This is a genomic window from Bradyrhizobium sp. LA6.8 (assembly GCF_040547935.1).
GTDB classification, from domain to species: Bacteria; Pseudomonadota; Alphaproteobacteria; order Rhizobiales; family Xanthobacteraceae; genus Bradyrhizobium; species Bradyrhizobium barranii.
The window spans coordinates 222885-445959 of sequence record NZ_JBEPQQ010000003.1; the positions used below are offsets into that span (position 1 = coordinate 222885).

The following is a 223075-nucleotide window of genomic DNA, read 5'->3' on the forward strand; positions in this document are numbered from 1 at the left end:
ATCTCCTGGAAAAGGCCGTAGGCAAGCTGTCGTAACGCGTCGGGGCCGCCGAGGTTCTTATCGAGATGGCTCATGTCGAGGTTCAGGCGACCGAAGTGGTGGGCGAGGTGGCTGTTCAGCCCCCTCGCCGATCCCCCGTGCTGGCCTCGCTGGAGCGCATCCTTGGCCTCGCCGTCGAGATCCCCGCGGCGATCCTGGTCGTCGCCGAGATCGTAATCCTGTTTGCCGGCGTGGTCGCACGCTATGGCGTACACCGGCCGCTGATCTGGTCGGATGAGCTCGCCTCGATCCTGTTCCTGTGGCTGGCAATGCTCGGGGCCGCGGTTGCATTTCGCCGCTCCGAGCACATGCGCATGACGGCGCTCGTCGCGAGCGCGCGGCCGGCCTTGCGCGCCTATCTGGACATGGTCGCGACCTGCGCGGCGCTGGCGTTCCTGGCGCTGATCGTCTGGCCATCCGCCGAATACGCCTACGAGGAAAGCTTCATCACCACGCCGGCGCTCCAGATCTCGAACATGTGGCGGGCCGCGGCGCTGCCGGCCGGCATCTGCCTGATGGCGGTGTTCGGGCTTCTGCGGCTGCTGCGCGCCGCCGATTACCGCATGGTGCTGACGGCGGTGATATCGGTTGCCGTCATCGTCGGTCTGTTCTGGCTGGCGCAGCCTTATTTGCGGCCGCTCGGCAACCTCAACCTCGTCATCTTCTTCGTCGGCGTCGCCGGCTTCTGCGTCTTTGCCGGCGTTCCCATTGCGTTCGGGTTTGGCCTCGCGATCTACGGCTATCTGGCGCTGACCACGCGGACGCCGGTGATGGTGCTGGTCGGGCGGATGGACGAGGGCATGAGCCACCTCATCCTGCTCTCGGTGCCGCTGTTCGTGTTCCTGGGGCTTCTGATCGAGATGACCGGCATGGCGCGGGCCATGGTCGCGTTCCTGGCGAGCCTGCTCGGCCATGTCCGCGGCGGCCTGCATTACGTGCTGGTCGGCGCGATGTACCTCGTCTCCGGCATCTCCGGCGCCAAGGCCGCCGACATGGCGGCGGTGGCGCCCGTGCTGTTCCCGGAAATGAAGCAGCGCGGCGCCAAGCCCGGCGACCTCGTGGCGCTTCTTGCGGCTACGGGCGCCCAAACCGAGACCATTCCGCCGAGCCTCGTGCTGATCACGATCGGCTCGGTCACGGGCGTGTCGATCGCCGCCCTCTTCACCGGCGGCCTGCTGCCCGGCGTCGTGCTCGCCATCACGCTCTGCATGCTGGTGTGGTGGCGCTACCGCCACGAGGACATGAGCCATGTCCGCCGCGCCACAGGTGGCGAGATCGGCAAGACCTTCATCATTGCCCTGCCCGCGCTCGCGCTGCCCTTCGTGATCCGCTACGCCGTGGTCGAGGGCATCGCGACCGCGACCGAAGTCTCCACCATCGGCATCGTCTACGGCGCCCTGGTCGGCCTCCTCGTCTACCGCCGCTTCGACTGGCGGCGGCTGTTTCCCATGCTGGTCGAGACCGCGGCGCTGTCAGGCGCGATCCTGCTGATCATCGGCACGGCGACCGGCATGGCCTGGGGGCTCACCCAATCCGGCTTCTCGCGCTCGCTGGCTTCAGCCATGACCGGATTGCCCGGGGGACCTGCGACCTTCATCGCCGTGTCGATCCTGGCCTTCACCATCCTCGGCAGCGTGCTCGAGGGCATTCCGGCAATCGTGCTGTTCGGTCCGCTGCTGTTTCCAATCGCACGTGCCGTCGGCGTGCACGAGGTGCACTATGCCATGGTGATCATTCTCGCCATGGGTATCGGGCTATTCGCCCCGCCCTTCGGCGTCGGCTATTATGCCGCCTGCGCCATCGGACGCGTCGATCCGGCGGAAGGCATCAGGCCGATCTGGGGCTATCTGCTGGCGCTGCTGGTGGGATTGATCATCGTCGCGATCTTCCCCTGGATCTCGATCGGATTCCTGTAAGGCGGCGTCAAGGAGGGTTCGATGAGCGAGCGGCAGAACCAGTACAATATCGGCCTCGACAAGACCCCCGCCAACTACGTCCCCCTGAGCCCGCTGAGCTTCCTCGCGCGCAGCGCCGCCGTCTATCCCAACCACGTCAGCACGGTCTATGAGGGCCGCAGCTTCACGTGGCGCGAGACCCATGAGCGCTGCAAGCGCTTTGCGTCCTGGCTCGGCGGCAAGGGCATCGGCGTCGGCGATACCGTCGCGGCGATGCTGCCGAACATTCCGGCGATGAACGAGGTGCACTTCGCCGTCCCCATGACCGGCGCCGTTCTCAATGCGCTCAACATCCGTCTCGATGCGCCTTCGATCGCGTTTCAGCTCGATCACGGCGGCGCCAAGATCATCCTGGTCGATCCGGAGTTTTCGACTGTCATCACCGACGCGCTCGCGCAGATGAAGGGCCCGAAGCCGTTCGTCGTCGACGTCGACGACGCCGCTTTCAAGGGCGGCAAGCGCATCGGCGAGATCGAGTATGAGGCGGCGGTTGCGCAAGGCGACCCGGGCTTCGCGGCGATCCCGCCCAAGGACGAATGGGACGCCATCGCGCTGAGCTATACCTCGGGCACCACGGGCAATCCCAAGGGCGTCGTCACCCATCATCGCGGCGCGTATCTCAACGCCGTCAGCAACATCCTCGCCGGCCAGCTCGGCCAGCATCCGGTCTATCTCTGGACGCTGCCGATGTTCCACTGCAACGGCTGGTGCTTCCCATGGACCATCGCGGCGGCCGCCGGCATCAACGTCTGCCTGCGCAAGGTCGAGCCGACAAAAATCTTCGAGCTGATCAAGCAGCACGGCGTCACCCACATGTGCGGCGCGCCGATCGTCTACAACACGCTGATCAACGCACCCGACGCGCCGAAGGGCAGTGCCGCGCGCCGCGTCGTCGGCCTGATCGCCGGCGCCGCACCGCCGGTCGCGGTGCTCGAAGGCGCAGAAAACATCGGCATCAGGCTCACGCATGTCTACGGCCTGACCGAGGTCTACGGCCCCGCCTCCGTCTGCGCCGAGCAACCCGGCTGGGACGATCTGCCCGCCGCCGAGCGCGCCAGCATGAAGCGGCGGCAGGGCGTGCCCTACCCGCTCGAGGAAGGCGTCACCGTCATCAATCCGCAGACGATGCAGGAGGTGCCCCGCGACGGCGAGACCATCGGCGAGGTCATGTTCCGCGGCAACATCGTAATGAAGGGCTACCTCAAGAACGAGAAGGCGACGAAGGAAGCCTTCGAGGGCGGCTGGTTTCACACCGGCGACCTCGGCGTGCTCGACGAGCACGGTTACGTCATCATCAAGGATCGCTCCAAGGACATCATCATTTCCGGCGGCGAGAACATTTCCTCCGTCGAGGTCGAGGACATCCTCTACAAGCATCCGGCCGTGCTGTTCGCAGCCGTCGTCGCAAAGCCCGATCCGAAATGGGGCGAGGTGCCCTGTGCCTTCGTCGAACTGAAGGACGGCGCCAGCGCGACCGAAGCCGAGATCATCGCCTTCTGCCGCACGCATATGAGCGGCTTCAAGACGCCGAAGGCCGTCGTGTTCGGACCGATCCCGAAGACGTCCACGGGCAAGATCCAGAAATTCTTACTGCGTAACGAGGTCGGCTCGTCGAAGGCGATCTCGGCCTGAACCGAGCCGGCGCGATCAGTGCGTCTCGAGCCGCATGCCGTCGTAGGCCGGCACCACGCCCGCGGGCAGCGATTGCCGGATCACCTCGTAATCGACGTCGGCCGTCATGTTGGTGATGACGGCCCGCTTCGGCTTGAAGCGCTCGATCCAGGACAGCGCATCGTTGATACTGAAATGGCTGGAATGCTGGGTGTAGCGCAAGCCGTCGACGATCCAGAGATCGAGATTCTCCAGCGCGCCCCAGCTCTCGCGCGGGATGTCGTTGAGGTCGGGCGTGTAGGCGGCATTGCCGATGCGATAGCCGAGCGCGGGAATCTGGCCGTGTTGGACCAGGAAGGCGGTCATGGTCACGTCGCCGCCCTTGCCGCTGATGGTCCGGCTTTCGCCGGCCTCGATCGAATGCCGGTGCAGGATCGGCGGATAGTCGCTGCCCTCGGGCGAGATGAAGCAATAGGAGAACCGCGCCATGATGTCTTTCGCGGTCGACTGGTTGAAATAGACCGGAATGCGCTTGCGCATGTGGAGCACGACGGAGCGCAGATCGTCCATGCCGTGGGTCTGGTCGGCATGTTCATGGGTCAGGAACACCGCGTCGATGTGGTCGACATTGGTATCGATGAGCTGCTCGCGCAGGTCGGGCGAGGTGTCGATCACGATGCGCGTGGTGCCGTGGTGTGATGTCTGCTCAACCAGCAGCGAGCAGCGGCGGCGGCGGTTCTTTGGATTGTTGGGGTCGCAGGCGCCCCAGCCGAGTGCCGGGCGCGGCACGCCGGCGGAGGAGCCGCAGCCCAGGATCGTCAGCGTTAGCGTCATGCGGCTCCCAGTCCTAAGATTTCACCTTGGAGAACAGGCGGAAGAAGTTTTCGGTGGTCTGGCGTGAGACCTCATCGAGCGACACGCCGCGCGTTTCGGCGAGCACCTTGGCGACCTCGACCACATAGGCCGGCTCGTTGCGTTTGCCCCGGAACTTGCCGGGCGCAAGATAGGGCGAGTCTGTTTCAACCAGAATACGGTCAGACGGCAGTTCAGCCGCAAGCGCGCGGAGGGTCTCCGACTTCTTGAAGGTCAGGATGCCCGTGAAGCCGATATAGAGCCCGAGCGACACCGCCTTCAGCGCCAGCTCGCGCCCGCCCGTGTAGCAATGCAGCACGGCGCGAAACGATCCCTTGGCAGCTTCCTCCTCCAGGATGCGGCCGCAATCCTCGTCCGCCTCGCGGGTGTGGATCACCAGCGGCAGGCCGGTCGCACGGGCCGCCGCGATGTGGGCGCGAAAGCCCCTCGCCTGCGCCTCCGGCGCGCCGTTGTCGTAGAAATAGTCGAGCCCGGCCTCGCCGAGCGCGACCACCTTGGGATGCTCGGTCAACCCGATCAGCTCGTCCGGCGAGATGCCGTCTTCCTCGTCCGCGTTGTGCGGATGGGTGCCGACCGAGCAGTAGACGTCGTCGTAGCGCTCAGCGATGGCCAGAAGCTGATTGAGTTTTCGCACCCGCGTGGAGATCGTGACCATACGGCCGATGCCGGCCGCACGTGCACGCGAGACGATCCCGTCGAGATCTTCCGCAAAGTCCGGAAAATCCAGATGGCAGTGGCTGTCGACCAGCATCGCCCGAACGCCCTAGGCCGCCGGCTCGATGTAGCGCGGGAATGCCGGTGTCGGCGCCGGCAACGTCGAGCCTGGCGCGATCCGTTTGGCGCCCCCGAGCATCGCGAAGTTCCGCTCGCCCGCGGGAATGCCGAGGCTGTCGAGCAGCAGGCCCGAGGCAGTCGGCATCGCCGGCTGGGCTAGGATCGCGATCTGGCGCACGACTTCGGCGGTGACATAGAGCACTGTCTTCTGCCTGACAGGATCGGTCTTGGCGAGCGCCCACGGCGCCTCGCCCGCGAAATAGCGGTTGGCCTCCGCGACCACGGCCCAAACGGCGTTGAGCCAGTGATGGATCTGCTGCGTCGCCATCGCTTCGCGCGATGCGGCGATCATGCCGTCCGCCATCGTCAGAATCGCCCTATCATTGTCGCTGAACTCGCCCGGCTCCGGCAGCACGCCGCCGAGCTGCTTGGCGATCATCGACAGCGAGCGCTGCGCGAGGTTGCCGAGGTCGTTGGCGAGATCGGCATTGATGCGCGCAACGATGGCTTCGTGGTTGTAGTTGCCGTCCTGGCCATACGAGACCTCGCGCAGGAAGAAATAGCGCATCTGGTCGACGCCATACTGGTCGGCAAGATTGAAAGGGTCGACGACATTGCCGACCGACTTCGACATCTTCTCGCCCCTGTTGAACAGGAAACCATGGGCATAGACCCTCTTCGGCAGCGAAATGCCGGCCGACATCAGGAATGCGGGCCAGTAGACCGCGTGGAAGCGGATGATGTCCTTGCCGATGATATGCACGTCGGCCGGCCAGTAGCGCCAGTTCTTGTCGCTCTCGTCGGGGAATCCGACGCCGGTGATGTAATTGGTCAGCGCGTCGACCCAGACATACATCACGTGCTCTTCGTCGCTGGGCACTTTCACGCCCCAATCGAAGGTCGTGCGCGAGATCGAGAGATCGCGCAGGCCGCCGCGTACGAAGCTCACCACCTCGTTCTTGCGCGAGTCCGGGCCAATGAATTCAGGATGATCTTCGTAGAGCTTCAGAAGCTTGTCCTGATAGGCCGACAGGCGGAAGAAATAGCTCTTCTCCTCGACCCATTCGACTGGCGTGCCTTGCGGGCCGAGGCGCACGCCGTCGTCGTTCAGGCGCGTCTCGTCCTCGGCGTAATACGCCTCGTCGCGCAGCGAGTACCAGCCGGCATAGCTGTCGGCGTAGATGTCGCCGTTCGCTTCCATGCGCCGCCAGATCTCCTGGCTGGAGCGATGGTGCTGCTCTTCGGTGGTGCGGATGAAGCGGTCGAACGACACGTTCAGACGCTCGTCCATCTCCTTGAAGCGGCCAGCATTGCGGGTCGCGAGCGCGGACGGGGTCAGGCCCTCGTTCTGCGCGGTCTGGACCATCTTCTGACCGTGCTCGTCGGTGCCGGTCAGGAAGAACACGTCCTTGCCGTCGAGCCGCGCAAAGCGCGCCAGCACGTCGGCCGAGATCGCCTCATAGGCGTGGCCGATATGCGGGCTGCCGTTGGGATAGGCGATGGCGGTCGAGATGTAGAAGACGTTGTCGCGCGCGGGCGCAGCAACGGGAGTTGCGGCTTGCGAAGCTGCGACGGGCCTCAGTGCGGGCGGCGCCTCAGGCTTCGACACCTTCGGCTTCGACACCTTGGGCTTCACAACCTTCGGCGGCGTGGCGACGGGAGCCGGTGCGACGGTCACGGCAGGCGCAGTCACTTTCGTTTTCTTGGCGGCCTTCTTCGCGGGAGCCTTGCTCTTCGCCGGAGACTTGGCTGCCTTTTTGGCCGCTTTCTTCACCGCCTTCTTGGCGACGGCCTGCTTCTTCGCAGCCTTCTTGCCGGCCTTCTTTGTCGTCTTCGCAGCGCTCTTCTTCACGCCCTTCTTGGCGGCAGCCTTCCTGGTCTTCTTGACCTTCTTGGCAGCTTTGCGCGCGAGCGCCTTCACGGCCTTCTTCACGGCCTTGTTGGCAGCCTTCTTCTTGCTGCTCTTGCCCCTGGCGGTTTTCTTAGCTCGCGTGGCCACGACGAATTCCTTTACCGGCTTCTCGAAATTTGGAAACGAACCTGCGTTAGGTCATTGTTTGGAGCATGATCCTGTCGGAAAACCGCTGCACACTTTTCCGGATCATGCTCTAGCGCGTTGCGTCCGCCAGCCAGCCGAACACCGAGAAAACCAAGGGCTTTCGCTCCAGATTGTAGGTTTCGGTGTCGCGCGCGGCGCGGACGATCTTTTCCCATACCTCAGCTAGGCGCGCAAGGCGCGGCAGATTCTGGTTGGCATTGGCCTCGTCGGAGTGCAGGCGTTCCGCGATCCAGCGATCGATGCCGTCGATGAAGGCCGCCAGCGCGACGCGGTCACTGGTGCCGAGCGAATCGCCGAGCGTGTGCAGTTCGCGCGGATCGACCTGTGGCAGGCGCGCAAGCAGCGCCGCCGTGCGCTGCTGCAGCTTCAGGGCATCGCCGCCGAGCAGCGTCAGCGCCCGCGCGACGCTGCCCTCGGAGGCCTCCGCGGCCTCGCGCAGCGCCGGATCGTTCGGGTCGAGGTCAGCCGTCGAAGCTGCGGCGCCGATCACGTCATCCGTGCCGAGCGGGCGCAGGCGCAGCTTGCGGCAGCGCGACTGGATCGTGGCGAGCACGCGCGCCGGCGCGTGGCTGACCAGGAGGAACAGCGACTGCTGCGGCGGTTCCTCGAGGATTTTCAGCAGCGCGTTGGCGGCATTCGGGTTGAGCTCGTCGACGGTGTCGACGATGCAGACGCGCCAGCCTTCTGCCGCAGCAGTCGAGCCGAAGAAACCGATCGTCTCCCGCGTCTCGTCCACGGTGATCACGGTGCGCATCACGCCGCGGTCGTTGGCGGTGCGTTCCAGCGTCAACAGCCCGCCATGCGAGCTGGCCGCAACCTGCCGCGCCACGGCGTTATCAGGATCGATCGCGAGGGTCTCGGCGCGCTGCACGGACGGCGCCAGCGGCTGGCCGTTGGACAGCACGAAGCGCGCCATGCGATAGGCCAGCGTCGCCTTGCCGATCCCCTGCGGCCCGCCGATCAGCCAGGCATGCGGGATGCGCCCGCTGCGATAGGCCGCGAGCAGCGCCGTCTCGGCCTCGCGATGGCCGAACAGAAGGTTCGTCTCGCGCGGATGCGGAATGGCGGTTTCGCGTTCGGCCTGGCGCGGGCTCATAGGGAAACCACCGATGCAGGGGTTGGGAGAAGACGGTCGCGCAGCGCCGTCCAGACTCGTCCGGCAACCGTGTCGGGATCGGAATTGGCATCGATCAGGACGCAACGGCCGGGATCGTCCTCGGCGATCTTGCGATAGGCCTCGCGCAGGCCCTGGTGGAAGCTGAGCTGCTCGCCCTCGAACCTGTCAGGTGTGCCGCTACCACGACGCACGGCGGCGCGCTGCAATCCAATCTCGACCGGCAAATCGAGGATGAGGGTGAGGTCCGGCTTGAGATCGCCGATCGTGACCCGCTGCATCGCGTTGATCAGGCCCATCGGCACGCGGCCGAGGCTGCCTTGATACGCCCGCGTCGAGTCGGCGAAGCGGTCGCACAGCACCCAGGCGCCCCGATTGAGCGCAGGCTGGATCACGGTGCGGACATGGTCATCGCGTGCAGCCGCGAACAGCAGCGTCTCGGCTTCGGGCCCGAGCAGCTTGCCCATCCCCGACAGCACCAGGTGACGCATGATCTCGGCACCCGGCGAGCCGCCGGGCTCGCGCGTGACGAGGGTGCGCATCCTGGCCGCAGTGAGGCGGTCGGAAAGCTTCTTGATCTGGGTCGACTTGCCGGTGCCCTCGCCGCCTTCAAAGGTGATGAAGCGTCCGCGTCCGGACGGTCGCTGTGCTGCGCTCTCACTCATGATCAGAGCTTCTCGGCGCCCGCGCGGAACATGCCGATCACGAGCTCGCTGGCACCGTCGATCGCGCGGCGCATGGTCGAGCCGGTGCCGATCGCTTCGGCGGCATAGACGGGCGTCTCCACCGCGATATTGCCGCTGCGCCAGACCTTGACCACGCCGACCTTCTGGCCGGCTTCGATCGGCGCGCGCACCGGTCCGCTATAGACGATGCGCGCAATCAGCTTGTCGCTGCCGTTCTTGTGCACCATCACCTTGACGGGCGTCTTGGCGACGAGCTTGACCGAGCGGCTCTCGCCGCCAAACACTTTTGCGTAGCCAACCTGTTGGTCGGCCGCGATCAGTGTGCGGGTCTCGAAATTGCGAAAGCCCCATTCCAGCATCTTCTTGGCTTCGGTGGCGCGATCCTCAGGATCTTCCAGGCCATTGACGACCACGATCAGCCGCGTGCCGTTCTGCACGGCCGAGCCGACCATGCCGTAGCCGCCTTCCTTGGTGTAACCGGTCTTCAGACCGTCGGCGCCTTCCATCGAATTGAGCAGAGGATTGCGGTTCGGCTGGCGGATCTTGTTCCAGGTGTACTCCTTCTCGCCGAACAGTTTGTAGAATTCGGGGAAGTCGAGGATGATGTGGCGGGCGAGGATGCCGAGCTCGCGCACCGTCATCTTGTTGCCGGGATCGGGCAGGCCGTTGGAATTGCCGAAGGTCGACTTCGTCATGCCGAGCTCGCGGGCACGCTTGGTCATGAAGTCGGCGGCAAAGATCTTCTCATTGCCGGCAATGCCCTCGGCCAGCGCGATGCAGGCGTCATTGCCGCTCTGGATGATCGCGCCATGCAGGAGATCGTCGACCGAAACCTTGCTGTTGATGGCGGCGAACATGGTCGAGCCGCCCGAGGGCGCCCCGCCCTTGCGCCAGGCGTTCTCGCTGATCCGGTACTCGTCGGTCGGCTTGATGTCGCCCTTCTTGATGGCGTTGAAGACGACTTCGGCCGTCATCAGCTTCATCATGCTGGAGGGCGCGCGCAGCTCGTCGGCGTTCTTGTCGAACAGCACGCTGCCGCTGGAGGCCTCGATCAGGATCGCGGTGGGGGCGTCGCCATCGAAGCCGGAATCCTCGGCTTTCTTGGCGCCCTGGATGCTCTGATTGGCGGCGTAGAGGGCCCCGCCCCAGCCGATGCCCGCCACCAGAACCGCAGCGATCAGCCCGCGCGCCAGCGCACCGGCGGAGAACCGGGTGCGACGGAGCGGAAAAAGACGAAATGCCATGGCGAAGCCCTGAGAACGGCGTTCTAACAGCAGGAACCGGTGCGAACAACACGGGGCTGGCCGCCGAACCCGAGATTGCACGATTCTCTGCGCGCCCCTATCGTGGCACCTCATATTTCCCGACCAAACCCCTGAAACAAGGCGGAAAAGCGATGTTGTCCACCCGCGTCATCAAGGCCAACGGGATCGACCTGTTCATCCGCGAAGCCGGCCAGGGTCCGCTGGTGGTGCTGTGCCACGGCTGGCCCGAGCTATCCTACTCCTGGCGCCACCAGATCCCGGCGCTCGCCGACGCCGGATTTCGCGTCGTGGCCCCCGACATGCGCGGCTACGGCCAGAGCGCGGCGCCGGCGGACGTTGCCGCCTACTCGATCTTCGACACGGTCGGCGACATCGTTGGCCTCGTGCAGGCGCTCGGCGAAAGCAAGGCGATGGTGGTCGGCCACGACTGGGGCGCGCCGGTCGCCTGGCACGCGGCGTTGTTCCGGCCCGACATCTTCACGGCGGTGGCGGGCCTGAGCGTGCCGCCGCCATTCCGCGGCCGCGGCAAGCCGCTCGATCTGCTGCGCCAGGGCGGCGTCACCAATTTCTACTGGCAGTATTTCCAGACGCCCGGCGTCGCCGAGGCCGAGTTCGAGCGTGACATTGCCCGCACCATGCGCATCGTGCTCGGCGGCCGCGGCCTTGCCGATCCCAGCGCCGCGATGTTCGTCCAGGAGGGCAAGGGCTTTCTCGGTCACGCGCTCGCCGAGGAGCCGCTGCCCAACTGGCTCAGCGAGGCCGACCTCGCCTATTTCACGGAAAGCTTCCGCAAGTCCGGCTTCCGCGGCGGGCTGAACTGGTATCGCAACCTCGACCGCAATTGGGAGCTGACGGCGCCCTGGCAGGACGCGCAGATCCATCAGCCATCGCTTTTCATTGCCGGTTCGAAAGACGCCGTCATCACCGGCCTGATCGGCGCCAAGCGCGTCAACGAGCTCGAGCGCGTGCTGCCCAATCTGACGCGGAAGCTGATCATCGAGGGCGCCGGCCATTGGGTCCAGCAGGAGCGGCCCGACGAGGTCAACGCTGCGCTGCTGAAGTTCCTGCGCGAAGTGGCTGTGCGTTAGGCGAGATCCTTTTTCATCGCGATGTGGGCGGCGCCCGCCTGCCCGGTCTCGGCAAATCCTCGCCGCAGGTAAAACCTGAGCGCGGCCGAATTGTCCGCGAGCACCGAGAGCGTCAGCGCGCCGACACCCTGCTGCCGTGCGCTCGCTTCGAGCGCGTCGAGGATCTTCGTGCCGGCGCCGCGACCGCAATCGGCCGGCAGCAGCGCGATGTCGATGATGTGCCAGTGCTCGCTTTCGCAATGAAGCAGCAGCCGGCCGATCGCGGTCCCGTCCTGTGTGACGATCAGCGAGATCGCCCCCGGAAACTGCGCGGCATAGCCGGCCGCCTGGCTGCGGAACTGTTGCGCGATGATCTGGCCGACGATCGGCCCGGACAATCCGGTCGCGGTGAATTGCCCTGTCCGCACCTCCTCGAAGAGACGCCGGATGAACGGCTCGTCATTCGGGCCTGCGGGCCGAAGCCGAAGAGCCGGATCGTCCGGGACGATGTCGAGCGGCGCGCCGTCAATCATGCCGTCGCCACTCAAGATCGTTCAGGAGCTGCCGAAAGCCGGAAAGATTCCCGCGTAGGCGATACACCAGACGATCGCCTGGGTCGGCTGCATGTTGTCGTGCGGCAGGTTCTGCCCGGTGAGTGTGACGGCGCTTGGCACCAAGGTGAGACTGCCGGGTGGCGCCGTGAAGCCGGTGAAGTTCGGGTCGATCGCAACCGTGGTCCCCGCCGCGCCGGGACCTGCCGTAGCGCCTGTCGCGCTCTTGTTGCCGAGTTGCAGGGCGTGCGTGTGCCTCGCCATGTTGTCGCCGATCAGCGTCACCGTCGAACTGCCGACGGTCTCGCCGACGACATAATTTTGCAATCCCGGGCCTTGCCCCTGACCGATCGCGACCGAACCGTTCAGGTTCGGCAAGGCGAAATTGGTCGTGCCATTGCCGCCGTAATAGGTACCGATGAGTGCAAATAACGCACTGTGACCCTGAATTGGCAGGAGCTGGCCGCCGCACGGCAGCCAGGCGCTGTTGAAGCCGCCGACTGCAAAAGGAAACGTAAAAGCCTGGATTTCTCCGACGAACGGATCTGACATGTTGTCTTTCCTTGAGACTGAATACGGATGCGTGCGCGGCCTAACCGGACGAAGGGAAGACGCCCGCGTAGCAAATGCAGTAATTGGCAACCACGCTCGGCATCATGTTGTTGTGCCCGATGCTGTTGCCCGAAGTGGCGACGCAGGGGGCCATCGTGGAGTACGTCCCGGCGTTCGCAATCGGTGCGTAGAGTTCACCTGCTGACGCCGTGGCAAGATGGAGGGTCGGCCCGGGCGTTACATCCGTTGCCGTCGCGGTCGAGGACATCAGCGCATGACTGTGGGTCGGCATTTCGGCTTCGATCAGGGTGTGGTTCTCCTCGCCCCCGGGCTGGCCTAGCGTATAGTTCGGAAGGCCCGTCCCCTGTCCCTGTCCGATCGGAACACGGCCGCGTAGATCAGGAAGGTTGAACGTGTTGACGCCATCGCCGCCATAGGTGGTGCCGATCACGGCGTAAAGCGTTTCAAATTGGGCAATCGAGACCGACTGTCCATTGCAGGCGAACCAGCCGTCCGGCACCCGCGGAAAGCCGAACAACCTGATCTCGCCGATAAACGGATCTGCCATCGCATATGATCCTTTGGTGTGCGCCCGTTCCGATCCGATCGGCGAATGCGCGAATATGGGAAAATTGAAGTGGACGGATTACGTTTGCGAAAATGCGGCCGTGCAGCCGCTCAGCTTCGCGACGGAAAAATCCCCTGCGTCGCGATCAGATAGCTGATCGTGAGATAGGGCTGCATGTTGTTATGCTGCTGGTTGCCGCCTTCGTTCACCAGATTGGTGGCGGTGGCCAATGGCGTGTCGCCGCTCCCGGCTGCGGCAAAAATCTTCGTCGGGTTGGTCGCCGGCAGTGAGTTTGTCGCGAAGACGTTGCCTGTGGGAGGGACGCTCCCGCGTCCGCCTCCTCCGACCGCTGCAGACACTTGAATGAGATGATTGTGGGCCGGGAGCTGCTGCACATTGAGGCTGGCCATATACGACCCGCCGGTCAACCCCACGGGATATTGGCCGGCGCCACTCGAGCCGAGGATCGCGCGACCGCGCAGATCCGGGAGTGCAAACGTCGTCACTCCGTTGCCGCCGTAATAGGTGCCGAGCAACGAGAACAGCCCGGCATTTTGCTGGATAGCCAGCAGCGCACCGTTACACAGCGCCCAACCTCTGGGAATCACTGCGCCCGCAAAAGGCATGATTTGTCCGAGAACCGGCTGTAACGGCATGACCCCTCCCCCAAAAAACTAACGACCCGTCGCGTGATGATGCAAACCACGACGGCGGCACTTAAATTAAAGAATGAATTTATTGCGGCCCACTCGCCGAGATTGTTGAACAGTCAGCGTTGACAGTCAAGCGCAAGCGCAACCATAAATTGATACGCCAAGCGTTTCCGTCGATTGCCATCAAAGCACGCTTTTGTTGCCGCTCTGCAACGGTTCGCCGCAAAGTAGTGCCCGCGACTTGGTTTCGGCAGTTTGGCTGGCTCGCTCGCTTGCGTTGCGCACCGCGTCCCGTCAAATGCACGCAACGATATAGGCGAATAATTTCACAATCAGGGATTTTAGGCGGATGCTCTATCGAGAGCTACCGCCAAGGGGGGCCGGTGAGTCACGCGATTGCGGTGGCCATTCCAGAGATAATCGGGAAATTGGCGGTCCCGACACGCGATGGTGAACCTAAGCCTTCGCGGATATTGCGCTCTCTCTGGCGGGCGGCTCAACGCATCTGCATCGCGGCCGTCGTGATGCTCGGCGCGATGGCGGCGGCGAACGCGGCTTGCGATCAAACGACGGATTCGACGTCGGGCGTGACCATCAACTTCACGTCGGTCGGTCAGATCTATCGCCTGTGTCTGACCGTCGGCGCAGCCGCGGCCGACGACTCGGTTGTATACGGCGTCTATTCCGTCGCGGGCACAGACGCCTTTTACAATGCACCGATCACAAATTCGAGCGGCCATTCGGGCAGCCCACTGCTCACAGCGGCCGATTACAATCCGACCACGTCAAAGGCAACTTACACATTTCATCCAACGAACCCGAACCAAAACGGTCAATCCGCGAAGGCTGGCCAGGCCGAGATCGATATCACGCTGAACAGCAAGACAGGTGGCGGACAGGACTCGATCACCCTGTATTACACGCCGGGCTGCAGCGATTTCAACGTGGGCTGCTCCGGCAGTTCGATCGCGAACACCCCTTATACGTTCACGATCAACCTACCCAGCCCCACGGTGACGTCGATTTCACCGACGACCGGGCCGCTCGCCGGCGGCACTTCGGTAGTGATCACCGGCACCAACTTCACCGGGACGACTGGCGCAGCCGGCGTCAAGTTCGGCGCCACCAACGCGACGGGTTACACCGTCAATTCCAATACGCAGATCACCGCGACCGCGCCCGCAGGGTCCGCCGGGACTGTCGATATCACGGTCACCAACGGCTCGACGTCGCCGACATCGGCGGCAGACCAATACACCTATGTTGCCGCGCCGACTGTAACCTCGATATCGCCGACATCAGGTCCAACCGGTGGCGGCACATCGGTGATCATCACCGGCACGAATTTCAGCACGACCACAGGCGCTGCCGGCGTGAAGTTCGGCGCCACCAATGCCGCGAGCTACACGGTCAATTCCAATACCCAGATCACGGCCACCGCGCCTGCCGGAACCGGCACCGTCGACGTCACCGTCACGACAGTAGGCGGGACATCCGCGACCACGGCCTCCGACCAGTTCACCTATGTGGCCGCGCCCACCGTCACCTCGATCTCGCCGACGTCGGGCCCGGGCGGCGGCGGCACCACCGTGACCATCACCGGCACCAACTTCACAGGTGCGACGGCCGTGACGTTCGGGGCAGCGGCCGCGGCCGGCTTCACCGTCAATTCGGCGACCCAGATCACCGCGACATCTCCGGCCGGGACCAGCACCGTGGATATCCGAGTGACGACGGCCGGCGGGACGTCGGCAATATCCGCGGCGGACCAGTTCACTTATATTGCCGCTCCCACAATCACCTCGATCTCCCCGACCGCAGGTCCGGCGGCCGGCGGGACGTCGGTGACGATCACCGGCACCAACTTCACCGGAGTCACGGCCGTGACGTTCGGCGGGACCGCGGCGGCCGGCTTCACGTTCAATTCAGCGACCTCGATCACCGCGACCTCGCCGGCGGGGGCCGCCGGTGCTGTTGACGTCAGGGTCACGACACCGGGCGGGACATCAGCGACCTCGGCTGCTGATCAGTTCACCTATGCAGCTCCGCCAACCGTGACATCGATCTCGCCGACATCAGGCCCGCAGACCGGCGGCACGACCGTGGTCATCACCGGTACGAACTTCTCCGGAGCAACTGCGGTCACGTTCGGCGCAACGGCGGCAACCGGTTTCGCGGTCAATTCGGCGACCCAGATCACCGCGACATCGCCCGCAGGCACTGGTACGGTCGACATCACGGTGACGACCGTGGGCGGAACATCGGCAACGTCAGCAGCCGATCAATTCACTTATGTTCCGGCACCGACGGTCACTTCGATTTCGCCGACCTCGGGTCCGGGTGGCGGCGGCACCACCGTAACCATCACCGGCACCAACTTCTCAGGCGCGACGGCCGTGGTGTTCGGAGCAGCGGCTGCGACTGGCGTCACGGTCAATTCGGCGACCCAGATCACCGCGACGTCGCCGGCAGGAACCAGCACGATCGACATCAGGGTGACGACAGCCGGCGGCACGTCGGCAACATCGGCAGCGGACCAGTTCACCTATATTCCCTCACCGACCGTCACCTCGATCTCACCCACTGCGGGCCCGCAGACAGGCGGCACGGTGGTGACGATCACGGGCACGAATTTCACCGGCGTCACGGCCGTGTCATTCGGCGGGACGGCCGCAGCCGGCTTCACGTTCAATTCCGCAACATCGATCACAGCGACCTCGCCGCCCGGGACCGGCGTCGTGGACGTGAGGGTCACGACGCCGGGCGGGACATCCGCGACCTCGGCCGCTGATCAATTCACCTATGCCGGCCCTCCCTCCATCACGTCGATTTCGCCGACAGGCGGCCCCCTGGGCGGCGGCACGACGGTCACGATCACCGGCGCCAATCTGTCAGGTGCAACGGCGGTGACGTTCGGCGCCACGGCGGCGGCCGGCTTCACCGTCAATTCGGCAACCCAGATCACCGCGACATCGCCTGCCGGGGCCGGCACCGTAGATGTCAGAGTGACCACCGTGGGCGGAACGTCGGCAATGTCCGCCGCTGACCAATTCACCTACACCGCCGCGCCGACCGTCACCTCGATCTCACCGACTACGGGTCCGCAGACAGGCGGCACGGTCGTGACGGTCACGGGCACAGGCTTCACCGGCGCCACCGCAGTGACATTCGGCGCAACCGCCGCAACGAGTATCACGGTCAATTCGTCAACATCAATCACCGCGACGTCACCCGCCGGTACCAGCACCGTTGACCTCCGCGTGACCAATCCAGGCGGCACCTCGGCCACCTCCGCCGCCGACCAGTTCACCTATGTCGCCACGCCAGCCGTCACGTCGCTTTCGCCGACGTCGGGGCCGGCGGCCGGCGGCACGGTGGTAACGATCACGGGCACCAATTTCACCAGCGCGACAGCCGTGACGTTCGGTGCAACCGCGGCGGCGGGCTTCACCGTCAACTCCGCAACCTCGATCACCGCGACATCGCCGGCCGGCACCGGTACCGTCGACGTCAGGGTGACGACCACGGGCGGCACCTCGGCCACATCGGCGGCAGACCAGTTCACCTATTTCGCCGTGCCGACCGTGACGTCGATCTCGCCGACGGGCGGCCCGCTCGCAGGCGGCACGTCGGTGACCGTCACCGGCACCAATTTCACCGGTGCGACCGCCGTGAAGTTCGGGGTGACGAATGCATCGAGCTTCACGGTCAATTCCGCGACCTCGATCACCGCGGTCTCGCCGGCCGGCGCCGGTACGGTCGATGTCACCGTGACGACGCCAGACGGAACGTCCGCCACATCGGCATCGGACCAATTCAGCTACACGCCGGCACCAACGGTCGGCTCAATCTCACCGAGCTCCGGATCCGCGATCGGCAGCACCTCCGTGGCGGTCACGGGGACCGGATTCACCGGCGCCACCGCAGTGAAGTTCGGCGCCAACAACGCGACCAGCTTCACGGTTAATTCGGCAACGTCGATCACGGCAACCTCGCCGCCCGGCGCCGGCACGGTCGATGTCACCGTGACGACGGCCGGAGGGACGTCGCCGACCTCGGCGGCAGACAGGTTCACCTATCTGTCCGCGACGACCACCACGGAGCTCACCTCGTCGAAGAATCCGAGCAGCTACGGCGAGTCTGTAACGTTCACGGCCAAGGTGAGGAGTTCGGGCGGAACGCCGACGGGAACGGTCACTTTCAACGACGGCGGCACGCCGATCGGCACGTCTACCCTGTCGGCCGGTGACGCCACCTTTGCCACGACCACGCTCCCCGTCGGCAATCACAGCATCACGGCGACCTACAACGGCAGTGTGGCCTTCAACGCCTCGACATCGCCGGCTCTGAACCAGTCGGTCGACATTCCCGCCGACAGCGCCAAGCTGCGCGCCCTCCAGCTCAACGTCACCAAGATCGTGGCGCAGAGCTCGGGACAGGCGATCTCCGGTTCGATTGACACCGCGATTTCCGAAGGGTTCAGCGACGGCGGGCAATACATCATGCCAGGCGCGGGCGGGCTGCGCGTCAATTTCGCCGCCGCGCCCGACGGCGATGAGGACGACAAGCCCAAATCCGGTCAGCAGCCCGGTTCTCAAAGTTTGAACGCCTATTCGGGCGACGGCGGCTCCGGCCGGACCGGCGGCCGCGGGCGCGGCTCCTCGCGGATCGATGACGCCTTCGCCGCGATCGATCGGGCGGCTCCGACCAAGGCACCGGCTGCGCGCTTCAGGGAGCAGAAGGACTGGCTGTTCTGGATCGACGTGCGCGGCAGCGGCATCGATCAATGGGGCTCGTCCGGCAACATCGGTCAGGGTGCAACCCAGGCCACGCTTTTCGGCCAGCAGATCAACCTGCTGTCGGGACTGACCTACCGGGCGAGACCCAATTTGCTGGTCGGTGTGACCGGCGGCTACGAGAACTTCAGCTACACCCAGACCGACATCAACGGAAAGCTGAAGGGCGACGGCTGGACCGTCGGCGCCTATCTCGGCTGGAAGATCATCCCGACGCTGCGTTACGATGTGGCCGTGACCTATTCCGGCATCGGCTATGACGGCACCGCCGGCACGGCGCAAGGCAACTTCAACGGCAATCGCTGGATATTCGCGACCGGCTTCACCGGCAGCTACAGCTGGGCCAATTTCAATATCGAACCGTCGGCCAGGGTCTACGCGATCTGGGAGCGGGAAAACGCCTATGTCGACTCGCTCGGCACCCAGCAGGCGGCCCGCACCTTCTCGAGCGGCCGCGCGTCTGCCGGCAACAGGGTCTCCTACCCCATACCGTGGCTCGATAGCGTGCTGCTGGCGCCCTATGCCGGCGTGTTTGCCGACTATTACTTCACGCAGGACGATGCGGCCGCGATCGTTGCCGCGGGCGGCATCCCGCTCGCTTCGACACCATTGCTCCAGGGCTGGTCAGCCCGCATCACAGGCGGCATCGGCGCAAGGCTGGCGGGCGGCACTACGGTCGGCTTCGGCGCCGAACTCGGCGGCATCGGCAGCAACACGCAGATCTGGACGTTCACGGGACGCGCGCGCATCCCATTCTGATCCCTGGACGCGACGACGGGCCAGCGGCGCTACGCCGCTCGCCGGATTTGCCGGTTTGGTACCTGCTTAGTAGAGGCCGCGGCCGCTCAGGATGCTGCGGGCCTCGGCGGCGCCGTCGGCCGATGACGGTGCGTTCTCGGTCGCGTAGCGGCCATCCTCGTCATAGGACACGGCACGCGCGTTCTGGAGCGCCCGGCCCCGGCTGCGGCTGCGGCTCGAGGCCGACATCTCCGAGGTCGCGTTGAGCGACGCCATGTCGGCGGAGGTGTTGCCGAGATTATAGGGCCGCCCCTCCGGCGTCGGAACCTCACCGCGAATGGCGCCGCGGTTCGACGACGGAAGCTCCGGCACGAAGGGCCTTGCCGAGGCAACCCGCACCATCGAGGGCGACGGCGCCGGGATCCCGGTGCGCAGGGTCGCCATCAGTTGGCGATCGTCGGAGCCTTCCAGCGGCGCCCGGCCAACGTATTCGACACGGACCTTGGCGACGCCATTGCCTTTGAATTCAAGGAGTTCAGCGGCTTTGTTCGAGACGTCGATCAGCCGGTTGCCGTGATAGGGCCCGCGGTCGTTGACGCGCACGATCAGCGATTTGCCGTTCGAGACATTGGTCACCCGCGCATAGGACGGCATCGGCAGGGTCGGATGCGCCGCTGTCAGCGAGGTCATGTCGAACACTTCGCCATTGGCGGTCAGGCGGCCGTGGAAATCGTCGCCGTACCAGGACGCCATACCCTCGGCGCGGTAGTTGACGTCCTCCTCCGGCACGTAGGTCCGGCCGCCCACAACATAGGGCTTGCCGACGCGGTAGGTGCCGCCGCCTTTCGGAACCGGATCCCCAAACGCCACGACCCGCGGGCTCGAGGACACGCCGTATTTCGGATCGACCCGGCTGGCGAACTTGTTCGAGGAGGCGCAATTGGCGAGCGCAAGGCAGGTCGCGACCGCGGCAACACCGCGCGCGGCCCGCAAAACCGAATCTGACCGTCGGATCCCCATGCGCCCCAAATACCACTTCGCCGGAGGCGTACCCAACCCGCTTTGGCTACGGGGGAGCGCTGTCCGGTCCCAAAATCCAAGGCGGCCCACCACCGCGTCGGAAGCAGTAAGGATAACGCAACCCGAACACGGCGGAAATGGGGAGCCCACAGCGTTCACGCCGGGATGGTAAACGGGGCGTTCGCTTCTCCCCGTCGATCTACGGAGCGCAGGCCCCCTGCTCTGTGCCACTCCTGGACATTCTGTTGCGCCAAATCCTCACTCCACCCCCATTGTCTTGTGGCTCACTGGAATTCTTTTGACTGTGCAAGGCCGCACGCGTTTTCTCGGTTGCAGGGGCGAACTGGAATTTGACGATGATCGAGACGGTTTCGGCACTGATGGGTCTGGTAAGCGCGGGGATCTTCCTGGCCCATGCGTTTGAAGGTTACCGCACGAGGGCCTGAGGGCATTCGCGCGGACGGCAAGGATCACCTCTTTCAAGACGGCACGTTCGGACAATCTTAATCGATCCGACCGAGCATCGAACACGAGAGCGGCAGGTGTCCCATGCGCAATCATGACTTCGTATCCGATGGCTTCCTGGCACTGACCGCCGGCGGCTTGTTTCTTCTCTGCTCGAGCCTGGTGGCACTGGCCTTCGCCTGAGCACCACCACCAGTCTCCTTCTTTCTAACCACAACTACACCGCGATGCAGCATACAGCGCTGTCCGGTATTGCCCTGCTCCCGTTTAGTTGATTGAATTTCTGCGTTCGGCGCCTCGACTCATTTCAAGAGGCCATCACCAACGAGGGTGACGCAAATGCTTGCTGAGAAATTTTTTCTGGTTCTGGAATCGCTGATCCGCGGCGACCGCACCTATCCCGACGGAAGCCCCCGGGTGATCAGCACCTCCTCGCACGTGCCGGTGAAGCTGCCGGACCGGAAATAGCCGTCCCCCAAACTTCCGAATCACGCGCTGCTCAGCGCAGGCCCAATAGCGAGCGGCGATAAAGGCTGTCGCGGGCCTCGCTCAGGCAGACGAAGCTGCCGTCGAAACCCTGGCCATACCGCTTCTGGCCCTTGCCGTAGTAGATGCCTTTCCTGAAATCGAGCCAGACCACCTGGTCGTGCGGGCAATGACGTTGCGCCTGCGCCTCGTAGCGAAACGGCGTCAGCGGCGTCGCCGAGACCTCCGCGCCACCGGCGCCAACCACGATTGCGACGGCGACCGCGATGCCGCCGAGCCCTTTGCCGAAGCCGCTCCAAGACACCCCCGCCTCCCGATTCAAGCCCTGACTCTTTGGCCGTTCGGCACGGTAGCACGAGACTGCGCGATCTGTCGGCCGCAGCCGGCGGCTCGGCCGTCTTCCACCGGCCATCTTGTCGGGTTACATGGAAGCGAGATCATCTCAGCTCGCGAGGATGCTGCCTGAATGTCGGTTGAGCCTGGACCCGAGTCCGAACTGCGCACCGAACCCCGCCCGCCGTTGCCGCGTTTGGGCCTGCTGCCGATGATCATCTTCGGCTCGCGCTGGCTGCAACTGCCGCTCTATCTCGGACTGATCGTGGCGCAATGCGTCTACATCGTGCTGTTCCTCAAGGAGCTCTGGCATCTGTCCTGGCACGCGATCGATCTCACCGAGCAGCAGATCATGATGAGCGTACTGGCGCTGATTGACGTCGTGATGATCTCCAATCTGCTCGTGATGGTGATCGTCGGCGGCTACGAGACCTTCGTCTCGCGGCTCGACCTCCAGGGTCATCCCGACGAGCCGGAATGGCTCGGCCACGTCAATGCGAGCGTCCTGAAGATCAAGCTCGCCATGGCCATCATCGGCATCTCCTCGATCGCGCTGCTGCGCACCTTCATCGAGGCCGGCAATCTCGGCTCGAACCGCGCCGGCTTCACCGAGACCGGCGTGATGTGGCAGGTCCTGATCCACATCACCTTCATCGCCTCGGCGATCGGCATTGCCTACGTCGACAGGCTCAGCGACTCCGGAATGCGCAAGCACGCCGAGTGAGGGCAACGGCCGGCCTTCTTATTGTTTGCTTGCTTCGAGCTGCGCGAGCGCCTGGTGCAGGCACTCCTGAAGCTTCTGCGCGACCTGCTCGCGCGCCACGCCCTTGGCGGCAAGATCGCCGGACACCTTGCCCACGACATCGTCGATGCTCTGGCTCTCCAGATTGTCTGTCACCAGCGCCGTTGCGTAGCTTGCCGCGGCGTCGCCGCTGAGCCCGAGCTGGCCCGCGGCCCAGAGCCCGAGCAGCTTGTTGGACCGGGCCGTGGCCTTGAACATGAATTCCTCGTCGTGGGCGAATTTGGCCTCAAAGCCCTGCTCGCGCTTGTCGAACGTGGTCATGGTCAGCTCCAATGCGTTTTCGCTGAGGAGAATCGGACTGGCTGGGAGCGAACGTCTCCGTGGTTCTCGTCAGTTTAGGATCATTTGAATCTTCCTCCCGGAAGGCAGAGGCCGTCAAGCCTGCGCGGTGGTGCGCCGCAGCCCGGGCGTGGGCACGGCACGCACCAGCGCCGCGCCAGCCAAATCGGCTAGGCAGAGATGTTTACCGTCCGTTAAGCAGACTCGGCGCCGGATGGGCCGGGGGACATCGAGAGCTGGCGCATGAACAAAGAGCTGCGGGAGTTTCGACGGCTTGAACGGGTCTGCCTGGAGCAGGCTGCCCTCTCCACCATGGATCTCGCGCGAAGCGGGTTGCTCAAGGTCGCCGACGATTGTCGCATCGCGGCCGAGGCGATCGAGGCGCAAGCGCCCCGCGGCGCGTTCGCCGGCGCCGTCCAGGCGCTCAAGCTGGCTTTGAGCGCAACGGGAATGTCCAACCGGCATTAGCGGCCGGTCTCCGGTTGGGAGATCGCTTCAGAAGATTGTGGGCGGCGACCGCGTTCGGTCAGCCCTTCGCCTCGGCCGCTTCGCGCGCGAGCCGCTCGGCCCTCAGCCGTTCCTTATTGGCGTAAAACGCCTTCTGGGCCTCTTCGTGATCGCGCATGGCCTTTTCGGCCTCGATCCGGCGTGCGGCATCACGAGCCTGGCGCTGCTCAGGGGTCAGGGGTTTGCGTCGGAAGGAAAGGTCTTCGGTCATGCGGAGACAACGCGCAAGCAACGAAACGGTTCCATGAGTTGAACCCGGCAGTCGACGCGGCCGATTGAAGTATCAACATATCAGATAGTTAGATGATGCATTCGGTCGGCCGGACCTATCGCGTCGACCCCGGCGGCTTGACGCCTGGGAGAGGGCACTGCGGCGCTGCGGGAATCGCGCTGCGCACGGGCGGATCCGGATAGTATTCGGTGTTTTGCTGAACCTGTCGCGCCAACTCCGTGCCTCCGAGCAGCGTGATCAACATCAGCGCCTCGTCGAGGCCCGCGGATATTCCGGCTCCGGTCAGGCGATTGCGATCCAGCACGAAACGCGGATGTCCGTCGGCAACCTTCACCTTCGGGAACAGCGTCGGAAAGCATTCCAGGAAAGCCCAGTGGGTCGTCGCCCAGTGGTCGTCGAGAATGCCGCGAACAGCATCGCCCCCTCGCAGACCGAGCACATGTACTTCGCACCGGTGGCCTGCCTGGTCAGAAATTGGAAGTAGGTCCGGTGCGGATCGTTGATGATCTCGGTGAGCGCGTCTGGATCGCCGCCGGGAATCCAGACGGCATCATACTGGGCGCATTCCGCGAAGGATTTTGCGACCTCGAACGGAAATCCCCGGTTGCGAAACCGTTTCATTCCCGGCTTTGCCGCGACGATCTCGACGTCGAAGTCGGCCCAGTCGAACATTTCGAAGGGACCGGCGACGTCGAGCATGTCGACGCCGTCGTAGACGGGAATGCCGATCTTCATCGCGCGAAATCCTCCCTGCTTCCTGTGACGATCAATGTTTGTGGCCTACGGGCGTCGCCGCGGGTGTCGCCGTCGGCTGCTTGGCATGACGCATCCCCGCCATCCCGAGGCCGCCGCCCGGCGCGTTGAGGTCGGGAACGATTGCGATGTTGGCCATCATGCCCGCGTCCTCGTGGTCCAGGATGTGGCAATGCAGGACATACTCGCCGATGTAGCGGTCGTACCGCGTCCTGACGCGGATCTGATAGTTGTTCTCGACGATGATCGTGTCGCGGAATGTGTGCCACATGCCGCAATACTGGTTGGCCAGTTGCTGCTTGTCGGCATACACGATGTCAGCTTTGCAGGTGCCGTCGGGATTGTAGATCGAGATCTGCTGACCGTTGGTGTTGGTGGTGGTGACGTCGATCACCTGGAACGGATTGACGTGGATATGGAAGATGTGCGGCTCGCCTTGCGCGGACAGCATCCAGTCGTCCGTGGTGTTGACCTCGCGCGTGAAGTTCACCACGTCGGGATCGTACGAGGCGTTGTTGACCGTGAAGGCCGGGAAGTTGATCGCAAAGGCCGCCTGCTGCTGCTGGCTGCCGGCAGCTGGCGGCGCAAGGTTTTCGAATGGCGCCCACGGCCGCAGATCGCCGTCACGCAGCCCGGTGCGAACGGCGTCCGGCAACGTCGGATTGGCATCGTACAGCGCCTTGCCGACATAGGCCTGCAGGTCGCCGGTCACGGGCTGCCCTCCGCGCACATGGATGTAGGCCAGCAATTGCGGCGTCGTCGGCCCCTGCCCGCCGCCATTGCCGTTGGACACGCGCTCAGCCTTCGGCGCCGCCTGGTTGAGCAGGCAATAGTCGCCGTCCGAGGGGAATACGACGAGGACGTCGCTGCGATAGCCGGGCTGCATGTAGTTCGATTCAAGCATGCCTCCGACTTGCGAGGCGTGCACGGTGCGCAATTTGGTCCGGGTCAGACCGTCGGATGCGATCTCGAACTGCGGAATCAGAGTGCCGGCCGAGGCATTGCAGGCGGCCAGAAGATCGGCCTTCTGCTGCTGGCGGTTGCCGCTCAGCGCCGAGGTCGCGATCAGGTTCGTTGTGCCGACCGGCGTGGCGCGCACGAGCTGAATGTTAATCGTGTCATGAATGCCGGCATGCACGAAGCGCCAGCGCTGGATCTCGCCCGCCGGCACGGTGAGCGTCGGCTGCACGATGCCATTGACGCTGGTGAAGCGGCCATTGGTGTCCCAGATCGACGATGAGTCCAGTTGCAAGCCAAAGTTCTCGACGACGCCGGGGCTTACCGGATTGCCTGACGTCGCCAGCGGGCACGTCCACGGCGCGTTGGCGATATTTGCCGGACTGTTGGCGTTGTAGAGTCCCTGCGTGGTGTAGATCTGCTGCCACGGGCCGCCGGGCTGGTTCGGCTGGTTGGCGAAGCAGGCATAGGCGATCTGCTGAAACAGGAAGAGCTGCTCCTTGAACGGGGCGCCGTTGACGTCATGCAGGACCGTGTCGATATCGGCAATCGGCTTCGGGTTCTGCGGCGACGGTGGCGTATAGGGACGCTCGCCCTTGACGACCAGCACGCCCGAGGCGCCGCTCGCCACCTGCACTGCCGTCGAGCCATGACGGTGGGCGTGATACCAGAACGTCCCCGCCGGATGGTCGTTGGGGATGTTGATCTCATACGGAAACTTCGTCTGCGGGGCGATGTTGAGCAGCACGTTGTCGCTGTTGCCGGCGGGCGAAACGTGCAGGCCGTGCGTGTGCAGGTTGGTGGTGTTGAAGCACCCGACCAACGCCGGCAAGCCCAGCCCCTCCGGCGGATTGGGCAAACAGCTCGGGTCGTCCTTCGCGAGCTGGTTGATCAGGTCGACGCGCAGCGTATCGCCGGGCTTGATGAAGATCGCCGGGCCCGACTTGCAGCCGCCATAGGAGCGCAGTTCGACGGGGTCGAGGCCATCCGGTTGCGGATCGGTCGGATCCGGGTTGTTGATGAAGAAGCGGCCGCGCACGAAGTTGAGCACCACCGAGACGATCGAGCCGCTGCGCGAGATCGATCCTTGCGGCCGGCAGCCGCCGACGGCCGGCGCCACCGTGGCCTCCAGGGCCACGACATTGCCCTGTCCGGGCAGCGTCGGCGGCGGTTCGAAAGCACGGGGAACCGGCGCCGCGAATGCTGGAAGGCTCGGTCCCAGCGCGGCGATGACAAGACCAATTCGCACGAAGCTCTTCATCATGTTGTCCGCCCTACTGTTCCAGAAGACTGCTCGAAGGATTGCGTGAAGGCGCGTCGGCACGCCGGCGCCGCCAGAATGGCCGCTCGGACCAGCGCGAAACACTGCCGTAGTGTTCGCTCAGCGTCGTCGCGTAGGCCGCGGCCTCGCGCGCGATCCACGCGCCGTAGCGATCGAGAGCGGCCGCATCACCGCGCGCGAGGCAATCGCAGGCGGCATAGGCGGCGAACACGCCCGAGCGCATGGCCTTGACCACGCCATGACCCGAGATCGGATCAAAAGCGCTCGCGGCATCGCCTGCGCAGAGGAAATGGAAGCCGGCAGTCGTTGCGGCGTACCGACTGCCCGCAGGGATCAAGCGGGGTGGTTCGAGCCGAATGATCTTGCTCGCGAGCGCCGAGACGAATTGCGTCCTGGCGAGAGCTCTGCGCCAGCCGTCCGGCGTGTTCAGCCTGAGGCCGCGCGCGAGATCGGCATCGGTCATGCAGGCAAAAGCGCGCCTGCCCTGGTCGAGTGCCATCGTGTACCACCAGCCGTCTTCAAAGGCCTCGACGAGCAGTTCCGGTGCGGCCGGTCCCGATGTCGTCGCCTCGGCATAGGCCGCAATCAGGCGGTCCTGCGCTTTCGCCCGCAAACCCTGGCGGTCGGCGAGTGCGCGGGCGCGGCCCGTCGCATCGATGATCAGCCGGGCCGAATGGCTGTTGCCGTCGTCGCAAACGACCGACCAGCCGTCCGCCTCGCGCGCGAGATGACAGACCTTCGCGTCGACGCGCTCGGCCGCGCGGCAACCCGCCGCCGTGAGCCAGCCATCGAACGCCATTCGATCAACGCGCCATGACGGCCCGCGCGCTTCCAGCAGCAATTCGCTCGACGTCAGGCCGGCCTGGTCCCAGGAGGTGAGCGTGCGGTGCGACGGCGCAAAGCCCTGCGCCAGGAAAGTCGGCCACAGACCCAGCTGCCGCAGCACCGGCTGGACCAGCGGTGACAAGACCTCGCCTCGTCCTTGGTCTCGTTCTTGGCCTCGTCCCGGGCCCCGTCCTTCGCCGCGCCCGCGCCGCTCGGACGGCGCGATCACGGCCACCCGAAGCTCCGGCGCGCACATCGCAAGCGCGCGGGAAGCGGCCGCTCCGGCTGGACCTGCGCCTGCAACGATGATGTCGAACGCGGCCAAGGTCAGTCGGCCCGGACTGCGTAGAACGACGCCACGACGCCGGCAGGCGCCACCGTGCCGGGTGAGCCGCCGCTGTGCGGGATGGTCCGGATCACCGAGCCGACGATGGCCGGACGCTGGTCGACGCCATTGGGCCAGGCCGGCACCAGCGAGCCCCAATAATCGTAGATCCATTCCTCGCCGCCGACGACGCCGGTGCCCTGGAAGCGCACCTGCATCGGCGATCCGTAGGCGCGCGATCCCTTCAGCGCGAGCGACCAGCCCGGGCCGCCGATCGTTCCGGTCAGCAGCTGCATCGGCCCGTCCGCGATCTCGATCGTGCCACGGCCGAATTCGAGATTGTTGAAGGCCGTGTTGACGTCGGGATCGTTGAGCAGGCTGCGATAGGTCCAATGTCCGACGAATGGATTGTCGCTCATGATACCTCGCTTTTGGGATCGGGCCGCGACCCGGTTGTTCGCTCGACGCTGATGTATTTGGGCCCTTGATAACTGTCGGCGGGCTTGACGGCCGGCTCGTAGGGATTGCGCACGATGAAACCGAGCAGCGACCACTCGGTGACCATCTTGAGGTCGCCGACCGGCGTCTGCGGGACGCCGCGGCTCCACGTGGTCCAGACGTAATTGGGCTTACCGTTCGAGACCGAGGCGATCTCGAACGACTGCAACGGCCGATGCGCCGGCCACCACAGTGTGGTCCAGGTCTTCTCGTCGCGTCGCAAGCGATCGTCATTGTCGCCGTCGGGCCAGAGATTGTTCCAGTCGGCGTAGGTGATGTTGATCGGCTGGGTGGTGCACTCGTTGAAATCGGACTGCCAGGGCAGACCCATATATTTGGTGAGGTCACCCGGCTGAAGACCGGTCTCGAAATCGTTGTCCTGGCTGAGCGGCGAGTTGACGTTGAAGGTCGGGTCGGCAATCACGGTGCCGTGGTCCTGATTGGCCTGGGCGGCGCTCTGCAGGAAATCCGAGACGCTGCGATCGGCGTTGATGCGATACGGCGCCCAGTAGATCGAAGGGTTGCGCATCACCCAGCCGAGCTCGGCGCCCGGACAAAAGGCGCCGCCGAGCACGTTGCTGAGCACGCCGCGGTCGAGCTCGCGGCCGGTCTTCGGCGGTGTCTTCGGATAAGGCGCGAAGGGTGAATAGCCGTCGGGCAGCCAGCCCTCCTCCTTCTCGTTGATGAACCAGCCGCGCGCCCATTGGCCGAGGATGAAGAGCTGGTACTCGGTGAGATGAAGAAACTTCGACGGCGTCTCGTTGGTCAGCGGATTGTCGCCGCACAACAATGGCATCAGCGGCAGCGAATGGACGCGCGACGATGCACGGTCCTGCACCTGGAAGGAATTGGCCTCGCCCGCACGGCGCAACAGATCGAACAGGAAGCGGCGCATCGGTCCGTAGGGATCGTCGGCCTTGGAATAGTGGGTCGGACCTGCGACCGCCGCCACCGCCATGACCGCTTCGCCCTGACTGGCATCGCGCAACGGTGCATCCGACGGTGTCGCCGTCGCCGCCGGCCGCGTCGCGCGTTTCGGGGTCTTTGATAATTTGTCCGGATCGAACGTGCCGCGCTGCGCCTGATCGTGCGGGTAGTTCGATTGCTGAAGGATATCGTTCAGATACCTGAATTCATCCGGCCGGAACAGGATCGGCCAGATGTCGCGATAGAACCACGGCCGGTAGTTGCGATTCCAGGCGAGACGGCCGGCCTGCCAATGACGCAGCGCCGCCTCGTCGCGGAACGGGATCTGCTGCGGATCGTCATAGGTGCCGAGCGTCCCATAGATGCCGGTATCGGTGGCGAACTGGCGCACATAGAGATCGTACAGCACCTCGTCCATCGTGATCATGTCGAGGATCTCAGGGACGAAGCGCGGGTAGCCGACCACGACCCAGGCAGGAAACTCGACGTCGATGTAGCGTGTCTGGCCGACCTGCTTCGAATACATGATCAGCCGCGCCATCACCGGCCCATCGGAGATGTCGTCGTACCAGCCGTCGGTGTTGGCATAGTCCTCGATCTTCGGACCGAAGCTGCCGTTGACGTCCATGCCCGAATTGCCGTGACCGCCGAGCACGACCAGGCGGCCCTTGTTGTCGGTCATCATCTCGCCCAGCGTGTCGATGTCGAACGGCTGGAGGCCCCTGGGCGGGAACGTGGTGGCATAGCCGCCGGGGCCGCCCGAGCGATCGAAATGCGCGCGCCGGTTGGTGGTCGCGTTCACGCTACGCGGGCCGGGATCGATGATGAGCAGGTCGCGGTCCTGGCCGGTGATGTCGGCGTTGCGGCGCGCACTGCCAAGCGCGTAGCCATGCTCGCCCTTAAGCTCGGTGAACGGGTACCAGGAGGCCTTCTTGTTGGCGACATAGACGCGCCACTGGATGTCGACGAGCACACCGTGATTGCCGCCGCCCTCCACGGCATCGCCGAGCGCCAGCGGCCTGCCTTCCGGGGACTCGTCGTCATAGACGAAGATCTGGAAGCGCGCGGCCTGGCGCTTCACGCGGCCCTGCACATCCTTGAAGGTCTTGACCGGAACGGGTGTGACCCCGTCGGGGCCGTGCAGGGGATTGCCGAAACTGTCGCAGGCGAGCGGCATCGCCGCGGGCGTCTCCGGCGCGAGGTAGAATTCGCTGTCGCTGTTGCCCAGGCGCGCGATGCCGATGCCCGGATGGATTCGATACGTCGCCATGACTTCCCCGCCGCTTTCTCAATCCAGGAAACTGATCGACACGCCTTCCAGCTTCAGAAGCTCCCTCTCCTCCTGGTAGTCGCCGCCGATCACGACCATCGTGATCTGCAGCGGGCCCTTCTTCTTGAGCGCCTGCCTGGCGGCGGCCGTGACGTCGATGCGATGGACGCGTGGCGTGTTGTGGCTGCGCCCGCGCTGGTCGAAGCGCCGCGGCTGCGGCGGCGGGATATCGCAATGGCCGGGACCGCCGTAGCAGGCCCCATGTCCGAAGATCGAGATGTAGCCGGCGTAGTGCGGATTGCCCTTGATCGGCGTCGAGGCATCGGCCCCGGGTTCGTTCAGGAAGGCGCGCACGAAGCAGGAGCGCATCAGTTGCGGCACCTGGTGCAAGCGGATCTCCGCGCGTTTGAAGCTGCGCGCGGCTTGCGGCACGTTGATCGGCTGCGACACGAAGCGGCTGACCGGCGCCTCGAGTCCGACCGGCATGAAATGCGAGCTGAGGACGTATTCGTAGCCGAACGGCGCGATGTCGAGCGTGTCGCGGATGGTGTAGTTCCACGGCGACAGCACGGAATCGAGATCGGCCGGCAGCGCATTCGGATTGAGCTTCTGCCACTCCCACCAGATCCGATCGATATTGACGTGGATCGGCCAGAACACGGGATCGTAGGAGGCCGTCAGGTTGCTGAACATGTCGCCGGAGCCCGGCTGCGAATAAAGATCCGGGCGGGCGTGGAAACGGCGCCCGCCGACCTGTACGGCATCGTTGCGGCGCTTGGCGAGCGCGCGCAGACGTGTGGTCTCGGCGTCGGATTGCGACGCAGCCGCCGCGGTCGGGGCATCTTTGCAGACATAGGTCGCCTGCCCTGCATCCGGATTCTGGCCACCGGTCCAGATGTGCATGGTGTTGTGCGGATTCTGGTCGAGAAACCCGAACGCCGCGTCGTAGATGCTGCCGCCGCCGAAGTCGCGGAAATTGTTGAGGCTCAGGATCTGGGCGATGTCGTCGGCCGACGGGTAATGATAGTTGATCGCCTGGTTGATAGTCTGTCCCTTGGGATATTCGGCCGGATAGCGCAGCGGATACCAGAGCGAGTTCGACTGAAGCAGCGCGTCAATGAAGCGCTGGCGGTTGGCATTGTCAGGATCCGGCGTGACGGCCGCATAGCCGATCTTGCTGATGACGTAGCAGAAGAAGCCGTGCTGTGAGGTGAAGGTGACGCGGTCATGCGCGAGCGCCAGGATCGCCTTCTTCTGCGCCGCCGTCGGCGCCGGATCGAGCGCCGCCAACAGCGTCTCGGCCGCTTCCTCGGTGAGATAGGCCTTCATCGAATTCGGAATGATGCGGCCCTTGTCCGGCTCCTCCGGCCGGTACTCCGGCATCGTGAAGTCCCAGTACGGGAGCATCAGCCCGGGCTCGAAGTCCTGAAGGTTCTGCTCGAACTCGTAGAGATAGGCACGGTGCCAGGGCAGGAAGCGCTCCCAGCCGTGCTGGCAATGGTTCTGGTGGATCAGCGCCTGGTTGTTGTAGTTGCGCCGGTCTTCCGGCCAGTGGTCGAGATCGTAAAGCCGGCGGAAGCCGCGGCGCAGGCGCTCGAGCTGCGGCTCGCTCATGCAGTCGATGTTCATGCGCCGCCTGGGCTCGCCGGCGTCCGCGGCCGGCGAATAGCCGTCGGCAGCCACCGCAAATTCGGCGATCTCGCTCACCTTCACCGTCACGGTCTTCGCCGGCTTGCCAGGCGCAAGCTCGACTGCGACGCTGGTCGCATCATCCGGGCAGCCGGCATCGATCCAGTCGGCAATGCGGTCGACGTCAGCGGGCGCGACGCGCTTGCCGCCCCATGGAAGCGCCGGAAACCGGCCACCGTCGAACGGTGCGTCACCGCGCAATCCCTTGATCAATCCGGACGCGTCGCTGCGCGCATGCGGCGGGATGCAGCAGGCGTGGCCCTCCGGCACTGGAGCAACCATCTTGATGCCGAAGATCTCGGCCGCCTCCAACGCCTGTGCGCCCTTGTCCCAAAACCGTCCAGCGCCACCATAATCAGCGGTGCTATCGCCAGCAGCTTCATCCAGGATCGCCTTCACGCGCGCATAAGCAACGGTCAATGCTTCGGTGTCCATTCCAGCCCCCGGACAGCAAGACGAAGAAGGCGGCCGGAGACTAAGCACAACTTTTGGGTGATGTCACGTAAACACGCACCTTCAACGTCGAAGCAAGCGCGAATATTCTTCGGGGTTGCGTGATCTATTTCATACAACCTTTATCAAAACGACAGATCTGGCCACGCGTCTTGCAGATGCGGGCGCGAGTGCGTTGCTCCAAGCTCAGCACCGGCCATCGGACGTGTCCGGTCAGCAAGCGCTGCGCGATTGAGCGCAGCGTGCATTCCAGTCGTCGTTGGACGAGCCGAGCCACACCGTGAGCGAATCCGCGCCGAACGACTGCTCGACGAAGCCGAGCTTTGCCCTTCCCGGCCTGTTTCCCCATCGGACTTGGTTTTCCCCCGCAAGCGCCAACTTCGCGTTGCCTTGCGCGGTCGACTGCGTTAAGCGACAACCATTCTCTGTCCGGAAGGGTGGCCGAGTGGTTTAAGGCACCGGTCTTGAAAACCGGCGTGCCCGCAAGGGTACCGTGGGTTCGAATCCCACCCCTTCCGCCAAAACATCAACAAAATCAATTAGTTAGCTCGTGGTTTTCGCTTCAGCGCACAATCGAACGTACAATCGTCGCTTGGTGGCGCCGTAAGCGTCGCGGTGAGATCGAGTCGATTTGTCGCAGTTCGGACGAGGCGACGCCCGATCCCAACACTGATGCCGCCGCCGATCTCATCAGCTTTCCGACGTCACGATGGACTGTCGTGTTTCGACGCGATGCATCGAAGGAGCGACAAGACGGTCCTTGAATCACAGCGATGGCGTCGCGCATCTATCCACACCTACGACCGGCAGTAGCTCGCGAGCATTCCGCGCCGCTAGGAATCGATAATTTGACTCTCGCCTGCGCCGCGGTTCGATGGCGTCATGACCAAGGCAGAGAACAGAGCGGCGGCGAGAGCTTGGCACCAAGAGCGCATGCGTCAGCGCGCGGAAGAAGTGCGGGCCGAGGCGGTAGCAGCCGACCTGGCCGAACTCGGCCGGCTTCGCCACTACCTCATCTTTGGCAGGAAGGATCGCCGTGCCGACCGCGAGAAGCCGATAAGCGCCATTGACGACTACGTCGGTGAGATGACTGGCGACCGAACCGCGCTGCACGCCAAAAACCACAAGTGCGGGTGAAGCAGTACGGCCTGGGGACGAAGAATCGGGTAGTCGATCTGCATGAAACTCGCCGCCGAACGTGCCTTTGCCGCTCCTGAAGCCGCCGCCCGCAAACTGGTCGAGCTCGCGAAGACCATTGAAGCTGTCCAGGACGGTCGCATTCACATCGAAAAGCTCAATGCTCCGTTTCTCTACACGCTCAAGGCCACCGGGTTGGAGTTCGGCGCCGGCATCAAGCATGCAGTTGAGAAGGGCTGGCTCGAGCTGCACGAGAGCGGGACCTCTGTCCGGCTGATCGACACCAGCGCAAAAGCGGCCCCAGCAAAAGACTAAGTTGCCGGGGCCGTTTGGAGGCTACCTTGGCGGTAATGGGGTCGCCAGGTGGTCCTGAGCATAGGAAAAACCGGCAATCAGTTCTGTCCACTTGTGCCCAAAGCAGTATAGTTCCAGATCGGGAACGGAACCGATCGCAATGAAGTTTAGAAGGGACGGCCCGCCAGCGTGACCAGCGGGCTGGTAGCGATCGTCAGGCGCAGTCGCGACCTCCGCGGGGTACGATCGAAGTACTGGCTCGTGGAGCTTCGCGCGCGTTCTCAATGTCCGAATGGAGGTTCCAATGCGTACTCCGGCCTTGGCGATTTTGGCAATCGGGATGGCATCAACAGAGCCGGCGGCAGCTCAGACGTATAATCCGGCCTTTCCGGTTTGCCTGCACGTTTACCGCGCGGGGGCCAACTATTACGATTGCAGCTACACATCGCTGCCTCAGTGCAATGCTTCGGCATCGGGCCGCGCCGCAGAGTGCGCCATAAATCCATACTTCGCGGGCGTGGAAAACCCCGCAGCTTATCGGCGGCACGGCCGCCGCGCCTACTAGGGCAGTTGCGAGAGACGCCCAGCCCGCTAGCGCGAACCGGCGGGCTGCTGCTTGGGCCGCCTGCGTTTCGGTACCGCGATCCCTAGCGGCTTGTGCCGACGGTACCACCGCGCTTCTATCGGACGATCCGATCAAGACGGCAGCCCGTTATACAACCAAGTATCTGATCTTTCATTTGGGTGCCTACCCGGCAACTCCTAATGCAAGCGCGCACATCGTCGCCCCACACACGGCCCTTGGTTTGAAAACTCGAGATACATCGATTGTTGCATGCCTTGTCGTTATCGGGGCATTTGGACAAACACGCCGCAACGCCAAGTCGCTCGCCTTCTGAAAATGTCGCTTCTTGGGCGGTTGCGAGCGTCGTCGTTGTCGCCGCAATATAAAGGACTAGCGCGAACGCGCTCTTTAGGATTTCTGTAGCCGACATTATCTCCTGCCTCTGTTTGAGACCTCGGAAAGCAGCGTACGCCGGATACACCACCAAGGCGCAAGGCGGCCAGGAAATATCGGATCGCGAAGTAGGCCGCCCGCGTGAGCCGGCGGGCCTGGCTTCACGGACGTATCGTCCGCTCAATTTCACGGGCCGCCCAGGTCGCAACCATCATCGCGAACCGGAAGCGCTCGCGCGTTTCCGCAGGTATTTGGATGCTGCGAATTGCGAGGCTGTTCACATGTCCGGACCCGACAGCATGCTATTGTCGGTGCGGTCATGCCGAACTGTTCGTTTGAATGGCTTCCAATAGAATTAAGTAGGACGAGCAAATATTCGGCTCTGATGCGCTGAAGCTGTTCGTACACACAAGGGTCCTGCCATGGAAATCGGGACTTGGCTGAAAAGTTTGGGCCTAGGACGACATGAGTCCCTGTTCATCGCGAACGCCATAGATTGCGATGTGTTGCCGCAATTGACAGAAGTTGACTTCGAAAAGGTTGGCATCCCACTCGGCGACCGGAAACGCCTCGTGAATGCGATCAGTGCGCTTCCCTCCAGCCTTCCCTCCACTGTCGTGAATGCTGCAATTGCGCAATACGCGGAACGGCGCCACCTCACGGTAATGATCTGTGACTTGGTCGATTCGACCGCCCTGACGGCACGCCTTGACCCGGAAGATATGGGCGCCGTCATCGATGCCTATCACGCTGCTTGTGCTCGTATCACGCGCTCCTATGACGGCTTTCTCGCCGACTTTCGCGGAGACGGCATTCTTGCGTATTTCGGCTATCCCATTGCGCACGAGGACGATCCCGAACGAACTGTAAGAGCTGCGCTCGATATCATTGCTGCTGTCGCACGGCTTGAAACCCGCGCTGGAGAACCGCTCGCGGTGCGTATTGGTATCGCTACCGGCATGGTGGTAGTCGGTGACCTGGGCGGCGAAGGCAAACTTCGGGAGCACTCCGTGGTTGGGGGCGCTCCCAATATCGCGGCTCGCGTGCAAGCCTTGGTCGAGCCGAACACCGTGGTCGTCGCAGACTCCACCCGTCGTCTCCTTGGCGATATCTTTAGTCTTCGCGACCTTGGCGCCCACCACCTCAAAGGCATTAGCGAGCCGGTGAGCGCGTGGGCCGTCCAGGGCGTCTCGGCTTCCGAGAGCCGCTTTGAGGCGGTGCGTCCGACAGAACTCGCCCCTCTCATCGGCCGCGATTCCGAGTTGGAGTTCTTGTTGGAACGTCAACGTTTGGCTCGCACGGGCGAAGGCCAGATCGTTCTTATCTCCGGCGAGCCGGGTATCGGGAAATCGCGCTTAGCAGCGGCTCTGGCTGAACGTGCAGCTAAGCATCAACCACACGTGCATTTCCGTTATCAGTGCTCGCCTTACCACGCCAACAGCGCACTTCATCCCGTGGTCGAGCAGTTGGAAAGGAGTGCCGGATTTAAGGCGGACGATCCCGTCGAGACGCGGCTTGACAAGCTGGAGGCACTCCTCTCGTTGAGAGCACCGCAAGTTCAGACGGTAGTACCACTTTTTGCTGAGCTGCTATCGATCCCATTCGCGAGCCGTTATCCAAAACCGCAGCTAAGCCCCGCCCAGCAGCGTCGCCGCACACTTGCCGCGCTGCTCGATCAATTCGAGAGCCGTTCTCGCAAACAGCCCATCCTGTTGCTTATCGAAGATGTTCAGTGGGCCGACGACACCACCCTCGAATTGCTCGACCTCATCGTAGAGCGAGCCCGACAGTTGTCTATCCTTGCGCTGGTTACCTTTCGACCAGAGTTCGAGCCGCCCTGGACCGATCTTGCAAATGTCGGAAGCCTGGTCCTCGGACGGCTCAACCCAGATGATGTCAAAGGTGTTGCCACGCAGGTGGCCAATGGCCGAGCGCTTCCGATCGACGTGATGAAGCAGATCGTAACAAAGACAGACGGAAATCCGCTCTTCGTGGAGGAACTCACCAAGGCTGTCCTCGAAGCTGGCATTCTGATCGAATGTCAGGATCGCTATCAGCTCGGGGGACCGTTACCGCCCTTTGCCATCCCGGAAACCCTTCACGACTCCCTGATGGCGCGGCTCGACCGCCTGCATTCGGTGAAGGAGATCGCCCAGATTGGCGCCACCATCGGTCGCGAATTTTCTTATTCCTTGATGCGGGCTGTGGTCGCTCGAGAGGAAACACGGTTGCAGCATTCCCTCTCCGAACTCGAGGAGGCCGGGCTTATTTTCCGCGAAGGTGACCTGCCGGATGCCATTTATAGCTTCAAACACGCATTGGTGAGGGATGCGGCTTATCAGAGCCTGCTGAAGACACGGCGGCGGCAACTCCATGCGCAAATAGCGCGCGTGCTAGAGGAAGGATTCCAGGATGCCGTCGTGAACGACCCTGAAATCCTTGCGCACCATTTCACCGAAGCCGGCATGCTTGAGAAGGCTACGGACTATTGGCTCAAGGCCGGAAAGCGCGCGCTCGGGCGCTCCTCCAATGCCGAGGCTGTAAAACATCTCACGCGAGGAATGGAGCTGACCCAGCAACTGCTCAGCTCGCCGCAACGCGATCGCAAAGAACTGGATTTCTATCTGGCCCTTGGTCCTGCAGTCGCCGCAACTGAGGGCGATGCCGCGGCTGAAACGTCGCGGGTCTTCTCACGGGCTCGCGCGCTGCTAGGCGAAAGTGTCAGCCTAGAAGAACGGATGACGATCCTGTGGGGCAGCTACCTAGCCCACAGTATGCGCGCGGAGTATAGCTCAGCGCTGGAGGATGCCCGGTACGGCCTCGCGTTGGCCGCAGAGCATGATCATCCCGGCGTGGCCGTCCTAGCCACGCGCTTTATTGGACAATCATTGCATCTCACGGGTGCCTTCGCCGACGCACGCGAACACCTCGATCGCGCCCTCGCACTGTGCTCAACCAATCCAGCCACGATATCGACCTATCGCCGTTTCGGAGTCGATGACGCGGTGAACAGCCTGGCGTGGCTCTCGACGACGCTATTGGTCCTTGGCTATCCTAAACAGTCTACAACAATCGTCGAGCGTACTGAAACTCTTGCTCGAACGAGGGAACAAAGCTTTACGACGGCCCTGGCCCTGGGGAACATAGTCGTTTTGGGCACAATCGGCGGCGACGCAAAGCGCGCTTTGGCTCACGCCGACGAAGCGATATCGCTCAGCATCGAGCATGAATTTGCGGCAATTGAACGAAGAGCACGTTTTTTCCGCGGAGCGCTATTAGCCCAAGGAGGGGATCTTCAAGTCGGGATCGAACTGATGCGCGGCGCTTTGACGGCAACTTACCAAAACTCTGAACGGTGCCGCCGCACTCTCTATTTGGGCCATCTCGCCTTCGCTCATGCCCAGCTCGGAGAGCTTGAAGTTGGACTGCGCCTGCTGAACGAAGGCGTTCAGCTGGCCGAAACAACAGGGGAGAGATTCTTTGAGGCCGAGTTGTATCGTCTTCGGGGCAACATCAACCTAAAACTCGGCAGGCGTGACCAGGCAGAGGCCGCACTGCAGCGAGCCGTGGCGATTGCGCGGCGACAACAAGCTCGCTGGTGGGAGTTGCGTGCCTCGATCTGTCTCGCGCGGCATTGGAGTAACGAAGGCAGATATTTCGAGGCTTGGTCCCTCTTAGAGCCTATATACACTTGGTTCACCGAAGGTCGGGATACACCCGATCTGACAGACGCGAGAAATCTCGTGGACGAACTACGCTCAGTTTCAGGAATGAAAGATGAGCCAAAGCGTGGCAGCTGTTGACCAGCACCGCTCAACATCATGCCTGACGTAAATTGATCGGCGTCCGATCAACGCCTGCCCTTCGCCCGCTTTCCGGACTTGCCACCTGTTCGTTCAAGTTTGCTAAGGGCGCTCTCGACATCCTTGATTGCCTTCTTGAGCTGCTTCTCGCGCTTTCCAAGAATGCTCTTGAGTTGTCTTCGCTGCTCGGCGGTCAATGTCGTAAAATCGATCACCTTCGTAAACGCGATGAAGGCCATTGCTTACCTCCCGATGGTGGTGGTCGTTAGGCCGTGATCAATATGTGCAAGGCAGTGAAACAAATATTCTCCAATATCATCGACCTATAGTCAAACGGCATTTCTTCCAGAAATACTCGATCGGCCTTCCGACCCACGGGCCCTCGTGGTGAGCGCGAGAGAAAGCGGTAGCAACTGACATCGCGCTACCACGCCGTCGTTATTTCACTTCCGCTTTTTGTTCTTGAGCCGCGCCGGTCGCGAGGTGCGCTTCGTGCGACCGAGTCGGGAAGCCCTTACAGTCGGAGATTTCTCGTGGGGCCTTGATCGCTGCAACAAGGCGCGGAGCGTGGCAAACTGGCGTTGATCCAGCTGATTGGCGAAGCTCTCGAAATCAGTGGCGTCACTGCCAAGCTGGCTCAACCAGACAAATGCACTGTCCAAGGTGCGCAACTCAGGCGTCTGGTATGACAGCAGATCTCGGTAATAAGTTGCCGACTCCTCGCAAAACAGATCACGCGCGATGCCATTTACGAGCCGCCGCACTCCATATTTTATCCCCGTGATGGCCGCTCCTGATATTCCATGGCTCAGCATCGCTCCGAACGTAAAGTTGTGTAGCCCTCGCAGAAACGGAGCAGTGCCGCGGTGCCGCTCCGTGAATTCAAAGGCTTGGCCCAAATAGGGATAGCGCGCGAGGGCCTCGCTTTCCTCGCCCGATGGAGGCGTGAAGCGGTCGCGCCAAAGGGCTATTTTTTCAAAGAATAGGGCGAGCTCGGGACGCGCCGAGAGATCCGCCTCAACGCCGCTCGCAAAAATCATGAAGTCGAATTCGAATCTACGATTGCTGCTTCGAACCCTTGCAATACCGCAAGCTTCGTCGATGAAACTCCATCCGCAGTCGGGGTGCCAAACGAAATTCTCAAACTCGCGGCATCGCCAATAAGCGTCCTGTGTAGGCGGGACCGGAAGCTCCTCAAGAATGTGACGCATGAACCGCCAGCGGTCTAGGTCCGTCAGATCGCCGAAGTGGCCCAACATACCGGCAAAATTCATCCAAGTGAGTGGGTTGACCCGCGGCATCTCCGAACGGCGGAAGCAAAGGTCTACTCGCGCGGCGCCCGCCTCAAGTGCGAGAGCTGCGTTGTCAAAGGCGGATGCCCCGGCACCAAGGATACCAATGCGTTTTCCTGCAAGCTTGCGAAAATCGATATCATCGGCCGAATGTGCGTAAAGATCTGCCGACAAATGGGCGACCAGAGACCTAGGAGCGCCCCACCTGCCACTTCCCTCAAAGCCTGTCGCAAGAATGATCTTTCTTGCATACACCCGCTCAATTCCTTCGGAACGACGGAGATGGGCAAGGAAGACGCCATCCGCCGGCTCAATCAACATTAGTTCGACCTCGTTCTCAACCGGGAGGTCCAGAACGTCTCGGTACCAATCCAGATACGCGCGCCACACCTCCCGAGGGACGGTATCTATGCGACCCCATGCTCGCCGCCCAAATTTTTCCTCGTACCACGCCCGCACCGTTAGACTCGGGACGCCGAAATCAATCCCAGTCACCTCCTTCGGAGTCCGCAACCGTTCCATCCGAGCGAAACTGCGCCAAGGTCCTTCGAAACCGCGCTGGCAACGATCGATGATCCTGAAGTTTGCTATGCGCTCAAGCCTCAAGCCGAACGCGATACCCAGTCCGCTCTGTCCAGCGCCGACAACCAGCACGTCCAGAACCGGCACTCCGTCCATAAATCGCGGGACGGTCCACTCCCGAGCCGGATAGTCTAAATAAGTCAGCTCGCGTCGAACGCGCTTCGTGAGTTGGGAGACGCTCATGGGACATTCCTGCCGTTGCGCTCTTGTTAGAAATGACTTTTGCCATTCGGCTTAGTTCTGTCCCATTACCACAGGTCTGATTGCAGAAAAATCGACCGCCCGACCGCCATTGGGTTTCGCAGAGAGCGATTTTGGCCCGCAAGACAGCGGGCTATTATTCTAGCGCTCACTCAAATGCTGATCCGCTCGACGATCGAGCCATCAGTTGCCTCCGATCGCGAGACACGCAACATCGACAATCAACGCGCCTATCGGTGACGATCTGAGCGTCAATCGACTGAAAGACTCAGGCTAGCTCGCCCATCAGGTAGCCTCATAGCGGCACGCTTAGCCGCGTTCCTGACGAAGTCCCCTGCCCGCCCAATCGGCGTAGTGCCGAATTTGCGCGGGTCCATTCGTAGCTCGTCACCGTAGCATTGTACGCGAGCTCCGCGCGGATCGTCAGAATTTGCAATGAGTTAAACTTCTTGGCTAGCGTTGTTTGGAGGAGCGGTGACAGATCACTGACCGCGGCCTTTGACCGTAGGTTCGGAGGACGGTTTTTCCTGAGGAATGGCTGGAAGGCTGACACCGCTCGACGTAGAGCGCCAAACGCCGATCGAGACGGACTCCACCTGATCATCACCGGACCAACATCGGAGTCGCATTGGCCGATTGGTGTTGCGGTCGGCGCGCTTCTACCTATTGGATCGCGCGCGAAGCGCTGTCCAATATGGACCGCGCGACCTCGGAAACGCCGGTGAGGATGATCTGCACGCCGATGCAGAGCAGCAGGAAAGCTGACAGTTTCGTCACCACGCTGGTGCCCTCCTCGCCGAACAGGCGCGCCATTGCGCTCGATTTCCGGTAGGCGTGATAGATCGCGGCAGTCACGGCGAACGCCACCAGAAGCGAAACGATCGAAGACTGGAACATCGCATCGAGGCTGCTGGTCCGGCTAATCCCGATCGCGATGGCTGTCGCGATCGTTCCCGGCCCGGTCGTCAGCGGAATTGTGAGGGGAAAAAAGGCCATGCGCTTCATGGCCGCATGATCGGGGGACGAGACCTCGTGAGGCCCGGCCGGGCCCGAGGGTGCGTGGAGCATGGACCAGCCTGTCGCTGCGACTACGAGGCCGCCGGCAATCCGAAGCGCCGGGATTGTCACGCCGAAGAAGTTGAGGATCTGGCTGCCCAGAAACAGCGACACCAGCAGGACCACGAAGGCATATCCGGCAACCCTCAGCGCAAGGCTCGCGCGCTCGTCTTCAGAAAGACCTCTGGTCTTGTCGAGGAAGATGAAGGCCAGTCCGTAGGGATTGATGATCGCGAACAGCGCGCCGAAGCCGAACAGGAAATCGGCAACGAACCCCGATGTGGCGATATCACGCATGCTGCGCCCGCTCCGCTCTTCGGCTTACGGGCATGTGAAGCCGGGCGCTTTGAAATCGGCCAGATTGTCGAGCGTCTTGCGCAGAACCTCGCACAGCACGGCCACCGACCAGCTGTTGGCGACACGGGCCAGCATGCCGACGAAAAACCGGGGCATCATCCGATGATACCGGATCTCACTTGTCCTTGCCGGGTGATCGCTCAAGACGCGATCTCTGCGCGCGCATGCGCTTGATCTCCTCCCTGAGCGCCTCGGCTTTTTCGTCTCGTTGCTCGCCCGCCGTTTCCAAGGGTTCGTCGCGAAGCAACTTCTGGAGTGCCTTTTCGACAGAAAGCTTGTTGGTCTCGGCCATACCAGACCTTTCTGACGCTACCGCGTCTGTCAGTACCGTGGTTGCAGTCTCAGCTCTTCGGACTGAACATGCCGCCGGCCGCCTTCATCGCCGCCTCACCCATGGTCTTGGTCTGGTCGGTCAGGGCCCGCATCTGCTCCTGGAAGAAATCGGCTTGAAGCTTGAGCGCGTCCTGGACATCCCTGGCATGGATCAGCTTGTCGCTGAGGTCCAGGGTCGCTGTGACATTGCGCTGCATGAAACTGCAAAACTCCTTCGCCTGGTTCGCGATCGGCAGAGGCGACGAACTGATCCCCTTCTCCAGCATCTCGAAATAGTCGGCGTTGGCCTTACGCAGGCGGCCAAGTGCCTCGGTCAGCGCCGCACGGACGTTATCTGCGGATAGATTGATCTCTGCCATGACGTCTCTCCCTTCAGGTGTTAGCAATTAGGCGGTAAGTCCTCCGAACCAGGCGCCGAAATAGCCGGCGTAGAGCGCGGGTACTTCGAGATTCATCGAGTGCCCGACGCGAGGCACGATCACGAGACGGCAATCCGGCATCGCATCGGCCATGACGTGAAGATCGGCTGGCAGAATCCAGCCGTCCCATTCGCCCCATAGCACCAGATGCGGATGCTTCAGCTCCGGCATGCGGCGCTCGAGCTCTCTGCTCTCTCTTTCCTTCGTGAGGTTGACCGGCGTTCCGATCCAGATGCCCTCGGAGACGCCAAAGGTCTGCTCGATGATGCGGTCGAACAACGCTTGGATCTCCTTCAATCCTTCCCGAAATCGAGGCACGGCGTTCGGCGCCATGCTCTCTGGGACGAACAGCGAGGACGCCGCGCTCGCCATGATCGTCCGTGTCAGGTCCTTGCTCGCCATCATCGCCCGAAACAAGCCGATCTGGTCGGCATTGAAAGCCATGCCGAGCGGCGTCACAGGATCGAGTGCGAACACCCGCCCGAAACGCTGCGGCTGCATCAAGAGCATGCGGGCGGCGATGATGCCGCCGGTCGAATGCGTCGCGAGATGGCAATAGCCGATGTCGAGCATATCGAGTGCCGCCAGCATGTCCTCGGCATGCTGCTGCATGGAGTAGTTCGAATAATCGGCGGCAGGCTTCGGCCGGTCGCTGTCCCCGCAGCCGCGCCAGTCGATGGCGATGACGCGCAGGCCCGTTGGAAACAAGGGCGCAGCCAGCTCGATCCAGTCCTTGCTGGCGAGATTGCCATGGATGAAGACGACGGTCACTTCGCCTCGGCCCCACTCCCGCCAGCCAAGCTCGATTTCACCCGCCTGCACCTGTGGCATAGACCGATCCTATTTGTTGAGACCGGCGGTTGGTGCCGCACCGGGAGGTGTCGGCGCCACTGGCAGGGCGGATACCACGGAACCCTTGATCATGCGATCTGTGCCGAGGGGCGATGAGGTGTCGACCGTTCCCTTCGTGACGAAGTCCACGACGTCCGCTGAATACTCCACCGGATTGTCCGTGTGGATGAAGTGCCCGGTCTCCGGATAGATCTTGAGCATCGGCCGGTTGCCCGCATTGGTCATGCGCGTCATGAACGGCGTGATGACGTCGCGTCCGAGATCGGTCAGCCCGTTGAAAGCCGGCGTCGGGATGAACGGCTCCTTGTCACCGAAGGCGAGGAAGATCGGCGCCTTGATCTGGGTGACCCGCTCGTAAAGGTTCTTCGGATCATCCTGCTGGAGCTCGGCTCCGATCGTGTAGATGTCGAAGATGAAGACGTTGCACCACTGTTCGAGCTCCTTGGGGTTGCCCTTGGTAAGCCCGACGCGCTGCTCGGTATGGAAGCGCGCATATTCGCTGTCGCTGAAGAAGTAGCCGCTCTTCGCCGCCGACACCACGCCGGTGTCGGGGTTGCGCTTCTTGAAATAGAAGAAGTCGCGAATGCCCTGCTCGTCGCGGGCCTTCTCCGCCGCCAGGATGCCGGTCTGGTCCCAGATCTGCTTCCACTTGTCGAAGTCGCGACCGAGTCCCGGTTGGAACAGAGGTGCCTTCTTGTCTTTCGCGATCGTAATGTCGCGCGGGTATTCCTCGAGTCCGGACGGTGCTTCGAGCGCGAGGCCCTGCACCGCATCTGGCCAGGTCAGGGCGTACCCCGTGACGAACTGACCGCCCAGCGAGTGGCCGAGATAATAGGCTTTCTTGACGCCAAGCTGGTTTACGACGAGATCGTAGATGACCTCGCGCATATCCTGCATGGTGCGCGCCGGGCTCTTATCGAGATTACCGGGCCCGGACATTCCGTAGTTCGGCAAGTCTGGCACGATCACACGCAAGCCACTCCGCAGCGCATATTGCATGATGTTGCCATAGTGCCCGCCGAATGCGCCCTTGCCGTGGATGATGACGAGGACCTTGGGATCCTTGTCGGTGCCGGCATACTCATCCATGTAGCCGATCTGCCAGGTGTTGCCGATCTTGTCCTTGGCGTTGGCGTATTTGACCGGATAGGGATAGGTCACGAAGTCCTTCCAGAAGGACTTGCTCGGATCAATGTTTTCGGCGACACCCGGTACGCGATAATTCTTGTCGACGAACTTCCCCGCGCGATCGAGAGCCGCGACGTCATCCATGAAAGCGACGAACTTCGGATCGTTCTTGCGCTGGTTGATGATCGGGAACACGCCGTAATGGGCGACCGGGCTCTCCTGCGCGATCAGGTCCGCGCCCGGCACGCGATCTACGGCTTTTTGGGCCAGCTTGAAGTTCAGCCAGAGATCGTTGGTGATGTGCATCACCAGCGTGCGCGACTGGATGCGGCCGAGATATGGATTGATGTTGTGGGTCTCACCGACCCGGTTGCGCCAGACGAGATCGACGGCGTCATAGAGCTTGGCACGGTTGTTGACGCTCAGACCGGCCTTCTCGTTCGGCGGATCCCAGTAGAATATCTCGGGCTGGACCGCGGCCCAGTTCTGGGTCGTGCGGAAGCCGAAGTCGTAGCCCGTCATGCCCAGGATCGACCAGCCGAACGCCACACCCGGCATCGGGTGCTTCTCCTTGGGCAGATTGTAGTAGTCGCCCTTGGTCGCCTGCCAGACCGGATCGCCCTCGATCGCGGCCGTCATCATCTGGAAGGTCCAGTTACCGACGGGGTCTTCACCGTCCGACTGCGTGGTGCCGCCGATCGGCATCAGGGCGCCGATATATTCGGGATGCATGACCCCCCACACATAGGTCTGGGTGCCGCCCATGGAGACGCCCGTGACAAGCGCGACGCGCGCCACCTTCAACTCGTCGCGCAGCAGGCGGTAGTTCGCCTGCACCATGTCGTAGTAGCTGTACTGCGGAAACTTGATGCCGAGGCCGTCGGACGGTTTGCTTGCGCCCCACGTGCCCAGCGGGTCGACCATGATGACGTAGTAGCGGTCGGTGTCGATCGGCCGTCCGGGGCCGATGATCGGGACGCCGCCCGACAGGGCCGCGCCCTTGACCCACTGTTCGTACATATCGGTGGAATCGCCGGAATAATAGGAATTGATCACGACCGCGTTGGTGATCTCACCGGCGGCATTGCGCCGCGCGTTGCCGATCGCGATGTATCCGGTACGCAGCTTGCCTGCCCCGAGCGATTCCAGCGTCACGCCGCCCTCGCCGCCATTCTCCCATTTCGAGGGATTGGCCAGGTCGTACTTGCCGCCAAGCCGGAAGTTCGCGATCTCATAGGTCTTTTTGAGCCCATCATGCTGCATCTGCGACGAGCGCCGCGTAAACGGCTGGGCGACCGCGAGCGCGGTGCCGACCAGCAACAGGATCAGGCTGACGAAGCAACGCTTGAGTGCGCTTCTCCCGTTCATGACGAACTCCCTCCTGGCGGTATTTTGCGCGAACGCTAGGCTGGACCTCCTCCTGAGGTTTGATTTAGCTCAATGGAATCCTCAGGCCTGCGTTGAGGATCGTGGTCATCGTCACGCTGGCCGGTCCCCGCAATGCCCTTCCTCAGTCATGGCTCATATCGTGTCCGCTATGAGCTCGACGGACCGGCGAATGCGCCTGCCTATGTGCTCGTCAACGGTCTGACGCAGTATTCCGAGCTTTGGGGCACGTATCGCGACACGCTGATCGCACGTCGGTTCCGGGTCGCTACGTTCGACCTGCTCGGCCAGGGCGTCTCCGACAAGCCCGCGCTGTTCATCGATCAGGACGACCACATCGCTGTGCTGCATCGCCTGATCGGCGAACTTGGCGACAGTCCGGTCTTCCTCAGTGGCATCAGTTTCGGTGGCTTGATCGCGCTGCGCTATGCCATCGAGCATGGCGCGCGGCTGTCGGGCCTTGTGCCGATGAGTTGCTTTGCCGAGCTTTCGCCACAACTGCTTCTGATCGGCAACGCCTTGCGCACCGGCCTCATCCTGGGCGGCACCGGCTACCTACAGGATCTGCTGCTGCCGATGAACCTGTCCGACCAGTGGCTGAAGCCGCTACTGGACAAGCTCGACAGCGTGAAGCGGCAGGGCTGGCTGGTCAACGACGTCTACGCCCTTCAGAACCTGATGGAGTCTTTCCTCGACTTCAAGCCGCTGACGCCGCAACTCTCCTCAATAGCCGTCCCGACCATGATCCTGAACGGCGAGTTCGACTTCCTCACGCCGCGGGCGCTGCACGAGACGTTGCGTGTGGAAATTCCCGACAGTGCGCTCGTCATCATCCCGAGGGCCTATCACGCCTTCACGCTCGAAAAGGCTGCACTAACAGCCGACCTGCTGGCGCGCTTCGCCGAGGACGTGTTGGCTGGCCGCTGGCAGGGCAACAAGCAGGTCTTGATCGCGCCGGAAGATGCCGGCGGAGACTTTTCGCCGTTTCCCGCCGGCTATGACCATCTGCGCGCGATTCCGGTGCAGAGGCCAGCAACATGAGCGCGTTCTTCGGACCGCTGCAAGCCGACGGGCGCGTGCCGCCGCGCCAGCAGACGCGGGTCGCCGCGTTCCTGGTTTCTGCGCATGGTGCGCTGGCACGGCAATTCGCGGTCGCCCTGCCCGCGAGATTCGATGCCGCCTGGCAGACCGAATTGCACGCGCAGTTCTATCGCGAGAGCGAGATCGTCTCGCTTCTCATGCGCGCCACCGCCTGGGTCCCGGACCTCGCGCTGGGCCCCATGGCGGCATCCTGGGAGATGGCCTGGCTTCCCGCCCCGATCGAAGGCATCGCCGATCACATCCGCGCGCAGACCATTCACCTCGCGACGCTCGCACATGCGGTTCATGCCGGGATCCGGCCGGCGGCCCTGCTGCCAACGGAAGCGAACGCGAACGATCCCTTCGTGATGGCGCTGCGCCGCATCGAATTCGAGAGCGGCCGGCTGTTGCAGGCGCAGATTCTGTTCCTGAAGGGCCCGGACCTCCTACCTTTCCGGGATGCCGTCAGCGCGACGCTCGAACGGCGGCACGCCGAGGTGCGCAGGCTCTGGCACGAGACCCTTGCAGGCGTCGGCGTTGGCCTGCGCGAATGACCCGGCAACCTTGACGCAGATCAAAGCCGAGAGTCTGCCCGCCCCCAACATCGATCCAGTATTCACTTGCGCCTGCCGACCGGAGTTCCGCCCATGAAGGCCGTTTCCGTCGAAGAAGCCGTTGCAATGATCCCGGCCGGTGCGAGCGTCATGGTCGGCGGCTTTATGGGCGTCGGAACCCCGGAGCGCCTGCTTGACGAACTCGTGCGGCAGAACAAGACCGGCCTGTCGCTGATCTGCAATGACGCCGCCACCCCCGGCAAAGGCGTCGGCAAGCTGTTCGACGCTGCGCTGGTCTCAAGGCTGACGGCAACGCATATCGGCCTCAATCCGAAAGCGCAGCAGCAGATGCTCGCGAACCAGATCGCCGTCGATCTCGTGCCGCAAGGCACCTTCGTCGAACGCATCCGCGCGGGCGGATGTGGCCTCGGCGGGGTGCTGACGCCGACTGGCGTCGGAACGCTGGTTGCCGAAGGCAAGCGTCAGATCGAGGTGGATGGCAAGCCGTTCCTGCTGGAGACGGCATTGCGGGCGCAGTACGCGCTGGTTCACGCGTTTCTCGCCGACTATCTCGGCAATCTCGCTTACGCACTGACCTCCCGCAACTTCAACCCGGTCATGGCGATGGCTGCCGACACGGTCATCGTCACTGCAGAGAACATCGTGCCCGTCGGTGTCATCGCGCCCGATCACGTCGTGACCCCGGCGCCGCTCGTCGATTACCTCATTACCAACGGGTGAGATCATGGACCCGCAGATCATCATCGCCCGACGCGTCGCCAGGGAGTTGAAGAGCGGAAACCTTGTCAACCTCGGCATCGGCATTCCGACCCTGGTTGCGAATTACGTTCCGGCCGATTTGAAAGTCTTCTTTCAGTCGGAGAACGGACTGATCGGCACCGGGCCGATTCCCGAACAAGGCATGGCGCATCCGACGCTGACAGACGCCGGCGGCCGCCCCATTAGCGCGCTCCCGGGTGCGGCGACCTTCGACAGCGCGATGTCGTTCGGACTGATCCGCGGCGGCCATGTCGACGTCACCGTGCTCGGCGGTCTCCAGGTCGATGCGCATGGGCTTCTCGCCAACTGGATGATCCCAGGCAAGATGGTGCCGGGCATGGGCGGGGCGATGGACCTCGTCAGCGGCGCCAAGCGGGTCATCGTCGCCATGCAACATGCCGCGAAGGGCAAGTCGAAGATCGTCAAGACATGCAACTTGCCCCTGACCTCGGCGCGCCCGGTCCATCTGGTCGTGACCGACATGGCGGTCATCGGTTTTGCGGACGGCAAGGCGACGCTGCTCGAGACCGCTCCAGGTGTCAGCGTTGGCGAGGTTATGGCGGTGACAGAGGCCGAATTGGTCATTCCTGACAACATCCCGGAAATGACGATCTGACGAGGTCACGACCATGCGGATATTCAGCGACTTCAACGAGATCAAATCCGCGGTCGGCACCGAGATCGGCGCGAGCGACTGGATCGAAGTGACCCAGGATCGGATCAATAAATTCGCCGAAGCAACCTGTGACGAGCAATGGATCCATGTCGACCAGGACCGCGCCAGGAAGGAAGCGCCCGGCGGCACCACCATCGCTCACGGCCTGCTGTCGCTCTCGCTTGCTCCGCTGTTCATTCGATCCGTGATGGGTTTGAAAGGGCTGCGCAATACGCTGAATTATGGCGCGGATCGCATCCGGTATCTGGCGCCGGTGCCGGCCGGTTCAAAGCTCCGCGGCCGGGTCACCGTCGCTGAAACCGAGGACGTGCCGCCGGACGGCTTGCGCGTCAACTATCATCTCGTGATCGAGATCGAGGGCGGCAAGAAGCCCGCTTGCGTCGCCGAGCTGATCGCCCTGCACTATCGCTGAGGGCGCTCAGTCGATGATGTGATACCCGCCATCGATATAGAGAACGCCCCCGGTGATCAGCTTGGCACCATCCAGCGCCAGGAACGCGGTGGCATTGCCGACGTCGTCGATGCTGACCAGGCTGCGCGCCGGCGCTTTGGACTGCGCCTTGTCCATGAGCTCGTCGAACTCCGGGATACCTGACGCCGCGCGGGTGGCGAGCGGGCCGGGCGAGATCGCGTGCACGCGGATGCCCTTGGGGCCAAGCTCGGCGGCCGCATAGCGGACGGCCGCTTCAAGCGCCGCTTTCGCCACGCCCATGATGTTGTAGTTCTCCACCACCATCTGGCTGCCATAATAGGTCATGGTGAACATCGTACCGCCGTTCTTCATCAGCGGCTCGGCGAGATGCGCCATGCGCAGGAATGACCAGCAAGAGACGTCCATCGTCTTAAGGAAGCCATCGCGGCCGACGTCCACCACGCGGCCATGGAGCGCCTCCTTCGGCGAGAAGGCGATCGAATGCAGCAGGAAATCGAGCTGTCCCCATTCCTTCGTAATCCGCTCGAACACCGCCTCGGTCTGCCCCTCCGTCATCACGTCCAGCGGCATGAAGATCGGCGCTTCCAGCGCCTGCGCCAGCGGCTCGACGTGTTTCTTGGCGCGATCGTTGAGGTAGGTGACGGCCAGATCGGCCCCAAGCGCACGAAATGCCCTCGCGCAACCCCAGGCAATGGACTGGTCGTTCGCGATGCCGACGACGAGGCCCTTCTTGCCCTTCAGGGCAACCTTTGTATCCGGGAACACGGGGATCATGACACCCTCTCTTGCCTTGGATTGGTCGATTGTCCGTTCATCAACAGCGACAGCGTATGCTGTGCGATCATGAGTTCTTCGTCGGTCGGCACGACGTAGACGGGGATGCGGCTGTCGGAACGCGAGATCAGTCTGGAATTGCGGGAGTTCTCGACGGGATCGAGCGTGCCGCCGAGCCATCCGAGCTGCTCGACCACGCGCGCGCGAATGTTCGCCGAATTCTCGCCGATCCCGGCCGTGAAGACGAAGGCGTCGAGGCCCTGCAGGGCGGCCGCGAGCATGCCGGCACTGAGACCGATCCGGTAGACGAAATAGTCGACGGCGAGCTTCGCCTTGGGGTCGGCGCTCGCCTCCAACTCGCGCATGTCATTGCTGACACCGGAGAGCCCCTTCAATCCGCAGTCGCGATAAAGGAAGTTCTGCACGTTAGAGGCGGACATCCCTTTCTCGGAGATGAGATAGATCACCACCCCGGGATCAATCTGGCCTGGACGCGTTCCCATCGGCAGGCCATCGAGCGCCGTGAAACCCATGGTGCTCTCGACGCTGCGCCCGTCCTTGAGCGCGCACATCGATGCGCCGCTGCCGAGATGGGCAACGATCACGCGCCGCTTCGCGATATCGGGCGCCACGCCCGGCAGCGTCCGGGCGATATATTCGTAGGACAGCCCATGAAAGCCATAGCGCCTGACACCCTCAGCATGAAGTTGATGCGGAATAGCATAATGGTCGGCGACGGCATCATGCGTGCGGTGAAATGCGGTGTCGAAGCAAGCAACCTGCGGCAGCGTCGGGAAATTCGCCAGCAGCGAACGGATCGGCGCCAGATTGTGGGGCTGGTGCAGCGGCGCCAGGGGCACAAATCGTTCGAGACGGGACACGACACCGTGGTCGATCAGTACCGGCCGCGAATAGTCCGGCCCACCATGCACGACCCGGTGACCGACCGCGATCGGCGTGACGCGAAGTTCGTCCCGCAGCCAGTCGCCGGCAACGGCCATCGCCGCCGGAACATCAGGCACAGCCTCGATCGGATAAGCCCGATCGGCCATCGGATCGCCGCTCGGGCCACTTGCCCGCAGACGCGGTCGGCTGCCGATACCGTCCATCTGTCCCTTGATCTGACGACGAAGCGCACCGTCGCCTTCGATCGCATAGACCTGAAACTTCACACTGGACGAGCCGGCATTGACGACGAGGATCGTATCCATGGCGATCACGCGGCAACCGTCGGCGCCTTCTGGCGCCGGGCACGAGCATAGAGAGCGGCGACGGCACAGGACGCCATCCGCGCACGTGGCGAATCCGCGCGCGAGGTCAGCACGACGGGCACGCGCGCACCGAGCACGATGCCGGCGCCATCGGCCTTGGCGAAATAGGCGAGATTTTTGGCGAGCATGTTGCCGGACTCAAGGTCCGGAACCATCAGGATCTGGGCGCGGCCGGCGACCTCGGATGTGATGCCCTTGATCCGCGCGGCCTCCAGATCGATGGCATTGTCGAAAGCCAGCGGGCCGTCGAGGATGCCGCCGGTGATCTGGCCGCGATCGGCCATCTTGCACAGGGCAGCGGCTTCGATGGTCGAAGGGATTTTCGAGGTCACCGTCTCGACGGCAGACAGAATCGCCACCCGCGGCGTCTTGCCGAACCCTGCCTGGTTGTAGAGGTCGATCGCGTTCTGAATGATGTCGCGTTTGGCGTCGAGATCGGGGAAAATGTTGATCGCCGCATCCGTCACGAAGATGGTCTCTGCATAGGCAGGCACATCCATCACGAAGACATGGCTGATACGTCGGTCGGTGCGCAAGCCTCCGGTCTTGGCGGTGACGGCGCGCATCAATTCGTCGGTGTGCAGGCTGCCCTTCATCAACAGCTCGCCTTTGGCGGCATGGATGAGCTCGACGCCCTTGGCCGCGGATTCGTCGCTGTGCGCGGCATCAACGATCTCGAAGCCGGACACATCGAGATCGCACCGGGCGGCAGTATCCTTGATCTTCCGCTCGGGCCCGACGAGCACAGGCCGGATAATGCCGGCGCTTGCGCTATCGATGGCGCCGCGCAGCGAGGTCTCGTCGCAAGGATGCACCACGATGGTCGACGTTGGCGGCGCGCCCTTCGCCGCCGCAATTAACCTATCGTACTTGCTGCCGGGCTGGGTTTGCGTCGTGTCGGCCGACATGATGTCACTCCCGATCCTGCCAATCCGCGTTACGACGCCCGTGCCTTGGGATCGAAAGGGGCGACGTTCGATGTCAACTCGCCCTCTCCGTCCAGACCGAAGAGCGCGGCGACGCGCTTCAGGCGATTGGCCCGCTCGCCGGTGATGTCCTCACTCGCCGACAGCACCTCGCGCATCGCCACGAAGGCCGCACGCCGCTGGTTGGTGTCGTCGGGCAACAATTTCGGGATCGCAGCGAGAGCACCTTCGCGATCGAGAAGCAGCATGAAGAACTGCTCACGCACCAGCTTCTTGAATTCCGACAGCGTCATGCGGGCGCCGGCATGGTCACGCCGAACCTGCCGCAACGCCTCGATGCTCCGCTCATCCACCATGCCGCGTGCGGAGCCAACATAAAGCAGCGCGCGGAGCGCCGCTTCGCGGAGCCCGCCCTCAGCGATGTGCGATTTCAGCTCGGCGATCCGTGCCGCGAGCATGGCGCGATGCTCCTGCGACATCTCCCGGTGGCGCGAGGGCACGGAATTAGGGTCGACGCCGACCGCGGCCTGGAGCAGCGGCGAGCCGTAGAGGTTGAGGAAGACGGCCTCGCTCAGCGCCTCCTGCGCATCGCGCCAGCTATCCAGCGTGTGCACGATCTGCTTCGACATTTGTTCCTGGAATGCCAGGAATGGATTGTCCTTTGAAGCCGGCTTGCGGTCTGTCTCGACACGATCGGCAGCCGATTTGACCGTGGACATCCAGGGGTTCTGGCTGCTGAACGCCTCGTATTGCAGCCGCAGCGGATGCATGTTGCGGGCCCATTCCGCGAGTTGGGGCGTCACCATGCCCTTCACCCACGGCCGCATGAATTTCTGATAAGCAGCGAGATTGAGCTCCGAGACACGCTTGGCCGCAGCAAAGCGCCGCTCGTCCTCGGGCGAATTTCCGCCCATCGCGCGGATATCATCCAGCGTGCGGGCCTCGCAGCGCATCACCCACTGGCCTACCGCAAGATCCGCATTGAGCGTCTCGTTGCCACGGGCCTCGAACGTGGCCTCGTAGAGTCCTGGCGGCAGCACGTCGATCAGGTCGATGTTGCTGGAGAACTCAGCGTGCTCCTTCTTCGCCACACCGCCGGATACGAAGATGCCGAGATGGCCGATGCTCTCGTGAACGGTATAGACGATGGTCTGGCCATAAGCTCTGATCTCGTCGACGTCGGCGTAGCAGTCCAGAATCCAGTCCAACGCCTGCTGCGGCGGGGTGACATTGTCGCCTTTGGAGCAGAACACCACGATCGGCGAGCGAATGTTGCGCAGATCGACCTTCTGGCCATCGGACATATCGATCTTGCCGGCTGCGAGATTGTTGCCGATGAAGAGCTCGTCGACGATGAACTGGATTTCCTCGGCATTGAGATTGACGTGTCCGCCCCACCAGCGCTCGAAATCGAGATAGCGTTCCGCCTCGGTATCGACCTTGGAGTAGACGTTGTACTGCTTGGTCCAGAGCGTATTCGACGGGTTCTGGTTCTCGAAATTCTGCACCAGCCAGGCGCCGTCGAACTTGCCGGCACCGAGATCGCTCGTGAGCGCCGTGAGCCAGCTTCCGCCCAGCAGGCCGCCGGAATAGCGCATGGGGTATTTGCCGTGCACGCCTGCCCAGTAGGCCAGCGGTGCACCGGCGATGATCAGCGGCCCAAACAATTCCGGCCGCAGTGACGCCAGGATCATGACGGCCCAGCCGGCCTGGCAATTGCCGATCACACAGGGCTTCCCGTCGGCGTCCGGATGACGGCTGATGACGGTCTCGATGAAGATGGCTTCCGCGCGTGCAATGCGTTCGATGGTCTGCCCGGGCATCGGCTCCGGAAGGAAGCCAATGAAGTAGCAGGGATGCCCCGCCTTCATGGCGACGCCGATCTCGCTATCGGCCTTGAAGCCGCCGATGCCGGGTCCATGGCCGGCGCGCGGATCGACCACGATGAACGGACGCCGGCTCATGTCGATCTCAACATCCTTCGGCGGAATGATGCGCACCAGTGCGTAGTTGACGGGCTCGTCCAGCTTCCGGCCGTCCGTGATCAGTTCGGCGGCATATTGCAGGACGTGCGGCGCGGTCTGGGCGACGTGCTCGCGGTACTGGTCGCCGCGCTGGCGCATGATGTCCAGGAACAGGACGCTGCGCTGTCCCGCATCGACCATGTATTCCACGGCCGAGGCGACCAGCCCCGACATTGGGCCATCAGGCAGCTTTAAGTCTTTGATCGCCATGTTCGACCTCGTCGTCGCGCGAGGTCATTCAATTAAGGTCGGCGGTCGCTGACGTTGATTTAGGTCAACGGTTGGCGACGGTGTTCGCGTCAATCGGGATCGACCAACTGCCCCGCGGGGGCGCGCCGCAATCGGGCCGCGGGAGAGCTCAAGTGCCGGATGCCGCCAATTACAGCCGCCAGGAGAGACTTCGCGACGGACGATTGGTCGATATCCGGGCGCTTCGTCCCGAGGACGAGCCCGACATGCTTGCCGCGCTCGAGGAGACCAGCGCTCAATCGCTCCAACGCCGCTTCTTTGTGACGAAGCGTCATTTTTCCGAACGGGAACGCGCTTTCTTCATGGAACCCGATTTCAGAAACCACGTGGCGCTGGTTGCGTGCACGGAAGAGGCGAGCCGCAGCATGATCATCGGCGGTGGTCGCTATGTCATATTCGAGCCTGGACGGGCCGAAGCAGCTTTCGTCGTGATCGATGCCTGGCAGGGACGTGGCGTTGGCGGGCTGCTGACGCACCATTTGATCGCGATCGCCCGCGAGGCCGGTTTGACGGAGTTGACCGCGGAAGTGCTACCGGAGAACGCAGCGATGCTCCGCGTCTTCGACAAGTTTGGCTTCAAGCCCGCAACGATCCGCGAACCCGGTGTAATTCACATGGCATTGAAGCTGTCCTAATACGCGGCCGGCACGAGAGCTCTGGCATCGAGTGAAATGGCGGCGGCGCGTCGCGCCACCGTCCGCTGATACCGGCACCTCCAAGCGTGCGCCCTCACCCCAAGCCTGAATTTTCCGCCGCACGCGACCTGTCAGGCGAGCGTCAGCCTGTTCGTCTAGCTTCGCAACATGTCGGCCGCCGACACACGCCGCCCCTCAGCAATCCCGGACACTGGCGACACCGCCCAGGGCGTCGCTGGTTGCGAGGCCCGGTTGGATTCGCGTCCATTTCCGGGCCTCGTTTGCTGGTGCGCAAAGGAAAACGGCGCCCCGCGAGGAGCGCCGCATGGAATTGTCGTAGCTGCGTTGGCTCAGTAGCCGCAGGACGCGCAGCCCATCTGCACTGGCGCGTAATAGGAATAGCCGGGCGAAACCATCTCGACGCGCTGGCGCGTGGCGTATTGCGGCGGGACGCGTTCGTACTGGACGCTCGGCGGTGCCACCATCACGGTCTGCGGCACCATCACGGTGCGGTACTGCGCCGGCGTGCGGTGTGCGACGGTTGCGCCGGGCGACACCATCACGGTCTCGTCGACGGTGCGGTATTGTGGCTGCACGTATTGCTGCTGGTAGCAGGTCTGGCACGGCGGCGGCGCGTAGCAATTGTAGCAGCCGGCAGAGGCCGCGCTCGTCATGGAAATCGCGGCGACGACTGTTGAGAAAGCGATAGCGAGAGTACGAGACATTGTGGTGGTGCCCCAGTTGCCCAAAATGGATTTGCGAAGGTCGCGAGCAGTATACGCTGCAACATCCCGAGTTGCCGAACTTCGTCGAGGCATCCTTAATGCGAACGGCCGGCTTTCGCCGGCCGTTCAGAACTTGTTGACCATGCGCGCGAGGCGCGGACGGTACAGCGCTTACTTCGTGCGCCGCTTTACCTCACGCACCGCACCGCGTGCGGCGCTGGTGGTGAGTGCTGCGTAAGCCTGAAGCGCGGTCGAGACGTTGCGCTTGCGGCCCACAGCCTGCCAGGCGGCATCGCCCTTGGCCTCTTCCGCCGCGCGGCGCTTGGCGAGCTCCTCATCGGAGACCTCCAGGCTGATGCTGCGGTTCGGGATGTCGATGGCGATGCGGTCGCCGGTGCGCACCAGACCGATGTTGCCGCCTTCCGCCGCTTCCGGCGACAGATGGCCGATCGAGAGGCCGGACGAGCCGCCGGAGAAGCGTCCGTCGGTGACGAGCGCGCAGGCTTTGCCGAGGCCCATCGATTTCAGGTAGCTCGTCGGATACAGCATCTCCTGCATGCCGGGGCCGCCGCGCGGACCTTCGTAGATGATGACCACGATCTCGCCGGCGACGACCTTGCCGCCCAGAATGCCTTCCACAGCGGCGTCCTGGCTCTCGAACACGCGCGCGGGGCCGGAGAATTTCAGGATCGAGGCGTCGACGCCCGCGGTCTTCACGATGCAGCCGTCCTGCGCGAGGTTACCGTAGAGCACGGCGAGACCGCCATCCTTGCTGAAGGCATGCTCGAGGTTGCGGACCACACCCTTCTCGCGATCGCTATCGAGCTCGTCGTAACGGCGCTCCTGGCTGAAGGCGACCTGCGTCTGGATGCCGCCGGGCGAAGCGCGGAAGAACGTGCGGACAGACTCGCTCTTGGAGCGCTTGATGTCCCAGCGCTCCAGCGCGTCGTTCATGGTCGGCGCGTGCACGGTCGAGACCGAGGTGTCGATCAGGCCGGCGCGGTCGAGCTCGCCCAAAATGCCCATGATGCCGCCGGCGCGATGCACGTCCTCGACATGGACGTCGGCGACCGATGGCGCGACCTTGCAGAGCACGGGCACGCGGCGCGACAGCCGGTCGATGTCCTGCATGGTGAATTCCACCTGCCCTTCATGGGCCGCCGCCAGCAGATGCAGCACGGTGTTGGTCGAGCCGCCCATCGCGATGTCCAGCGTCATCGCGTTCTCGAACGCCTTGAAGTTGGCGACGTTGCGCGGCAGCACGGAGGCATCGTCCTGCTCGTAATAGCGGCGCACGATATCGACGATGGTGTGGCCGGCCTCGACGAACAGGCGCTTGCGGTCTGCATGGGTCGCCACCACCGTGCCGTTGCCGGGCAATGCGAGGCCAAGCGCTTCGGTCAGGCAATTCATCGAATTGGCCGTGAACATGCCCGAGCAGGAGCCGCAGGTCGGACACGCCGAGCGCTCGATCACCTTGACGTCCTCGTCGCTGACCTTGGAGTCGGCGGCCGCCACCATGGCGTCGATGAGGTCGACGGCCTTGGTCTTGCCCTGCAACGTGACCTTGCCGGCCTCCATCGGGCCGCCCGAGACGAACACGGCGGGGATGTTGAGCCGCAGCGCGGCCATCAGCATGCCGGGCGTGATCTTGTCGCAGTTGGAGATGCAGACGAGGCCGTCGGCGCAGTGCGCGTTGGCCATGTACTCGACGCTGTCGGCGATCAGCTCGCGCGACGGCAGGCTGTAGAGCATGCCGTCATGGCCCATGGCGATGCCGTCATCGACCGCGATGGTGTTGAATTCCTTGGCGACGCCGCCGGCCTGCTCGATCTCGCGCGCCACGAGCTGGCCGAGGTCCTTGAGGTGGACGTGGCCGGGCACGAACTGGGTGAAGGAGTTGACGACCGCGATGATCGGCTTGCCGAAATCGGCATCCTTCATGCCCGTCGCGCGCCAGAGGCCGCGGGCGCCCGCCATGTTGCGGCCGTGGGTGGTGGTGCGGGAGCGATAGGCTGGCATGGCGGTTTCCGTCCTCGGTTGGGTCAGCCGGGCGGAAAAATGGAAGCCGCCTCAGGCCTTTCCGGCCGGATAGCGCACGGGCTGGGCGCGTGCAACGGGAACTTGCCCCTGACAGCCCCGGATCGGCCCTGCGCAGGCCTCCCCTGCTCCCGGCGCGGGTTATTGCAGGGTCGCGGCAGCGCCTGACGGATGCTGCAGCAGCTAGCGCTTCGGCTTGGGCAGCACAATTCTCCCCTGGGAGGCAATGCCGCCCCACTTGGCGGACCACCCGACTTCCGAGGCCGAGGACGGCTCGATGCCTGCATGACCCCCGGCACCCTGCAGTGCAAACAGGGCGCCCTGGGGATCCACACATCGTGCGATCCAGCAGCCATCAGGCAATTCGATCGGACCCTGGAGGATCCGGCCTCCACCAGCATTCACATGCTTCGTCGCAGCGCCGATGTCGTCGACATTGAAGTAATGCAGCCAACATGGCTGCGCTACGCTCGAAAGTTTCGTCAGCATGCCGCCGACCGTTTGCCCCCCCGCCGAAAACAATTGGTACCAGTCCGCTGGATCGGTTTGAGCGTCAGCCTTCTGCCAACCAAATAGTTCTCTGTAGAAATCGAAGATCACAGTCCGGTCGGCGGCCAATAGCTCATGCCAGCCTACGCGCCCCGGCTCGTCCAGCCGGCCCGGTTTCCATCGGCCATATGTCGGTTTCTCGATCAGCCCGAACGTCGCTTTCTGCGGATCGGCAGCGACTGCTATTCGGCCAATATTGGTGTCGGTCGGCGGCACAAAGATCGTGCCTTCGAGACGCCTGATCTGCGCGGCAGCCCCGTCCAGGTCGTCGACAGCGACGTAACCCATCCATCTCGGCGTTGCCCCTGATCTCCGCCCCTCTTCCGGGATATCCATAAGGCCGCCCAGCGGGGTGCCGCCGCTACGAAGCACCGTGTAAGGCAGTTCCGGAGTCGATTCATCCGTCACGCCCCAGCCGACGACCTTGCGATAGAATGCGCCCGCCGCCGCGACGTCCGTGGTCAGCAGTTCGTACCAAGCGAAACGTCCGAGTTGATCCGCCACGCCGATCTCTCCGTTCAAACCTGGAAGCGATTGCGGCACTGCACCAAGTTGCACGCGCACCGAGAGCGCGGATCGCTGACGCGTTGTGTCAACCGGCCGTGCTGATTGCCGTTCATGAAGATGAATACATCCCGAACGTGCAGCGCCGCGCTTTTGTGCGCGTAATTGTTGCCCGCGTTATTTCCTGGGCGTAGACTTACCGCGGCTGGGATACTTCTTGCAATGCTCGGAGGTTCGACCATGCGGCAGGCGAAGAAGACTTCTAAAGGGAAGAAGCGAGTAACCAAAGTCGCCGTGCCGGCGTTCGGAGCCGCAGGGTTGACGTTCTCGCTGGCGGGAGGCGCATCGGCGTCCGCCGTGCCGACACCCGACATACAACAATTGCCGCACCTTGGAACGGGCCAGGCAATCACGCTCGATGAAGAGGAAATGGCTGACGTCAGCCTGGCCACCTTCCATCTCTTCGACAAGGAAAACGCCGGTAGCCGCGTGCAGCTGGCATGGCGCGGATGCGGCGGTTGCCGCGGCTGCGGAGGCTGTCGGGCTTGCCGTGGTTGCCGATGTGGCGTCGGTTGCCGATGTGCGGGTTGTGCAGTTGGCTGTGCTGTCGGCTGTGGCGTTGGTGTGGTGGGATGCGCCGTCTCATGCGCGGGTTGCTGCGCATCGTGGGGCCGCTGCCGCGTGTGCTAGACCCCGGCGCATTCCGAATGTCAAATTCACGGGTTGATAGGTCATTGGCCGGCCTCAAGAAAGGGTCCGGCCAATTGCTTGATTTCGCTACGACGCCTGCATCGGCGGCTTGCGGGTGACAGCTGAATTCGTTTCAATTCTCTGGGAAAATGCCGGCGCGCGGCCGCGACGATCCATCTTGCGCCGGGGATCTAGCGTGACGGCAACAGGATCAGCGTGCTGACTCAATGACTGCAACTCGCAAGACCCGCGTTGCGCGGCAGACCCGCAAAGACATTCTCCGATTTGCACCGAACTTCACCGCTTACTTGCTGCCTCCCGATGCGGTTTGTCTCTATTCCGAGAACCGCAAATTCTTCCTGCACGGCGAGCTCTACTGCGCCCTCGCCACTGCGATCGGGCAACACGGCAACGCCGGGTCGGAGATCATTCGCCAGCTTTCGAAGCGCTTCCCGGCCGACAAGATCGAGGAAGCAATCAAGCGGCTGCTCGATCGCCGATATGTCGTTGCGCGGACCCCGAAAGCGTTCGACGACGCCGTTGGCGGTTTCCTGGCAAGCCTCGGCATGCCCCTGGAGATCGCGGAACAAAATCTTCGCAATTGCCCCGTTCAGGTCGAGTCGATTGACGTCAAAGGCGCCAAGGAGCTGACCGCGGCCTTGGGTAAGCTCGGCGTTCAAATCGCCAAGCGCTCGCCGAAGCTCACGATCACGCTGGTGAACGATTATCTTGACGGGCGACTTGCCGAACTGAACCAGGAACGCGTGGCCGGCAAGACGTCCTGGTTGCTGGTACAGCCGTCCGGCGCGTTTCCGCTGGTCGGGCCCATGTTCAAACCGGGCGAGAGCGCCTGCTGGACCTGCCTGTTCGATCGCATGATCCGCAACCGGGAGATCAAGGGGTTTCTTGACCGGGGACCGGCACGTGCGGTTGCCATGTCGCCTCTCGTCAGAGAAAGCGTCGGCAAGACTGGAATCCATTTTGCGGCGGTCGAGATCGCCAAGGCAATTGCCTCGGATTTTCGCACCGATTTGTGCGATCACATCGCAAGCTTCGACCTGACCGGCGCCGCCATCGCCAAGCACTACGTGACGCGACGTCCGCAATGTCCGACCTGCGGCAGCAGGAAGCTGAACAACCCGCGCCGATCTCCGGCCCTGGTCGAGATTGCCGAGGGCAAGAGACTCGTCATGACCAGCGGTGGATATCGCACCGTGACGTCGCGGTCGACGGTGTCGCGCTTCCGCAAGCATGTGAGCCCGCTGACCGGCGTGGTCACCCGGCTTGAGCGGATCGACGTTGATCTGCCGATGAACACCAATTACTTCGCCCAGCACAATTTCTCCGCGCCGGCCCACAGCATCGACCAGCTCAGGTCCGGATTGAGTGGCGGCAGTTTTGGCAAGGGCTCGACCGCCGAGCAGGGTGAAGCCAGCGCGCTGATGGAATCGATCGAACGCTATTCGGGCATTTTCCAAGGCGATGAGATCAGAACGACGCGCCGCTTCGTCGATTTCGCGCCTGGCGACGCGCTTCTTCCCAACGACGTCCAGCTCTTCAGCGAAACGCAGTTCAAGACCAGGTTTCTGCAGCAGCCGGACGATCCCCATCCGGTGCCCGAGCCGTTCGATCCCTCGACGAGGACCGAGTGGTCGCCGGTCTCGTCGTTGCGCGACAAACGCTTCAAATATCTGCCGACCGGCCTCCTGTACTTCTTCTATGGCGGCTTTCATACGGATTCCAACGGCTGCGCGGCCGGCAACACCCGCGACGAAGCCATCGTTCAGGGCTTCCTCGAATTGATCGAGCGCGATGCCTACGCGATCTGGTGGTACAACCGGGTGCAGCGCGCCGAGGTCGATCTCGGGCAATTCGACGATTTCTATGTTCGGGATCTCCAGGCTCAATTTGCGGAAGCCGGGCGCAAGCTGTGGGTGCTCGACATCACCACGGACCTCGGCATTCCGACTTACGTGGCGATCATGCACTGGATGCAGAATGGACACGAGAATATCGAGTTCGGTTCCGGCGCGCATTTCGACCGCCATATAGCGCTGCTGCGATCCCTCACCGAACTGACCCAATTTATGTCCGTCGGCATGATGGGCGGTGCAAGCGGCGAGAAGCCGACCCTCGACGGTATCACGCCGCTGCGCCTGGAAGACTACCCGTTCCTGACACCGAGCGACCACCCGATCGTCCCCCCAGCGCCGAGCCTCAAGCTTCACGACAATACGCGTGACCAGGTCATTGCCTGCGTCGAGATCGCCGCCCGTGCAGGCTACGATTTCCTCGTCCTCGACCAGACACGTCCCGACGTCGAGGTTCCGGTCGTCAGAGTCCTCGTTCCCGGCCTGCGTCATTTCTATCGCCGTTTCGCACCGGGTCGCCTTTACGATGTGCCGGTGAAGCTCGGATTGTTGGACCGGCCGCGACCGGAAAGCGATCTGACTTCATTCCTTCCACACACCTGAAGGGTTGCTCTTTCGTGCGCGCTCCCCGGAAAAAGCCGACCAGGAAGATCGCGCCAGACATTGCCGCCCGGTTGAGCCATCATTTCTCCCTCCAGATGCAGCCGGACGGAAACATCACCGCCATTCTGGGCGACTATTCCGTCAACCTCGGACAATTCAGCGCGGCCGCGATGGACTGCGCGCGACATCTGAGCACCGGCCTTCCGCTCGCTTCCTTTGCGGGCAAGAGCGCCCTCGCGAGAGACGTCGACGCCCTGGTGCGTCGCCTGGCCCGGCAGGGGCTTCTGGAATACCGCCTCTCCTCGTCGCGTAACACGCAGGACTTCGTGGTCATCGAGCCCCAAGTCCCCGAATACTGGCCGCGGCGCGCGAAGCTGGGCAATCGTGACACCATTGTGCTATCGCGCTTTGCCTTTCTGCGCCGGCGCGGCAACGAGCTGGTGCTGGAATCGCCACGCGCCGGCGCGTTGTTCCGGATTGGCGATCCCGCCATCGCCGCGACCCTTGCTGCGCTGTCGCAGCCTCGGAAGATCGGCAAGCTCAACCAGAAGATAGCTTCCTCCACCCTCCATCTGCTCGAACTGTTGCTGGACAGCCAGATCCTGCTCAAGCTCGATGCGAAAGACGGAGAAGGCCTGCGGGTGAACGAAGGCGACGGCAACCTCGTACTCTGGGATTTCCACGATCTGGTGTTTCACACGCGGAGCACGGAGGGCCGGCAAGCCAATCCGGTCGGCGCCGCCTTCACCTATGCCGGCGTCGTTCCGCCGTCGCCGGCGGTGCGTCCGCCCTGGGCCGGCAGCAAGATTGACCTGCGCAAATTCTCCTCCCCGGAGCCGAACTCCCGCTTCCCCAAGCTGTTGCGCGAACGCCATTCAACACGGGATTTCGACGACAAGAATCCGGTCACGCTCGGCGAACTCGCGCGGTTCCTCGACACCAGCGCACGCGTCTTGTCCGAATGGACGAGCGAGCCGTATTTCGAAGGCGGTTCCGACGTCACCTACAGCACAAGGCCTTATCCGTCGGCGGGCAGCGCGTACGAGCTGGAATTGTACCTTACCGTCGCGAACTGCGACGGGCTTGCGCGCGGACTCTACCACTACGATGCAGGGAGCCACGCGCTAGTCGCCATCAGCGCCTCCCCCCAACAACTCCAGGCGCATTTGGCGGCTGCCCAGTTCGCCATGGATGCGCCGGGTCAGCCACAAATCCTCATCACGATCGCGGCGCGTTTTGGGCGGGTCTCCTGGAAATACAGCTCAATCGCATATTCGCTGATCCTGAAGGATGTCGGCAGCCTGATTCAGACGCTTTACCTGACGGCAACCGATATGGGCCTCGGCGGCTGCGCCATTGGCAGCACCAACATCGATCTGTTCGCGAAAATGACGGAGTTGGAATTCCATATCGAGGGCCCGGTCGGTCAATTCGCGCTCGGGCGCGGCAGGACGCCGGAGGTCCAAGGCTAGAAGCGGGTGTCCGACGGCAAATCGGCGCACGCGTCACGCCAGTCGCCCTATTGCAGGGTCGGATCGAGCCGGTCGCGCAGCCAGTCGCCGATCACGGAGACGGCCAGCGTGGTGATCACGATGGTGGTCGCCGGCGCCAGCATGATCCAGGGCGCCCGGGTCAGGTACTCCCGGCCATAGCCGACCATGTTGCCGAGGCTGGTCATCGGCGGCTGCACGCCGAGGCCGAGGAAGGACAGGCCGGATTCCATCAGGATCACCTCGGGGAAAACCAGCGTCGTCGAAACGATCAGGGTCGAAGCGATGTTGGGCAGAATATGCCTAAGGTAAATGCGCGACGGCGTCGCACCGAGCTGGCGGACGGCCGCGGCATAGCCTTGCGCATTGGCGGAGATGGCGAGGCCGCGGGCGATGCGGGCATAGCGCTCCCAGCCGAACAGCCCCATCAGGCCGATCAGCAGTGGCAGGGAATTGCCGAAGAACGCGAGCACCGCAAGCGCCATGATCAGGAACGGCATGCTGGCCTGGAAGTCGGTCAGCATCAGCACGAGCTGCTCGACGGCCCCGCGGAAATGCGCGGCGAGAAAGCCGAGCGTGGTGCCGACGATCGCCGAGATCGCAGTCGCGCCGAACGCAATTAACAGCGAGATGCGGATCGAGACGAGGAGCCGCGACAGCACGTCGCGGCCGAGCTCGTCGGTGCCGAGCCAGTGCGCGACATTGCCGGGCGCAGCCAGCCGGTTGCGCAGGTCGAGCTGGGTGAAGCTGTAAGGCGCGATTTTCTCGGCGAACGCCGCGATCACCAGCATGGCGACGATCCAGCTGATCGCGAGCGCGACCGAGACCGGGATCGCGGGAAGGCTGATGCGGCGGCGGACAGCCGTGTCCTTCAGCGTTGCGTCGGTCATGCATGCGCCCCTTTGGCGCGCAGGCGCGGATCGAGGAAGCCGTAGAGGAAATCGACGATCAGATTGGACGTGACCATGGTCATCGCGACCAGCAACAGGATGCACTGCACGACGGCGAGGTCGCGGTTGGCGACGGCGACGACCAGCAGGCGCCCTACTCCCGGCCAGGCAAATACGCTCTCGACCACGACCGCGCCCGCGATCAGCGTGCCCACCATGAAGCCGAGAATGGTGACGGTCGGGATCGCCGCGTTCGGCAGCGCATGCGACGTCACCACCTTGCGCCACGGCACGCCCTTGGCCGAGGCGGTGCGGATATAGGGCTGGCCCAGCACCTCCAGCATGGCGCTGCGGGTGAAGCGCGCCAGCACCGCGGCGCCGCCGAGGCTGAGTGTCACGATTGGCAGGATGGCGTGACGCCAGCTGTCCTGCCCGCCCGACGGCAACCAGCCGAGCTGAACGGCGAAGACGAGCACGAGCAGCAGCGCAAGGACGAAACTCGGCACGGTGAAGCCGGCGACCGCCGTCATCATCACGGCGCGATCGATTCCCGAGCCGCGGTGCAGCGCCGCGTAGATGCCGGCGGGAATGCCGAGGGCGACCTTGAAGAAGAAGGCCGGCAGCGTCAGCGCCAGCGTTGCCGGAATCCGCTCCAGCACGAGCTCGATCGCCGGTCGCCCGTCGCGCATGGAGCGGCCGAGTTCGCCCTTGGCGATGGCGCCGAAGTAGTCGAGGTACTGGAACCAGATGGGATCATCGAGCCCCCAGGCCTTGCGGAAGGCGGCGAGCACTTCCGGCGGCGCCTCCGGTCCCAAAATCATCAGCGCAGGGTCGCCGGAGAGGCGCAGCACCACGAAGGCGAAGGTGACGACGAGCACGATCGTCAGCGCCGCGCGTCCGATCCGAATGGCAAGGTAGCGTCCCATCAGGCCGCGTCCCGCGTCTCGGCCTGCGGCCCCGTCACGAGATGGCAGGCGACTTGCCTGTCTCCGCCGACGGCCGACAGCACCGGCACCTCGCTCGCGCAGCGCGCGATCGCGCGCGGGCAGCGCGGATGGAAGGAACAGCCTTGGGGCCGCGCCGCCGGGTTCGGCGGATCGCCTGCCAGCACGATGCGGCCCGCGCTGCGGCGGCCGGGCGCGGGTGACGCCGAGACCAGCGCCTGCGTATAGGGGTGTTCGGGACGCGCGAAGAGATCATCGGCGCTGCCGATCTCGACGATGCGGCCGAGATACATCACGGCAACGACATTGCTGATCTGCCTGACAACGCGCAGATCGTGGCTGATGAACAGCAGCGTCAGTCCGAGCTGCGCCTGGAGATCGCAAAGCAGGTTCACCACCTGCGCCTGGATCGAGACGTCGAGCGCACTGACCGGCTCGTCGCAGACGAGGAAATCGGGCTTTGTCGCCAGTGCCCGCGCCAGCACGATACGCTGACGCTGGCCGCCGGAGAGCGCGCCAGGATAGCGCGCACCATGCGCCGGCGTTAGCTCGACCGCGCGCAGCAATTCGCGGACGCGTTCCTCGCGTTCGGCCGGCGTGCCGAGTCCGTGAATGTCCAGGGGCTCGCGGATTTGGGCCGCGACCGGCAACCGCCGATCCAGTGCCCCCAGCGGATCCTGGAAGATCATCTGCATGCGCGCCCGCTGCGCGCGCCACGCCTTCGTCCCCGGCGCGGCCATCGGCTTGCCGTCGAACCGCACCTCACCGCGATCGGGCGGCTCGAGGCCAAGCACGATACGACCCGTGGTCGACTTGCCCGAGCCGGACTCGCCGACGAGGCCGAGCGTCTCGCCCTTGCGGATCGCAAGTGACAAGCCGTCGACCGCGTGAACCGCTGTGCTGCGGCCGAACATCCCGGAGCGCATCGCGTAGCTGCGCGAGATCGAGGACACCTCGACAAGCGGCGCGCTCATTCGGCGGCGATCCCGAGCAGCGCACGGCGCGAAGCTTCAGCCCGGATGCAGGCAACCACGCGATCGTTCGCGATCGGCGCCAGGCTCGGCACGGCAAGTCCACACGGCTCGGCCGCCAGCACGCAGCGCGGCGCGAAGGCGCAGCCGCTTGGCATGTGCGCGGGATCGGGAACGGTCCCCGGAATGGCCGTGAGACGCCGACGCGGTCCGTCGAGCGGCGGCAGTGCGCCGATCAGGCCCTGCGCGTAGGGATGCACGGGATCGGCAAAGAGCTGGTTGGCGGGCGCCTGCTCGACGATGCGGCCGGCATACATCACGGCGACGCGGTCGCAGTTTTCCGCGACGACACCGAGATCATGGCTGATCAGCACCATCGCCATGCTCATCTCGCGGCGGATGGTCGAGAGCAGCTCCAAAATCTGCGCCTGGATGGTGGCGTCGAGCGCCGTGGTCGGCTCGTCCGCGACGAGGAGATCGGGATTTCCGGCCAGCGCCATCGCGATCATGATGCGCTGGACCTGGCCGCCCGAGAATTCGTGCGGATAGGCTTCGAGCCGCCGCGCCGCATCGGGAATGCCGACGAGATCGAGCAGCCGCCGCGCTTCGGCCTTCACCGCCTCGCCCGAGAGATTGCGATGCAGCGCCAAAGCCTCGCAGAGCTGCTTGCGAATGGTGAGCACCGGATTGAGCGCGCTTGCGGGATCCTGAAAAATCATGGCGACCCGCCCGCCCCGCACCCGGTCGAGCTCACCCGCGGCTGCGCCGAGGATCTCGCGTCCGTCGAGCCGCACGGAGCCCGAGACTTTTGCATGCCGCGGCAAGAGGCCGAGCGCCGCAAGCCACGTCACCGACTTGCCGGAGCCGGACTCGCCGACGAGGCCGAGAGCCTCGCCCTTCTGCAAAGCGAGATCGACGCCGAGCAGGACCGCTACGCCGTTGAAGGCGACGCTGAGGCCCTGGATGCTGACCAGCGGCGTCGCCACTTACGCCTCGAAATTGCCGGCGCGGAAATCCATCGCGAATGCCGGCGACGCCTTCCACTTGATCGACTTCGGCTTCGCGGTGAAGGTCGCGTTCTGGTGCAGCACCGTATAGGCGGGATCCTCGCGCTCGGCGATCTCGAGCATGCGGCGGAACGCCTTCTTGCGCGCAGCCCGGTCGGTCGAGGTCTCAAGGAACTCCGAAAGCTTGTTCAGTTCGGCGTTGGTCCACTCGCCGATCTGCTGCTGCTGGCCGTTCGGGCCGTGCTGGGCGACCAGCGACGAGACGGGATCGTTGAAGGCAGCCGAGTTCGACCAGTCGCGAACCGCGCGGGTCGGCGCGCGTTCCATGATCTGTGACCAGTTCTCCTTGGTTTCGATCTGCACGTTGAGGCCGACCGACTTCCACATCTCGACCAGCACCTGGGCGGTCGCGACCTGGTTGGTGTAGTAGTTGTTGAGCAGGCGATACGGAATCGGATCACCCTTGTAGTTGGCCTGCTTCAACAGATCCTGCGCGAGCTTCGGATCGTAGGCCGGCACGCTCCAGTCGGCGTTGAACATGTCGCCGTAGAATTCCCATTGCAGGCCCTTCGGCACGCGGGTACGGCCCGCCCACAGGCTGTCGACGATCGCCTGGCGGTCGATCGCGTGGGTGAAGGCGCGCCGCACCAGCGGATTGGCGAGCTGGGCGTGGTTCTTGTCGAACACGGTCAGGCGGTGATTGAGGATGGTGCCGCCCTGCACTTCGAACGCAGAGTTCTTCTCGATGCCGGCAATCTGGTCCGGCGGGATGTCGCAGGCGAACTGGTATTCGCCCGACAGCAGCCCGTTGATGCGGCTCGCAACCTCGGGCACTTCGAGGAAACGGATGCGCTTGAGCGGCGGCCGGCCGCCCCAATATTCGTCATGCGCCTCGAGGGTCAGCGATACGTCGGGCTTGAGCTCGACGACCTTGTACGGGCCCGTCGTGATCGGCTTGCGCGCCCAGTCGAGATAGCTCGCGGATTGCTCCCAGGCACGGCGGTTCATGATGTCGGAGCCGTAGCGCGACAGCCGGCCCTCAATCGTGACGTCGGGCGTCGCGTTGTAGAAGCGCACCGTGTACTTGTCGACGGCATCGACGCGCACGAGGTCCGGCCAGATGCGGCGGGCGACCGCCGGCACATCAGGCGGCAATTCCTTGCCCGGGCGCGGCGTCGGGATCTTCTCGAAGGCCTGGATGGTGGAGCGGCTCTTGGCCTCGGTCTCGCCGAACATGCGCTCGCGGCTGAAGGTGAAGACGACGTCTTCGGCCGTCAGCTCGTCGCCATTGTGGAACTTCACGCCCTGGCGCAGCTTCACCTCGACGGTCTGGTCGTCGATGCGGCGCCACTCGGTGGCGAGGCCCGGCACGGCCTCCAGGCTGCCACGCCAGTTCTTGGAGATCAGGCCCTCCCAGATCGAGGAGAAGAACACGCGCTCGCCGACGTTCGATTGCTCGCGCAGCACGTCGAGCACGTTCGAATTCGTCACCTTCTGCACGGCAATCGTCACCGACGGACGGTTGTCCGCCTGCCCGATCGCGAAGCGCGGCAGGAGAAGCGTGCCCGCGGCAACGCCGCCGGACTTCAGGATGGTGCGACGGGTGAGTTTGCTCATGACGATAAGCCCTGATCTTTGTGATGCCGGTTATTCAGCGAGACCGAGCGCGGCCAGATGGGCTGCGCCGGCGCGAACGTCGTCGTGATTGCGGAGTTCGAGGATCAGCCGCGGGTTGGAGGTCAGCCGGCCCAGAGCGCGGAACACGGCCACCCACGGGATGTTGCCTTCGCCCGGCGCCCAGTGCCGGTCGGCAAAGCCGTCGGTGTCCTGGAGGTGCACATGCGTCAGCATGTCGCCGGCGGTCTCGACGTAGTAAACGACCGGCGGTGCGCCGGTGGAGATGTGGGCGTAGTTGGCGTGGCCGGTATCGAGGGAGACGCGGACCTTGTTGCTTTCGAGCGCCTTAGCGAGGCGCACGCGGTCGCGCGGATCCTTGTCCTCGATGTTCTCGATGACGACCTCGCAGCCGATCGTCTCGGCGCGCGCGATCACCTCGGCAAGCGTCGTCTTGACGCGTTCGACGAGATTGCCGCGGTTATCGGGATAGAGGTCGAGATTGTTGTGGTCCCAGGTCGTGAACGGTGAATGGATCACCATCTGCGTCGCACCGAGGAATTCCGCGGCATCGAGGCCCTGGAGCAGGCGCTTCGTCACCGCCTTGCGGATCAAGGGATCATGGCTGTCGATCTTGAAGCCCCAGAACGGGCCGTGAATGCCGAGCCGGCCGGTGTAGCCCGAGAGCATCTGCTTGATCTCGCTGGCCGCACTCCGCCAATCGCCGTCGAGCAAATCCGCGCGGAAAAAATCCTGAATCTCGAGATCGCGCTGCCGTTCCAGAAGCCAGTCGCGGTGGGCGGGGATCGATTTGATGGATAGTGCGGCGCCCAACACCGGCTTCGACATGGCTTGCTCCTTGACCGTCAGCGATGACGGGAGCAGCGCTAGACCAGTTAAGTGACAGGCCCGTGAAATGCAGGTGCCGCGGCGATGCGCTGATGTGGACATCCCCGCCGATCGCCTGCATCGAATTCAGGCAGCAGTGATCGCATCAGATGCGGACGAATGCACCCGTGTGCAGCATCAAGCGCGTTCGTGTCCGTAGTGATCCGGAATGGAATCCTAACCATACTTCGCGTACATCGCGCGCATCGATCGGCGGCCTTCCAGGGGCATCACCCTCTGATCGCGCTACATGGGGTTGGGGGACCGCATGGGGCGGGGGGATCAAAGGCTGGGGCAAGGTGACGAGGTCCGGACTCCTAGGCACTCCGGACCTCGGAACTTTCTAGATTGAACGCAATTTCGCGCCGCCGGCTGTATGAGCCGCGCGGCGCGAAGTCGTTTTGAGGCGCCCTGCCCGATCAGTCTTGCCTAATCACTTCGGAACGTTCCGCTCGAGATCCTCAAGCCATGCCGCCGCGCTTGAATCCGACGGCGCGCGCCAGTCGCCGCGCGGCGACAACGAGCCGCCGGCCGAAACCTTCGGCCCGTTCGGCATCGCCGAGCGCTTGAACTGGCTGAAGGCGAAGAAGCGGCGCAGGAACACTTCCAGCCAGCGCCGGATCTCCGGCAGATCATAGGCCCTGCGCTTATCGGTCGGGAACGCCGGCGGCCATTCGCCCTTGGCGACATCATTCCAGGCGTGCTGCGCCATGAAGGCGATCTTGGACGGCCGCATGCCGAACCGCAGCGTGTAGAACAGGTTGAAATCCTGCAGCTCGTAGGGGCCGACGGAGGCTTCCGTGCTCTGCGGCTTCTCGCCGGGCTTGACCGGAACCAGCTCGGGCGAGATTTCGGCCGACAGGATCGACGCAAGCGTCCGGTTGACGTCGTCGCTGAACTGTTTTGAGGCGATCACCCAGCGGATCAGGTGCTGGATCAGCGTCTTCGGCACCCCGGCGTTGACATTATAATGCGCCATCTGGTCGCCGACGCCGTAGGTGCACCAGCCGAGCGCGAGCTCCGAGAGATCGCCGGTTCCGATGACGATGCCGCCATGATGGTTGGCGAGCCGGAACAGATAGTCCGTGCGCAGGCCCGCCTGCACGTTCTCGAAGGTGATGTCGTAGACCTTCTCGCCCTTGCCGAAGGGATGACCGATGTCCTTCAGCATTTGCGTCGCCGTGGGACGGATATCGAGCTCCTGCCACTCCGTCCGCAACGCCTTCATCAACGCCAGTGCGTTGGTCTTGCTCTCGCTGCCGGTGGCAAAGCCCGGCATCGTGTAAGCCAGGATGTTGCTGCGCGGCAGTCCGAGCAGGTCGACCGCCTTGGCGGCGACGATCAGGGCGTGGGTGGAATCGAGCCCGCCCGAGACGCCGATCACCACGCGCTTGGTTCCGGTCGCGCGCATGCGCTGCACGAGACCGGCGACCTGAATGTTGTAGGCCTCGTAGCAATCCTGCTCGAGCAGGGCTTCGTCGCTCGGCACGAACGGGAAGCGCTCGATCTTGCGCAGGAAGCCGATGTCGGTGGCCGGCGCCTTCAGGGCAAAGATGATCCTCCGGAAAAAGGCTTCGCGTTGCCGGCGATTATCGTCGAACGTGCCCATCAGTGCGCGTTCCTGCCTGAGCACATCGAGATCGACGTCGGCCAGCGTGATCTGGCCGTCCTGGCGGAACCGCTCGCCCTCGGCCAGCAGCACGCCGTTCTCATAGATCGAGGTCTGGCCGTCCCAGGCCAGGTCCGTGGTCGATTCCCCTGCCCCCGCGGCGGAATAGACGTAGGCCGCAAGACAGCGCGCCGACGTCGATTGGCACAGCAGTGCGCGCGAGCGCGCCCGACCGATCGTGATCGGGCTGCCGGATAGATTGATCAGCACGCTGGCGCCGGCAAGCGCGAGTTCGGAAGCCGGCGTCACCGGAATCCACATGTCCTCGCAGATCTCGACGCCGATGATCAGGCCTGGAACATCCTCGGCCGCGAACAGGAGGTCGACGCCGAACGGTGCATGCAGCCCGCCAAACGCGATCGTCTCTCCGGCCACGCCGGCACCGGAGGCGAAATGCCGTCCCTCGTAGAATTCGCGATAGGTCGGCAGATAAGACTTGGGCACGACGCCAAGGACGTTGCCGCGATGAATGACGACGGCGCAATTGTAGATGCGATGACCGAAGCGCAGCGGCGCGCCGACGATCAGGACCGTCATCAGCGCCGAGGAGGCCTCGACGATTGAGGCGAGCCCGCGCTCGACCGCATCGAGCAGCGGGTCCTGCTTGACGAGATCCTCGATCGCGTAGCCGGACAGGCACAGCTCCGGAAACACGGCAACCGCCACCGACTGTTCATGGCAAGCGCCTGCCGCCGCCAGGATCGCCTTCGCATTGGCCGTGGGATCGGCCACATGGGAGGTGGTGACGCAGGCCGCCACGCGCGCAAATCCGTGGGCGTAGATCGAGTGGAAGCTCATCGAGCGCGGTACCCTTAATCTTGTCGCGGCCGCAGCCACCTGTTCCGGATGATATGTAGCCCATCGACCGGGCCCCGTGCAGGCCATCCGCCGCCATGCATAACGGATTTGCATGTTCGCGGGCCCGGCCGGGCCAAGGCACCTGACAAGGTCAGGCGCTGCGGGCCAGCACGCCGGAGAGGTCGTTGCGCAGCCACTCGGCGATCCGGGGCCAGGCATGGGCGTGGGTGCGCGCCCCCATGAACAGGCCGAGATGATTGCTGGGCTCGGAAGCCGCGGCAATGAAGGCCGGCGGCGTTCCGAGCAGACCGGCGGTCGCAAGCGCCTGTCCGGCGGGCACGACGTCGTCATCGAGCCCGGCCAGCAGGAAGACCGGCGCCTTGACGTCCCTCAGATCAACCTCGCGGCCGAGCGCCGTGAAGTTGCCGCCGGCAATCCGATTCTCCCGGAAGATTCGGTTGACGATCTCCAGATAGTACGTGCCGGGCAGGTTGAGCGTCTCGGTATTCCAGCGATCGAAACGCGCGAGCAGTGCCGCGCCCTCCTCGTCCGAGAGATCCCTCTGCAATGCCGCCGCAATGTCGTCGCGGCTCGGCGCCTTCGTCCAGAAGCGCAGCATCTCGTCGCCGCTGACATTGCCGCCGCCGCGCGCCACGAGCTGGTCGTAGAGCGCCTCAGGCGCATTGCGAGCTAGCTGGGACAGCGCGGAGTCGATCGAGAGATCGACGGGCGCCCCCACCAGCACCAGCCGCCGCACCTTGGCGGGAAAGCGCGCCGCATAGAGCAGCGACAGCCAGCCGCCCTGGCACAGGCCGACGAGATCGATCGGCGCGCCGATTTCGTCGACGGCGACGTTGAGATCGCCGAGATAGCTGTCGATCGAGAGATAGCGCATGTCCGGCGAGGCCGAGCGCCAGTCGGTGAGGTACACCCGATCGATGCCGCCATTCTGCAGGGACTGCACCACGCTGTGGCCCGGTGCGAAGTCGGCGATCAGGGCCCGATGCAGCGCATAGGGCGCGCAGACCAGTGCCGGCTGGCCGGATTGCGTCCGCGTGCAATCGCGCAAGCGCATGGTCGCAAGCTCCAAGGCGACCATGTTGGGTGTCGTCCACGGCAGGTTGCTCGCGTCCTGTTCCGGCGGATCGCGCTCCAGCCACCAGAAGCAGGCGTCCATCGCGAGCCGCGCCGCCGCAAATGGCCATAGCAGTGGATCATCCGGAGGACGATCCGATCCGACCAGCGGTTTTCCCCTCTTCTCCACCATGACTATCTCAAGGTCCTCACAGCAAGGCATCCAGGCTGACGATCGAAATACCGCTCTCGCGAAAACTCCGATGGGTCGCGGCCACAGAGCCGTCGAGATCGATGCCGCGGCATGCGTCCTCGATGACGGCGACCTCGAACCCCGCCTTGCGGGCATCTTCCGCCGAGAACCGAACACAGAAATCCAGCGCGAGACCAGCGACGAAGACGGTCTTCAGCTCGCGCTCGCGCAAATAGCCGAGCAGGCCCGTCGGCGTCCGGTGGTCATTCTCGAACAGCGCCGAATAGGAATCGATGCCGCGACGAAAACCTTTGCGCACCACGAGGTTTGCCCTGGTAATTTCGAGCTCCCCATGGAATTCAGCGCCCGCCGTGCCTTGCACGCAGTGCGTCGGCCACAGCACCTGGGTGCCGTAGTCGAGCTCGATGGTCTGGAACGGCTGCTTGCCCGCATGGTTCGGTGCGAACGAGACGTGATCGCCTGGATGCCAGTCCTGGGTCAGCACCACATTGGTGAAATTTGCGGCAATTCGGTTGATGGCCGGGACAACCTTCTCGCCGCCGGGAACGGCGAGCGCTCCGCCGGTGCAAAAGTCGTTCTGCACGTCGATCACCAGCAGCACGTCGCGGTCGGAAATCTGCATCGCAAGGTCCCGTTCCAGCCGTCCGGCGCGACGGGCGCCGAACGCTCCGTCCAATGTCGATCTTCCCGCGCGGCTTCGCAACCATCGACACATGCGGCGATATCGCGCCCGTCGCACCTGGGATGCAACGGTTTGGCGTTGTCCGAGTTGACTAGGCTCACCCAAGGACGGATTCTAGAGACGTTCGCAAATTGCGGATCGGATGGAGCGGAGGGAACGGTTCCCGCGTGCCTGCAGGGCGCGGCAGCCACAAGGTCATGAGTATCGGCAAGACAGGACAGATTCTTCTCGCCGATATCGGCGGCACCAATGCGCGCTTTGCGCTGAGCGAAAGCGCATCGGACAGCGGCGACCAGGCCGGGCCCATCGACTATGTGAAGGTCGCTGACTTCCCGACCGTCCGGGAAGCCATCGCCGACGTCCTTGCGCGCCGGTCCGGCGGCAAGCAGCCCAAACGAGCCGTGCTGGCCGTCGCGGGTCCCGTGACCAATAACCGCTGCGTCATGACCAACAGTCCGTGGGTCATCGACGGCAACGAGCTCCAGCCGGCCCTCGGCTTCGAGAGCGTGCATGTGCTCAATGATTTCGAGGTCGTGGCTTGGTCCCTGCCCGCCCTGAAGCCTGCCGATTTGATCCCGCTCGGGGGCCAGGACGGCCTCCCCGGAGAGCCGCTGCTGGTGGTTGGGCCTGGAACCGGCTTCGGCGTCTCCTGTCTGGTCGAACGCCACGGCGCCCGGCTGGCGGTCGTCACCGAGGCAGGCCACGCGACTTTGCCGGCGGAGACCGAGCGCGAGGAGCGCGTGATCGCGGCCATGCGCCGACGTCTCGGTCATGTCTCCATCGAGCGCGGCGCGCTTTCGGGCTCCGGCCTGCAAAACCTCTACGAGGCGCTGGCGGAGGTCGACGGCGCCCAGGTGCCGCACCGCGACGCCGCCGCCATCACCAAGGCCGCCCTGGAGGGCAGTTGCGAACTGAGCCGCGCGACGCTGGAGATGTTTTGCGCCATCCTCGGCTCAGTCACGGGCAATCTCGCGGTGACCTTCGGCGCCCGCGGCGGCGTCTACATCGCCGGCGGGATCGTGCCGCGCTTCCCCGAGTTCCTCGCGGCCTCCGCTTTCCGTGCGCGCTTCGAAGCCAAGGGACGCTTCCAGGACTATTTGCGCAACATCCCGACCAGGCTGGTGACGAAACCCGACGCGAGCTTCGTCGGCCTGAAGACGTTCGCCGACCACAATCCGGATTGATGAGCCGCGATCGGCTCCGACGCCGTCCAGTCCGTTAACTATACACAGCTGATTGCAGCCAAGGCGCGGTTCCACGCAGGATCGTGCTTGCCCGACTGTGTCCGATGGGAAACAATTCCCGTAGTTGCGGGGGCGTGACATGCGTAAGCAGGACTTCGGTTTCGACTATCACCGCTATCACCGCCTGCTGACCGAGGCGGACGACGATGACAAGCGGCTGGCCCTGATCGAGCTCCTGATCGAGGAAAAGGCGCGCGACCGGCTGGCCGCGCAACGCGCCTCTGATCGCGCCGCCATGACGGCCCATACCATCGCCACCGTGCTGAAGAACGGCCGCAACTGAGACTTGCGGGACCGCTTGCTACTCGCGCAAACACGCGAGCGATGGCGATTCCGTTAACGATCCCTCGCAAGCTCGCGTCAAACTTTTTGCTCTAAGAGCTTCCCCTACCTGATGCAATTCAGGGGTCAACAAAGGGGGGAATGAACATGAGCATGATTTCGCTTGCCGCGATCCCGGCCGCCGTCGAAACCCGTTTTGCCGATTCTTCGTTCAAGATCATCTTGCTGTTCTGCTGCATGGGCCTGGTCGCCTCGTTCGGCGTGATGGCGCGCGGCATCGACCTCAGCGCCGGCCTGATCTGAGACGACGAGACATTCTTTCGCCAAATGGCCGCCCCGCACGGGCGGCCATTTTCGTTGGCGATCTCAGTACGGCGCCTTCTCGGTGAGGAGCCTTCTCAGTGAGGAGTTTTCGCGACCGCGCCCGGAAACAGCGAATCGATCATCACCTTGAGCTGGTCGAGGGAAATCGGCTTGCGCAGGATCGGCCGTCGCCGGAGCAAGGACGGCAGCAGCTCCGGCCCGTAGCCGGTGGCGAACAGAAACGGCTTGCCGCGGCGCTCGATCAGATCGGCGACGGGATCGACGTAGAGGCCCTTCAGGTTGATGTCGAGGATGGCGAAATCGTATTGCGCGGTCATCGCAAAGGCGCTCGCGTCCCGGACATTGTCCGCTTCCGCGACGACATGATGGCCGAGTTCCTCCACCATGTCGGCGATCATCATCCGGATCAACGCCTCGTCTTCGACCAGGAAAACGGAGAGTCCGTCCGCCATATCAACCCCGCAGTCAGCTTACGAAGCTAACCATACCCGAAATGCGGAGAGGATTCACGAATTCGTGGCGGGCGCCGTTAATTCAGACGCCCGCGATCGGATTCAACTTGATTAATCCAGCCCGCGCTCGTGGCTGAGGCGCACCATCTCCTGGATGAAGACCTGCTTCTGCTTGTCGTCGAGGCTCGAATAAAGCGGCTCGGCGGCATCGGCGACGTTGCGCTGGTCGGCGGCGCGGTCGATCAGGAATTGCGATTCGTTGCGCATCTGCTCGATGATGTCATCGGGCGGATCCCGCTTGGCGCGGGCGATCCGCAGGTTGAGCCGCTCCGCGCCATTATGCCCCAGATAGTGCATTGCGCTCGAGAAGCCGAACCAGTGCTTCTCCTGATCGGGCGTCAGGTTCAACTCGGTCTTGATCCGCTCGATATAGGAATCGCTGTTGGCGACGATCTGCTCGGCGGACTGTTGCGGCGCGCCGGGCTGGGTGAGGACGGTGACGTCCTTATTGTCCTTGTTGTCCTGCGGCGCATTCTTGGCTTCCTTGCTCGCCTTGGCGCCCTTGCCCGCCTTGGCGGTCTCCTTGGCGCTCTTGGCATCCTTGTCCTTGCCGGCGCCCGGCTGTTTGGAATCCTTGCTCGCGTCCTTGCTGGCATCCTTGCTCGCGTCCTTGGCAGCCGGAGCCGGCTGGTTGTTGACGCCGAGCACGCCGGTGAAGACACCGACCACGCCGCCGATCGCACCGCCCAGCACGCCGCCAACGGGTCCGGCCGCCTTGTTGCCGGCCGCGGCTCCATCCTGAACGCCCTTGACCAGGCCTTGCGCCTGCGCAACGGCGGCGGCGCCCAGCAGCACCGCGAGCACGGAGCCCAGCGCGAACCATCGCCGCAGGTGAAGCCGCGCAGGCGGCGCCGGGTTGATCATTCTGGTCTCCATCGTCGATCCGATTGTCCTGTCCGGGTGGGGGCCACCCGCCGGTTGCAACTCTATCGTTTTCGCCGCTTCGCGGTCCAGCCGCAGCCAATTGCTGTCCACGCCCGAAAACTGTTTGGCGCGAAGCGGTTATGAAGGCTTATTCGAAACTGCGGCGTAATTGCGCACGAGATGTCCCACGCTCCTTGCCCCGAAGTGTGCGTCGCAAAATGCGCCTCCGAGGTTCACCTCCGGGTGCGCTTCGCGAGACGGCGCCGCCGCGTTCCCGGACGCAACGTTAGTTCTAGACGGCGAGTCGTTCGGCTTCCTCGACAGACGGGATCAATCATGATCTGATCGCGCTACCAATTTGCTGCGCTTCGCGCGATTTCACGGCGAGGCGGTAGCACCAAGAAACGCGAACAAAAATCAAAAACAAAACTCGGAATGCCAGAGGAAACGCGAAAACAATAAAACATCCAGGTGAGGAAACGAGATGTCACGCAAGACACTGACGCGACGTCAATTTGTAGCCGCCACTGCAATGTCCTCCGCCGCGCTGATCACAGCGCCCTACGTCCGCGGCGCTTACGCCGCCGGCAAACTCTCGATCGGCTTCTGGGACCACTGGGTGCCCGGTGCCAACGACGCCTCCACCGCCATGGTCAAGGAATGGGCTGAAAAGGAGAAGGTCGAAGTCTCCATCGATTACATCACCAGCAACAACAAGAAGATCGAGTTGACGGTCGCGGCCGAAGCGCAGGCCAAATCCGGTCACGACATTCTTCAGATGTACACCTGGTGGCCGCATGCGTATGCCGAGCAGTTTGAACCGGTGAACGACGTGGTCGAGGAGGCGATCAAGCAGAACGGTGAGGTCAACGACACGGTCAAATATCTCGGCAAGGCCAACGGCAAATGGCTTGCGGTCCCGGCAACCCCGGGGAGCCAGATCAAGGGGCCCTGCTCGCGCATCGACCTCATGAAGAAGCATGCGGGGATCGACGTCCAGGAACTGTACCCCGTCGGCGCGCCGCCCAAGGCCGATAGCTGGAATATGGATACATTCCTGAAGGCGGCGGAAGCGTGCCAGAAGGCAGGTTTCCCATTCGGAATCGGTCTCGGCGAGACCACCGACAGCGTCGATACCGCGGGCGCCATCTTCCAGTCGTTCGGCGCCGAACTCGTCAACGCCAAGGGCGATGTCACGGTGAAGACCGATGAGGTTCGCCAGGCGCTCGAATACTACAAGAAGCTGATCGCCTTCCTGCCGCCGGACGCTCCGTCCTGGGACGACGCCTCGAACAACAAATGGCTGATCTCCGGCCGCGGCGCCCTAATCATGAATCCGCCGAGCGCCTGGGCGGTCGCCAGGCGCGACGCGCCGCAGGTCGCCGAGCAATGCTGGACGCACGGCTTCCCCTCCGGTCCTAAAGGCCGGTATGCGCCGTTCCTGCCCTATTTCTGGGGTCTCTGGAATTTCTCCAAGAACAAGGCATCGGCCAAGAGCCTTCTGGCTTTTCTGTCACAGCCATCATCGATCGAAAAGTTCGTCGCGGCGAGCGGCGGATACGATTTGCCGGCCTATGCGAAGATGACGACGCTGAAGACCTGGGCCGAGGTAGGCCCGCCGAAGGGCACGCTCTATCACTATCCAAATCCCTACAATCATCAGACACTGTCGATTGCGGCCTCTCCGGCGCCGCCGAAGATCGCCCAGCAGATCTACGCGCAGGCCACGCTGACCAAGATGGCGCTGCGCTTTGCGCAGGGCGAAAAGTTGGAGACCGCACTCGCCTGGGGCGAAGGCGAGTGTGAAGGCTTCATGCGAACCTAAGCCGGGGTGTGCCACGGCGGTTCACGCATCCCCGCGTGAGCCGCCAGGGCACCCCACCGTTCGATGGAATGAGCAGATCGAGCCGACACGCGGGTGCCGGCTCCGCCGTTGGACATTCCGCAAGGAAGCTTGACCCAAGGACACTGACATGGCCGATGTCGTCGTTGAGGACGGTCGCGTCGCCCGCACGGCGAGCGCGCGCAAACGGACGGGTCTGCACAATGCGTTGAAGCGGAAATCGACCGTGGCGTTCTTCCTGACGCTGCCGCTGATCCTGCTGATCGCGCTGTTCGTGCTTTACCCTGCCCTGTTCTCGATCCACCTCGCGACGCTGAACAAGTCGATGCAAAAATTCGTCGGCTTCGGCAACTTCACCTTCCTGTTCAAGCGCGAGACGTTCTGGATGGTGGTGGAGCAGTCCTGCATCTTCGCGATCACCGCCGTGTTCTTCAAGGCGCTGATCGGCTTCATCGTCGCGCATTTGGTGCACAACATACCGGCCAAGGGCCAGCGCAAATGGCGCGGCATGCTGCTGGTGCCCTGGGTGATCCCGCCGGCGATGAGCACGCTCGCCTGGCTGTGGCTGTTCGACCCCTCCTACAGCGCCTTCAACTACACGCTCTCCTTCTTCGGCATCGGTCCCATCAACTGGCTCGGCAATGCCGCCTGGGCGCGCTTTTCCGTCATCCTCGTCAACGTCTGGTACGGCGCGCCGTTCTTCCTGATCATGTACCTGGCGGCGCTGAAATCGGTGCCGGACCAGCTCTACGAGGCCGCCGCAATCGACGGCGCCAATTGGTGGCAGAAGATGTGGTACGTGACGCTGCCGATGATGCGCAACATCATCGCGATCACGACGCTGTTCTCGCTGATCGTCACCTTCGCTAATTTCGACATCGTCCGCATCCTGACCTCAGGCGGGCCTCTCGACCAGACCCAGATCTTTGCCACCTATGCGTTCCGGGTCGGCATCGAGAGCAACGACATTCCGCTCGGCGCCAGCGTCTCGCTGTTCATGGTCCCGATCCTCGCCGTCGCAGCGATCTTCATCCTGCGCGACGTCAATAAACGCGGGAACGAATCCTGATGAGCACAATAGCGATCGACAAGGCCGGCCCCCGGCGCAAGGTTAAATATGGCAGCATGAGCCGCGACCGTACCTGGGCGCTGCGCTGGTCCTATTTCTTCCTGGTGCTGTTTGCGATCTTCTTTCTGACGCCGCCGCTCTACATGGTGATAACCTCGCTCAAGAGCAGCGCGGAGATCTCGGCTGCGACCAATCCGTGGTGGGTGTTCCACCCGACGCTGGCGAACTATGTCGAACTACTGACGTCGAACCAATTCCTCCGGTTCTTCTGGAATTCGACCATCGTGTCGCTGGTGGTTGTGCTCGTCACGATGCTGATCAGCATCCCTGCCGCCTTCGCGCTCGCGCGGATGAAGTTCTGGGGCTCGACGACGCTCGCCACCGGCGTGTTCCTGACCTACCTGGTTCCGGACAGCCTCCTCTTCATCCCGCTGTTCAAGATGCTGGCGCTGGTTCAGGACATCACCGGCATCACGCTCCTGAACCGATGGTACGTTCTGCTATTCGTCTATCCGACGCTGACGGTGCCGTTCTGTACCTGGATCATGATCGGCTATTTCGCCTCGATCCCGAAGGAGCTCGACGAGGCCGCGATCATCGACGGCGCCTCGTGGCTTCAGACCCTGACGCGGATCTTTATTCCGGTCGCGCTGCCGGGCCTGATTGCCGCGACCATCTTCGCCTTCACGGTGTCCTGGGCGCAGTTCCTCTATCCCCTGGTGTTCACGACGTCCATCGACCAGCTCGTGCTCCCGGTCGGCATCACCACCACCCTGATCAAGGGCGACGTCTTCAACTGGGGCCAGATCATGACCGGCGCGCTGCTCGGCGCGGCTCCGCCGTTGGTCATCTACGCCTTCCTGATGGACTACTACATCGCCGGCCTGACCGCCGGCGCGACAAAGGGTTGATGTCTCATGGCTGACGTTGCATTGCGGAAGGTGGTCAAGCGTTACGATGATGTCGAAGCCGTGCGCGGCATCGACTTGGACATCGCCGACCATGAGTTCATCGTGCTGGTTGGGCCTTCGGGCTGCGGCAAGTCGACGACGCTGCGCATGATCGCGGGCCTCGAGGACATCAGCGACGGCGACATCATGATCGGCGGCGACGTCGTCAATGACGTACCGCCGAAGGATCGCGACATCGCCATGGTGTTCCAGAACTACGCGCTCTACCCGCACATGACGGTCGCGGAGAACATGTCGTTCGGGCTGCGCCTGAAGCACTTTCCCAAGGCCGAGATCAAGGCGCGGGTGACGGAAGCCGCCCGCCTCCTCGACATCACCGACCTGATCGACCGCAAGCCGAAGCAGCTCTCCGGCGGCCAGCGCCAGCGTGTCGCGATGGGCCGCGCCATCGTGCGCAATCCGAAAGTGTTCCTGTTCGATGAGCCGCTGTCCAATCTCGACGCCAAGCTGCGCGTGCAGATGCGGATCGAGATCAAGAAGGTGCACCAGAAGGTACGCACCACCACGGTCTACGTCACCCACGACCAGGTCGAGGCGATGACGTTGGCTGACCGCGTCGTTGTGATGAACAAGGGCCGCATCGAGCAGATCGGCACGCCCAACGAGCTCTACCACAAGCCGGCGACGCGCTTCGTCGCCGGCTTCATTGGCTCGCCCGCGATGAATTTCATCCCGTGCCGGCTGGAGGATGTCGGCGGCGCGCTTCAGATCCGTCTGACCGACCGCATCGCCTTTGCGCTGCCGCCGGCCCGCGCCACGCGCTACAACGCGCTGCCGCGCACCGACAAGCTGCTGCTCGGCCTCCGGCCCGAGCACCTCACCGAGTCGCATGCGCATCTCGGGCCCGGCGTCGAGACCTTCGACACCGTGCTCGACGTCACCGAGCCGATGGGGATGGAGACCCTGGTCTATTTCGGGCTCGACGGCACGCCGGTCTGCGGCCGCGTCGATCCCAACGCCGGCGCCAAGGACGGGGCACCCATGCGTTTGGCGATGGACCTCAACAATATGCACCTGCTAAACGAAGACACCGGCGTCGTGCTGTGACGCCGTCTCAAGAAACGCAAGCAGGCGGGGAGCGATGGCGACCAACAAGAAGAAGATTTTCGTTACACAAACTTTGTCGCAAGGGGCCCGCGCCCTCCTCACCCAGCGGGACGATATCGAGCTCGTCGAGTTTCCGAACCTGATCTCGGCCAAGGATTTCGAAGCCTTGCTGAAGAACCACGCGCCGGTTCACGGCGTGGCGCTGGGTGCCACCGCCTTCGGTGAGACCGAGCTCAAGGCCTCGAAGGACATGAAGGTGGTGACCCGCATCGGCGTCGGTTACGACGCCGTCGACGTGCCCGCCCTCTCCCGCCGCAAGGTGCCGCTGATGGTGGCGGGCAGCGCCAACTCGCCCTCGGTCGCCGAGCAGGCGCTGTTCATGATGCTGACGCTGGCCAAGCGCGCCAATGAGATGCACGCCTGCGTCAAGGATGGCCAATGGGCCAACCGGCTCGGCATGCTGCCGTTCGACCTCTACGGCAAGACCGTGCTGATCATCGGCTTCGGCCGCATCGGCAGTCGCACCGCCAAGCGCTGCCAAGCGATGGAAATGAAGGTACAGGTCTACGATCCCTACAAGCCTGCCGCCGAGATCAAGGCCGCGGGCTGCGAGCCCGTCGCCGATCTCGACGCAGCGCTGCCCAACGCCGACTTCGTCACCATCCATTGCCCGAAGACGCCGGAGACCGTCGGCCTGTTCGATGCGGCGCGGATCGGCCGGATGAAGCCGAAATCCTATCTCATCAACACTGCACGCGGCGGCATCGTGAAGGAGGCCGCGCTATACGACGCCCTGGTCTCCGGCAGGATTGCCGGTGCCGGGATCGACGTGTTCGAGGTGGAGCCGCCGCCGGTCAGCAACGCGCTGTTCGCGCTGCCCAACGTCATCATGGCCCCGCACGTCGCCGGCGTCACCGTCGAGGCGGTGAGCCGCATGAGCGAGCAGACCGCTCGCAATATCCTGAGTGTGCTGGACGGCGATCCCATCCGGCAGAACATCATCAACCAGGACGTGCTCGGCTGAGCCGACCTCCGGGCGGGCGGTTATCCGCCCGCCTCCGGAACGCCAGAATGCGTCCCATTTTGGTGCAGATCGAGCCCCAACTCAGCCTTAATCAAACCCGCGTAATAAGTCCGGCCGCGGCGGCAGTGGGACAGACTTGCCGGCCGCGTCGAGCTGGAGGATGAACCCTTGTCAGAGATCGACCCGACCGACCACGCGCTGGCAACCATCGCCAGCATTTTGGAGCACCCCGAGCCCGTCCGCGAGACCGAGACCGAAATGGTGGTCGACGGTGAGCAGGTCGTCGCCGATGAGCATCCGATCGCCGACGAGCATGTGGTGGTCGACGAGCATGCGATGGTCGACGAGCACGAGCATCCCGTGGTCGAGGAGCAGCCGCTGGTGCCGGAGCACACCGATGCCGATGGCTACAGCAAGGTCGGTCCGGGGCCGATGGTGGCGATCCGTCTGAAATGGACGGTCCATCGCGGCGATGACGGCCAGTTCTACGTCCACGAGACCATCGGCGAGCAGTCCGCTCCCGTGGTCAGCGGCCCGATGACGAGCGAAGCCGCGGTGCATTTCGTCGACGCGCACGAGGACGAGGCACATCGGCGCTTCGAGGAGCTGCGCAGCGAGATCGCCGGCCGCAGCTCGCTCGCCGATTACGAGCGCAAGGGCGAAGCCTAGCGCTCGCGAGGGCCGAGAAAATCCCGCTTCACGAGCTCGACGCCGGCATGCCGGAGCAAGTCATAGGACGTCGTGACGTGGAAGAAGAATTGCGGGACGCTGAACGTCAGCAGCAGCGTCCGCCCGGTGAAGGGCAGCTCGGTCCCGTTTTTCAGCCTGAAGAAGACATTCCGCTCCGCCGCACTATCGATCTCGGCGCGCGACAGGCTTTCGATGAACTCGATTGACGTCGCAATGCGCGCCTGAAGCCCGGCGATGTCGTGCTCCAGCGCCGGCAGCGCCACCGGCTCCTGGTCGGCCAGCAAGGCTGGCGCGACCGTGGCATGGCGGCACGCCTCCCCTATCTGCTGCGCCAGATCGTACATGTTCGGCGCCATGCGCATGCCGAGCAGGACGGCCGGATTGAACTTCCGGCTTTCCGCGTAGGCGACGCCCTTGTCCAGCAGTGCCGACAGGTTGCGCAGATACGGCACGAAGACGCCGACCGAGGCGTCATACATCGAGATCATCACCCCAAAATTCCCTTCAATTCCGCCTCGCCAGCGACGGGCATCTGGTCTAAATCCAGGTTTCAAGAGCTGCACAATGACAGCTCGGGCATGGGTGGAAAAGAGATGATCGTTCGAATCGTGGCGGCTTTGGCCGCGGTCCTGCTGGCGAATTTTTCGGCATATGCTCAGCAGCCGGCGCCATCGCGCCTCGACGAGATCGTCAAGCGCGGCACTTTGCGCGTCGGCATGACCGGCGACTACAAGCCTTTCACCTACCTGGACAAGGCGACACAGCAGTTCAGCGGCTTCGACGTCGACATGGCGGAGGCGCTCGGCAAGGCGCTCGGCGTCAAGGTCGAATTCGTGCCGACGGCCTGGCCGAAGCTCATGAAGGACTTCGAGGCCGACCAGTTCGACATCGCCATGGGCGGCGTCTCGGTTACGCTCGACCGGCAGAAGAAGGGCTTCTTCTCGATGCCGATCATGCGCGAAGGCAAGACGCCGATCGCACGCTGCGCCGACGTCGGCAAGTACCAGAGCATCGCCGACATCGACAGGAAGGGCACCCGCGTCATCGTCAATCCCGGCGGCACCAACGAGCGGTTCGCGCGCGCCAACATCAAGGATGCCGAGATCAACGTCTTCCCCGACAACACCGTGATCTTCGACGAGATCGCCAAGGGCAACGCCGATTTGATGATGACGGACGCCTCCGAGACCCGCTACCAGCAAAAGCAGCATTCCGGCGTGCTCTGCGCGGTACATCCCGAGAAGCCGTTCGACTTCTCGGAGAAGGCCTACTGGCTCCAGCGCGACATGGCGCTGAAGGCTTTCGTCGACCAGTGGCTGCACATCTCGATGGAGGACGGCAGCTACAGGAAGATCTACGCCGCCTGGTTCGACTAGCGACCGATTTTGTCCGTCACTTCAGATGCGTGCGGAAGAAGCTCACGGCCGCGTCGTTGAAGGCGCTGTGAAACGCTTTCCTGTCGAACCCGGGCGGATCAGTGCACAGGATCGGCGCGGCTTCGGCCAGCTTGGGCGGACATGGCGCAAGAAAGGAAAAGTGCGACGAGTTCGGCACGATTCGGAAGTCAGGGCGCGCGGGAAGCATTTGTTCCAGCGTATCGACTGAAGCGGGCACGACACCGTCGCCGCCGAGCGCCGAACGCCACAAGAGAATCGGGATCGTCACATTGGCGAGGCGCTCCCGGTTGAAAAGGCCTTCATAAAGCGGCGGATCTGCCAGCACGGCGGCTCTGATGCGGGAGTCGTGTACGGCCGCCTCAGTTGGCACAAGGCCATCGCGAATGGCCTGGCATTTTGGCGTCGTGGCTGCATCTCCGTCGCAAAGCGGAGCGAGCGCGCCGAAATCGGGGTTGCCGCCGATCACGACGAGACCGGTATAGGCGCCGCGCGAGAACCCGAACAAACCAACCCGCTTGGGGTCCAGGACCGCCGCTTCCTTCCAGGCGCCGAGCATGAAATCCGTAAGCCGCTTCATGTCGGCGGGACGCTCGACCAGGACGGAGAACTCATCGGTCCGGCTGCTGTCCCTGGCAGTGTCGCCCGGGTGATTGATCGCAGCGACCACGAAGCCGGCATCGGCCAACGCGGTCGCCGTGTCGACGTGGCCCAAAAACGAGCCGCGCCGTCCGTGCGACACGACGATCAGCGGCAGTCGATTGCCCGTTACCGGACAGTCCTTCACGCCCGGCAGGACGACACCGCCGTCGAGAGCGACCTCGGAGGGCGGCGCCGCACAAGGTGTCCACACCATGCCCGTGAGCGCGGGCCCGCCGGCGTCCGCCGGCACTTCGATAAACCGGAGCCCAGCCGCGTGCGCCAGCGTCGCAGCAAGGCAAGCGACTACGATCAGAATAAGTCCGCCAAGCCGCGGCCGGAACATCAGCGTGTGCTTTCGGAAGCTTCAACCACAACGGTTGTACCTGCCCATCCCATACCCCGTCCAGAGGTGCGCCGCGCCGCCGTCCAACTCTGGACGGAGTCCGGCGTTATTGAACCCGAACCCGCTGGAGCACGACTCATACGGACAACAGTGATCTAGATCACTTTTTGCGATCGAACCGGCGCGTAAGCCTCGGTACGGGGACCAGTTGTTCAGGAGACCGAAATGAGGAAGCTGTTGGCCACGGCCGCATTCCTTTTGGCGAGCACCGCTGCGCAGGCGCAGTACACTTTCGAATATGGCGGGCGCACCATCCGCATCGATCCGGACCGCGGCACGGTGCAGATCCCCGGCGTCTACGATAACACCGGCCAGGGCAAGGCGAAGAAAGCCAAGAAGAACGAGACGACCCCGGGCCAGCAGGCGCCGCAACAGGCCAAGGTTGATCCGCAACCGCCGGCCGCTCCGGCGCCAGCTCCCGCCCGTGCCGCAGCGCCGCCCGCAACCGAACAGGCGCCCGCCGCTGCAGCGCCGCCGCCAGTTCCGCCCCCGCCCGCTCCGCCGCCGTCCGCAACCGCCAGCAACGCGCCGGCCGAAACGGCCGTGTTGCCGCCGCCTGCACCTCCTCCGGCGCCCGCTCCGGTCGGGCAGCAGGCAGCGCCCGCCGTGACGCCGCCGCCGGCCCCGACTGTGGCTGCTGCACCCCCGGCGCCGCCTCCAGCCCCCGCTCCGGCCCCCGCACCCGTTCAGGCGGCTGCCGTCGCACCGCCGGCTCCCGCAGCCGGACCCACGCGCGATCTCAATTCACCGCTCGGCATCTGGCTGACCGAGGAGAAGGAAGGCAAGGTCCGCATCGAGCAATGCGGCACCAATCTCTGCGGCTATTCGGTCGACAGCAAATCGAACCAGAACGGCGAGCAGGTCCTGATCAACATGAAGCCCGGCAAGGACCAGAACAAGGATCAGAAATGGTCCGGCCGCATCCTCGATCCCAACTCCGGCTCGACCTACGATTCCACGATCGCAATGAAGGGCACCGACCGCCTGCGCGTGCAGGGCTGCGCCTTCGGCGGCATGTTCTGCGGCGGCCAGACCTGGACGCGCGTGAACTGAGTCCGGCTTCGACGTTCGAACCGAGACAAGGGGCCCGCAATCCGGGCCCCTTTGCTTTTGTCCGCGATCTCTTTGCGGAGTGCGCCACCTCACAGAGCCCCTTGCGCACGTGACAGCCCTCACATCGCGGGTTCCGCGCTCATGCCACGATCCCCCCATGGTCAACCAACGGGGCGTGTCATGAACGGATTTTGCAAAGGTCTCTTCGCCAGCATTGTCGCCATCGCCGTCCCGCTGACGCAGGCGGGCGCGGCGACCTCCACCTTCGACGGCGCATGGAATGTCCGCATCTCATCATCGAGCGAGACTTGCGGTAACGGCGCAACGGTCTCGATCGGCATCAGCAACGGTCAGATCGCATCGAGCAGCGCTGTGGTTTCAGCATCCGGCCGCGTGGCCGATGCCGGCAGCATCAACGTCACCTTGAGCACCGGGATCAAACGCGCCGTCGGCTTCGGCCGGCTCAGCGGCGCTTCAGGCTCCGGCACATGGCGCGGCCCCCTGTGCACGGGCACGTGGACCGCGGAACGGATGTGATTTGCTGCGTCCCGGACGCGCTGCAACGCGCAGCGTTGCTGCGCTGAGCCGGGACCTAAGGGCACTAGCTTTGAGGAAGCTTGCGGGCCCCGGATCAGCAACGCCGCGCTTACGCGCTGCATTGCATCCGGGGCACGAGAGATTAGCCCAGCGCCGCGCCGTACTCCGCGTCGGTCACCGGCTCCAGCCAGGTCGAATAGACGCCGTCGAGCGCCTCCTGCATGGCGATGTGGCACATGCTGTTGTTTGGCGAGGCGCCGTGCCAGTGCAGTTCACCCGGCGGAATCCAGACGGTGTCACCGGGACGGATCTCCTTGACAGGGCCCCCCTTGGTCTGGACGCGGCCGACGCCCGAAATCACGTAGAGCGTCTGCCCAAGCGGATGGTGGTGCCAGTTGGTACGCGCGCCCGGCTCAAAGGTGACGCGCGAGCAGTTCAGCCGCGCCGGCGCCGGGGCCATGATCACGGGGTCCTGCAACACAGTGCCCGTAAAATTTTCCTTGGGCGCGCGGCGGGTCGGCCGCGTGCCTGCGACGGTGATTTCCATGGGATACCTCGTTTCCTGTTACTTCTTGCTGGCGGCGTAGCGCGCCTTGGTTTCGGCGTTCATGGGATAGAGGCCCGGCAACACCGCGCCGTTGTTCACCTCGTTGACGATCCAGGCTTCCATCCGCTCCTGCTCGACGCCCTCATTGAGCACGTGATCGAGCATCGCCTGCGGGATCAGCACGCAGCCGTCCTGGTCGGCGACCACGATGTCGTTCGGGAACACCGCAACACCGCCGCAGCCGATCGGCTCGCCCCAGCCGACGAAGGTGAGGCCTGCAACCGACGGCGGCGCGGCATAGCCGTCGCACCATACCGGAAGATTGGTACCGAGCACGCCCTCGACGTCCCGCACCACGCCATCCGTGACGAGTGCGGTCACGCCGCGCTTCATCATGCGCGCGCAAAGAATGTCGCCGAAGATGCCGGCATCGGTGATGCCCATGGCGTCGACCACGGCAATGCAGCCGTCCGGCATCGCCTCGATCGCGGTGCGGGTCGAGATCGGCGACGACCAGGATTCCGGCGTCGCCAGATCCTCGCGCGCCGGCACGAAGCGCAGCGTGAAGGCCGGCCCGACCAGGCGCGGCAGGCCCGGACGCAGCGGACGCGCGCCGCGCATCCACACGTTGCGCAGGCCCTTCTTCAGCAGGACCGTGGTGATGGTGGCAGTGGTGATGCCGGCGAGGGTCTTGCGGGCTTCGGGGGACAGCGACATGGACGAGAACGAGCTCCGGATGGGCGGGAAAGAACGCGCGCATCTTGCGAGCCGCAGCCCTTGCGTCAAGGGCCAAAGAGCCAGCAAGAACGCAGGGCCGCCGGGCTGTTATGCGACGCGATAACAACGCTTTATCGTTTCCCCTTGCATTAATTTATTGGACTTGCGGGCGCATTTACGCGAAGCAAGGAAAAGCGGAACTCAAGGCTGAGCCCGCATTTCCTGAGAAGCCCGATTTCGACAGCCCTTCGACAGCTCATGGCCGCGACGCTTCCCCCGCCCCGCCTTCTGCCCAGTGGCGACAGCGCCGTCACGGTCGAATTCAGCCGCACCATCGATGACGCCGCCAACGAGCGCGTGCTCGCGCTCGACAAGGCGCTCGCAGCAAGCCCCATCGACGGCATCACCGAGACCGTTCCGACCTATCGCTCGCTGCTGGTGCATTACGATCCCGGCAAGATCGGCTTCGACGCGCTCGGCGAAAAGCTGCTTGCGCTCGCCAGCCAGCCGCTGCCGCCGGCCACGAAGGCGCGGCGCTGGCGCATTCCGGTCGCCTATGGCGGCGAACACGGCATCGACCTCGAGGATGTCGCCAAGGCGCTGAACACCACGCCCGACGACATCGTCGCCCGTCACATCGCCGGCGACTACCGCGTTGCCATGATCGGTTTCACCCCGGGCTGGTCCTATCTCAGCGGCCTCGACAAATCCCTGCACATGTCGCGGCGGCAGAGCCCGCGGCTGTTCACGCCCGCCGGCACGATCTCGATCGGCGGTATCCAGGCCGGAATCCAGTGCCTGGCCGCGCCAAGCGGCTGGCACCTGCTCGGCCGCACGCCGGTCAGAACCTATCAACTCCACCGGAATCCGACCTTTCTCACCGAACCCGGTGATCGCGTGACGTTTTTCGCCATCGACCACAAGACCTTCGAGGAACAGGATCGCGCCGCCGAGGCCGGCGAGATCATCGCCGAGCAGGTGGTCGCATGAGCCGGCTCGTGATCGCCAGCATCGGTCCCGCAAGCTCCGTCCAGGACGGCGGCCGCCACGGCGCGCAGCGCTACGGCCTGACGGTCAGCGGGGCGATGGACCGGCTTTCGCTGGCGGCAGCGAACACGCTGGTCGGCAACGAGCCGTTCGCGGCCGTGGTCGAGATCGGCCCCTTCGGCGCCACGTTCACCGCCAAAGACGGCGCCGTGCGCGTCGCGATATCAGGCGCGCCGCGCAATGCGGACGTCGCCGGCAAGCCGGTGGCCATGGACACGTCAGTGACGCTCAAGGACGGCGAGACGCTGACGCTGGGCTTTGCCCGCGGCGGCGCGTTCACTTATCTGGCGATCGAAGGCGGGATCAAAGGCGAACTGGTGTTCGGCAGCCTTGCGGTGAACGCCCGCGCCGGCCTCGGCAGCCCCTACCCGCGCCCGCTGCAGGCCGGCGATGAATTCACAGTTGATGCCGCAAGCGGCGCGCCCGAGCTGCGCATCGAGCTGCCGAAGCCTGCAACAGGTCCGATCCGCGTCCTGCTCGGACCGCAGGACGACGAGTTCGACGACGCCAACAAGGCGCTGTTCCTCGATAGCGAGTGGAAGATCTCGGCAACCTCCGACCGCATGGGCTACCGGCTCGAGGGCCCGGCGATCAAGCATCTGCATGGCCACAACATCGTCTCCGACGGTACCGTCAACGGCAGCATCCAGGTCCCCGGCAACGGCTCGCCGATCGCGCTGATGATGGATCGCGGCACGTCCGGCGGCTATCCGAAGATCGCAACCGTGATCACGGCCGATGTCGGCCGCCTCGCACAGACCTCGGCGGGAACCGCGTTCCGCTTCCTTGAGGTCACCATGGCCGAGGCGCAGGAGGAGGCGCGCAAGTTCGCGCAACTCATCCGCAACCTGCCCGATCGCCTGCGCTCTTCCGACACCGTCGAGCTGAACATCGAGGCGCTCAGCGATGCTAATGTCGCGGGCTATGCGGTGAGCGCCATGGATGCCGGGACCTGGCAGGTCACGGCGGAGCCGTAAGCGACAAGACGACCAGAGGCGGAGAGCACCCCATGAAGACGATCGATCTCAATTGCGACCTCGGCGAAGGTTTTGGCGCGTGGGAGATGGGCAACGACGCCGCGATGATCGACCTTGCCAGCTCGGTCAACGTCGCCTGCGGCTTCCATGCCGGCGACCCCGACATCATGCGCCGGACGGTCGAACTCGCGAAGGCGCGCGGCGTCTCGGTCGGCGCCCATCCCGGCTACCGCGACCTGCACGGTTTCGGCCGGCATCCGATCGCGGGCCTGAAGGCCTCCGAGATCGAGAACCTCGTCGCCTACCAGATCGGAGCGTTGCAGGCGATCGCGACCGCGGCCGGCCACAAGGTCACGCATGTGAAGGCGCACGGCGCGCTCTCCAACGTCGCCTGCGAGGACGACATGACGGCCAAGGCGATCGCCGCCGGCATCAGGGCGGTCGACCCGAGCCTGATCTTCGTCGTGCTCGCCAATTCGAAGCTGGTGAAGGCCGGCGAAGACGCCAATCTGCCGATGGTGCACGAGGTATTTGCTGACCGCGCCTATGAGGACGACGGCAACCTCGTCTCGCGCAAGAAGCCCGGCGCGGTGCTGCACGATGCCAAGGCGATCGCCGACCGTGTAGTGCGCATGGTGCAGGACGGCGCGGTGGTCTCGGTGACAGGCAAGGTGATCAAGATGCGCACGGACACGGTGTGCATCCACGGTGACACGCACGGCGCCGTCGAGATCGCGCGCACGCTGCGTCAGGCGCTGAAGGATGCGGGGATCGAGGTCGCGCCGTTCAAGCGCGGGGCGTAATCAGAACGGGTGCACCGAAAGCGTGCCGAACACGATGGCGGCGATGACCGCGAAGGCGCTGTAGAGCCCAACGTGGTGCATGCTCGCCCCGGTCCGACGCGAGAGCGAGCGCGCGTAGAAGTGCAGCCTGGCTTCCGCCGATAGTTCGCGCATGGTCGATCTCCAACGCCCCATTTGTGGGAGTATGAAGGATCAACCCTGGCGGGAGGCAAGATGGCGGCGAAAATAGCGATGGAGGTTCTCTGAAGGCGCCCCGTCGCAGGCGCAAATTCTCTGCACCCGAGGGTTCCGAGAATCTTATTCGTTAAGATCCGAGCCAGCTGGAACCGGCCCGGATGACGGTGAGATGACAGTCGGGCGAAGGCATTCAGACCCCCTCCAAACAAAATTGTCGAAAACAACCCCATGCACAGTAGAAACGGCCCAGCGGCGCGACGTCCGGCGGTTGCGCCGCCGGGACGATTTGCGCTGATCGGCTCGCGCCTTAGTAGACGTCAGCCTGGAAGCGGCCCGTCTTCTTGAGTTCGGCGACAAAACTGACGGCCTCATCCGTAGAACGTGCCCCGAACTGCGCGACGATGTCGACCAGTGCGCGCTCGACGTCCTTGGCCATGCGTTTGGCATCGCCGCAGATGTAGAGATGCGCGCCTTCGGCAAGCCAGGTCCACACCTCGCGGCCGACCTCGCGCATGCGGTCCTGCACGTAGAACTTCTTCTCGCCGTCGCGCGACCAGGCCAGCGACATGCGCGTCAACAGCCCCGAGGTCTTCATCGCGTTGAGCTCTTCCTGATAGAAGAAATCGCAATCGCTGCGCTGGTGGCCGAAGAACAGCCAGTTCTTGCCGGGCGCGCCGGTTGCCTTGCGGTCGAGCAGGAAGGCGCGGAACGGCGCGATGCCGGTGCCGGGGCCGATCATGATGACAGGCGTCTTCGGATCCTGCGGCAGGCCGAAACCATGCGCCTTCTGCACATAGACCTTGAGCTTCTCGCCCTCGGCGATGCGTTCGCCGAGGAAGGTCGAGGCCACGCCGATCCGCTTGCGCTTGCCGATGACGTAACGCACGGAGTCTACCGTCAGCGACAGTTTTCCCGGCGTCGCATTGTGCGAGGACGAGATCGAATAGAGCCGCGGCTGGAGCGGCTCCAGCGCCTCGACGAAGGCTTCGGGATGCGGCCGCGTGCCCGAAAACTTCTGGAGCGCCGCCATGACGTCGAGCGTGGCGGCGTCGCCATCGGGATCCTCGCCCTGCGCCAGCGCCCGCGCCTTCTCGCGCTGCGCGCCGCCGGTGATGAAGGAGAGCAGCTCGAACAGCGTGTCGGGCGCCGGCGACAGCGAGACGTCGTCGATCAGCACTTCGCGCAGCGTCTTGCCGTTGACCTTGGTGGTGTGGGAGGCGCCCAGCAGCGCGATGATCTGATCGACGAGGCCGACCTCATTGCGTGCGAACACGCCGAAACTATCGCCAACGACATAGTCGAGCTTGCTCTCGGCGAGATCGAACTCGACGTGATAGGTCTCTTTCTCCGACTTCCCCTTGTTGAGCAGGCGCCGCGACAGGAATGTCGCCGCGATCGGATTGTCGCGCGAGCGGCCAGGCTCGGCGATCGTCACCGTCACGGCCGGCGCCGCCACCGCATCCACCTTGTCGGCCGCATTGGCCGCCGGCGCCTTATCCAGCTCCTCGTACAGCGACTTCAGCATCCGCGCGGTTTCCTTGCCGCCGGGGACACAGAGATTAAGCCGTGCTTCGCTACGGGTGGCGATCGCCTCCGAATAGTCGTGGCAATTGTAGCCGCACTGGCCGCAATCCTGCTGCGCCATCGCGGCCATCATCTTGCGGCGCACGGGACGGCCTTCGGCGAGCTTCATCCGGTCCGCAATCGGCATGGTCTGGTCGTGCCACGGCGCTTCACCGTCGTCGCCGTCGCCGGCTTGCATGACGGCTGCGCCTTGCTCCGCCGACAGCGGCGTGGCCACATCAGGCGACAGCAGCCCGGCGAAGAAGCCGTTGAGCCAGGAGCGCTGCGCGTCGGAGAACGGCGCGCTGGCGGGAATGATGTCGAGTTTCGGCGGAGGCGTGATCTGGTTCATGCGGACACCTGTGCATCGGCAAGCTTGCGCAGCGTTTCGCCGTCATGGCGGCGCGCAAAGGACAGGAAGGTCTCGTCGGGCGACGAGCGGTGGGCGATATAGGCCTTGAGCAGTCCCTCGACCGTCTTCGGCGCGTCTTCGGCCTTGAGGTCGTGATAGACCTCCTGCCCGACATCCGCATCGGGACCGAACCCGCCGCCGGTGAAGAGGTGATAGCCGTCCACCGTGTCTTCGTCGTTGATCGGCACGCGCGCTCCGATCAGGCCGATGTCGCTGATGTAATGCTGCGCGCAGGAATGATGGCAGCCGGTGACGTGGATGTTGACCGGCTTGTCCATGGCGACGCGCGGCTCGCACCAGTCGCCGATCTCGGCGGCATTGCGCTTGGTATTGGAAGCCGCGAAACGGCAGCCGGCACTGCCGGTGCAGGCGATCAGGCCGGCGCGGATGTGCGAGGCCTCGACCGCGAGCCCGATCTGCTTGATCGCCGCGATGGCGAGTTCGACATTCTCGTCGCGCACGCCCGATATCAGCAGGTTCTGCCAGACGGTCAGGCGGATCTCGCCGTCGCCGAGGTCCTGCGCCACTTTGGCCAAACCCCGCATCTGATCGCAGCTGATCTTGCCGAGCGTCAGCGAGACGCCGATCCAGTTCAAGCCGTCCTGCTTCTGTTTGTGCACGCCGATATGCGCCATGCGGTCCGCGGCTGGCCGCGGCGCAAACGCCTCTTCCGGCACGCGCGTGAACGGCGTCTTCAGCCGCTCCTCGACGAGTTTAAGGAAACCGTCGTGGCCCATGGCATCGAGCACGTATTTCAAACGCGCCTTGTTGCGGTTGGTGCGGTCACCGTGATCGATGAACACGCGCACGATGGCGTCGGCGACGGCGGTGGCCTGCTCCGGCTTGACGATGATGTTGGAATATTTTGCAAAGTCCTTGTGGCCGGTGATGCCGCCGAGGCCGAGGCGGAACCAGACACCGGGCTCGACGCCAAAACCGTCCTTCACCTCGAACGCCGTGAAGGCGATGTCGTTGGTTTCCTCCAGCACCGCGATCCTGCCGGCGCCGTCGAAGGCGACGTTGAACTTGCGCGGCAGGCCGTAGAGCGAGCGGTCGTTGAGGATGTGGTAGTGCCACTCGCGAGCATAGGGGCGCGTGTCGATCAGTTCCTGCGGATCGATGCCGGCGGTCGGCGTTCCCGTCACGTTGCGGATGTTGTCGGCACCGGAGCCGCGTGAGCACAGGCCGAGGTCCTGGATGCCCTCGATCAGCTTGATCGCATTCTTCGGCGGGATCTCGCGGAGCTGGAGATTGGCGCGCGTCGTGACGTGGCTGTACGGGCCGCAGAGATCGTCGGCGAGATCGGCAAGGCCGGACAGCTGCCAGTGCTTCATGATGCCGTTCGGGATGCGCAGCCGGCACATGTAGGAGTCCTGCGTCGGCGCGACGTAGAAGATGCCGTAATAGCGCCAGCGGAAATTGTCCGCCGGGCTCGGCGGCGCGTTGTCGAGCGCCTGCTGCCGCAGTCGCGGATAGGCATCGAAGGGATGCTCGTCGCGCTTGAACTTCTCCTGGTCGGCGAGCTTCTTGCCGGCTGCGATGACCTTGTCCTGCGCCTTGATGTGGACGGCGTCGGGGCCCGTGGGCTCGGCATTGGCCTTGCCGGCGCTGCCGCCAAGACCGCGACCGACCCGGCTGATCTGCAAACCGGTCGTGAAGCCTTCGAGATAGCGTTTCTGCTCGTCGGAAAAGTCGACTGAGAGCGTATCGATTTTCATGGTCGGTAACGAAGCTCCTGCGGCCACCGGGTGGCATCGACGGAAAATTGCGCGACCCGCGAGGAACTCGGCTGGCTCAAGAAGCCGGCTGCGCACCCAACGGTCCGGTCAGCTTCGTTGCTGCGGGACTCGGCTCAGCAGGCGTCTGTGACAAGCTGGCCGCACTGCAACATACAAGTTGCGTGCCAGCTTCGATGAAATGAAAATTGCTTTGATTTCAGATGGATACAGACGAGCCCGGAAAATCGCGGTCCGGAACTCTCATGAAATTCGAGCAGGCGGCCCAAAATTTAGCCGATGATCTCTTCCGCCCAAAAATGATGCAGGACCGAATCAGGCCTTCCAGCGTCCGACCTCAAAGGCCTCCAGATGCCCGCGGATGTTGCCGGGATCGAAGGCCGGGCCCGCAAATGCCCCGAACGCCGCGGGGGCTTCAGCGGGCGATTGCTGACCAAGGGCTGCGTCGTAGAGGTCGGGCCTGAACACGGCCATCGCAGTCTTGACGCCGTCCGGCGTCAGTGCGGTCTGCCCCCAGCGCACCATCTGCGCATAGAGCCAGGCCGCCTGAACCGGATCGGGGCGCCCTGCCCCTTCGCGTCCGACCAGGAGATAGCGACCGCTCTCGCGGAGGGTGCCGTCGGGAGAAATCTTCAGGCGCCCGGTGAGCGTTCGCTGGATGACTTCGGCATCGACGCCGATCCGTTCCGGCTGCGCCAGGATCCGCGCCGCCTCAGACAGGTTCGCGGGGTTCTCGATGAACTCGGCGCCCTTCACGGCCGCGCGCACCAGCGCTGCCACCACATCCGGATGCTTGTCGGCCCAGACCTGGCGAACCGCCAGCACCTTCTCAGCCGCGCGCACGAGAATGTCGGAGACGAAATGCAGGATGTGGCCGATGCCGAGATCGACCGCGACCGAGTTCCAGGGCGCGCCGACGCAGAACGCATCGACATGGCCATTGGCGAGGCTATCGACCATGTAGGGCGGCGGCAGCACCACGAGACGCACATCCTCATCCGGATCGACGCCGGCCGCCGCCATCCAGAACCGCAGCTGGTAATTGTGGGTCGAGAACGGGAAGGTCATGCCGAAGGTCAGCGGATCGGCACCTAGCTTGCGCCGCTTCGCGACGACCTTCGCCAGCGCTTTCGCCGTGACAAGCGGATCGAAGCGGTCACCGTCGATCTCCTCCATCAGCGCGGCATGGAGCGCCGGCGAGACCGTGATCGCGTTGCCGTTGATACCGAGATTGAAGGGCGCCGCGATCGGCACCTTGACGTGGCCGAGCCCGAGCGAGGACGCGATCGCCACCGGCGCCAGCAGATGCGCGGCGTCGAACAGGCCGATATTGAGCTTGTCGCGCACGTTGGACCAGGAGACCTCGCGCACCAGCTCGACCTCGAGCCCTTCGGCGGCAGCAAAGCCCTTGTCGACGGCGACGATCAGGGCGGCGGCGTCGACCAGCGGGATGAACCCGATGCGGAGGGGACCGGTCATTTCAGCATCTCCGACGCGGTGATGATCGACTGCGCGATCTCGCCGATTTTCTTCTTCTCGCGCATCGCCGTGGAGCGCAGCAGCACGTAGGCCTCGTCCTCGGTGAGGCCCTTGACCTTCATCAAAATTCCCTTGGCCTTCTCGATGATCTTGCGGTCCTCGAGCTGCGACTTGGTGCGCTCCAGCTCCTCCTGGAGTTTTGCGAAGGCGTTGAAGCGGGACACGCAGAGGTCGAGGATTGGCTTAATGCGCTCCTTCTTCAACCCGTCGACGATGTAGGCGGATACTCCCGCCTCCACGGACGCCTGGATCGAGGCTGAATCGCTCTGGTCCACGAACATCGCGATCGGCCGCTTCACGGCGCGGCTGACCTGGAACATCGCCTCAAGCACGTCGCGGCTGGGGTTTTCCAGATCGATCAGGATGATATCGGGATCCACCGCATAAATACGGGCGAGCAGGCTCTGCATCTCGCGGATATGGACGACTTGCGTGAATCCGGCCTCCCGCAACCCTTCCTCGAGGATCGCAGCCCGGATCGGGCTTTCGTCGACAATCACGATTTTAGGCGACTGTTCGGCGCTCATAGCTCACTCACCACCCGGCGATTCATCCATAGCATGCCGGAGGGCGATGCAAAGGGTTGTAATTATGGGCAATTGGGACTAGCTCAGGCCTGTCAATCAGGCAGATTTGGATATGGATCAGACGGCTGCGCCCAAGGTCAGCTTCGTGTCGCTCGGGTGTCCCAAGGCATTGGTGGATTCCGAGCGCATCATCACGCGCCTGCGCGCCGAGGGCTACGAGCTCGCCCGCAAGCATGACGGGGCCGACATCGTCATCGTCAATACGTGTGGCTTCCTCGATAGCGCCAAGCAGGAATCGCTCTCTGCGATCGGCGAGGCCATGGCCGAGAACGGCAAAGTGATCGTGACCGGTTGCATGGGTGCGGAACCCGAGCAGATCGAGCAAGCCTATCCCGGCGTGCTCTCCATCACCGGCCCGCAGCAATATGAGAGCGTGCTGGACGCCGTGCATCGCGCGCTGCCGCCCGCCCACAATCCGCATCTCGATTTGGTGCCGCCGCAGGGCATCAAGCTGACGCCGCGCCACTACGCCTATCTGAAGATCTCCGAGGGCTGCAACAACCGCTGCACGTTCTGCATCATCCCGAAGCTGCGCGGCGACCTCGTCTCGCGTCCGGCCAATGACGTGCTGCGCGAGGCCGAGCGCCTCGTCGGCGCTGGCGTCAAAGAGCTGCTGGTGATCTCGCAGGACACCTCCGCCTACGGCGTCGATCTCAAATATGCCGAGAGCCCGTGGAAGGATCGCCCGGTCCGCGCTAAATTCCTCGACCTCGCGCGCGAGCTCGGCGAACTCGGCGCCTGGGTCCGGCTGCAATATGTCTACCCCTACCCGCATGTCGACGAAGTCATCGCGCTGATGAACGAGGGCAAGGTGCTGCCCTATCTCGACATCCCATTCCAGCATGCGAGCCCCGAGGTGCTGAAGGCGATGAAGCGCCCCGCAGCGCAGGACAAGACGCTGGCGCGGATCAAGCGCTGGCGCGAGGAATGTCCCGATCTCGCTTTGCGTTCGACCTTCATCGTCGGCTTCCCCGGCGAGACCGATGCCGATTTCGCCTATCTGCTTGACTGGCTGGATGAGGCCGAGATCGATCGCCTCGGCTGCTTCAAATACGAGCCGGTTGCGGGTGCGACATCGAATGCGATCGAGAACCCCGTACCCGAAGAGATCAAGCAGGAGCGCTACAACGCGCTGATGGCCCGCCAGCAGAAGATCTCCGCGCGCCGGCTGAAGCGCAAGGTCGGCACGCGCCAGCAGATCATCATCGACGAGGTCGGCCCGACGGTTTCAAAAGGCCGCTCCAAGGCCGACGCGCCCGAGATCGACGGCGCGGTTTACCTGTCGAGCCGCCGCCCGTTGCGCGTCGGCGAGATCGTCACCGCAAAGATCGAGCGCGCCGACCAATACGACCTGCACGGTAGCGTCGCAGGGTTCTGACGGCGCCAACGATCGCGTCACCTCTCTTGCGGGTCGCTGCAACCGGATATGAAGAAGGTCGTCATGCCCGGGCTTGTCCCGGGCATCCACGTTCTTCGTGCCACTGGGCAATGCGTGGATGGCCGGGACAAGCCCGGCCATGACGCTGTGGAAGCCTCTGTGCCTCAAGCTTGCAGGGAGCAGACCGTCGCTGGGCTACAGCTCCGTCAAACCAGCCATTTCGGCACCCAGCGCTCCGGGCGTCGGGCGCGGGCGAGATCGGCCTTGGCTTCGGTCAGCTTGGCGGGCTCGCCGTCGATGGTCGGGCGCACATCGTATTCGAAGTTCGTCACGTCGCTTCTCCCGACGCCTGCCGTCCGTCATGCGCGGAAAACACCTCCTTGGCTGCGAACAGCCCGTTCACCGCCGCCGGGAAGCCCGCATAGACGGCCATCTGCATGATGATCTCCACGATCTCGTCGCGAGACAGCCCGACGTTCAGACCCGCCTCGATATGCACTTTGAGCTGAGGCGCGGCATTTCCGAGCGCTGTCAGCGCGGCGATCGTCGCGATCTCTCGATCGCGCAGGCCGAGGTCCGGGCGGCTGTAAATGTCGCCGAAAGGAAACTCGATCACGTATCGTGCGAAATCCGGAGCGATGTCGGCGAGTGAGGCGACGACCTTTTCGCCGGCTCTGCCGTCAATGCGTGACAGGGCCCGCTGGCCGCGATCGAAGCGGCTTTCGGCTTGTGTTTGGGCGTGCGTCATTTTCCTTCGTCCTCTGTTCATCGCCGGCATAACCGGAGATCTTGGTATCAAGGACGAGCAGGCATTCCTGGAGTTCGGCAATCTGCGTGCGAACCTGTTCCCGGTGGATTTCCAGCATCTGCCGCCGGGCTGGCCCGGTGGCATCGCCTTCATCACGAAGCGCCGCATAACGCAACATGTCCCGGATCGGCATTCCCGTGGTCTTGAGCCGACCGAGGAATGCGATCCATGTCAGGATCGATGCGTCAAAGTCACGCTGGCCGGAACGATCCCGGTCTGCGTATGGCAGCAGCCCGACGCGCTCATAATAACGCAACGTGTGCGTCGACAAGCCGGTTCGTTTTGCGAGGTCGCCGATCTTCATGTGTGCCCGTTCTCGTACTGACGCACGTACAGATACCCCTTCGAGCGCACTCTAAGTCAAGGGGGATCGCAAGGGGGATCGAAGGTGCCGTTCCCGCGAGGTCAAGATGGCACGACAGCAGAAGAATACCGGTTCGACGCGACTAGTCGCCGGCAAAAAAGATTCCCTCGATGTCTTCCGCTTGCTGACCTCCGGCCAGACTGACCCAACCAGTCAGTCCATTCTTGTTCCGAACGAGGAAATGGTAGCGCTCGGACGAGTCCTCCTCACGTCGGTCGCTTGCGACGAGCACCTCAACGAACTCACCCTTCGGAATGGTGCCGACCGCATTCGTCGCAGCCTTATCGAAATAGAACGTCAAGTCATGCAGCGTCTTTGACTTGAGGCCGACGTAATGAAACGGCTGGTTAACCTCCTTCAACCGGTCGTCGTCAAGGCAGTACTTGCGTCGATGGTCGAACATCGTATTGACGTGACCGGAGGCGTAGACGCAACCGTCGCCGGGTATCTCGAATCGGAGGCCTTCGATCTGGTCTTGATAGAGATCGCCCGCGCCTCCAATCAGGTTAAATACGCAATTGTAGTCGGCACTACCGCCGGAGCTGCAGACAACCAGGAAGTACCTCTCCGACCGAAGGCGAAGCTTCGTTTCAAAAACGTAGGTGAGAATAACGCCGCCAGCATCGGCCTCATCGCTGTTTTTCTTTTCGTCCGGTGTGATCACGTGAGGCCGCGTGAGCGCGGGATCGGTAGCCAGCACGATCGGAAGGTCGGCAACGGCGCTTTCCGCGAGCTCGGTTTGCGCGTCTGCGGCCGAGGCCGCTGACATCAGCAGGATCGCGACAATCAACCGGTGACAAAGGCCGCGCATCAGCGAACTACCCCGACGAGAAGCTAATTCAATCAGCAACCTGATTGCACGGCTCCGTGACGGGATTCTGACGGTGTTCCGTCACGCCAGCCATTTCGGCACCCACCGCTCCGGGCGCGGGGCGCGCGCGAGATCGGCCTTTGCTTCGGAGAGCTGCGCCGGCTCGCCGCCGATGATCGGACGCACATCGTATTCGAAGTTCGGCATGACGCGGCCGTCGACATAGAGGCCGAATTTCATCGCGTGCCACAGCCCGAGCTCGGGCTGTGCCTTGCGCATCTCCTCGCGCAGATCGCGCAGCAGCGATTCGATCGAGGCGGCCTCCTCGAACGGCTGCGGGCCGAGGGTCAGGACGCGGGCCTCGTACTGCTTGCCGACGATCGCGACCTCGAAGCGGGTCTTGTCCCAGGGTTTCTTGCCCTTGGGCAGATGCGCGGCGAGCCGCCAGCCGAGCTCGGCCATCAAGCGATGATTGGCCCAATAGTCTTCGCGATCCCGGCTCCATTTTTCCACGAAGCCGCGAAAGTCGGGAAGCTCCGCGGCGCCGTCGTCACATGCCGCCTTGTCGCCGATCGGCTGCCCGGCAAGCCATTTCGCGAGCTCGTCGGTCTGGCACTCGACCTCGTCATGCGGCTTGAGATCGCTCCAGGCCTTGTCGAATTGCTGCGACGTCAGCTTCGCCAGCAAGCCGTCGAGGCTCGGCGCGAGCAGCTCGTAATCGCCCTCGGAGCCCAGCCCCACGATCGGCGGATTGTCGCGATCAAGACCCGCGCCATACCAGCCGCCGACGGCCGAGCCATCCGGCAGCCGCATGAACAGTGAAAACCTGTCGCGCAAGGGACTGCCGTCGAAGATCGGCGCCTGATCGGAGAACTGGCCTTGCAGGGAGAAACGGCCGACGCTGCCCCAGGGGCGCCCGTTCAGCCAATCGGCAAAGTCGACCAGCAGGGATGGCGCCTCGATGCCCGGCGGAAACGCGCCGCGAATGCTGTCGAGGTCGATTGGATAAGGCGTATCGGACAAGGTCTTCAAACTATCTGGTTGGTCCCGCCTTCTTGGTCTGACCCGTGATGCATTCGGTTCGAACCAAGTCGCGTCCTTCGATCACAAACGCGCTAGAGGCGCAATGGTTTCTGTACGGCAATCAAATGACATCCAATCTATTGCGGAGTACAGGTTGGCGCGATCAACATGCTGAGTGAGCCACGCTCGGCGAAGCGACCCGGAGCGGGCGGTTGCCGATCGCAACCGCCCCATCGATCCCGCTGGATACGGCAGCCTCAGACCGCAGAAAGCGGCCCGACCGCGACTATCGCAGTGATTGAACTTTACGCTGAGTCGCGCTAACAGCGACCGAGATCTCCGCTCGGACCGCATCATGATCGACGAACAAGCCCCTCCAGGCCCCCCGTCGGGGGTAGCGAAACGCCTGTCGAAAAACCGCGCCCTGCTGGCCCTTGCCGTGCTTGCCCTTGTGCTTGGTGCGCTGCTTCTGCTCTCTGACGAGGCCGTTACGTCGCGTTTCCACTACAAGTATTTCTAAGATGGCTCCGATCGTCCGGCGCGCCATCGGACTCGCGCTGTTTGCGGCCATCGCCGACATGATGTTCTTCGGCTTCGGGCTCGCCTCGATCGCGCGCGGCAATCCATACCTGCTCTACAAGCCATGGCGGCTCGATGCCGAGATCGCCGCGATCCTGCCCCATGAGCGCGAGGGCTCGTTCACCGGCTGGCCCCGGCAAGGCGAACTTCCGACGCAGCCCGTGCCGAAGGCCGGCGCCGCAACTTGCGGCTCTGCATGGGGCGGGTCATTCACCCAGAGCCCGGATGTCGCCGCCGCAGAAACCTGGCCATACCTGGTTTCGCAAGCCTTGGGCTGCCAAATCGATAATCACGGCATCGGCGGCTTCAGTATCGACCAGACATTGCTGCTGTATCGCGAGCATTCACGTTCGGATTCGATCGTCATCCTCGGGCTCATCGAACTCATGCTCGTCGGCGCCGGGGCCTCGTCCCCGGCCTTCTTCTCGCTGTCGGATGATCATTCTCCGCGGGCTAGCCTGACCAAGCCGAGATTCGTGCTTGAGAAAGACCGCCTCGTGCTGATCCCCCGCCCCGCAGCCGACGTCGCCGCGATCCGCGATGCCATCACCAGCGACATGCCCGCCGCCGAGTGGACCCCGCTCGCCTTTCCATTCTCGTTCCATGTGGCGACCGCGATCTATCGCAAGTTGACCCGCACCGAGCAATTCAATGCCGCAAGCCTCGCTTCGCCGCGGGAAGACATGGCCGCCTTGCGGCGTCTTGGCGTGTCGCTGATCCAAACATTTGCCCGTGAAGCCGCCGTCCGCAACAATCGCTTTGTGCTCCTGCTCATTCCGTCGCCCGACATTCAGGGCGAGCTTGGACACAGCCTGACGATGATGATGGAGGCCGTCGGCAGCCAACCCGGCATCTGCATCGTCGATCCCTCGCCCGAACTGAAGGACGCGTATTCACGAACGGGAATGCTGCGCACGGACAGCGGTCATTTCAGCGCCGCCGGCAACAAGGCGCTCGCGGATGCAACCTTGCGCGGCCTCAAGGCCTGCGGGATTGCAACGTGACGGGTCGGATCGCTTCGCTCGATCTCTTGCGCGGCATCGCCGCCTTCTCCGTCGCGATCCCGCATTTTTTCATGGCCAGCTCCGCCAGCGCGCCGACCGCGGAAACCATCTCGATTCTCGGCGTCGAAATCTTCTTCGTGCTGTCCGGTTACGTCCTGGCCCCGCAGATCCTGATGGTGGCCGCAAGCTCCTTCCGCCTGCGCAATCTCGGCGTCTTCCTCGTGCGGCGCTGGATGCGCACTGTGCCGCCCTACCTGATCGCGCTCGTTCTCGTCTCGATCACGGCGCGCCAAGCGTTCAGCGCGGATTTCGTTCGTTACGCCTTCTATGTGCAGAACCTGGTCGGGCAAGCCAACGATCACGATTATTTCGCGATCGCCTGGAGCCTGTCAGTCGAGGAATGGTTCTATGTGACCTTTCCCGTTCTCTTGCTGGTTGCGTCGGCGTTTGTCCCCGGTCGCCGGCGGACGGCGCTTCTAGCCGCGCTGATCTATATCGGAGTGGTCACGATTGTCCGGTTCGCCTTCGGGGATTGGGCCAACTGGGGTCCGGAGGTGCGCCGCGTTGTCGCGTTCCGCGTCGATGCCATCGCCTGGGGCTTTGTCCTGTATCTCGCCGTCTCGGACGGCCGCCTGCTGCGCGCGGTCACCCCAGTGCGCGCAGGGATGACGCTCCTCGCCGTCGGCAGCGCCGCCTTCGCGCTCACGCTTCGGCTTGCCGGCCAGCCGTCGCTCGCGCTCGAGGCGCTGTTCCACCTCTACGCATCCGCGTTCGGCGCCGCCGCGATCGTGGCCGCGCTTGCACTCGCGCCGCGTCTTGCGAGCCGGCCATTCCTTGTCAGCGCAAGCCTCTTCCTCGGCCGCATCTCCTACTCGGTCTATCTGTTCCACCTGCTCGTGCTGGCGGCGCTGGAGCGCCTCGGCGCAGCAGAGAGCTCCGCAGGTTTGATCTTGTACGTTGCCCTGACGGTCATCGTCACGGCACTGATGGCCGTCGGGGTGGAGGCGCCGATCCTTGAGGCGAGACCATCCTACAGTGCCGGCCAGCGACCATCGCTCGATGCTCGTGAACGCGACGCTCGCGCGGTCGTTGAGGGTTGAACGCTGCCCGAGCATGGGCTTGACAAGCCCTGCCCTTCGGCTGTAGGGACCCGCCCCATGATCAACGCTCGGACCCATCAGCGCACCGAAATGCTCCGCCGTCGCTTCCGCGACGACGAGAGGGTGCGCCATGTCCGACGACGCCGCTGAACCACTGAATTCAGCCGAGTTTTCGAGAAAGGCCGCACCCGGAAGGTGCGGCCTTTCTGCTTTTTGCGCCCCTTTTCCACCCCGTCCCCACAGGAGTTCGACATGACCACGCATCCGTATGACGCGCTGATGGACATCACCGCACGGCCCAAGGCCGTGTTCGTCCGCGGCGCGGGCTCCTACCTCTGGGACGACAGCCGCAAGCGCTATCTCGATTTCGTGCAGGGCTGGGCCGTGAACTGCCTCGGTCACTCCCCGCCCGCGATCGCCGATGCGCTTTCCGCGCAGGCCAAGCGGCTGCTGACGCCGAGCCCGGCGTTCTACAACGAGCCGAGCCTGAAGCTTGCCGAGCGGCTTGTCGCAAACAGTGCGTTCGACCAGGTGTTCTTTGCCAACTCGGGCGCGGAAGCCAACGAGGGCGCGATCAAGCTCGCACGCAAATACGGCAGCCTGCACAGGAACGGCGCGTTCGAGATCATCAGCTTCGCAGGCGGCTTCCACGGCCGGACGCTGGCGACGATGTCGGCCTCGGGCAAGAAGGCGTTCGAGCCGCTGTTCGAGCCGAAGGTTGCCGGCTTCAAGAAGGCGAAGCTGAATGACATCGCCTCGGTCGAGGAGCTGATCAACGACAACACCGTCGCGGTGATGCTGGAGCCGATCCAGGGCGAGTCCGGCGTGTGGCCCGCGACCGATCAGTTCCTGAAGGAGCTGCGCGCACTCACCGACGCGCACGGCCTGCTGCTCATTTTTGACGAGATCCAGACCGGCATGGGCCGGACCGGAAAACTCTTCCACTACGAGCACACAGGCATCGCGCCCGACATCATGACGCTCGGCAAGGGCATCGGCGGTGGCGTGCCGCTGGCGGCCCTGCTCGCGACCGAACGCGCTTCCTGCTTCGAGCACGGCGACCAGGGCGGCACGTTCAACGGCAACCCGATCATGTGCGCGGCGGGGTTGGCAGTGCTCGAGGAGGTCTGCAAGCCCGACTTCCTGAAGTCGGTCACCGAGACCGGCCTGCTGCTCGAAAGCGAGTTGCAGAAGGTCTCGGCCCGGCACGGCCTCGGCGGCGTGCGGGGACGTGGCCTCTTGCTCGCGCTCGACCTCAAGCTGCCGATCGCGCCAGGCATCGTCGCGCAGGCGTTCGAGGCCGGCGTGCTCCTGAACGCGCCGCAGCTCGACACGCTGCGCTTCATGCCGGCGCTGAACGTCACGCGGGCCGAGATCGCCGAGATGATCGATTGTCTCGACGGGATTTTGACCAGGGCCGGCGCGGCACGGCGGGTCGCGTAAACGCCCTCGCCGTCATGGCCGGGCTTGTCCCGGCCATCCACGCCTTGAGGCGCGGCACAAAGAACGTGGATGCCCGGGACAAGCCCGGGCATGACGACTTTGATGGAGCAACTTGCTACGGCTTCAGGATCGACGCGCCGGTGGTCTTGCGGCTTTCGAGATCGATATGCGCCTTGGCGGCGTCCTTGAGCGCGTAGGCGTGGTTGATCGGCACGTGCAGCTTGCCGTTGATGACGGCGGCGAACAGCGTGTCGGCGCCTTCCAACAGCTCCTTGCGCGTGCCGACGTAGTCGTTGAGCTTCGGCCGCGTCGCAAACAGCGAGCCGTGATTGTTGAGCTCGGCGATCGAGAACGGCGGCACGGGCCCCGAGGCATTGCCGAACGAGACGAACATGCCGCGCGGCTTCAGGCAGGACAGCGAGCCCGGGAAGGTCGCCTTGCCGACGCCGTCATAGACGACGTCGCAGCCCTCGTTGCGGCTGATCTGCTTCACGCGCGCGACGAAATCCTCTTCGTTGTAGAGGATGACGTGGTCGCAGCCATTGGCCTCCGCAAGCTCCGCCTTCTCGCGCGAGCCGACCGTGCCGATGACATGGGCGCCGAGCGCCCTCGCCCATTGGCAGGCGAGCAAGCCGATGCCGCCGGCCGCGGCATGGATCAGCACGCGGTGATGCGGCTCGACCTTGAAGGTCTTGTGCAGGAGATACCAGACCGTCAGCCCCTTCAGCATCAGCACGGCGCCCTGCTCGTGCGTGATGTGGTCGGGCAGCTTGACCAGCTTCTCCCATGGGATGTTGCGCTCGCCGGTATAGGCGCCGAGATTGTGGTAGTAGGCCACGCGGTCGCCGGGATGAAAATGCGTCACGCCGGGCCCGACGGCGATGACCTCGCCCGACGCCTCGTTGCCGGCGATGAAGGGCAGCCCCGGCGCCTTGTAGAGGCCGGTGCGATAGTAGACGTCGATGAAGTTCAACCCGACCGCATGCTGGCGGATGCGCACCTCGCCGGAAGCCGGCGCCGGGACATCGACGCTCTCATAGACCAGGGCTTCGGGGCCTCCGACCTTGTGCACTCGGACGGCTTTGGTCATCACCTGACCTCCTCTCGGTCTTCTCGCCGCTGAGCGAAAGACATCGCGCCCGCCTTGTCAACTCGACCCAGATTGGAACGGCTAAACGGACGACTTGCGGACTTTCCTGCGGTTGCGCTTCGCCAGCACGTTGAAGAATTCCACCGCCGCCGAGAACGCAATTGCGAAGTAGATGTAGCCGCGCGGAATGTGGAATTGGAATCCGTCCGCGACCAGGGCGACGCCGATCAGCACCAGGAACGCCAGCGCCAGCATCTTGGTGGTCGGATGCTCCGCGACGAATCGCGACACCGGCCCCGACGAAATGTACATGATCAGGCAGGCGATCACGACCGCCGCGATCATGATCTCGATGTCCTGCGCCATGCCGATCGCGGTGATGATCGAGTCCAGCGAGAACACGATGTCGATGACGATGATCTGGACAATCACCCAGAAGAACGCGCTGCCTCCGGACTCCCGGTCGCCCTCGCCGTCATCGGCTTCGACCTCGGCGTGGATCTCGTGCGTCGCCTTGGCGATCAGGAACAGGCCGCCGCCGATCAGGATGAGATCGCGCCAGGAGAAGCCGTAACCCGAAAACGAAAACACCGGCGCGGTCAGGCCGATCAGCCAGACCAGCAGGCTGAGCAGGATGATGCGGAAGATCAGCGCCAGCGCGAGTCCGATCTGGCGGGCGCGGTGGGCCTGCTTCTCGGGGATGCGCGACACGATCACCGACAGGAAGATGACGTTGTCGATGCCGAGCACGATCTCGAGCGCGGTCAAGGTGAGCAGCGCGGCCCAGGCTTCAGGACTAGTGAGGAGGTGCATCATGCGAAGGATCTTGCCAGGCGGATCAAGGCGTCGCTGAAGCTGATCCAGAGCGCGATGGCGCAGAGCACGATTGTCACGCCGGTGCCGACGCGAAAATCCATCTCCAGCACATAGAGGCCGAGCACGGCCCAGATCGCGATCAGCGACATCGTCAGCCAGCGCAGCCGCACGACCCGGACCGGATGCAGCACGTGGAACGGCACGAAGGTCAGCACGACAAGCGCCGCGACCAGCAGCGTCGATACCAGCGGCGGCCAGTGCAGCAGGAACAGATAGAACGCCGCCGCATTCCACAGCGCCGGAAAGCCGCGAAAATGATTGTCGTCCGCCTTCATGCGCAGATCGGCAAAATATAATGCGCTGGTGACGATGATGGCGATGCCGAGCAGCGGCGCGGCCACCGGCAGCAGCAGCCCGCTCGCCACGATCGCATAGGCCGGCACGAAGACATAGGTGACGAAGTCGACCACGAGATCGAGCACGTCTCCCGACCAGTTCGGCTGCACATCCTTGACCTTCAGCAGGCGGGCGATCGGCCCGTCGATCGCATCGATGATCAGGGCAACGCCCAGCCACTGAAACATCGCCGCCCAATGCTCGCGCACGGCCTCCAGCATCGCCAGCAGCGCGATGGCCGCGCCGAATGCGGTGAAGATGTGCACCGAGAAGGCCGCGGCGCGGATCGCCGGTCTCGGCTTCAGGGAATCCTCTTGGGTATCCATGGCTTCTGCTATCAGAATGGGACCGGTTTGCACATCCGCCATTGCGGCGCGCGGTCGCACAATTCGCCACAAAATCAAGGAAATATAGCCGGGCTTGAATTTGCCGCGCAGCATGTCAATTGTCGTTCCATGACAGATGCATCGACACTCCATGACGCGGCCGTGATCGGCGGCGGACCGGCGGGACTGGCGGCCGCCATCGCACTGGCGCAGGCCGGCGCGCGGACCGCGCTGGTGGCGCGGCGCGTGCCCTATGCCGACAACCGCACCACCGCCCTGCTCGGCGCCTCCGTCGATCTCCTGGAGAGCCTCGACGTCTGGCCGCGCTGCAAGGGCAAGGCGGCCGCGCTCGAAATCATGCGCCTCGTCGACGACACCGGCCGGCTGTTCCGGGCGCCGGAGGTCCGGTTCTCCTGCCACGAAATCGCGCTCGACGCCTTCGGCTACAATATCGACAACCGCTCGCTGATGCTGGCGATGGAAGAACGCGCGGCCGAGTTGCCCAACCTCGTCCGTTGCGATGACGAGGCCGAAAGCGTCGTCATCGAAGCCGACGACGTCGCGATCCGCACGGCGTCCGCTCAATTCCTCACGGCCCGGCTCGTGGTCGGCGCCGACGGCCGGCACTCGCTGTGCCGGGAAGCCGCCGGCATCGCGGTGACGCGACGCGACCTGACGCAGACCGCGCTGACCTTCAACGTCGGCCACGCGCGCCCGCATCGCAACGTCTCGACCGAGTTCCACACGCCGCATGGCCCTTGCGTGTTCGTGCCCCTGCTCGGCGACCGCTCCAGCATCGTCTGGGTCTCGGCCCCCGCCGAGGCCGAGCGGCTTCGCGGCTTGAGCGACGCGGAGCTGTCCGCCGCGATCGAGAAGCAGTCGCATTCCATTTTGGGACGCATGACGGTCGAGCCGGGCCGCAACCTATTCCCGCTGGCGATCGAACGTCCAAAATCCTTCGGGCGCGACCGCATCGCGCTGGTAGGCGAAGCCGCCCATGTGGTCCCGCCGATCGGCGCCCAGGGCCTCAACCTTGGTCTGCGCGATGCCGCTGACATCGCCAGGCTTGCGGGCGAAGCCATCGCTGCAGGCCAGGATCCCGGCGCGCCCGACGTGCTCAAGCGCTACGACCGCGCGCGGCGTCCGGATATTTTGAGCCGCACGTTTGCGATCGACATCGCCAACCGCTCCCTGCTCAACGATTTCCTGCCGCTCCAGCCGGTCCGCGCGGTCGGCATGCACCTGCTCGGCGCAATCGGCCCGCTGCGGCGCTTCGCCATGCGCGAGGGCCTGACCCCGACGTGGCGACGGTAGGCTCGCTTACGGAAACACCAGTCGGCCGGTCTGGATCGCCCACATCACGCTGGTCAGCGTGACCACCGACGCGAAGGTCCCGAGCAGCACCGCGACGGATGCGGATTCGATCCAGGCGTCGTTCTGCCGGGCGATCACGAACACGTTCAGCGCCGGCGGCAGCGAGGCCATCAGCACGGCGGTCGCGGCCCAGGGCTGCGCGAACGGTCCGAACGCCAGCATCAGGCCGAACGCGGCGAGCGGGTGGATCAAGAGCTTCACTGCGATCACGCCCGGCACCTCCCACGGCACCCGGTTGAACGGGCGGAGCGCCACGGTCACGCCGAGCACGAACAGCGCGGTCGGTGCGGCTGCGTTCTGAAGGAACGTGATGGTGCGATCGAGTGCGACCGGTAGCTCGATATGAAGCGCCGCCACGGCCGCGCCAAAGCAGGCCGACATGATCAGCGGGTTGAGCACGATCTGCTTCAGCACGACGCCGAAGGCATGGACCAGCGAGGGATGGTCGCGGTCGGAGAGCTCGATCAGCAGCGGCACGATCGTGAACAGGAAGATGCTGTCGCAGCAGAAGATCAGCGCGGTCGGCGCCGAGGCCTTCGGTCCAAGCACGGCGAGCGCCAGCCCCGGCCCCATGTAGCCGATATTGCCATAGCCGCCGGAGAGGCCCGCAAGCGTCGCCTCGCGCAGCGTCAGCCGTCCCAAAACCTTGCCGACGACCAGCGCCAGGGTGAACGCCGCAACCGTGGACAGCGTGGTCGCGACCAGGAACGGCGGGTTGTTCAATTCCGCAAACGGCGTCTTCGACATGATCGCGAACAGCAGCGCCGGCAGCGACACGTAGAGCAGGAAGAAGTTCATCCAGGCGAGGCCTGATTCCGGCAGCGACTTGGCCTTGCCGCAAGCGAATCCAACAAAGATCAAGCCGAAATAAGGTAGCGCCAGATTGAGGATATCGATCATTGATGAAGTGTTTTCTGAAGATTTGGGGGCTATCCACCCCTTAGTCGAAGGTCAATTCCAAGTCAGGGCACTAGCATCGGCCACAATCCTGGTCTATCGACGGGGAATGATTAAAGCGAGGACCGCCAAATTCCAGATCGGACAGGTCGTTCGCCACCGGATCTTCTCGTTCCGGGGGGTGATTTTCGACATCGATCCGGAATTCAACAACACCGAGGAGTGGTGGCTGTCGATTCCCGAAGAGGTGCGGCCTCACAAGGACCAGCCGTTCTACCACCTGCTCGCGGAGAACGCGGAGTCGGAATACGTCGCCTATGTCTCCGAGCAGAATCTGGTGCCTGACGATTCCGGCGAGCCGATCCGCCATTCCCAGGTCGCCGAGATCTTCATCAAGGACAAAACCGGCGGCTATCGCCCGCGCAATCCGTCGCTGAACTGAGCCAGCGCGCTTGAACTGAGTTTTGCCGCCATCAAGCGGCCAGCAAAAAAGGCGCTCGAACCGAGCGCCTTTTTCATGTCCGGGATTTGAGCCCGCTTACTTCTGACCGGCCGGAGCCGCGCCGGGCGCGCCACCGTTCTGCTCGAGCTTCTTGCGCTGCTCGTCGGCCTTCTTCTGAAGCTCTTCCTGAAGCTTCTTCTGGGTTTCCTCGAACACCTTCGGATCGGTCGGCGGACCGTCATAGGCCTTCTGGAATTCGCCGGCGAGCGGTAGCGGCAGCGTCAAGGGCGCACCGTTGGCATTGATCGCCTGGACAACGAGGTTCTGGCCCTTCTTCATGTTGCCGATGAGCTCGGGCGTGGCCTCGTAGTCGGACATGCAGCCATTCTGGAAGCAGATCACGTAGGGGCTCTGCAACGGCGCATTGTTGTCCACGATGATGCGGGTGCCGTGCACAAGCTGCATGCCGAGCGGCAGCGTCACGCGCAGGATCTTCTTGGGCTCACCTTCCGGCTCGATGATCACGGCCGCGATGACCGGCTGGCCCGACTCGATGCGGCCGTCCTTGCCGGTGAAGCAGACCTGCTTGGCGTTGGCGTCCTGGCCCTTGAGGCAGAACTTGGTCCAGGGGGCGTAGATCAGCTGGATCTGCTGATCGGCCGGCTGGGCCGCGGCGCCCTGCTGCGCCGGAGCGCCCTGCGCGGGAGCCGGCTGGGCTGGAGCCTGGGCAGCCGGCGCCGGAGCCTTGGGGGCAGCCTTCGGAGCAGCTTTCGGGGCCGCCTTGGGCGCGGCGGGGGCACCGGGGGCCGGCGCCGGGGTCTGGGCCTCAGCGGCAAACGGAACGGCCAATGCCGTCGCCGTCAACAAGGCGAGAAGTCGCCCGCGCGGCCGGACGGACGCGGCCAAGTAACGGAAATTCATTGCGGAAAACCCTTTCTGAACGGGAAGTGCCCGAACCGCTCCGAAGCGACGAACCTGGCCGCGTTGGGCGCGGCTCTCTCCCCGTCAATTGAGGCGGATAAGTGACGGGCTCGACGCTCTTGCGCGATTGCGTGCCTTCTTAACGTGGCCGACGAAAAGATCAATGCCGACAAGCGTCTTTGACCACGCCTTGAACCGCTCCCTGGCCTGCGATCCGTGAAATTCCTTGTGATAGGATTCAGGCCCGCAGGTCCTCGAATCAACGTGTGCCGATGTCCATGTTCCAGCGCCTTCTCGAGGGCCTTCGTGAGGGCCTTGGCACCCGCCTCTGTCTTCTCGCCTTCGTCGTCGCCTCCGCGCTCTCCGCAAGCGGCGCAGGGGCTGGGGAAGCCCATGCCATCGCGATGCACGGCAAGCCGGCGATGCCGGCCGATTTCACCCACATGCCCTACGCCAACCCTGATGCCCCCAAGGGCGGCCGGCTCACCTGGGGCATTCTCGGCACCTTCGACAGCCTCAATCCCTTCATCGTCAGGGGATTGGCCGTGCAGCCGGTGCGGAACTATGTGGTCGAGAGCCTGCTCGCACGCGGCAATGACGAGGCGTTCACGCTCTACGGCCTGCTCGCCAGATCGGTCGAGACCGATGACGCGCGGAGCTTTGTCACGTTCCGCCTCGATCCCCGCGCCCGCTTCTCCGACGGCAAGCCGGTCCTGGCGGAGGATGTGCTGTTCTCCTGGCAGCTGCTGCGCGATCACGGCCGCCCCAACCATCGGCAATATTACGCCAAGGTCGCCAAGGCCGAAGCGCCCGACCCTCTCACCGTCCGCTTCGACCTGGCTGGCGCCAACGACCGGGAATTGCCGCTGATCCTCGGCCTGATGCCGATCCTGCCGAAGCATGCAGTGGATGTCGCGACCTTTGAGGAGACGACACTGACCGGCCCGATCGGCTCGGGCCCGTATCGGATCATGGCGGTGAAGCCCGGCGCCAGCGTGACCTTGACCCGCAATCCCGACTATTGGGGCCGCGACCTGCCCATCAATCGCGGGCTCTACAATTTCGACGAGATCAGGCTCGACTATTTTCGCGAGGCCAACGGCCAGTTCGAAGCCTTCAAGCGCGGCCTCTATGATTTCCGCGTCGAGCACGAGCCGCTGCGCTGGCACGACGGTTACGACTTTCCAGCCGCCAAAAGCGGCGAAGTGATCCGCGACACCATCAAGCCCGGCGTGCCGCAGCCTTCCGAATTCCTGGTGTTCAACACGCGCCGTCCGATCTTCGCCGACATCCGCGTGCGCCGGGCACTGACGCTGCTTTTCGATTTCGAGCTGGTCAACCGCAACTACTTCTTCGGACTCTATTCGCGCGTTGCCGGCTATTTCGCCGGCTCCGACCTGTCGGCCTATGGCCGGCCCGCGGATGCGCGCGAACGCGAGTTGCTGAAGCCCTTCGCCGCGCAGATCCCGCCCGACGTCATGGACGGCAGCTACCGCCTGCCCGTCACCGACGGCTCGGGGCGCGACCGGACGACGCTGCGCGCGGCACTCAAGCTCCTGTCGGACGCCGGCTACGATCTCGACGGCACCGTGCTGCGTAACCGCGCGACAAAAGCCCCCTTCACCTTCGAGATGCTGGTGACGACCCGCGACCAGGAGCGCATCGCGCTCGCGTTCCAGCGCGACCTCAAGCGCGCCGGCATCGAGCCGAGCGTTCGCGCGGTCGATCCCGTGCAGTTCGACCAGCGCCGGCTCGGCTACGAGTTCGACATGATCCAGAACCGCTGGGACCAGTCGCTGTCGCCCGGCAACGAGCAGTATTTCTATTGGGGGAGTGCGGCCGCCGACAATCCGGGCACCCGCAACTACATGGGCGCCAAAGATCCCGCCGTCGACGCCATGATCGACGCCCTCCTCGAGGCCCGTGATCACACAGCCTTCGTCTCGGCGGTGCGGGCGCTCGACCGCGCCTTGATCTCCGGTTTCTATACAATCCCCCTGTTTAACGTATCCGAGCAATGGATCGCGCGCTGGAATCGGATAGAACGGCCAAAGGCCACCGCGCTGTCCGGATACCTGCCGGAGACCTGGTGGTCGAAGGGGCAGCCGCAAGCGAAGTGACGCCGTGAATCAGCCAGCCGTATCGCCGACGCTCGACACGCTGTTTCAGCGCACGCTGATGCGGCAACCGCACGCGCCCGCTTTGCTCGATCCCCTCAACAAGGCCCGCGTGACCGGCCACCAGCCGCGGCGCATGACCTACGCCGAGGCCGACACCGCCATCGAGGCCCTGTCGGCGCATTTCGTCGAATCGGGCCTGCCGGCCAATTCCGTCATCGCGATCCAGCTGCCTGCTACGGTCGAGTTCGTGCTGACTGTGCTCGCCGCGCATCGCGCCGGGCTCGTCGTCGCGGTGCTGCCGCTGCTCTGGCGCCATGCGGAACTGACCGCCGCGCTGAACCGCACCGCGGCGCGCGCCATCGTCACCATGAGCAAGGTCGACGGCGTCAGCTATTCCGACCTCGCCATGCATGCCGCCGCGGAGGCCTTCTCGATCCGTTACGTCTGCGGTTTCGGCGCCGACCTGCCCGAGGGCATGGCCTCGCTCGACGAGGTGCTGGCCCGCCCGCCGGGCACCACGCGCGCTGTGATCCAGGACGGCCGCAAGGCGGCGATGATCTCCTTCGACGTCACCGCGGAAGGCTTTCGCCCGGTGCCGCGGCCGCATTTCAGCCTGATCGCCGGCGGGCTCGCGATGTCGCTGGAAGCCGACATCAAGCAGGGCGCGACCGTGATGGCGGCGTTCACGCCGATGTCGTTCGCGGGCCTCGCCTCCTCGCTCGCGGTGTGGCTGCTCTGCGGCGGCACGCTGGCGCTGCATCATCCCTTCGAGAACGACGTGCTGGAACAGCAAATCAACGAGCACGAATGCGAGGTGCTGATCGCCCCGGCGCAGCTCGCGCTGCGGCTCGGCGATGCCGATCTCGCGGCGCGGATGCCGAGCTTGCGCAACGTCATCGGCCTCTGGCGCGCGCCCGAGCAGGTGGCGGCGAGCGATGCCTGGATCGCGCCGCATGCACCGCTGACCGACGTCTATCTGTTCGGCGAGGCCGGGCTGTTCGGCGCCCGCCGCGGCGAGGACGGCATGCCTGTTGCGGTGATGCCCGGGCCGCACGGCGCCCCGCGCGAGCAGTCCGGTTCCTCCATCGCCGGCGAGATCCTGCTGACACCCAGGGGCACGCTCGGCCTGCGCGGAGCGATGGTGCCGATCGCGGCCTACGCACCGCCGCAGCCGGTCGGCGACACGCTAACGGTGCAGCCGCCGCGCGATTATGTCGACACCGGCTATGCCGCGCGGCTCGACCGTCCGAGCGGCGCGATCTGCATCACCGCACCGCCCTCTGGCATCATGGCCGTCGGCGGCTATCGCTTCCTGTCCAACGACCTCCAGGAATGGGCGCGCCGGCTCGGCCAGGGCGCCCTGCTCACCGCGCTGCCCGACCGGCTCTCGGGTCACCGGCTCGCAGGACGGGCGCAAGACAATGGCCGCGCCCGCGAAGCGCTCAATGAACTCGGGCTTAACCCCCTGATGGTCGAGGCTTTTCGCGACCGCTCCGGGCCGGTTTAAGCGCAGTTTCGACCCATCCATTGACGCTGCATTAAGGCAACCGGACTAGATTGCGCAGCATCTGTTGCGTGATCAGAGTTTGCGATGTCCCAGGCGGGCCCGATCCTGTTTGTGTCCAACGCCCAGCGGCCGCCTTTCATTGCGGCACTGGACGAGGCCCGTCTGTTTCCCGTCGTCGACGCCGACTGGGCCAGCGCGGCGCGCGCGGTCGAGCAGGTGCAGCCGGCCGCGGTTCTCGCCGCGATGCATGCCGGGCACGAGCCCCATTTGGCGATGCTCACCAGGAAGATCGCGGACCAATCGCCCTACCTGCCGTTCGTGGCGCTCGATGCCGCGGGCACGCTGCCGCAGAACGCCCTGCCCTTCTCCTCGCGCGGCGGCAATTCCGACCGCCTCGTCGCGCGGCTCCGCGCCGCGCTGCGCGTACGGACTCTCCATGCGACGGTTCTGCGCCGGCTGCCGGACGCGAAAGTCGGGTTGCCGGAGGGGGATCCGGCCCGCGATGCGACGGTGCTCCTGATCGGCCGCGGCGCAGCCTATCCTGCGCTCTCCGTCGCACTCGGCGAACGCGTCGGGGTCGTCGGCGCGCTCTCGATCGAAGCCGCGGCCAAGCATCTCAACACCCGCGATATCGATGGCGTCGTGCTCGCCGAAGGTTTTACCGCGCGCGTCACCGACGCCTTCCTCACGGTGCTCGCCGAAGACACCCGATTTCGTAGCCTGCCCGTGGTCGTCACCGCGCACCAGCTCGCGCAGACTTACGACCTGCCCAATCTCGAGCTGATCCCGGGCGAGCCGGCGATGGTCGCCGCCAACGCGCTGCCGCTGATCCGCCAGCACGCGATGGAAGCGCAACTGAGCCGCACGCTGCGCTCGATCGATGCCGGCGGCTGGCTCGACCCGCGCAGCGGCCTGCTCACGGTGGAAGCTTTTGCCCGCGATTTCGCCAAGGCGGTCGAGCAAGCTCTTGCCCGCGGCGGTGGCCTCTCCGTGGCGCGCTTCGCCTTCGAGCCCGGCAATTCCCGCGCCCAGCTCGACGCCGCGCGGATCCTGAGCCGCCTGATGCGACAGATGGATTTTGGCGTGGCGCAGAAAGACGGTTCCGTCATCGTCGTGTTCGCGGAGACCGACTTCCGCACCGCCCACATGATCGCCCGCCGCCTGTCGGCGGTGATGCGGCACACCTCCAATGGCAAGCACGAGATGCGCAGCGATCCCGTCGTCAGCGTGGACTCGCTGTCGCCGTCGGATACGGCGCGGTCACTGCTCGGGCGTCTCTCAGCCGACGCGTCACGCGCGGCGTCGTAGTCGCGCGTCAGCAATCCCTGATCTCGTGCGCGCCCCTTGTACGGGCAACGTGGCGCTAAGCGCCACCATTCGCGCCCGATTTCGGGGCGGCTGCCAGAGCGGGAGTGGCCAGGAGAAAGCCGACAGTCTCGTTCAGGAGCTCGTGGGCCCGGTCGACGATGTCGTCCAGCGACATCGTCTTTGCGAACATGCGCTGCGCTTCGGCCAGCAACTGGTCGCGAGTCGGCATGCTGGACAGACGCAAATCGGCACGCTGCTGCAACAGAATGATCGCGTCCCGGACCGACAATTCGGTCTCATGGATCGACGTCTTGATCGCCTGTGCGATGTGTTCAGGATTGAAGCGTGCGGCGAGCTGCTCGGCCGCTTGCTTGATCGCGCGTGATCCCAACCGATGCTCATTGCGCAGGACCTGCTTGGGCGGCATCTTCAGATCCCGGACAATCCCGAGCCAGGACAAGGCCACCAGGATATAATAGGTGAGATCAATCTCGTACCAGTGGAAGCCCTGTCGAGCACTGGCCTGATAGGCGTGGTGATTGTTATGCCACCCCTCACCCATCGTGACGAGCGCGAGCAGCCAGTTGTTGCGGGAATCGTCGCCGGTCACATACCGCCTGCGGCCGTGAACATGTGCGAGGGAGTTGATGCAGAACGTGCCGTGATACACGAGCACCGTGCTCCAGAGGAAGCCGACCACGAGCCCTGACCACCCCGCAATGAGGAAGCAGAGGCCCGCGAGCACGAACGCCGGCAGAAGTTCCAGTTTGTGCAGCCACATCAACTCGGGATACGACGCCAGATCCGATACTTTCACCAGGTCGGTTGCATCGTGCTGCCGGTAGAAGATCCAGCCGAGATGACTGTAGAGGAAGCCCTTGTGCCGGGGCGAATGCACATCCTGCGCCGTATCCGAGTGAAGATGATGATGGCGATGTTTGGCAGCCCACCAGAGGACGCTTTTCTGAGCGCTGCTCTGGGCCAGGAAGGCCAGGATGAACTGAAACACCCGGCTGGTCGCGTAAGCCCGATGCGAGAAATACCGGTGATAGCCGGCGGTGATCGCAAACATGCGCAACCAGTACAGAACCGCGCAAATGGTAACGGCTTGCCACGAGACGCCCGACCAGATCGCCGCGAAGCATCCCGCGTGGACCAATATGAACGGCAGGACCTGCGGATACATGACGTCGTCGTGTTCGTCACCGTGTTCCTGGCCTGAATCGATATTGATAGACACGCTCGCGACCTCAGAAGTTTCAATGGGCGGGCAGCCCCGCTTTGCGGTACAAAAAACCCGCGGCCGGTAAACCAGTCGCGGGTCACACGAATCAGGTCATTAGTCAGGCACGCTATCAGCGGCGAGGCCAAGTCGGAGGCCAAGTCGTCGGCCTAACTCGACGAATCGAACATGGCTGTCGTTCGATCATTCCGCAAGTGGCCATATGCCGCTGTTTTGTATCCAAGTACCGCTCGGTGGCGCTCGGAACAATTACGCCGCCTTCTTGCTCTGCGCGAGCTGTGCCAGCTGGCGCATGATCTCCGTGGTGCCGGCGAGCCGCTCTTCCGGCGTCTCCCAGTCTTGCAGGAACACCACCTTCATGTCGGGCCGCACCTTGGCGGCCTGGCCGTAGCTGCGGATGAACGACACCAGGCGGTCGGGATGGGCGAACGAATTATCGCGGAAGGCGATGACGGCACCCTTCGGGCCGGCGTCGATCTTTCCGACATTGGCCGTGCGGCAGAACGCCTTGATCGCGGCGACCTTGAACAGATAGCGCACCTCGTCGGGCAGCACGCCGAAACGGTCGCGCATCTCGGCGCCAAAGTTCTCGATCTCCTCCTCGGTGTCGAGATCGGCGAGCCGCCGGTACAGCGACAGCCGCACCGAGAGGTCGCCGACATAGTCTTCCGGAATGAGCACGGGCATGCCGATGGTGATCGAGGGCGACCAGCGGTCGGCGGCGGGCTCGGACACGCCGGCCTTGAGGTTGACGATCGCCTCCTCCAGCATCGACTGGTAGAGCTCGAAGCCGACTTCCTTGATGTGGCCGGACTGCTCCTCGCCGAGCAGGTTGCCGGCGCCGCGGATGTCGAGGTCGTGCGAGGCGAGCTGGAAGCCCGCGCCCAGCGTCTCCAGCGATTGCAACACGGTGAGCCGGCGCTCGGCCTGCGCGGTGATCTTCTGCTGCGCCGGCAGCGTGAACAGCGCGTAGGCCCGCAGCTTGGAGCGGCCGACGCGGCCGCGGAGCTGATACAGCTGCGCCAGGCCGAACATGTCGGCACGGTGCACGATCAGCGTGTTGGCGTTGGGAATGTCGAGGCCGGATTCCACGATCGTCGTGGACAGCAGGATGTCGAACTTGCCGTCGTAGAAGGCGGTCATGATGTCTTCGATCACTGCGGGCGGCATCTGGCCGTGCGCGACCGCGACCTTCATCTCCGGCACGTTCTTGTCGAGGAAGTCCTTGACCTCGGCGAGGTCGTCGATGCGCGGCACCACGTAGAACGCCTGGCCGCCGCGATAGCGTTCGCGCAGCAGCGCCTCGCGGATCATCAGCGGATCGTGCGGGGCGACGAAGGTGCGCACCGCGAGGCGGTCGACCGGGGGCGATGCGATGATCGAGAGCTCGCGGACGCCGGTCAACGCCAGTTGCAGCGTGCGCGGGATCGGCGTCGCCGACAGCGTCAGCACATGCACTTCGGAGCGAAGCGCCTTCAGCCGCTCCTTGTGGGTGACGCCAAAATGCTGCTCCTCGTCGACGATGACGAGGCCGAGATCGCGGAACTTGATCGCCTTGCCGAGCAGCGCGTGGGTGCCGACGACGATGTCGACCGAGCCGTCGGCAATGCCCTTCTTGACCAGGTTCAGCTCTTTGGTCGGGACCAGGCGCGAGGCCTGCGCCACATTCACTGGAAAGCCCTTGAAGCGGTCGGTGAAGGTCTTGTGGTGCTGGCGGGCGAGCAGCGTGGTCGGCACCACGACCGCGACCTGCTTGCCTTCGAGCGCGACGGCAAAGGCCGCGCGCAAGGCCACCTCGGTCTTGCCGAAGCCGACGTCGCCGCAGATCAGCCGGTCCATCGGACGGCCGAGCTCGAGGTCCTTCAGCGTCGATTCGATCGCGCCGAGCTGGTCCTCGGTCTCGTCATAGGGGAAGCGCGCGCAGAACTCGTCGTAAAGGCCCGGCTGCACCGGCAACCTCGGCGCCTCGTGCAAATGGCGAGCGGCGGCGATCTTGATCAGCTCGCCCGCGATCTCGCGGATGCGGTTCTTGAGCTTGGCCTTGCGGGTCTGCCAGCCGCTGCCGCCCAGACGATCCAGCTCGACCGCGGTCTGGTCGGAGCCGTAGCGCGACAGCAGCTCGATGTTCTCGACCGGCAGAAACAGTTTTGCGTCGGCGGCGTAATGCAGCTCAAGACAGTCATGCGGCGCGCCGGCGACGTCGAGGGTTTGCAAGCCGATGAAGCGGCCGATGCCGTGGTCGGCATGGACGACGATGTCGCCGGCGGTGAGGCTCGTCACCTCCGAGATGAAATTGTCGAGCTTGCGGCTGGCCTTGCGCGGCCGCACCAGGCGGTCGCCGAGGATGTCCTGCTCGCTGATCAGCGCGATCTCATCGGTCTCGAACCCGGCCTCCAGGCCGAGCACGGCGAGCATGGTCTCGTTGCGCGGGGTCGCCTGTACCGTCCGCCAGGCGTTGACGCTGGTGGTGTGGGTCAGCTTGTGGTCGCGCAGCATCGAGGTCATGCGGTCGCGCGATCCCTCGCTCCAGAGCGCGATCACGACCTTCTTGCGCTGGGCATGCAGTGCCATCACGTGGCTGACGACGGACTCGAACACGTTGACGGTGGCGTCATTGCGTTCGGGTGCGAAGTCGCGGCCCTTGCGCGCGCCGGCATCGACGATCGTCGCACCATCGGCCGGAACCGAAAACTGCGTCAGCCGCACCAGCGACATCTCGCTTTCGCGCCTGGTCCATTCCTCGTCGGTGAGATAGAGCCTGTCGGGCGGCAGCGGCTTGTAGATGGCACCGCCGCCGGGATGCTCCATCGCATCGCGGCGGGCTTCGTAGTAATCCTGGATCTGCTTGAAACGCTCACGAACGGCGTCCTCGGCCTGCGGCTCGATCGCGACGGCTGCGCCTTGCAGATAGTCGAACAGCGTGTCCATCCGGTCCTGGAACAGCGGCAGCCAATGCTCCATGCCGGGATGGCGGCGGCCCTCGCTGACGGCCTCGTACAGCGCGTCGTCGCGCTCGGGCGCGCCGAACTCGGCGACATAGCCCATGCGGAAGCGGCGGATGGTGTCGGTGACGAGCTGGAATTCCGAGATCGGCACGAGGTCGAGCGAGCGCATGTCGAGCATCGTGCGCTGGGTCTCGGCGTCGAAGGAGCGGATCGATTCCAGGCTGTCGCCGAAGAAGTCGAAGCGGACCGGCTGGTCGAGGCCGGCCGGAAACAGATCCAGGATACCGCCGCGCACGGCATATTCGCCGGGCTCGCGCACGGTCGAGGAGCGGTTGTAGCCGTTGTGCTCGAGCCAGGCGATGATGGTGTCCATCGGCACCACGTTGCCCGGCGCAACCGACAGCGCCTGCGCGGCAACGAGTTCGCGCGCAGGGACGCGCTGCACGATTGCGTTCACCGTGGTGAGCACGATCAGCGGCTTGTCGCTGCCGGTCAGTGGCGCAAGCCGCGCCAGTGTGGTCAGGCGCTGCGCCAGGATACCGCCATGCGGCGAGACGCGGTCGTAGGGCTGGCAGTCCCAGGCCGGGAAGGTCAGCACCGGCAAATCGGGCGCGAAGAATTGCAGCGCGCGTTCGAGCTGCTGCATTCGCCCGCCGTCGCGGCAGACCACGGCAAGGCTGACGGCCGGTTTCTTCGGCCGCGCCGCGATGGCGCGGGCGAGATCGGAGATGACGAGGCCCTCGGCGCCCTCGGCTACATTGGCAAGCGTCAGCGCGCGGCCGGGCGTAAGCAGCTCGGCCGGCGACTTCATCCCCTGTTTCATAAATCGCCGTCCGTAATCGGGAACGCCTTGATGCGGGCAAACAGCGCGCCGGTGACATCAGCTGGCAGCACCTTGTCACCGGTGATGGCGGCATAGAGATCGGGATCGGACTCTTCGAGCAGGGTCTCGAGCTCGGTCAGCTCGTCGTCGGACAGATTGCCGATCTCGGCATCCGCGAAGCGGCCCAGGATCAGGTCCATCTCGCGCGTGCCGCGGTGCCAGCAGCGGAACAGAAGCCGCTTGCGGCGATCGTCCAGCCCGTTGCTCGATCGTGTCGTTCCCGTCATGTCTCAGATCCAGTCAAACGCAGAAAGCCCGGACGTGCCGGGCCGGGGTGATATAGCCACTCGGACCGCCCCTGTCAGCCCTCGATTTGGCATGGCCCGCTGCCCGCGCGAGCGCCGCGAAAAAAGACGTGGATGCCCGCCATAAAGCCGGGCATGACGGGCCGAAACGATCCTAGATTCGCCTGATGCGCCCCAGCCTGCTCAATCCGCTGTTTGCTCCCGTGACCAGCCTGCCCGGCGTCGGTCCGAAGCAGGACAAGCTGCTGCAGTACCTGCTCAGCCGCAATGAGACGCCGCGCCTGGTTGACCTGCTGCTGCATTTGCCGAGCCAGGTCATCGACCGCCGCGCGCGGCCAAAGATCCGCGACGCCGTCCAGGGAACCATGGTGACGCTGGAGGTCACCGTCGATCGCCATCGCCCGCCGCCGCCGCGCAACGCCCGCGCGCCCTATCTCGTCTATGCCAGCGACGACACCGGCGACGTCGTGCTGACCTTCTTCCGCGCCAAGCCCGGCTATGTCGAAAAGCTGCTGCCGATGGGCGAGAAGCGCTACGTCTCGGGCACGCTGCAGATGTATGACGGCATCCCGCAGATTGTGCATCCCGACCGCGTGCTCGACGAGGAGGCGATCGCAAAACTCTCCGGGATTGATCCCGTCTATCCGCTGACCACGGGTCTGGCGCTCGGCTCGCTGCGACGCGCGGTCGCGCAAGCGCTGCAGAAGCTGCCGGCCCTGCCGGAATGGATCAGCCCGGAGGTGATGCGCCGCTGCAGTTTTCCGACGGTCACCGAGGCGCTCAGCCGCGTGCACCAGCCGGTCGAGCTGACAGACATCCTGCCCGAAAAACCCTACTGGTCGCGCCTCGCCTTCGACGAGCTCTTGGCCGGCCAGCTCGCGCTGGCCCTGATCCGCGCCCAATTGCGCCGCCCGGCCGGCGTCCGCAACGCTGGCGACGGTCACTTGCGCAACAAGATCATCGACGCCCTGCCCTATGCATTGACGTCGTCGCAGCGAGAAGCGACCGCCGCCATCGCCGAGGATCTGAAACAGCCCGTCCGCATGCTGCGCCTGCTTCAGGGCGACGTCGGCTCGGGCAAGACGGTGGTGGCGCTGCTGGCGGCCGCCGCCGTCGCCGAAGTCGGCAAGCAGGCCGCGCTGATGGCGCCGACGGAAATCCTGGCGCGGCAGCACATCAAGACCATTGCCCCGCTCGCGGAGCGCGCAGGGCTGCGCGTGGCCATCCTCACCGGCCGCGAGAAAGGCAAGGAGCGGCGCGAGCTGTTGGCGCAACTCGAAGCCGGCGAGATCAATCTCCTCGTCGGTACCCATGCGCTGATCCAGGACGACGTGATCTTCAGCGATCTCGCCCTGGCCGTCGTCGACGAGCAGCATCGTTTCGGCGTGCGCGAACGCCTCGCGCTGACCTCGAAGGGCGCCGCCGTCGACGTGCTGGTGCTGAGTGCGACGCCGATCCCGCGCACGCTGGTGCTGACCTATTTCGGCGACATGGACATCTCCGAGTTGCGCGAGAAGCCCGCCGGCCGCCAGCCGATCGAAACCCGCACCGTATCGATGAGCCGCCTCAATGAGGTCACGGACAGCATCGGCCGGGCCTTGGAGGCGGGCAAGCTGGTCTACTGGATCTGCCCGCTGGTCGAGGAATCCGAGGCCGAAGGCACCGAGCACCTGACCAATGCGACCAAACGCTTCGAGAGCTTGCAAAAGCGTTTCGGCGACCGCGTCGGCCTCGTCCACGGCCAGATGAAGGGCACCGAGAAGGACCGCGTGATGGGCCAGTTCGCCGCCCATGAGATCGGCCTTCTGGTTGCGACCACCGTGGTCGAGGTCGGCGTCGACGTGCCGGCCGCGACCATCATGGTGATCGAGAACGCCGAACGGTTTGGCCTTGCGCAGCTGCACCAGCTGCGCGGCCGCATCGGGCGCGGTTCGGAAGCCTCGACCTGCCTCCTTCTCTACTCGGAGCCGCTCGGCGAAATGTCGAAGGCACGCCTGAAGGTGATCCGCGAGACCACCGATGGCTTTCGCATCGCCGAGGAAGATTTGAAGCTGCGCGGCGAAGGCGACGTGCTGGGCGTGCGCCAGAGCGGCCTGCCCGGCTACCGCATCGCGCGCTCGGAGGTGCACGGCCAGCTCATCACCCAGGCTAGAGACGAGGCGCTGCGGATCCTGAAGGACGATCCGAAGCTGAAGGGCGAGCGCGGCGAGGCGCTGCGGTGCCTGCTGTATCTCTACGAGCGGGACGAGGCGATCCCGCTGATCGGAGCGGGTTAACCTGCCGCCCTTCGGCGCCCGACTTCGTAGGCCGCCACATGCGCGCGGGCCAGATCCAGCAGCGGTGTTTCGATGCCAAGCGTACGGGCTCGATTGGCCATATCGCCGAGGATGTGCTCAGCCTCGGTGATCGAGCCGCGCTCGATATCGCGCAGCATCGAAGCCTTGAGCGGCGAGTCCAGGGTGGTGAACAGTTTCCGGTCGAACTCGATGAACGGGGCGCGTGGCTCAAAACCCGACGCCGTTGCAACGGCACAGCATTCCGCGAACAGCCGGAAAATGGACTGCTCGCCGTTCGGCACCGCCAGGATGTCGCCGATACTTGCGCGCATCAGGCAAGTGATGCCAGCGAGCGTGCTGAGCTGGACGAACTTCTCCCACATGTCCTGCATGATCGCTTCGCTGGCGCGCACGTCGATGCCGGGGACATGGAGCAGTGTTTCCAGCGCGAGCGCACGCTCGCTCAGCGCCCCGTTGGTCTCGCCGAAGACGATGGTCTGATTGGCCATGAACTGAACGACACGACCATCCGCGTCGAGCCCGGCGCTGACGTTCGCCAGGCCGCCGAGGACGCGCGCAGCACCGAACTTCGCGGTCAGAGCGTCAATATGTTTCAATCCGTTGAGTATCGGCAGAATCATCGTGTTGGCGCCAACGGCCGGGGCAAGCTGGGCCATCGCATCGTCGAGCGAGTAGGATTTCACCCCGACCAGCACGACGTCGAACGTCTCCTTGAGATCGTTAGCCAGGACGATCTTCGGCTGCACGGCAAAGTCGCCATGCGGGCTCACGACCTGCAGTCCATTCCGCCGCAATTGCTCCGCCCGTCCGGGCCGCACCAGAAAGGTCACGTCGCCGCCGGCTCGGGCCAGGCGAGCTCCGTAATAGCCTCCAAGCGCGCCTGCGCCGATCACCAGCACTCTCATTCGAACTCCGATTGCATCCATCTGTCTCCGCAGAAACAATAGCAGACGGGGCGTGCGGCGTCTCCTCCCCGTCATTGCGAGCGCAGCGAAGCAATCCAGAATCTTCCCACGGAGACAGGCTGGATTGCTTCGCTGCGCTCGCAATGACGAAGTGGATAGAGCCGCTTCAGAAGACTCACCCTTTAGACTCACCCTTTCGCCGCGGTCGACTTTATGAAACCTTGCGCTCATGCGCAGGGTCATCGTCGTCGGTTCTCAGGGAAGCGGAAAGACGAGCCTCTCCCGAAGTCTCGGGCGGAAGCTTGGACTGCCCGTGGTGCATCTCGACGTGCTCTACTGGCGGCCGGGATGGAAGCCATCCGACAAGGCCAGCTTCCGTCTACGCGTCGCGGAGGAGATCGCGGGCGACGCATGGGTCATCGACGGCAGCTTCTCGGGGCTCGCCTTCGATCTCACGCTTGCGCGTGCCGACACCCTGGTCGTCATCGACCGCCCGCGCTGGCTCTGCCAGTGGCGCATTCTCTGGCGCTCCGCGTTCGATCGCGACACGACGCGACCCGATCTGCCCGAGGGATGTCCGGAACAGTTCGACTGGAAACTGATGAAGGAGGCGTGGCGCTACGACACCGAGCGCGTGCCCGTCATCGAGGCCGAGCGCCTTCAATATGGCCCCGATGTCCCGGTCGTGCGCCTGAGACGCGACCGGGACATCCAGGGTTTTCTGGAGTCGGTTTCAGTGCACGGCGAGTGATCCATCGCCGTGACTTCAGACTGGACGGTCAGGCCTTCTTCTGCGCGACACGCGCTGCGAACGCCTTCAGCAGTGCCGCATCCACCGCTTCGCCATTCGCGTCCGCGGCGAGGTGCTCGAACCAGCGTGCAAAGCCTTCGTAGATCTGGCTCGCCGGATGGTCGGGCCCGAGGAAACCCGAGATCTCCCGCATCTCCGCGACCCAGCGATAGGCCTTCGGGATCATGTCCGGCAGCGCGACTTCGAGCCGGGCCAGGACCGCGGGCTGGCTCAGCGCGAGCTCGTCGCGCAGCGCATCGGCCGCGCCCGCTTTCGTGGCCGCGACCACCATGGCCGAGCCGATGCCGGCCAGGCCCTTGACGATACCTGCATAGGACATCTTCAGCGCGGAGGCCGCGCCGACGGGTCCCTCGACAATCCGCACGTCGAGCCCGAGATCCTTCAGCACCGCGAGATCCCCAGCGTACTCGCCGGACAGGTAGAAAGCCGGGCTCTTGCCGCCGGGCTGCGGCGGGAAGCCGATGATGCCGCCATCGACGAACGGCGCCTGCGCCGAGCCGATGATCTCCTCGATTCTTTGCACGGTATCGACATTGACCGCGTTGCAGTCGACGACGATGGGCTTCTTCTCGCGCCGGACGATCAGCGCCGCCAGGCGTTCGGCCAAAGCCACGGCTTCGCCCGGCGGCACGATCGAAAGGATGATGTCGGCCTCCGCGATCGCGTCGTCCTCGGCGCCGATCATGCCGGCGTCAGCGGCGCGCTTTTGCGTCGCCTCGCTACGCCCCTTCAACGACGTCAGCACGCGCGCACCGTTTTCGCCGAGGCGGCGGGCTACGGCGCTGCCCATGGCGCCGGGCGCGAGAATCGCAATGGTCTTCGTCATCATGCACTCCAGGTCGAATTCCGAGCGAGGCGCTCAATTCAACCGGAAGACTAGCAGAGGACGAAAGTGCTTGCGTGAATGCGGCCATCCGAAACGGGAATGGCCCTACTCCACCTTCGCGGGCTGGGGCTGGAGCGCGGACGCGTTGGCAATGCGCGCGGCGTTCGCCATGCCCGCGAGCGCGGCGGCCTTCTTCGGGTCGGGCGCCGAGCCCGGCTGCACAACGCCGGCCGACATGATCAGCGTCGCGGCATCCTCGGTGCTCATGTCGACCTCGACGATCTTGCTCTTGGGCACGTAGAAGAAGAAGCCTGTGGTCGGGTTCGGCGAGCACGGCAGGAACACCGAGACGTGCTCCTCCTGCCCCGGCAGGCTGCGCGCGACCTCTTCATTCGGCGACTGCGAGATCAGCACGATCGACCACATCCCCGGCGACGGAAACTCGACCAGGCCGACTTTGCGGAAGCTCGAGCCCTTGCCCGAGAACAGCGTCTCGAACACCTGCTTCAGGCCGCGATAGATGGCGCGCACCGCCGGAATCCGGCCGAGGAAGGTCTCGCCGATATCGACCAGCGTCCGGCCGATCAGGTTGGCCGCGAGGAAGCCGACCAGCGTCAGCGTGAAGAATGCGACAATCAGTCCCCAACCTGGAACGACATACGGCAGATAGGTTTCGGGCCGGTAGGCCAGCGGCACGAACGGCCGCACCACGCCGTCAACCCAGGTGACGAACCACCAGACCAGATACAGCGTAATGGCAATTGGCCCCGTCACGACGAGGCCGGTCAGAAAATAATTGCGGAAGCGGCCCATCAGGCCGGTATGCGGTTCCGGGATGGGATCAAGCGGCGCAGGCGCGTCGTCGCGGGGGGTCATTCGGGTTCCAGGTCGGTCGCTGCACTCAAGCTAGGGTCTTCTAGCAGGTTTTGGAAGACTACCTAGCGTTCCGGCCTGATCCCTTCTGCCTATTCCACGGTCACCGATTTCGCGAGGTTGCGCGGCTGGTCGACGTCGGTGCCCATGATAACCGCCGTATGATAGGCGAGCAGCTGCACGGGGACGGCATAGACCATCGGCGTGAACGCGGCCGCCATGTCGGGCATGACGATGGTGACGAGGGACTCGACGGTCGCCTCCTCCGCGCCCTTTGCGTCCGTCATCAGGATGATCCTGCCGCCGCGGGCGGCAACCTCCTGCATGTTGGAGACGGTCTTTTCGAACACGCGGTCATAGGGCGCGATGACGACGACCGGCATGGTCTCGTCGATCAGCGCGATCGGCCCGTGCTTCAGCTCGCCGGCGGCATAGCCCTCGGCATGGATATAGGAGATCTCCTTCAGCTTCAGCGCGCCTTCGAGCGCGAGCGGAAAGCTGGTGCCGCGGCCGAGATAGAGCACGTCGCGCGATTTGGCGATCTCACGAGCCAGCTTCTCGATCTGGAGCTCGGTGGTGAGCGCGTCCGACATCAGGCGCGGGATCTCGACGAGGCCATGAACGAGTTTGGTCTCGTCCTCGTCGGACAATTCGCCGCGAGCCTTGCCGGCCGCGATCGCAAGGTTTGCCAGCACCATGAGCTGGCAGGTGAAGGCCTTGGTCGAGGCGACGCCGATCTCGGGACCGGCCAGCGTCTGCAGCACGGTCTCGCTCTCGCGCGCGATCGTCGAGGTCGGCACGTTGACGACGGCCACCGTGTGCACGCCCTCGGCCTTGGCATAACGCAGCGCGGCCAGCGTGTCGGCGGTCTCGCCCGACTGTGAGATGAAGATGGCGAGATCGCCCTTGCGCAACGGCGCCTCGCGGTAGCGGAATTCGGAGGCGACATCGACCTCGACCGGCACGCGCGCAAAGCGTTCGAACCAGTATTTGGCGACGAAGCCGGCGTAGCTCGCGGTGCCGCAGGCGGTGATGTTGATGCGCTGGATGCTCTTGAAGTCGAAGGGCAGCTTGACCGGCAGCGAGACGCGCTCGGTCGCCATGTCGACATAGCGCGCCAGCGTGTGGCCGACCACTTCCGGCTGCTCGTGAATTTCCTTCGCCATGAAGTGGCGGTAATTGGCCTTGTCGACCAGCGAGGTCGAGGCGGCGTGCTTGATCTTCTCGCGCTGGACGGCGTGGCCGTCCTTGTCGAAGACCGTGGCGCCCTTGCGCGTCAGCACGACCCAGTCGCCGTCTTCGAGATAGCTGATCGTGTCGGTAAACGGGCCGAGCGCGATGGCGTCGGAGCCGAGATACATCTCGCCGTCGCCATATCCGATCGCGAGCGGCGGGCCGTTGCGGGCGCCGATCATGAGGTCGTCGTCACCGGCGAAGATGAAGCCGAGCGCGAAGGCGCCGCGTAGCCGCGCCAGCGTCAGCTTCACCGCTTCCACGGGCTTGTTGCCGCGCGTGAGCAGATCGTCCACGAGATGCAGCACGATCTCGGTGTCGGTCTCGGTGTGGAACACCGTGCCCTTCTTCTCGAGCTCCTCGCGCAGCTCGCGGAAATTCTCGATGATGCCGTTGTGGACCACGGCAACGCGTTCGGTCGCGTGCGGATGGGCATTGTTGACGGTCGGCTTGCCGTGGGTGGCCCAGCGGGTGTGGCCGATGCCGGTTGTGCCTTTGAGCGGCTCGGCTTCGAGACGCTTCTCCAGGTTCTTCAGCTTGCCCTCGGCGCGGCGGCGCTCGAGATGCTTGCCTTCGAGCGTGGCGACGCCCGCGGAGTCGTAGCCGCGATATTCAAGACGTTTGAGCGAATCCACCAATTGCTCTGCAACCGGCGTGCGCCCGAGAATGCCGACAATCCCGCACATGCGGATCAATATCCCCCAAATCGTCGAAAAATCGCCTAAACGATCCGCTCGGTCTTTAGCGAAGTTCCTAAGGAACCAGATACTCAATAATTATTGCTGATTGAGACAGCACCGTTTCGCATCCGGCTTCGACTGCGTCGAATTGGCCGGCCTTAAACCGCGCGCATTAACTTGTTGTCAATAAGTTTGACCAACGATTCCCGGCCAGGGAGTAAGGTCATGAAAAGCTCGTCCGGCCGCAAAGGCCTGTCATCGATGTATGCCCACGCCAGCGAGACCACTGGCACGCACCTTGCGCATTGGCCGCCGCCCCAGCGCGGCAAGGAAAGCAAGCCCGTCTTCGTCAAGCACGCTGCCGGTGAGCCGGCCAAGCGCGCCAAGCCGCGCGGCTGGCGCCTGACGCGCGCGATCTTCTCGGAATTCTCCGACGACGAATAGCGGCGCGCCTTACCACCCCAGCGTCACGGCCCAGACGAGGGAAATGAGGAGCGCCCAGAACGCCAGCCCGATGACGAGGGCCAAAATCTCGGGCGGATCGTACTCGTTCACTTCCCGCAGCAGCCGTCGCCCCATCCCCGTGACGAATGTGTCGATCAGAAAACTGAAGAGATCGCGCACAAAGCGAGAGGACACCGCGATTGGCGCTCAGTTCTCCGGCTTCTTTTCCGGCTTCTTGCCGCCGGTCTTCATCTCTCGATAGCGCGCGGCGCCGCCTTCCCTGATGGTCTGCTGGTTGCGCTCCAGCGCCATGGCGTCGTCGGGCACATCGCGCGTGATCACCGAGCCGGAGCCGATATAGGCGCCGTTGCCGATCTTCACGGGCGCGACGAGAGAGGAGTTGGTGCCGACGAAGGCGCCCTGCCCGATGATCGTCTTGTGCTTCTTGAAGCCGTCGTAGTTGCAGGTGATGGTGCCGGCGCCGATGTTGGAATTGGCGCCGACGGTGGCATCGCCAATGTACGAGAGATGGTTGACCTTGACGCCGGCCTCCAGCGTCGCGGCCTTGGTCTCGACGAAATTGCCGATGCGCGCGCCGTCGCCGAGCGAGGTGCCGGGTCGCAGCCGCGCATAGGGGCCGATCGAGACGTTCTTGCCGAGCGTGGTCTGCACGATATGCGAGAAGGAATGGATCACCGTGCCGTCGGCGATCGACACGCCCGGACCGATCACAACGAACGGCTCGATGGTGACGTCATTGCCGAACACGGTGTCGGCGGACAAATAAACGGTCTCGGGCGCGATCAGCGTGACGCCTGATTCCATCGCCGCTTTGCGCAAGCGCGCCTGCATCACGCCTTCGGCCTCTGCGAGCTGCGCCTTGGTGTTGATGCCGCGCACCTCGTCCTCGCTGGTCTCGATCACGACGGCCTCCCATCCCTGTTCACGAACGACGCCGACCGCGTCGGTCAGATAATATTCGCCCTTCGAATTCGCATTGCCGATCTTGTCGAGGATCGCGAGTGCACGGCGCCCGTCGATCGCCATCAGGCCGGCATTGCACAGATCGATCTTGCGCTCTTCCGCGCTGGCATCGGCATGCTCGCGGATCGCGACCAGACGGTCGCCCTCGACGATGAAGCGGCCATAGCCGGTGGGATCGGCGGCGCGAAAGCCGAGCGCGGCGATTGCTGCGCCCTTCGCGAGCGGCGCGCGCAGCCGCGCAAAGGTCTCGGCCGAGATCAGCGGCGTGTCGCCGAAGGCAATCAGCAGATCGTCGGCGCCCCGCGCAATCGCCTCGCGCGCCGCCAGCACCGCATGCGCGGTGCCGAGCCGTTCTGCCTGCACGAAGGTGAGCGCATCGGGACGGATGCGCTTCGCCTCGTCCGCGACCGCCTGATGGTCGGGGCCGATCACGACGGCGAGCGAGGTGCCGGTTCCCTTCGGTGTAGCGGCGAGCACGTGCGCGAGCAGGCTCTGGTGGGCGACCGGATGCAGCACTTTCGGTAGGTTCGATCGCATGCGCGTGCCTTCGCCGGCGGCGAGCACGATCGTGAGGCTGGAACGGGCGGTCATCGAAATCCTGTCAAACATGGCCGAATCAACGGGCGGCGCCAGGCCGATGCCGTCATGAGCTGTCGCCTTGCTACCCCCGCAAACGCCCGGAATTCAAGTGCGACGGGGTTTTCCTGTTAATGTTCCCTGATTGATTCGGGGAAGCAGTTCGGGGCTGGGCACTTAACGTTCATGGCAAAGGATTCCGACCCACTGGCGGACGCCTTCGGGGCCAAGGAGACCGGCGGGCTGTTCTCCGGACTTCTGGCCGAGGAAAGCGCGGTCGACCGCAGCATGATGTGGCGGCTGGGCGCGTGGGGCGTGGTTGCCGTCGGCGCCGTCGTGATGGCCGTGATGGCCAATCAGGCCCAGCTCGGCTGGCGCCGTGACCAGGTTGCGTCGGCCGATCTGTCGCGCCAGGCCGACCGGCTCCAGATGCTGACCAAGGAGAGCCAGAACGAGGCCCGCCGCCTCGCCTCCGCCATCGAGACGCTGAACACCGATCGTGACCGGCTCTATTCGCGCGTCACCGTGCTCGAGCAAGGGATGGATTCCGTCACCGGCGCCATCGCCAAGCAGAGCGCGAAGCCGCAGGACGCGCCGGCGCCTGACACCCAGCCCGCGGCGCCGACCGTCGCGCCGGTCGCCTCGACGCCGGCTCCCCCAAGTGACAAGCCGCGCGCGGCAGCCGCGAAGGACCAGGCGAAGGAGCCGACAAAAGACGCCCTGAAGGAGGCCGCAAAGGATCAGTTGATCCCGCCGCCGCAGAACGCCGCCATGGCCTCGCTGGTATCGCAGTCGCCGCTGACAACGTCGGCACTGCCCATGCTTCCGCTGGTGCCATCCAAGTCGATCATGGCGCCACCCGATCCCGCCGCATCGAAGCTGACGCAGCCCGAGACGACGGAGAAGGCCGCCGAGAAGAAGCCCGAGCAGGCGCCGGCGACGACCGAGGTCGCAGCGGCGCCGGCCAAGCCGCCGGAGACGGCCGAGAGCGAGGCCCCTGCAATCGCGGTCCAGCAGACGCGCTTCGCCATCGACCTTGGCGGCGCCAACTCGCTCGACGGCCTGCGCGCGCTCTGGCGCGGCCTGACCAAGTCCAATCCGGAGATCGCGGCGCTGCGGCCGATCATCATGATCAAGGAAGGCAATGCCGGCGTCGGCATGCAGCTCCGTCTCGGCGCCGGCCCGCTGATCAATGCCGCCGCCGCCGCAAAGCTCTGTGCCGGCCTCGCCGAGAACGACCGCCATTGCGAGACCACCGTGTTCGACGGCCAGCGCCTGTCGATGCGCGGCGGATCGGAGAAGGGACAAGAGAAGACTCAGGACCGGGTTCAGGAGAAGAACGCAGACAAGACCCAGGACGCCGTCCCGCAAGCCGAGACCGCGCCGGCCCCCGCTCCTGCCGCCAAACCCGAGAAGCGCCGCCGCAGCTACTCCTCAAAACACTCGTCGAAGCGCGAGGAGCCCGCGCCTGCACCTGCCCCTCAGCCGCCGGCCGCACCGGCGAAGCCGGAGACGGCCTCGGCAGGATCGACGCTGTCGTCGTTCTTCAGGCGGTAGGGACGCGCACGAGTTAGATCACTGCGGCCGCTCATCAAATTGGGGCGTCAATGGCCGTCGACCAATGACTCGTCGAACGGCGCAAGCGATCAGAAATATCCGCCTCGCCTGTTGCCCCCTCCCGTCATCCCGACCATATTGCGCCCATGACAAAAAAGCCCTTCCGCCTCACGCCCTACCAGGTGCAGTTCCTGATCGTCGTCGGCTTCGTGTCCGTCGGCTATGCGATCTATCTGCGCTATCTCGGCATCGAGAACTCGACCGTCGGCCTCGCCTGTGACGCCGGCCTGCAGACGCTGATCTGCAAGGCGCGCACGGTCTCGACGGTGCTGTTCAAGAATTCGGTGTTCGGCATCGTCGCGCTGGTGGTAGCGACGCTGAACCTGATGCGGCCGTCGATCGTGCTGCTGACCGTCGGCATCGTCGCCGCCGGCCTCGGCATCGTGCTCTACAATGTCGTGCTGTCGGGCCTTGCGATCGGCCTGTTCATTCTTGGATTTGCTCGGCCCGCGCCCGCCACAGCGTGAACGCAAACAGCAAGTAGATCGCGCAGGTCCACAGCGACTGCCAGTTCTCGCGGCCCTCGTTGAACAGCACATAGGCGGCCGCCAGCGTGAGCAGGCCCGCGAATACCGATTCCGCCATCGGACGCTGGCCGATCTGCGGCCGGTTCAGCATCAGCACCGCGAACGGCACCACCGCCATCGTCAGCGAGGCGTAGGGGAAGTCATGGTAGCGCGAGTCGAACACGAAGGCGAGCGCAGTCTGCGCCGCGATCACCGCGGTCACCGCCAGCGTCAGGCCGAGCACGGCGGTGAGCTTCGACCATTTGCGGCCCTCGCGCGGGCCGAGCAGATCGAGGAAGGTCGGAAGGCTGCGGCCGATCACCATCGCCTGCGCGCAGAAGATCGGCGACAGGATTCCGGCCAGAAGCAGCGCGCCCCAGTGCAGCCAGCCGCCGATGCCGTAGCTCTCATAATACATCTTGTCGACGCCGATCCCGAGCAGCGTGCCCGCTGATGTCGCCGAGATCGCGACGCCGAGCCAGGCCGAGAAGCGCGGCGTCCACGGCCGCCTGCGCAGCGTGAGGCCGGCGACCGCGAACACCAGCACGCAGAGGCCCATGCCGGCGCCCATGTACCATTTCCAGTACGGGAAATTGCTGATCGGCTGGCCCGGCGGATATTTCAGGTTCCGGCGCACCGAGTCATACAGACCCCAATAGCCGCCGACGGTGCCTTCCAGCTTGCGCTTCCAGGGCTGGTCATAGGACTCGATCAGATTGACGCGAAACTTGTTCGCTTTCGCCAGGCCCAGGATTTCCGAGACGACGCGCGCCTGGTTGGTGCGCGACGGCAGCGCGCCCTCGCGCATGCGCCCTTCGCTGGGCCAGCCGGTTTCGCCGATCAGGATCTCCTTGCCGGGGAAGGCCACCGCCATACGCTCGCGGATCGCCTCGACATGGCTCGCTGCGAACTTCGCCTTCACCGGAACATCCTCCCAATAAGGCAGGATGTGGATCGTGACGAAGTCGACGGCGTCGTAGACCTCGCGATTCCTGAGCCAGAACTCCCAGACGTCGGCATAGGTGACGGGCACGCTGACCTGCGCCTTCACCGAGCGGATGATGGAGACGAGGTCGGCGGTCGTCATCTCGCCGCGCAGCAGCACCTCGTTGCCGACGATGACGCTCGTGATGATGCCGGGGAATTCCTTGGAAAGGCGGACGGCGAGCGCGGCCTGCTCAAAATTCTTGGCGCGGTTGCTGGAGAGCCAGATGCCCTGGAGCACCTTCAGCCCGCCGACCTTGGCGGCGATCGCCGGCACCTGGTCGAGCCCGTTCTCCATCGAATAGGTGCGGACGCAGTCGGTGATCTCCTTGAGCTGGCGCAAATCCTGCTCGATTTGGTCGGCCTCGATATGGGTCCACGCGTTCAGCGGCGACTGTTCCCCGCGGAACGGCGCATAGGAGACGCATTGGACCTTGTCGGCCGGGTCGATCGGGGCACGCGCGAGCGTGATTGGCGTGGCCAGCCACCACCACACGGCAGCAATCGCACCCAGTGAAACGAGCAGAAGCGCCAGTGGCGTACGAAGAGAAATCGGTTCCGTCCTCCGCGAGGTGCCGTCGATTACCTGCTCACGCGCCATCTGCCAAGGGGTGTGTCCGGGATGGATCCTTCCCTCCCCCGAGGAATTTACCTGCGGCCGTTCGACAGAGGCCTAGGATCGTGACTTTGCTGGACAAAATTTCAAATTCAGGTCATGGACTCGGCAGGACTTTGCCGCCGCATTGGGGACCCATTTGGACGCCATCACCGGCGAGTCCGCGAGGTCCTGGCGCGGGCGGTCAGCTGATATATTGGGGAATTCATGCGGCAACGGGTGTTCGAGTTACGAAATGCGGTCCTGCGGCAGTTCGCCGCCACCTTGGCCGTCTCCTCCCTGGTCGTGATGGTCGGTCTCGGTGGCGCCTCCGCCCAGAGCGGCACGCCCGCCCCGGACCAGGGCAAGGCAGCCGCCCAGCCCGCCGATGCCGCCGCCAAGGACGCCGCCCAGAACCAGCGCCGCACCGACGAGTTCGCCGAAGCAGCCCAGGTCATCAACGGCCCGGCCGGCAACCCCGAATGCGTCTGGCTCGGCCGGCGCGTGGTGCGGCTGATGTGGCGCGACGACCTCGATACCGCGTTCCGCCATCTCGACCTCTACGACCGCTTCGGCTGCCCCGGCGGCCACATCCAGGCCGCCTTCCGCTGCCTGACCCGCTTTGGCGGCCAGATCGATCCCAAGGTCGCCGAGACCCTGGACAGCCGCGTGCACGCCTGCTGGATCAACCCGGCATCCCAGCCGCAGCAGGCGTCAGCCAGCGCCTCCCAGCCGGCGGCGCCAACCACGGGCAATTCGCCGGCCCCGCAGCCGGCCGCGAGCCCCGCGGCTGCGGCAAGCCCGACACCGGCGCCCTCGAAATAGCCGCGATCGTTTCAGCCGCCGTTCAGGAACGATCGGCGATAGAAGCGGTTGGCACTGCCGCACATTCCGAAACTGTCATGCCCTCATACGGTCATGAGGCCATGACAGTTGTGAAACCGCGCGGCAGAGGTATGCTCCATTTGCCGCGGACTCGGTCGGATCTCGGGGTCGGATCCGCTTCCCTGCCACCTCAGCCCCTTTTGGTTTAGCCGCGATGCGCGTTGTCGCCGCCGTTCTGTTGCTTGTGTCCGTGCTTCACGCCGGCATCTGGGGAGTCCTGCGCGATAGGGAACCCGCGCCCGACTTCAAGGGCCTGCTGCCCAGCGTCTCCTACGCCCCGTTCGAAGGCGCGGCGCACCCCGACATCGACAACATCCCCACCGTCGAGAAAATCCGCGCCGACCTGAAGACGCTGTCGACGATGACGCGCGCGATCCGTCTCTATTCGTCCACCGGCGGCGTCGAGCTGGTGCCGCCGATCGCGGCCGAGTTCGGCCTCAAGGTCACCGTCGGCGCCTGGATCGACAAGGACAAGGATCGCAACGAGCGCGAGATCAAGGCCGCCATCGAACTCGCCCGCAAGAACAGCAACGTCGTCGGCGTCGTGGTCGGCAACGAGGTGATCTACCGCGGCGAGCAGAAGGTCGAAGACCTCATCGACATGATCAAGAAGGTGAAGGGCTCGGTCCGCGTGCCCGTCACGACCGGCGAGATCTGGAACATCTGGCGCGACAATCCCGACCTTGCCTCCAACGTCGACTTCATCGCCGCCCACGTGCTGCCCTATTGGGAAAACTTCCGCTCGGACCAGGCGGTCGACCAGGCCGTCGACCGCTATAACCTGCTGCGCAACCTGTTCCCGGGCAAGCGCATCGTGATCGCCGAATTCGGCTGGCCGAGCCAGGGCTACAACCTGCGCAACGCCGACCCCGGTCCGTTCCAGCAGGCGCTGACCCTGCGCAACTTCGTCAGCCGCGCCGAAGCCATCGGCATGGAATACAACATCGTCGAAGCCATCGATCAGCCCTGGAAATATTTCGAGGGTGGCGTCGGCCCGTACTGGGGCATCCTCAACGCCAGCCGCGAGCCGAAATTCGCCTGGACCGGCCCGGTCGAGAATCCCGACTACTGGAAGCTGATGGGAATTGCGCTGCTGGTCGGCATCCTCCTGTCGCTGCCGATCCTGCGGCTGGAACAGCCGACCGCCAGGCAGGCGTTCCTGCTATCGGCGACCGCCAACGGCGTCGGCGCCTGGGCCGCGACCGTGTTCGCGTTCTGGAACGACCACTATTTCATCTTCGGCTCGGCCTTCGCGCTCACGCTCGGCATGATCCTGCTTGTTCCCCTTGTCCTCATCGCGATGGCGCGCGTCGACGAGATCGCGGCAGTGGCCTTGGGCCGGCCGCCGCAGCGGCTGCTCTCCAAGAGCAAGCCGGTCGAGAACGTTCCCGAGAATTACTACCCGAAGGTCTCGATCCACATCCCCGCTTATTTCGAGCCGGTCGAGATGCTGAAGCAGACGCTCGATGCGCTGTCGCGGCTGAACTATCCGAACTACGAATGCGTCGTCATCATCAACAACACGCCCGATCCCGCGTTCTGGCAGCCGATCCAGGACCATTGCCGCGCGCTCGGTGAACGCTTCAAGTTCATCAACGCCGAGAAGGTGCAGGGCTTCAAGGCCGGCGCGCTGCGGATCGCGATGGACCGCACCGCCGTCGATGCCGAGATCATCGGCATTCTCGATGCCGATTATGTCGTCGATCCCGACTGGCTGAAGGACCTCGTGCCGGCTTTCGCCGACCCGCGCGTCGGCCTCGTGCAGGCGCCGCAGGAGCATCGCGACGGCGACCTGTCGATCATGCACTACATCATGAACGGCGAATATGCCGGCTTCTTCGACATCGGCATGGTCCAGCGCAACGAGGCCAACGCCATCATCGTGCACGGCACGATGTGCCTGATCCGCCGTGCCGCGATGGACATGGCCGGCGGCTGGTCATCCGACACGATCTGCGAGGACAGCGATCTCGGCCTTGCGATCCAGCAGCTCGGCTGGACCACCCACTACACCAATCACCGCTACGGCCAGGGCCTGCTCCCCGACACCTACGAGGCCTTCAAGAAGCAGCGTCACCGCTGGGCCTATGGCGGCCTCCAGATCGTGAAGAAGCACTGGCGGCACTTCCTGCCCGGCCGCAGCCGGCTGACGCCCGACCAGAAGCGCGAATATGGCCTGGGCTGGCTGAACTGGCTCGGCGCCGAAAGCCTCGGCGTGGTGGTGGCGCTGCTCAACCTCATCTGGGTGCCGATCGTCGCCTTCGCCGACATCGCCATCCCCGACAAGATCCTGACCCTGCCGATCATCGGCGCCTTCATCGTCTCGCTCGCGCACTTCCTGTCGATGTACCGCGCGCGCGTCGCGATCAAACCCGGCCAGATGATGGGCGCGATGATCGCCGCGATGAGCGTGCAATGGACGGTGTCGCGCGCGGTGGCACAAGGTCTCATCACCGAGCACATCGCGTTCGCGCGCACCTCCAAGGGCGGCCTGTCCAGGATGTCGATCGAATTCCAGGCGTTCTGGGAGGCCGTGATCGGCACCCTGCTGGTGATCGGCGCCGGCGTGCTGATCGCCTCCAACAGCTATCGCCAGATCACCGAGATCTACATCTTCGCCGGCGTCCTGGTGCTGCAAAGCCTGCCGTTCCTGGCCGCGGTCGCGATCGCGATCCTCGAGCTCAGCCGCATCAACTCGTTCCAGTTCTGGCGCGAGAGCGCGATCCGCACCGCCGAGCTGATCGGCCTGCGCCCCGTGGCCCTGCCGACCCCCGCCGGCACGCCGCAGCCGGTGCCGAGCGAAGTCCGGCGGGAAGCGAACTGACGGACGAACGGCCTCTCGGCGCGGGTGAAACCTCCGCGCCGGCAAGCCACCGGCGCTGTTCGGCGTGGATAGCGGGCCGCCAATCGAGTTGAAAATTCCGGCCTAAGCGGCGGATACCGCGAGCGAATCCCCGCCTCCGCCAAGAGTTTGGGCCGCCACTCGCACTATTGACCTCAGCGCCCCATCCCCCTACACAGCGCGGGCCGAAAGCATGATCCGGAAACAGCCGGTTTTTCCCCGCGACGCCAGTTGAGGCAGCGGCAAGACATGCTTCTCGAATGTCCGAAGACGATGGCGATCGATCTTGAAAGCCATCAGCGGCCATGGGAGCGCGTAGCTCAGCCGGTAGAGCACGTGACTTTTAATCACGGGGTCCTGGGTTCGAGCCCCAGCGCGCTCACCAAGCCAAATCAAAGACTTAAGCGAATAAACAAGCCGATCCAAAATCCCTTGTGTCTGCACCGTGTCTGCAAATCTGAGCGTCGAGGATGGCAGCGCGGCAATTGCTCGCGATCGCCACTAGGCCGGCGCGCTCAAGCGGCAGCACGCCCTCCCCGTCCGCCAGATCCCGGCAGATGCGCTCCATGCGCGCGAAAGAGCCCCACTAGGGCCGGCGCAACACCCCAAGCAGGTCGGCGACATCGATCACATCAAGGTCTTCGCGACGGTGGGCGCCGCGGAACGATGGTTTGAGGAGAACGCCCCGGAGGGCGTCGCCTTCGAATACGATGTGATCGAGTGATGTGGAGCGGATAATCAGCGCCACATCGTTGGTGGGTTCAAGGCCTCGCGACCCGCCGCTTTCAACGCGTCGGTTGAGAGCTGCCCATGTGCCGCGGCATCGAGCAGCTTCGAAGCAACGTACGCTCTGGCGCCCGTCTCGCTTACAGGAATATTTTCGCAAACTTCATCGAGCACCGCCCTGAGCAGCGCAGTCATTTCAGCATCAAACACGCCGAACTCCCGAAATTGAGAGGATACTGAACGCTGCACAAGCGGAATATATTCGCTTGGCAGCGTTCGCCACGTATTCCGGTCTGGGCTCTGAAATCCCAGCACCTGCCAAATTGGCACCTGTACGTCAAAGTAATGTGACAGCTTCCTCGGCCACATCAATGGGAGTTTGCAGGGCCTGCCAAGGCCCGCGAGCGTGAACCGGCAGCCTGAAACCTTCCCAGGTTTCGTACGTAAAATCTCTATCCGAGGTTTTTGTTAGTTCCCATCTCGGGGCTGGAAATGAACACCGCCGCCGGGACAATGTATTAGAGCCCGGCGGCGTATTTGTTGGTGCCTGAACCGGCGCGCGCCTCGAGCGGCGGCTTCCACCTGAATTTGTAGGGCAGATTTTTTTCTAACCTGAGTTAGTTTTTTCTATGCCCAGCGTCGACTACCCCAATTTTTCTGCGCGTAGAGCAAGGGGTCGACCGGGTGGTTCAACAACTGGGACTGGAGGATTGGGCCTGGCAAATCGCCGCCGACGTGTATCGCTTGAATCTGTATAGCCGACTCACCGGACGAGCGGCCCCGGGCGACGCCATATCCGACGAACAGCTTGCCAGAGCAATCCGCGAAAGCTTCACTCAAACGAACGACGCCGCTTATCGAGAAATGGTTGAGTTAGCGACCGATGCCGCTTTATCGGCCTACGATCGTGTCGTCTCACGCAATGTCAAACAGGCGCGCGCTCAACTAGCGAACTAACGGCTCGTCGGCGGATGATGACTAGCCTGCTCCGCAAGAGAGCCCCGCCGACCTTGTGGGCCGGCGGGCTTATCTCTACCGCCTCAACCGGCGGCGATGAGTCATCAGCCGCTGCCGGACGCCACTCCGATGCATTGATGCCGCAATCGGTGCGATGTTATGCTAGTCACAGAACCGGGAGTTTCTCGATGCGCAAGATCGCCGTCGCTGTCATGTTCGCCCTGATCGCACAGACCGCATTGGCAGAGGACCATGTTCCAATGTACGGCGAGTCCAAGGACAAGACGGAGGCCGAGAAGGCGGACGACATTCGGGCCGAGCGCGCCTATCAACGCTCCCTCGGCAATGTTCCCGACCAGAAGGCAGTCGATCCGTGGGGAACTGCCCGCGGCGGCGAAGCGAAGAAGCCGGCCACGCCGGCCAAACCGGTAGTGAAACATTCGTCCAAGGCCAAGAGCGGCAGCCCCCCCAACTAGCGAATTCTAAAGGGGGCCGCCAGCGTGAACCGGCGGGTCGGCGCTTCGCTGCGTTGCCAGCTAATTCCATCGCGAGATCTAGGGCTGCGATTCCAATTTGGTCGGTCGGATGAGATCGACGGCGCTGGTCCATGCAAGCAATTATCGCTGTAAAGCCACCGCCTCCAACAATCGCCTCTATCATAGAGCGAAGGCCGGCGAGGCTGCCATCGAGCATCCAGTCAAAGCTTATGCCGTGGCGACGGCAATAGCCGGCCAATCCTTGTGAAGCGCAGAAGCCTGGTGCGTGCGGAGCCGGCTCCTGAGTCGCGGTGGCTCAAGGGCTACGAGTGTTGGTCCACGGGTCTGCAACCCTGGGGAAAACGCTCCCTAGGTCAGTCGGACTGCATTTTCCGAATCAACCAGATGTGCGCGCGTTCGCGCGTGATCTTGCTGGGGGTATGCGTGAGCCAGTTTCTGTCAGTGCTGCTATTGCTGACGACATTGACGCTGACGGTGTGTTTCGGCGTGGCGGCCTGGCGCCAGTCGGCCGGCAGAGATGTCGATATCACCGCCACCATTTCACATCGGGAAACCGGCTGGAGGTCGGAACGGAGCAACTGAGACCTTGCGCTCGCTCTTGCGAGAAAGTTTTGAAGTCACCGTTGGCGCGCGCCAGCTCGATTGCGATGCCCCCCGGGCTTGATCTCGAAAATGCATCGGGGTGCAGCAGCCCTTGTTGCGGCCTCCAAGTCACGGATAACGTCTCGGTGAATGAAACCGTTCGCCGCATCACGCGAAGCACTTAGGAAACAATCCGGGTCCAGTGTGCCCTCACCCACGAGGGGATCTCAAAATGATCATTCTCAAAGTCTTTGCTGTTGTTCTTGGCGCCGGCATCCTTTTCACGATGTACTCAGGGGACCTAGGCGCCGACGTCGTGCTTGCCATCGTGTCCTGCCTGGCGTGACAAGACGACCGGCCAGCGTGAGCTCGAGGGCCAGTAATGCCAACTGCTTGGCTTGAACTATCTTCAGCTTTCCGGAGCTGACGTCGCAGCCGGCACACTCAGCGGAGCGCCCCCAACTGAAACCGGCCCGACAGACTTCGACTGCCGGACCATCCGCTTCCGCATCGCTGCCGACAGTCCATAGCGCGCATTCGCTCTCCGGATGGAGGACGTGACGTCCGACATCATTGCATTCTGCAGCGAGTCAACCTTCGCGATGAGCGTGGACAGCTGCGAAGATATCTTCCTCACATCGACCCGTTCGTCCGTGATGCTCTGCCGCAGAGACAACAGCACCATTGAATCCTGCTGCAGCAGGGCTGCATTTTGCTGCAACGCGTGATTGCTCTCCTGCAGCGAAGCCGTGTGTTGCTGCTGGGCCGACTGAATGTCCTTCAAGGCAGCGACAACCGGATCCGCCTTTGGCGCGGAAGCTTCCCGGCGCGGAAGCAGTTCAGCCAGACTGCTGAGATTCGGCGACGGAAAATCAGCCGGCAATGTATAGATCGCCGCCGCACCATTGATGGCCAAGGCACACACCGACAGTGCCAGGACCGATTTCCGGCTGGACCGCTTGCTCGATGCCGGAGCTTCCGGGGCTGCGGGCTCGAGTGCTGCGACTGCGAGCGCGAGCGCCGCAGGGTCGAGTTGTTCGACGAGGCCTTGCGCCTCGGATGTCGTGGTCATGTCCATTGACCTCAAATGAGCGAGCAACAGGAAGCCGACGCCGGAACGTCCTCGCGACGGCTCCTCTACGCAGCACCCACCTACAACTGCCTAAAATTGTGGGCATTTTGGATTAATTCCACGTTAGCGACATGGCCGCCTGGCAGGCCCGGCCGCCCCGGCCGATTACGGGGGGCGAAGGGACGGAATGAGTCACGCGGCAGCCTGCTTCGAAGCACCAAAGCCGAGAGACAAGGCCCCTGAAAGGTGTAAGATTCAGGAGAACCGGAGGAACGGCATGTTTGAAATCAGCGGTTTCGACACGGCAGGTGTCGTCAGCCTCAAGCGGCTGTCACTCGCGGCCGCCCTCAAGAAGGCCAGAGAGCTTATCGAAGACGGGTGCTGGGACGTTCAGATCGTCGATCCAACGGGACGCGTACACACCTCGTTTGAGGAGCAGGCCGCTTAGTCGTGGCGCTGGGCCGGCTCCGCGGCTAGCTCATCAAGAGCACGCTGATCAGGAGCACACTGATCCGGAGCACACCCGGCCTCACGCCTGACGGCCCGTCTCTCAGTACCGCCGATAGTAATTCTCTGGCCGGTCCTGGAATTGTAGTGGAACCGTGCCGTTGGGGTAGCAGACACCGTCGCGGATATCGACGTCAGCGCCGTGGCCGCATGGCACCGGACGCCGGCGCATTCCATAGTAAGGCCGCGGGCCCTGATAGTATCCCTGCAGCGCCGCCTGGTCTTCGGGACGGAGATAGCCGTTGGGATAGCACATCCCGTCGCGGGCGCTCTGATCCCAATGATCGCCGCACGGCGGCGGATGCCTCGGTACGCCGCGATACTGCACCTCGAGCGGGCGTTCGACAGCTGCGGCAGGCGCCGTTGCACCGCCATGAAGAGCAAGGATTGTCGCAATGGTGGTGATCAACATCGAAGCGGTCCTCCAAGGCCGCAAGATAGACAACCCCTCTGAATGACGCCTGAACGAGACGGGAGCGCCGCGACCATCAGGGTCGGCCGATGGCACGATGGCGGCCACCGCGCTCCACTGGACACTGCAGCTGCCTGCAGTTCCAAGGGCCTTGCTACAAAAGCCGGGAGACAACGCCCTCGAAAGGTGTAAGATTCAGGAAAACCGGAGGAACGGCATGTTTGAAATCAGCGGTTTCGACACGGCAGGCGTCGTCAGCCTCAAGCGGCTGTCACTCGCGGCCGCCCTCAAGAAGGCCAGAGAGCTTGTCGAAGACGGATGCTGGGACGTTCAGATCGTCGATCCGGCTGGGCAGGTCTACACCTCGTTTGAGGAGCAAGCCGCTTAGTCGCGCCCGCCCCTCGGCACTTTTCAGAAATCATCCGCCCGGTCCGATCACGCTTCGCGAGCAGTGACCGTGATCGAAATGAAAACCCCAGCGCCTGGTAGGGAGCGCTGGGGCGTTTTCAAAATATCAATCGGTAAAAGCAATGAGGCCTTCATAGCACCGGTCTCGAAGCGCGCGTGTGAACTGGTTCACACGGCTCCTCCGATCTTCCCGCACCCACGTCCGGGTGTGGCTATCCGCCTCGGCCGACGTTGGACGAGGCATTATTGAGCCAGCGCGCCGTTGCTTCATCGCTCCAGCCAGGGACCGCGAAGCGCACGCGAGAATTCCCTTCCGTGCCGAAACGATCGACCGGAGGATGGCGTGTCGCAGGATTGTGCGCACGAGCGTGGTGCGCGGCGTCTGCAGACGTGCACAAGACGATCAAGAGGCCCAGGGCTAAAACTAGACGCATCATATCGGCTCCAATCGAGTCCGCTTCCGCTCATGTAGTACGCCGACCGTCCCACCGCGATCTGACGCGGCTTCACAGCTAGGAGAGCGAAGCGCGAACGCGACGCTCTCGCGATGGAGCGAACCGCCGCTCAACTCCCGCGCGCCGCACCGTTGCCAACCAATTCGTTTGGGAGCACGCTCTCTCCAGGCGCTCAAGACGCCGCACAGGGAGAACCACATGAAGGAACCGGGCCTGGACGGCCGCCATCGGGACAAGGATGGCGCGATCAGCAAGAAGCATGGCAACACGCTGGTCGGTACGTTGCGGAAGATCTACGGAAAGGCATTTGCGGCCGGTTATCCCGATGCGACCCCGCTCAGCGAGGTCTTGCATCAATTGAACGAGACCTCGCTGAGCCAGTTGCGTCGCGATCACGACACCGGGCATCTCGGGCACAAGATCGACCACGCCTCGAAGTGAATGGACTTCACTGGCCGATTTCGCTTGGCCGACTTCACTTACCCCACTTCACTTGGCCGACTTCGGGTCGTTGAAAAACCGACTCCGCCGACAGCCTCTCGGACGCAGGCTGCGCGATCGGTCGTCCCACCGTACTTGCCGTTTGAGCCCTCGCTACCCCCGCGATAGCATGAGCCCTTTTACGGAGGCTCATTTGAAGCAGTTCATTATCATCATCGCCGCCATCGCGCTCGCCGTGACCGCTCCCGCCCGCTCGCAGGCACTGGTCGATCCCAACAAGGTTGCCCCCGAATATCGCGAGGCGGCCGAGAAGCGCCGGGCCGAGCAGATGCGGCAACGCGAATGCGCACTGAAGGCGGATCTCGACAAGGTGCTGCCCAGGGATCGCACCGTCTATCTCAACCACTGCCTGGACACGCTGGCGGTCAAGCAATAGCGGCTGGCTGGGGCCGTCTCGATCAGAGCACGACCGCAGGCCGACCTGACCGCACGATGATCTGTCGATTTCGGGCTCGTGTTGTGGACCAGCGGGCGATTTGTCGCACCGGCGCCGCGAAGACGCGGCCCCCCTCCTCACTGGCGCCGCGGCTTGCTCGGAAACAGCCGATCGCGGATGTAGCGCGAGGTCGGCGTCAGGCGGATGCCGCGCGGCTTCTGCCAGGCGGCCCGGTCGATCTCCTTCTTGTCGCCGATCTCGAGCCTGCCCTTGGCACCCTTGGCGATGAAGATCGCGTCGCTCATCTTGCGACCGGAGCGCTTATTCCTGGCTGTCACTTCCTTCCACAGGCTGATCCGGCCGAGCTTCAGCTTGGGCAGCTCCTCCTTGATCTCCCGCCGCAGGCAGTCCTTGTCGGACTCGCGCGAACGCTTGCGGCCGCCCGGGAACATCCACAGGCCGTCCGACCGCCGTCTGACCAACAATACCTTGCCGCGTTTTGCGGCAACCAGCTTGGAAGACTTCGCCATTACTGCCGTAGATCGAAAACAGAATCGCCCTATCGTAACTTGTCTAGTTGAATAGACAAGTTCGCGGGGCGCTTTGACCACAGCCCGTGCGAGCAGCTCAGCTTTCGCTCGCCGCCGCCCGGTCCTCGGTCCTGATCCAGGCCATCATCAACTCCCAGGCCACCGACAGGATGATCGGCCCGATGAACAGGCCGACGATCCCGTGGGCGAGCGTGCCGCCGATCACGCCGACGAAGATCACGATGGTGGGCGTGGTGAGGCCGCGCCCCATCACCAGCGGCTTCAACATGGTGTCGATGAAGCCGACGAGGACGAGAAACACGGTAAGCAGCAGCGCGGTGGTGACGTCCTTGGCGGTCCAGATCCAGATGATCACCGGCAGGATCACCAGGAACGCGCCGATCTGCACGATCGACAGCAACAGCACGATGAAGGCGAGCAGGCCGGCGCTCGGCACGGCTGCCATCTTGAAGCCGATGCCGGCGAGCAGCGCCTGCACGATGGCGACGCCGATCACGCCTTGCGCCACGGCGCGGATGGTGGCGCCCCCAAGCTCCAGGAAATGCTCGCTCTGCTCGGGCACGATGCGGAACAGGAAGCCCCGGCCGGCCGCAACCAGCCGCGGCCCGTGCGGAAACAGGAAACCGGCGACGAACACCGAGACCAGAAACTGGAGCGTGCCGAGGCTCGCATCGCCCGCAAGCGACAACAAGGGTCCCGCCAGCGGCTGGAGATAGGGCGCGACCTCGCGCAGCACCGCACGGATGTTGTTGTAGGCCTGATCCCAGAGATCAAAGAGCCAAGGGCCGACCACCGGCCACGACTTGAGCTGCTCCGGCGCCGACTGCAGCGCGAGGTCGCCGGTGCCGAGCTGCTTCGCCAGCTCGCGCGCACCGTCCACCGCGCTGAGGCCGAGCCAGGTCGCCGGGCCAATGACGATGCCGAGCGTGATCAGGGTGAGGATCGCGGCCGCGGTCTTCGGGCGGCCGCCGAGGATCTTGGCGACCCAGCTGAAGGCCGGATAGAACGCGACCGCAAGCACGGCGCTCCAGGCCAGGATCGGGACGAACGGGCGGATGATCAGGAAGGTCCAGATGATCAACAGGCCAAGCAGGCCGACCCGGATCAGGAGCTGGATGATGTCCTCTCCCGTCAGGAGCTGACGGAGACTTTTCACGGGCACGCCTTTCCTTGCGGCATTGACGCGGGTTCCGGCACTTGCGCGGCAAAGCGTTATTGCCAGCCGCGCATCCGGCGTCAAGACGACCGGGCCCGCGGCTGCGCAAGGGATCGGACCGCTGCGCCGCCCGGCGCGGCATCAGCTGTCGCCGAATGGGTTGGTCCAGTCGGCAGAGCGGTGGTGCTCCGTCCGCTCAGAAGTGGTAGTTCACGCCCACCGTGCCGGTCTGGATGTTCAGCTTCACATTGGCTGGAGTCGCCACCAGATTGCCTGTCGTCACCGGCTGCTCGGTGATCGTGCCGAAGCCCATATAGTTGTACTCGGCCCGCACCGACCAGTTCGGCATGAACATCCACTCGATGCCGCCGCCGGCAAGCCAGCCGGTGCGATTGAAGCTGCCCGAGGCGGAACCGGCGAGCGGGCCGGCAAGGCCGTTGTTGACGCTATACTTGTCGCGGGTGAAGGCCGCGCCACCCTTGGCGTAGAGCAGCACGCGGTCAAAGGCGACGCCGAAACGGGCGGCGACCGTGGCGATGTAGTCGTTCTTCAGCGACAGGTTGAAGCCGGCACCGCCACCGAACGGGCCGCCGGCATTGAGTGTGACGCTGGACCAGGCGCCGGTGCCTTCGAGGCCGATCACGAAATTGCTGATCTGGTAGTTGCCGCCGATCTGGCCCCCGACGATGCCACCGCTGGCCGTGGCCGAGCTCCAGGTCGCCGTCGGATCGGTCGGGTCGATGCCGGTCCATTTGCTCCAGGCGCCGCCGCCATGCGCGCCGATGTAGAAGCCGGTCCAGCTGAAGATCTGGGCCGCCACCGGCGCTTTGACCGGCGCGGGCGCAATGATGTCAGCTGCAAATGCCGGCGTTGCCAATGACAGCAGCGCAGACGCCAAAACCAGTTTCTTCCGCATGATCTCACCCCCAAATTGTCCGCCCTCCGACCGAGGCGACGATGAAATCTAGCTGTGGGATCACGCGCGGGCTTGGACCAATCGGCGACGCGATTGGACTGACGGGCGCTCGTCAGACCCGGGAAGCTCCTGCAACGCCGCGACCGGAGCCCGGTTTGGCTAACGGCGATTAACCGGATTTCCCGAGGTCAGTTTACGCCGATGCAAATCCCCGCACCTACGCTTCTCGCCAACATTCAAAAACACTGATGTGCAATGGCCAACAGCATCTGGACGACCGAAGAATTCACCTGCGCGGGTTGCAGCATGAACTACACCGCGACACGGGAAGAGCACAGCGAAGCCCACACCGGCAGCTTCAAATGCAGCATCTGCAGCGGCGTGGTGCACACCTGGTCCGGCAAGCATCACTTCTTCGGCTGGCAAGCGGTAAAGACGAAGCCGCCGGTGTTCGGAAGGCGCTGGGCGGGCGTGCAGTGACAGGCGCCAGCGATGGTCTCGGTACCGTAGCCTAATTGAGGCGACGGCCCGCCTCCACGCCGTCATTGCGAGCGTAGCGAAGCAATCCAGAGTCTTTCCGCGGCGACGGTCTGAATTGCTTCGCGACGCTCGCGATGACGAATCCATTGAAGCAAACGTGTTGCGCCACTCCAACGTGCTGCGGGCGCTCGCAGACCCACTACTGCCGTCATCGCAGTCTGCGCGAACTATGGCTTCTGCTACTCTGCGGCGCAGGATAGACTTTCCGCCCCGCAATAGAAGCTGACACGCAATGACCGCTCCTTTCGTTCCCCAGATCGCCCTCTACCGCAACTGGCTCGCCGAGCAGCGTGGCCTTTCCTTCGCGAATTACGAGGAGATGCGGCAGTGGTCGGTGCGCGATCTAGACGGCTTCTGGCGCAGCATCTGGGACTATTACGATCTGCAATCGCCGACGCCGTTTGCGGCCGTGATCACCGAGCGCAAGATGCCGGGCGCGGTGTGGTTTCCCGGTGCGCAGGTCAACTATGCGCGGCAGGTGTTCCGGCACGTTGAGGCCGCCGACGCCGCCGGCCTGCCCGCGATCATCAGTAGCGGCGAGGACGGCAAGCTCAACGAAACGAGCTGGCCGGAGCTGCGGCGCAAGGCGGCGGCGCTCGCGCTGCATCTGAAGGAGAAGGGCATCAAGCCCGGCGACCGGATCGCGGCCTACCTGCCCAACATCCCCGAAACCATCATCGCGTTTCTGGCGAGCGCCAGCATCGGCGCGGTCTGGAGCGTCTGTGCGCCCGATATGGCTGCGCCCGCCGTGATCGACCGCTTCAAGCAGATCGAGCCGAAGGTGCTGATCGCCTGCGATGCCGTCACCTATGCCGGCCGCCGGCATGATCGCAAAGACGTCGTCGCGGAGCTGCGGCGATCGCTGCCGACGGTCGAGCACGTCATCCTGCACAGCGAGGCCGCGCCCGCAGCGCCGGACGCCCTGCTCGCCGACATCGTCGCAAGGACAGGCGCCGCGATCGACGCGTTCGAGCCGGCCTGGCTGCCGTTCGATCATCCGCTCTGGATCGTCTATTCCAGCGGCACCACCGGCCTGCCGAAACCGATCGTGCACGGCCATGGCGGGATCGTCATCGTGGTGCTGGCGCTGCTGGGCCTGCACAACGACCTCGGCTGCTCCTACCACGCGAACTCGTTCGGCGAGCGCTATCACTGGTACAGTTCGACCGGCTGGATCATGTGGAATTCGCAGGTCGGCGGCCTGCTCAGCGGCACCACCTGCTGCATCTTCGACGGCAGCCCGGGCGGCACCAAGGACAAGCCGGACTGGACCACGCTGTGGCGGTTCGTGGCACAGTCGAAAGCGACCTTCTTCGGCGCCGGAGCGGCGTTCTTCGCCAACTGCGCCAAGGTCGAGATCGATCTCACTGCGGCCGGCGATCTGTCGCGGCTGCGTTGCCTCGGCTCGACCGGCTCGCCGCTCAGCGCCGACACGCAAGCCTGGTTCAACGATCGCTTCGCGGCGTTGTCGAAAATCAACGGCAGCAAGGCGCAGGCCGACATCTGGTGGGCGAACATCTCCGGCGGCACCGATTTCGCCGGCGCCTTCATCGGCGGCAACCGCGAATTGCCGCAGACGCCGGGCGCGATGCAGTGCCGCCTGCTCGGCGCGGCGGTCGAAGCCTTCAGCGAGCAGGGCCGCGCCGTCATCGACGAGGTCGGCGAGCTCGTCTGTACCGAGCCGATGCCCTCGATGCCGCTCCGTTTCTGGAACGACAAGGGCGATGCGCGCTATCGCGCCAGCTATTTCGAGACCTATCCGGACAATTTCGACGGCAGCGGTCGCGGGCCGGTGTGGCGGCACGGTGACTGGCTCAAGGTCAATCCGGACGGCTCCTGCATCATCTATGGCCGCAGCGATGCGACCATCAACCGGCACGGCCTGCGCATGGGCACGAGCGAGCTCTATTCCGCGATCGAAGCGCTGCCGGAGGTGCTGGATAGCCTCGTCGTCGACCTCGAATATCTCGGCCGCGACAGCTACATGCCGCTGTTCGTGGTGCTGCGCGAGGGGACAGCCTTCGACGCTGCGATGCAGGCCAGGATCAACAAGGCGATCGAGGTCGGCCTGTCCCGGCGATTCCTGCCGAACGAAATCTTTGCCGTCGCCGAGATCCCGCGCACGCTCTCGGGCAAGAAGCAGGAGCTGCCGATCAAGAAGCTGCTGCTCGGCCAGCCCGTCGAAAAGGTCATCAACAAGGAGGCGATGGCCAATCCCGCCTGCCTCGACTGGTATCTCGCCTTCGCCCGCGACTATCTCGCCCGAACCGCGGCGTAGCTTCGATCAACCGCCGCCGAAATTGGAGGGATCGAGATTCCTGTTCTCCGACGGCGGGATCGGCGGCCACCCGGGAAATTTGTACCAGCCGGGCGGGACCGGCGCGTCCTCGGGCAGATGGACGACGACGTGATGGCGCGGGCGGGCATGATGCGCCGGCGCGGCAGCCGCCGACAGACATGTTGCAATCAGGAGGACCAAAGCCAGGATAGACCGCATCATACGTGCTCCAGACGTCCACCCGGGGCTTCATGTGGTGCGGGAACCACGCTGGGACGACGCATCGCACCGTCACGATGTCTCACATCGGCGGCATCGCTGCTGCCGGGAGGCGCCGGAGATCAACCCAATTGCGCCAATGGCGTTTGGATTCCGTTCACCGATCGCCGCTAGATCAGGATGGATCCTCCGCGACGAACAGCAGCTATGGCCGATCTCAACGCAGTCCTCTCCAGGCTCAACGACCGCCTGCTCCGCCTCGAAGGCGAGTTGTTCGTGCTGCGCTCGCTGGCGCGCGCGACGCTGACGGCGGGCGACGACCATGCGGCGCGCATGCGCAAGCTGGTCGAGGCCGCAAAGGTCGCGCTCGACGACGAGGCCAAACGTGAGCTCGACAAACCGACGCGCAAATATGTCGATGCGGCAACCGCGCTGGTGGAGGAACTGCTGGTCGAGCCGACCCAGGCACGGCCGCTGTTCACCGTCATCGACGGTGGCCGGCGCGACTGAGCGCGTCAGATCGGACGTATCCCGCGGGGATCCGGAGACTGAGCCTTCAGCCGGCTGAGCCCCTCCTCGATGATCGCGATCTCCTCGTCGATCTTGCCGATCGGCAGGCTGAAATCATAGCCGGACCTGCTCTTCAGATCGACCGCGAGCCGCTGCCTGTGCATCATCAGCTCGTCGAGCCCACGGCGGTTCTTCAGCCGCACATAGGCGTCCACGATCTGCTCAATTGCGCTCGGCATGAAATCGGTCCCGGCAAAAAAGCCCACGCGGCGCGCCCGCGCCGGCGGGACATTTTTGGTGTCGCGGTACGCAATACAAATCCGCGACGGATTCGTCGATACGACAGGCAGGTTGAGAACGCGTTACCGTTTGATGATTTCGTGATGGCGCCGGCATGAAAAGCCGCTGGCGATCACTCGCCAGCGGCCAAAGCCGGGTTCGAAAACGGATTCGGAATCAAATTTGGCCAGCCCCGGTTGGCGCATTCTAGCGGCACACGGGGGCTGCTTATGTTAGAAATGAAACAGAGGAACCGGCGGATACATCATTTGCTGTCGATGTGGCCGCCCGGCAACGCTAGTCCGTGACGCAAAAATACTTGCGTGGCAGCCTGCGGTAGGCGCTGTAGCGGTAGTACGGCCTGTAGGCGTAGCCGCGATAGAGTGCGGGCGGCTCCTCGCCGTAATAGGCGCCGTGGTAGAAATTGTAGACCGGCCCTTCGGCGCAACGATAGGCATCCCACGTCGGACCGATGAACGGCGCCGCCCCGACCTCGGGCGGGACCGCCGGATACGGCCCGCCGGCGCGCGCGGGCGTGGCCACGCTCAGTGCCGCGAGAAGGAAAAACCACGCTCTTCGCATGCGCTCGCTCCTGATTACGGTGCCATACGCGCATGGAAGCACCGGAACAGCCAGCTGCGCAATCGCGGAGCCCGTCGCGCCCCCGCACCCGGTGCATTGTTGATAACCGGCACAAACCGCCCGCGGCTGGTGACAGGACGCACCGACGTGTTATCGGGGGATGACGCAGTTGCGAGACGGATCGGACACCCATGCGCATTACCCTCGTCGGCTCCCGCCATTTCGGCGTGACCACCCTGAACATGCTCCGGGAGCACGGCGTCCCGATCGTGCGGGTCGTCGTGGCCGACGCCGAGGATCGCCTCGCGGCGAGCGCCAAGGCGGCTGGCATCGAGGTGACGGTCCAGGCCAATCCGAAGCTGGTGGTCGCCTCCGAAATCGGCCCCGACACCGACCTGATCATCACCGCCCACAGCCACGCCCGGATCGGCAAGGACGCCCTGGCCGCCGCGAAGTACGGCGGGATCGGCTATCATCCCTCGCTGCTGCCGCGTCATCGGGGCAAAGCCGCGGTGGAATGGACCATCAAGGAAGGCGATCCGATCGCCGGCGGCACGATCTATCATCTTGCCGACCGCATGGACGCCGGCGCCATCGCCGCCCAGGACTGGTGCTTCGTCAAGAAGGGCGAGACGGCTCGCGAACTCTGGGAGCGCGCGCTCGCTCCGCTCGGCCTCAAGCTGCTGGCCGACGTGATCGACTACGTCAAGGTCCACAAGGCGCTGCCCTCCAAGGTTCAGGACGAGCAGTTCGCGACCTTGGCGCCAAGTCTTTCGTGAGTCCCTTCCGCAGTCCTTCCCCTGAGTCTCTCCTGACGTTTACCCTTAACGTGAAGGCGCGTTGATTCTGCTTCGAAAATTGGAGCCGGAAACACAAATAAACTATTGTTTCCACTGGAACAATTTTCGCTTTGGCAATGCAACAAATTTCCGTCACATTTGGGCCGAATAAGCGTCAGCATATCAGACAGATTCAAGGACGGAATTCATGCGTTTTGGTCGCATTACGGCATTCTGTGCCGCTTCAGTTATCACCCTCACCGCTCCCGCTTTCGCCCAGACCCCCTATGACGGCAACTGGCATGTCACCATCGTGACCAAGAGCGGTACCTGCGAGCCGACCGCGAGCTCCATGCTGACGGTTGCCGACGGCAAGATCACCGCGCCCGGCGCTAACGTTTCCGGCACCATCGGCAGCGGGGGACTTGTGAAAGTTTCGATCAATGGTGCATATGCCAACGGTCAACTCAGCGGCAACGCCGGATCGGGGAAGTGGAATGGAGCATCTGCAGGCATACCGTGCAGTGGGCGATGGGAAGCATCGCGCCAGTAAGAAATTCGGGATCAGCGTCGTGAGCCGGCGGCTGCTGATCGCGGCCGCCGTTTTGTTTGCGGCGGGGATCGCCAACTCTGAGAGCCAGGCCCAGTCCGGCCCGTTCGCCCCGCTGGCGGGGAGCTGGAGCGGTGCCGGCACCGTCACGCTCGATGACGGCTCGACCGAGCGGATCCGCTGCCGGGCCAGATACGCCCCGATCGGACCGACGATGGAGATGTCGCTGACCTGCGCCAGCGACGCCTACAAGTTCAATCTCGGCGCCAACGTCAGGGCTGAAGGCGGCACTATTGGCGGCAGCTGGTCCGAGGCCAGCCGCAACATCTCCGGCTCGCTCCAGGGCCGCGGTGCCGGCGGAAACTACGAGCTGGTCGCCTCCACCGCCGGCTTCAACGCCAACATCTCGCTGAAGACGTCCGGCAACAAGCAGAGCGTCACGATGCGCGCGGACAGCCAGTTCCGCGGCGCCAACATCTCGCTGTCGCGCTAAGGCGGACCGCGTTCAAGCCAAAAGCCCCGGCGATTCCGCCGGGGCTTTTTTTATCCGTTTTATACGTTCGGCACGAACGCCGTGACCTCGATTTCGACCTTGGCGCGCTCGTCCACGAGACCGCCGATGTAGAGCAGCGTCGAGGGCGGAAAATTGCGCCCCAGCGTTTCCTTCCAGGCCGCGCCGATGCCGGCGCCCGCGGCCTCATATTCGCTGCGGCTGGTCAGGTACCAGGTCAGGCGGACGATGTGCTCCGGACCGGCTCCGGCCTCGCCCAGCAGCTTGATGATCCGCTTCAGCGCGGTTGCGACCTGCGCCGCCATGTCAGGCGCGTAATTGCCGGTCTCGTCGCCGCCGGTCTGCCCGGCCAGCACCACCCAGCGGCCAGGCCCTTCGGCCACCACGCCGTGAGAAAAGCCCCGCGGTTTCTTCCATTCAGCCGGCTGCAAGATTTGCATGAGCGAAGATCTCCCTTTTCTTGTTGTTCAATGATGCCTTAGCACGCCGCCCTGCATCGCTGCATCCGCAGTTTTGGCCGTTGCAAACGCCGGCGATGTCGCCGATACCGGCCCTCCCCTCAGGCTCGATCGCCCGCACCAGCAACGATGACCGCGACACCGTCCAAAACGATGGCTGCACTGTGGATGGCCGGCTGGCTGACGCTGATGCTGGTCATGGCGGTTGCCGGCCGCGAGACCACGCGCGAGCTGAACGTTTTTGAAATTATGGAAGTGCGCTCGGTAATCGGCTTCACGCTGCTGCTGCCGATCATCTACCGGGCCGGCGGTTTCAAGGCGGTCGCGACCAAACGCCTGCCCCAGCACCTCGCGCGCAACGGGGTCCATTATTTCGCGCAGCTCGGCTGGTTCTACGCACTGACGCTGATCGGGATCGGTCAGGTCGTCGCGATCGAATTCACCATGCCGATCTGGACTGCGGTGCTGGCCGCAACGTTTCTGTCCGAGCGCATGACCGTGTGGAAGATCGCCGCCATCGCGCTCGGCATCGTCGGCGTCGTCATGATCGTGCGGCCCGCCACCGGCGAGATCAATCCGGGCCAGTTGATCGCACTCGGGGCCGCGATCGGCTTCAGCATTTCCATGATCTTGGCGAAATCGCTGACCCGGACCGAGAGCGCATTGTCGATCCTGTTCTGGATGATCGTGGTGCAGATGGTCGTGGGCCTGCTGCCGACGCTCTATGTCTGGACCTGGCCGTCAGCCACCCTCTGGGGATGGCTCTTCGTCATCGGGGTCTGCGGCACATTCTCGCACTATTGCCTCGCCAGCGCGCTCCGCTACGCGGATGCAACCATCGTGGTGCCGATGGACTTCTTGCGGGTGCCGCTCACCGCGACTGTCGGCTGGCTGCTGTATTCGGAGCGGCTCGATGCCTGGACCGTGCTCGGCGCGACGCTGATCCTGTGCGGCAATCTCCTGAATCTGAAGCCGACCGCTCCGGTTCCCGCCCGCGCGCAGTGAACCTCGCGCTGTCTCGCGCGACAAAAACGAAGTGGCCGTGTGATCTGGATCACGTTGGAGGGTCATTCCATCGTGCACATTCGGCCACACAGCAGCGGGTTGAATGCGACGTTACTGCCGTTTTGGTGGCGCGAAGTCGGGCACTTCGTGTAGGTTCGTTGCCAATTTGTTGCTGCCTGCAATTCGATTCTGTTGGGGATTTCAGATGCGCACTCTCACCCTGCTCGTTTCGCTGATGTGCATGGCACTGTCGGTCAGTGCCGCGAAGGCCGACCGCCGTGTCGCCTTCGTCGTCGGCAACGGCTCCTACAAGAACGTCGCACAATTGCCGAACCCGCCGATCGACGCCAAGGCGATGGCGGCGACCCTGCGCAATGTCGGCTTCGAGGTGATCGAAGGATCCAACCTCACCCGCGACCAGATGACGGAGAAGCTCCTGGACTTCGGCCGCAAGGCGCAAGGCTCCGATGTCGCAGTGTTCTATTACGCCGGCCACGGCATCGCGGTCAGCGGCAGCAACTACCTCCTGCCTGTCGACGCCGACATCAAGTCGGAGATGGACGTCAAACTCGGCGCAGCCATCAATATCGACCTGACGCTCGAGCAGACCATGGGCGACGCCAAGGTCAAGCTCGTCTTCCTCGACGCCTGCCGCGACAATCCGTTCGCCGCCAAGATCAAGTCGAACTCGGCAACGCGCAGCGTCAACGTGCAGAGCGGTCTTGCCGAGATGAAGTCGGGCGAAGGCACGCTGATCGCGTTCGCCACCGGCCCGGGCCAGACCGCGCTCGACGGCCAGGAGGGCAACAACAGCCCGTTCACCCGCGCGCTGATCGACAACATCACCAAGCCCGGCGTCGAGATCCAGCAGGCGATGACCTCGGTGCGCGCCCAGGTCAACGAAGAGACCCGCAAGGGCCAGCTGCCCTGGGGCCACACCAACCTGATCGGCGCGGTCTATCTCAACCCGTCGCAGCAGACGCAGGTTGCCAACGCAGCCCCGACCGCTTCCGGAAACGTGCCGGCGGCAGCGAGCAGCTCCGACGGAGTCGAGCTCGAGTACTGGCGCTCGGTCAAGGAATCCAACAAGCCGGAAGAGCTCAACGCCTATCTCTCGGCCTATCCGAACGGCCAGTTCAAGGCGCTGGCGCTGGCGCGGCTTGCGGCGATCAAGAGCGGCCCGTCCACGGCGACCCGCAATCTGAACTCCGGGATCGATCCCGCCACCTTCACCGACGACTCCACCCAGCTCACCGAGGACCAGATCGGCCTCGACAAGGGCCAGCGCCGCGACGTGCAACGCCGCCTGACCGGGCTCGGCTTCGACACCAAGGTCACCGGTGCCTTCACCGACGAGACGCGCGCGGTGCTGAAGCGCTGGCAGGCCGCCCGCGGCTACCCGTCGACGGGCTACCTCAACAAGCTCCAGCACAAGGCCCTGCTGTCCGAGATCGTGGCGGCCGCGCCGGCCACCGCGAGCGACGACAGCGCGAAGCCGGCCCGGCGTGCTGCCCCGGCCCAGGCCCAGAGCGGCGCACCGGTTCAGCATCGCAACAGCGGCGGCGGCGATGCCGGCGCGGCCTTCGTCGGCGGTGTCGTCGGCGGCATGATGGGCGGCATGTTCCGCCGCTGAGGCGGGACCAGATCGCAAACACAAAAAGCCCGGCTCGCGCCGGGCTTTTTCGTTGCTAGTAATCTTGGGTGAACCAAGGCACGAGCGTCCGGATCCGCGGCATCGCCTGCATCGTAATGCTCGTCCGAGCCATCTCCGCGATGCGCGGCGCCAGTGATGAGAGATCGCCACGGCGGGTCACCAGAAGCAGCTCACGAAAAAATCCGGGGCCCGGCAGAGGGAGAGCGCTGACTTGACCAGCGTGAGCGAGCCCCTGCAACAGACACAGCGGCGTGGTGATCGCCACGCCCATCCCGGTGGCGACCATGGCGACCAGGCTGTCCGAGGTGTCAAACTCAAAGGCCCGCGGTGGGCGAATGCCCAAACGGCTCAGGTGGCGCTCGACCTGAGCGCCTGCATAGGAGCGTTCGCTGTACCGGACCAGGCGATGCCGGGTCAGGATCTCCCGCAAATCAAGGTCAGCAAATTCGGCTTCCAATCCGCGCGGCACCACCAGTAGATTTGGCTCGCGGTAAAACGGGAAGCGCTCGATATCATACAGGTCATCCATCGCATCGCATGTGATCGCCGCGTCGATCGTTCGGTGGACCAGCGCCTCGGCATGCGAGTGAGCAAGGCCCGACCAAACGGACAGACTCAGTGCGACCTCGCCCGTCATGAGCTCCTTGACGAGGTGTGCGCCGACCGTGGCGGCATAGGAGTCGATGAGGCCGAGCCTCAGATCGACACGCTCAGGCAGTTTCGCTGCGTCCCGGAGTGCGCTGAGTAACGTGTCAAAGTCGCGATTCAGATCGCGAACACGGCCAGCAAGGATGCGGCCCGCCCGCGTCAGTGTAAGCGGCCTCCGGCTACGGTTGAAGAACGCGACGCCGATCGAGGCCTCGGCCCGCCGCACAGCCTGAGAAACCGCTGATTGCGTCATCCCGAACTGACGGGACGCCTGAAGCATGCTGCCGGACTCCGCGACGGCAGCGACAATCTGCAAGCTTCGCAAGTCTGGAACAGGTGGCGTCATATCCATAGCTTAAGCAGAAGTCATATTAACATGCAAATTGCCTTCATTATATGAATTATCCTTGTAGGAGAGCCGCATCCGAAAGCAGACTTCGGATCGTCCTAACAATTAAGCAGTCCCGATCCATGAGCGAGCAAGCGGATATTCTGGTGATCGGCCTCGGTGCCATGGGCAGCGCGGCCCTCTATCAACTGGCCAAGCGAGGGGTAAAGGCGGTTGGCCTCGATCGCTTTGCCCCGCCCCACACGATGGGATCCAGCCACGGCGAAACCCGCATCACCCGGCAGGCGGTCGGCGAAGGCCGCGATTACGTGCCCCTGGTGCTGGATACGCACCGGATCTGGCGTGAGCTCGAGGCCGAGACGTCTGCCGAGCTGCTGAACCCATGCGGCCTCGTCGTCATGGCGCCCGGTGTCGGCGAGACGTCACACCACGGCAAGCCGGATTTCGTGGCGCGCTCGATTGGAGCGGCGCGTGACTTCGGCATCGCGCATGAAGTGATCGACGGGCGAGAGGTGGCTCATCGCTTCCCGCAGTTCCTGAATCTCCAGGGCAACGAGAAGGCCTATTACGAACCCGGCGGAGGGTACGTTTTTCCGGAGCGCTGCATCAAGGCGCAGCTGACGCGCGCGGAACAGCTCGGCGCAACGATCCGCACGGGAGTCGAGGTTCTCTCGATCGCGCAGCGCGGCTCCGCCGTTCGGGTGGAAACGTCCTCAGGCACATTCGAGGCCGACCAGGTGGTGGTGTCGGCCGGCGGCTGGAATGCCCACCTGCTCGGCGCGCCGTTTGACCGCGTGCTCACGGTGAAGCGGCAGGTGCTGCATTGGTACGAGCTCGACGATACCGGCGCGTATCGCGCCGACGCCCCTGTGTTCATCTGGATGCATGGCGCGACCGATGTCGACTACCTCTACGGCTTCCCGCCTTTGCCTGGCGATCGTCGTCTCAAGGTCGCGACCGAGCAGTACGAGACCAACACGACGGCCGACGCCATCGATCGCACCGTCGATCCCGCGGAATCGGCTGAAATGTACCGGAAGCACGTCGCGGGGCGGCTCGCCGGCGCCACGCCGCGCGTCGCGCAGGCGGCCGCCTGCATCTACACGGTGACGCCCGATCGGGGCTTCATCATCGACCGCCATCCCGACCAGGACAGGATTTGTGTCGTCTCGGCGTGCTCGGGCCACGGCTTCAAGCACTCGGCAGGTATCGGCAACGTCGTAGCCGGGATGGTGACCGACGGTCGAAGTGCCATCGACCTCAGCCCATTCTCCATCTCCCGTTTTTCGTGACGTTTGGCACGAGCCTTGTATCTTGAACAAGCGCGCGCAGCGCGCGTCGTGATCACAATCCTGGAGGCGTCATCCGATGAGAGACATTGTCCGTTCCATGATGACAGGCATCGCGGCGCTGCTGATGCTTGGCAGCGCCCAAGCAGCTGATGGCGTCGATGCCATCAAGCAGCGCGGCACGTTGAATGTCGGCGTCAAGGCTGACTACAAGCCCTTCGGCTTCCGCGATCCCACGGGAAACGTGGTCGGCATCGAGCCGGATCTCGCTGCGGACATTGCCAAGCGCCTCGGCGTCAAACTCGAACTCGTTCCGGTCGCGGCCTCCAACAGGATCGAATTTCTTCAGCAGGGAAAGGTCGACCTGCTGATCGCGACCATGTCGGACAGGCCGGAACGCCGTCGCGTGGTTCAAGCCATCGAGCCGCTATACTATTCGGACTATGTGAACATCCTTCTCAACAAGAAGTCCGGCATCAAGGACTGGGCCGAGCTCAAGGGAAAACCCGTCTGTGCAACGTCGGGGGCCTGGTACAACAAGGACGTTGCCAAATCCTACGGCCCCGAAATCGTTGCGTTTGACGGCTCGGAGAAGCCTCTGTTCGCCATGAAGCAGGGCAACTGCATCGGCTATGTCTACGATCAGACCTTCCTGCAAGGCAAGCTGCTCGAGGACGAGTGGAAGGCGGACTACGACTTGCCCCTGAAAGGTATTTTGCCATCGCCATGGATGATCGCTGTCGCGCTCGATAATGCCAGCCTTCAGAAGCTGCTCGAAGATACGACAAAGGACTGGATGAAGACCGGCTTCATCGTGGCAGCGGAAAAGAAGTGGGGCATTACGCCGACCGAGTATTCGCTGCTCATGCACGAGCAATACAAGGACAAATAGACGCGCAGAGCGGAGCGCCAGATCCGTCTTGCGCTCCGAACAGGTCGAGCCAATGCACTGATACGAGGCATCGCCTCAACAGTTTGGTGTCGCGCAAAATGCACGAAATCGGCGACTGGTTTCAACGGCTCTACGAAACGACGGGGCTGAATTTCTCCGTATTCTACGATGCCTACGATTGGGACCGCTATTTCGGCGGGCTCAAGATGACGTTGCTTCTGAGTGTCACGACCATCCTGCTGAGCCTGATCATCGGCGCGGTGGGCGCCTTGCTGCAGAGCAGTCCGTCGATGCTGTTGCGGTTGCCCGTCAATGCTTTCGTGGTGATGTTCCGCAACACGCCGCCGCTGGTCCAGATCTTCTTTTTCTATTTCGGCCTCGGCACCATGCTCCCAGCCGTCGAGGCGGCGGGCATGCGCGTTCCGCTGCTGAGCAACGTCCAATGGGCCATCATTTCGCTGTCGCTGTTCGCGGGCGCCTTCAACGTCGAAATCTTCCGCTCCGGCATCGAAGCTGTGCCGAGGACGACGCTGGAAGCCGCGGAGGCGCTCGGATACACGCGCCTCAAGGCTTACGTCCATATCGTCCTTCCGCTGGCCATTCGCGTCTGCCTTCCCGCACTGAACAACAACCTCGTCAACCTGCTCAAGACGACCACCCTCGCCTACGCGATCGCCGTTCCCGAGACGCTGTATGCGGTCAAGCAGATCTGGTCGGAATCGCAGAACGTCTTCGAAATGATGGTCGTATTGCTGGCGACCTACGGCATCCTTGTCGGCGTCCTCGTCTGGCTGATGCATCGCTGGGAGCGGGCGATGCGCATCCCGGGATATGTCCGATGAAAGACGCCCAGGCCGAGCACAGGCTTGCCGTCCTTCTGCCGCATCGTCCCGCGCCGGCCCGGATATCCGTTCGGATCGGCCCGCTGGCCGCCGCGATCCTCTGTTTCTGCGCCATCATGGCCGCGTCCACCGCGTGGGCGCAGACCGGACCGGCGGTGCTGTCCCCGCTGCAAGTCATTGTGAAGTGGTCGCCGCTGCTGCTGCGCGGGTTCGCCTTCAACATCCTGATCTCCCTGCTGGCCATGCTGCTGGGGACCATCGCCGGGCTTGGCCTGGGTCTGGGGTTGTTGTCGGAGTTTCGACCGCTCGCCGCCGTCAGCTGGCTCCTGACTCAATTCTTCCGCAACGCACCCTGGCTGGTGCTGCTGTTCTTCGTCATGTTTCTGGTGCCCTTCCAGGTCACCCTCTTCAAGACGACCATCCCCTTGCCGGATTGGATCAAGGCGACGGTGGGCTTCGCATTGCCGGTCATGGCGAATGTCGCCGAGGTCGTGCGCGGTGCCGTCCGCTCCATTCCGTCGACGCAATGGGAGGCGGCGGAATCGCTCTCGTTCACGCGGCGCCAGACGATGTGGCTGATCATGCTGCCACAGTGCATCAAGCGCATGCTGCCGCCTTGGATGAACGTCTATGCGCTGGTCGCGATGTCGACGGTGCTGGCATCGATCGTCGGTGTTTCGGAAATGCTCACCTTGACTGCGCAGGTGCATGCCGCCGAAGGCGGCAGGCCGGAGCTGTTCGCGCCGCTCTACGGTTTCGCGCTGCTGTGTTTCTTTCTCTACTGTTATCCGATCAACCTCTGGACCGCGCGTCTCGAGCGTCGGTTCCGCATACGCTGAGGGAGCAGTGCATGGCCACGAGCTGGACTCCGGATCAGCCCATCGTCCAATGCGTCGACGTCAGAAAGTCGTTCGGAGCTCTCGAGGTCCTGAAAGGCATCAGCCTGTCGGTCAGGAAGAGCGAGGTGATCTGTATCATCGGCCCGTCCGGATCAGGCAAATCCACGCTGATCCGCTGCATCAATGCGTTGCAGCCGATCACGTCCGGCAGCATTCAGATCGAAGGCATCGAGGTGTCCGATCCCAGGCTCGACAAGCTGGCGCTGCGCCGCAAGGTCGGGATGGTGTTTCAGCAGTACAATCTTTTCCCGCACAAGACGGCGCTCCAGAACGTGATGATGGCGCCGATCCATGTTCTCGGCCAGAAACGTGCCGAGGTCGAAGCGCGCGCCCGGGCGCTGCTTGCCAAGGTTCGGCTCGCGGGGAAGGAGGATACCTATCCCGGCGAGCTCTCCGGCGGACAGCAGCAGCGCGTGGCCATCGCCCGCTCGCTGGCGATGCGGCCGGACATCATGCTGTTCGACGAAGTCACGGCCGCCCTCGATCCGGAAACGGTCAAGGAGGTCCTGGTCACCATCCGGGAGCTGGCCGAGGATGGCATGACATGCCTCCTCGTCACCCATGAGATGAACTTCGCGCGTGAGGTCGCCGATCACGTCTACTTCACCGACCGCGGTGTGATCGTCGAGCACGGGCCGCCGGAGGCCTTGTTTACGGCAGCAAAGGACGAGCGAACGCAGCGGTTTCTGTCGCAGGTCCTCTGAGTTTGCCGGCACGCCGCCCTTCGGCGCCCCGGGCAGGAGGCGCTACTTCCCCGCCGCCTTGCGCAGCGCCTCGTTGATGCGGTCCTGCCAGCCGGGACCGCCCTGCTGGAAGAACTCCAGCACGTCCTGGTCGATTCGCAGCGTGACCTGCTCCTTGATTCCCGGCGCCACATTCGGCTTCGGTGGCGCCACGGCGACCTTGGCGGTCACCTTCTTGAACGCCGCCTCGGCCTCCGACCGCGCATCGCCAAGCGTGCGCGGCCGCCTCGGTTGATCCGTCATGTCCTAGATTCCCTCAAACAGAGCCGTCGAAAGATACCGCTCGGAGAAGGACGGCACTATAGCCAGAATGGTTTTTCCCGCAGCTTCCGGCCGCTTGCCGATCTGGAGCGCAGCTGCGATCGCCGCGCCCGAGGAAATGCCGCCGGGAATGCCCTCATGCCGCGCCAGCGCCCGGGTGGTCTCGATCGCGGTCGTCGAGTTGATCTTCACGATCTCGTCAATCACCGAGCGGTCGAGGATGTCGGGCACGAAGCCGGCGCCGATGCCCTGGATCTTGTGCGGCGTGTGCTGGCCGCCTGATAGCACCGGGCTTTCCTCCGGCTCGACCGCTACCACCCGCAAGGAGGGTTTGCGCGGCTTGAGCACCTGGCCGACGCCGGTGATGGTGCCGCCGGTGCCGACGCCGGCGACGAAGATATCGACGTTGCCGCCGGTGTCGTTCCAGATCTCCTCGGCGGTGGTGCGGCGGTGCACCTCGGGATTGGCGAGGTTCTTGAACTGCTGCGGCATGACCGAATTCGGCGTCGTCTTCAGGAGCTCCTCGGCGGTTGCGATCGCGCCCTTCATGCCCTGTGCCGCCGGCGTCAGCACCAGCTCGGCGCCGAGAAAGGCCAGCATCTTGCGCCGCTCGATCGACATCGATTCCGGCATCACCAGCTTGAGCCGGTAACCGCGCGAGGCCGCGACGAAGGCGAGCGCGATGCCGGTGTTGCCCGAGGTCGGCTCGATCAGCACGGTGTCGGGCTTGACGATGCCGGCCTTCTCCATCGCGATGATCATGGCCGCGCCGATGCGATCCTTCACGCTCGCGGCGGGATTGAAATATTCAAGTTTTGCCAAAATCGTCGCGTTGACGCCGTGCATGCCCGGCAGCCGCTGCAAGCGCACGATCGGCGTGTCGCCAAAGGCCTCGACGATCGAAGAGTAGATCCGGCCGCGGCCGGGCTGGTGCGCTGCACCCGTGTTGGACGATGCGTCCATGATGAACTCCCTGTGACGACAATTTCTGTTTCTGCAGCGTCTCTTGCGCAGTAACGGACAGCTTGGGACGACACGCAAGCGACAATGCGGCACATGTTAAATACGCTGCATCGCAAAATCGCGTGAGCTGTAATTATCAGAAAACCAACGCATTTGTGTTGCGGCCTCGTCAACTGATTCGGTCTATGTTAGACTTAGGTCTCAAAGCAGAGAGGTCACCACGATGTCAGCAGTCGCTGAAGTGTTGTCGACCGTCGCACATCATCGCGCCCCGCGTTGCAGCGAGTTGCCGACCTGCGCCGTCTGCGCCGACTCGATGGTCGCCGCCGAAGCATCCGCCTACATCTCTGACCATATGATCAGCTATCTCTGGACCTGCGACAATTGCGGCTACGGCTTCGTGACCAAGCACGCCGTCAAGCAGCGGATCGTCTGCAACTGACTAGCGCGGGTCGATGTCGCCCCTCGCCCAGTCCTGGCGCGTACGCTGGTAGAACTCGTCGAACGTCCCGTGTGCGATCGCGTCCCTGATGCCCTGCATCAGGGACTGGTAGTAGGCGATATTGATCTCGGAGAGCAGCATGGCGCCCAGCGTCTCGCCCGCCTTAACGAGATGATGCAGGTAGGCGCGCGCGTAGTTGCGCGCCGACGGCCAGGAACTCTCTTCGTCGAGCGGACGCGGATCGTCGGCGTGGCGCGCGTTGCGCAAATTGACCTGTCCGAAGCGCGTGAAGGCAACGCCATGACGGCCATTGCGCGTCGGCATCACGCAATCGAACATGTCGATGCCGCGCTTGACCGCTTCGAGGATGTCGTCGGGCGTGCCGACGCCCATCAGGTAGCGCGGCCGCTCTCTCGGCAGCATCGGTGCGGTCTCGTCGATCATCGCCAGCATCACCGCCTGCGGCTCGCCGACGGCAAGTCCGCCGATCGCATAGCCGTGGAAGCCGATTGCGACGAGGCCTTCGGCGCTGGCGTGACGGAGCTGCGGCACGTCGCCGCCCTGCACGATGCCGAACAGCATGTACCCGTCGGGCGCACTCTCGAATGCGCGCTTGCTTCGCTCGGCCCATCGCAGCGACAGCCGCATCGCCCGTTCGATGTCGTCCCGCTCGGCCGGCAGCCGCACGCATTCGTCCATCTGCATGGCGATGTCGGAGCCGAGGAAGCGCTGCACCTCGATCGAGCGTTCCGGTGACAGTTCGACCTTGGCGCCGTCGATATGCGAACGGAATGTGACGGCGTTCTCGGTCACCTTGCGCAGGTCCGACAGCGACATCACCTGGAAGCCGCCGGAATCCGTCAGCATCGGCCCGTTCCAGCCGGTGAACCGCTGCAGGCCGCCGAGCGCCGAGATCCGCTCGGCGCCGGGACGCAGCATCAGATGATAGGTGTTGCCGAGCACGATGTCGGCGCCGGCCTCGCGCACCTCGCGCCAGTGCATGCCCTTCATGGCGCCGGCGGTTCCGACCGGCATGAAGGCCGGCGTCCGCACCACGCCATGCGGCGTGGTCAGGCGCCCGGTGCGCGCGGCGCCATCGGTGGCGAGCAGCTCGAAGTGATTGGGTAGACCGGTGTCAGGAAGATTCATGGTCGTGCTTATTGCGTGTCGGAAGAGGCTGATCAACCCGCTCGGACCACGCCAGAGCCGGCTTGTGGCTCAGACCGGGACACATTTGACGCCGACTTGATCGCCCGGCGCGCTTGCCAAACAAAACGATACAGTGTAGTTTTTGCGCGGGGCTGGACGAGAAGCCGCGGTGAATTTTGCCGGCGGCAGTATTTGCGTGATCGCCAGCCACCGACAATGCCCTCCGCTCCATGTTCGACCGAAATGTCCGGCCCCTCGCGCGGCTGGATCAGACAGACAGGCGCCCGCCTGACCGGATTCCTGGTTCTGGCGTGCAGCCTGGCACTCGGCGCCTGCACCTCCCTGCCCCGCACGCCCTATACGGCCGCTGAGGCCAGCACGTCGCGCGTGCTCGATATCGACGGCTTGCGCCGCTACGCCGACGAGCCCGTCACGAAATTCAGCTTCGAGAAGGACACCAGCACCGCCACGAAGTCCTATCTGGCGCTCTCCGGCGGCGGCGCCGATGGCGCCTATGGCGTCGGCGTGCTCAACGGCTGGACCACGGCGCGCACCCGGCCGACCTTCTCGGTCGTCTCGGGCGTGAGCACCGGCGGTCTGATCGCACCGTTTGCGTATCTCGGCTCGCAATATGACGACACGCTCAGGGAGCTCTACACCAGCGGCATCGCGGAGAGCCTCCTGAGCGATCCCAGCATCATGCGTGTGCTGTTCGGATCCGGCCTGTTCGGCAACACGCGGCTGCGCGAGCTCGTCGCCCGCTATGTCGGGCCGGAGATCATGGCACAGGTTGCGCGTGAAAATGCCAAGGGCCGAAAGCTGCTGGTGGTGACCACCGATCTCGACACCCAGCGGACCGCCATCTGGGACATGGGCAAGATCGCAGCGGTCGGAACACCCGAGGCGCTCAAACTGTTTCGCGACGTGATGGCGGCTTCCGCCAGCATTCCCCTGGTGTTTCCGCCCATCATGATCGACGCCGAAGGCCAGGGCCGCAGATTTCAAGAGATGCATGTCGACGGCGGCGTGACCGCGCCGGTGCTGACGCTGCCGGAAGCCCTGCTCTCCCAGGACCGCCTGCCCGGCAACGCGCGGATGAACATCTACATCCTCGTCAACAAGAAGATCGAACGCAATTTCGAGCTCGTGTCCAACAGCACCATCGACGTCGCCTCGCGCAGCCTGTCGTCGATCACCCAGTCGCAGACGCGCTCGATCATCTTCTCGACCTATGATTTCGCCAAGCGCAACAATCTCGGCTTCCACCTCTCCTACATCGCGCGCGATTACCCCGCGCCGCCTTCGGAAGGGTTCGACACCGTCTATATGCGGGCGCTGTATCAGTACGGATACGAGAAGGCTGCCTCCGGCCAGGCCTGGACTTCGAAGCTGCCGTGATCTCTCGTGACGGAACGAGACCGTGCCGAAACCGTTGACGATATGGCCAATTCGGCCAGATTCGCGATGACGCCCCCGCTCCCGCGCGATATAGAGCGAATGACGACGATTAGAAGCGCGCAGGAATCATTGGGCATGGGATTGACTGCGACCAAGACAAAACCGGCAGCGCCACGGCGCGAGTTGCCGAAATCACGCGGCGGCCGCCCGACGAAAACCGCCGCGATCGAGCGCGATCAGCGGCTGATCGAGGTTGCCACCCGCCTGTTCCTGGATCGCGGCTTCGACGCGACCTCGCTCGATGCCGTCGCAGAAGCGGCCCGGGTCAGCAAACCCACCGTCTATTCCCGTTACGGGGACAAGCGCGGCCTGTTTGCCGCCGTGCTGAGGCGCGAAATCGCGCGCTGGCTTGCGCCACTATCGGCAGCCGCCGAGACCCAACTCTCCAGCGCCTCGGACATTTCGGTCGAGCAGAGGCTGGTCGAGATCGGGCGCGAGATGCTCACCTTCACCTGCGGGCCCGATGCCGTCGCATTCAGCCGCATGATGACGTCGCAGGCCATCAATTTCCCCGACATCGCCAAGCTCGGCAAGGAGGAAGGCTGGCTGAAGGCCGTCGCCACCACGGCCCGCTTCTTCGACCGTTTGGTGGCGCAGGGCGCACTCGACGTCGACGACACCACGATCGCGGCAGAGGTGTTCCTCGACGTCGTCGTCGGTCACACCCACCGCCTGGCGACGTTCGGCACGGCGCTGGAATTGAAGGCCGCCGAGAAGCGCATGCGCGCGGCGATCAAGCTGTTCCTGGCCGGTGCGCTGGGACCAGCAGACCGCGTCCAGAGCGCCGCAAAGGGCACACCGCGGCGGCGCCCGTCCCGCTGACAATTCCGTGAGGTTGCGACGTTTCCCCCTGGAGGTTACGCCCGCGTCGTTGACCAAAACAAAACGATACGGTATGGTTTAGTTATAAGCGATACGGACCGCTTTTTCACCAGCCCCAAAGGGGTCCGTACCGCCCAAGATCGCCGTGCCGGGTCCAGCCCGCTGCGACGCTCCGCGGCCGGCCGATGCCCAAGGCCGGCCGCGAATTCTTTACGATCATCCGGCACACTCGCTGGCCGAGGGTTTCGAGCATGACGACAACCAAACGATTGATCTCGCGATTACTTGCGATCGCCTTGCCCGCGCTGCTCCTTGCCGCGCCGGCGCGGGCGATCGTCACCACGGGCACGCCAACCGCGCTTCACGGCGACACAGATGGTGATGCTGAAGCAGACCGCCAAGCGGTCAGCCGCGAAATCGAACGATTCCGCAGCTCGTCGATCTCGATCGGCCAGGCCATGGCGATTGCGGAAGCCCGTCATGCCGGTGCCACGACGGCGGATGTGAGTTTCGACGGAGCCTCCGGCGTGCCGGTCTACCGGGTGAAGACCCTGCACAACGACCGCATCTGGCGCCACACCATCAACGCCGCAACCGGCGAGCTCGTCGGCGGCGAAGCCGCCCTCCCCCTCGCCGAACTCGATCTCGACGACCGCAGCAATCTCGCAGCACTCGGTGCCATCAAGCACCGCCTTGCGGATGCCGTGCACGTCGCTGAACGTGCGGCTTCGGGCAAGGCGATCAGCGGCGGACTGGTGCGCGAACGCGGCCGGCTGAATTTCGCGATCGTCGTCATCAGCGGCGACAACCTCAAGGAGGTCATCCTGGAGCCGCCGGGCGCCCGGACGAAATAGCGGCGGCCACAATCCCGCCGAAAAGCCATTGACGGGCGCGAAACTCTCCCGCATAAGTCGCCGCCATGTTCACGACCACCAAACGCACGACTAAAACCACCACGGCCTTCGGGGCCCGGGGAGGCGTGCGCGCGTAGGTCGTCGACTTAAACGCAATCCACTCTACCGAAGCTCCGACCTCTGGTCCGGGGCTTTTTTGTTGTCTTCAGCTCAATGCAATGGAGGAGAATGTGAGTAACGATCCCGTCGTCGCGATTGTCGGCGTCACCGGTGCGGTGGGCGCCGAATTCATCGCCACCATGGACAAGCGCGGCTTTCGCGTCGGCAAGCTCAAGGCGCTCGCAAGCGCCCGCTCGGCCGGCAAGACGGTGTCGTTCCGCGGGCAGGACGTCGTCATCGAGGAATTGACCGAGCGCGCTTTCGAGGGCGTCGACATCGCCCTGTTCTCCGCCGGCGGCAGCATCTCCAAGAAGTTCGCGCCTGTAGCGGTCAAGGCCGGCGCCGTCGTGGTCGACAACTCCTCCGCCTTCCGGATGGACCCCAACGTGCCGCTGGTGATCCCCGAGATCAACGCCAACCGCATCCGCGACCACAAGGGCATCATTGCCAACCCGAACTGCGCCGCCATCACCGCGCTGGTGCCGCTCTGGCCGATCCACCAGAAGAACCGCATCAAGCGCGTCATCATCTCGACCTACCAGGCGGCCTCGGGCGCCGGCGCCGCCGCGATGGACGAGCTCGTCGAGTCCACCCGCGCCAATCTCAACGGGCAGGTCTATACGCCCAAGGTGATGCCGCACCCCTACGCCTTCAATCTCTTCAACCACAACACGGCCGTCGACCCTGAAACCGGCTACAACGACGAAGAGACCAAGGTCATCAAGGAAACCCGCAAGATCTTCGAGGACGAGAAGATCGCGATCGGCGTCACCTGCGTCCGCGTACCGGTGCTGCGCGCCCATTGCGAGGCCATCACCTTCGAATGCGAGAAGCCGATCAGCGAGGACCAGGTCCGTGCCATCATGGCGCAGGCGCCCGGCGTGAAGCTCGTCGACGACCGCGTGAAGAACTACTTCCCGATGCCGATCGACGCTTCGGGCCAGGACGACGTCCTGGTCGGCCGCATCCGCAAGGATCTCAGCGATCCCTCAGTGCATTCGATCTCGATGTTCGTGGCGGCGGACCAGCTGCTCAAGGGCGCCGCGCTGAACGCGGTGCAGATCGCGGAGTTGTTGCCGTAGCGGGTGATGGCGTAACCGGTGTCGTAGGGTGGGCAAAGCGAAGCGTGCCCACCAATCGACCTGAAATATGCGGATAGATGGTGGGCACGGCGCTACGCGCCTTTGCCCACCCTACGGCTCTGCCCGAAACAACAAGCACGCATCCCCGTACGAATAGAACCGGTACCCTTCCGCAATCGCGTGCGCGTAGGCCTGCTGCATCGCCTCGAGCCCGGAGAAGGCCGATACCAGCATGAACAGCGTCGACTTCGGCAAATGGAAATTGGTCAGCAGGATATCGACGGCACGGAAGCGATAGCCGGGGGTGATGAAGATCGACGTCTCGGCCGCGAACGGCTGGATGGTGCCGTCCTCGCCGGCCGCGCTTTCGAGCAGCCGCAGTGACGTCGTGCCGACGGCGATGATGCGGCCGCCGTTCTGCCGTGCGGTGTTGAGCCGCTCCGCCGTCTCGGCCGAGATCGTGCCCCACTCAGCATGCATCTTGTGGCCTTCGGTGTCGTCCACCTTCACCGGCAGAAACGTTCCGGCACCGACGTGCAGCGTGACGCGGTTGATGCCGACGCCGCGGTCGCGCAGCGCCTGCTCCAGCGCCGGGGTGAAATGCAGGCCGGCGGTGGGTGCCGCGACGGCGCCTTCATTGGCCGCGAACATGGTCTGGTAGTCCGCGAGGTCCTGATCGTCGGGTGTGCGCTTCGAGGCGATATAGGGCGGCAGCGGCGGGCTGCCGAGATCTTCGATCGCCTGATCCAGCGCCGGGCCGTGAAACGAGAATGACAGTGTCACTTCACCATCGGTGCCCTTGGCCTCGACCTCGGCGTCGAGATGGCCGAGCAGGCAAACCTTGCCCTCGTTGCCGAAGCGGATGCGGTCGCCTGCCACGAGCTTTTTTGCCGGCTTCACCAGTGCCTGCCAGCGCGAGCCGTCGAGGCGCTTGATCAGCGTCGCCTCGATCTTGGGCTCGGTCTCGCGGCCGATGCGGCGGCCCTTGAGCTGCGCCGCAATCACCTTGGTGTCGTTGACGACGAGCTGGTCGCCCGCCCTCAGCCATTGCGGCAGGTCGGTGATGATCTGGTCGCGCAGCGCGCCGCCTTCCACGACCAGCATCTTCGCGGAGTCGCGCGGGCTCGCCGGGCGCAACGCGATGCGCTCGGCGGGCAGATCGAAATCGAAGAGATCAGTGCGCATGTCTGGCTCAGCGCCACGCAGTCAGACCCTCATGGTGAGGAGGCGCGTAGCGCCGTCTCGAACCATGAAGGCCGAGCTGCAACAGCGGGGCCTTCATCCTTCGAGGCGCGCGTTCCGCGCTCCTCAGGATGAGGGTTGAGCGGTTACTCCGCGTCCGCGGCCATCCGCGCCTTGACGATCTTGTCGGGGTTCTGGACGGGCTCGCCGCGCTTGATCTTGTCGACGTTCTCCATGCCCTCGGTGACCTTGCCCCACACCGTGTACTGGTTGTCGAGGAAGCGGGCGTCGTCGAAGACGATGAAGAACTGGCTGTCGCCGGAATCGGGGCTGGCGGCGCGGGCCATCGAGGTGGTGCCGCGCACATGCGGTTCCTTGTTGAATTCCGCCTTCAGCTTCTTGCCGGAGCCGCCGGTGCCGGTGCCCTGCGGGCAGCCGGTCTGCGCCATGAAGCCCTCGATCACGCGGTGGAACACGATGCCGTCGTAAAAGCCCTCGCGGACCAGTTCCTTGATGCGCGCGACGTGGCCGGGCGCGAGATCGGGCCGCATCTCGATGGTGACGGGGCCCTGCGTGGTCTCGAGGATCAGGGTGTTTTCGGTGACGCTCATGCTCGTCTCTCTTGCGTTGGGGGTGAAGTCTTCCGGTTACGGAACTGGATCGCGAATGGACGTCCCGCGGCGGCGCCGGCCATTGCATCGGTAAATGGCATCGGCGTGCAGCGTTGCAGCGCCTCCATCACGGCGACCCGGTATTGCAGCCGGTCATTGTCGGAGGCCTCCGCGGATTCATAGGTAATCCTCGGATGGCCCAAAATGTTTCCGGCCCGGTTAAAGCTCACGACGACGGTGATGTCGATAGGGCGAGCCTTGCTGGGCGGCGGCGGCTTCCAGCAGGTCCGCAAGTGCTGGAAGATGTCCTGGATGGTGTTGACCTCTGCGTCTCCGGCGGCCGCGCCGGAAACGCCTGAAAGCAGCAGCGCGGCAGCCAGCAGAAGCCTATTGCCATAGCGCGCCATGGCCCCATCCTATTTGATGTCGGAAGCGACCTGGACCTTCACCATCTTGTCGGGATCGGTGACGGCACCGCCGGCCGAACCGGGCGGTGCCTTCTTCAGCTTGTCGACGACGTCCATGCCCTGCACGACCTCGCCGATCACGGTGTACTGGTTGTCGAGGCTGCCGCCGTCCGCGAACATGATGAAGAACTGCGAGTTGGCACTGTCGACGCTGTCGCCGCGCCGCGCCATCCCGACGATGCCGCGGGCGAAATGAACCTTGGAGAATTCCTGTTTCAGGTTCGGATATTTCGAGCCGCCGGTGCCGTTGAATTTCTCGCCGTCGCCGGTCTGGGCCATGAAGCCGTCCATGACGCGATGGAACGGCACGTTGTTGTAATAGCCCTCGCGCGCGAGCTGCTTGATGCGCTCGGCATGCTGAGGCGCAATGTCGGTCCGCAGCTTGATGACGATGCGGCCCTTGGTGGTGTCGATGACGATGGCGTTGGCCTTGTCGAGATTGGCCGGCAATTGCTGCGCCACCGCCGGGACCGCGCTGAAGAGCGCGGCAAAGATCGTGGCAAGAATTGCGAGACGACGGATCATGAGAACTCCGGATCAGGTAGGATGAAGAATTGCGCCGTTATCCGGCGAATTTGGCCTTGAGCAGGTTGGCGACGAGCGGCGGCACGAAGGTCGAGATATCTCCGCCCATGGCCGCGATTTGACGCACCAACGTGCCGGTAATTGGGCGGACGGCCGGAGAGGCCGGCAGGAACACGGTTTGGACGTCCGGCGCCATGGCGCCGTTCATCCCGGCGAGCTGCATCTCGTAGTCGAGGTCGGTGCCATCGCGCAGGCCCCGGATCATGACAGTCGCGCCGTGCCTGCGTGCCGCAGTGACCGCAAGATCGTCGTAGGTCACGGCCTCGAGCGTGCAGCCGACCTGGGCCGCAACCGGCCCGCAGACGTCATGGAGCATCTTGAGCCGCTCCTCGGTTGAGAACAGCGGCTTCTTGCCGGGATGGACCCCGATCGCGACCACGAGCCGATCGCACAGGGGGACACTGTTCCGGACCACGTCCAGATGGCCGTTGGTGATGGGGTCAAAGGAACCCGGATAGAAGGCGATACGCGGCATGTCCCCGTCCTACCGCGCCCGGCCCGGCCCGGCAAGCCAGACGGGTTCCCTGCCGGTTTTTCGGCGGCGCCGAGTCGGAATCCCCCGAATTGTTTCGTCCTCGGGACGGCCATGAAACAAAACGAAGTGCGAACGAAACCATTTCGGGCGTCCGCGAAGACGTCCGGAAACTGGCCATGGTTACTAATCCACCCAACGAATGACGGGCCGCACAACTGGGCGTAGCGGCCGCATCACAGGGGACCGTCAATGATCAAGACCATCTCGGCCATCGCTATTGCTGCGTTCGTTGCCGCCGCTCTCACCGTCCTTCCCGGTTTCGCTCCGACCGTCGAAGCGAGCGTCCCGCAGCCGCTGGCCAAGAGCGACCGCCTCGATATCCGCACCGTCGGCAAGGACTGCTCGCAGCAGGCCTGGCCGAACTTCGAGGCGTCCTGCCTGCGCCAGGCCGGCACCAAGGCCAATATCCGCGAGGCGCGTCTCGTGACCGCCGACCGGACCCCGTAGTCGAACCTGTCAGCTTCGCGTCATATAAACCCCGAGATAAATCTCATGGATATTTGCGACGTCTCGTCGCAGACTGTCTGATACTCGCGCTCGTCGGAATGGCCCGGCGGGCGCGATCCCATCGGGGGGTCGACCTTGTCCAGTACGCCCGCAGTCGTTTCCGGCCATCACCCTGACCCTCTGCCGATTGCCATGACCATGGGCGCCCTCGGGGTGGTCTATGGCGATATCGGCACCAGCCCCCTCTACGCCCTGAAGGAAGCCGCCAAGGCGGCCGCCCATGGCGCTACGCTGACTCCCGAGGCTGTCCTGGGCGTTGCCTCGCTGATCCTCTGGGCGTTGCTGCTGATCATCTCGCTGAAATATGCGCTTCTGATCCTGCGCGCGGACAATCGCGGCGAAGGCGGCATCGTCGCGCTGCTGGCGCTACTGCATGCCCGCCACGCCCAGCCCGGCACCTGGCGCGCGCATCTCCTGGTGGTCGGCCTCGTCGGCGCTGCTCTCCTTTATGGCGACGGCGCGATCACCCCGGCGATCTCGGTGCTGAGCGCCATCGAGGGTCTCAAGGTCGACGCACCCTCGCTCGCGCCTGTGGTGGTGCCCATCACCGTCGCCATCCTGATCGGGCTGTTCATGATCCAGAAGCAGGGCACGGGCTTCATCGGCCGCATCTTCGGGCCGGTGATGCTGGCCTGGTTCTTCGTGCTGGCCGCGCTCGGCGTCCACGGCATCGTCAAGGCCCCGGCTGTGCTCGCGGCACTGAGCCCGCTCTATGCCTTCAACTTCCTGATCCACCAGGACTTCCACATCTCCTTCGCGATCCTCGGCGCCGCCTTCCTGGCGGTGACCGGCGGCGAAGCCATGTACGCCGACATGGGGCATTTCGGCCGCTTCCCGATCCGGCTCGCCTGGTTCGCGATCTGCCTGCCCGCGTTGGTGCTGAACTATTTTGGGCAGGCCGCGCTGCTGATCACCGATCCCGCGATGATCGAGAACCCCTTCTTTCAGCTCTGCCCGGACGCCCTGCACTATCCGCTGGTCGCCTTCTCGGCGCTCGCGACCGTGATCGCCTCGCAGGCGATCATCTCCGGCGTGTTCTCGCTGACCCAGCAATCGATCCAGCTCGGCTTCCTGCCGCGCATGCAGATCCGCCACACCACGAGCCATGCGATGGGCCAGATCTACGTGCCGCTGGTGAACTGGCTGCTCGCTGCCGCAACGCTCGGCGCGGTCCTGAGCTTCGGCACCTCGGAAGCGCTCGCCGGCGCCTACGGCATCGCGGTGTCGCTGCTGATGGCGATCACCACGCTGCTCGCGGCCCTGGTCGCGATCCAGTGGGGCTATTCGCCGTGGATCGTGGTCGCCGTCAACGGCTTCTTCTTCGTGATCGACGTGATCTTCTTCTCCGCCAATTCGATCAAGCTGTTCGAGGGCGGCTGGTTTCCGCTGCTGCTCGCGGCCCTCGTCGCCTTCATGATGCTGACCTGGCGCAGCGGCGTGAAGCTGGTCGAGGCGGCGCGCGCGAAGCTGCGCCAGCCCGAGGAGGACCTGATCGAGACCGCGGTCAACAAGTGCCGCGCCAGACTGCCCGGGACCGCCGTCTTCCTGGCCTCCGCACCGCGCGGCGTGCCGCTGGCGCTGACCCAATTCGTCAAGCACAACCACGTGCTGCATGAGCGCATCGTCCTCGTCACCGTGCTGATCGAGGAATCCCCGCACATCACCGATGAAGACCGCGCCGAGGTGATCGAGATCATCCCCGGTATCACCCGCGTGGTCCTGCATTACGGTTTCATGCAGAATCCGACGATCTATGCGGGCCTGACGCTCGCCTGCCGCCAGGGCAAGCTGTCCGGCATCGACCTCTCCGACATCACCTACTATGTCGGCCGCGAGACCATCATCCCGAGCGAGGACATTCCGGGCATGTGGGTCTGGCGCGAAGGCCTGTTCGCCTTCCTCCAGCGCAACGCCGAACGCTCCGCCGCGTTCTTCGGCGTGCCGACCAGGCAGGTGGTGGAGTTCGGGACCGAACTGGAGATCTGATCGTCGTGCGGATCGCCCGTTCAGGGCAAGGCAGGCTTCGCACCACGCGTCTCGATGAGATGCCGATCACCGACAGGTAGAGCTCGTCACGCCCGCTTACCCGGGAGTGTGCGACATTCGCGCGCACCCCAATCTTGTCTGGCCCATCACCAGACATACGCAGCAACAAATTCCAATGCTTTGTCGATCAGTTAGCTTCGCTTTTTTAGAAATTCTAAGAATGCTTCCAATTATGACGTTTCGAGTGATTCAAAATTCGTTCAACTCGACGCTCGCAGTGTCGCCATCTAACACGCGCGCGGGTGCGAAGTCGCGTGAGGTCAGAAGGATCATCCCGCCGGCGCGGCGATCGCCGGATGGGGCGCTGACATGGAATGCGATGGACACGGCCTGCGTGGTCGTGCGGACTATTTTTTAAGGAACACTTTCAAGAGCACAGCCAGCGCACTCGCGCTTGGCTGCTTGCTGATGGCCGTCACGCCGGTGAACGCGCAGACCGCCGGCCAGTCCGGTGCATCCGCGTTGCCGCCGGTGACGGTCGACGCACCCGTTCAGCGCGCGCAACGTCCGGTCCAGGTCCGGCGCAACGCATCGGCGCGGCGCAGTGCGAGCCAGCGGTCCGCTCAACAGGCCAACCGTTCGACAGTACAGCCGGAGCCCCAAGCGCTGGTGGGAACAGCAGCGCGCGTCAACGCCGGCACCAACGGGTTCGTCGCCACCCGCGCCTCCGGCGCCACCAAGACGGATGCGCCGATCATGTCGACGCCGGCATCGATCGCCGTCATCACTCGCGACGAAATGAATGTGCGGCAGGCGCAGAGCATCCGCGACCTCTTGCGCTACGCGCCAGGAATCTATTTCAGCAACGATACCGATTTCCGCTTTCAGAACGTCAGCGCGCGCGGCTTCAGCCTCGAAACATATCTGGACGGGCTGCGGCTCCAGGGCGGACCGTTCGGTGCGCCGCGGGTCGATCCCTATTTGCTCGAGCGCGCCGAGGTGATCACCGGGCCGGCATCCATTCTCTACGGCGCCGCCTCGCCCGGCGGCATCCTCAACCTCGTCAGCAAGCGCCCGACTGAAAATCCGTTCGGAGAAGTCTCCCTGCAAACCGGCTCGTTCAACCGGATCCAGGGCGCCTTCGATGTCGGCGGCCCCGTCGACAAGGACAAGACGCTGCTCTACCGCGTCACCGGTATCGGCCTCAACGCCGACACCCAGGTCGACAATATCGGCGAGCAAAGATTTTCGATCGCGCCGGCCTGGACGTGGCGTCCGAGTATCGACACCACCATCACCTTCCTGACGAGCTACCGGCAGGACCCGAAGGGTGGTGCCTTCGCGCTCTTGCCGATCCAGGGCACGCTGGTGCCGGGGACGTTCGGGCAGATCCCGCGCAATTTCTTTGCCGGCGATCTCAACTACGAGACTCTCAAATACAAGCAGGCAACCGCCGGCTACGAGTTCGAGCATCGTTTCGACGACGTCTTCACGGTGCGCCAGAACGTACGCTACCTGCACAATGAGCTCAGCTATGTCGAGGTGCAGCCCGGCGGGTTCACGACGACGGGCGCGGGCGGCACGCTCCGGCTGGTCGACGGCCGCACGATCAACCGGAGCTACTTCTCGACCAACGAGAACCTCGACACATTCGCTGCCGACAACCAGCTCCAGGCCAAGTTCAACATGGGACCGTTGCAGCATACGGTCCTCGCAGGGGTCGACTACCAGCGGTTCGACTTCAACAATCTCGCCCGCTTCGCGGCCACCAACACGCTCGACATCCTGGCGCCGAATTACACGCAGAACATCGCCGTCCCCACGGCGCTCTTCCAGAACCTCGACCAGCACCTGTCGCAGCGCGGCCTCTACGTCCAGGACGAGGCCAGGCTCGGCCGGCTCACCGTGCTCGGCGGAGTCCGCTACGACTGGGCCGAGGGTAATACCCTGGCGCAGAACACCGGCGTTCGCGTCCTGAACGACGACCAGAAGCCAACCGGCCGCATAGGCGCGATCTACAATTTCGACAACGGCATTGCGCCCTATGTCAGCTACTCGACCTCGTTCCAGCCGACCTCGGTCGGCACGCTGCTGAACGGCCAGCCGTTCAAGCCGACCACCGGCGAGCAGTATGAAGGCGGCGTGAAGTATCAGCCGGTCGGGACCAATCTGATGTTCACTGCCGCGGTCTACGACCTCAAGCAGCAGAACGTGGCAACGGTCATCAGCGGCCCCGGCATTCCCGCCAACACCACGGCGCAGGTTGGCGAGGTCAGCTCGCGCGGGTTCGAAGGATCCGTCGTCGGTAGCCCCCTGCCCGGCCTGAGCCTGCGCGGGCAGTACTCCTATCTCGACAACCGGATCAGCTCGCCCCAGGACGTGAATTTCGGCAAGCGGCTCGCCAACGTCCCGATGCACACCGCCTCGCTCTGGGCCAACTATCTGGTGCAGGGCGGTCCTGCCACCGGCTTCGGCTTCGGCGGCGGCGTCCGCTACGTCCACGACATGTACACGACCAACGCCAACAATCTGACGGTTCCGACCATCGTGCCGGGCGTCTTCCTGCCCGCCGCCACGGTGCCGGCCAGCACGGTGTTCGATGCGGTGCTGTCCTATGATTTCGGGATGCGGTATCAGCAGTGGAAGGGCCTCAGTGCGGCGGTGAACGTCAACAACGTGTTCGACAAGACCTATGTCTCGTTATGCACGGCCGGCGGCTGCCGCTGGGCGCTGGGGCGCACGGTGCTGGCGACGCTGACCTACCGGTGGTGAGAGGATGACAGCACAGTCAGTCAAATGGTGGTCGCTGGTCCACAAATGGACCAGCCTGGTCTGCACGCTATTCCTCCTGATGCTTTGCATCACCGGGCTCCCACTGATCTTTCATGACGAGATCGACGAGCTCTTCAAGTCGGAAGCCTCGGCCCGGGAGCTCCCGGCGGATACTCCGCAGGCTCCGCTAAGCCGGCTGGTCGACGCCGCCAAGGCGCGCTATCCGCAGCGCTACCTCCAGGTGCTCGGCTGGGACGACGATCGCGCCAACGTCGTCAACGTATTCCTCTCGGCTACGCCCGAAGCTCCCCCCGGCCAACGTTTCCTGAAGCTGTCATTCGATTCCAGGACCGCGGAACTGATCGGCGAAGACACGCAGCAGGGCGGCCTGATGAGCGCCATCCGCATATTCCACCGCGACATGTTCTTGGGGTTGCCGGGTGAACTGTTTCTCGGCGTCATGGGCCTGTTGTTTGTCATCGCGATCGTTTCCGGCATCATGCTCTACGCGCCCTTCATGCGCCGGCTCAACTTCGGCACGGTGCGTCGTATCGGCGCGTCGCGGGTCAAATGGCTCGACCTGCACAATCTGATCGGCGGAGTGACTCTCATATGGCTGCTTGCCGTCGGCGTCACCGGTGTCATCAACACGATATCGTTGCCGCTGTTCTCCGCCTGGCGCGCGGAGGTGATGCCGGAGCTGATCGCGCCGCACTTGGGCAAGCCGCCGCTTGCGAAATGGTCCGACGTCGACGACGTCATGGCCGCAGCACGTCGGGCGCTCGACGGCAACACGCCGGCCAGCATCATCTTTCCGACGGTCGCACGGTTCGGGACACCACGGCACTTCATCGTCTGGACCAAGGGCACGACGCCGATCACCTCGCGCCTGTTCACGCCCGCGATGCTCGACGCCGAAACCGGGCAGCTCGTCACTGCGCGTGGCCTGCCGTGGTATCTCAGGGCGTTGCAGGTATCGCGCCCGCTTCATTTCGGGGACTACGGCAGCCTGCCGCTGAAGATCATCTGGGCGCTGTTCGATCTTGCCGCGATCGTCGTGCTTGCCAGCGGCGTCTATCTCTGGCTCGGCAAGCGCAAATCGCCTCGCGTCACCACGCGCGCGCAGGACGGGCCGCCTGTCGTAGCGACATCCGGGATCCGTCCATGAAGCGCGAGCGCCACACCATGGACGAGATCTTTCGCTGGCCGCTCCTGCTCGGGGGGCTCATCCTTGTCGGGCTGGCGTCGGCGCTGTTCGGCGACGATGGCTGGGACGCGCTGTCCTGGGCAACACTGGCAATTCCGCTGGCCGTGCTCGGCTGGAAGGCATCGCGCCAGCCGCATCTTCCAGGATCATAGGCCGGACACCGGCGCGTTGTGCCGTGCCGGACCTATCCGGTTGATTGCAACCGTCAACGGGGACGACACCTGACGGGATCGGCTCGATCTACGAACCGTTCCCGTTCTCGCCGTTCCCGCTATCGGCCTCTTCCGTGATGTGCTCGACCGAGACGACGTGCTCGTCCTCGGCGGTGTCGAACACGATCACGCCCTGGGTCGAGCGACCGGCGACGCGGATGCCTTCGACCGGGCAGCGGATGAGCTGGCCCTTGTCCGTGACCAGCATGATCTGGTCGGCGTCTTCCACGGGGAAGGAGGCCACCAGATTGCCGTTGCGGTTGTTGACGCTCATGGCGACGATGCCTTTGCCGCCGCGGCCAGTGGTGCGGTACTCGTAGGACGAGGTCCGCTTGCCGTAGCCGTTGACGGAGACGGTGAGCACGACCTGCTCGGCCGCCGACATCTCGACATAGCGCTCCTGCGGGAGCTGGAAGCTGCCGGAGGTCGTCTCTTCGGCCTCGGCATCCGCCGGAGCCTCGTCGACCACGGCTTCGCCGGCCACCGCACGACGCATCTTCAAATAGGCCGAACGTTCGTCCGAGGTGGTCTCCATGTGGCGCAGGATCGCCAGCGAGATCACCTTGTCGCCCTCGGCAAGCGCAATGCCGCGCACGCCCATCGAAGTGCGGCCGGTAAACACGCGCACGTCGGGGACGGGGAAGCGGATGCACTGGCCGCCGGCGCCGGTCAGCAGCACGTCGTCGCGCTCGGTGCAGATCTGCACGTCCACGATCGCTTCATTCTCGTCCAGCTTCATGGCGATGATGCCGGAGCGGCGGACGTCGACGAAGTCGGACAGCTTGTTGCGCCGGACGTTGCCGCCGGTGGTGGCGAACATCACGTCCAGGTTGCCCCAGGTCGATTCATCCTCCGGCAGCGGCATGATGGTGGTGATGCGCTCGCCCTGCTCCAGCGGCAGGATGTTGATCAGCGCCTTGCCGCGCGCGTTCGGCGCGGCCATCGGCAGGCGCCACACCTTCTCCTTGTAGACCTGGCCGCGCGACGAGAAGAACAGCACCGGTGTGTGCGTCGACGCCACGAACAGGCGGCTGACGAAATCCTCGTCGCGGGTCTGCATGCCGGCGCGGCCCTTGCCGCCGCGGCGCTGCGCCCGGTAGGCCGACAGCGGCACGCGCTTGACGTAGCCGGCGTGGGAGACGGTGACGACCATGTCCTCGCGCTGGATCAGGTCCTCGTCCTCGACCTCGCCCTCCTGCTCGATGATCACGGTGCGGCGCGGGGTCGCGAACTCGGCCTTCACTTCGGCAAGCTCGGTCTTGATGATGCCCAGCACGCGCGCGCGCGAGCGCAGGATGTCGAGATAGTCGGCGATCTCGCCGGCGAGCTTGTCGAGCTCGTCGCGGATTTCGTCGCGGCCGAGCGCGGTGAGGCGCTGAAGGCGCAGGTCGAGAATGGCCCTCGCCTGCTCCATCGACAGCCGGATCGTGCCGTCCTCGCTGATGCGGTGACGCGGATCGTCGATCAGCGTCAGCATGTCCTCGACGTCCCGTGCCGGCCAGTCGCGCGCCATCAGGGTGTCGCGGGCAGTGGTCGGGTCGGGCGAGGTCCGGATGACGCGGATCATCTCGTCGATATTGGCGACCGCGATCGCCAGACCGACCAGGATGTGGGCGCGATCGCGCGCCTTGGCGAGCAGGAACTTGGTGCGCCGCGTGACGACCCGCTCGCGGAAGTCGACGAAGATCGCCAGCAGGTCCTTCAGATGCATGATCCGCGGACGTCCGCTGTCGAGCGCCACCATGTTGACGCCGAAGCTCGTCTGCAGCGGCGTGAACCTGTACAGCTGGTTCAGCACCACATCCGGCACGGCGTCGCGCTTCAATTCGATGACGACACGGTAGCCGTCGCGGTCGGATTCATCGCGCAGGTCGCCGATGCCCTCGATCTTCTTTTCCTTGACCAGCTCGGCGATGCGCTCGACCATCGTCGCCTTGTTCACCTGGTAGGGAATCTCGGTGATGATGATCGCCTCGCGCTCCTTGCGGATGGTCTCGATCGCGACCTTGCCGCGCATGACGATGGAGCCGCGGCCAAGGTGGTAGGCGGCGCGGATGCCCGCGCGTCCGAGAATGACGCCGCCGGTCGGGAAATCCGGTCCCGGAACGATGTTGATGAGTTCCTCGATGGTGAGCGCAGGATTGTCGATCAACGCGACGCAGGCGTCGATGACCTCGCCGAGATTGTGCGGCGGGATGTTGGTGGCCATGCCGACCGCGATGCCGCCCGCCCCGTTGACCAGGAGGTTCGGGAACTTGGCCGGCAGGACCGACGGCTCGGTTTCGTTGTTGTCGTAGTTCGGCTGGAAGTCGACGGTGTCCTTGTCGATATCGGCCAGCAGAGCCAACGCCACCTTCGTCAGTCGCGCTTCGGTGTACCGATAGGCGGCCGGGGGATCGCCGTCGACCGAGCCGAAATTGCCCTGGCCGTCGATGAGCGGCACGCGCATCGAGAAGTCCTGCGCCATCCGGACCATGGCGTCGTAGATCGACTGGTCGCCATGCGGATGATATTTACCGATCACGTCACCGACCACGCGCGCCGACTTGACGTACTTCTTGTCGGGCGTGTGCCCCTGCTCGTTCATCGAGTAGAGGATGCGGCGATGAACCGGCTTCAACCCGTCGCGCGCATCGGGCAGCGCACGCGCCACGATCACGCTCATCGCGTAATCGAGGTAGGACTTCTTCATCTCCTCGTAGATGGAAACGGGACGAATGTCCGAGGGTTGCGCCGGCTGGTCGCCGGGCTTGTTGTCGTCGTCAGCCAAGGGGAAATCCGGTGAGATTTTATCTGGGAATCATATAGCGCATCGCCCCCCTGATAACCACCCTTGCGAGGTCTGGGGAAGCGGTTTTTCCGACTGTTTTTCCAGAGACTTACGAGCTCAGCACGATCGCTTCGAACGGAGCTGGAATGAGCCATTGGGAACCACGTCTCAGGCCCCGAAAATCACCCGGTGCATGATCCGTCCAGGCACAAGCGTGAACAGCCCGGCAATCACGAGCGCGCCGACGAACGTCATGATCATGATACGCCGGTGATCGGCGACCCGATGGGTATGCGCCCGCCACACCGCGAGCGGCAGCATCACCAGCGTGAAGATCGACAGGAGATGGATCGGGCTGAACGGCCCGACCAGACGGATCTGGTGGATCCAGAACGACGAGGCCGCCACCACCGCCATCAGCGCCACCCAGATCCAGCCGATCGTCCGGTGCGGCAGCGTGCCCTTGGGGGCGGCAAACTGAACGAGGCCGAGCACGAAGGCGGCCATGGCGGCAAAAGCATGCAGCGGGATCGCCGGAGCAGCCTCAAGCAGTGGCGCAACGCTCATGCAGGGCTCTCTCCGGTCGACGGCCAACCCATGTGAACAGGATTAACATCAAGTTAATACCATTCACATCACGCCTCGTCAAAGCTTGAGGCAGCACATGAGGCAAGCCCGCAAAAACCGAGCCTTGCCCGTCAATTGGTAAGGAATCCTGTCGTTCTACGCGAGCAAGGTGACATCAGGGGCGAAGCGCCCCCGCCCGCCTCAGAACGGGATATCGTCGTCCATGTCGCCGTTGCGGCCACCGCCGCCGCCGCCGGCGGCAACGGCACGGCGCGGCGCGCTGCTGACGGGACCGGAGGAGCCGAAATCGCCGCCCGGCTCGTCGCCGAAGCTGCCGCCTCCGCCGCCGCCGCCGCGGCCGTCGAGCATCGTCAGGGTCGAGTTGAAGCCCTGGAGCACGACCTCGGTGGAGTACTTCTCGGCGCCGCTCTGGTCGGTCCATTTGCGGGTCTGGAGCGCGCCCTCGATGTAAACCTTCGCGCCCTTCTTCAGGTACTGCTCGGCAACCTTGCAGAGCCCTTCATTGAAGATCACGACGCGATGCCACTCGGTCTTTTCCTTGCGCTCGCCGCTGTTCTTGTCGCGCCAGGTCTCCGAGGTGGCGATGCTCAAATTCGCGATCGGCCGCCCGTCCTGGGTGCGGCGGATTTCGGGATCCTTGCCGAGATTTCCAACCAGAATGACCTTGTTGACGCTTCCCGCCATCGTCGCTCTCCACTCCGAATGCCACTGAATTTTAGAAGGCCCGGGACGCGCCCGCGTCCTCTGCAACCTGTTGAAGCGACCCTATACGCTTGCGCGGACGGATCGGCCCGTCACCCCTCCACTTATCCCCATATATAGCACCCCTGGCGGGTTCGTTCCAGATTTGTTCTTATGACACCCCTCATCTTGTTGCGTTGGCAAGACGACACCGCGCTGCACAAAGACGGGCCTGCGCCAAATGGAATTTCCCCGAATTCCTGAGGACGGCGAAACAGCTTAACATTCATCAAGTTAGAAGCAGTTCAGATGCCGCCCGACTGTTGCATTCCGGAGACGGACTCCGCCTCCCGCCTAAGCTACGCTTGCCGCGGAATTAGATTCTTATAGGCGTCGCGCCTGATCAGCCGCTTCGGGACTTCGAAAAGCGGTCAGAAACTGGGGGGACTGCAATGAATAAGATTTTGATTGGTACTATTGGTGCAATCGCGTTGGGGCTGTCGGCTCCCGCAAGCGCGGCAGATCTCGCTGCGCGCCCCTACACCAAGGCCCCAGCGCCGATGATCGCGACCATCTACGACTGGAGCGGCTTCTACATCGGTATCAACGGCGGCGGCGGCACCAGCCACAAGTGCTGGGACGTCGATATCGGCGGTGGCGTTCTCGTAGGCGAAGGCTGCCACAACGCGACCGGCGGCACGGTCGGCGGCCAGGTCGGCTACCGCTGGCAGTCAGCCAACTGGGTGTTCGGCTTCGAAGGCCAGGGCAACTGGGCCGATTTCTCGGGTGACAACATCAGTGCGATCAGCGGCCTGCGCGACCGTTCGAAGATCAACGCCTTCGGCCTGATTACCGGTCAGGTCGGTTACGCCTGGAACAACGTCCTGGTCTACGTGAAGGGCGGCGGCGCCGTCGTCGGCGATCGCTACCGCAGCTTCGACGTCGCCAGCGGCCTCGAGTTCGACCGGGCCAACGAGACCCGTTGGGGCGGCACCGTGGGTGCGGGCGTCGAGTTCGGATTCGCCCCGAACTGGACCGTGGGCTTCGAGTACGACCACATCTTCCTCGGCAACCGCACCATCGGCTTCACCGGATCCGGCAATTTCGCCCCGCTCGGCGTCGCCACACGATCCGATCGCATCAGCCAGGACGTCGATATCGGCCTCGTCCGCGTGAACTATCGCTGGGGCGGCCCGCTGATCGCAAGATACTGACATCCCTCTGGGATCGCTTGGAGATCAAAGGCCGGCCTCGCGCCGGCCTTTTTGCGTGGGCAACGGGAATTATAGGTCAGTCACCGTTACGTTTTGCGATTATTGTGGCTTTTGGGAGACACAACTTGCGGCTTTGCTGATGTAAGCACGACATCAGTTGGACCACGGCGTCCGATGTCCTTCCGAACGCACGGAAGGCAAAAACAGAAACCGGGACTGGGATTAGTTTGAAAATGAAGAAGGTTTTGTTGGCTTCGGCCTGTTTGTTCGCTCTCGCTGCTCCGGCTTCGGCCGCTGATCTCGCGGCGCGCCCCTACACCAAGGCTCCGGTGGCGGTGGCCTCGGTCTACAACTGGACCGGCTTCTACCTCGGTATCGTCGGCGGCGGCGCCTGGGAAAACGGTTCCGGCGCCCCGAAGATGAAGGGTGGCTTCGTCGGCGGCACCGCCGGCTACAACTGGCAGACCGGCAACGTCGTGTTCGGCGTCGAGGCTGATGGTTCCTGGGCTGACGTCAGCGCTTCGGCGACCGGCGCCACTGTTGTTCCCGGCTTCGGCGTTGTGACCGCAACGGCGAGCTCGAAGACCGATGCCATGGGCACCGTGCGCGGCCGTATCGGCTACGCCGTCAATCAGGTCCTGTTCTACGGCACCGGCGGCTACGCCTGGATCGACAACAAGATCACCCTCTCCGCTCTCGGCCTGACCGCGTCAGACAGCAAGTGGCACTCCGGCTGGACCGTCGGTGCGGGCGTCGAAGCGTTCTTCGCTCCGCAGTGGTCGGTCAAGGGCGAGTACCTCTATCGCAGCCTCGGCGGCGAGACCTATTTCTCGGGCGCCCTGCCCACCGGCACGCTCAACTTCCACACCGTGCAGGTCGGCGTGAACTATCACTTCGGGGGCCCGGTGGTCGCGAAGTACTGAGCTTCGCTTCCAACGCACCGCGTTACGAAAGGCCGGCTTTGCGCCGGCCTTTTTGTTTTCGCGCGTCCAGATCCAGGCCAACCGATTCCCAACGTTTTTCGGGGAGAGCTGTGGCATCCCGGTGACACAACCTTCGGCTTCAATGGTGTAGAGCAATGAAATCGATTGGGTCATTGGGTCGGCCGTTTTTCGCCGACAAAGAGAAACGAAACTGGGGAATTGAAATGAAGAAGGTTTTGCTGGCCTCGGCCAGTCTGTTCGCACTCAGCGCGTTGGCTCCCGCCTCGGCGGCCGATTTGGCGGCCCGCCCCTACACCAAGGCGCCCATTGCTGTGGCCTCGATCTACAACTGGTCCGGCTTCTATCTCGGCATCAACGGCGGCGGCGCCTCGAGCCGCAACTGCTGGGACGTCAACAACATCTTCGGCATTGCGGGTCCGGACACGGCTGAAGGCTGTCACAATGCGACCGGCGGCGTCGTCGGCGGCCAGATCGGTTATCGCTGGCAGTCGGCCAACTGGGTGTTCGGCCTTGAAGCCCAGGGCGACTGGGCCAACCTGAAGGGTTCGAATACGAGCTTGGTGCTTGCCCCGCCCCCGCTGGTCAACCAGACCAAGATCGATGGGATTGGCTTGTTCACCGGCCAGGTCGGCTATGCCTGGAACAACGTGCTCTGGTACGTGAAGGGCGGCGCGGCCGTCACGCACGCCAAGTACAACGGTCTAATCGGCGGCGTTGTCCTCGACAGCGCAAGCGAGACGCGCTGGGGCGGCGCGGTCGGCACCGGCCTCGAATTCGGTTTCGCGCCGAACTGGTCCGTTGCGATCGAATACGACCATCTGTTCATGGGCCGCCGCAATGTCAGCTTTACGTTTATCGGTTTCAACGACCGCATCGACCGTATCAAGCAGGACGTCGACATGGGCACCGTTCGCCTGAACTACACCTTCGGCGGCCCGGTCGTGGCGAAGTACTAAGCTTCGCCTCCGACGCCATCGCGTTACGAAAGGCCGGCCTTGCGCCGGCCTTTTTGTTTTCGCGCGAGGGTGCACCCAACCGTCTTGGAGTCGTGAGGCGCGCGCAAGGCGTCCGCTAATGGCTTTGGCGAGTTGGGGACGTGACATGAAGACGTGGATGCTGGCTGCGGTCAGCCTGTTCGCACTCGGTGCGGTCGCGCCGGCTACCGCCGCCGATCTCCCGATCTACAAGGCGCCGGCGGCCGCCGTTCCCGTCTATGACTGGAGCGGCATCTATGCCGGCATCAACGGCGGCGGCGGCTTGGCCCATGCCTGCTGGGGCGTGACCCGCGCGCTCGGCATCGCTGTCGATCCGGCCGTTGGCGAAGGCTGTCACAATGCGGGCGGTGGCACGGTCGGCGGACAGCTCGGTTATCGCTGGCAGAAGTCGCGCTGGGTGTTCGGCATCGAGGGCCAGGGCAACTGGGCCGACTTCAAGGGCAGCAATGTCAGCGTGGCGCTGCCGCTGTTCACCAACCAGACCAAGATCGACAGCTTCGGCCTGTTCACTGGCCAGATGGGCTACGCCGTCAACAACCTGCTCTTCTATGGCAAGGCCGGCGCCGCGGTGGCGCACGACAAGTACGACACCTTCGTCCCCGGCGTCCCGGCCGCGGTGTTCAACAGCGTCAACCAGACCCGCTGGGGCTACACCATCGGCATCGGCGTGGAATGGGGCTTTGCCGAGAACTGGACGGTCGGCGGCGAGTACAACCATGTCTTCCTCGGCCATCATAGCGCCGACTTCGCAACGCTCGTCGGCGGCTTCGCCCCGCGCACCGACCGGATCGGCCAGGATATCGACATGGGCCTGATCCGCATCAATTACCGCTGGGGCGGCCCGGTCGTCGCCAAATACTGAGACAAAGCTTCCCACAGGAACCTCCAAGTCCTGATCATGTGCGGATTGCCCCAAATCCGCATTCAAACGCGAACGAAGGGCTGGCCTCGCGCCGGCCCTTCGCATGTTCCGGGGGCCCTGCTCCTGCCAGATGCCGCCAGCGCGCCAACAATCCGTTGACGATTCGCACACGCCACTGGAAATCCGCTCCCGTTCTTCCTACGTTCGCTGCCATACCCATCGGCGCCGATCCCGGTTCCGGGCGACGCGCGCCTTTTTTGTTGGCGCGATCGCGCACCTTTGGGATTCCTTGAGGGCAACTCGGATGGATGAAGTGATCAAGGCGAAGCGCCAACAGCAGAACGCGGGATCCAGCCTGCGCGCAATTACGATCCGTGGCGCGCGCGAGCACAACCTCAAGAATGTCGACGTCGAGATCCCCCGCGACAAGCTGGTGGTGTTCACCGGGCTGTCAGGCTCCGGCAAATCCTCGCTCGCCTTCGACACCATCTACGCCGAGGGCCAGCGCCGCTACGTCGAATCGCTGTCGGCCTATGCGCGTCAGTTCCTGGAGATGATGCAAAAGCCTGATGTCGACCAGATCGACGGCCTGTCGCCGGCGATCTCGATCGAGCAGAAGACGACGTCGAAGAACCCGCGCTCGACCGTCGGCACCGTCACCGAGATTTACGACTACATGCGCCTGCTCTGGGCGCGCGTCGGCGTGCCCTATTCGCCCGCCACGGGTCTGCCGATCGAGAGCCAGACCGTCTCGCAGATGGTCGACCGCGTGCTGGCGCTGCCCGAAGGCACCCGCCTCTATCTGCTCGCCCCGGTCGTGCGCGGCCGCAAGGGCGAGTACCGCAAGGAGCTCGCCGAATGGCTCAAGAAGGGCTTTCAGCGCGTCAAGATCGACGGCACCTTCCATGAGCTTGCGGAGGCGCCGACGCTCGACAAGAAATTTCCGCACGACATCGACGTCGTGGTCGACCGCATCGTGGTGCGCGCCGACATCGGCCAGCGCCTCGCCGAGAGCTTTGAGACCGCGCTGAAGCTCGCGGAGGGCCTCGCCGTCGTCGAGTTCGCCGATGCGCCTGCAGCGGCACCAGCCGAAGAAAAGAAGAAGACCGCAAAAATTCACGACAAGAGCGGGCCGGAGCGCATCCTGTTCTCGGAAAAATTCGCTTGCCCCGTCTCCGGCTTCACCATTCCGGAGATCGAGCCGCGCCTGTTCTCGTTCAACAATCCCTACGGCGCCTGCCCGGCCTGCGGCGGCCTCGGCGTCGAGCAGCATGTCGACGAAGACCTCGTCATCCCCGACAAGGAGCTCCCCATCGGTAAGGGCGCGATCGCGCCCTGGGCCAAGTCGTCGTCGCCTTACTATATTCAGACGCTGACCGCGCTCGGCAAGCACTACAAGTTCACGCTGACCACCAAATGGAAGGATCTGCCGAAGAAGACGCAGAACGCGATCCTCCTTGGCTCGGGCGAGGACGAGATCAAGTTCTCCTACGAGGACGGCGTCCGCTCCTACGACACCAAGAAGCCGTTCGAGGGCGTCATCACCAACATCAACCGCCGCTATCGCGAGACCGAGAGCGAGTGGGCGCGCGAGGAGCTCGCAAAGTATTTCCACGACGTCCCCTGCGAGGGCTGCAAGGGTTTCCGGCTGAAGCCCGAGGCGCTCTGCGTCAAGATCGGCGGCAAGCATATCGGCGAGATCTCGGAGCTGTCGGTCAGGAAGGCCGGCGAATGGTTCGAGACCGTGCCCGAAGCGCTGAACACGCAGCAGAACGAGATCGCCGGCCGCATCCTCAAGGAGATCCGCGAGCGCCTCACCTTCCTGCTCGACGTCGGCCTCAACTACCTCACCCTGTCCCGCTCCTCCGGCACGCTGTCCGGCGGCGAGAGCCAGCGCATCCGCCTCGCCTCGCAGATCGGCTCGGGGCTGACGGGCGTGCTGTACGTGCTGGACGAGCCCTCGATCGGCCTGCACCAGCGCGACAACGCGCGCCTGCTCGACACCCTCAAGCGCCTGCGCGACCTCGGCAACACCGTGATCGTCGTCGAGCATGACGAGGACGCGATCCTCCTCGCCGACTACGTCCTCGACATCGGGCCCGGCGCCGGCATGCATGGCGGCAACATCGTCGCCGAAGGCACCCCCGCCGAGATCATGCGCAACCCGAAATCGCTCACCGGCAAATATCTCACCGGCGAGCTCGAGGTCGAGGTGCCGGAGCGGCGCCCGCCGAACCATCGCCGCACCATCAAGGTGGTCAACGCGCGCGGCAATAACCTCAAGAACGTCACGGCCGAGATTCCGCTCGGCCTGTTCACGGCCGTCACCGGCGTCTCCGGCGGCGGCAAGTCGACGCTGCTGATCGACACGCTCTACAAGGCCATCGCCCGCAAGCTGAACAACGCCAGCGAAGGCGCCGCACCCCACGATCGCATCGAGGGTCTCGAGCACATCGACAAGATCATCGACATCGATCAGTCGCCGATCGGCCGCACGCCACGTTCGAATCCCGCGACTTACACCGGCGCCTTCACGCCGATCCGCGAATGGTTCGCCGGCCTGCCCGAAGCGAAGGCGCGCGGCTACGAGCCCGGCCGCTTCTCCTTCAACGTCAAGGGCGGCCGCTGCGAGGCCTGCCAGGGCGACGGCGTCATCAAGATCGAGATGCACTTCCTGCCCGACGTCTACGTCACCTGCGACGTCTGCAAGGGCAAGCGTTACAACCGCGAGACGCTGGAGGTCCTGTTCAAGGGCAAGAGCATCGCCGACGTGCTCGACATGACCGTCGAGGAAGCCGCCGACTTCTTCAAGGCGGTGCCGCGCGTGCGCGAGACCTTCCAGACCCTGCACCGCGTCGGCCTCGACTATATCCATGTCGGCCAGCAGGCCACGACCCTGTCGGGCGGCGAAGCCCAGCGCGTCAAGCTCGCCAAGGAGCTGTCCAAGCGCGCCACCGGCCGCACGCTCTACATCCTGGACGAGCCGACCACCGGCCTGCACTTCCACGACGTCAAGAAGCTGCTGGAGGTGCTGCACGAGCTGGTCGCCCAGGGCAACACGGTCGTCGTCATCGAGCACAATCTCGAAGTCATCAAGACCGCCGACTGGGTCATCGACCTCGGCCCCGAAGGTGGCGACGGCGGCGGCGAAATCGTCGCCTGGGGCCCGCCGGAGGATATCGCGAAAGCGCCGCGGAGCTATACTGGCAAGTTCCTGGAGCCGGTGCTGAAGAAGGCGCGGAAGCCGAAGCGGCGGAGCACGAGCGAGGCGGCGGAGTAGAGTTCACTCCGCCTCGTCAGCGGGATCATCGGGGAAAGTCTGCGAGTGTCCGCGATGCCCAGCCGCACCTACACGCTCTTCCGCAAGGCAATCCTCGCCGAGCAGCAGGTAACCTGCATCTACGAGGGGCGCTATCGCGAGCTCTGCCCCCACATCATCGGCACCAACAAGATGGGTGAGGAAGCCGTCCTCGCCTGGCAGTTCGGCGGCGAAAGCAGCGGACCGCTGCCGCAATGGCGATGCCTGAAGCTCGCCAATATCGCCAACGCCCGCACGCGCGATGGCCACTGGCACGAGGGCGGCTCTCACCGGACTACGCAGACCTGCGTCAGCAACATCGATCTCGACATCAATGTTCACGTGCGCAAATTGCGGTGACACACTCTGCCACGCATTCGTTCACGAGCCAGAGCGGTTATTCCGAGATGATGGCCTTGGTCGTCATGCCAGCCCCAGCTCCCGCAACACCAATTCGACCGGCACACGCGTCCCACGGATAACGAGCTTGCCATCCATGATCGCAGGGTTGATTTCAATGCGCTCGTGTCGCATGACTGTCCTCGAATTCTCCTGAAATAATAGCACGCCACATCACGTTTTTCCGCGAACTCCAAAACCTCCTCCATGCCCTACTCCCTCGTCATCTTCGATCTCGACGGCACGCTGGCCGACAGCTTTCCGTGGTTCCTGCGCACCATCAACGATGTCGCCGATCGCTTCAATTTTCGCCGCGTCGCGGATGACGAAATCGAAGCGCTGCGACATGCCTCGTCGCGCGAGATCCTCGCCCGGCTCGAGGTGCCGCTGTGGAAGCTGCCGGCGATCGCGCGGCATGCGCGGCGGCTGAAGGCGGAGGCGGCGGCCGAGATTCCGCTGTTTGCGGGCGTCGAGACGATGCTGCGGACGCTGGCCGGGAACGGCGTGCAGCTAGCGCTGGTGACGTCGGATAGCGAAGCCAATGCGCGCGAGAAGCTTGGCGAGTCCGCCGCCCTGTTCGCGCATTTCGACTGCGCGGCGTCGCTGTTCGGCAAGCCCGCGAAATTCCGCCGCGTGATCCGGCGCGCGGGCGTGGAGCCAGGCCGCGTGATCGCGATCGGCGACGAGGTCCGCGATATCGAGGCGGCGCGGGCGGTGGGGATTGCCTGCGGCGCGGTGAGTTGGGGCTACGCTGCGCCGGCGGCGCTGCGGGCGCTTGCGCCCGATCACATGTTCGCGCAGATGGATGAGATCGCAGACGTGGTCTGCCGGATTTCGCTCAAGGCCTGATCCGCAATCGGCACGCCCGGCCCAAGGAGACGGTGATGACACTCTCGGACGCAGCCCGCCTCAAACTGCTGGAGCCGCCGGTCGGCAAGGTGCGCGTGGTGCTCGACACCGACACCTACAACGAGATCGACGATCAATTCGCGCTGGTGCAGATGCTGCTGTCGAAGGACCGGTTCGACGTCGAGGCGATCTACGCCGCGCCGTTCTTCAACACACGCGCCGACAGTCCCGGCCACGGCATGGAGCTGAGCTACCAGGAAATCCTTCGCCTGCTGGAGCGCCTCGACGTCGCGCCGGACGGCCTCGTCCATCGCGGCGTCACCGATTATGTCGGCCCCGGCAAGACGGCGCAGGCGGCCCCCGCCGTCAACGACCTCGTGGCCCGGGCGCGCGCAGGCTCCCCTGACAATCCGCTCTACGTCATTGCCATCGGCGCCATCAGCAATATCGCCTCGGCGCTGCTCAAGGCCCCCGACATCATCGACCGCGTGGTCGTGGTCTGGCTTGGCGGTCACGCGCTGGAATGGCCGCACACGATCGAGTTCAACCTCAAGCAGGACGTCGGCGGCGCGCAGGTGCTGTTCGACAGCGGCGTGCCGCTCGTGCTCGTGCCATGCAAAGGCGTCACCTCGCACCTTCACAGCACGGTGCCGGAGATCGAGCGCTACGTCGAACCGCATGGCAGCATCGGCGCGTTCCTCGCCATGCGCTTCAAGGACTATTCGTCCGACCATCTGGGTTGGGCCAAGGAGATCTGGGACATGGCGCCGGTCGGCTGGCTGCTGAATCCCGCGTGGACACCGAGCGTGATCATCCCGGCCCCGGTTCTCACGGATCAGGTCACGTGGAGCATCGATCGACGGCGGCATCCGATCCGCTACGTGACCTATGTGGATCGCAACCCGATCCTGAAGGACTTTTTCCTGAAGTTGAAGGATTTTGCCGCGCCGAAGGTGCCGTAGGGTGGGCAAAGCGACTTGTCCGCCGTAGCTCGAAGAGCGAAGGCGGAAGCGTGCCCACCATTGCGTGCCGAGGCAGCGGAGAGATGGTGGGCACGGCGCGCTGCGCCTTTGCCCACCCCACGCCCCCTACTCCGTCCGCCTGAGAAACGCCCCGAACGCGCGCGGGCCGTCGCCGGTCTTGACCTCGCCGATCAGCTTCAGCTCGGTGGCATCGATGATGCTCAATGTGTTGCTCTCCCAGCAGGCGACGATGACGCGCTTGCCGTCGGCGGTCGCATTGATGCCTTCGGGATAGTCGCCGACATTGATCCGCTTGATCGGCCTCAGCGTCGCCAGATCGAACACGCTGACGGTGCCGCCATACTGGTCGGTGACGAAGCCGCGGCCCTGCGTCAGCGCCACCGCATAGGGACGCATCCCGACCGGCACGCGGCCGATCTCTTGGCTCGCGGCGATGTCGATCACGGAGACGTCGTTGGAGCCGACATTGGCGGTGTAGGCGCGTTTTCCCTCGGCATCGATGGTGACGCCGAACGGACGGGTGCCGACCTTGATGGTCGCCCTGCGCTCACGCGTTGCGGTATCCACCACCGAGATACTGTCGTCGTCGCGGTCCGCCGAGAGCAGCAGCCTGCCGTCAGGCGTCACCGCGAGCCCCGACGGTGAGGCGCCGACCGCAATGCTGGCGGTGACGCTGCGCGTGGCCGTATCGATCACCCGCACCGCGGCGGCATACCAGTCGGCGACGTAGAGCGTCTTGCCATCGGGCGTCACGGCAATGCCGAGCGGCCCGCCGCCGACCTCGATTCGCCCCGAGACCTGCCGCGTTGCGGCGTCGACCACGGTCACCGCCTTGGCGTCGGGGCTCGTGACATAGGCAAAGCGCCCATCCGCGCTGACGGCCACGCCGGCCGGCTTGCCGCCGATCGGGATGGTCGCGACGCTGCGCGACGTCGCGAGGTCCACGACCATCAGATCGTCGCTGAGCTGGTTGGTGACGAATGCCTCTTCAGCGGACGCGCCGCCAATACTGGCAGCGCAAAGGCTGGCGGCGAGCGCCGCCAGGACCCGCGCCCGCACGGTCAGCTTCCGCTCTCGATCTTCTTCTTCAGCGCTTCGAGCCCGGCCTGATAGAGCCCCTTCACCGCCTTCACCGCGGCCTCGTCGCTCAGCTCAGGCGGCGGATCGTTGTTGGGGAAGCCGCGGTAGAACGCGCCCGCCCATTCCAGCGTCGCGCCCTTGCCGTCGGCGCTCGGCGTCACCGTCAGCGTCGAGGAATAATTGGTGACCGGCAGCACCTTCACGTCCACCTTGGTGATCCGGTAGGAATAGGTCATCGCGGCAGCGTCGAACTTGTAGAGTTCCTCATCGACGGTGGCGCCTCCCGTCAGGGTCAGCCGCCGCGTCGCTTCGATCTCATTACCTTTCTCGCCCTCGGTCTTGGTAACCGGCGGGAGCCAGCTCATGTCCTGGAAATTGCCGATCGCGGCCCACACCTTGGCCGGCGGCGCATTGATCTCGATGGATTCGCGCACCTTCTGCCGGGTCGGCCCATGTGCCCAGGCCGGGCCAAACGCCGCCGTCAAAGCCACCGCGCCCGCGGCAGTCAGCACCGCGCCCATGACCGTGCGCCGTCCAATCGTCACCCTCATCTCGTTTCCTCATGCGTCTCGTGGATCGTGCGCGACTTGAAGCGCGCTGGGATCATGGTAACGCATTTTGCGGCCGAGGGGAGACCTGTTCATGGCGGCGTTGCGGCGCGCGCTCGCGCGTCCCACAACCACCCATTGCGCTGCCCGGCGAGCAAAACACCCAATGGGCGGGTCAACCGCACCACGCAGAAATAATTCTCTTTATCCGTATTTCGGATTATCATATAGAAAGCCATCCCACCCCGGGCCGAGGGGCGTTATCGCGATCGTCACGACACGCGGGATGGGACGTGGTGGACGCAGGCAGCGTCGGCGCGAAGGTGGTTTGCAGGGCGGGCAACCGTGAGCGAACGGCCTGCGCGCACACGACCGGTGCAGCCTGTGTACGGTAAAACCGTGCCGTCCTGGCGCCCGGAGCCTGTGCGCCAAGTCTTGCGGTGATGTGGCGGCCCGACCGGGCCGCGCGCATCAGTCATCCGCAAGGTGACGGGGGCAATAGTGCATCGCTCCCCGGGGAGAGCTCGGCATAAGCCGTAAAACCACTGCGCAGGGAAGGCCGGATGTTTGGCTTCACCTGTATGCCACTGTGCAAACTTCGTAGCGCAATTTCCGCACAGTGGACCGCGGGTGCCAGCCGGCACCCGGCCTTCCCTGCGCCCTCGGCACTTTTGGGGGTGGTGACCACAGCAAAGCTCGGGCGCAGTAGGCCGCGAGAACGAGAAGTCGCGTGTGCGATCTGGATAGGATGCGAGATGAATTCAGCTCTCGTGCCCCGGACGCAGCGCAGCGCCCCTTCGGCGATGCGCTGCAGAGCCGGGGCCCATGCATCAGCGAGTGCCGTGGGAGCGCGCCCTCGCCTACTCCGCCAGTGTCGCCTCCACGAACCCGCGCGGATCGTCGCAGAATTCGCGCATCACCCGGTAATGATCGGTTTGCTCCACCGTCGTCGGCTCCAGGCCGTATTTGCCCAACCGCAGCAGACGCGCGTTGGGATAAGCCATCAGCAGAGGCGCATGGGTTGCCATGATGACCTGGCAGATGCGGGAATCGTCCATGCGTCGCAAGAGCTTCAGGAATTCGATCTGACGCGCCGGCGACAGCGCCGATTCCGGCTCGTCGAAGATGAAGATACCCTGGCGCTGGCAGCGCTCTTCGAAGAAGCGCAGAAAACCTTCGCCATGGGAATGCGACAGGAAGTCGGGGCCGGCCTGGCCGGCATCACGTGCGGCCTTGTCGAGATATCGCGCGACCGAGAAAAAACTCTCGGCGCGAAAAAACCAGCCGTTGGTGATCTTCGGCAGCCAGCTTGCGCGCAAGGCCCTGGAAAGCTGGCCGCCCATCTTCTCCCGCGCTTCGGAATGGTCGACGGGCATGTAGCCCTTGCCTCCACCCGCATCGTCGTAGCCGGCAAGCGCTGCGATACCCTCGAGGATCGTCGACTTCCCGGTGCCATTCTCTCCGACGATGATCGTGATGGCGGCGTCGAAGTTGAGCTCGAAATCATCCGGGAAGATGGGCAGGCAAAACGGATATGCCTCGCGATCGTGAACTCGCGACGGATCGAGCCAGACCCGCTTCAGATACGGCGCCGGCAGGTTGATGGTGCGATTGCTTCGTCGGCTCATGCTCTGCTTCCAACCCGCTCCGGTCGATATTTCGACTGGAACATATCAGGAACACAATCCTCGCGAAAGCAGCACCTGAGAAACATACAGCAACAAAACCCGCCATGCGTCACTTGGACGCAAATTAAAACCTAAGATTGCAGCAAAGAATCGCCTTAAGAAAACGTTGCTGCGAGACAGCTTGCTGGCATGAGGCCAGCCCCCACCCCGCGACCCGGCAATGATTGACGGAAGTCCAGGACCGTAGAGCCGCGAGGAATGCGCGATGGTATCAACGTATTTCAGCTACAACTACATTGCGCACCATCTCAAGCAGTCCCTGACGCGGGTTGAACAGCAACCCGATGTCGCGCGAGAATCCGCCTATTACAAAGCCAACATCGGCAAGGTGCGGACCGTCGATGATCTTATGAAAGATTATCGCCTGTATCATTATGCGATGAAGGCATATGGCCTGGAAGACATGGCCTACGCCAAGGCTTTCATGAAGAAGGTGCTGGAGAGCGACCTCTCCGACCCAAAGAGCTTCGTCAACAAGTTGGTAGACAAGCGCTACCGGGAGTTTGCCGCGGCATTCTCCTTCAATGGCAGTGCCACGCCAGTTGCGCAATCGGGAGACCGGACCGACGAGATGATCGGTCTGTACACGACGACCAAGAAGAGCCAGGTCGATGCGCTTGCCGCAGACTCGAATTACTACAGCGCTGAAATCGGCAAGATCAGCAGTGCAGACCAACTCCTGAACAACGACCGTCTTCGCAACTATGTCTACTCGGCATACGGGATCGATCAAAGCAAGTGGCCGGGTGACACGATAAGTCAGGTCTTGCGCAGCGATCCGTCCGATCCAAATAGCTACGTCAACACCACCTTCGCTTCTCAGTTGACCGGCCTCAACGCCCAGCTTGCTCAAGCCAAATCGGACGCCAGCGCCGCTGATCTAAAGATAACCGGTTACAAGGCCCAACTATCGCAACCGGGCGCCGACGTGACCCAGTTGAACATCCAGATCCTGGTCGAAAAAAGTCACCTGGAGTCATATACGAAAAGCATTTCCAGCCTCAGTGACCAGATAGCGACGATTGGCGGGTTTGTAGACCTGGCCGGCGCGTTCGAGTTCTCGCCCGACGGGTCGCTTCCGTCAGGCGTGTCCGCCCAGACTGCCGCAAATGTCGCGATCACGAAAAAGCGGTTCGACGACAGCAAGGCCGCCGTCTATTCGGCGGCAAGCCCGATATACGAAGCTTTGGCGATCAAGCAATTCAGAACGGACCTCAGCAAGATCAATTCAGTCCAGGCGTTCGTATCGACACCTGGCGTGTATGATTTTGCGCTGGGCGCCGTCGGCCTCGATCCCGGAATGGTCTCGAAGGCGACGATCAAGGCGGTCCTCGAAAGCGACGTCAACGACCCCAAGAGCTACGTCTATACCCTCAAGGACAATCGGTACGTAGAGCTCGCACGCGCCTTCAACTTCGACGCAAAGGGCAATCTGACGACCCCCTTGGTGGCTCAAGACTCGGCTCAGGTCCTCCAGATCGCGAGGGAATACGTCCTTGGAGCGGTGAAGAGCGCAAGCACGGCAACCACCCAGCAGCAGGCCGCAGTTCGGGCACAGGCCACGAAGGATGCGACGGCTTATCAGGAGGCCATCACCGGCATCGACAGTGTTTCCGATCTTCTCGCAAACAGGCCGATGGTCGATTTTATTCTCCTGGCAAAGGGTTTGGACCCCAGGAAGGTCAGCACCGATTTTCTCAAGAAGATCTTCGCCTCCGACCTGAACAATCCAAAGAGCTTCGCGAACACGCAGAGCGATCCTCGCTTTGCCGAAATCGTTGCGTCGTTCAATTTCGACAGCAAGGGTAACGTCGCGCGCCTCCCGATGATGGGTCCTCAAAAGAGAGATCAATTCCGGGAAACACAGGCGAACTATCTCCAGCAAAGCCTGGAGCAGCAGCAGGGTGATACGAATCCCGGCGTACGCCTTGCGCTCTATTTCCAGCGAAAGGCGGGAGAAATCACGTCCGCATACGACATCCTTGCCGACAAGGCTCTTTCAGAGGTGTTCAGAACCACCTTCGATTTGCCTGACTCGATGGCCTCGATGCAGATCGATCAGCAAGCCAAGGTCGTGGACAAATTCATGAAGATCAAGGATCTTTCCGATCCGGCGAAGGTTGAAAAACTGTTGAGCCGGTTCTCCGCCATGTATGACGTCAGAAACGGCGAGAGCATCGGCCAGGGTCAATCTCCCTTGCTCAACCTCTTTCAAGGATCGAGCTCGGGCATATCAGGGATAAGTGAATCCACGTTCTTGGCCATCGCCAAGCTGCGTGCTCACTGATGATCGCTCGCCGGTACTAGCCCAACACCTCGAGCACCAGCTCCATGGTCATCAGCACGGGATTATCCCCACGGATCAGACGGCCCTCCGCAATGCCGCCAGTGTAGTCGATCAGGGCAATGTCGAGCGCCGCCTCCGGTGCGCCCGAACTGCCCTGTACGATCGTCCCCGCTGTCACGGCGAGCTCGGTCGCGAACGGCTCGGTCACCCCGCCATGGGTGAAGCGCGCGCCGATGGTCGAACCGACGCCGCCATGAATCTTCGCGCGTGCGATGCCATGCGCGCGGCAGAACGCTTCGAGGCAGCCGGCAAAATCCTGGTTGGGCCGCAGCCGCAGCGCGAAGGCGCGGCTTGTCGTACGCGCGCCGGTGCTCACGCCGGGCACCGGCCCGAACAGCTTGAAATTGGTCTCGGGATCGGGCTCCGCGGTGAACATCGCGCCGTCGATGCCGAACGCTTCGACCTCGAACGGCTCGGCGACAACAGTCTCGTCCGGCAGCATGTGGCCGCCGCTTGCCTTGCCGTTCGCCTCCGTCCAGAGCCCGTGGCAATGAAAGAACGGGGCGCCATCGCGCATACCGAGCGTCATGCTGCCGAGTTTCGTCCGCGTCACGCCGCTGGGGCGGAAAGTGTCGCTGTAGAACGCTGCGTTCTCACCTGTCTTCGACAGCGCCGGCATCACGTATGCGAATGGTCCGAGCGCAGCGCTGCCGAAACTCAGCACGCCACCGGCAAATCCCTCTGCCGCAAAACCACGCCGCGCGGCTTCTAGGAGCGGCAGACCCGCTTCGAGCCTGAACGAGAACGCGCGCCCCCTCGCCTCGACCCATTGGATGCGTTCGGCGACAGGCGCGCCCGGCTGCTTGATACTTCGCATCGCGTATGCTCAGCCCACCTGCTTGTTGTCGAGATCGAGCAGCCCGCGCGCCTCGAGCTCATCGCGCACCATGCGCTTCGGGATCTTGCCATAGCCGGACTTCGGCAACGCCTCCCAGAAGAAGAACCGCTTCGGCATCTTGTAGCGCGGCACCTTCGGCAGGAGGAACGCCGCCATCTCGGCTTCGCTCACCGGCTTCTCGCCTTCGCGCGCTACGCAGACGGCGACGCCGACCTCGCCCCAGGTCGCATCGGGCACGCCGAGCACGGCGACCTCGCCGACCGCAGGATGCGTCAAGATCTTCTCCTCGATCTCGCGCGGATAGATATTGGAGCCACCGGAGATGTACATGTCCGAGGCGCGTCCCGTGATGTAGACGAACCCCTCCTCGTCCATGTGGCCGAGGTCGCCGGTGCGGAACCAGCCGTCGCGGAACGCCTTGGCATTGGCCTCGGGGTTGTCGTAGTAGCCGGCCAGCACGGCAGGCCCGATCACGCAGATCTCGCCGCTCTGGTTGGCCACCAGCTCACGGCCCTCGTCGTCCTGGATCGAGACCTGCATGGCCGTGCGCTCGAAGCCGCAGGTGCCGATCTTCGCATAGGGCCCGTCCTCGGGATCATGCAGCGCCGCCGGCAGCACGGTGATGTTGCCGGTGACCTCGCCGAGGCCAAAATACTGCACGATGACCTTGCCGAGCTTTTTCAGCGCGGCCTTCTGGTCCTCGCGGTACATCGGCGCGCCGGCATAGATCACGTGACGCAGCGAGGAATGATCGTATTTGTCGGCGGCGGGATGCTCGACCATCATCTTCAGGATCGTCGGCACCGTGAAGAGATTGCTGACCCGATGCGCCTCAATCAGGCGAAACGCCTCGTCGATGTCGAATTTCTCCGTCGGCAGCAGCACGGTGCACACGCCGCGCGCGGTCTGCACCAGCTGATGCACGCCGGCGCCATGCGATAGTGGCGCCACCACCAGCGACGCATCCGCTTCCGTGACGCCGGGGGTGAGATCGGCGAGATGGTTGGTGACGACAAAACCCATCTGGCCGTGGGTCAGCACCGCGGCCTTGGAGCGGCCGGTGGTGCCGGAGGTGAAGAAGAACCAGCAGGGATCGTCGTGCTCGACGGCGACGTTCGCAACGCTTGCACCGGCCTGCGAGGCGATGGCTTCCGCCACCGAGCGCTCGCCGAACGAGCCCTTGCCGTCGACGCTCCAGGTGAACTCCAACGCACCGCCCTTCACGGCTGCAGCGTGCTCGGGAAAATCGACGTGGCACAGGAACGCCTTCGCGCCGGAGGCCTGCGCGAGATAGGTAACCTCATCCGGCATCAGGCGGAAATTGGTGGGCACCCAGACCGCACCGAGCCGGAACGCGGCGAACATCGAGAAGAACATCTCATCGCCGTTCTTGGAGTGGACGAGGATGCGGTCGCCCTTGGCGATGCCGCGCGCGGCGAGTGCGGCGGCCAGCGCCGAGACCTGCGCATCGATCTCGCGCCAGGTCCAGGATTTGTCACCCCAGACGAAGCCGGGGCGCGCCCCATGCCGCCGCGCATTCTGGGTCAGCATGTGAGCGAGATTCATGACGCGGCGGGACATGCGCAGGGGCTGCATCGGGCTTCCTCTTCGACGGCGGGCGGCGCACGAGCCGCCCGCTCCTTGCAGCCCATTTATCGCCATCGAATGCGGTGTAGCAAGGCCGCCGGTCGCGCATCTGCCCTACGGCTGCTTGAACGCAAACGGCGTCGCCGTGATGGCCTTCTCCTTCCAGCAGGCCTGCGCACCGAAACCGCCGCAATAGCTGCCGTGCAGATCGAAGCGAATGGTGCGCGCCGCGCCGCGCTTCATCGGCTGCGGCAAAATCTTGTAGCTGCGGACATAACCGTCGAACACGGGGCGCACGCTGCCGTCGGGCAGAGTCACCAGGACGTTCATGACGCAGCCGCCGGTTCCGCAATAGGTGGTCTCGCGCTCCCCGCATTTGGTGTCGCGAAAATCGACGATGTAGTCCTCACGGCCGTCGCCGGTCAGGTCGATCTTGCGCACGGTGTCCGGCGCGAAGGTCACCAGGCCACCATCCTGGCTGTCGCATTCCTCATTGGCGTAGCGCAGCGCCTGCTGCACGCCGGGCGGATAGTCGGCCGGATTGAACGGTCTTGCATCGTCGGCGCGCGCAGCGGTGGCGAGCAGTGTGAGCAGGAGGGTCAGATATCGCATTCGCGTTTGTCGCCGGCGCAGCCGCGACCGTTCAGGGAATTTTAAACATGATCGGCGCAACCTCAGCCAGTTCTCGCGTACAGAGTGCCGCATCATGGTCAAAGCGCCCGCCTTCCTCCTGTTGTCGCTGGCGCTCGCCGGATGTGCCGTGGCGCCTCAGGCGCACCTCTCCGCCGACCCCGCCTTCAAGCCTGCGCGCTATGCCTGGGACGGCGCCGGCGAGGATCCCAACCAGCCACGTTCCGGGGCTCCGCGTGCCACCCGCGCCGACGCCGGCTCCGAGCGCAACAGGTCGCAAGCCGGACTTCAGCCCTATTCGAAGGAATGGTGGCAGGCCCAGGACGGCATCGAGGCCGAGCAGGACGCCAGGGTCACCCGCTCCCTCGTCATCTGCCAGGGTTGCCTCCGCCCGCAGCCGCAATCTGAAGATTCCAGGCTCGCCAAAGCGACCGATTGAACCGAGCGGCCGCTCCATCGGTCTACAGAGATACGCGCTGACGCCGGCCGCTCCGGCCCTGCGATCGCACGTCAGTATCTCAGGGACATTTCATGCTCACCCGTCGGACCTTCGTCGCCGCCTCTCTGCTTGCCTCCGCCGCTCCGGCATTCGCCGTGATGCCTGCCTCCAGCGACCCCGTCGCGATCCTGACCGCCATCTACACGCGCGCGGCCAAGGGCAAAGGCGATGGCGGCGGCGCCTTCGTCATCGAGAACAAGGCGGCCAAAACAAAATATCTCTCCAGGGCGCTGGTCGCGCTGTGGGCCAAGGCGGATGCGCATACGCCGAAGGGCGACGTTGGTCCGGTCGATTTCGATCCTGTCACCAACTCGCAGGAACCGGACGTGAAATCCTTCAAGGTTGACGCGGAGAAGGTGGAGGCTGACAAGGCGACGATCGCGGTGACCATCACCGGCCACCGCAACGACCGCAAACCCGCCGACCAGATCGTGCGCTATGACTTCGTGCGCGAGGCGAACAGCTGGCGGATCGACGACATCAAGGGCTCGTCCGACGGCGAGGCCTGGTCGATCCGCAAGATGCTGACGGACTCGTTGAAGACCTGACGGGAGACACCATGAGCGACGTCATCGATAACAAGGCCGATCATCGCTTCGAGCTGGAGGTGGAGGGCCATCTCGCGACCGAACACTACAAGCTCGACGGCAACGTCATCACCTTCGAGCATACCGACGTGCCGAAGGAGCTCGGTGGCAAGGGCGTCGGCTCGAAGCTGGTGCAAGGCGCGCTCGACCAGGTCCGCGCGGCCGGCTTGAAACTGATCCCGCAATGTCCGTTCGTGAAGGCGTGGATCGAGAAACATCCGGAGTATGCGGATCTGGTGAAGAGATAGCGAGCGCAGGCCCGCCAAGCGCGCGGCAGGCCTGCTCAAATCTACCGCCTATTGCCCATGCTTCAGCATATCCTGGTCACTCAGATCCCAGTCCTGCCACAGCTGGAGCACGCCGAGGATCACCGCTACCGCTCCCAGACTCGTATGGTAGATCCGGAGAAAACCTTCGCCGGAATAACCGAACACATAGGGCGAGACGATAAGCCACAGCCCGACCAGGATCGTCGCCACCTCCTGCCAGCGCTGCAACGCGACATATTCGAGCTGGCTCAGGCCAAATACGACGAGGCCGATTGCGACCGTGTTCAGGATCATCGTCTGGCGTTCGACGATCGGCGAGTGATCCTGGATGGGGAACCACGGCGATGCGACAATCAGCGCGCCGAGCAGCATCCCGCACCAATCTTCCCATGTTCGATGAGTCTTGATGAAACTAAAGTCCGACATCGTACCCTCCTCCAAAAGAGGCATACGTCAGCGGCTGGCGATCATGACACTCCGAATGTCTAGCGACCGTGCCGGCCGCATTCGGGCGTATGTCCTGTAACGAGACGTGGGGAACCGGGTGCACGATTGCAAGACGGACTGATGTTTTTTGCCAGCGAGGCGGCATTAGCGAATTATGGCTTACGCGTTGATCGAACGCTCGCTACAGAGCCCCGAGCTTCTGCAGTGCATCATGGGCGGACGGCAGGCCCGGACGCAATTCCAGCGCCTTCCGGAAATCGGCAATCGCGCCCTGCCTGTCGCCGAGGCGCAGCCTGGCCTGGCCGCGGTTGTTCCAGGAGAACACGTCGGAGGGATCGTATTGCAGCGCCTTGTCGTAGTCGGCGAGGCCGCCCTTGTTGTCGCCCCGATAGAGCCGGATCATGCCGCGATTGCGCCAGCCGCGTGCGTCGGTCGGCGCGACGCGGATCGCCTCGCCGTAGTCGGCGGCGGCCCGATCGAGCTGCTCGCTGTCGCGGTAAACGTTGCCGCGGTCGATATAGGCAATCAGATCCGGTGCCAGCTTGATCCGCATGCTGTAGTCAGCGAGCGCGTGCGCCGTGTCGTGCTTGCGGCGTAGACGAAGCCGCGGTTGGCGTAGGCGGTGACATAGTTGGGATCGCGCTTGATCGCCGCGTCGAAATCGGCAATGGCGCCGTCGAGGTCGCCCTTGTTGAAACGGGACTCCCCGCGGTTGCTGTAGGCCAGCGTCAGCGACGGATCGAGCTTGATGGCCTGGTCGTATTCGGCGATGGCACGATCATAGTCGCGCTTGAAGCTGTAGACGCGGCCGCGATTGTTGTAGGCGCAGGCATAGCCGGGATCGAGCCGGACCGCCTCGTCGAGATCGGACAACGCGGCGTCGAGCTCGCGTTTCTCGGTGAGCCCATGGCCGCGATTGCAATAGGCGCCGGCGAGCCTCTGCCCGCCCTCGCTCCTGGTATCGATCACGGTCGAGCAGGCTTTGATCCGCGCGTCCGGCGTGCTGGTCAGCCCAACGCAGGCCTCCCAGGCCGGGGCGCCTTCGGCCGCAGCCGACACCGGCGCGGTCGAGACGAGCGCCGCAAGCAGCGCCAAGAGGCTGAGCGGGACACGCATTTTCCGGATATCTCCCCTGCGACAACCTCCCTTGGTCGCACCTTGGCAAGGGCCGGTTCAGGCGCCTAGATCAGAGAACACGCAGCGCTTCGAAGGGATCTGGCATGGCGGTACGGGACAACAAGGACAGGAGTCGCTTCGAGCTCGATGCGGGCAACGAAATCGCCTTCGCCAATTACCGGCTGACGCCGTCGGCCGTGATCATCACCCATACCGAGACGCCGCGCGCGCTACGCGGCCGCGGCATTGCGTCCGAGCTGATCAAGGGTGCGCTGGACTTGATCCGCCGCGACGGCAAGAAGGTGATCGCCGGCTGTGGCTTCGTCGTCGACTATCTCGACAGGCATCCGGAGGAAGCAGACCTCGTCGCCTGAATGCAAAAGGGGCCCGCGAGATCGCGGGCCCCCCTGGCTTACGACCGAACAAGCGGTCAGTGCTTGATCTCCGGCGGCAGCTTGCCGCCGTTGGCGGCCAGCTTGGACATCACCTGCTTGTGCAGCCAGACGTTCATGCTCGCCGAGTCGTTCATGTCACCGCTGTAGCCGAGCTCCTTGGCGAGATCCTTACGCGCGGCAAGGCTGGAGTCGATGTCGAGCGCCTTCATGAGGTCGACGATCGAGGTGCGCCATTCCAGCTTCTCCTTCTGGGCAGCGACCAGCTTGTCGACGATGGCCGCAACGTCCACGGTTGCCATCGGCGCGGCAGCAGGCGCCGATCCGCCCGGCGCGGCGCTGGCGGGTGCGCTACCCGAGGGTGCGCCACCTGCGGGCGCGGCGGAAGCCGGATGGCTGCCGAAGATCGCGCCCATGATTTTCCCGAAAATGCTCATGTCTTCTCCCCGAATAGGATCCGTTGGAAGGGCCTTGAGTGGCACTTATAAACGAAGTTACGGCGTTACGCCCGCGAAGTTCTGCGAACCGACAACCAGCATCAGCTTATCTGCGGCGAAATGACGACCGAATGACATCGTTGAGGTTGCGGTGCGGCATCGAATCTCAACCAAGCGTGTGGGACAGGACTCGGAAATGGGCGTACGCTCCACTTTCAGTTCGCGATGACGTCCGGAATTCGCGTCTGGCCGGAATCGCGAAACTCAGAAAAGCGGCCGCTTGCGCCGTTGCCGGCGCCGAATTCGGCTGCATGGCAAGGGAGCTAGCGACCATGGCCACACTCTACCCGGGCAATGTCCCCACTGTGGCCCAGCCCGCGGATGCGGCTGGACCGGTGATCCGAACCATCCAACTGTCCGATCTGCACGACGCGCTCAGGCGCGGCTGGGAAGATTTCAAGGCGGTGCCGAGCCACGCCATCATCCTCTGCGTGATCTATCCGGTGCTGGGCCTCGTGCTCGCCCGCGCGGTGATGGGCTATTCGGTGCTGCCGCTGTTGTTCCCACTGGCCGCAGGCTTCGCGCTGATCGGCCCGTTCGCCGCGCTCGGTCTCTATGAGCTCTCCAGCCGGCGCGAACGTTATGAGGAGGCCAGCGCCTGGAATGCCATGGAGGTGCTGCGCTCGCCTTCGTTCGGCGCCATGCTCGGTCTCGGCACGCTGCTGCTCGCTCTGTTCGTGACCTGGGTTGCGACCGCTCAGGCGATCTATGTCGCGGCGTTCGGCTATGAGGGCGCGACCGGGATCTCTGATTTCATGACGCGCGTGCTGACGACCCAGCAAGGCTGGTGGCTGATCCTGGTCGGCTGCGGCACCGGCTTCCTGTTTGCGCTTGCCGCGCTCTGCATCAGCGCCGTGTCGTTCCCCTTGATGCTCGACCGCCATGCCGGCGCGTTCGAGGCGATGGTGACGTCGCTACGCGTCGTCGCCAAGAACCCGGTGCCGATGGCGGCTTGGGGCCTGATCGTGGCGGTGCTGCTGGCGCTCGGTACGATTCCGGCGTTCCTTGGCCTTGCCGTGGTGATCCCCCTGCTCGGCCACGCCACCTGGCACCTCTACCGCAAGGTGATCGTCTCGGAGCCCGGTGCACGTCCGGTGCCGCCCCCACCGCATCGCCCGCGCAAGCCGGCCGCCGACTTCCCCGCCAACCTCTTCCCCTGGCGCAATCGGACGGACGCCTGACGATATCGTGACATGCTATCCTGCCCGGGCTCGGCTCGGGCAGGATTACGTGCTTGTCATACGCCTTGCTTTGGCCGCGGTTACAATCGAAATTGCGCCCGCCGGTCAGATCACTTCACGGAATCCATTTCATCTGATGACCCCGACGATTTCTCGTCTCGCTCTCGCAGCCCTCGCCCTCTCCGCGTCAATCCTAACCGCCCAGCCAGCCCTCGCCGCTGTTGCCTGCGGCTCGGGCAATTTCGACGCCTGGCTCGCGGACTTCAAAGCCGACGCCGCGGCCAAGGGCGTCTCGCAGCAGGCCGTTGCCGCCGGGCTTGCCGGCGTGACGCTCGATCAGAGCGTGCTCAACCGGGACCGCTCGCAAAAAGTCTTCACCCAGACCTTCGAGGAGTTCTCCGGCCGCATGGTGCCGCCGCGCATGCAGCGCGGCTCCAACATGATGAAGCAATACGGCTCGGTGCTGTCCCGCATCGAACAGACCTACGGCGTGCCGGGCGAGGTGCTGGTCGCGATCTGGGGTCTCGAGACCGATTTCGGCGTCAACACCGGCAAGTTCGCCACCATCCGCTCGCTGGCAACGCTGGCCTATGATTGCCGTCGCTCCGACCAGTTTCGTGCCGAGCTGCTGGATGCGCTGCGCATCGTCCAGCGCGGTGACCTCGCCCCCGCCGACATGAAAGGCGCATGGGCCGGCGAGCTCGGTCAGACCCAGTTCATGCCGTCGTCCTGGATGAAATACGCCGTCGATTTCGACGGCAATGGCAAGCGCGACCTCTTGCACAACGCGCCCGACGTGCTCGCCTCCACCGCCAATTATCTCGCGGGCTACGGCTGGCAGCGCGGCAAGGACTGGCAGCCGGGCAGTCCGAATTTTGCGGTATTGCAGCAATGGAATAAGAGCGAAGTCTACTCCAAGACCGTCGCCTATTTCGCGACCCAGCTCGCACGCGCCCCTTAAATAGCGCCCGACAGGACGCGTAGGGCCGATCGCCCGGCGATCGGCCCTCTCTTGGTGCGTTTACTTCCCCATGGTGGCGTTCATCGCCTTGTTCAGGTGCGCGCCGCACACACCCATTTTGCCGTTGAGAAGCGCGTCCTGCGCAGCCGCGATCTCCTTCTGCGCCACGAACTTGCTGTCGCCGTCGGCCATGTTCTCGATCGCGGTCTCCGTCTTCTCCAGGTTGGCTGAGCTGCAACCGCCCATGGCGTGCTTGGCAGCCTGGGCCGGCGCGACGGCGAACGCGACGGCGGCAATTGCGATAACCCCGAGTAACTTCGTCATGATGTTACTTTCCTTCTCTTGTTCTTGTGACAGAACCAGCGACATTGCCAGAATCTGCGACATGACTTTCCTCCGGGCGCGGCAACTTGCCGCAATAAATTTCTCGCGAGAATTGCGTGATGTTGCGCGCGGCGCAGAGGCACCATGCGAAATTTCTGATTTTCATTACACCCTTGTAATGAACGCCACACGTTCGGCGTGTGTGCACCGCACCAAGGAGGCGGCTGCGGTCTGAAACGAGGCAGGGTGAGTTTCGACAGGCTCCACGGCCGGTCGCCTGGTGATCCGCCAGCCCTGAGCGAGTCGGATCGGCGGGATCCGGTCGCGTGGCACCTCTCATATGAATGAATTTATATTCACCTCTATAGTTCCACTATCATGCGATTCGCGCATGCGAGACTTGGGTGCAGACGCTGACTGATCGCCTTGAGAACAGTTGGAACCCTACCTATTTCCATTTCACCGGTAACGAGATTGTTTGCAGTAAACCCGTGAATTCACGGTGATTTATGGCAAAGCATTCCCTATTTCGCCTACCCTTTGGGCGAGAGTGCCCCCGGGTTAATCGTCCGTTACCAGCGCTATGCACCCCGCGCTTAGCTGCATCGCAACATCGGAACTTTCGCACTGCACCACTCTCACCTATATTCATTTCAACGATGAGGCCCGGGCAAGGGCTGAATCGAACTACAGGAGACTACCAATGCTGCTCTCGCTCATCCGCATGATCCAGGCTTTCCGGGACTATCAGCGCAATGTTGCCGAGCTGTCCCAGCTCAGCGATCGCGAACTGGCCGACATCGGCCTCGATCGCTCGGACATCCCGCGCGTTGCCGCCGGTCAGTATCAGGGCTGATTTCGTTCAGCCCTTCACCGGACGAACCGATAGCGCCCGCCTCGTGCGGGCGTTGTCGTTTCTGATGGCAGAAAACTCCATCTCGGCGATTCCACTGACCGCCGAAAAGCGCTACCTGTCCGCCCATGACAGGACCCCAATCCAACATTGTGCACGTGATCGGCGCTGGCCTTGCCGGTTCCGAAGCTGCCTGGCAGGTCGCCAAATCCGGCGTGCCCGTGGTGCTGCACGAGATGCGGCCGGACCGCATGACCGAGGCGCACCGCACCGATGGGCTCGCTGAGCTCGTCTGCTCCAATTCGTTCCGCTCGGACGACGCCGCCAACAACGCCGTCGGCCTGCTGCACGCCGAAATGCGCCGGCTCGGCTCGCTGATCATGCGCGCGGCCGACGCCAACCAGGTGCCCGCCGGCGGCGCGCTCGCGGTCGACCGCGACGGCTTCTCGGCGGCCGTCACCAAGGCGCTCAACGACCACCCCCTGATCGAGATCGCCCGCGGCGAGGTTTCAGGCCTGCCGCCGGCCGACTGGAGCAACGTCATCGTTGCGACCGGCCCCCTCACCTCCGCGCCACTCGCCGACGCCATTCGCGAGCTTACCGACGAGAACGCGCTCGCCTTCTTCGACGCGATCGCGCCGATCGTGCATCGCGAGTCCATCGACATGTCAGTGGCCTGGTTCCAGTCGCGCTACGACAAGGTCGGCCCCGGCGGCACCGGCGCCGACTACATCAACTGCCCCATGACCAAGGAGCAGTATGACGGCTTCGTCGCCGCGCTGATCGCGGGCGAGAAGACCGAGTTCAAGGAATGGGAGACCAACACGCCCTATTTCGACGGCTGCTTGCCGATCGAGGTGATGGCGGAGCGCGGCCCCGAGACGTTGCGCCACGGCCCGATGAAGCCGGTCGGCCTCACCAACCCGCACGATCCCACCACGAAAGCCTACGCCATCGTACAGCTGCGCCAGGACAACAAGCTCGGCACGCTCTACAACATCGTCGGCTTCCAGACGAAGCTGAAATACGGCGAACAGCAGCGCATCTTCCGCAGCATTCCGGGGCTGGAGAAGGCCGAATTCGCCCGCCTTGGCGGCCTGCATCGCAACACCTTCCTCAATTCGCCAAAGCTGCTCGACGGCCAGCTGCGCCTGCGCGCGCAGCCCCGGCTGCGCTTCGCCGGTCAGATGACCGGCTGCGAGGGCTACGTGGAATCCGCCAGCGTCGGCCTGATCGCCGGTCTCTATGCGGCAGCGGATGCGCGCGGCGAAACACTGGCGAGCCCGCCTGCCACGACGGCACTGGGATCGCTGCTCGGTCACATCACCGGCGGCCATATCGAGACCATCGAGCCCGGTACGCGCTCGTTCCAGCCGATGAACATCAATTTCGGCCTGTTCCCGCCGCTCGCGAGCGCGCCGACGAAGAAGCCCGACGGCACCCGCCTGCGCGGCAACGAGAAGACGGTGGCCAAGAAGCAGGCGATGAGCGCGCTGGCGCTCGCCGATCTCGATCGCTGGATCGCCGATCACCTGCGCATCGCCGCAGCCGCGTGAGTTTTTCGATGAGTCTTCCCAAAGACGACGCCGCGACACTGTCGGCGCGCTGGATCGAGGGCGTGCTGCTCAAGCGCGACGTGTTCTCGACCGTCGAGCGCGGCCGCTTCCGCGGTGACAGCTGCGAGGTCGACGCCGTGCTGCGCCGGCTCGACGAGGTGCCGTGGTGGTCATTCCTCCTGGCCCGTCATCTGTTCGCGCGCGAGAAACACGCACTCGTTCTTGCAAAAGGCCTGAACGTCGGCCCCGAGTTGCTGTGGGCCGGACGCCGCGCCCTGGTACGCGGCTTTGTCGACGGCGTCGCGCTGCATCTGGCCAAGCCGCATGGCGACCTCGCCTATTTCCGCTCGGCCAAGGCGGCGCTACGCCGGCTGCGCCGCGCCGGCATCTGCCACAACGATCTCGCCAAGGAGCAGAACTGGCTGGTCGGCCGCGACGGCCGCGCCTACGTGACCGACTTCCAGCTCGCGGCCTGCTTCAACCGACGTGGCCGGCTCTACCGCATCCTCGCCTACGAGGACCTGCGGCATCTGCTCAAGCACAAGCGCTCCTATGCACCCGAGGCGCTGACGCCGCGCGAGCGAAAAATCCTGGCGAAGAAATCATTCGCCGCCAGCCTGTGGCTCGCGACCGGCAAGAAGGTCTATCGCGCGATCACGCGCGGCCTGTTCAACTTCACCGACCGCGAGGGCGGCGGCCGCCGGCTGGTCAACGACGCGCCGGTGCTGGCCGAGCTGATACGCAAGAACCCGGCCGTGCGCGACACCGCCATCGTCGCCTTCGCCGACCGCCGCTCCGGCGTCGGGCTTTATGCCTTCGTCGAGGCCGATCAGGCCTCGCTTGAAGGCGAACTTCGCAGCGAGCTTTCGGCCGCCAAGGGTCCCAAGCCGCCGGAACACATCCAGGTCGTACACGCGCTGCCCCGCGATACCAGCGGCAAGCCGCGAACCGAGATCCTGCAACTGGTCGCCATGAACCAGCTCGACCTGATCGAGCCGATGATGAAGAATGACCAGGACCGCGCCTTCCTCAAGGACATCCTGGAACAACGGAAAAACCTGCGCGACCGCTTCAATTTCGAGGCGGACCTGCCGGCGAGCTGACGGGCTGCGCGCGCCTTGAAGCGTCCACATTGGCGATAGAGAACCGATCGGATCATTCGGGCGGCGGGTCATGGGCATTCGGGGGATGATGATGCATCGTGTGGTTGGCGGCGTGATCGCTGGCCTTCTGCTGCTTGCAGCTGCACCCGCGATGGCCGAATCCCCGGCCGAGCTGATCTCCGGCTTTCGCCTCAAGAACGGCGAGGTCCGCGTCGTCCGCGATTCAACCCTCGACCGCATCGCCATGGACCAGGCCCGCGCGATGGCGGCGAAGGACGATCTCAGCCACGACGCGCTCGGCCCGTTCAACCGGCGCGTCGCACCGGCCGGCGCGGGCCGCGCCGCCGAGAACATCGCCTATGGCTACGACAATTTCGAGAAAACGCTGGGACAGTGGATCGACTCGTCCGGGCATCGCAAGAACCTGCTGCTGCACAACGCCTCGCGCGTCGGCATCGCCAGCGCCAAGAATGCCAGCGGCAAGCGAACCTATTGGGCCATGGTGATCGCGGGCGACTACGAGCCGAAGGGCAAGGGCAAAGGTAAAGGCAAGAAGGACGAGGAGCCGCTGGTTGCCGTGAAGCGCGAGGCCGCGCCCGCCAGCAAGCCCAAATCCAGCGGCTGCCACGTCAAGCTGCTCGGCCTCTGTATCTGAGGCGAGATAATTTCAGCCGCGGCGCGCGGCCTCGATCGCGGCGACATCGATCTTCGTCATCCCCATCATTGCATCGAAGGCGCGCTTTGCCTCGGCACCGCCGGCCGCCAGTGCCTCGGTCAACACCCGCGGCGTGATCTGCCAGGAGAGGCCCCATCTGTCCTTGCACCAGCCGCAGGCGCTCTCCTGCCCGCCATTGCCGATGATGGCGTTCCAGTAGCGGTCGGTCTCCTCCTGATCGTCGGTCGCGATCTGGAACGAGAAAGCCTCGTTGTGCTTGAAAATCGGACCGCCGTTGAGGCCGAGACAGGCAACGCCGGCAACCGTAAACTCGACGGTCAGCACATCGCCCGCCCTGCCGGAGGGGTAATCGCTGGGCGCGTGATGGACGGCGCTTACGGCGCTATCGGGAAATGTTTCGGCATAGAAGCGGGCGGCCGCCTCGGCGTCCTTGTCGTACCAGAGGCAAATCGTGTTCTTCGCCATTGCGCGTCCCCTTCGGTTCCGGGCCATCACACCGCCATCCATTGAGAATGGACGGCGGTGTGATGTCTTTCGCCTAGATACCCTCTTGAATGCGCCTCACCAAGGCGCGCCAATGCCGCGGCCTATGCGACCCGGGGTTCCGCCACGTCCCTGGCTTTCAGGTCTCGCGGAAGCACCGTCAGCAGCAGCAACGCACAGAGCACGCACAAGCCGCCAATGACATAGAGCGCGGGTGTCGTGCTGCCGGTCACATCCTTGACCGAGCCAACCATGACCGGGCTGACGATGCCGCCGACCTGCCCCAGCGTGTTGATGAGCGCAATTCCGCTGGCTGCGCCCGCGCCGGTGAGGATCTTCGGAGGCAGCGTCCAGAATGTTGGAATGGCCGCGACAACACCGGCGCCGAGAATGGCAAGCGCGCCAACCAGGGTGACGACATTCCTGTCGAATGCACCGGACGCGAAGAAGCCCACGGCCGCGGTCAAAATCAAGGCTGCGACGAACTTCGGGCGCTCGCCCGATGCATCCGACAATCGGCCTACGACGATCATGCAGATGGCGCCGCAGATATAGGGTACGGCGGTCAGGAAGCCGATCGCGGCTGCACTGCCTCCGCCGGCCGCTTTGATCAGGTCGGGCGCCCAGAAATTGAGGCCGTAGGAGGCGATCTGGATCAGGAAGTAGATGAATCCGAGCAGCAGCACGCCGGGCATGAGCAGCGAGCGCCATGCCGAATGCTCGCCGATCTCGCTCTTCTGTCGGTCCAGCTGAACCGAGATCAACCGGCGCTCGTCGTCGCTCAACCATTCGGCGTGCTCGATCCCGTCGTCGAAGCGCAGCAGCACGACGAAGCCAAGTGCAACGCAGGGAATGCCGCCGGCCAGAAACAGCCATTGCCAACCGGCCAGACCGTGGAGCCCGTTCAGGTAATTGAGGATGAGACCCGAGATCGGCGCGCCGATGATCCCCGAGAATGCAGTGGCGAGAAAGAACACCGACGTCATGCGGCCGCGATGCGATTTTGGAAACCAGAGTGTCAGGTAATAGAGAATGCCGGGCGCAAATCCCGCCTCCATGGCGCCGATCACGAAGCGCAGCGCATAGAACTGCCACTCGCTATGAACGAAGACCATCGCCGCCGTCGCCAGCCCCCAGGAAATCATGATGCGGGCGATCCAGCGCCGCGCGCCAAAGCGGTAGAGCAGCATGTTGCTCGGCACTTCCAGCAAGACGTAACCAACGACGAACAGGCTGGCGCCAAATCCGTAGGCGGTGTTGCTGAGGCCGAGATCAGCCTGGAGCGCAGCCTTAGCGAAGCTGATGTTGACGCGATCGAAGAACGCAAAGAAGTAGCAGACAATGATCAGCGGCATCAGCCGCCACGCAATCTTCTTGATGACCTGATGCTCTGTGAGTCCAGTATCGAGGTCGGCAGTCGCCGCCGTGGCAATCGTCATGGTTTCCTCCAATGTGTTTTGAATTTTGATAGCGGTCGATCAGCCCGAGCGTCGCAGCCGCTCGGGTATGGGATGCAGATCGAGGGGACGGCCGGCCTTGGCGACCTGCCCCGGCACTTCATGTCCGACCAGTCCAGGCAACCGGAACGAGAGATCGATCAAGCGCTGCAAGTCGAGACCGGTTCGCAAGCCCGTCTCGTGGCAGAGATTGACCAAGTCTTCGGTACAGACATTGCCGGTGGCGCCCGGCGCAAACGGACATCCGCCGAGGCCGCCCAGCGCGGCGTCAAAGCGGCGCGCGCCGGTGCCATAGGCCGCGAGGACGTTAACCAGCCCAAGACCACGCGTGTTGTGGAAGTGAAGCGTGAGCATATCCGCAGGGACCAGCATCAAGACCTCGGCCACCAGCTGCGAGACCTGATTGGGATTGGCCATGCCCGTGGTATCGGCGAGCGTGACGCCGTCGACCCCGAGATCGAGATAGCGCTTGACGATATCGAGCACCTTCTCGAGAGGCTGCAGGCCTTCGAACGGACAGCCGAACGCAGTCGCAACCGTCGCGTTGACCAACGCGCCGCCTGCATGGGCCGGCTTCACGATCTCGCTGAGCGACGCCAGCGACACCGCATGCGTCATGTTCATGTTGGCACGGTTGTGCGTCTCGCTCGCCGACATCACGAAATTGAGCTCGTCGGCGCGTGCGGCCAGCGCCAGCTCAGAACCCTTCCGGTTCGGGATCAGCGCCGTGTAGATCGTGCCGGGCCGCCGCTCGATGCCGGCGAAGACGTCCGCGGCGTCGCGCAGCGACGGCACGGCCGCCGCTGACACGAACGACGAGACCTCAATGCGGCTGAAGCCGATCGCAGACAGCGAATTGATCAGCCGGATTTTTTCGCTGGTTTCGACCCATTTCGCTTCGATCTGAAGGCCGTCGCGCGGAGCGACCTCCTGGATCAGGATGTCCGGTGGCGTTGCCGTCATTGCACCGCTCCGCTCCGGCGCAGCTGCGCGATATCGCCTGCCTGCAAGCCGAGACCCGCGAGCACCTCGTCGGTGTGCTGTCCCAGCGTCGGGCCAGGCCATTTGACTGCGCCCGGGGTGTCGGAGAGCTTTGGCGCGATGCCGGGCATCTTTACGGTGACGTCGCCCGGCAGCTCGGTCGGCACGATCATCTCGCGGGCGGCGTAATGGGGATCGTCGACAATATCGGCGACGGAATAGATCCGGCCCGCGGGAACGTCGGCCGCATCGAGACGTGCGAGGATCTCGTCCATCGTTCGCCCCGAGGTCCATGCAGCGATGGCAGCATCGAGCAAGGCGTTGCCGCGGACGCGCCCGTCATTGCTTGCGAATGCTGGATCGTCGGCAAGGTCCGGCCGCCCGATGACCAGCATCAAGCGCTTGAAGATCGCGTCGCTGTTGCCGGCGATCACGACATGGCGCCCGTCGGAGCTGGGATATGTATTGGATGGACTGATGCCCGGCAGGGCGCCGCCGGTGCGGGTCCTGACATGACCCATGAGGTCATATTCAGGGACGAGACTCTCCATCAGGTTGAACACGCTCTCGTAGAGCGAGACGTCGACCACCTGCCCTCGCCCCTGCCCTGTCTTGACTCGGAGCAGCGACATCAGCGCGCCGATCACGCCATGAAGCGACGCAAGGCTGTCGCCGATACTGATGCCGACCCGGGCCGGTGGGCTGTCGGGATCGCCGGTGGTGAAGCGCAGCCCACCCATAGCTTCGCCGATCGCGCCGAACCCGGAGCGATCGCGGTAAGGGCCGGTCTGCCCGTAGCCGGAGATGTGGACCAGTGTCAGGTCCGGATTGAGCTTTGAGAGCACATCCCAGCCGAGGCCGAGTTTCTCGAGGCTCCCTGGCTTGAAATTCTCGATCACGACGTCGGCTTGCGCGGCCAGCCGAAGCGCCACGTCCCGCCCGTCAGGCGATTTCAGATCGATCGCGATCGACTTCTTGTTGCGGGATTGCAGGTACCACCAGAGCGAGGTGCCCTGATGCAGCTTACGCCATCTGCGCAACGGATCCCCGCTGCCCGGCTGTTCGATCTTGATGACTTCGGCGCCGAACTCGGCAAAGAGCCGCGCGGCAAATGGTGCCGCGATCAAAGTTCCGAGCTCGACGACTCGTATTCCGGATAATGGTCCGTCCACGTCTGGCGCTCCTCGATCGTCTTTGATCGTGGTGTCGCCGAGCGCAGGGCCTTAAGTCCAATATCCTTTGATGAACTCGCGTTCGCGGATGACGAACGACACGAAGGCCGCCATCAGTGTGGTTGGGTTCCGGGCAATCGCAGATGATCGAGCATCAACTGGCTTGTCGCCGACAATCCCGCGGGATCCCTGGCCACCAGCACCAGTTCGCGATCGGCCCAGTCGTCGCTCAACTCGACGGCCGTCAGGTTCATGCCGTGACTGAGGACCTCGAACGCACGGTCGGGAATGAGGCCGATACCCATGCCGGCCTGCACCATCCGGCACACCGCATCAAAACCCGGGACGTGGACCCGCAACCGGATCGACTTGCCGATCTGCTGCGCGGTGTATTGCGAGCGCAGATAGATCGAGCTGGTCGCAAACAGGCCGACATGGTCGTAGTCGAGTGTGTCGGCGAACGAAACGTCTCTTGCCGACGCAAGCGGATGATCGGATCGCACCACGATAACGAGGCGGTCCCGCCGATAGGAGAACCGCTCCAGCCCGCGCGTCGACACGTCTGCCGAGCAGATGCCGATTTCGGCCACGCCCTCCTCGACGCCGCGAACGACATCGGCGCTCGGACGCTCCTGCAGATCGAGCCGCACCAGCTCGTGCGAGCGAAAGAAGCCGGGCAGATCGTCGGGAAGGAATTCGACGATCGACGAGAGATTGGCCAGCATCCGCACATGCCCGCGCACGCCGCGCGCATGCTCGGCCATGTCGACGGCGATCTTCTCGACGTTGAGCAGCGTCACGCGCGCATGATGCAGCAGCGATTCACCGGCCGGCGTCAGCGCCATGCCGTTCGGATGCCGCTCGAACAGCGCGACCTCGAGTACCTCCTCGAGGTCATGCATGCGTTTGCTGACAGCAGAGGGCGCGATCGCCTCGCGCTGCGAGGCGCGCGTCAAATTGCCCTCCTCACAGATGGCGATGAACAGCCTGAGGGTCGTGAGGTCAATCCGTCGGGTGATGTTGGTACTGGGCGTCCCGGTCATTGAGCGGGATTGCGTCTTCTCTTGCATGGTCTGTTTCCCGATCCGGGAAGATATAACGTCCGAAGTCACCGGGTTTCTCAAAATCCGGGGAGAAAGGCCGCCGATTTGGAATCCGATACCAAGACGAGGCAATAATCCGCCATTTTGTTCCAAGCAGCACATAAGCTTGCTCGCGCTCGTCAACGCGCCTAATTCATGGGATCGGGACAGCAGAGGCGGAGACCAGCATTGATCGACATCGACCGGATACGTTCCGACACCCCGGCCGCCTCCCGCCTCGCTTATCTCCACAATGCCGGCGCGGCCCTCATGCCAACTGCCGTCGTCGCGGCAATGAAGGACCACATCGACCTGGAGAGCGAGATCGGAGGTTATGCCGCTGCCGACCGCGAGTCCGATCGGCTCGATGCGGTCTATGGCTCCGTAGCGCACCTGCTGAATGCCGCCCCCGATGAGATCGCTCTCATGGAGAACGCGACAATTGCCTGGCAGATGGCGTTCTACGCGCTTCCGTTCCGCCAGGGCGACCGGATCCTGACCGCCGAAGCGGAATACGCTGCCAACTACGTCGCGTTTCTTCAGGTCGCAAGGCGCACGGGCGCGATCATCGATGTCGTGCCGAGCGATGCCAGCGGCGAGCTCGACGTCCACGCGCTCGAGCGCATGATCGACGAGCGCGTGAAGCTGATCGCCATCACCTGGGTTCCGACCAATGGCGGATTGGTCAATCCCGCGGCGGCGATCGGCAAGATCGCGCGGGCGCACGGGATTCCCTATCTGCTCGACGCCTGCCAGGCGGTCGGCCAGATGACGGTCGACGTCGAAGCCATCGGCTGTGACATGCTGTCGGCGACGGGGCGCAAATTCCTCCGCGGCCCGCGCGGCACGGGCTTTCTCTACGTCCGCCGCGGGATGCTGCAACGGCTCGAGCCGCCGATGATCGATCACTTCGCCGCGCCCTGGGTCTCGCGAGGTGAATATCGGGTGCGTGACGACGCGCGCCGTTTCGAGACCTGGGAGAACAATTACGCAGCGCGGCTCGGTCTCGGAGCCGCCGTCGACTACGCGCTCGATATCGGTCTCGGCCCGATCGAACAGCGCTGCCGTCTGCTTGCGGACGGTCTTCGCGGCGGCCTCGCCTCCGTTCGCGGCGTGACCATTCGCGACCTCGGACGCGCACCGGGCGCCATCGTCAGCTTCACGATGGATGGGTATGAGGCGGACGCCATCGTCAGCAGCGCCGCTGCGGCGGGCATCACCATCGGCGCTTCAGATCCGGCGAGCACCCGCATCGATGCCGAGATCCGCTCGCTGCCGCCGGTCGTGCGGGCCTCCCCGCATTACTACAATACGGATGCCGAGATCGATCGGCTGATCGGCCACCTCGCGGGTTTGGCGCCGCGATAGCGGCGCGCGCCACTCAGGTGCAGCGCGCGCTCAGTCCGGATGCGCCGAGCTTGGCCATGACCTCGTCGAGATGGGCGCTGTCGCGGGTCTCGATGACGAGCTGAAGCAGCGTCGCTTTGGCCGGCAAGTCGGAGAAGGTCCGCTGATGCGAGACCTCGATGATGTTGGCGCCCGCCTCGGCCAGCAGTGAGGCGACGGCAGCCAATTGCCCCGGCCGATCGGGGATATCGAGCGACAACTGAGTCAGCCGACCCTCGCGCGCCAACTCGCGCGTCAGGACGGAGGCGATCAGCCGCGTGTCGATGTTGCCGCCGCTCAGGACGAGACCGACCTTCTGGCCGGCAAAGCGGGACGTATCGGACATCAGCGCGGCAAGCCCGGCGGCGCCGGCGCCCTCGACGACCGTCTTCTCGATCGAGATCAGGGTCGCGACCGCACGCTCGAGCTCGGCTTCGTTCACCAGCACGATGTCGTCGACGAGGCGGCGGACGATCTCGGTCGTGATCTTGCCCGGCGATTTCACCGCGATGCCTTCGGCGAGCGTGTCGCCGCGCGCGGGCAGATTGCCGTCATGGATGGCGTTGTACATCGAGGGGTAGAGCCAGGCCTCGACGCCAAGAATCCGCACCGTCGGCTTGATCGATTTCGCGGCAATGCCGATGCCGCTGATCAGGCCACCGCCGCCGATCGGGACCACCAGCGTATCGAGCTCCGGCACCGCCTTCAGCATCTCGAGCCCGACAGTGCCCTGCCCCGCGATGACGAGCGGGTCGTCGTAGGGGTGGACGAAGATCATGCCGCGGGCCTCGCCATGGCTGCGCGCATAGACGGCCGCCTCCTCCAGCGTCGCGCCCGTCACCACCACCTCGGCGCCGTGGTGCTTGGTGTTCTCGACCTTCACCATGGGCGTGCCGACCGGCATGACGATGGTGGCGGGAATGCCGAGCCGCTTGGCGTGATAGGCGACGCCCTGCGCGTGGTTGCCCGCCGACATCGCGATGACGCCGCGCGCACGCTCCTCCGGCGTCAGCGCGGTGAGCCGGTTGAGCGCCCCTCGCTCCTTGAACGAGGAGGTGAACTGGAGGTTTTCGAATTTCAGCCAGATGTCGCAGCCGCAGATGTTGCTCAGCGTGCGGCTGTAGCTACACGGCGTCTCGACGACGGCGCCGCGGATGGTATCGGCTGCGGCATGGATGTCGCCCAGAGCGACCGGCAAGCCACTGAGATCGGAGGATGTATTTTGGGACAACTCAGCCATAGGACAGCATAGAGCATTTGGCCGTTTGAGGCGATAAGCCGGCCGCTATTTGGTGAATTCCCGCGAACGTGAAGCCCGCCACAGCGTCCATAGCGTGCGCAGCCGCGACGGGGGCTGCGGCGCAAACGGATTGCGCCCGGGTTGCGACAGGCGCTTGAGGTCACCCCGCACCTGGCTCAGCAGCAGAAACGCTGGCCGTGCAG

At 64.1% G+C, this 223075-nt stretch carries 219 protein-coding genes and 2 tRNA genes (2 of these 221 only partly in view); 104 read left to right on the forward strand and 117 right to left on the reverse strand.

All coding sequences use genetic code 11. The features are described 5' to 3' along the window. The 3 genes in view from ABIA90_RS14685 to ABIA90_RS14695 are tightly spaced (at most 30 nt apart) and all read left to right on the forward strand, a layout consistent with a single transcriptional unit that may run on beyond the window. Nucleotides 1–35 carry the 3' portion of a TRAP transporter substrate-binding protein gene (locus tag ABIA90_RS14685; protein WP_354118241.1) on the forward strand. The gene continues 985 nt to the left of window position 1, outside the view, so 35 of the gene's 1020 nt are visible here — the last part of the coding sequence; its start codon lies off the left edge, out of view; its stop codon occupies nucleotides 33–35. A gap of 30 nt (nucleotides 36–65) precedes the next feature. Further along, nucleotides 66–1955, forward strand: coding sequence for a TRAP transporter large permease (locus ABIA90_RS14690; RefSeq protein WP_354118240.1), 1890 nt, complete (start codon nucleotides 66–68; stop codon nucleotides 1953–1955). A gap of 21 nt (nucleotides 1956–1976) precedes the next feature. After that, a complete protein-coding gene (locus ABIA90_RS14695; RefSeq protein ID WP_354118239.1) occupies nucleotides 1977–3626 on the forward strand; it encodes an acyl-CoA synthetase in 1650 nt (549 codons plus the stop codon). 15 nt (nucleotides 3627–3641) lie between these two features. Here the strand turns inward: ABIA90_RS14695 and ABIA90_RS14700 are convergent, their stop codons facing one another. The 6 genes from ABIA90_RS14700 to ABIA90_RS14725 all read right to left on the reverse strand — a co-directional run bounded on the left by ABIA90_RS14700 (nucleotide 3642) and on the right by ABIA90_RS14725 (nucleotide 10355). Next, nucleotides 3642–4439 (reverse strand): MBL fold metallo-hydrolase, encoded by a 798-nt coding sequence (locus ABIA90_RS14700; RefSeq protein WP_071913919.1) that lies wholly within the window; start codon nucleotides 4437–4439, stop codon nucleotides 3642–3644. Nucleotides 4440–4452: 13 nt separating this feature from the next. Continuing rightward, entirely contained in the window at nucleotides 4453–5229 is a 777-nt protein-coding gene (locus ABIA90_RS14705; protein WP_354118238.1) for a TatD family hydrolase, read from the reverse strand. Nucleotides 5230–5241: 12 nt separating this feature from the next. Beyond that, entirely contained in the window at nucleotides 5242–7251 is a 2010-nt protein-coding gene (metG, locus tag ABIA90_RS14710; RefSeq protein WP_354118237.1) for a methionine--tRNA ligase, read from the reverse strand. Nucleotides 7252–7360: 109 nt separating this feature from the next. Next, on the reverse strand, nucleotides 7361–8407 hold the full coding sequence (locus tag ABIA90_RS14715; protein WP_354118236.1) for a DNA polymerase III subunit delta': 1047 nt from the start codon (nucleotides 8405–8407) through the stop codon (nucleotides 7361–7363). Then, nucleotides 8404–9090, reverse strand: coding sequence for a dTMP kinase (gene tmk, locus ABIA90_RS14720; RefSeq protein WP_354118235.1), 687 nt, complete (start codon nucleotides 9088–9090; stop codon nucleotides 8404–8406). The genes ABIA90_RS14715 and tmk overlap by 4 nt, the downstream gene beginning before the upstream one ends. Nucleotides 9091–9092: 2 nt before the next feature. Then, nucleotides 9093–10355 carry a D-alanyl-D-alanine carboxypeptidase family protein gene (locus ABIA90_RS14725; protein ID WP_354118234.1) on the reverse strand — a complete coding sequence of 421 codons (1263 nt, stop codon included), beginning with the start codon at nucleotides 10353–10355 and terminating at the stop codon, nucleotides 9093–9095. Nucleotides 10356–10507: 152 nt separating this feature from the next. On the opposite strand from ABIA90_RS14725, the gene ABIA90_RS14730 reads away from it, so the two are divergent. Beyond that, the gene (locus ABIA90_RS14730) at nucleotides 10508–11464 is read left to right on the forward strand and encodes an alpha/beta fold hydrolase (protein ID WP_354118233.1); all 957 of its coding nucleotides are present in this window, start codon (nucleotides 10508–10510) and stop codon (nucleotides 11462–11464) included. Here ABIA90_RS14730 and ABIA90_RS14735 read toward each other — a convergent pair. From ABIA90_RS14735 to ABIA90_RS14750, 4 genes are all read right to left on the reverse strand, one after another. After that, nucleotides 11461–11976: a GNAT family N-acetyltransferase gene (locus ABIA90_RS14735; protein ID WP_354118232.1), complete on the reverse strand. Its 516-nt coding sequence runs from the start codon at nucleotides 11974–11976 to the stop codon at nucleotides 11461–11463. The genes ABIA90_RS14730 and ABIA90_RS14735 overlap by 4 nt on opposite strands. A gap of 21 nt (nucleotides 11977–11997) precedes the next feature. Beyond that, nucleotides 11998–12546: a phage tail protein gene (locus ABIA90_RS14740; protein WP_063983288.1), complete on the reverse strand. Its 549-nt coding sequence runs from the start codon at nucleotides 12544–12546 to the stop codon at nucleotides 11998–12000. A gap of 40 nt (nucleotides 12547–12586) precedes the next feature. Then, nucleotides 12587–13114 (reverse strand): phage tail protein, encoded by a 528-nt coding sequence (locus ABIA90_RS14745; protein WP_085401506.1) that lies wholly within the window; start codon nucleotides 13112–13114, stop codon nucleotides 12587–12589. A 110-nt stretch (nucleotides 13115–13224) separates the two neighbouring features. Next, complete coding sequence (locus ABIA90_RS14750) at nucleotides 13225–13770, reverse strand: phage tail protein (RefSeq protein WP_354118231.1); 546 nt, start codon at nucleotides 13768–13770, stop codon at nucleotides 13225–13227. Between the two features lie 521 nt (nucleotides 13771–14291). Between ABIA90_RS14750 and ABIA90_RS14755 the strand changes: the two genes are divergently transcribed. After that, on the forward strand, nucleotides 14292–19322 hold the full coding sequence (locus ABIA90_RS14755; protein ID WP_502916629.1) for an IPT/TIG domain-containing protein: 5031 nt from the start codon (nucleotides 14292–14294) through the stop codon (nucleotides 19320–19322). Between the two features lie 66 nt (nucleotides 19323–19388). Here ABIA90_RS14755 and ABIA90_RS14760 read toward each other — a convergent pair whose 3' ends face one another. Further along, nucleotides 19389–20321 carry a septal ring lytic transglycosylase RlpA family protein gene (locus ABIA90_RS14760; RefSeq protein WP_166096571.1) on the reverse strand — a complete coding sequence of 311 codons (933 nt, stop codon included), beginning with the start codon at nucleotides 20319–20321 and terminating at the stop codon, nucleotides 19389–19391. Between the two features lie 804 nt (nucleotides 20322–21125). Between ABIA90_RS14760 and ABIA90_RS14765 the strand changes: the two genes are divergently transcribed. Continuing rightward, nucleotides 21126–21254, forward strand: a complete 129-nt coding sequence (locus ABIA90_RS14765) for a hypothetical protein (protein ID WP_259257577.1) — start codon at nucleotides 21126–21128, stop codon at nucleotides 21252–21254. A 31-nt stretch (nucleotides 21255–21285) separates the two neighbouring features. Here ABIA90_RS14765 and ABIA90_RS14770 read toward each other — a convergent pair whose 3' ends face one another. After that, nucleotides 21286–21576, reverse strand: coding sequence for a hypothetical protein (locus ABIA90_RS14770; RefSeq protein ID WP_071913898.1), 291 nt, complete (start codon nucleotides 21574–21576; stop codon nucleotides 21286–21288). A 162-nt stretch (nucleotides 21577–21738) separates the two neighbouring features. Here ABIA90_RS14770 and ABIA90_RS14775 point away from each other — a divergent pair, with 162 nt between their 5' ends. Beyond that, complete coding sequence (locus ABIA90_RS14775; protein ID WP_063983282.1) at nucleotides 21739–22329, forward strand: TIGR00645 family protein; 591 nt, start codon at nucleotides 21739–21741, stop codon at nucleotides 22327–22329. Between the two features lie 18 nt (nucleotides 22330–22347). Here the strand turns inward: ABIA90_RS14775 and ABIA90_RS14780 are convergent, their stop codons facing one another. Further along, a complete protein-coding gene (locus ABIA90_RS14780; RefSeq protein WP_063986370.1) occupies nucleotides 22348–22668 on the reverse strand; it encodes a DUF1476 domain-containing protein in 321 nt (106 codons plus the stop codon). Between the two features lie 261 nt (nucleotides 22669–22929). Here ABIA90_RS14780 and ABIA90_RS14785 point away from each other — a divergent pair, with 261 nt between their 5' ends. After that, nucleotides 22930–23154, forward strand: a complete 225-nt coding sequence (locus tag ABIA90_RS14785; protein ID WP_028153369.1) for a hypothetical protein — start codon at nucleotides 22930–22932, stop codon at nucleotides 23152–23154. 58 nt (nucleotides 23155–23212) lie between these two features. Here the strand turns inward: ABIA90_RS14785 and ABIA90_RS14790 are convergent, their stop codons facing one another. From ABIA90_RS14790 to ABIA90_RS14820, 7 genes are all read right to left on the reverse strand, one after another. Then, complete coding sequence (locus ABIA90_RS14790) at nucleotides 23213–23404, reverse strand: hypothetical protein (protein WP_028153368.1); 192 nt, start codon at nucleotides 23402–23404, stop codon at nucleotides 23213–23215. A gap of 351 nt (nucleotides 23405–23755) precedes the next feature. Then, nucleotides 23756–24160 carry a DJ-1/PfpI family protein gene (locus ABIA90_RS14795; protein ID WP_354118229.1) on the reverse strand — a complete coding sequence of 135 codons (405 nt, stop codon included), beginning with the start codon at nucleotides 24158–24160 and terminating at the stop codon, nucleotides 23756–23758. A gap of 31 nt (nucleotides 24161–24191) precedes the next feature. Next, entirely contained in the window at nucleotides 24192–26399 is a 2208-nt protein-coding gene (locus ABIA90_RS14800; protein ID WP_354118228.1) for a multicopper oxidase family protein, read from the reverse strand. 10 nt (nucleotides 26400–26409) lie between these two features. Continuing rightward, entirely contained in the window at nucleotides 26410–27477 is a 1068-nt protein-coding gene (locus ABIA90_RS14805; protein ID WP_354118227.1) for an NAD(P)/FAD-dependent oxidoreductase, read from the reverse strand. 92 nt (nucleotides 27478–27569) lie between these two features. Beyond that, nucleotides 27570–27986, reverse strand: a complete 417-nt coding sequence (locus ABIA90_RS14810) for a hypothetical protein (RefSeq protein WP_071913888.1) — start codon at nucleotides 27984–27986, stop codon at nucleotides 27570–27572. Then, the gene (locus ABIA90_RS14815) at nucleotides 27983–30262 is read right to left on the reverse strand and encodes a LodA/GoxA family CTQ-dependent oxidase (protein ID WP_354118226.1); all 2280 of its coding nucleotides are present in this window, start codon (nucleotides 30260–30262) and stop codon (nucleotides 27983–27985) included. Before ABIA90_RS14815 ends, ABIA90_RS14810 begins: the two co-directional genes overlap by 4 nt. An 18-nt stretch (nucleotides 30263–30280) precedes the next feature. After that, entirely contained in the window at nucleotides 30281–32386 is a 2106-nt protein-coding gene (locus ABIA90_RS14820; RefSeq protein WP_354118225.1) for a tyrosinase family protein, read from the reverse strand. A gap of 449 nt (nucleotides 32387–32835) precedes the next feature. Between ABIA90_RS14820 and ABIA90_RS14825 the strand changes: the two genes are divergently transcribed. From ABIA90_RS14825 to ABIA90_RS14845, 5 genes are all read left to right on the forward strand, one after another. Further along, nucleotides 32836–32925: transfer RNA gene (locus ABIA90_RS14825), tRNA-Ser, on the forward strand. 361 nt (nucleotides 32926–33286) lie between these two features. Beyond that, nucleotides 33287–33541 carry a hypothetical protein gene (locus tag ABIA90_RS14830; protein ID WP_354118224.1) on the forward strand — a complete coding sequence of 85 codons (255 nt, stop codon included), beginning with the start codon at nucleotides 33287–33289 and terminating at the stop codon, nucleotides 33539–33541. Nucleotides 33542–33583: 42 nt separating this feature from the next. Next, nucleotides 33584–33856 carry a hypothetical protein gene (locus ABIA90_RS14835; protein ID WP_166096579.1) on the forward strand — a complete coding sequence of 91 codons (273 nt, stop codon included), beginning with the start codon at nucleotides 33584–33586 and terminating at the stop codon, nucleotides 33854–33856. Between the two features lie 283 nt (nucleotides 33857–34139). Further along, complete coding sequence (locus tag ABIA90_RS14840; protein ID WP_071917452.1) at nucleotides 34140–34400, forward strand: DUF3551 domain-containing protein; 261 nt, start codon at nucleotides 34140–34142, stop codon at nucleotides 34398–34400. Between the two features lie 815 nt (nucleotides 34401–35215). After that, a complete protein-coding gene (locus tag ABIA90_RS14845) occupies nucleotides 35216–38596 on the forward strand; it encodes an AAA family ATPase (protein ID WP_354118222.1) in 3381 nt (1126 codons plus the stop codon). A gap of 47 nt (nucleotides 38597–38643) precedes the next feature. On the opposite strand, the gene ABIA90_RS14850 is transcribed toward ABIA90_RS14845, so the two are convergent. The 8 genes from ABIA90_RS14850 to ABIA90_RS14885 form a co-directional block, all read right to left on the reverse strand. Beyond that, nucleotides 38644–38835 carry a hypothetical protein gene (locus ABIA90_RS14850; RefSeq protein WP_063983274.1) on the reverse strand — a complete coding sequence of 64 codons (192 nt, stop codon included), beginning with the start codon at nucleotides 38833–38835 and terminating at the stop codon, nucleotides 38644–38646. A gap of 204 nt (nucleotides 38836–39039) precedes the next feature. After that, nucleotides 39040–40653, reverse strand: a complete 1614-nt coding sequence (locus tag ABIA90_RS14855; protein WP_354118221.1) for an NAD(P)-binding domain-containing protein — start codon at nucleotides 40651–40653, stop codon at nucleotides 39040–39042. Nucleotides 40654–41334: 681 nt separating this feature from the next. Beyond that, the gene (locus ABIA90_RS14860; protein ID WP_354118220.1) at nucleotides 41335–42024 is read right to left on the reverse strand and encodes a MarC family protein; all 690 of its coding nucleotides are present in this window, start codon (nucleotides 42022–42024) and stop codon (nucleotides 41335–41337) included. A 24-nt stretch (nucleotides 42025–42048) separates the two neighbouring features. Next, the gene (locus tag ABIA90_RS14865; RefSeq protein WP_354118219.1) at nucleotides 42049–42183 is read right to left on the reverse strand and encodes a hypothetical protein; all 135 of its coding nucleotides are present in this window, start codon (nucleotides 42181–42183) and stop codon (nucleotides 42049–42051) included. A 16-nt stretch (nucleotides 42184–42199) separates the two neighbouring features. Then, complete coding sequence (locus ABIA90_RS14870; RefSeq protein WP_354118218.1) at nucleotides 42200–42376, reverse strand: hypothetical protein; 177 nt, start codon at nucleotides 42374–42376, stop codon at nucleotides 42200–42202. A gap of 49 nt (nucleotides 42377–42425) precedes the next feature. Then, the gene (locus ABIA90_RS14875; protein ID WP_354118217.1) at nucleotides 42426–42776 is read right to left on the reverse strand and encodes a phasin; all 351 of its coding nucleotides are present in this window, start codon (nucleotides 42774–42776) and stop codon (nucleotides 42426–42428) included. 27 nt (nucleotides 42777–42803) lie between these two features. Next, the gene (locus tag ABIA90_RS14880) at nucleotides 42804–43667 is read right to left on the reverse strand and encodes an alpha/beta fold hydrolase (RefSeq protein WP_354118216.1); all 864 of its coding nucleotides are present in this window, start codon (nucleotides 43665–43667) and stop codon (nucleotides 42804–42806) included. 9 nt (nucleotides 43668–43676) lie between these two features. Continuing rightward, complete coding sequence (locus ABIA90_RS14885; protein ID WP_354118215.1) at nucleotides 43677–46184, reverse strand: alpha/beta hydrolase; 2508 nt, start codon at nucleotides 46182–46184, stop codon at nucleotides 43677–43679. A 132-nt stretch (nucleotides 46185–46316) separates the two neighbouring features. Between ABIA90_RS14885 and ABIA90_RS14890 the strand changes: the two genes are divergently transcribed. From ABIA90_RS14890 to ABIA90_RS14910, 5 genes are all read left to right on the forward strand, one after another. Continuing rightward, nucleotides 46317–47243 carry an alpha/beta fold hydrolase gene (locus ABIA90_RS14890; RefSeq protein WP_354118214.1) on the forward strand — a complete coding sequence of 309 codons (927 nt, stop codon included), beginning with the start codon at nucleotides 46317–46319 and terminating at the stop codon, nucleotides 47241–47243. Next, complete coding sequence (locus ABIA90_RS14895) at nucleotides 47240–47836, forward strand: hypothetical protein (protein ID WP_354118213.1); 597 nt, start codon at nucleotides 47240–47242, stop codon at nucleotides 47834–47836. Before ABIA90_RS14890 ends, ABIA90_RS14895 begins: the two co-directional genes overlap by 4 nt. Before the next feature lie 93 nt (nucleotides 47837–47929). Next, nucleotides 47930–48577 carry a CoA transferase subunit A gene (locus tag ABIA90_RS14900; protein WP_063983266.1) on the forward strand — a complete coding sequence of 216 codons (648 nt, stop codon included), beginning with the start codon at nucleotides 47930–47932 and terminating at the stop codon, nucleotides 48575–48577. 4 nt (nucleotides 48578–48581) lie between these two features. Then, complete coding sequence (locus tag ABIA90_RS14905; RefSeq protein ID WP_208086854.1) at nucleotides 48582–49232, forward strand: 3-oxoacid CoA-transferase subunit B; 651 nt, start codon at nucleotides 48582–48584, stop codon at nucleotides 49230–49232. Nucleotides 49233–49245: 13 nt separating this feature from the next. Continuing rightward, the gene (locus ABIA90_RS14910) at nucleotides 49246–49704 is read left to right on the forward strand and encodes a MaoC family dehydratase (RefSeq protein WP_071913863.1); all 459 of its coding nucleotides are present in this window, start codon (nucleotides 49246–49248) and stop codon (nucleotides 49702–49704) included. 6 nt (nucleotides 49705–49710) lie between these two features. On the opposite strand, the gene fabI is transcribed toward ABIA90_RS14910, so the two are convergent. Genes fabI through ABIA90_RS14930 form a run of 4 tightly spaced genes read right to left on the reverse strand, consistent with a single transcriptional unit; the run spans nucleotide 49711 to nucleotide 54930 of the window. Next, the gene (gene fabI, locus ABIA90_RS14915; RefSeq protein WP_028147828.1) at nucleotides 49711–50499 is read right to left on the reverse strand and encodes an enoyl-ACP reductase FabI; all 789 of its coding nucleotides are present in this window, start codon (nucleotides 50497–50499) and stop codon (nucleotides 49711–49713) included. Next, nucleotides 50496–51710, reverse strand: a complete 1215-nt coding sequence (locus ABIA90_RS14920) for an acetate/propionate family kinase (RefSeq protein WP_354118212.1) — start codon at nucleotides 51708–51710, stop codon at nucleotides 50496–50498. Before ABIA90_RS14920 ends, fabI begins: the two co-directional genes overlap by 4 nt. Before the next feature lie 5 nt (nucleotides 51711–51715). Continuing rightward, the gene (locus ABIA90_RS14925; protein WP_354118211.1) at nucleotides 51716–52678 is read right to left on the reverse strand and encodes a phosphate acetyltransferase; all 963 of its coding nucleotides are present in this window, start codon (nucleotides 52676–52678) and stop codon (nucleotides 51716–51718) included. A 29-nt stretch (nucleotides 52679–52707) separates the two neighbouring features. Further along, nucleotides 52708–54930: a DUF3141 domain-containing protein gene (locus ABIA90_RS14930; protein ID WP_354118210.1), complete on the reverse strand. Its 2223-nt coding sequence runs from the start codon at nucleotides 54928–54930 to the stop codon at nucleotides 52708–52710. 152 nt (nucleotides 54931–55082) lie between these two features. Here ABIA90_RS14930 and ABIA90_RS14935 point away from each other — a divergent pair, with 152 nt between their 5' ends. Beyond that, nucleotides 55083–55604, forward strand: a complete 522-nt coding sequence (locus ABIA90_RS14935) for a GNAT family N-acetyltransferase (RefSeq protein WP_283016507.1) — start codon at nucleotides 55083–55085, stop codon at nucleotides 55602–55604. Nucleotides 55605–55954: 350 nt separating this feature from the next. On the opposite strand, the gene ABIA90_RS14940 is transcribed toward ABIA90_RS14935, so the two are convergent. From ABIA90_RS14940 to ABIA90_RS14955, 4 genes are all read right to left on the reverse strand, one after another. After that, nucleotides 55955–56278 (reverse strand): hypothetical protein, encoded by a 324-nt coding sequence (locus ABIA90_RS14940; protein WP_071913852.1) that lies wholly within the window; start codon nucleotides 56276–56278, stop codon nucleotides 55955–55957. 222 nt (nucleotides 56279–56500) lie between these two features. Then, nucleotides 56501–58351 (reverse strand): dihydroxy-acid dehydratase, encoded by a 1851-nt coding sequence (gene ilvD, locus ABIA90_RS14945; RefSeq protein WP_354118209.1) that lies wholly within the window; start codon nucleotides 58349–58351, stop codon nucleotides 56501–56503. A 201-nt stretch (nucleotides 58352–58552) separates the two neighbouring features. Next, nucleotides 58553–59422 (reverse strand): VOC family protein, encoded by an 870-nt coding sequence (locus ABIA90_RS14950; RefSeq protein WP_354118208.1) that lies wholly within the window; start codon nucleotides 59420–59422, stop codon nucleotides 58553–58555. Between the two features lie 14 nt (nucleotides 59423–59436). Continuing rightward, nucleotides 59437–59796, reverse strand: a complete 360-nt coding sequence (locus ABIA90_RS14955) for a hypothetical protein (RefSeq protein WP_354118207.1) — start codon at nucleotides 59794–59796, stop codon at nucleotides 59437–59439. Between the two features lie 543 nt (nucleotides 59797–60339). On the opposite strand from ABIA90_RS14955, the gene ABIA90_RS14960 reads away from it, so the two are divergent. Both ABIA90_RS14960 and ABIA90_RS14965 read left to right on the forward strand, forming a co-directional pair. Further along, nucleotides 60340–62586, forward strand: coding sequence for a TOMM precursor leader peptide-binding protein (locus ABIA90_RS14960; protein ID WP_354118206.1), 2247 nt, complete (start codon nucleotides 60340–60342; stop codon nucleotides 62584–62586). Nucleotides 62587–62681: 95 nt separating this feature from the next. Then, nucleotides 62682–64058: a SagB/ThcOx family dehydrogenase gene (locus ABIA90_RS14965; protein ID WP_354118379.1), complete on the forward strand. Its 1377-nt coding sequence runs from the start codon at nucleotides 62682–62684 to the stop codon at nucleotides 64056–64058. A gap of 47 nt (nucleotides 64059–64105) precedes the next feature. On the opposite strand, the gene ABIA90_RS14970 is transcribed toward ABIA90_RS14965, so the two are convergent. From ABIA90_RS14970 to pncA, 9 genes are all read right to left on the reverse strand, one after another. Further along, nucleotides 64106–64966 carry an ABC transporter permease gene (locus tag ABIA90_RS14970; protein ID WP_028147836.1) on the reverse strand — a complete coding sequence of 287 codons (861 nt, stop codon included), beginning with the start codon at nucleotides 64964–64966 and terminating at the stop codon, nucleotides 64106–64108. Further along, on the reverse strand, nucleotides 64963–65892 hold the full coding sequence (locus ABIA90_RS14975; protein WP_014495224.1) for an ABC transporter permease: 930 nt from the start codon (nucleotides 65890–65892) through the stop codon (nucleotides 64963–64965). The genes ABIA90_RS14970 and ABIA90_RS14975 overlap by 4 nt, the downstream gene beginning before the upstream one ends. Beyond that, nucleotides 65892–66884: an ABC transporter ATP-binding protein gene (locus ABIA90_RS14980; RefSeq protein ID WP_354118205.1), complete on the reverse strand. Its 993-nt coding sequence runs from the start codon at nucleotides 66882–66884 to the stop codon at nucleotides 65892–65894. The genes ABIA90_RS14975 and ABIA90_RS14980 overlap by 1 nt, the downstream gene beginning before the upstream one ends. After that, complete coding sequence (locus ABIA90_RS14985) at nucleotides 66881–67867, reverse strand: ABC transporter ATP-binding protein (RefSeq protein ID WP_354118204.1); 987 nt, start codon at nucleotides 67865–67867, stop codon at nucleotides 66881–66883. The genes ABIA90_RS14980 and ABIA90_RS14985 overlap by 4 nt, the downstream gene beginning before the upstream one ends. Next, nucleotides 67868–69505: an ABC transporter substrate-binding protein gene (locus ABIA90_RS14990; RefSeq protein WP_071913835.1), complete on the reverse strand. Its 1638-nt coding sequence runs from the start codon at nucleotides 69503–69505 to the stop codon at nucleotides 67868–67870. Between the two features lie 30 nt (nucleotides 69506–69535). Further along, nucleotides 69536–70351 carry a sugar phosphate isomerase/epimerase family protein gene (locus ABIA90_RS14995; RefSeq protein ID WP_354118203.1) on the reverse strand — a complete coding sequence of 272 codons (816 nt, stop codon included), beginning with the start codon at nucleotides 70349–70351 and terminating at the stop codon, nucleotides 69536–69538. Between the two features lie 472 nt (nucleotides 70352–70823). After that, the gene (locus ABIA90_RS15000) at nucleotides 70824–72857 is read right to left on the reverse strand and encodes an NAD(+) synthase (RefSeq protein ID WP_354118202.1); all 2034 of its coding nucleotides are present in this window, start codon (nucleotides 72855–72857) and stop codon (nucleotides 70824–70826) included. Between the two features lie 151 nt (nucleotides 72858–73008). Then, entirely contained in the window at nucleotides 73009–74124 is a 1116-nt protein-coding gene (locus ABIA90_RS15005) for an alpha/beta fold hydrolase (RefSeq protein ID WP_354118201.1), read from the reverse strand. A 16-nt stretch (nucleotides 74125–74140) separates the two neighbouring features. Next, complete coding sequence (pncA, locus tag ABIA90_RS15010; protein ID WP_354118200.1) at nucleotides 74141–74767, reverse strand: bifunctional nicotinamidase/pyrazinamidase; 627 nt, start codon at nucleotides 74765–74767, stop codon at nucleotides 74141–74143. Nucleotides 74768–75024: 257 nt separating this feature from the next. On the opposite strand from pncA, the gene glk reads away from it, so the two are divergent. The 3 genes from glk (at nucleotide 75025) to ABIA90_RS15025 (ending at nucleotide 76656) form a co-directional block, all read left to right on the forward strand. Next, nucleotides 75025–76011 (forward strand): glucokinase, encoded by a 987-nt coding sequence (glk, locus tag ABIA90_RS15015; protein ID WP_354118378.1) that lies wholly within the window; start codon nucleotides 75025–75027, stop codon nucleotides 76009–76011. 139 nt (nucleotides 76012–76150) lie between these two features. Next, complete coding sequence (locus ABIA90_RS15020) at nucleotides 76151–76354, forward strand: hypothetical protein (RefSeq protein ID WP_014495215.1); 204 nt, start codon at nucleotides 76151–76153, stop codon at nucleotides 76352–76354. A 146-nt stretch (nucleotides 76355–76500) separates the two neighbouring features. Continuing rightward, nucleotides 76501–76656 carry a hypothetical protein gene (locus ABIA90_RS15025; RefSeq protein WP_259257549.1) on the forward strand — a complete coding sequence of 52 codons (156 nt, stop codon included), beginning with the start codon at nucleotides 76501–76503 and terminating at the stop codon, nucleotides 76654–76656. Nucleotides 76657–76751: 95 nt separating this feature from the next. On the opposite strand, the gene ABIA90_RS15030 is transcribed toward ABIA90_RS15025, so the two are convergent. Beyond that, a complete protein-coding gene (locus ABIA90_RS15030) occupies nucleotides 76752–77129 on the reverse strand; it encodes a response regulator (protein WP_028158777.1) in 378 nt (125 codons plus the stop codon). A 111-nt stretch (nucleotides 77130–77240) separates the two neighbouring features. Continuing rightward, nucleotides 77241–78053: a Spy/CpxP family protein refolding chaperone gene (locus ABIA90_RS15035; RefSeq protein WP_354118199.1), complete on the reverse strand. Its 813-nt coding sequence runs from the start codon at nucleotides 78051–78053 to the stop codon at nucleotides 77241–77243. 484 nt (nucleotides 78054–78537) lie between these two features. Here ABIA90_RS15035 and ABIA90_RS15040 point away from each other — a divergent pair, with 484 nt between their 5' ends. The 6 genes from ABIA90_RS15040 (at nucleotide 78538) to ABIA90_RS15065 (ending at nucleotide 84676) form a co-directional block, all read left to right on the forward strand. Further along, nucleotides 78538–79878: an ABC transporter substrate-binding protein gene (locus ABIA90_RS15040; RefSeq protein WP_063983245.1), complete on the forward strand. Its 1341-nt coding sequence runs from the start codon at nucleotides 78538–78540 to the stop codon at nucleotides 79876–79878. A 148-nt stretch (nucleotides 79879–80026) separates the two neighbouring features. After that, nucleotides 80027–80965, forward strand: coding sequence for a carbohydrate ABC transporter permease (locus ABIA90_RS15045; RefSeq protein WP_063983244.1), 939 nt, complete (start codon nucleotides 80027–80029; stop codon nucleotides 80963–80965). Beyond that, a complete protein-coding gene (locus ABIA90_RS15050) occupies nucleotides 80965–81876 on the forward strand; it encodes a carbohydrate ABC transporter permease (RefSeq protein WP_063983243.1) in 912 nt (303 codons plus the stop codon). The genes ABIA90_RS15045 and ABIA90_RS15050 overlap by 1 nt, the downstream gene beginning before the upstream one ends. A 6-nt stretch (nucleotides 81877–81882) precedes the next feature. Beyond that, nucleotides 81883–82983 (forward strand): ABC transporter ATP-binding protein, encoded by a 1101-nt coding sequence (locus ABIA90_RS15055; RefSeq protein ID WP_063983242.1) that lies wholly within the window; start codon nucleotides 81883–81885, stop codon nucleotides 82981–82983. A gap of 34 nt (nucleotides 82984–83017) precedes the next feature. Beyond that, nucleotides 83018–84007: a hydroxyacid dehydrogenase gene (locus ABIA90_RS15060; protein ID WP_354118198.1), complete on the forward strand. Its 990-nt coding sequence runs from the start codon at nucleotides 83018–83020 to the stop codon at nucleotides 84005–84007. 168 nt (nucleotides 84008–84175) lie between these two features. Then, entirely contained in the window at nucleotides 84176–84676 is a 501-nt protein-coding gene (locus ABIA90_RS15065) for a hypothetical protein (protein ID WP_071913817.1), read from the forward strand. On the opposite strand, the gene ABIA90_RS15070 is transcribed toward ABIA90_RS15065, so the two are convergent. After that, nucleotides 84673–85176 (reverse strand): DUF1993 domain-containing protein, encoded by a 504-nt coding sequence (locus ABIA90_RS15070; RefSeq protein WP_028158770.1) that lies wholly within the window; start codon nucleotides 85174–85176, stop codon nucleotides 84673–84675. The genes ABIA90_RS15065 and ABIA90_RS15070 overlap by 4 nt on opposite strands. A 114-nt stretch (nucleotides 85177–85290) precedes the next feature. On the opposite strand from ABIA90_RS15070, the gene ABIA90_RS15075 reads away from it, so the two are divergent. Then, complete coding sequence (locus tag ABIA90_RS15075; protein ID WP_166096604.1) at nucleotides 85291–86073, forward strand: transporter substrate-binding domain-containing protein; 783 nt, start codon at nucleotides 85291–85293, stop codon at nucleotides 86071–86073. Nucleotides 86074–86089: 16 nt separating this feature from the next. Here the strand turns inward: ABIA90_RS15075 and ABIA90_RS15080 are convergent, their stop codons facing one another. Beyond that, nucleotides 86090–87076, reverse strand: coding sequence for an alpha/beta hydrolase family protein (locus ABIA90_RS15080; protein ID WP_354118197.1), 987 nt, complete (start codon nucleotides 87074–87076; stop codon nucleotides 86090–86092). A 225-nt stretch (nucleotides 87077–87301) separates the two neighbouring features. Between ABIA90_RS15080 and ABIA90_RS15085 the strand changes: the two genes are divergently transcribed. After that, complete coding sequence (locus ABIA90_RS15085; RefSeq protein ID WP_354118196.1) at nucleotides 87302–88189, forward strand: DUF2147 domain-containing protein; 888 nt, start codon at nucleotides 87302–87304, stop codon at nucleotides 88187–88189. Nucleotides 88190–88369: 180 nt separating this feature from the next. Beyond that, entirely contained in the window at nucleotides 88370–88726 is a 357-nt protein-coding gene (locus tag ABIA90_RS15090) for a hypothetical protein (protein WP_166096607.1), read from the forward strand. A gap of 142 nt (nucleotides 88727–88868) precedes the next feature. Here the strand turns inward: ABIA90_RS15090 and ABIA90_RS15095 are convergent, their stop codons facing one another. Beyond that, on the reverse strand, nucleotides 88869–89273 hold the full coding sequence (locus ABIA90_RS15095) for a (R)-mandelonitrile lyase (RefSeq protein WP_014495201.1): 405 nt from the start codon (nucleotides 89271–89273) through the stop codon (nucleotides 88869–88871). Nucleotides 89274–89291: 18 nt separating this feature from the next. Next, entirely contained in the window at nucleotides 89292–89990 is a 699-nt protein-coding gene (locus ABIA90_RS15100) for a ribonuclease activity regulator RraA (protein ID WP_008129640.1), read from the reverse strand. A gap of 258 nt (nucleotides 89991–90248) precedes the next feature. Between ABIA90_RS15100 and pxpB the strand changes: the two genes are divergently transcribed. The 3 genes from pxpB to ABIA90_RS15115 are packed head-to-tail and all read left to right on the forward strand — an operon-like array spanning nucleotide 90249 to nucleotide 92817. Next, nucleotides 90249–90980 (forward strand): 5-oxoprolinase subunit PxpB, encoded by a 732-nt coding sequence (gene pxpB / locus ABIA90_RS15105; RefSeq protein WP_063983234.1) that lies wholly within the window; start codon nucleotides 90249–90251, stop codon nucleotides 90978–90980. Continuing rightward, nucleotides 90977–92014, forward strand: coding sequence for a 5-oxoprolinase subunit C family protein (locus tag ABIA90_RS15110; RefSeq protein ID WP_085399000.1), 1038 nt, complete (start codon nucleotides 90977–90979; stop codon nucleotides 92012–92014). The genes pxpB and ABIA90_RS15110 overlap by 4 nt, the downstream gene beginning before the upstream one ends. 32 nt (nucleotides 92015–92046) lie before the next feature. Next, nucleotides 92047–92817 carry a LamB/YcsF family protein gene (locus ABIA90_RS15115; RefSeq protein ID WP_135213662.1) on the forward strand — a complete coding sequence of 257 codons (771 nt, stop codon included), beginning with the start codon at nucleotides 92047–92049 and terminating at the stop codon, nucleotides 92815–92817. Here ABIA90_RS15115 and ABIA90_RS15120 read toward each other — a convergent pair whose 3' ends face one another. The 5 genes from ABIA90_RS15120 to ABIA90_RS15140 form a co-directional block, all read right to left on the reverse strand. Beyond that, nucleotides 92818–92970 carry a hypothetical protein gene (locus tag ABIA90_RS15120; protein WP_014495196.1) on the reverse strand — a complete coding sequence of 51 codons (153 nt, stop codon included), beginning with the start codon at nucleotides 92968–92970 and terminating at the stop codon, nucleotides 92818–92820. 331 nt (nucleotides 92971–93301) lie between these two features. Continuing rightward, on the reverse strand, nucleotides 93302–94909 hold the full coding sequence (locus ABIA90_RS15125) for a sulfite reductase subunit alpha (RefSeq protein WP_354118195.1): 1608 nt from the start codon (nucleotides 94907–94909) through the stop codon (nucleotides 93302–93304). Continuing rightward, a complete protein-coding gene (locus ABIA90_RS15130) occupies nucleotides 94906–96687 on the reverse strand; it encodes a NirA family protein (RefSeq protein ID WP_354118194.1) in 1782 nt (593 codons plus the stop codon). Before ABIA90_RS15130 ends, ABIA90_RS15125 begins: the two co-directional genes overlap by 4 nt. A gap of 333 nt (nucleotides 96688–97020) precedes the next feature. Then, entirely contained in the window at nucleotides 97021–98184 is a 1164-nt protein-coding gene (locus tag ABIA90_RS15135) for a CmpA/NrtA family ABC transporter substrate-binding protein (RefSeq protein ID WP_166096613.1), read from the reverse strand. Continuing rightward, entirely contained in the window at nucleotides 98181–98771 is a 591-nt protein-coding gene (locus ABIA90_RS15140; RefSeq protein WP_027559205.1) for an ANTAR domain-containing response regulator, read from the reverse strand. The genes ABIA90_RS15135 and ABIA90_RS15140 overlap by 4 nt, the downstream gene beginning before the upstream one ends. A 112-nt stretch (nucleotides 98772–98883) precedes the next feature. On the opposite strand from ABIA90_RS15140, the gene rimO reads away from it, so the two are divergent. Beyond that, on the forward strand, nucleotides 98884–100209 hold the full coding sequence (rimO, locus tag ABIA90_RS15145) for a 30S ribosomal protein S12 methylthiotransferase RimO (RefSeq protein WP_354118193.1): 1326 nt from the start codon (nucleotides 98884–98886) through the stop codon (nucleotides 100207–100209). Between the two features lie 206 nt (nucleotides 100210–100415). Here rimO and ABIA90_RS15150 read toward each other — a convergent pair whose 3' ends face one another. From ABIA90_RS15150 to ABIA90_RS15170, 5 genes are all read right to left on the reverse strand, one after another. Beyond that, a complete protein-coding gene (locus ABIA90_RS15150) occupies nucleotides 100416–100541 on the reverse strand; it encodes a hypothetical protein (protein WP_354118192.1) in 126 nt (41 codons plus the stop codon). Further along, entirely contained in the window at nucleotides 100538–100957 is a 420-nt protein-coding gene (locus ABIA90_RS15155) for a carboxymuconolactone decarboxylase family protein (protein WP_014495189.1), read from the reverse strand. The genes ABIA90_RS15150 and ABIA90_RS15155 overlap by 4 nt, the downstream gene beginning before the upstream one ends. Beyond that, entirely contained in the window at nucleotides 100890–101321 is a 432-nt protein-coding gene (locus tag ABIA90_RS15160; protein ID WP_071913796.1) for a MerR family transcriptional regulator, read from the reverse strand. The genes ABIA90_RS15155 and ABIA90_RS15160 overlap by 68 nt, the downstream gene beginning before the upstream one ends. Before the next feature lie 142 nt (nucleotides 101322–101463). Further along, the gene (locus ABIA90_RS15165; RefSeq protein ID WP_354122456.1) at nucleotides 101464–102231 is read right to left on the reverse strand and encodes an SH3 domain-containing protein; all 768 of its coding nucleotides are present in this window, start codon (nucleotides 102229–102231) and stop codon (nucleotides 101464–101466) included. Between the two features lie 42 nt (nucleotides 102232–102273). Continuing rightward, nucleotides 102274–103224 (reverse strand): hypothetical protein, encoded by a 951-nt coding sequence (locus ABIA90_RS15170; RefSeq protein WP_225048847.1) that lies wholly within the window; start codon nucleotides 103222–103224, stop codon nucleotides 102274–102276. A 346-nt stretch (nucleotides 103225–103570) separates the two neighbouring features. Between ABIA90_RS15170 and ABIA90_RS15175 the strand changes: the two genes are divergently transcribed. The 4 genes from ABIA90_RS15175 to ABIA90_RS15190 all read left to right on the forward strand — a co-directional run bounded on the left by ABIA90_RS15175 (nucleotide 103571) and on the right by ABIA90_RS15190 (nucleotide 107341). Further along, nucleotides 103571–103735 (forward strand): hypothetical protein, encoded by a 165-nt coding sequence (locus tag ABIA90_RS15175; RefSeq protein ID WP_354118190.1) that lies wholly within the window; start codon nucleotides 103571–103573, stop codon nucleotides 103733–103735. A gap of 1 nt (nucleotide 103736) precedes the next feature. Further along, entirely contained in the window at nucleotides 103737–104798 is a 1062-nt protein-coding gene (locus ABIA90_RS15180) for a hypothetical protein (protein WP_354118189.1), read from the forward strand. After that, entirely contained in the window at nucleotides 104795–105898 is a 1104-nt protein-coding gene (locus ABIA90_RS15185; RefSeq protein WP_354118188.1) for an acyltransferase family protein, read from the forward strand. Before ABIA90_RS15180 ends, ABIA90_RS15185 begins: the two co-directional genes overlap by 4 nt. 252 nt (nucleotides 105899–106150) lie before the next feature. Further along, nucleotides 106151–107341 carry an acetylornithine transaminase gene (locus ABIA90_RS15190; protein ID WP_354118187.1) on the forward strand — a complete coding sequence of 397 codons (1191 nt, stop codon included), beginning with the start codon at nucleotides 106151–106153 and terminating at the stop codon, nucleotides 107339–107341. A 115-nt stretch (nucleotides 107342–107456) separates the two neighbouring features. Here ABIA90_RS15190 and ABIA90_RS15195 read toward each other — a convergent pair whose 3' ends face one another. The 3 genes from ABIA90_RS15195 to pcsA all read right to left on the reverse strand — a co-directional run bounded on the left by ABIA90_RS15195 (nucleotide 107457) and on the right by pcsA (nucleotide 110011). Beyond that, nucleotides 107457–108431: a quinone oxidoreductase family protein gene (locus ABIA90_RS15195; RefSeq protein ID WP_014495182.1), complete on the reverse strand. Its 975-nt coding sequence runs from the start codon at nucleotides 108429–108431 to the stop codon at nucleotides 107457–107459. A gap of 81 nt (nucleotides 108432–108512) precedes the next feature. Next, complete coding sequence (locus ABIA90_RS15200) at nucleotides 108513–109247, reverse strand: TerC family protein (protein WP_063983222.1); 735 nt, start codon at nucleotides 109245–109247, stop codon at nucleotides 108513–108515. Further along, entirely contained in the window at nucleotides 109244–110011 is a 768-nt protein-coding gene (gene pcsA / locus ABIA90_RS15205) for a phosphatidylcholine synthase (protein ID WP_283016529.1), read from the reverse strand. Before pcsA ends, ABIA90_RS15200 begins: the two co-directional genes overlap by 4 nt. A gap of 87 nt (nucleotides 110012–110098) precedes the next feature. Here pcsA and ABIA90_RS15210 point away from each other — a divergent pair, with 87 nt between their 5' ends. Beyond that, nucleotides 110099–111283: a UbiH/UbiF family hydroxylase gene (locus ABIA90_RS15210; RefSeq protein WP_354118186.1), complete on the forward strand. Its 1185-nt coding sequence runs from the start codon at nucleotides 110099–110101 to the stop codon at nucleotides 111281–111283. Nucleotides 111284–111289: 6 nt separating this feature from the next. Here ABIA90_RS15210 and ABIA90_RS15215 read toward each other — a convergent pair whose 3' ends face one another. After that, nucleotides 111290–112243: an AEC family transporter gene (locus ABIA90_RS15215; RefSeq protein WP_354118185.1), complete on the reverse strand. Its 954-nt coding sequence runs from the start codon at nucleotides 112241–112243 to the stop codon at nucleotides 111290–111292. A gap of 106 nt (nucleotides 112244–112349) precedes the next feature. On the opposite strand from ABIA90_RS15215, the gene hspQ reads away from it, so the two are divergent. Continuing rightward, nucleotides 112350–112682 (forward strand): heat shock protein HspQ, encoded by a 333-nt coding sequence (gene hspQ, locus ABIA90_RS15220; RefSeq protein ID WP_014495177.1) that lies wholly within the window; start codon nucleotides 112350–112352, stop codon nucleotides 112680–112682. A gap of 96 nt (nucleotides 112683–112778) precedes the next feature. Here hspQ and ABIA90_RS15225 read toward each other — a convergent pair whose 3' ends face one another. Continuing rightward, nucleotides 112779–113603, reverse strand: coding sequence for an invasion associated locus B family protein (locus ABIA90_RS15225; protein WP_135213671.1), 825 nt, complete (start codon nucleotides 113601–113603; stop codon nucleotides 112779–112781). A gap of 272 nt (nucleotides 113604–113875) precedes the next feature. Here ABIA90_RS15225 and ABIA90_RS15230 point away from each other — a divergent pair, with 272 nt between their 5' ends. The 3 genes from ABIA90_RS15230 to ABIA90_RS15240 all read left to right on the forward strand — a co-directional run bounded on the left by ABIA90_RS15230 (nucleotide 113876) and on the right by ABIA90_RS15240 (nucleotide 118538). Next, on the forward strand, nucleotides 113876–115723 hold the full coding sequence (locus ABIA90_RS15230; protein WP_354118184.1) for an extracellular solute-binding protein: 1848 nt from the start codon (nucleotides 113876–113878) through the stop codon (nucleotides 115721–115723). A gap of 4 nt (nucleotides 115724–115727) precedes the next feature. Beyond that, the gene (locus ABIA90_RS15235; RefSeq protein WP_354118183.1) at nucleotides 115728–117230 is read left to right on the forward strand and encodes an AMP-binding protein; all 1503 of its coding nucleotides are present in this window, start codon (nucleotides 115728–115730) and stop codon (nucleotides 117228–117230) included. An 84-nt stretch (nucleotides 117231–117314) separates the two neighbouring features. Then, nucleotides 117315–118538 (forward strand): GGDEF domain-containing protein, encoded by a 1224-nt coding sequence (locus tag ABIA90_RS15240; RefSeq protein WP_354118182.1) that lies wholly within the window; start codon nucleotides 117315–117317, stop codon nucleotides 118536–118538. Nucleotides 118539–118593: 55 nt separating this feature from the next. On the opposite strand, the gene ABIA90_RS15245 is transcribed toward ABIA90_RS15240, so the two are convergent. The 3 genes from ABIA90_RS15245 to ABIA90_RS15255 all read right to left on the reverse strand — a co-directional run bounded on the left by ABIA90_RS15245 (nucleotide 118594) and on the right by ABIA90_RS15255 (nucleotide 123836). Continuing rightward, nucleotides 118594–119724 (reverse strand): acyl-CoA desaturase, encoded by a 1131-nt coding sequence (locus ABIA90_RS15245; protein ID WP_071913769.1) that lies wholly within the window; start codon nucleotides 119722–119724, stop codon nucleotides 118594–118596. 306 nt (nucleotides 119725–120030) lie between these two features. After that, entirely contained in the window at nucleotides 120031–123549 is a 3519-nt protein-coding gene (gene mfd / locus ABIA90_RS15250; protein WP_354118181.1) for a transcription-repair coupling factor, read from the reverse strand. Then, entirely contained in the window at nucleotides 123546–123836 is a 291-nt protein-coding gene (locus ABIA90_RS15255) for an FAD assembly factor SdhE (RefSeq protein ID WP_028147879.1), read from the reverse strand. Before ABIA90_RS15255 ends, mfd begins: the two co-directional genes overlap by 4 nt. 185 nt (nucleotides 123837–124021) lie before the next feature. On the opposite strand from ABIA90_RS15255, the gene recG reads away from it, so the two are divergent. Then, nucleotides 124022–126130 (forward strand): ATP-dependent DNA helicase RecG, encoded by a 2109-nt coding sequence (recG, locus tag ABIA90_RS15260; RefSeq protein ID WP_354118180.1) that lies wholly within the window; start codon nucleotides 124022–124024, stop codon nucleotides 126128–126130. On the opposite strand, the gene panE is transcribed toward recG, so the two are convergent. After that, the gene (panE, locus tag ABIA90_RS15265) at nucleotides 126127–127056 is read right to left on the reverse strand and encodes a 2-dehydropantoate 2-reductase (RefSeq protein WP_354118377.1); all 930 of its coding nucleotides are present in this window, start codon (nucleotides 127054–127056) and stop codon (nucleotides 126127–126129) included. The genes recG and panE overlap by 4 nt on opposite strands. Nucleotides 127057–127285: 229 nt before the next feature. On the opposite strand from panE, the gene ABIA90_RS15270 reads away from it, so the two are divergent. Further along, nucleotides 127286–127807: a P-loop NTPase family protein gene (locus ABIA90_RS15270; RefSeq protein ID WP_085404732.1), complete on the forward strand. Its 522-nt coding sequence runs from the start codon at nucleotides 127286–127288 to the stop codon at nucleotides 127805–127807. A 28-nt stretch (nucleotides 127808–127835) separates the two neighbouring features. On the opposite strand, the gene ABIA90_RS15275 is transcribed toward ABIA90_RS15270, so the two are convergent. The 3 genes from ABIA90_RS15275 to glmS all read right to left on the reverse strand — a co-directional run bounded on the left by ABIA90_RS15275 (nucleotide 127836) and on the right by glmS (nucleotide 131485). Next, nucleotides 127836–128693 carry an NAD(P)-dependent oxidoreductase gene (locus ABIA90_RS15275; RefSeq protein ID WP_038955477.1) on the reverse strand — a complete coding sequence of 286 codons (858 nt, stop codon included), beginning with the start codon at nucleotides 128691–128693 and terminating at the stop codon, nucleotides 127836–127838. A gap of 105 nt (nucleotides 128694–128798) precedes the next feature. Next, nucleotides 128799–129569, reverse strand: a complete 771-nt coding sequence (locus ABIA90_RS15280) for a DUF502 domain-containing protein (protein WP_028147884.1) — start codon at nucleotides 129567–129569, stop codon at nucleotides 128799–128801. Between the two features lie 89 nt (nucleotides 129570–129658). Further along, nucleotides 129659–131485: a glutamine--fructose-6-phosphate transaminase (isomerizing) gene (gene glmS, locus ABIA90_RS15285; protein ID WP_208071273.1), complete on the reverse strand. Its 1827-nt coding sequence runs from the start codon at nucleotides 131483–131485 to the stop codon at nucleotides 129659–129661. Nucleotides 131486–131704: 219 nt separating this feature from the next. Between glmS and ABIA90_RS15290 the strand changes: the two genes are divergently transcribed. Then, nucleotides 131705–131923 carry a hypothetical protein gene (locus tag ABIA90_RS15290; protein WP_028158733.1) on the forward strand — a complete coding sequence of 73 codons (219 nt, stop codon included), beginning with the start codon at nucleotides 131705–131707 and terminating at the stop codon, nucleotides 131921–131923. 9 nt (nucleotides 131924–131932) lie between these two features. Here ABIA90_RS15290 and ABIA90_RS15295 read toward each other — a convergent pair whose 3' ends face one another. Both ABIA90_RS15295 and glmU read right to left on the reverse strand, forming a co-directional pair. Further along, nucleotides 131933–132118 carry a hypothetical protein gene (locus ABIA90_RS15295; protein ID WP_354118179.1) on the reverse strand — a complete coding sequence of 62 codons (186 nt, stop codon included), beginning with the start codon at nucleotides 132116–132118 and terminating at the stop codon, nucleotides 131933–131935. 12 nt (nucleotides 132119–132130) lie between these two features. Further along, nucleotides 132131–133498 carry a bifunctional UDP-N-acetylglucosamine diphosphorylase/glucosamine-1-phosphate N-acetyltransferase GlmU gene (gene glmU, locus ABIA90_RS15300; RefSeq protein ID WP_354118376.1) on the reverse strand — a complete coding sequence of 456 codons (1368 nt, stop codon included), beginning with the start codon at nucleotides 133496–133498 and terminating at the stop codon, nucleotides 132131–132133. A gap of 171 nt (nucleotides 133499–133669) precedes the next feature. On the opposite strand from glmU, the gene ABIA90_RS15305 reads away from it, so the two are divergent. Continuing rightward, nucleotides 133670–135040 carry a hypothetical protein gene (locus ABIA90_RS15305; RefSeq protein WP_354118178.1) on the forward strand — a complete coding sequence of 457 codons (1371 nt, stop codon included), beginning with the start codon at nucleotides 133670–133672 and terminating at the stop codon, nucleotides 135038–135040. A 146-nt stretch (nucleotides 135041–135186) separates the two neighbouring features. Continuing rightward, nucleotides 135187–135567, forward strand: a complete 381-nt coding sequence (locus ABIA90_RS15310; RefSeq protein ID WP_028147889.1) for a hypothetical protein — start codon at nucleotides 135187–135189, stop codon at nucleotides 135565–135567. Here ABIA90_RS15310 and ABIA90_RS15315 read toward each other — a convergent pair. Continuing rightward, on the reverse strand, nucleotides 135527–137191 hold the full coding sequence (locus ABIA90_RS15315; RefSeq protein WP_354118177.1) for a glycoside hydrolase family 17 protein: 1665 nt from the start codon (nucleotides 137189–137191) through the stop codon (nucleotides 135527–135529). The two genes, ABIA90_RS15310 and ABIA90_RS15315, sit on opposite strands and share 41 nt — an antisense overlap. Nucleotides 137192–137413: 222 nt before the next feature. Here ABIA90_RS15315 and ABIA90_RS15320 point away from each other — a divergent pair, with 222 nt between their 5' ends. The 3 genes from ABIA90_RS15320 (at nucleotide 137414) to ABIA90_RS15330 (ending at nucleotide 141297) form a co-directional block, all read left to right on the forward strand. Continuing rightward, nucleotides 137414–138010 carry a beta-1-3, beta-1-6-glucan biosynthesis protein gene (locus ABIA90_RS15320; RefSeq protein WP_354118176.1) on the forward strand — a complete coding sequence of 199 codons (597 nt, stop codon included), beginning with the start codon at nucleotides 137414–137416 and terminating at the stop codon, nucleotides 138008–138010. Nucleotides 138011–138224: 214 nt separating this feature from the next. Then, on the forward strand, nucleotides 138225–140894 hold the full coding sequence (locus ABIA90_RS15325) for a glycosyltransferase (RefSeq protein WP_354118175.1): 2670 nt from the start codon (nucleotides 138225–138227) through the stop codon (nucleotides 140892–140894). Between the two features lie 327 nt (nucleotides 140895–141221). Then, a tRNA-Lys gene (locus ABIA90_RS15330) sits at nucleotides 141222–141297 on the forward strand. 353 nt (nucleotides 141298–141650) lie between these two features. Here ABIA90_RS15330 and ABIA90_RS15335 read toward each other — a convergent pair. Then, nucleotides 141651–141887: a hypothetical protein gene (locus ABIA90_RS15335; RefSeq protein WP_404979721.1), complete on the reverse strand. Its 237-nt coding sequence runs from the start codon at nucleotides 141885–141887 to the stop codon at nucleotides 141651–141653. 435 nt (nucleotides 141888–142322) lie between these two features. Here ABIA90_RS15335 and ABIA90_RS15340 point away from each other — a divergent pair, with 435 nt between their 5' ends. From ABIA90_RS15340 to ABIA90_RS15350, 3 genes are all read left to right on the forward strand, one after another. After that, entirely contained in the window at nucleotides 142323–142595 is a 273-nt protein-coding gene (locus tag ABIA90_RS15340; protein ID WP_354118174.1) for a hypothetical protein, read from the forward strand. Nucleotides 142596–142783: 188 nt separating this feature from the next. After that, nucleotides 142784–143071 (forward strand): hypothetical protein, encoded by a 288-nt coding sequence (locus tag ABIA90_RS15345; RefSeq protein ID WP_085404723.1) that lies wholly within the window; start codon nucleotides 142784–142786, stop codon nucleotides 143069–143071. 444 nt (nucleotides 143072–143515) lie between these two features. Continuing rightward, nucleotides 143516–143674, forward strand: a complete 159-nt coding sequence (locus tag ABIA90_RS15350; protein ID WP_244623041.1) for a hypothetical protein — start codon at nucleotides 143516–143518, stop codon at nucleotides 143672–143674. Nucleotides 143675–144083: 409 nt separating this feature from the next. Here the strand turns inward: ABIA90_RS15350 and ABIA90_RS15355 are convergent, their stop codons facing one another. Next, a complete protein-coding gene (locus ABIA90_RS15355) occupies nucleotides 144084–144752 on the reverse strand; it encodes a hypothetical protein (protein ID WP_354118173.1) in 669 nt (222 codons plus the stop codon). 271 nt (nucleotides 144753–145023) lie between these two features. Between ABIA90_RS15355 and ABIA90_RS15360 the strand changes: the two genes are divergently transcribed. After that, complete coding sequence (locus ABIA90_RS15360; protein WP_354118172.1) at nucleotides 145024–145194, forward strand: hypothetical protein; 171 nt, start codon at nucleotides 145024–145026, stop codon at nucleotides 145192–145194. A gap of 102 nt (nucleotides 145195–145296) precedes the next feature. Here the strand turns inward: ABIA90_RS15360 and ABIA90_RS15365 are convergent, their stop codons facing one another. After that, nucleotides 145297–145665 (reverse strand): hypothetical protein, encoded by a 369-nt coding sequence (locus tag ABIA90_RS15365; RefSeq protein ID WP_049807936.1) that lies wholly within the window; start codon nucleotides 145663–145665, stop codon nucleotides 145297–145299. A 217-nt stretch (nucleotides 145666–145882) separates the two neighbouring features. Between ABIA90_RS15365 and ABIA90_RS15370 the strand changes: the two genes are divergently transcribed. From ABIA90_RS15370 to ABIA90_RS15380, 3 genes are all read left to right on the forward strand, one after another. Then, nucleotides 145883–146053, forward strand: a complete 171-nt coding sequence (locus ABIA90_RS15370; protein ID WP_167541702.1) for a hypothetical protein — start codon at nucleotides 145883–145885, stop codon at nucleotides 146051–146053. 673 nt (nucleotides 146054–146726) lie between these two features. Next, the gene (locus ABIA90_RS15375; protein ID WP_028152129.1) at nucleotides 146727–146969 is read left to right on the forward strand and encodes a hypothetical protein; all 243 of its coding nucleotides are present in this window, start codon (nucleotides 146727–146729) and stop codon (nucleotides 146967–146969) included. 193 nt (nucleotides 146970–147162) lie between these two features. After that, nucleotides 147163–147405 carry a hypothetical protein gene (locus tag ABIA90_RS15380; RefSeq protein ID WP_283016550.1) on the forward strand — a complete coding sequence of 81 codons (243 nt, stop codon included), beginning with the start codon at nucleotides 147163–147165 and terminating at the stop codon, nucleotides 147403–147405. A gap of 137 nt (nucleotides 147406–147542) precedes the next feature. On the opposite strand, the gene ABIA90_RS15385 is transcribed toward ABIA90_RS15380, so the two are convergent. The 3 genes from ABIA90_RS15385 to ABIA90_RS15395 all read right to left on the reverse strand — a co-directional run bounded on the left by ABIA90_RS15385 (nucleotide 147543) and on the right by ABIA90_RS15395 (nucleotide 150028). Beyond that, nucleotides 147543–147935 carry an NUDIX hydrolase gene (locus tag ABIA90_RS15385; RefSeq protein ID WP_028152127.1) on the reverse strand — a complete coding sequence of 131 codons (393 nt, stop codon included), beginning with the start codon at nucleotides 147933–147935 and terminating at the stop codon, nucleotides 147543–147545. A gap of 97 nt (nucleotides 147936–148032) precedes the next feature. Then, nucleotides 148033–149118, reverse strand: coding sequence for an AI-2E family transporter (locus ABIA90_RS15390; RefSeq protein WP_085404720.1), 1086 nt, complete (start codon nucleotides 149116–149118; stop codon nucleotides 148033–148035). 190 nt (nucleotides 149119–149308) lie between these two features. Then, nucleotides 149309–150028 (reverse strand): outer membrane protein, encoded by a 720-nt coding sequence (locus ABIA90_RS15395; RefSeq protein WP_354118171.1) that lies wholly within the window; start codon nucleotides 150026–150028, stop codon nucleotides 149309–149311. 255 nt (nucleotides 150029–150283) lie between these two features. Between ABIA90_RS15395 and ABIA90_RS15400 the strand changes: the two genes are divergently transcribed. Together ABIA90_RS15400 and ABIA90_RS15405 are read left to right on the forward strand one after the other, a co-directional pair. Beyond that, nucleotides 150284–150508: a hypothetical protein gene (locus ABIA90_RS15400; RefSeq protein ID WP_166096636.1), complete on the forward strand. Its 225-nt coding sequence runs from the start codon at nucleotides 150284–150286 to the stop codon at nucleotides 150506–150508. Between the two features lie 292 nt (nucleotides 150509–150800). Further along, on the forward strand, nucleotides 150801–152846 hold the full coding sequence (locus ABIA90_RS15405; protein WP_354118170.1) for an acetoacetate--CoA ligase: 2046 nt from the start codon (nucleotides 150801–150803) through the stop codon (nucleotides 152844–152846). A 6-nt stretch (nucleotides 152847–152852) separates the two neighbouring features. On the opposite strand, the gene ABIA90_RS15410 is transcribed toward ABIA90_RS15405, so the two are convergent. Continuing rightward, nucleotides 152853–153068 carry a hypothetical protein gene (locus ABIA90_RS15410; protein ID WP_354096453.1) on the reverse strand — a complete coding sequence of 72 codons (216 nt, stop codon included), beginning with the start codon at nucleotides 153066–153068 and terminating at the stop codon, nucleotides 152853–152855. Between the two features lie 204 nt (nucleotides 153069–153272). Here ABIA90_RS15410 and ABIA90_RS15415 point away from each other — a divergent pair, with 204 nt between their 5' ends. Next, nucleotides 153273–153575, forward strand: a complete 303-nt coding sequence (locus tag ABIA90_RS15415) for a hypothetical protein (protein WP_063983186.1) — start codon at nucleotides 153273–153275, stop codon at nucleotides 153573–153575. A 5-nt stretch (nucleotides 153576–153580) separates the two neighbouring features. Here the strand turns inward: ABIA90_RS15415 and ABIA90_RS15420 are convergent, their stop codons facing one another. Together ABIA90_RS15420 and ABIA90_RS15425 are read right to left on the reverse strand one after the other, a co-directional pair. Then, nucleotides 153581–153814, reverse strand: coding sequence for a hypothetical protein (locus ABIA90_RS15420; RefSeq protein ID WP_071917441.1), 234 nt, complete (start codon nucleotides 153812–153814; stop codon nucleotides 153581–153583). Nucleotides 153815–154151: 337 nt separating this feature from the next. Continuing rightward, on the reverse strand, nucleotides 154152–154436 hold the full coding sequence (locus tag ABIA90_RS15425) for a hypothetical protein (RefSeq protein ID WP_354118169.1): 285 nt from the start codon (nucleotides 154434–154436) through the stop codon (nucleotides 154152–154154). 191 nt (nucleotides 154437–154627) lie between these two features. On the opposite strand from ABIA90_RS15425, the gene ABIA90_RS15430 reads away from it, so the two are divergent. From ABIA90_RS15430 to ABIA90_RS15440, 3 genes are all read left to right on the forward strand, one after another. Further along, complete coding sequence (locus tag ABIA90_RS15430) at nucleotides 154628–155215, forward strand: formyltransferase family protein (protein ID WP_085404716.1); 588 nt, start codon at nucleotides 154628–154630, stop codon at nucleotides 155213–155215. Between the two features lie 208 nt (nucleotides 155216–155423). Continuing rightward, on the forward strand, nucleotides 155424–155768 hold the full coding sequence (locus ABIA90_RS15435) for a hypothetical protein (protein ID WP_354118168.1): 345 nt from the start codon (nucleotides 155424–155426) through the stop codon (nucleotides 155766–155768). Continuing rightward, nucleotides 155713–156258, forward strand: a complete 546-nt coding sequence (locus ABIA90_RS15440; RefSeq protein ID WP_354118167.1) for a hypothetical protein — start codon at nucleotides 155713–155715, stop codon at nucleotides 156256–156258. Before ABIA90_RS15435 ends, ABIA90_RS15440 begins: the two co-directional genes overlap by 56 nt. 59 nt (nucleotides 156259–156317) lie before the next feature. On the opposite strand, the gene ABIA90_RS15445 is transcribed toward ABIA90_RS15440, so the two are convergent. Beyond that, nucleotides 156318–156716 carry a RidA family protein gene (locus ABIA90_RS15445; protein WP_071913733.1) on the reverse strand — a complete coding sequence of 133 codons (399 nt, stop codon included), beginning with the start codon at nucleotides 156714–156716 and terminating at the stop codon, nucleotides 156318–156320. A 147-nt stretch (nucleotides 156717–156863) separates the two neighbouring features. Between ABIA90_RS15445 and ABIA90_RS15450 the strand changes: the two genes are divergently transcribed. After that, the gene (locus ABIA90_RS15450) at nucleotides 156864–157739 is read left to right on the forward strand and encodes a DMT family transporter (protein WP_354118166.1); all 876 of its coding nucleotides are present in this window, start codon (nucleotides 156864–156866) and stop codon (nucleotides 157737–157739) included. Nucleotides 157740–157944: 205 nt separating this feature from the next. Beyond that, nucleotides 157945–159372, forward strand: a complete 1428-nt coding sequence (locus tag ABIA90_RS15455; protein WP_354118165.1) for a caspase family protein — start codon at nucleotides 157945–157947, stop codon at nucleotides 159370–159372. A gap of 55 nt (nucleotides 159373–159427) precedes the next feature. Here the strand turns inward: ABIA90_RS15455 and ABIA90_RS15460 are convergent, their stop codons facing one another. Then, complete coding sequence (locus ABIA90_RS15460) at nucleotides 159428–160393, reverse strand: LysR family transcriptional regulator (protein WP_343287528.1); 966 nt, start codon at nucleotides 160391–160393, stop codon at nucleotides 159428–159430. A 119-nt stretch (nucleotides 160394–160512) separates the two neighbouring features. Between ABIA90_RS15460 and solA the strand changes: the two genes are divergently transcribed. From solA to ABIA90_RS15485, 5 genes are all read left to right on the forward strand, one after another. Next, a complete protein-coding gene (gene solA / locus ABIA90_RS15465; RefSeq protein ID WP_354118164.1) occupies nucleotides 160513–161682 on the forward strand; it encodes an N-methyl-L-tryptophan oxidase in 1170 nt (389 codons plus the stop codon). Between the two features lie 76 nt (nucleotides 161683–161758). Next, nucleotides 161759–162571 (forward strand): transporter substrate-binding domain-containing protein, encoded by an 813-nt coding sequence (locus tag ABIA90_RS15470; RefSeq protein WP_028152112.1) that lies wholly within the window; start codon nucleotides 161759–161761, stop codon nucleotides 162569–162571. 98 nt (nucleotides 162572–162669) lie between these two features. Then, nucleotides 162670–163413, forward strand: coding sequence for an amino acid ABC transporter permease (locus ABIA90_RS15475; protein WP_354118163.1), 744 nt, complete (start codon nucleotides 162670–162672; stop codon nucleotides 163411–163413). Then, nucleotides 163410–164252: an amino acid ABC transporter permease gene (locus tag ABIA90_RS15480; RefSeq protein WP_354118162.1), complete on the forward strand. Its 843-nt coding sequence runs from the start codon at nucleotides 163410–163412 to the stop codon at nucleotides 164250–164252. The genes ABIA90_RS15475 and ABIA90_RS15480 overlap by 4 nt, the downstream gene beginning before the upstream one ends. Before the next feature lie 11 nt (nucleotides 164253–164263). Beyond that, nucleotides 164264–165016: an amino acid ABC transporter ATP-binding protein gene (locus ABIA90_RS15485; RefSeq protein WP_354118161.1), complete on the forward strand. Its 753-nt coding sequence runs from the start codon at nucleotides 164264–164266 to the stop codon at nucleotides 165014–165016. A gap of 42 nt (nucleotides 165017–165058) precedes the next feature. Here the strand turns inward: ABIA90_RS15485 and ABIA90_RS15490 are convergent, their stop codons facing one another. Together ABIA90_RS15490 and cysK are read right to left on the reverse strand one after the other, a co-directional pair. Continuing rightward, on the reverse strand, nucleotides 165059–165298 hold the full coding sequence (locus ABIA90_RS15490) for a BrnA antitoxin family protein (protein WP_028152108.1): 240 nt from the start codon (nucleotides 165296–165298) through the stop codon (nucleotides 165059–165061). Between the two features lie 3 nt (nucleotides 165299–165301). Beyond that, entirely contained in the window at nucleotides 165302–166279 is a 978-nt protein-coding gene (cysK, locus tag ABIA90_RS15495; RefSeq protein ID WP_166096645.1) for a cysteine synthase A, read from the reverse strand. Nucleotides 166280–166502: 223 nt separating this feature from the next. On the opposite strand from cysK, the gene ABIA90_RS15500 reads away from it, so the two are divergent. After that, nucleotides 166503–166721: a hypothetical protein gene (locus ABIA90_RS15500; RefSeq protein WP_028152106.1), complete on the forward strand. Its 219-nt coding sequence runs from the start codon at nucleotides 166503–166505 to the stop codon at nucleotides 166719–166721. Here the strand turns inward: ABIA90_RS15500 and tgt are convergent, their stop codons facing one another. Then, nucleotides 166722–167870, reverse strand: a complete 1149-nt coding sequence (gene tgt / locus ABIA90_RS15505; RefSeq protein WP_354118160.1) for a tRNA guanosine(34) transglycosylase Tgt — start codon at nucleotides 167868–167870, stop codon at nucleotides 166722–166724. A 243-nt stretch (nucleotides 167871–168113) separates the two neighbouring features. Here tgt and ABIA90_RS15510 point away from each other — a divergent pair, with 243 nt between their 5' ends. From ABIA90_RS15510 to ABIA90_RS15525, 4 genes are all read left to right on the forward strand, one after another. After that, nucleotides 168114–169268 carry a patatin-like phospholipase family protein gene (locus ABIA90_RS15510; RefSeq protein ID WP_354118159.1) on the forward strand — a complete coding sequence of 385 codons (1155 nt, stop codon included), beginning with the start codon at nucleotides 168114–168116 and terminating at the stop codon, nucleotides 169266–169268. 135 nt (nucleotides 169269–169403) lie between these two features. Then, nucleotides 169404–170150 (forward strand): TetR/AcrR family transcriptional regulator, encoded by a 747-nt coding sequence (locus ABIA90_RS15515; protein WP_354118158.1) that lies wholly within the window; start codon nucleotides 169404–169406, stop codon nucleotides 170148–170150. 251 nt (nucleotides 170151–170401) lie between these two features. Next, on the forward strand, nucleotides 170402–171004 hold the full coding sequence (locus ABIA90_RS15520) for a PepSY domain-containing protein (protein ID WP_354118157.1): 603 nt from the start codon (nucleotides 170402–170404) through the stop codon (nucleotides 171002–171004). A 218-nt stretch (nucleotides 171005–171222) separates the two neighbouring features. Further along, entirely contained in the window at nucleotides 171223–172245 is a 1023-nt protein-coding gene (locus ABIA90_RS15525; protein WP_354118156.1) for an aspartate-semialdehyde dehydrogenase, read from the forward strand. A gap of 111 nt (nucleotides 172246–172356) precedes the next feature. Here the strand turns inward: ABIA90_RS15525 and queA are convergent, their stop codons facing one another. From queA to coaD, 5 genes are all read right to left on the reverse strand, one after another. Beyond that, on the reverse strand, nucleotides 172357–173430 hold the full coding sequence (gene queA / locus ABIA90_RS15530) for a tRNA preQ1(34) S-adenosylmethionine ribosyltransferase-isomerase QueA (RefSeq protein WP_354118155.1): 1074 nt from the start codon (nucleotides 173428–173430) through the stop codon (nucleotides 172357–172359). 143 nt (nucleotides 173431–173573) lie between these two features. Next, nucleotides 173574–174038: a peptidylprolyl isomerase gene (locus ABIA90_RS15535; RefSeq protein WP_071913717.1), complete on the reverse strand. Its 465-nt coding sequence runs from the start codon at nucleotides 174036–174038 to the stop codon at nucleotides 173574–173576. Beyond that, nucleotides 174035–174445 (reverse strand): UCP034077 family protein, encoded by a 411-nt coding sequence (locus ABIA90_RS15540; protein WP_063983169.1) that lies wholly within the window; start codon nucleotides 174443–174445, stop codon nucleotides 174035–174037. The genes ABIA90_RS15535 and ABIA90_RS15540 overlap by 4 nt, the downstream gene beginning before the upstream one ends. Nucleotides 174446–174454: 9 nt before the next feature. Further along, nucleotides 174455–175030, reverse strand: coding sequence for a peptidylprolyl isomerase (locus ABIA90_RS15545; RefSeq protein ID WP_063983168.1), 576 nt, complete (start codon nucleotides 175028–175030; stop codon nucleotides 174455–174457). Nucleotides 175031–175067: 37 nt separating this feature from the next. Further along, complete coding sequence (coaD, locus tag ABIA90_RS15550) at nucleotides 175068–175565, reverse strand: pantetheine-phosphate adenylyltransferase (RefSeq protein WP_085404698.1); 498 nt, start codon at nucleotides 175563–175565, stop codon at nucleotides 175068–175070. A 249-nt stretch (nucleotides 175566–175814) separates the two neighbouring features. Between coaD and ABIA90_RS15555 the strand changes: the two genes are divergently transcribed. The 5 genes from ABIA90_RS15555 to ABIA90_RS15575 all read left to right on the forward strand — a co-directional run bounded on the left by ABIA90_RS15555 (nucleotide 175815) and on the right by ABIA90_RS15575 (nucleotide 182249). Next, nucleotides 175815–176072, forward strand: a complete 258-nt coding sequence (locus ABIA90_RS15555; RefSeq protein WP_071913713.1) for a hypothetical protein — start codon at nucleotides 175815–175817, stop codon at nucleotides 176070–176072. Between the two features lie 192 nt (nucleotides 176073–176264). Continuing rightward, complete coding sequence (locus ABIA90_RS15560; RefSeq protein WP_354118375.1) at nucleotides 176265–178118, forward strand: potassium transporter Kup; 1854 nt, start codon at nucleotides 176265–176267, stop codon at nucleotides 178116–178118. Between the two features lie 468 nt (nucleotides 178119–178586). Then, on the forward strand, nucleotides 178587–180890 hold the full coding sequence (locus ABIA90_RS15565) for a TonB-dependent siderophore receptor (protein WP_354118154.1): 2304 nt from the start codon (nucleotides 178587–178589) through the stop codon (nucleotides 180888–180890). 4 nt (nucleotides 180891–180894) lie between these two features. After that, nucleotides 180895–182058, forward strand: a complete 1164-nt coding sequence (locus tag ABIA90_RS15570) for a PepSY-associated TM helix domain-containing protein (protein WP_354118153.1) — start codon at nucleotides 180895–180897, stop codon at nucleotides 182056–182058. Further along, nucleotides 182055–182249: a hypothetical protein gene (locus tag ABIA90_RS15575; RefSeq protein ID WP_085404694.1), complete on the forward strand. Its 195-nt coding sequence runs from the start codon at nucleotides 182055–182057 to the stop codon at nucleotides 182247–182249. Before ABIA90_RS15570 ends, ABIA90_RS15575 begins: the two co-directional genes overlap by 4 nt. 88 nt (nucleotides 182250–182337) lie before the next feature. On the opposite strand, the gene gyrA is transcribed toward ABIA90_RS15575, so the two are convergent. The 3 genes from gyrA to ABIA90_RS15590 form a co-directional block, all read right to left on the reverse strand. Then, a complete protein-coding gene (gene gyrA, locus ABIA90_RS15580) occupies nucleotides 182338–185079 on the reverse strand; it encodes a DNA gyrase subunit A (RefSeq protein ID WP_135213710.1) in 2742 nt (913 codons plus the stop codon). 168 nt (nucleotides 185080–185247) lie between these two features. Then, nucleotides 185248–185646 carry a DUF2306 domain-containing protein gene (locus ABIA90_RS15585; RefSeq protein ID WP_063983161.1) on the reverse strand — a complete coding sequence of 133 codons (399 nt, stop codon included), beginning with the start codon at nucleotides 185644–185646 and terminating at the stop codon, nucleotides 185248–185250. Between the two features lie 201 nt (nucleotides 185647–185847). Then, the gene (locus ABIA90_RS15590; protein WP_354118152.1) at nucleotides 185848–186351 is read right to left on the reverse strand and encodes a single-stranded DNA-binding protein; all 504 of its coding nucleotides are present in this window, start codon (nucleotides 186349–186351) and stop codon (nucleotides 185848–185850) included. A 449-nt stretch (nucleotides 186352–186800) separates the two neighbouring features. Here ABIA90_RS15590 and ABIA90_RS15595 point away from each other — a divergent pair, with 449 nt between their 5' ends. The 6 genes from ABIA90_RS15595 (at nucleotide 186801) to ABIA90_RS15620 (ending at nucleotide 194021) form a co-directional block, all read left to right on the forward strand. After that, nucleotides 186801–187562, forward strand: a complete 762-nt coding sequence (locus tag ABIA90_RS15595; RefSeq protein WP_259257455.1) for an outer membrane protein — start codon at nucleotides 186801–186803, stop codon at nucleotides 187560–187562. Between the two features lie 233 nt (nucleotides 187563–187795). Then, on the forward strand, nucleotides 187796–188485 hold the full coding sequence (locus ABIA90_RS15600; RefSeq protein WP_354118151.1) for an outer membrane protein: 690 nt from the start codon (nucleotides 187796–187798) through the stop codon (nucleotides 188483–188485). Between the two features lie 224 nt (nucleotides 188486–188709). Continuing rightward, a complete protein-coding gene (locus ABIA90_RS15605; RefSeq protein WP_354118150.1) occupies nucleotides 188710–189462 on the forward strand; it encodes an outer membrane protein in 753 nt (250 codons plus the stop codon). Between the two features lie 145 nt (nucleotides 189463–189607). Continuing rightward, complete coding sequence (locus ABIA90_RS15610) at nucleotides 189608–190363, forward strand: outer membrane protein (protein ID WP_354118149.1); 756 nt, start codon at nucleotides 189608–189610, stop codon at nucleotides 190361–190363. 304 nt (nucleotides 190364–190667) lie between these two features. Beyond that, the gene (gene uvrA / locus ABIA90_RS15615) at nucleotides 190668–193643 is read left to right on the forward strand and encodes an excinuclease ABC subunit UvrA (RefSeq protein ID WP_354118148.1); all 2976 of its coding nucleotides are present in this window, start codon (nucleotides 190668–190670) and stop codon (nucleotides 193641–193643) included. Nucleotides 193644–193688: 45 nt separating this feature from the next. Beyond that, on the forward strand, nucleotides 193689–194021 hold the full coding sequence (locus ABIA90_RS15620) for a hypothetical protein (RefSeq protein WP_354122457.1): 333 nt from the start codon (nucleotides 193689–193691) through the stop codon (nucleotides 194019–194021). Nucleotides 194022–194084: 63 nt separating this feature from the next. Here ABIA90_RS15620 and ABIA90_RS15625 read toward each other — a convergent pair whose 3' ends face one another. Further along, nucleotides 194085–194195, reverse strand: a complete 111-nt coding sequence (locus ABIA90_RS15625) for a DUF433 domain-containing protein (protein WP_225005170.1) — start codon at nucleotides 194193–194195, stop codon at nucleotides 194085–194087. 72 nt (nucleotides 194196–194267) lie between these two features. Here ABIA90_RS15625 and ABIA90_RS15630 point away from each other — a divergent pair, with 72 nt between their 5' ends. Beyond that, a complete protein-coding gene (locus ABIA90_RS15630; protein ID WP_354118146.1) occupies nucleotides 194268–194909 on the forward strand; it encodes an HAD-IA family hydrolase in 642 nt (213 codons plus the stop codon). Between the two features lie 35 nt (nucleotides 194910–194944). Next, entirely contained in the window at nucleotides 194945–195871 is a 927-nt protein-coding gene (locus tag ABIA90_RS15635) for a nucleoside hydrolase (protein WP_354118145.1), read from the forward strand. Nucleotides 195872–195997: 126 nt separating this feature from the next. Here ABIA90_RS15635 and ABIA90_RS15640 read toward each other — a convergent pair whose 3' ends face one another. The 3 genes from ABIA90_RS15640 to ABIA90_RS15650 all read right to left on the reverse strand — a co-directional run bounded on the left by ABIA90_RS15640 (nucleotide 195998) and on the right by ABIA90_RS15650 (nucleotide 199148). Then, the gene (locus ABIA90_RS15640) at nucleotides 195998–196951 is read right to left on the reverse strand and encodes a YVTN family beta-propeller repeat protein (protein WP_354118144.1); all 954 of its coding nucleotides are present in this window, start codon (nucleotides 196949–196951) and stop codon (nucleotides 195998–196000) included. A gap of 2 nt (nucleotides 196952–196953) precedes the next feature. Beyond that, nucleotides 196954–197523 (reverse strand): SRPBCC family protein, encoded by a 570-nt coding sequence (locus ABIA90_RS15645; protein WP_028154383.1) that lies wholly within the window; start codon nucleotides 197521–197523, stop codon nucleotides 196954–196956. An 857-nt stretch (nucleotides 197524–198380) separates the two neighbouring features. Further along, nucleotides 198381–199148, reverse strand: coding sequence for an AAA family ATPase (locus tag ABIA90_RS15650; protein ID WP_354118143.1), 768 nt, complete (start codon nucleotides 199146–199148; stop codon nucleotides 198381–198383). A 265-nt stretch (nucleotides 199149–199413) separates the two neighbouring features. Here ABIA90_RS15650 and ABIA90_RS15655 point away from each other — a divergent pair, with 265 nt between their 5' ends. Beyond that, entirely contained in the window at nucleotides 199414–201495 is a 2082-nt protein-coding gene (locus ABIA90_RS15655; RefSeq protein ID WP_354118142.1) for a DUF1217 domain-containing protein, read from the forward strand. A gap of 16 nt (nucleotides 201496–201511) precedes the next feature. On the opposite strand, the gene ABIA90_RS15660 is transcribed toward ABIA90_RS15655, so the two are convergent. From ABIA90_RS15660 to ABIA90_RS15670, 3 genes are all read right to left on the reverse strand, one after another. After that, nucleotides 201512–202372: a PCC domain-containing protein gene (locus ABIA90_RS15660; RefSeq protein WP_354118141.1), complete on the reverse strand. Its 861-nt coding sequence runs from the start codon at nucleotides 202370–202372 to the stop codon at nucleotides 201512–201514. A gap of 9 nt (nucleotides 202373–202381) precedes the next feature. Further along, nucleotides 202382–203989 (reverse strand): acyl-CoA synthetase, encoded by a 1608-nt coding sequence (locus ABIA90_RS15665; RefSeq protein WP_354118140.1) that lies wholly within the window; start codon nucleotides 203987–203989, stop codon nucleotides 202382–202384. A 105-nt stretch (nucleotides 203990–204094) separates the two neighbouring features. After that, nucleotides 204095–204592, reverse strand: a complete 498-nt coding sequence (locus ABIA90_RS15670) for a hypothetical protein (protein WP_354118139.1) — start codon at nucleotides 204590–204592, stop codon at nucleotides 204095–204097. 94 nt (nucleotides 204593–204686) lie between these two features. On the opposite strand from ABIA90_RS15670, the gene ABIA90_RS15675 reads away from it, so the two are divergent. The 3 genes from ABIA90_RS15675 (at nucleotide 204687) to ABIA90_RS15685 (ending at nucleotide 205944) form a co-directional block, all read left to right on the forward strand. Beyond that, on the forward strand, nucleotides 204687–205049 hold the full coding sequence (locus ABIA90_RS15675) for a hypothetical protein (protein ID WP_282519011.1): 363 nt from the start codon (nucleotides 204687–204689) through the stop codon (nucleotides 205047–205049). A gap of 92 nt (nucleotides 205050–205141) precedes the next feature. Then, complete coding sequence (locus tag ABIA90_RS15680; protein WP_354097593.1) at nucleotides 205142–205657, forward strand: DUF3828 domain-containing protein; 516 nt, start codon at nucleotides 205142–205144, stop codon at nucleotides 205655–205657. A gap of 11 nt (nucleotides 205658–205668) precedes the next feature. Continuing rightward, a complete protein-coding gene (locus tag ABIA90_RS15685) occupies nucleotides 205669–205944 on the forward strand; it encodes a GNAT family N-acetyltransferase (protein WP_354078814.1) in 276 nt (91 codons plus the stop codon). Nucleotides 205945–205992: 48 nt separating this feature from the next. On the opposite strand, the gene ABIA90_RS15690 is transcribed toward ABIA90_RS15685, so the two are convergent. From ABIA90_RS15690 to ABIA90_RS15700, 3 genes are all read right to left on the reverse strand, one after another. Further along, a complete protein-coding gene (locus tag ABIA90_RS15690; protein ID WP_063986354.1) occupies nucleotides 205993–206391 on the reverse strand; it encodes an SPW repeat protein in 399 nt (132 codons plus the stop codon). Between the two features lie 202 nt (nucleotides 206392–206593). Beyond that, complete coding sequence (locus ABIA90_RS15695) at nucleotides 206594–206965, reverse strand: tetratricopeptide repeat protein (RefSeq protein WP_354118138.1); 372 nt, start codon at nucleotides 206963–206965, stop codon at nucleotides 206594–206596. Beyond that, complete coding sequence (locus tag ABIA90_RS15700; protein ID WP_354118137.1) at nucleotides 206938–207528, reverse strand: tetratricopeptide repeat protein; 591 nt, start codon at nucleotides 207526–207528, stop codon at nucleotides 206938–206940. The genes ABIA90_RS15695 and ABIA90_RS15700 overlap by 28 nt, the downstream gene beginning before the upstream one ends. Before the next feature lie 104 nt (nucleotides 207529–207632). Here ABIA90_RS15700 and ABIA90_RS15705 point away from each other — a divergent pair, with 104 nt between their 5' ends. After that, nucleotides 207633–207902: a GNAT family N-acetyltransferase gene (locus ABIA90_RS15705; protein WP_028152356.1), complete on the forward strand. Its 270-nt coding sequence runs from the start codon at nucleotides 207633–207635 to the stop codon at nucleotides 207900–207902. Between the two features lie 56 nt (nucleotides 207903–207958). Here ABIA90_RS15705 and ABIA90_RS15710 read toward each other — a convergent pair whose 3' ends face one another. Continuing rightward, nucleotides 207959–208357 (reverse strand): DUF3597 domain-containing protein, encoded by a 399-nt coding sequence (locus ABIA90_RS15710; protein WP_028156132.1) that lies wholly within the window; start codon nucleotides 208355–208357, stop codon nucleotides 207959–207961. Nucleotides 208358–208689: 332 nt separating this feature from the next. Between ABIA90_RS15710 and ABIA90_RS15715 the strand changes: the two genes are divergently transcribed. Then, a complete protein-coding gene (locus tag ABIA90_RS15715) occupies nucleotides 208690–209598 on the forward strand; it encodes a DUF2189 domain-containing protein (RefSeq protein WP_063983141.1) in 909 nt (302 codons plus the stop codon). A 136-nt stretch (nucleotides 209599–209734) separates the two neighbouring features. Beyond that, nucleotides 209735–210559, forward strand: coding sequence for a lytic murein transglycosylase (locus ABIA90_RS15720; protein ID WP_063983140.1), 825 nt, complete (start codon nucleotides 209735–209737; stop codon nucleotides 210557–210559). A 60-nt stretch (nucleotides 210560–210619) separates the two neighbouring features. Here ABIA90_RS15720 and ABIA90_RS15725 read toward each other — a convergent pair whose 3' ends face one another. After that, on the reverse strand, nucleotides 210620–210946 hold the full coding sequence (locus ABIA90_RS15725; RefSeq protein ID WP_028152352.1) for a hypothetical protein: 327 nt from the start codon (nucleotides 210944–210946) through the stop codon (nucleotides 210620–210622). A gap of 640 nt (nucleotides 210947–211586) precedes the next feature. On the opposite strand from ABIA90_RS15725, the gene ABIA90_RS15730 reads away from it, so the two are divergent. The 4 genes from ABIA90_RS15730 to ABIA90_RS15745 all read left to right on the forward strand — a co-directional run bounded on the left by ABIA90_RS15730 (nucleotide 211587) and on the right by ABIA90_RS15745 (nucleotide 215050). After that, nucleotides 211587–211739: a DUF1127 domain-containing protein gene (locus tag ABIA90_RS15730; RefSeq protein WP_007590701.1), complete on the forward strand. Its 153-nt coding sequence runs from the start codon at nucleotides 211587–211589 to the stop codon at nucleotides 211737–211739. 125 nt (nucleotides 211740–211864) lie between these two features. Then, entirely contained in the window at nucleotides 211865–213292 is a 1428-nt protein-coding gene (gene trmFO / locus ABIA90_RS15735) for a methylenetetrahydrofolate--tRNA-(uracil(54)-C(5))-methyltransferase (FADH(2)-oxidizing) TrmFO (protein WP_063983139.1), read from the forward strand. Nucleotides 213293–213300: 8 nt separating this feature from the next. Continuing rightward, nucleotides 213301–214395, forward strand: coding sequence for a serine/threonine protein kinase (locus ABIA90_RS15740; protein ID WP_354118136.1), 1095 nt, complete (start codon nucleotides 213301–213303; stop codon nucleotides 214393–214395). A 91-nt stretch (nucleotides 214396–214486) separates the two neighbouring features. Beyond that, complete coding sequence (locus ABIA90_RS15745; protein WP_085404753.1) at nucleotides 214487–215050, forward strand: CAP domain-containing protein; 564 nt, start codon at nucleotides 214487–214489, stop codon at nucleotides 215048–215050. A 12-nt stretch (nucleotides 215051–215062) separates the two neighbouring features. On the opposite strand, the gene ABIA90_RS15750 is transcribed toward ABIA90_RS15745, so the two are convergent. The 5 genes from ABIA90_RS15750 to ABIA90_RS15770 form a co-directional block, all read right to left on the reverse strand. Beyond that, a complete protein-coding gene (locus ABIA90_RS15750) occupies nucleotides 215063–215536 on the reverse strand; it encodes a VOC family protein (protein ID WP_063983137.1) in 474 nt (157 codons plus the stop codon). A gap of 122 nt (nucleotides 215537–215658) precedes the next feature. After that, entirely contained in the window at nucleotides 215659–216993 is a 1335-nt protein-coding gene (locus tag ABIA90_RS15755) for an MFS transporter (protein ID WP_354118135.1), read from the reverse strand. Between the two features lie 39 nt (nucleotides 216994–217032). Further along, nucleotides 217033–217974, reverse strand: coding sequence for a hydroxymethylglutaryl-CoA lyase (locus tag ABIA90_RS15760; protein ID WP_354118134.1), 942 nt, complete (start codon nucleotides 217972–217974; stop codon nucleotides 217033–217035). Next, nucleotides 217971–219164, reverse strand: a complete 1194-nt coding sequence (locus ABIA90_RS15765) for a CaiB/BaiF CoA transferase family protein (protein WP_354118133.1) — start codon at nucleotides 219162–219164, stop codon at nucleotides 217971–217973. The genes ABIA90_RS15760 and ABIA90_RS15765 overlap by 4 nt, the downstream gene beginning before the upstream one ends. Before the next feature lie 113 nt (nucleotides 219165–219277). Then, the gene (locus ABIA90_RS15770) at nucleotides 219278–220207 is read right to left on the reverse strand and encodes a LysR family transcriptional regulator (RefSeq protein WP_354122458.1); all 930 of its coding nucleotides are present in this window, start codon (nucleotides 220205–220207) and stop codon (nucleotides 219278–219280) included. A gap of 228 nt (nucleotides 220208–220435) precedes the next feature. On the opposite strand from ABIA90_RS15770, the gene ABIA90_RS15775 reads away from it, so the two are divergent. Continuing rightward, nucleotides 220436–221614, forward strand: a complete 1179-nt coding sequence (locus ABIA90_RS15775) for an aminotransferase class V-fold PLP-dependent enzyme (protein ID WP_354118131.1) — start codon at nucleotides 220436–220438, stop codon at nucleotides 221612–221614. A 13-nt stretch (nucleotides 221615–221627) separates the two neighbouring features. Here the strand turns inward: ABIA90_RS15775 and ABIA90_RS15780 are convergent, their stop codons facing one another. Beyond that, complete coding sequence (locus tag ABIA90_RS15780; protein WP_354118130.1) at nucleotides 221628–222872, reverse strand: threonine ammonia-lyase; 1245 nt, start codon at nucleotides 222870–222872, stop codon at nucleotides 221628–221630. Between the two features lie 45 nt (nucleotides 222873–222917). Beyond that, nucleotides 222918–223075, reverse strand: partial view of a phytoene/squalene synthase family protein gene (locus ABIA90_RS15785; RefSeq protein ID WP_354118129.1) — the 3' end only. 706 nt of this gene lie beyond the right edge of the window; only the last 158 of its 864 coding nucleotides appear in the window; its start codon lies beyond the right edge, outside the window; its stop codon occupies nucleotides 222918–222920.

What these genes read in the sequence shown, in the direction of transcription:
- fabI (WP_028147828.1), bottom strand. Translation starts at nt 50,499, where the DNA reads ATGATCCCCGTGTTCCCGGATACAAAGGTTGCCCTGAAGGGCAAGAAG.
- ABIA90_RS15745 (WP_085404753.1), top strand. Translation starts at nt 214,487, where the DNA reads ATGCATCGTGTGGTTGGCGGCGTGATCGCTGGCCTTCTGCTGCTTGCA.
- ABIA90_RS15200 (WP_063983222.1), bottom strand. Translation starts at nt 109,247, where the DNA reads ATGATGCACCTCCTCACTAGTCCTGAAGCCTGGGCCGCGCTGCTCACC.
- mfd (WP_354118181.1), bottom strand. Translation starts at nt 123,549, where the DNA reads ATGAAACAGGGGATGAAGTCGCCGGCCGAGCTGCTTACGCCCGGCCGC.
- ABIA90_RS15555 (WP_071913713.1), top strand. Translation starts at nt 175,815, where the DNA reads ATGATCAAGACCATCTCGGCCATCGCTATTGCTGCGTTCGTTGCCGCC.
- ABIA90_RS15770 (WP_354122458.1), bottom strand. Translation starts at nt 220,207, where the DNA reads ATGACCGGGACGCCCAGTACCAACATCACCCGACGGATTGACCTCACG.
- ABIA90_RS15030 (WP_028158777.1), bottom strand. Translation starts at nt 77,129, where the DNA reads ATGGCGGACGGACTCTCCGTTTTCCTGGTCGAAGACGAGGCGTTGATC.
- ABIA90_RS14925 (WP_354118211.1), bottom strand. Translation starts at nt 52,678, where the DNA reads ATGTCGGCCGACACGACGCAAACCCAGCCCGGCAGCAAGTACGATAGG.
- ABIA90_RS15425 (WP_354118169.1), bottom strand. Translation starts at nt 154,436, where the DNA reads ATGCGAAGAGCGTGGTTTTTCCTTCTCGCGGCACTGAGCGTGGCCACG.
- ABIA90_RS15055 (WP_063983242.1), top strand. Translation starts at nt 81,883, where the DNA reads ATGGCTGACGTTGCATTGCGGAAGGTGGTCAAGCGTTACGATGATGTC.
- ABIA90_RS15135 (WP_166096613.1), bottom strand. Translation starts at nt 98,184, where the DNA reads ATGACCGGTCCCCTCCGCATCGGGTTCATCCCGCTGGTCGACGCCGCC.
- ABIA90_RS15320 (WP_354118176.1), top strand. Translation starts at nt 137,414, where the DNA reads ATGCGGCAACGGGTGTTCGAGTTACGAAATGCGGTCCTGCGGCAGTTC.
- ABIA90_RS15490 (WP_028152108.1), bottom strand. Translation starts at nt 165,298, where the DNA reads ATGACGGATCAACCGAGGCGGCCGCGCACGCTTGGCGATGCGCGGTCG.
- ABIA90_RS14765 (WP_259257577.1), top strand. Translation starts at nt 21,126, where the DNA reads ATGCTTGCTGAGAAATTTTTTCTGGTTCTGGAATCGCTGATCCGCGGC.
- ABIA90_RS15630 (WP_354118146.1), top strand. Translation starts at nt 194,268, where the DNA reads ATGCCCTACTCCCTCGTCATCTTCGATCTCGACGGCACGCTGGCCGAC.
- ABIA90_RS15275 (WP_038955477.1), bottom strand. Translation starts at nt 128,693, where the DNA reads ATGACGAAGACCATTGCGATTCTCGCGCCCGGCGCCATGGGCAGCGCC.
- ABIA90_RS15210 (WP_354118186.1), top strand. Translation starts at nt 110,099, where the DNA reads ATGACAGATGCATCGACACTCCATGACGCGGCCGTGATCGGCGGCGGA.
- ABIA90_RS15485 (WP_354118161.1), top strand. Translation starts at nt 164,264, where the DNA reads ATGGCCACGAGCTGGACTCCGGATCAGCCCATCGTCCAATGCGTCGAC.
- ABIA90_RS15415 (WP_063983186.1), top strand. Translation starts at nt 153,273, where the DNA reads ATGGCCGATCTCAACGCAGTCCTCTCCAGGCTCAACGACCGCCTGCTC.
- ABIA90_RS14755 (WP_502916629.1), top strand. Translation starts at nt 14,292, where the DNA reads ATGCTCGGCGCGATGGCGGCGGCGAACGCGGCTTGCGATCAAACGACG.
- ABIA90_RS14955 (WP_354118207.1), bottom strand. Translation starts at nt 59,796, where the DNA reads ATGTCGGGTGTCGGCACGGCGGACGCCGATGCGCCTCCCGCCAGCGAG.
- ABIA90_RS15385 (WP_028152127.1), bottom strand. Translation starts at nt 147,935, where the DNA reads ATGGCGAAGTCTTCCAAGCTGGTTGCCGCAAAACGCGGCAAGGTATTG.
- ABIA90_RS15585 (WP_063983161.1), bottom strand. Translation starts at nt 185,646, where the DNA reads ATGAGCGTTGCGCCACTGCTTGAGGCTGCTCCGGCGATCCCGCTGCAT.
- ABIA90_RS15140 (WP_027559205.1), bottom strand. Translation starts at nt 98,771, where the DNA reads ATGAGCGCCGAACAGTCGCCTAAAATCGTGATTGTCGACGAAAGCCCG.
- ABIA90_RS14700 (WP_071913919.1), bottom strand. Translation starts at nt 4,439, where the DNA reads ATGACGCTAACGCTGACGATCCTGGGCTGCGGCTCCTCCGCCGGCGTG.
- ABIA90_RS15700 (WP_354118137.1), bottom strand. Translation starts at nt 207,528, where the DNA reads ATGCGTGTCCCGCTCAGCCTCTTGGCGCTGCTTGCGGCGCTCGTCTCG.
- ABIA90_RS15355 (WP_354118173.1), bottom strand. Translation starts at nt 144,752, where the DNA reads ATGGACATGACCACGACATCCGAGGCGCAAGGCCTCGTCGAACAACTC.
- pxpB (WP_063983234.1), top strand. Translation starts at nt 90,249, where the DNA reads ATGGCCGCGACGCTTCCCCCGCCCCGCCTTCTGCCCAGTGGCGACAGC.
- ABIA90_RS15600 (WP_354118151.1), top strand. Translation starts at nt 187,796, where the DNA reads ATGAAGAAGGTTTTGTTGGCTTCGGCCTGTTTGTTCGCTCTCGCTGCT.
- ABIA90_RS15270 (WP_085404732.1), top strand. Translation starts at nt 127,286, where the DNA reads ATGCGCAGGGTCATCGTCGTCGGTTCTCAGGGAAGCGGAAAGACGAGC.
- ABIA90_RS15575 (WP_085404694.1), top strand. Translation starts at nt 182,055, where the DNA reads ATGAAGCGCGAGCGCCACACCATGGACGAGATCTTTCGCTGGCCGCTC.
- ABIA90_RS14900 (WP_063983266.1), top strand. Translation starts at nt 47,930, where the DNA reads ATGAAGGCCGTTTCCGTCGAAGAAGCCGTTGCAATGATCCCGGCCGGT.
- ABIA90_RS14960 (WP_354118206.1), top strand. Translation starts at nt 60,340, where the DNA reads ATGACTGCAACTCGCAAGACCCGCGTTGCGCGGCAGACCCGCAAAGAC.
- ABIA90_RS15225 (WP_135213671.1), bottom strand. Translation starts at nt 113,603, where the DNA reads ATGAATTTCCGTTACTTGGCCGCGTCCGTCCGGCCGCGCGGGCGACTT.
- ABIA90_RS15565 (WP_354118154.1), top strand. Translation starts at nt 178,587, where the DNA reads ATGGCCGTCACGCCGGTGAACGCGCAGACCGCCGGCCAGTCCGGTGCA.
- ABIA90_RS14850 (WP_063983274.1), bottom strand. Translation starts at nt 38,835, where the DNA reads ATGGCCTTCATCGCGTTTACGAAGGTGATCGATTTTACGACATTGACC.
- trmFO (WP_063983139.1), top strand. Translation starts at nt 211,865, where the DNA reads ATGACAGGACCCCAATCCAACATTGTGCACGTGATCGGCGCTGGCCTT.
- ABIA90_RS14970 (WP_028147836.1), bottom strand. Translation starts at nt 64,966, where the DNA reads ATGACCGACGCAACGCTGAAGGACACGGCTGTCCGCCGCCGCATCAGC.
- ABIA90_RS15590 (WP_354118152.1), bottom strand. Translation starts at nt 186,351, where the DNA reads ATGGCGGGAAGCGTCAACAAGGTCATTCTGGTTGGAAATCTCGGCAAG.
- ABIA90_RS15160 (WP_071913796.1), bottom strand. Translation starts at nt 101,321, where the DNA reads ATGAAGATCGGCGACCTCGCAAAACGAACCGGCTTGTCGACGCACACG.
- ABIA90_RS14750 (WP_354118231.1), bottom strand. Translation starts at nt 13,770, where the DNA reads ATGCCGTTACAGCCGGTTCTCGGACAAATCATGCCTTTTGCGGGCGCA.
- ABIA90_RS15570 (WP_354118153.1), top strand. Translation starts at nt 180,895, where the DNA reads ATGACAGCACAGTCAGTCAAATGGTGGTCGCTGGTCCACAAATGGACC.
- ABIA90_RS15435 (WP_354118168.1), top strand. Translation starts at nt 155,424, where the DNA reads ATGCGTTTTGGTCGCATTACGGCATTCTGTGCCGCTTCAGTTATCACC.
- ABIA90_RS15685 (WP_354078814.1), top strand. Translation starts at nt 205,669, where the DNA reads ATGAGCGACGTCATCGATAACAAGGCCGATCATCGCTTCGAGCTGGAG.
- ABIA90_RS15410 (WP_354096453.1), bottom strand. Translation starts at nt 153,068, where the DNA reads ATGATGCGGTCTATCCTGGCTTTGGTCCTCCTGATTGCAACATGTCTG.
- ABIA90_RS15430 (WP_085404716.1), top strand. Translation starts at nt 154,628, where the DNA reads ATGCGCATTACCCTCGTCGGCTCCCGCCATTTCGGCGTGACCACCCTG.
- solA (WP_354118164.1), top strand. Translation starts at nt 160,513, where the DNA reads ATGAGCGAGCAAGCGGATATTCTGGTGATCGGCCTCGGTGCCATGGGC.
- ABIA90_RS15595 (WP_259257455.1), top strand. Translation starts at nt 186,801, where the DNA reads ATGAATAAGATTTTGATTGGTACTATTGGTGCAATCGCGTTGGGGCTG.
- ABIA90_RS14905 (WP_208086854.1), top strand. Translation starts at nt 48,582, where the DNA reads ATGGACCCGCAGATCATCATCGCCCGACGCGTCGCCAGGGAGTTGAAG.
- ABIA90_RS15520 (WP_354118157.1), top strand. Translation starts at nt 170,402, where the DNA reads ATGACGACAACCAAACGATTGATCTCGCGATTACTTGCGATCGCCTTG.
- ABIA90_RS14730 (WP_354118233.1), top strand. Translation starts at nt 10,508, where the DNA reads ATGTTGTCCACCCGCGTCATCAAGGCCAACGGGATCGACCTGTTCATC.
- ABIA90_RS15120 (WP_014495196.1), bottom strand. Translation starts at nt 92,970, where the DNA reads ATGCGCGAACTATCGGCGGAAGCCAGGCTGCACTTCTACGCGCGCTCG.
- queA (WP_354118155.1), bottom strand. Translation starts at nt 173,430, where the DNA reads ATGCGCACTGATCTCTTCGATTTCGATCTGCCCGCCGAGCGCATCGCG.
- ABIA90_RS15040 (WP_063983245.1), top strand. Translation starts at nt 78,538, where the DNA reads ATGTCACGCAAGACACTGACGCGACGTCAATTTGTAGCCGCCACTGCA.
- ABIA90_RS15470 (WP_028152112.1), top strand. Translation starts at nt 161,759, where the DNA reads ATGAGAGACATTGTCCGTTCCATGATGACAGGCATCGCGGCGCTGCTG.
- cysK (WP_166096645.1), bottom strand. Translation starts at nt 166,279, where the DNA reads ATGGACGCATCGTCCAACACGGGTGCAGCGCACCAGCCCGGCCGCGGC.
- ABIA90_RS14785 (WP_028153369.1), top strand. Translation starts at nt 22,930, where the DNA reads ATGAACAAAGAGCTGCGGGAGTTTCGACGGCTTGAACGGGTCTGCCTG.
- ABIA90_RS15755 (WP_354118135.1), bottom strand. Translation starts at nt 216,993, where the DNA reads ATGACGATTGCCACGGCGGCGACTGCCGACCTCGATACTGGACTCACA.
- ABIA90_RS15280 (WP_028147884.1), bottom strand. Translation starts at nt 129,569, where the DNA reads ATGACCCCCCGCGACGACGCGCCTGCGCCGCTTGATCCCATCCCGGAA.
- ABIA90_RS15720 (WP_063983140.1), top strand. Translation starts at nt 209,735, where the DNA reads ATGACCCCGACGATTTCTCGTCTCGCTCTCGCAGCCCTCGCCCTCTCC.
- ABIA90_RS15655 (WP_354118142.1), top strand. Translation starts at nt 199,414, where the DNA reads ATGGTATCAACGTATTTCAGCTACAACTACATTGCGCACCATCTCAAG.
- ABIA90_RS14990 (WP_071913835.1), bottom strand. Translation starts at nt 69,505, where the DNA reads ATGAGCAAACTCACCCGTCGCACCATCCTGAAGTCCGGCGGCGTTGCC.
- ABIA90_RS14885 (WP_354118215.1), bottom strand. Translation starts at nt 46,184, where the DNA reads ATGAACGGGAGAAGCGCACTCAAGCGTTGCTTCGTCAGCCTGATCCTG.
- ABIA90_RS15405 (WP_354118170.1), top strand. Translation starts at nt 150,801, where the DNA reads ATGACCGCTCCTTTCGTTCCCCAGATCGCCCTCTACCGCAACTGGCTC.
- ABIA90_RS15125 (WP_354118195.1), bottom strand. Translation starts at nt 94,909, where the DNA reads ATGAACCAGATCACGCCTCCGCCGAAACTCGACATCATTCCCGCCAGC.
- ABIA90_RS14735 (WP_354118232.1), bottom strand. Translation starts at nt 11,976, where the DNA reads ATGATTGACGGCGCGCCGCTCGACATCGTCCCGGACGATCCGGCTCTT.
- pcsA (WP_283016529.1), bottom strand. Translation starts at nt 110,011, where the DNA reads ATGGCGGATGTGCAAACCGGTCCCATTCTGATAGCAGAAGCCATGGAT.
- ABIA90_RS15020 (WP_014495215.1), top strand. Translation starts at nt 76,151, where the DNA reads ATGCGTAAGCAGGACTTCGGTTTCGACTATCACCGCTATCACCGCCTG.
- ABIA90_RS15760 (WP_354118134.1), bottom strand. Translation starts at nt 217,974, where the DNA reads ATGACGGCAACGCCACCGGACATCCTGATCCAGGAGGTCGCTCCGCGC.
- ABIA90_RS15710 (WP_028156132.1), bottom strand. Translation starts at nt 208,357, where the DNA reads ATGAGCATTTTCGGGAAAATCATGGGCGCGATCTTCGGCAGCCATCCG.
- ABIA90_RS15240 (WP_354118182.1), top strand. Translation starts at nt 117,315, where the DNA reads ATGTCCCAGGCGGGCCCGATCCTGTTTGTGTCCAACGCCCAGCGGCCG.
- ABIA90_RS15360 (WP_354118172.1), top strand. Translation starts at nt 145,024, where the DNA reads ATGTTTGAAATCAGCGGTTTCGACACGGCAGGTGTCGTCAGCCTCAAG.
- ABIA90_RS15255 (WP_028147879.1), bottom strand. Translation starts at nt 123,836, where the DNA reads ATGACGGGAACGACACGATCGAGCAACGGGCTGGACGATCGCCGCAAG.
- ABIA90_RS15450 (WP_354118166.1), top strand. Translation starts at nt 156,864, where the DNA reads ATGACCGCGACACCGTCCAAAACGATGGCTGCACTGTGGATGGCCGGC.
- ABIA90_RS14780 (WP_063986370.1), bottom strand. Translation starts at nt 22,668, where the DNA reads ATGACCACGTTCGACAAGCGCGAGCAGGGCTTTGAGGCCAAATTCGCC.
- ABIA90_RS14995 (WP_354118203.1), bottom strand. Translation starts at nt 70,351, where the DNA reads ATGTCGAAGCCGGTGTTGGGCGCCGCACTATCCATCAAATCGATCCCC.
- ABIA90_RS15690 (WP_063986354.1), bottom strand. Translation starts at nt 206,391, where the DNA reads ATGTCGGACTTTAGTTTCATCAAGACTCATCGAACATGGGAAGATTGG.
- ABIA90_RS15155 (WP_014495189.1), bottom strand. Translation starts at nt 100,957, where the DNA reads ATGACGCACGCCCAAACACAAGCCGAAAGCCGCTTCGATCGCGGCCAG.
- ABIA90_RS14930 (WP_354118210.1), bottom strand. Translation starts at nt 54,930, where the DNA reads ATGGCGATCAAAGACTTAAAGCTGCCTGATGGCCCAATGTCGGGGCTG.
- ABIA90_RS15675 (WP_282519011.1), top strand. Translation starts at nt 204,687, where the DNA reads ATGGTCAAAGCGCCCGCCTTCCTCCTGTTGTCGCTGGCGCTCGCCGGA.
- pncA (WP_354118200.1), bottom strand. Translation starts at nt 74,767, where the DNA reads ATGCAGATTTCCGACCGCGACGTGCTGCTGGTGATCGACGTGCAGAAC.
- ABIA90_RS15695 (WP_354118138.1), bottom strand. Translation starts at nt 206,965, where the DNA reads ATGCGGATCAAGCTGGCACCGGATCTGATTGCCTATATCGACCGCGGC.
- panE (WP_354118377.1), bottom strand. Translation starts at nt 127,056, where the DNA reads ATGAGAGTGCTGGTGATCGGCGCAGGCGCGCTTGGAGGCTATTACGGA.
- ABIA90_RS15780 (WP_354118130.1), bottom strand. Translation starts at nt 222,872, where the DNA reads ATGGCTGAGTTGTCCCAAAATACATCCTCCGATCTCAGTGGCTTGCCG.
- coaD (WP_085404698.1), bottom strand. Translation starts at nt 175,565, where the DNA reads ATGCCGCGTATCGCCTTCTATCCGGGTTCCTTTGACCCCATCACCAAC.
- ABIA90_RS14880 (WP_354118216.1), bottom strand. Translation starts at nt 43,667, where the DNA reads ATGCCACAGGTGCAGGCGGGTGAAATCGAGCTTGGCTGGCGGGAGTGG.
- ABIA90_RS14875 (WP_354118217.1), bottom strand. Translation starts at nt 42,776, where the DNA reads ATGGCAGAGATCAATCTATCCGCAGATAACGTCCGTGCGGCGCTGACC.
- ABIA90_RS15545 (WP_063983168.1), bottom strand. Translation starts at nt 175,030, where the DNA reads ATGATCCGTCGTCTCGCAATTCTTGCCACGATCTTTGCCGCGCTCTTC.
- ABIA90_RS15645 (WP_028154383.1), bottom strand. Translation starts at nt 197,523, where the DNA reads ATGAGGGTGACGATTGGACGGCGCACGGTCATGGGCGCGGTGCTGACT.
- ABIA90_RS15345 (WP_085404723.1), top strand. Translation starts at nt 142,784, where the DNA reads ATGCGCAAGATCGCCGTCGCTGTCATGTTCGCCCTGATCGCACAGACC.
- ABIA90_RS15750 (WP_063983137.1), bottom strand. Translation starts at nt 215,536, where the DNA reads ATGGCGAAGAACACGATTTGCCTCTGGTACGACAAGGACGCCGAGGCG.
- ABIA90_RS15035 (WP_354118199.1), bottom strand. Translation starts at nt 78,053, where the DNA reads ATGATCAACCCGGCGCCGCCTGCGCGGCTTCACCTGCGGCGATGGTTC.
- ABIA90_RS15050 (WP_063983243.1), top strand. Translation starts at nt 80,965, where the DNA reads ATGAGCACAATAGCGATCGACAAGGCCGGCCCCCGGCGCAAGGTTAAA.
- ABIA90_RS14940 (WP_071913852.1), bottom strand. Translation starts at nt 56,278, where the DNA reads ATGACGAGCGCGGCCTCTGCCGGCTGCTACAATTGCTACGCGCCGCCG.
- ABIA90_RS14690 (WP_354118240.1), top strand. Translation starts at nt 66, where the DNA reads ATGGCTCATGTCGAGGTTCAGGCGACCGAAGTGGTGGGCGAGGTGGCT.
- ABIA90_RS15370 (WP_167541702.1), top strand. Translation starts at nt 145,883, where the DNA reads ATGTTTGAAATCAGCGGTTTCGACACGGCAGGCGTCGTCAGCCTCAAG.
- ABIA90_RS15080 (WP_354118197.1), bottom strand. Translation starts at nt 87,076, where the DNA reads ATGTTCCGGCCGCGGCTTGGCGGACTTATTCTGATCGTAGTCGCTTGC.
- ABIA90_RS14745 (WP_085401506.1), bottom strand. Translation starts at nt 13,114, where the DNA reads ATGGCAGATCCGTTTATCGGCGAGATCAGGTTGTTCGGCTTTCCGCGG.
- uvrA (WP_354118148.1), top strand. Translation starts at nt 190,668, where the DNA reads ATGGATGAAGTGATCAAGGCGAAGCGCCAACAGCAGAACGCGGGATCC.
- ABIA90_RS15510 (WP_354118159.1), top strand. Translation starts at nt 168,114, where the DNA reads ATGTCCGGCCCCTCGCGCGGCTGGATCAGACAGACAGGCGCCCGCCTG.
- ABIA90_RS14790 (WP_028153368.1), bottom strand. Translation starts at nt 23,404, where the DNA reads ATGACCGAAGACCTTTCCTTCCGACGCAAACCCCTGACCCCTGAGCAG.
- ABIA90_RS14835 (WP_166096579.1), top strand. Translation starts at nt 33,584, where the DNA reads ATGAAACTCGCCGCCGAACGTGCCTTTGCCGCTCCTGAAGCCGCCGCC.
- ABIA90_RS15515 (WP_354118158.1), top strand. Translation starts at nt 169,404, where the DNA reads ATGGGATTGACTGCGACCAAGACAAAACCGGCAGCGCCACGGCGCGAG.
- ABIA90_RS14840 (WP_071917452.1), top strand. Translation starts at nt 34,140, where the DNA reads ATGCGTACTCCGGCCTTGGCGATTTTGGCAATCGGGATGGCATCAACA.
- ABIA90_RS15740 (WP_354118136.1), top strand. Translation starts at nt 213,301, where the DNA reads ATGAGTCTTCCCAAAGACGACGCCGCGACACTGTCGGCGCGCTGGATC.
- ABIA90_RS14965 (WP_354118379.1), top strand. Translation starts at nt 62,682, where the DNA reads ATGCAGCCGGACGGAAACATCACCGCCATTCTGGGCGACTATTCCGTC.
- ABIA90_RS15540 (WP_063983169.1), bottom strand. Translation starts at nt 174,445, where the DNA reads ATGGCGCGCTATGGCAATAGGCTTCTGCTGGCTGCCGCGCTGCTGCTT.
- ABIA90_RS14810 (WP_071913888.1), bottom strand. Translation starts at nt 27,986, where the DNA reads ATGAGCGACAATCCATTCGTCGGACATTGGACCTATCGCAGCCTGCTC.
- ABIA90_RS15310 (WP_028147889.1), top strand. Translation starts at nt 135,187, where the DNA reads ATGACAAAAAAGCCCTTCCGCCTCACGCCCTACCAGGTGCAGTTCCTG.
- hspQ (WP_014495177.1), top strand. Translation starts at nt 112,350, where the DNA reads ATGATTAAAGCGAGGACCGCCAAATTCCAGATCGGACAGGTCGTTCGC.
- ABIA90_RS15085 (WP_354118196.1), top strand. Translation starts at nt 87,302, where the DNA reads ATGAGGAAGCTGTTGGCCACGGCCGCATTCCTTTTGGCGAGCACCGCT.
- tmk (WP_354118235.1), bottom strand. Translation starts at nt 9,090, where the DNA reads ATGAGTGAGAGCGCAGCACAGCGACCGTCCGGACGCGGACGCTTCATC.
- ABIA90_RS15175 (WP_354118190.1), top strand. Translation starts at nt 103,571, where the DNA reads ATGATCGACGAACAAGCCCCTCCAGGCCCCCCGTCGGGGGTAGCGAAA.
- ABIA90_RS15705 (WP_028152356.1), top strand. Translation starts at nt 207,633, where the DNA reads ATGGCGGTACGGGACAACAAGGACAGGAGTCGCTTCGAGCTCGATGCG.
- ABIA90_RS14800 (WP_354118228.1), bottom strand. Translation starts at nt 26,399, where the DNA reads ATGATGAAGAGCTTCGTGCGAATTGGTCTTGTCATCGCCGCGCTGGGA.
- ABIA90_RS15195 (WP_014495182.1), bottom strand. Translation starts at nt 108,431, where the DNA reads ATGACCAAAGCCGTCCGAGTGCACAAGGTCGGAGGCCCCGAAGCCCTG.
- ABIA90_RS15670 (WP_354118139.1), bottom strand. Translation starts at nt 204,592, where the DNA reads ATGCGATATCTGACCCTCCTGCTCACACTGCTCGCCACCGCTGCGCGC.
- ABIA90_RS14910 (WP_071913863.1), top strand. Translation starts at nt 49,246, where the DNA reads ATGCGGATATTCAGCGACTTCAACGAGATCAAATCCGCGGTCGGCACC.
- ABIA90_RS15290 (WP_028158733.1), top strand. Translation starts at nt 131,705, where the DNA reads ATGAAAAGCTCGTCCGGCCGCAAAGGCCTGTCATCGATGTATGCCCAC.
- ABIA90_RS14980 (WP_354118205.1), bottom strand. Translation starts at nt 66,884, where the DNA reads ATGAGCGCGCCGCTTGTCGAGGTGTCCTCGATCTCGCGCAGCTACGCG.
- glmS (WP_208071273.1), bottom strand. Translation starts at nt 131,485, where the DNA reads ATGTGCGGGATTGTCGGCATTCTCGGGCGCACGCCGGTTGCAGAGCAA.
- ABIA90_RS15130 (WP_354118194.1), bottom strand. Translation starts at nt 96,687, where the DNA reads ATGAAAATCGATACGCTCTCAGTCGACTTTTCCGACGAGCAGAAACGC.
- ABIA90_RS15635 (WP_354118145.1), top strand. Translation starts at nt 194,945, where the DNA reads ATGACACTCTCGGACGCAGCCCGCCTCAAACTGCTGGAGCCGCCGGTC.
- ABIA90_RS15100 (WP_008129640.1), bottom strand. Translation starts at nt 89,990, where the DNA reads ATGTCGCTGTCCCCCGAAGCCCGCAAGACCCTCGCCGGCATCACCACT.
- ABIA90_RS15535 (WP_071913717.1), bottom strand. Translation starts at nt 174,038, where the DNA reads ATGAGCGTCACCGAAAACACCCTGATCCTCGAGACCACGCAGGGCCCC.
- ABIA90_RS14870 (WP_354118218.1), bottom strand. Translation starts at nt 42,376, where the DNA reads ATGGCCGAGACCAACAAGCTTTCTGTCGAAAAGGCACTCCAGAAGTTG.
- ABIA90_RS14895 (WP_354118213.1), top strand. Translation starts at nt 47,240, where the DNA reads ATGAGCGCGTTCTTCGGACCGCTGCAAGCCGACGGGCGCGTGCCGCCG.
- ABIA90_RS15610 (WP_354118149.1), top strand. Translation starts at nt 189,608, where the DNA reads ATGAAGACGTGGATGCTGGCTGCGGTCAGCCTGTTCGCACTCGGTGCG.
- ABIA90_RS15305 (WP_354118178.1), top strand. Translation starts at nt 133,670, where the DNA reads ATGGCAAAGGATTCCGACCCACTGGCGGACGCCTTCGGGGCCAAGGAG.
- ABIA90_RS14830 (WP_354118224.1), top strand. Translation starts at nt 33,287, where the DNA reads ATGACCAAGGCAGAGAACAGAGCGGCGGCGAGAGCTTGGCACCAAGAG.
- ABIA90_RS15665 (WP_354118140.1), bottom strand. Translation starts at nt 203,989, where the DNA reads ATGCAGCCCCTGCGCATGTCCCGCCGCGTCATGAATCTCGCTCACATG.
- ABIA90_RS15440 (WP_354118167.1), top strand. Translation starts at nt 155,713, where the DNA reads ATGGAGCATCTGCAGGCATACCGTGCAGTGGGCGATGGGAAGCATCGC.
- ABIA90_RS15460 (WP_343287528.1), bottom strand. Translation starts at nt 160,393, where the DNA reads ATGGATATGACGCCACCTGTTCCAGACTTGCGAAGCTTGCAGATTGTC.
- ABIA90_RS15025 (WP_259257549.1), top strand. Translation starts at nt 76,501, where the DNA reads ATGAGCATGATTTCGCTTGCCGCGATCCCGGCCGCCGTCGAAACCCGT.
- ABIA90_RS15455 (WP_354118165.1), top strand. Translation starts at nt 157,945, where the DNA reads ATGCGCACTCTCACCCTGCTCGTTTCGCTGATGTGCATGGCACTGTCG.
- ABIA90_RS15560 (WP_354118375.1), top strand. Translation starts at nt 176,265, where the DNA reads ATGACCATGGGCGCCCTCGGGGTGGTCTATGGCGATATCGGCACCAGC.
- ABIA90_RS14975 (WP_014495224.1), bottom strand. Translation starts at nt 65,892, where the DNA reads ATGGGACGCTACCTTGCCATTCGGATCGGACGCGCGGCGCTGACGATC.
- ABIA90_RS15315 (WP_354118177.1), bottom strand. Translation starts at nt 137,191, where the DNA reads ATGGCGCGTGAGCAGGTAATCGACGGCACCTCGCGGAGGACGGAACCG.
- ABIA90_RS15660 (WP_354118141.1), bottom strand. Translation starts at nt 202,372, where the DNA reads ATGCGAAGTATCAAGCAGCCGGGCGCGCCTGTCGCCGAACGCATCCAA.
- ABIA90_RS15525 (WP_354118156.1), top strand. Translation starts at nt 171,223, where the DNA reads ATGGAGGAGAATGTGAGTAACGATCCCGTCGTCGCGATTGTCGGCGTC.
- ABIA90_RS15245 (WP_071913769.1), bottom strand. Translation starts at nt 119,724, where the DNA reads ATGTATCCGCAGGTCCTGCCGTTCATATTGGTCCACGCGGGATGCTTC.
- ABIA90_RS15715 (WP_063983141.1), top strand. Translation starts at nt 208,690, where the DNA reads ATGGCCACACTCTACCCGGGCAATGTCCCCACTGTGGCCCAGCCCGCG.
- ABIA90_RS14920 (WP_354118212.1), bottom strand. Translation starts at nt 51,710, where the DNA reads ATGGATACGATCCTCGTCGTCAATGCCGGCTCGTCCAGTGTGAAGTTT.
- ABIA90_RS14760 (WP_166096571.1), bottom strand. Translation starts at nt 20,321, where the DNA reads ATGGGGATCCGACGGTCAGATTCGGTTTTGCGGGCCGCGCGCGGTGTT.
- ilvD (WP_354118209.1), bottom strand. Translation starts at nt 58,351, where the DNA reads ATGCCAGCCTATCGCTCCCGCACCACCACCCACGGCCGCAACATGGCG.
- ABIA90_RS14860 (WP_354118220.1), bottom strand. Translation starts at nt 42,024, where the DNA reads ATGCGTGATATCGCCACATCGGGGTTCGTTGCCGATTTCCTGTTCGGC.
- glk (WP_354118378.1), top strand. Translation starts at nt 75,025, where the DNA reads ATGAGTATCGGCAAGACAGGACAGATTCTTCTCGCCGATATCGGCGGC.
- ABIA90_RS15725 (WP_028152352.1), bottom strand. Translation starts at nt 210,946, where the DNA reads ATGTCGCAGATTCTGGCAATGTCGCTGGTTCTGTCACAAGAACAAGAG.
- ABIA90_RS14865 (WP_354118219.1), bottom strand. Translation starts at nt 42,183, where the DNA reads ATGATGCCCCGGTTTTTCGTCGGCATGCTGGCCCGTGTCGCCAACAGC.
- ABIA90_RS15475 (WP_354118163.1), top strand. Translation starts at nt 162,670, where the DNA reads ATGCACGAAATCGGCGACTGGTTTCAACGGCTCTACGAAACGACGGGG.
- ABIA90_RS14725 (WP_354118234.1), bottom strand. Translation starts at nt 10,355, where the DNA reads ATGGCATTTCGTCTTTTTCCGCTCCGTCGCACCCGGTTCTCCGCCGGT.
- glmU (WP_354118376.1), bottom strand. Translation starts at nt 133,498, where the DNA reads ATGACCGCCCGTTCCAGCCTCACGATCGTGCTCGCCGCCGGCGAAGGC.
- ABIA90_RS15060 (WP_354118198.1), top strand. Translation starts at nt 83,018, where the DNA reads ATGGCGACCAACAAGAAGAAGATTTTCGTTACACAAACTTTGTCGCAA.
- ABIA90_RS15005 (WP_354118201.1), bottom strand. Translation starts at nt 74,124, where the DNA reads ATGGTGGAGAAGAGGGGAAAACCGCTGGTCGGATCGGATCGTCCTCCG.
- ABIA90_RS15115 (WP_135213662.1), top strand. Translation starts at nt 92,047, where the DNA reads ATGAAGACGATCGATCTCAATTGCGACCTCGGCGAAGGTTTTGGCGCG.
- ABIA90_RS15325 (WP_354118175.1), top strand. Translation starts at nt 138,225, where the DNA reads ATGCGCGTTGTCGCCGCCGTTCTGTTGCTTGTGTCCGTGCTTCACGCC.
- ABIA90_RS14775 (WP_063983282.1), top strand. Translation starts at nt 21,739, where the DNA reads ATGTCGGTTGAGCCTGGACCCGAGTCCGAACTGCGCACCGAACCCCGC.
- ABIA90_RS15075 (WP_166096604.1), top strand. Translation starts at nt 85,291, where the DNA reads ATGATCGTTCGAATCGTGGCGGCTTTGGCCGCGGTCCTGCTGGCGAAT.
- ABIA90_RS15000 (WP_354118202.1), bottom strand. Translation starts at nt 72,857, where the DNA reads ATGAGCTTCCACTCGATCTACGCCCACGGATTTGCGCGCGTGGCGGCC.
- ABIA90_RS15420 (WP_071917441.1), bottom strand. Translation starts at nt 153,814, where the DNA reads ATGCCGAGCGCAATTGAGCAGATCGTGGACGCCTATGTGCGGCTGAAG.
- ABIA90_RS14845 (WP_354118222.1), top strand. Translation starts at nt 35,216, where the DNA reads ATGGAAATCGGGACTTGGCTGAAAAGTTTGGGCCTAGGACGACATGAG.
- ABIA90_RS14815 (WP_354118226.1), bottom strand. Translation starts at nt 30,262, where the DNA reads ATGGCGACGTATCGAATCCATCCGGGCATCGGCATCGCGCGCCTGGGC.
- ABIA90_RS14705 (WP_354118238.1), bottom strand. Translation starts at nt 5,229, where the DNA reads ATGCTGGTCGACAGCCACTGCCATCTGGATTTTCCGGACTTTGCGGAA.
- ABIA90_RS15215 (WP_354118185.1), bottom strand. Translation starts at nt 112,243, where the DNA reads ATGATCGATATCCTCAATCTGGCGCTACCTTATTTCGGCTTGATCTTT.
- ABIA90_RS14695 (WP_354118239.1), top strand. Translation starts at nt 1,977, where the DNA reads ATGAGCGAGCGGCAGAACCAGTACAATATCGGCCTCGACAAGACCCCC.
- ABIA90_RS15190 (WP_354118187.1), top strand. Translation starts at nt 106,151, where the DNA reads ATGACCACGCATCCGTATGACGCGCTGATGGACATCACCGCACGGCCC.
- ABIA90_RS15375 (WP_028152129.1), top strand. Translation starts at nt 146,727, where the DNA reads ATGAAGGAACCGGGCCTGGACGGCCGCCATCGGGACAAGGATGGCGCG.
- ABIA90_RS15110 (WP_085399000.1), top strand. Translation starts at nt 90,977, where the DNA reads ATGAGCCGGCTCGTGATCGCCAGCATCGGTCCCGCAAGCTCCGTCCAG.
- ABIA90_RS14715 (WP_354118236.1), bottom strand. Translation starts at nt 8,407, where the DNA reads ATGAGCCCGCGCCAGGCCGAACGCGAAACCGCCATTCCGCATCCGCGC.
- ABIA90_RS15395 (WP_354118171.1), bottom strand. Translation starts at nt 150,028, where the DNA reads ATGCGGAAGAAACTGGTTTTGGCGTCTGCGCTGCTGTCATTGGCAACG.
- ABIA90_RS15625 (WP_225005170.1), bottom strand. Translation starts at nt 194,195, where the DNA reads ATGCGACACGAGCGCATTGAAATCAACCCTGCGATCATGGATGGCAAG.
- ABIA90_RS15680 (WP_354097593.1), top strand. Translation starts at nt 205,142, where the DNA reads ATGCTCACCCGTCGGACCTTCGTCGCCGCCTCTCTGCTTGCCTCCGCC.
- ABIA90_RS14740 (WP_063983288.1), bottom strand. Translation starts at nt 12,546, where the DNA reads ATGTCAGATCCGTTCGTCGGAGAAATCCAGGCTTTTACGTTTCCTTTT.
- ABIA90_RS15090 (WP_166096607.1), top strand. Translation starts at nt 88,370, where the DNA reads ATGAACGGATTTTGCAAAGGTCTCTTCGCCAGCATTGTCGCCATCGCC.
- ABIA90_RS15180 (WP_354118189.1), top strand. Translation starts at nt 103,737, where the DNA reads ATGGCTCCGATCGTCCGGCGCGCCATCGGACTCGCGCTGTTTGCGGCC.
- ABIA90_RS15045 (WP_063983244.1), top strand. Translation starts at nt 80,027, where the DNA reads ATGGCCGATGTCGTCGTTGAGGACGGTCGCGTCGCCCGCACGGCGAGC.
- ABIA90_RS15730 (WP_007590701.1), top strand. Translation starts at nt 211,587, where the DNA reads ATGCTGCTCTCGCTCATCCGCATGATCCAGGCTTTCCGGGACTATCAG.
- ABIA90_RS15500 (WP_028152106.1), top strand. Translation starts at nt 166,503, where the DNA reads ATGTCAGCAGTCGCTGAAGTGTTGTCGACCGTCGCACATCATCGCGCC.
- ABIA90_RS15480 (WP_354118162.1), top strand. Translation starts at nt 163,410, where the DNA reads ATGAAAGACGCCCAGGCCGAGCACAGGCTTGCCGTCCTTCTGCCGCAT.
- ABIA90_RS15445 (WP_071913733.1), bottom strand. Translation starts at nt 156,716, where the DNA reads ATGCAAATCTTGCAGCCGGCTGAATGGAAGAAACCGCGGGGCTTTTCT.
- ABIA90_RS15400 (WP_166096636.1), top strand. Translation starts at nt 150,284, where the DNA reads ATGGCCAACAGCATCTGGACGACCGAAGAATTCACCTGCGCGGGTTGC.
- ABIA90_RS14820 (WP_354118225.1), bottom strand. Translation starts at nt 32,386, where the DNA reads ATGGACACCGAAGCATTGACCGTTGCTTATGCGCGCGTGAAGGCGATC.
- ABIA90_RS14855 (WP_354118221.1), bottom strand. Translation starts at nt 40,653, where the DNA reads ATGAGCGTCTCCCAACTCACGAAGCGCGTTCGACGCGAGCTGACTTAT.
- ABIA90_RS14795 (WP_354118229.1), bottom strand. Translation starts at nt 24,160, where the DNA reads ATGAAGATCGGCATTCCCGTCTACGACGGCGTCGACATGCTCGACGTC.
- recG (WP_354118180.1), top strand. Translation starts at nt 124,022, where the DNA reads ATGCGCCCCAGCCTGCTCAATCCGCTGTTTGCTCCCGTGACCAGCCTG.
- ABIA90_RS15095 (WP_014495201.1), bottom strand. Translation starts at nt 89,273, where the DNA reads ATGGAAATCACCGTCGCAGGCACGCGGCCGACCCGCCGCGCGCCCAAG.
- ABIA90_RS15230 (WP_354118184.1), top strand. Translation starts at nt 113,876, where the DNA reads ATGTCCATGTTCCAGCGCCTTCTCGAGGGCCTTCGTGAGGGCCTTGGC.
- tgt (WP_354118160.1), bottom strand. Translation starts at nt 167,870, where the DNA reads ATGAATCTTCCTGACACCGGTCTACCCAATCACTTCGAGCTGCTCGCC.
- ABIA90_RS14890 (WP_354118214.1), top strand. Translation starts at nt 46,317, where the DNA reads ATGCCCTTCCTCAGTCATGGCTCATATCGTGTCCGCTATGAGCTCGAC.
- ABIA90_RS15605 (WP_354118150.1), top strand. Translation starts at nt 188,710, where the DNA reads ATGAAGAAGGTTTTGCTGGCCTCGGCCAGTCTGTTCGCACTCAGCGCG.
- rimO (WP_354118193.1), top strand. Translation starts at nt 98,884, where the DNA reads ATGGATCAGACGGCTGCGCCCAAGGTCAGCTTCGTGTCGCTCGGGTGT.
- ABIA90_RS15650 (WP_354118143.1), bottom strand. Translation starts at nt 199,148, where the DNA reads ATGAGCCGACGAAGCAATCGCACCATCAACCTGCCGGCGCCGTATCTG.
- ABIA90_RS15365 (WP_049807936.1), bottom strand. Translation starts at nt 145,665, where the DNA reads ATGTTGATCACCACCATTGCGACAATCCTTGCTCTTCATGGCGGTGCA.
- ABIA90_RS15070 (WP_028158770.1), bottom strand. Translation starts at nt 85,176, where the DNA reads ATGTATGACGCCTCGGTCGGCGTCTTCGTGCCGTATCTGCGCAACCTG.